The sequence below is a fragment of the Streptomyces sp. bgisy027 genome, from assembly GCF_057710365.1.
Genome location: NZ_JBYIVZ010000014.1, coordinates 1 through 187,391 on the forward strand (window position 1 = coordinate 1; position 187,391 = coordinate 187,391).

151 protein-coding genes, 1 tRNA gene and 8 pseudogenes are annotated in these 187,391 nt (G+C 71.3%); 76 read left to right on the forward strand and 84 right to left on the reverse strand.

The genetic code is table 11. The features are described from left to right. Positions 1 to 335: 335 nt before the first annotated feature. A complete protein-coding gene (locus AC3ETA_RS16215; RefSeq protein ID WP_432193587.1) occupies positions 336 to 551 on the forward strand; it encodes a hypothetical protein in 216 nt (71 codons plus the stop codon). A gap of 132 nt (positions 552 to 683) precedes the next feature. On the opposite strand, the pseudogene AC3ETA_RS16220 reads toward AC3ETA_RS16215, so the two are convergent. The 6 genes and pseudogenes from AC3ETA_RS16220 to AC3ETA_RS16245 all read right to left on the reverse strand — a co-directional run. Then, positions 684 to 936 (reverse strand): annotated as a pseudogene (locus AC3ETA_RS16220) (cation transporter); the annotation flags it as partial. 116 nt (positions 937 to 1,052) lie between these two features. After that, entirely contained in the window at positions 1,053 to 1,625 is a 573-nt protein-coding gene (locus tag AC3ETA_RS16225) for an SLATT domain-containing protein (protein WP_432193588.1), read from the reverse strand. Positions 1,626 to 1,646: 21 nt separating this feature from the next. Continuing rightward, positions 1,647 to 2,972, reverse strand: coding sequence for a hypothetical protein (locus tag AC3ETA_RS16230; protein ID WP_432193589.1), 1,326 nt, complete (start codon positions 2,970 to 2,972; stop codon positions 1,647 to 1,649). Further along, positions 2,969 to 4,021 carry a nucleotidyltransferase family protein gene (locus AC3ETA_RS16235; RefSeq protein WP_432193590.1) on the reverse strand — a complete coding sequence of 351 codons (1,053 nt, stop codon included), beginning with the start codon at positions 4,019 to 4,021 and terminating at the stop codon, positions 2,969 to 2,971. Before AC3ETA_RS16235 ends, AC3ETA_RS16230 begins: the two co-directional genes overlap by 4 nt. A 146-nt stretch (positions 4,022 to 4,167) precedes the next feature. Then, positions 4,168 to 5,799, reverse strand: a complete 1,632-nt coding sequence (locus tag AC3ETA_RS16240) for a TolB-like translocation protein (protein WP_432193591.1) — start codon at positions 5,797 to 5,799, stop codon at positions 4,168 to 4,170. After that, positions 5,796 to 9,209 (reverse strand): WD40 repeat domain-containing protein, encoded by a 3,414-nt coding sequence (locus tag AC3ETA_RS16245; RefSeq protein WP_432193592.1) that lies wholly within the window; start codon positions 9,207 to 9,209, stop codon positions 5,796 to 5,798. Before AC3ETA_RS16245 ends, AC3ETA_RS16240 begins: the two co-directional genes overlap by 4 nt. A 275-nt stretch (positions 9,210 to 9,484) precedes the next feature. Here AC3ETA_RS16245 and AC3ETA_RS16250 point away from each other — a divergent pair, with 275 nt between their 5' ends. Together AC3ETA_RS16250 and AC3ETA_RS16255 are read left to right on the forward strand one after the other, a co-directional pair. Further along, positions 9,485 to 10,975, forward strand: a complete 1,491-nt coding sequence (locus AC3ETA_RS16250; RefSeq protein ID WP_432193593.1) for a hypothetical protein — start codon at positions 9,485 to 9,487, stop codon at positions 10,973 to 10,975. A 24-nt stretch (positions 10,976 to 10,999) separates the two neighbouring features. After that, a pseudogene (locus AC3ETA_RS16255) lies at positions 11,000 to 11,249 on the forward strand (ISAzo13 family transposase); the annotation flags it as partial. Positions 11,250 to 11,273: 24 nt separating this feature from the next. Here the strand turns inward: AC3ETA_RS16255 and AC3ETA_RS16260 are convergent. Continuing rightward, complete coding sequence (locus AC3ETA_RS16260) at positions 11,274 to 13,544, reverse strand: MMPL family transporter (protein WP_432193594.1); 2,271 nt, start codon at positions 13,542 to 13,544, stop codon at positions 11,274 to 11,276. Positions 13,545 to 13,718: 174 nt separating this feature from the next. Between AC3ETA_RS16260 and AC3ETA_RS16265 the strand changes: the two genes are divergently transcribed. Then, complete coding sequence (locus AC3ETA_RS16265) at positions 13,719 to 14,891, forward strand: sensor histidine kinase (RefSeq protein ID WP_432193595.1); 1,173 nt, start codon at positions 13,719 to 13,721, stop codon at positions 14,889 to 14,891. Continuing rightward, a complete protein-coding gene (locus tag AC3ETA_RS16270; RefSeq protein ID WP_432193596.1) occupies positions 14,866 to 15,528 on the forward strand; it encodes a response regulator in 663 nt (220 codons plus the stop codon). The genes AC3ETA_RS16265 and AC3ETA_RS16270 overlap by 26 nt, the downstream gene beginning before the upstream one ends. 337 nt (positions 15,529 to 15,865) lie before the next feature. Here the strand turns inward: AC3ETA_RS16270 and AC3ETA_RS16275 are convergent, their stop codons facing one another. Then, positions 15,866 to 16,027, reverse strand: coding sequence for a hypothetical protein (locus tag AC3ETA_RS16275; RefSeq protein ID WP_432193597.1), 162 nt, complete (start codon positions 16,025 to 16,027; stop codon positions 15,866 to 15,868). 191 nt (positions 16,028 to 16,218) lie between these two features. Here AC3ETA_RS16275 and AC3ETA_RS16280 point away from each other — a divergent pair, with 191 nt between their 5' ends. Both AC3ETA_RS16280 and AC3ETA_RS16285 read left to right on the forward strand, forming a co-directional pair. Then, a complete protein-coding gene (locus AC3ETA_RS16280) occupies positions 16,219 to 16,914 on the forward strand; it encodes an arsenate reductase/protein-tyrosine-phosphatase family protein (protein ID WP_432193598.1) in 696 nt (231 codons plus the stop codon). Then, positions 16,907 to 17,569: an arsenate reductase ArsC gene (locus AC3ETA_RS16285; RefSeq protein WP_432193599.1), complete on the forward strand. Its 663-nt coding sequence runs from the start codon at positions 16,907 to 16,909 to the stop codon at positions 17,567 to 17,569. Before AC3ETA_RS16280 ends, AC3ETA_RS16285 begins: the two co-directional genes overlap by 8 nt. Before the next feature lie 76 nt (positions 17,570 to 17,645). Here AC3ETA_RS16285 and AC3ETA_RS16290 read toward each other — a convergent pair whose 3' ends face one another. After that, entirely contained in the window at positions 17,646 to 19,175 is a 1,530-nt protein-coding gene (locus tag AC3ETA_RS16290; RefSeq protein ID WP_432193600.1) for an FAD-dependent monooxygenase, read from the reverse strand. 365 nt (positions 19,176 to 19,540) lie between these two features. Here AC3ETA_RS16290 and AC3ETA_RS16295 point away from each other — a divergent pair, with 365 nt between their 5' ends. Further along, positions 19,541 to 19,780: a DinB family protein gene (locus tag AC3ETA_RS16295; RefSeq protein ID WP_432193732.1), complete on the forward strand. Its 240-nt coding sequence runs from the start codon at positions 19,541 to 19,543 to the stop codon at positions 19,778 to 19,780. Between the two features lie 65 nt (positions 19,781 to 19,845). Here the strand turns inward: AC3ETA_RS16295 and AC3ETA_RS16300 are convergent, their stop codons facing one another. The 3 genes from AC3ETA_RS16300 to AC3ETA_RS16310 all read right to left on the reverse strand — a co-directional run bounded on the left by AC3ETA_RS16300 (position 19,846) and on the right by AC3ETA_RS16310 (position 23,597). Continuing rightward, positions 19,846 to 20,898 (reverse strand): ABC transporter ATP-binding protein, encoded by a 1,053-nt coding sequence (locus AC3ETA_RS16300; protein WP_432193602.1) that lies wholly within the window; start codon positions 20,896 to 20,898, stop codon positions 19,846 to 19,848. After that, on the reverse strand, positions 20,895 to 22,442 hold the full coding sequence (locus tag AC3ETA_RS16305; protein ID WP_432193720.1) for an ABC transporter permease: 1,548 nt from the start codon (positions 22,440 to 22,442) through the stop codon (positions 20,895 to 20,897). Before AC3ETA_RS16305 ends, AC3ETA_RS16300 begins: the two co-directional genes overlap by 4 nt. A 108-nt stretch (positions 22,443 to 22,550) precedes the next feature. Then, positions 22,551 to 23,597, reverse strand: a complete 1,047-nt coding sequence (locus tag AC3ETA_RS16310; protein ID WP_432193603.1) for an iron ABC transporter substrate-binding protein — start codon at positions 23,595 to 23,597, stop codon at positions 22,551 to 22,553. Between the two features lie 185 nt (positions 23,598 to 23,782). On the opposite strand from AC3ETA_RS16310, the gene AC3ETA_RS16315 reads away from it, so the two are divergent. Beyond that, positions 23,783 to 26,413 (forward strand): AMP-binding protein, encoded by a 2,631-nt coding sequence (locus AC3ETA_RS16315; RefSeq protein ID WP_432193604.1) that lies wholly within the window; start codon positions 23,783 to 23,785, stop codon positions 26,411 to 26,413. A gap of 86 nt (positions 26,414 to 26,499) precedes the next feature. Here the strand turns inward: AC3ETA_RS16315 and AC3ETA_RS16320 are convergent, their stop codons facing one another. Together AC3ETA_RS16320 and AC3ETA_RS16325 are read right to left on the reverse strand one after the other, a co-directional pair. After that, positions 26,500 to 27,015 carry a hypothetical protein gene (locus AC3ETA_RS16320; protein WP_432193605.1) on the reverse strand — a complete coding sequence of 172 codons (516 nt, stop codon included), beginning with the start codon at positions 27,013 to 27,015 and terminating at the stop codon, positions 26,500 to 26,502. Positions 27,016 to 27,062: 47 nt separating this feature from the next. Further along, positions 27,063 to 27,470 carry a heavy metal-responsive transcriptional regulator gene (locus AC3ETA_RS16325; protein ID WP_432193606.1) on the reverse strand — a complete coding sequence of 136 codons (408 nt, stop codon included), beginning with the start codon at positions 27,468 to 27,470 and terminating at the stop codon, positions 27,063 to 27,065. 84 nt (positions 27,471 to 27,554) lie between these two features. Here AC3ETA_RS16325 and AC3ETA_RS16330 point away from each other — a divergent pair, with 84 nt between their 5' ends. The 7 genes and pseudogenes from AC3ETA_RS16330 to AC3ETA_RS16360 all read left to right on the forward strand — a co-directional run bounded on the left by AC3ETA_RS16330 (position 27,555) and on the right by AC3ETA_RS16360 (position 31,991). Next, positions 27,555 to 28,571 carry an alkylmercury lyase family protein gene (locus AC3ETA_RS16330; protein WP_432193607.1) on the forward strand — a complete coding sequence of 339 codons (1,017 nt, stop codon included), beginning with the start codon at positions 27,555 to 27,557 and terminating at the stop codon, positions 28,569 to 28,571. Then, positions 28,568 to 29,026: pseudogene (locus AC3ETA_RS16335) on the forward strand (DUF5990 family protein); the annotation flags it as partial. The gene AC3ETA_RS16330 and the pseudogene AC3ETA_RS16335, both read left to right, overlap by 4 nt. After that, positions 29,025 to 29,162 (forward strand): annotated as a pseudogene (locus AC3ETA_RS16340) (DUF3093 family protein); the annotation flags it as partial. The pseudogenes AC3ETA_RS16335 and AC3ETA_RS16340, both read left to right, overlap by 2 nt. Before the next feature lie 63 nt (positions 29,163 to 29,225). Continuing rightward, on the forward strand, positions 29,226 to 29,915 hold the full coding sequence (locus tag AC3ETA_RS16345; protein ID WP_432193608.1) for a hypothetical protein: 690 nt from the start codon (positions 29,226 to 29,228) through the stop codon (positions 29,913 to 29,915). A 48-nt stretch (positions 29,916 to 29,963) separates the two neighbouring features. Further along, entirely contained in the window at positions 29,964 to 30,713 is a 750-nt protein-coding gene (locus AC3ETA_RS16350; protein WP_432193609.1) for a DUF1775 domain-containing protein, read from the forward strand. A 298-nt stretch (positions 30,714 to 31,011) separates the two neighbouring features. Further along, positions 31,012 to 31,230, forward strand: coding sequence for a CbtB domain-containing protein (locus tag AC3ETA_RS16355; protein WP_432193610.1), 219 nt, complete (start codon positions 31,012 to 31,014; stop codon positions 31,228 to 31,230). 14 nt (positions 31,231 to 31,244) lie between these two features. Then, positions 31,245 to 31,991 carry a CbtA family protein gene (locus AC3ETA_RS16360; protein WP_432193611.1) on the forward strand — a complete coding sequence of 249 codons (747 nt, stop codon included), beginning with the start codon at positions 31,245 to 31,247 and terminating at the stop codon, positions 31,989 to 31,991. Positions 31,992 to 32,126: 135 nt separating this feature from the next. On the opposite strand, the gene AC3ETA_RS16365 is transcribed toward AC3ETA_RS16360, so the two are convergent. After that, positions 32,127 to 33,791: a copper resistance CopC/CopD family protein gene (locus AC3ETA_RS16365; RefSeq protein ID WP_488187638.1), complete on the reverse strand. Its 1,665-nt coding sequence runs from the start codon at positions 33,789 to 33,791 to the stop codon at positions 32,127 to 32,129. A gap of 55 nt (positions 33,792 to 33,846) precedes the next feature. Continuing rightward, positions 33,847 to 34,020 (reverse strand): annotated as a pseudogene (locus tag AC3ETA_RS16370) (copper resistance CopC family protein); the annotation flags it as partial. 779 nt (positions 34,021 to 34,799) lie between these two features. Here AC3ETA_RS16370 and AC3ETA_RS16375 point away from each other — a divergent pair. The 3 genes from AC3ETA_RS16375 to AC3ETA_RS16385 all read left to right on the forward strand — a co-directional run bounded on the left by AC3ETA_RS16375 (position 34,800) and on the right by AC3ETA_RS16385 (position 37,268). Beyond that, a complete protein-coding gene (locus AC3ETA_RS16375) occupies positions 34,800 to 35,174 on the forward strand; it encodes a BlaI/MecI/CopY family transcriptional regulator (RefSeq protein ID WP_432193612.1) in 375 nt (124 codons plus the stop codon). Then, complete coding sequence (locus AC3ETA_RS16380; RefSeq protein WP_432193613.1) at positions 35,171 to 36,082, forward strand: M56 family metallopeptidase; 912 nt, start codon at positions 35,171 to 35,173, stop codon at positions 36,080 to 36,082. Before AC3ETA_RS16375 ends, AC3ETA_RS16380 begins: the two co-directional genes overlap by 4 nt. Before the next feature lie 160 nt (positions 36,083 to 36,242). Beyond that, on the forward strand, positions 36,243 to 37,268 hold the full coding sequence (locus tag AC3ETA_RS16385) for a C40 family peptidase (RefSeq protein WP_432193614.1): 1,026 nt from the start codon (positions 36,243 to 36,245) through the stop codon (positions 37,266 to 37,268). Between the two features lie 133 nt (positions 37,269 to 37,401). On the opposite strand, the pseudogene AC3ETA_RS16390 reads toward AC3ETA_RS16385, so the two are convergent. Next, positions 37,402 to 38,147: pseudogene (locus AC3ETA_RS16390) on the reverse strand (cytochrome c biogenesis CcdA family protein); the annotation flags it as partial. A 777-nt stretch (positions 38,148 to 38,924) separates the two neighbouring features. Here AC3ETA_RS16390 and AC3ETA_RS16395 point away from each other — a divergent pair. The 6 genes and pseudogenes from AC3ETA_RS16395 to AC3ETA_RS16420 all read left to right on the forward strand — a co-directional run bounded on the left by AC3ETA_RS16395 (position 38,925) and on the right by AC3ETA_RS16420 (position 43,586). Further along, the gene (locus tag AC3ETA_RS16395) at positions 38,925 to 39,581 is read left to right on the forward strand and encodes a thioredoxin-like domain-containing protein (protein ID WP_432193615.1); all 657 of its coding nucleotides are present in this window, start codon (positions 38,925 to 38,927) and stop codon (positions 39,579 to 39,581) included. A gap of 35 nt (positions 39,582 to 39,616) precedes the next feature. Further along, positions 39,617 to 40,272: pseudogene (locus AC3ETA_RS16400) on the forward strand (DUF305 domain-containing protein). Positions 40,273 to 40,387: 115 nt separating this feature from the next. After that, positions 40,388 to 40,723: an ArsR/SmtB family transcription factor gene (locus AC3ETA_RS16405; RefSeq protein WP_432193722.1), complete on the forward strand. Its 336-nt coding sequence runs from the start codon at positions 40,388 to 40,390 to the stop codon at positions 40,721 to 40,723. 681 nt (positions 40,724 to 41,404) lie between these two features. Continuing rightward, a complete protein-coding gene (locus tag AC3ETA_RS16410; RefSeq protein WP_432193616.1) occupies positions 41,405 to 42,475 on the forward strand; it encodes a Rieske 2Fe-2S domain-containing protein in 1,071 nt (356 codons plus the stop codon). Then, positions 42,472 to 42,648 (forward strand): hypothetical protein, encoded by a 177-nt coding sequence (locus tag AC3ETA_RS16415; RefSeq protein WP_432193617.1) that lies wholly within the window; start codon positions 42,472 to 42,474, stop codon positions 42,646 to 42,648. The genes AC3ETA_RS16410 and AC3ETA_RS16415 overlap by 4 nt, the downstream gene beginning before the upstream one ends. Further along, positions 42,645 to 43,586 (forward strand): PDR/VanB family oxidoreductase, encoded by a 942-nt coding sequence (locus tag AC3ETA_RS16420; protein WP_432193618.1) that lies wholly within the window; start codon positions 42,645 to 42,647, stop codon positions 43,584 to 43,586. The genes AC3ETA_RS16415 and AC3ETA_RS16420 overlap by 4 nt, the downstream gene beginning before the upstream one ends. Here the strand turns inward: AC3ETA_RS16420 and AC3ETA_RS16425 are convergent. After that, on the reverse strand, positions 43,501 to 44,352 hold the full coding sequence (locus AC3ETA_RS16425; RefSeq protein ID WP_432193619.1) for an IclR family transcriptional regulator domain-containing protein: 852 nt from the start codon (positions 44,350 to 44,352) through the stop codon (positions 43,501 to 43,503). The genes AC3ETA_RS16420 and AC3ETA_RS16425 overlap by 86 nt on opposite strands. Before the next feature lie 166 nt (positions 44,353 to 44,518). Here AC3ETA_RS16425 and AC3ETA_RS16430 point away from each other — a divergent pair, with 166 nt between their 5' ends. From AC3ETA_RS16430 to AC3ETA_RS16445, 4 genes are read left to right on the forward strand one after another with little or no spacing between them, the layout of a single operon-like run. After that, positions 44,519 to 45,487, forward strand: a complete 969-nt coding sequence (locus AC3ETA_RS16430; RefSeq protein WP_432193620.1) for an ABC transporter substrate-binding protein — start codon at positions 44,519 to 44,521, stop codon at positions 45,485 to 45,487. Next, complete coding sequence (locus AC3ETA_RS16435) at positions 45,484 to 46,260, forward strand: ABC transporter permease (RefSeq protein ID WP_432193621.1); 777 nt, start codon at positions 45,484 to 45,486, stop codon at positions 46,258 to 46,260. The genes AC3ETA_RS16430 and AC3ETA_RS16435 overlap by 4 nt, the downstream gene beginning before the upstream one ends. Further along, entirely contained in the window at positions 46,260 to 47,036 is a 777-nt protein-coding gene (locus AC3ETA_RS16440; RefSeq protein WP_432193723.1) for an ABC transporter permease, read from the forward strand. Before AC3ETA_RS16435 ends, AC3ETA_RS16440 begins: the two co-directional genes overlap by 1 nt. A 24-nt stretch (positions 47,037 to 47,060) precedes the next feature. Then, positions 47,061 to 47,873 (forward strand): ABC transporter ATP-binding protein, encoded by an 813-nt coding sequence (locus AC3ETA_RS16445; protein ID WP_432193622.1) that lies wholly within the window; start codon positions 47,061 to 47,063, stop codon positions 47,871 to 47,873. Here the strand turns inward: AC3ETA_RS16445 and AC3ETA_RS16450 are convergent. The 13 genes from AC3ETA_RS16450 to AC3ETA_RS16510 form a co-directional block, all read right to left on the reverse strand. After that, positions 47,842 to 49,983: a discoidin domain-containing protein gene (locus AC3ETA_RS16450; RefSeq protein ID WP_432193623.1), complete on the reverse strand. Its 2,142-nt coding sequence runs from the start codon at positions 49,981 to 49,983 to the stop codon at positions 47,842 to 47,844. The two genes, AC3ETA_RS16445 and AC3ETA_RS16450, sit on opposite strands and share 32 nt — an antisense overlap. Positions 49,984 to 50,057: 74 nt before the next feature. Then, positions 50,058 to 51,659, reverse strand: coding sequence for a glycoside hydrolase family 13 protein (locus AC3ETA_RS16455; RefSeq protein WP_432193624.1), 1,602 nt, complete (start codon positions 51,657 to 51,659; stop codon positions 50,058 to 50,060). A 51-nt stretch (positions 51,660 to 51,710) separates the two neighbouring features. Continuing rightward, positions 51,711 to 52,571: a carbohydrate ABC transporter permease gene (locus AC3ETA_RS16460; protein ID WP_432193625.1), complete on the reverse strand. Its 861-nt coding sequence runs from the start codon at positions 52,569 to 52,571 to the stop codon at positions 51,711 to 51,713. Further along, complete coding sequence (locus AC3ETA_RS16465) at positions 52,568 to 53,524, reverse strand: carbohydrate ABC transporter permease (RefSeq protein WP_432193626.1); 957 nt, start codon at positions 53,522 to 53,524, stop codon at positions 52,568 to 52,570. Before AC3ETA_RS16465 ends, AC3ETA_RS16460 begins: the two co-directional genes overlap by 4 nt. A 6-nt stretch (positions 53,525 to 53,530) precedes the next feature. Next, positions 53,531 to 54,880 (reverse strand): ABC transporter substrate-binding protein, encoded by a 1,350-nt coding sequence (locus AC3ETA_RS16470; protein ID WP_432193627.1) that lies wholly within the window; start codon positions 54,878 to 54,880, stop codon positions 53,531 to 53,533. A 147-nt stretch (positions 54,881 to 55,027) separates the two neighbouring features. Continuing rightward, on the reverse strand, positions 55,028 to 56,026 hold the full coding sequence (locus tag AC3ETA_RS16475) for a LacI family DNA-binding transcriptional regulator (protein WP_432193628.1): 999 nt from the start codon (positions 56,024 to 56,026) through the stop codon (positions 55,028 to 55,030). 50 nt (positions 56,027 to 56,076) lie between these two features. Continuing rightward, complete coding sequence (locus AC3ETA_RS16480) at positions 56,077 to 56,775, reverse strand: GntR family transcriptional regulator (protein ID WP_432193629.1); 699 nt, start codon at positions 56,773 to 56,775, stop codon at positions 56,077 to 56,079. Between the two features lie 220 nt (positions 56,776 to 56,995). After that, positions 56,996 to 57,997: a proline racemase family protein gene (locus tag AC3ETA_RS16485; RefSeq protein WP_432193630.1), complete on the reverse strand. Its 1,002-nt coding sequence runs from the start codon at positions 57,995 to 57,997 to the stop codon at positions 56,996 to 56,998. A 20-nt stretch (positions 57,998 to 58,017) separates the two neighbouring features. After that, positions 58,018 to 58,914, reverse strand: coding sequence for a dihydrodipicolinate synthase family protein (locus tag AC3ETA_RS16490; RefSeq protein ID WP_432193631.1), 897 nt, complete (start codon positions 58,912 to 58,914; stop codon positions 58,018 to 58,020). 141 nt (positions 58,915 to 59,055) lie between these two features. Next, a complete protein-coding gene (locus tag AC3ETA_RS16495) occupies positions 59,056 to 60,477 on the reverse strand; it encodes an FAD-dependent oxidoreductase (RefSeq protein ID WP_432193632.1) in 1,422 nt (473 codons plus the stop codon). Continuing rightward, complete coding sequence (locus tag AC3ETA_RS16500) at positions 60,470 to 60,772, reverse strand: (2Fe-2S)-binding protein (RefSeq protein WP_432193633.1); 303 nt, start codon at positions 60,770 to 60,772, stop codon at positions 60,470 to 60,472. The genes AC3ETA_RS16495 and AC3ETA_RS16500 overlap by 8 nt, the downstream gene beginning before the upstream one ends. Further along, entirely contained in the window at positions 60,769 to 61,920 is a 1,152-nt protein-coding gene (locus AC3ETA_RS16505) for an NAD(P)/FAD-dependent oxidoreductase (RefSeq protein ID WP_432193634.1), read from the reverse strand. The genes AC3ETA_RS16500 and AC3ETA_RS16505 overlap by 4 nt, the downstream gene beginning before the upstream one ends. 163 nt (positions 61,921 to 62,083) lie before the next feature. Beyond that, complete coding sequence (locus AC3ETA_RS16510; protein WP_432193635.1) at positions 62,084 to 62,746, reverse strand: MmyB family transcriptional regulator; 663 nt, start codon at positions 62,744 to 62,746, stop codon at positions 62,084 to 62,086. Between the two features lie 223 nt (positions 62,747 to 62,969). On the opposite strand from AC3ETA_RS16510, the gene AC3ETA_RS16515 reads away from it, so the two are divergent. After that, entirely contained in the window at positions 62,970 to 63,620 is a 651-nt protein-coding gene (locus AC3ETA_RS16515; protein WP_359053445.1) for a helix-turn-helix domain-containing protein, read from the forward strand. Between the two features lie 39 nt (positions 63,621 to 63,659). Further along, positions 63,660 to 64,184 (forward strand): toxin-antitoxin system, toxin component, encoded by a 525-nt coding sequence (locus AC3ETA_RS16520; RefSeq protein ID WP_432193724.1) that lies wholly within the window; start codon positions 63,660 to 63,662, stop codon positions 64,182 to 64,184. Between the two features lie 37 nt (positions 64,185 to 64,221). On the opposite strand, the gene AC3ETA_RS16525 is transcribed toward AC3ETA_RS16520, so the two are convergent. Further along, positions 64,222 to 65,265 (reverse strand): alpha/beta fold hydrolase, encoded by a 1,044-nt coding sequence (locus tag AC3ETA_RS16525; protein ID WP_432193636.1) that lies wholly within the window; start codon positions 65,263 to 65,265, stop codon positions 64,222 to 64,224. A 232-nt stretch (positions 65,266 to 65,497) separates the two neighbouring features. Here AC3ETA_RS16525 and AC3ETA_RS16530 point away from each other — a divergent pair, with 232 nt between their 5' ends. Next, on the forward strand, positions 65,498 to 65,728 hold the full coding sequence (locus tag AC3ETA_RS16530) for a hypothetical protein (protein ID WP_432193637.1): 231 nt from the start codon (positions 65,498 to 65,500) through the stop codon (positions 65,726 to 65,728). 26 nt (positions 65,729 to 65,754) lie between these two features. Here AC3ETA_RS16530 and AC3ETA_RS16535 read toward each other — a convergent pair whose 3' ends face one another. Then, positions 65,755 to 66,435: a 4'-phosphopantetheinyl transferase family protein gene (locus tag AC3ETA_RS16535; RefSeq protein ID WP_432193638.1), complete on the reverse strand. Its 681-nt coding sequence runs from the start codon at positions 66,433 to 66,435 to the stop codon at positions 65,755 to 65,757. Further along, positions 66,432 to 67,292 (reverse strand): metallophosphoesterase family protein, encoded by an 861-nt coding sequence (locus AC3ETA_RS16540; RefSeq protein ID WP_432193639.1) that lies wholly within the window; start codon positions 67,290 to 67,292, stop codon positions 66,432 to 66,434. The genes AC3ETA_RS16535 and AC3ETA_RS16540 overlap by 4 nt, the downstream gene beginning before the upstream one ends. Positions 67,293 to 67,625: 333 nt before the next feature. Between AC3ETA_RS16540 and AC3ETA_RS16545 the strand changes: the two genes are divergently transcribed. Both AC3ETA_RS16545 and AC3ETA_RS16550 read left to right on the forward strand, forming a co-directional pair. Beyond that, positions 67,626 to 68,762: an ATP-grasp domain-containing protein gene (locus AC3ETA_RS16545; protein WP_432193640.1), complete on the forward strand. Its 1,137-nt coding sequence runs from the start codon at positions 67,626 to 67,628 to the stop codon at positions 68,760 to 68,762. A gap of 200 nt (positions 68,763 to 68,962) precedes the next feature. Next, entirely contained in the window at positions 68,963 to 70,645 is a 1,683-nt protein-coding gene (locus AC3ETA_RS16550) for a carbohydrate binding domain-containing protein (protein WP_432193641.1), read from the forward strand. 219 nt (positions 70,646 to 70,864) lie between these two features. Here AC3ETA_RS16550 and AC3ETA_RS16555 read toward each other — a convergent pair whose 3' ends face one another. From AC3ETA_RS16555 to AC3ETA_RS16570, 4 genes are all read right to left on the reverse strand, one after another. Then, on the reverse strand, positions 70,865 to 72,115 hold the full coding sequence (locus tag AC3ETA_RS16555; RefSeq protein ID WP_432193642.1) for an alpha-L-fucosidase: 1,251 nt from the start codon (positions 72,113 to 72,115) through the stop codon (positions 70,865 to 70,867). Then, positions 72,115 to 75,162: an alpha-mannosidase gene (locus AC3ETA_RS16560; RefSeq protein ID WP_432193643.1), complete on the reverse strand. Its 3,048-nt coding sequence runs from the start codon at positions 75,160 to 75,162 to the stop codon at positions 72,115 to 72,117. Before AC3ETA_RS16560 ends, AC3ETA_RS16555 begins: the two co-directional genes overlap by 1 nt. A gap of 99 nt (positions 75,163 to 75,261) precedes the next feature. Continuing rightward, a complete protein-coding gene (locus AC3ETA_RS16565; RefSeq protein ID WP_432193644.1) occupies positions 75,262 to 76,602 on the reverse strand; it encodes a 6-phospho-beta-glucosidase in 1,341 nt (446 codons plus the stop codon). Continuing rightward, complete coding sequence (locus AC3ETA_RS16570) at positions 76,599 to 77,363, reverse strand: DeoR/GlpR family DNA-binding transcription regulator (RefSeq protein WP_432193645.1); 765 nt, start codon at positions 77,361 to 77,363, stop codon at positions 76,599 to 76,601. Before AC3ETA_RS16570 ends, AC3ETA_RS16565 begins: the two co-directional genes overlap by 4 nt. Positions 77,364 to 77,514: 151 nt before the next feature. Between AC3ETA_RS16570 and AC3ETA_RS16575 the strand changes: the two genes are divergently transcribed. From AC3ETA_RS16575 to AC3ETA_RS16610, 8 genes are all read left to right on the forward strand, one after another. Beyond that, the gene (locus AC3ETA_RS16575; RefSeq protein WP_432193646.1) at positions 77,515 to 78,534 is read left to right on the forward strand and encodes a carbohydrate kinase family protein; all 1,020 of its coding nucleotides are present in this window, start codon (positions 77,515 to 77,517) and stop codon (positions 78,532 to 78,534) included. Between the two features lie 57 nt (positions 78,535 to 78,591). Then, complete coding sequence (locus tag AC3ETA_RS16580) at positions 78,592 to 79,878, forward strand: extracellular solute-binding protein (protein WP_432193647.1); 1,287 nt, start codon at positions 78,592 to 78,594, stop codon at positions 79,876 to 79,878. After that, complete coding sequence (locus AC3ETA_RS16585; RefSeq protein ID WP_432193648.1) at positions 79,878 to 80,837, forward strand: carbohydrate ABC transporter permease; 960 nt, start codon at positions 79,878 to 79,880, stop codon at positions 80,835 to 80,837. Before AC3ETA_RS16580 ends, AC3ETA_RS16585 begins: the two co-directional genes overlap by 1 nt. A gap of 12 nt (positions 80,838 to 80,849) precedes the next feature. Then, positions 80,850 to 81,689 carry a carbohydrate ABC transporter permease gene (locus AC3ETA_RS16590; protein ID WP_030954638.1) on the forward strand — a complete coding sequence of 280 codons (840 nt, stop codon included), beginning with the start codon at positions 80,850 to 80,852 and terminating at the stop codon, positions 81,687 to 81,689. Continuing rightward, positions 81,686 to 84,652: a glycoside hydrolase family 2 TIM barrel-domain containing protein gene (locus AC3ETA_RS16595; RefSeq protein ID WP_432193649.1), complete on the forward strand. Its 2,967-nt coding sequence runs from the start codon at positions 81,686 to 81,688 to the stop codon at positions 84,650 to 84,652. Before AC3ETA_RS16590 ends, AC3ETA_RS16595 begins: the two co-directional genes overlap by 4 nt. A gap of 69 nt (positions 84,653 to 84,721) precedes the next feature. Next, positions 84,722 to 86,551, forward strand: coding sequence for a LamG-like jellyroll fold domain-containing protein (locus tag AC3ETA_RS16600; protein ID WP_432193650.1), 1,830 nt, complete (start codon positions 84,722 to 84,724; stop codon positions 86,549 to 86,551). Positions 86,552 to 86,570: 19 nt separating this feature from the next. Beyond that, positions 86,571 to 88,259: a PHP domain-containing protein gene (locus AC3ETA_RS16605; protein WP_432193651.1), complete on the forward strand. Its 1,689-nt coding sequence runs from the start codon at positions 86,571 to 86,573 to the stop codon at positions 88,257 to 88,259. Continuing rightward, on the forward strand, positions 88,259 to 89,107 hold the full coding sequence (locus tag AC3ETA_RS16610) for a hypothetical protein (protein WP_432193652.1): 849 nt from the start codon (positions 88,259 to 88,261) through the stop codon (positions 89,105 to 89,107). The genes AC3ETA_RS16605 and AC3ETA_RS16610 overlap by 1 nt, the downstream gene beginning before the upstream one ends. Before the next feature lie 333 nt (positions 89,108 to 89,440). On the opposite strand, the gene AC3ETA_RS16615 is transcribed toward AC3ETA_RS16610, so the two are convergent. From AC3ETA_RS16615 to AC3ETA_RS16630, 4 genes are read right to left on the reverse strand one after another with little or no spacing between them, the layout of a single operon-like run. Next, positions 89,441 to 89,896, reverse strand: coding sequence for a MaoC family dehydratase (locus AC3ETA_RS16615; RefSeq protein ID WP_432193653.1), 456 nt, complete (start codon positions 89,894 to 89,896; stop codon positions 89,441 to 89,443). A gap of 13 nt (positions 89,897 to 89,909) precedes the next feature. Continuing rightward, positions 89,910 to 91,412, reverse strand: coding sequence for an o-succinylbenzoate--CoA ligase (gene menE / locus AC3ETA_RS16620; protein WP_432193654.1), 1,503 nt, complete (start codon positions 91,410 to 91,412; stop codon positions 89,910 to 89,912). A gap of 10 nt (positions 91,413 to 91,422) precedes the next feature. Further along, a complete protein-coding gene (locus AC3ETA_RS16625; RefSeq protein ID WP_432193655.1) occupies positions 91,423 to 92,298 on the reverse strand; it encodes an amidohydrolase family protein in 876 nt (291 codons plus the stop codon). After that, positions 92,298 to 93,215, reverse strand: a complete 918-nt coding sequence (locus AC3ETA_RS16630; protein WP_432193656.1) for an SDR family NAD(P)-dependent oxidoreductase — start codon at positions 93,213 to 93,215, stop codon at positions 92,298 to 92,300. Before AC3ETA_RS16630 ends, AC3ETA_RS16625 begins: the two co-directional genes overlap by 1 nt. A 229-nt stretch (positions 93,216 to 93,444) precedes the next feature. Here AC3ETA_RS16630 and AC3ETA_RS16635 point away from each other — a divergent pair, with 229 nt between their 5' ends. The 5 genes from AC3ETA_RS16635 (at position 93,445) to AC3ETA_RS16655 (ending at position 99,040) form a co-directional block, all read left to right on the forward strand. Then, positions 93,445 to 93,870, forward strand: a complete 426-nt coding sequence (locus AC3ETA_RS16635) for a MarR family winged helix-turn-helix transcriptional regulator (protein ID WP_432193725.1) — start codon at positions 93,445 to 93,447, stop codon at positions 93,868 to 93,870. Between the two features lie 4 nt (positions 93,871 to 93,874). Continuing rightward, positions 93,875 to 94,645, forward strand: coding sequence for an IclR family transcriptional regulator (locus AC3ETA_RS16640; protein ID WP_432193657.1), 771 nt, complete (start codon positions 93,875 to 93,877; stop codon positions 94,643 to 94,645). A gap of 300 nt (positions 94,646 to 94,945) precedes the next feature. Further along, positions 94,946 to 96,139, forward strand: a complete 1,194-nt coding sequence (locus AC3ETA_RS16645) for a sensor histidine kinase (protein ID WP_432193658.1) — start codon at positions 94,946 to 94,948, stop codon at positions 96,137 to 96,139. Next, positions 96,136 to 96,804 (forward strand): response regulator, encoded by a 669-nt coding sequence (locus AC3ETA_RS16650; protein WP_269639780.1) that lies wholly within the window; start codon positions 96,136 to 96,138, stop codon positions 96,802 to 96,804. The genes AC3ETA_RS16645 and AC3ETA_RS16650 overlap by 4 nt, the downstream gene beginning before the upstream one ends. A gap of 130 nt (positions 96,805 to 96,934) precedes the next feature. Continuing rightward, complete coding sequence (locus AC3ETA_RS16655) at positions 96,935 to 99,040, forward strand: MMPL family transporter (protein WP_432193659.1); 2,106 nt, start codon at positions 96,935 to 96,937, stop codon at positions 99,038 to 99,040. A 43-nt stretch (positions 99,041 to 99,083) separates the two neighbouring features. On the opposite strand, the gene AC3ETA_RS16660 is transcribed toward AC3ETA_RS16655, so the two are convergent. Then, the gene (locus AC3ETA_RS16660) at positions 99,084 to 99,371 is read right to left on the reverse strand and encodes a DUF1905 domain-containing protein (RefSeq protein WP_432193660.1); all 288 of its coding nucleotides are present in this window, start codon (positions 99,369 to 99,371) and stop codon (positions 99,084 to 99,086) included. A gap of 201 nt (positions 99,372 to 99,572) precedes the next feature. Here AC3ETA_RS16660 and AC3ETA_RS16665 point away from each other — a divergent pair, with 201 nt between their 5' ends. Further along, positions 99,573 to 100,967 (forward strand): glycoside hydrolase family 16 protein, encoded by a 1,395-nt coding sequence (locus AC3ETA_RS16665; protein WP_432193661.1) that lies wholly within the window; start codon positions 99,573 to 99,575, stop codon positions 100,965 to 100,967. Positions 100,968 to 101,103: 136 nt separating this feature from the next. Here AC3ETA_RS16665 and AC3ETA_RS16670 read toward each other — a convergent pair whose 3' ends face one another. Further along, positions 101,104 to 101,535, reverse strand: coding sequence for a GerW family sporulation protein (locus tag AC3ETA_RS16670; protein WP_432193662.1), 432 nt, complete (start codon positions 101,533 to 101,535; stop codon positions 101,104 to 101,106). A 49-nt stretch (positions 101,536 to 101,584) separates the two neighbouring features. Beyond that, positions 101,585 to 102,247, reverse strand: a complete 663-nt coding sequence (locus AC3ETA_RS16675) for an ArsR/SmtB family transcription factor (RefSeq protein WP_432193663.1) — start codon at positions 102,245 to 102,247, stop codon at positions 101,585 to 101,587. A 45-nt stretch (positions 102,248 to 102,292) separates the two neighbouring features. Between AC3ETA_RS16675 and AC3ETA_RS16680 the strand changes: the two genes are divergently transcribed. Continuing rightward, complete coding sequence (locus AC3ETA_RS16680; protein ID WP_432193664.1) at positions 102,293 to 103,693, forward strand: MBL fold metallo-hydrolase; 1,401 nt, start codon at positions 102,293 to 102,295, stop codon at positions 103,691 to 103,693. Then, the gene (locus AC3ETA_RS16685; protein WP_432193665.1) at positions 103,690 to 104,946 is read left to right on the forward strand and encodes an MFS transporter; all 1,257 of its coding nucleotides are present in this window, start codon (positions 103,690 to 103,692) and stop codon (positions 104,944 to 104,946) included. Before AC3ETA_RS16680 ends, AC3ETA_RS16685 begins: the two co-directional genes overlap by 4 nt. 81 nt (positions 104,947 to 105,027) lie before the next feature. Here AC3ETA_RS16685 and AC3ETA_RS16690 read toward each other — a convergent pair whose 3' ends face one another. Next, positions 105,028 to 105,927, reverse strand: a complete 900-nt coding sequence (locus AC3ETA_RS16690; protein WP_432193666.1) for a helix-turn-helix domain-containing protein — start codon at positions 105,925 to 105,927, stop codon at positions 105,028 to 105,030. A gap of 186 nt (positions 105,928 to 106,113) precedes the next feature. Here AC3ETA_RS16690 and tkt point away from each other — a divergent pair, with 186 nt between their 5' ends. From tkt to AC3ETA_RS16735, 9 genes are read left to right on the forward strand one after another with little or no spacing between them, the layout of a single operon-like run. Next, positions 106,114 to 108,189 (forward strand): transketolase, encoded by a 2,076-nt coding sequence (gene tkt, locus AC3ETA_RS16695; RefSeq protein WP_432193667.1) that lies wholly within the window; start codon positions 106,114 to 106,116, stop codon positions 108,187 to 108,189. Positions 108,190 to 108,207: 18 nt separating this feature from the next. Continuing rightward, entirely contained in the window at positions 108,208 to 109,419 is a 1,212-nt protein-coding gene (gene tal / locus AC3ETA_RS16700) for a transaldolase (RefSeq protein ID WP_432193668.1), read from the forward strand. Continuing rightward, entirely contained in the window at positions 109,416 to 110,945 is a 1,530-nt protein-coding gene (gene zwf, locus AC3ETA_RS16705) for a glucose-6-phosphate dehydrogenase (protein WP_432193669.1), read from the forward strand. Before tal ends, zwf begins: the two co-directional genes overlap by 4 nt. Beyond that, positions 110,942 to 111,877 carry a glucose-6-phosphate dehydrogenase assembly protein OpcA gene (gene opcA / locus AC3ETA_RS16710; protein ID WP_432193670.1) on the forward strand — a complete coding sequence of 312 codons (936 nt, stop codon included), beginning with the start codon at positions 110,942 to 110,944 and terminating at the stop codon, positions 111,875 to 111,877. The genes zwf and opcA overlap by 4 nt, the downstream gene beginning before the upstream one ends. A 4-nt stretch (positions 111,878 to 111,881) precedes the next feature. Then, a complete protein-coding gene (gene pgi, locus AC3ETA_RS16715) occupies positions 111,882 to 113,540 on the forward strand; it encodes a glucose-6-phosphate isomerase (protein WP_432193726.1) in 1,659 nt (552 codons plus the stop codon). Between the two features lie 5 nt (positions 113,541 to 113,545). Then, the gene (gnd, locus tag AC3ETA_RS16720; protein ID WP_432193727.1) at positions 113,546 to 114,424 is read left to right on the forward strand and encodes a phosphogluconate dehydrogenase (NAD(+)-dependent, decarboxylating); all 879 of its coding nucleotides are present in this window, start codon (positions 113,546 to 113,548) and stop codon (positions 114,422 to 114,424) included. Positions 114,425 to 114,430: 6 nt separating this feature from the next. After that, positions 114,431 to 115,051: a histidine phosphatase family protein gene (locus AC3ETA_RS16725; protein ID WP_432193671.1), complete on the forward strand. Its 621-nt coding sequence runs from the start codon at positions 114,431 to 114,433 to the stop codon at positions 115,049 to 115,051. Beyond that, positions 115,033 to 115,203 carry a hypothetical protein gene (locus AC3ETA_RS16730; protein WP_488187639.1) on the forward strand — a complete coding sequence of 57 codons (171 nt, stop codon included), beginning with the start codon at positions 115,033 to 115,035 and terminating at the stop codon, positions 115,201 to 115,203. The genes AC3ETA_RS16725 and AC3ETA_RS16730 overlap by 19 nt, the downstream gene beginning before the upstream one ends. A 53-nt stretch (positions 115,204 to 115,256) precedes the next feature. Further along, a complete protein-coding gene (locus AC3ETA_RS16735; RefSeq protein WP_432193672.1) occupies positions 115,257 to 116,723 on the forward strand; it encodes a pentapeptide repeat-containing protein in 1,467 nt (488 codons plus the stop codon). On the opposite strand, the gene AC3ETA_RS16740 is transcribed toward AC3ETA_RS16735, so the two are convergent. Both AC3ETA_RS16740 and AC3ETA_RS16745 read right to left on the reverse strand, forming a co-directional pair. After that, positions 116,710 to 118,503 (reverse strand): bifunctional sugar phosphate isomerase/epimerase/4-hydroxyphenylpyruvate dioxygenase family protein, encoded by a 1,794-nt coding sequence (locus tag AC3ETA_RS16740; RefSeq protein WP_432193673.1) that lies wholly within the window; start codon positions 118,501 to 118,503, stop codon positions 116,710 to 116,712. The two genes, AC3ETA_RS16735 and AC3ETA_RS16740, sit on opposite strands and share 14 nt — an antisense overlap. Before the next feature lie 124 nt (positions 118,504 to 118,627). Further along, positions 118,628 to 119,515: a shikimate dehydrogenase gene (locus AC3ETA_RS16745; RefSeq protein WP_432193674.1), complete on the reverse strand. Its 888-nt coding sequence runs from the start codon at positions 119,513 to 119,515 to the stop codon at positions 118,628 to 118,630. Positions 119,516 to 119,686: 171 nt separating this feature from the next. On the opposite strand from AC3ETA_RS16745, the gene AC3ETA_RS16750 reads away from it, so the two are divergent. Beyond that, the gene (locus AC3ETA_RS16750) at positions 119,687 to 120,352 is read left to right on the forward strand and encodes a TetR/AcrR family transcriptional regulator (RefSeq protein WP_432193675.1); all 666 of its coding nucleotides are present in this window, start codon (positions 119,687 to 119,689) and stop codon (positions 120,350 to 120,352) included. Positions 120,353 to 120,578: 226 nt separating this feature from the next. Further along, entirely contained in the window at positions 120,579 to 121,919 is a 1,341-nt protein-coding gene (locus AC3ETA_RS16755; protein ID WP_432193676.1) for an MFS transporter, read from the forward strand. Between the two features lie 125 nt (positions 121,920 to 122,044). Here AC3ETA_RS16755 and AC3ETA_RS16760 read toward each other — a convergent pair whose 3' ends face one another. Genes AC3ETA_RS16760 through wecB form a run of 4 tightly spaced genes read right to left on the reverse strand, consistent with a single transcriptional unit; the run spans position 122,045 to position 127,761 of the window. Further along, positions 122,045 to 124,228: a glycosyltransferase gene (locus AC3ETA_RS16760; RefSeq protein WP_432193677.1), complete on the reverse strand. Its 2,184-nt coding sequence runs from the start codon at positions 124,226 to 124,228 to the stop codon at positions 122,045 to 122,047. After that, positions 124,225 to 126,033, reverse strand: a complete 1,809-nt coding sequence (locus AC3ETA_RS16765) for a hypothetical protein (RefSeq protein ID WP_432193678.1) — start codon at positions 126,031 to 126,033, stop codon at positions 124,225 to 124,227. The genes AC3ETA_RS16760 and AC3ETA_RS16765 overlap by 4 nt, the downstream gene beginning before the upstream one ends. Next, positions 126,033 to 126,680 (reverse strand): class I SAM-dependent methyltransferase, encoded by a 648-nt coding sequence (locus AC3ETA_RS16770; RefSeq protein ID WP_432193679.1) that lies wholly within the window; start codon positions 126,678 to 126,680, stop codon positions 126,033 to 126,035. The genes AC3ETA_RS16765 and AC3ETA_RS16770 overlap by 1 nt, the downstream gene beginning before the upstream one ends. Then, on the reverse strand, positions 126,673 to 127,761 hold the full coding sequence (wecB, locus tag AC3ETA_RS16775) for a non-hydrolyzing UDP-N-acetylglucosamine 2-epimerase (protein WP_432193680.1): 1,089 nt from the start codon (positions 127,759 to 127,761) through the stop codon (positions 126,673 to 126,675). Before wecB ends, AC3ETA_RS16770 begins: the two co-directional genes overlap by 8 nt. Positions 127,762 to 127,890: 129 nt before the next feature. Here wecB and AC3ETA_RS16780 point away from each other — a divergent pair, with 129 nt between their 5' ends. From AC3ETA_RS16780 to AC3ETA_RS16790, 3 genes are all read left to right on the forward strand, one after another. Beyond that, complete coding sequence (locus AC3ETA_RS16780; protein ID WP_432193681.1) at positions 127,891 to 129,351, forward strand: glycosyltransferase family 4 protein; 1,461 nt, start codon at positions 127,891 to 127,893, stop codon at positions 129,349 to 129,351. A 5-nt stretch (positions 129,352 to 129,356) separates the two neighbouring features. After that, on the forward strand, positions 129,357 to 130,733 hold the full coding sequence (locus AC3ETA_RS16785) for a nucleotide sugar dehydrogenase (RefSeq protein ID WP_432193682.1): 1,377 nt from the start codon (positions 129,357 to 129,359) through the stop codon (positions 130,731 to 130,733). A gap of 129 nt (positions 130,734 to 130,862) precedes the next feature. Next, complete coding sequence (locus AC3ETA_RS16790) at positions 130,863 to 132,035, forward strand: glycosyltransferase (RefSeq protein WP_432193683.1); 1,173 nt, start codon at positions 130,863 to 130,865, stop codon at positions 132,033 to 132,035. On the opposite strand, the gene AC3ETA_RS16795 is transcribed toward AC3ETA_RS16790, so the two are convergent. Together AC3ETA_RS16795 and AC3ETA_RS16800 are read right to left on the reverse strand one after the other, a co-directional pair. After that, positions 132,032 to 132,442, reverse strand: a complete 411-nt coding sequence (locus tag AC3ETA_RS16795; protein ID WP_432193684.1) for a VOC family protein — start codon at positions 132,440 to 132,442, stop codon at positions 132,032 to 132,034. The two genes, AC3ETA_RS16790 and AC3ETA_RS16795, sit on opposite strands and share 4 nt — an antisense overlap. Positions 132,443 to 132,543: 101 nt before the next feature. Beyond that, positions 132,544 to 132,987 carry a PPOX class F420-dependent oxidoreductase gene (locus tag AC3ETA_RS16800; RefSeq protein ID WP_432193685.1) on the reverse strand — a complete coding sequence of 148 codons (444 nt, stop codon included), beginning with the start codon at positions 132,985 to 132,987 and terminating at the stop codon, positions 132,544 to 132,546. Positions 132,988 to 133,071: 84 nt separating this feature from the next. Here AC3ETA_RS16800 and AC3ETA_RS16805 point away from each other — a divergent pair, with 84 nt between their 5' ends. The 3 genes from AC3ETA_RS16805 (at position 133,072) to AC3ETA_RS16815 (ending at position 136,357) form a co-directional block, all read left to right on the forward strand. After that, on the forward strand, positions 133,072 to 133,677 hold the full coding sequence (locus tag AC3ETA_RS16805; protein WP_432193686.1) for a TetR/AcrR family transcriptional regulator: 606 nt from the start codon (positions 133,072 to 133,074) through the stop codon (positions 133,675 to 133,677). Next, positions 133,674 to 135,056 (forward strand): MFS transporter, encoded by a 1,383-nt coding sequence (locus tag AC3ETA_RS16810; RefSeq protein ID WP_432193687.1) that lies wholly within the window; start codon positions 133,674 to 133,676, stop codon positions 135,054 to 135,056. The genes AC3ETA_RS16805 and AC3ETA_RS16810 overlap by 4 nt, the downstream gene beginning before the upstream one ends. Positions 135,057 to 135,121: 65 nt before the next feature. Beyond that, complete coding sequence (locus tag AC3ETA_RS16815) at positions 135,122 to 136,357, forward strand: serine hydrolase domain-containing protein (protein WP_432193688.1); 1,236 nt, start codon at positions 135,122 to 135,124, stop codon at positions 136,355 to 136,357. Between the two features lie 12 nt (positions 136,358 to 136,369). Here AC3ETA_RS16815 and AC3ETA_RS16820 read toward each other — a convergent pair whose 3' ends face one another. From AC3ETA_RS16820 to ribA, 5 genes are read right to left on the reverse strand one after another with little or no spacing between them, the layout of a single operon-like run. After that, positions 136,370 to 137,533 (reverse strand): saccharopine dehydrogenase family protein, encoded by a 1,164-nt coding sequence (locus AC3ETA_RS16820; protein ID WP_432193689.1) that lies wholly within the window; start codon positions 137,531 to 137,533, stop codon positions 136,370 to 136,372. Beyond that, positions 137,526 to 138,587 carry a saccharopine dehydrogenase gene (locus AC3ETA_RS16825; RefSeq protein WP_432193690.1) on the reverse strand — a complete coding sequence of 354 codons (1,062 nt, stop codon included), beginning with the start codon at positions 138,585 to 138,587 and terminating at the stop codon, positions 137,526 to 137,528. The genes AC3ETA_RS16820 and AC3ETA_RS16825 overlap by 8 nt, the downstream gene beginning before the upstream one ends. Then, positions 138,584 to 139,729 (reverse strand): NAD(P)/FAD-dependent oxidoreductase, encoded by a 1,146-nt coding sequence (locus tag AC3ETA_RS16830; protein WP_432193691.1) that lies wholly within the window; start codon positions 139,727 to 139,729, stop codon positions 138,584 to 138,586. The genes AC3ETA_RS16825 and AC3ETA_RS16830 overlap by 4 nt, the downstream gene beginning before the upstream one ends. After that, positions 139,726 to 140,700, reverse strand: a complete 975-nt coding sequence (locus tag AC3ETA_RS16835) for an ornithine cyclodeaminase family protein (RefSeq protein WP_432193692.1) — start codon at positions 140,698 to 140,700, stop codon at positions 139,726 to 139,728. The genes AC3ETA_RS16830 and AC3ETA_RS16835 overlap by 4 nt, the downstream gene beginning before the upstream one ends. 33 nt (positions 140,701 to 140,733) lie before the next feature. Beyond that, positions 140,734 to 141,402 carry a GTP cyclohydrolase II gene (gene ribA, locus AC3ETA_RS16840; RefSeq protein ID WP_432193693.1) on the reverse strand — a complete coding sequence of 223 codons (669 nt, stop codon included), beginning with the start codon at positions 141,400 to 141,402 and terminating at the stop codon, positions 140,734 to 140,736. Positions 141,403 to 141,443: 41 nt separating this feature from the next. Between ribA and AC3ETA_RS16845 the strand changes: the two genes are divergently transcribed. Then, positions 141,444 to 142,226 (forward strand): creatininase family protein, encoded by a 783-nt coding sequence (locus tag AC3ETA_RS16845; protein ID WP_333938179.1) that lies wholly within the window; start codon positions 141,444 to 141,446, stop codon positions 142,224 to 142,226. A 107-nt stretch (positions 142,227 to 142,333) separates the two neighbouring features. Here AC3ETA_RS16845 and AC3ETA_RS16850 read toward each other — a convergent pair. The 5 genes and pseudogenes from AC3ETA_RS16850 to AC3ETA_RS16870 all read right to left on the reverse strand — a co-directional run. Further along, a pseudogene (locus AC3ETA_RS16850) lies at positions 142,334 to 143,545 on the reverse strand (lysylphosphatidylglycerol synthase transmembrane domain-containing protein); the annotation flags it as partial. Further along, on the reverse strand, positions 143,542 to 144,636 hold the full coding sequence (locus AC3ETA_RS16855; RefSeq protein WP_432193694.1) for a class I SAM-dependent methyltransferase: 1,095 nt from the start codon (positions 144,634 to 144,636) through the stop codon (positions 143,542 to 143,544). The pseudogene AC3ETA_RS16850 and the gene AC3ETA_RS16855, both read right to left, overlap by 4 nt. Then, on the reverse strand, positions 144,633 to 145,814 hold the full coding sequence (locus AC3ETA_RS16860) for a glycosyltransferase family 4 protein (RefSeq protein ID WP_432193728.1): 1,182 nt from the start codon (positions 145,812 to 145,814) through the stop codon (positions 144,633 to 144,635). Before AC3ETA_RS16860 ends, AC3ETA_RS16855 begins: the two co-directional genes overlap by 4 nt. Before the next feature lie 59 nt (positions 145,815 to 145,873). Continuing rightward, positions 145,874 to 146,272, reverse strand: coding sequence for a 6-pyruvoyl trahydropterin synthase family protein (locus AC3ETA_RS16865; RefSeq protein ID WP_432193695.1), 399 nt, complete (start codon positions 146,270 to 146,272; stop codon positions 145,874 to 145,876). A 150-nt stretch (positions 146,273 to 146,422) separates the two neighbouring features. Further along, entirely contained in the window at positions 146,423 to 147,406 is a 984-nt protein-coding gene (locus AC3ETA_RS16870) for a zinc-dependent alcohol dehydrogenase (protein WP_432193696.1), read from the reverse strand. Between the two features lie 108 nt (positions 147,407 to 147,514). Between AC3ETA_RS16870 and AC3ETA_RS16875 the strand changes: the two genes are divergently transcribed. Next, positions 147,515 to 148,273, forward strand: coding sequence for a CDP-alcohol phosphatidyltransferase family protein (locus tag AC3ETA_RS16875; protein WP_432193729.1), 759 nt, complete (start codon positions 147,515 to 147,517; stop codon positions 148,271 to 148,273). A 127-nt stretch (positions 148,274 to 148,400) separates the two neighbouring features. On the opposite strand, the gene AC3ETA_RS16880 is transcribed toward AC3ETA_RS16875, so the two are convergent. The 4 genes from AC3ETA_RS16880 to AC3ETA_RS16895 are packed head-to-tail and all read right to left on the reverse strand — an operon-like array spanning position 148,401 to position 153,439. Continuing rightward, positions 148,401 to 149,627, reverse strand: a complete 1,227-nt coding sequence (locus AC3ETA_RS16880; protein WP_432193697.1) for an MDR family MFS transporter — start codon at positions 149,625 to 149,627, stop codon at positions 148,401 to 148,403. Then, positions 149,624 to 151,414 (reverse strand): ABC transporter permease subunit, encoded by a 1,791-nt coding sequence (locus AC3ETA_RS16885; RefSeq protein WP_432193698.1) that lies wholly within the window; start codon positions 151,412 to 151,414, stop codon positions 149,624 to 149,626. Before AC3ETA_RS16885 ends, AC3ETA_RS16880 begins: the two co-directional genes overlap by 4 nt. A gap of 3 nt (positions 151,415 to 151,417) precedes the next feature. Next, positions 151,418 to 152,902 (reverse strand): ABC transporter substrate-binding protein, encoded by a 1,485-nt coding sequence (locus tag AC3ETA_RS16890; protein ID WP_432193699.1) that lies wholly within the window; start codon positions 152,900 to 152,902, stop codon positions 151,418 to 151,420. 3 nt (positions 152,903 to 152,905) lie between these two features. Beyond that, complete coding sequence (locus AC3ETA_RS16895) at positions 152,906 to 153,439, reverse strand: GNAT family N-acetyltransferase (protein WP_432193700.1); 534 nt, start codon at positions 153,437 to 153,439, stop codon at positions 152,906 to 152,908. A 167-nt stretch (positions 153,440 to 153,606) separates the two neighbouring features. On the opposite strand from AC3ETA_RS16895, the gene AC3ETA_RS16900 reads away from it, so the two are divergent. Then, positions 153,607 to 154,572, forward strand: coding sequence for an ATP-binding protein (locus AC3ETA_RS16900; RefSeq protein WP_432193701.1), 966 nt, complete (start codon positions 153,607 to 153,609; stop codon positions 154,570 to 154,572). A 155-nt stretch (positions 154,573 to 154,727) separates the two neighbouring features. On the opposite strand, the gene AC3ETA_RS16905 is transcribed toward AC3ETA_RS16900, so the two are convergent. The 9 genes from AC3ETA_RS16905 to AC3ETA_RS16945 form a co-directional block, all read right to left on the reverse strand. Continuing rightward, entirely contained in the window at positions 154,728 to 154,835 is a 108-nt protein-coding gene (locus AC3ETA_RS16905) for a hypothetical protein (RefSeq protein ID WP_488187211.1), read from the reverse strand. 123 nt (positions 154,836 to 154,958) lie between these two features. Further along, the gene (locus AC3ETA_RS16910; RefSeq protein WP_432193702.1) at positions 154,959 to 155,660 is read right to left on the reverse strand and encodes a hypothetical protein; all 702 of its coding nucleotides are present in this window, start codon (positions 155,658 to 155,660) and stop codon (positions 154,959 to 154,961) included. Positions 155,661 to 155,699: 39 nt separating this feature from the next. After that, positions 155,700 to 158,027 carry a ThiF family adenylyltransferase gene (locus AC3ETA_RS16915; RefSeq protein ID WP_432193703.1) on the reverse strand — a complete coding sequence of 776 codons (2,328 nt, stop codon included), beginning with the start codon at positions 158,025 to 158,027 and terminating at the stop codon, positions 155,700 to 155,702. 65 nt (positions 158,028 to 158,092) lie between these two features. Continuing rightward, positions 158,093 to 158,659 carry a hypothetical protein gene (locus AC3ETA_RS16920; protein WP_432193704.1) on the reverse strand — a complete coding sequence of 189 codons (567 nt, stop codon included), beginning with the start codon at positions 158,657 to 158,659 and terminating at the stop codon, positions 158,093 to 158,095. 54 nt (positions 158,660 to 158,713) lie between these two features. Next, on the reverse strand, positions 158,714 to 160,135 hold the full coding sequence (locus tag AC3ETA_RS16925; protein ID WP_432193705.1) for a serine/threonine-protein kinase: 1,422 nt from the start codon (positions 160,133 to 160,135) through the stop codon (positions 158,714 to 158,716). A 603-nt stretch (positions 160,136 to 160,738) separates the two neighbouring features. Beyond that, complete coding sequence (locus AC3ETA_RS16930; protein WP_432193706.1) at positions 160,739 to 162,103, reverse strand: GH1 family beta-glucosidase; 1,365 nt, start codon at positions 162,101 to 162,103, stop codon at positions 160,739 to 160,741. 29 nt (positions 162,104 to 162,132) lie between these two features. Then, a complete protein-coding gene (locus AC3ETA_RS16935; RefSeq protein ID WP_432193730.1) occupies positions 162,133 to 162,972 on the reverse strand; it encodes a carbohydrate ABC transporter permease in 840 nt (279 codons plus the stop codon). 7 nt (positions 162,973 to 162,979) lie between these two features. After that, positions 162,980 to 163,969 (reverse strand): carbohydrate ABC transporter permease, encoded by a 990-nt coding sequence (locus AC3ETA_RS16940; RefSeq protein ID WP_432193707.1) that lies wholly within the window; start codon positions 163,967 to 163,969, stop codon positions 162,980 to 162,982. Positions 163,970 to 163,974: 5 nt separating this feature from the next. Continuing rightward, positions 163,975 to 165,294 (reverse strand): ABC transporter substrate-binding protein, encoded by a 1,320-nt coding sequence (locus AC3ETA_RS16945; protein WP_432193708.1) that lies wholly within the window; start codon positions 165,292 to 165,294, stop codon positions 163,975 to 163,977. 206 nt (positions 165,295 to 165,500) lie between these two features. On the opposite strand from AC3ETA_RS16945, the gene AC3ETA_RS16950 reads away from it, so the two are divergent. Next, complete coding sequence (locus AC3ETA_RS16950; protein WP_432193709.1) at positions 165,501 to 167,327, forward strand: coagulation factor 5/8 type domain-containing protein; 1,827 nt, start codon at positions 165,501 to 165,503, stop codon at positions 167,325 to 167,327. Between the two features lie 77 nt (positions 167,328 to 167,404). Here AC3ETA_RS16950 and rph read toward each other — a convergent pair whose 3' ends face one another. Together rph and fusA are read right to left on the reverse strand one after the other, a co-directional pair. Beyond that, entirely contained in the window at positions 167,405 to 170,002 is a 2,598-nt protein-coding gene (gene rph / locus AC3ETA_RS16955) for a rifamycin-inactivating phosphotransferase (RefSeq protein ID WP_432193710.1), read from the reverse strand. Positions 170,003 to 170,297: 295 nt separating this feature from the next. Next, the gene (gene fusA / locus AC3ETA_RS16960; protein ID WP_432193711.1) at positions 170,298 to 172,346 is read right to left on the reverse strand and encodes an elongation factor G; all 2,049 of its coding nucleotides are present in this window, start codon (positions 172,344 to 172,346) and stop codon (positions 170,298 to 170,300) included. A gap of 498 nt (positions 172,347 to 172,844) precedes the next feature. On the opposite strand from fusA, the gene AC3ETA_RS16965 reads away from it, so the two are divergent. After that, positions 172,845 to 173,726 (forward strand): ABC transporter substrate-binding protein, encoded by an 882-nt coding sequence (locus tag AC3ETA_RS16965; RefSeq protein ID WP_432193712.1) that lies wholly within the window; start codon positions 172,845 to 172,847, stop codon positions 173,724 to 173,726. An 84-nt stretch (positions 173,727 to 173,810) separates the two neighbouring features. On the opposite strand, the gene AC3ETA_RS16970 is transcribed toward AC3ETA_RS16965, so the two are convergent. Together AC3ETA_RS16970 and AC3ETA_RS16975 are read right to left on the reverse strand one after the other, a co-directional pair. Further along, complete coding sequence (locus AC3ETA_RS16970) at positions 173,811 to 176,423, reverse strand: SpoIIE family protein phosphatase (protein ID WP_432193713.1); 2,613 nt, start codon at positions 176,421 to 176,423, stop codon at positions 173,811 to 173,813. A 375-nt stretch (positions 176,424 to 176,798) separates the two neighbouring features. After that, positions 176,799 to 176,883, reverse strand: a tRNA-Leu gene (locus AC3ETA_RS16975). A 142-nt stretch (positions 176,884 to 177,025) separates the two neighbouring features. Here AC3ETA_RS16975 and AC3ETA_RS16980 point away from each other — a divergent pair. Further along, positions 177,026 to 178,357 carry a DUF2254 domain-containing protein gene (locus AC3ETA_RS16980; RefSeq protein WP_432193714.1) on the forward strand — a complete coding sequence of 444 codons (1,332 nt, stop codon included), beginning with the start codon at positions 177,026 to 177,028 and terminating at the stop codon, positions 178,355 to 178,357. Positions 178,358 to 178,395: 38 nt separating this feature from the next. On the opposite strand, the gene AC3ETA_RS16985 is transcribed toward AC3ETA_RS16980, so the two are convergent. From AC3ETA_RS16985 to sucC, 3 genes are all read right to left on the reverse strand, one after another. After that, on the reverse strand, positions 178,396 to 179,937 hold the full coding sequence (locus tag AC3ETA_RS16985; RefSeq protein WP_432193715.1) for an aldehyde dehydrogenase family protein: 1,542 nt from the start codon (positions 179,935 to 179,937) through the stop codon (positions 178,396 to 178,398). A gap of 109 nt (positions 179,938 to 180,046) precedes the next feature. Next, on the reverse strand, positions 180,047 to 180,931 hold the full coding sequence (sucD, locus tag AC3ETA_RS16990) for a succinate--CoA ligase subunit alpha (protein ID WP_432193716.1): 885 nt from the start codon (positions 180,929 to 180,931) through the stop codon (positions 180,047 to 180,049). Positions 180,932 to 180,945: 14 nt separating this feature from the next. Beyond that, entirely contained in the window at positions 180,946 to 182,079 is a 1,134-nt protein-coding gene (gene sucC / locus AC3ETA_RS16995) for an ADP-forming succinate--CoA ligase subunit beta (protein ID WP_432193717.1), read from the reverse strand. A 148-nt stretch (positions 182,080 to 182,227) separates the two neighbouring features. On the opposite strand from sucC, the gene AC3ETA_RS17000 reads away from it, so the two are divergent. The 3 genes from AC3ETA_RS17000 to AC3ETA_RS17010 are packed head-to-tail and all read left to right on the forward strand — an operon-like array spanning position 182,228 to position 187,335. After that, positions 182,228 to 183,925 carry a thiamine pyrophosphate-binding protein gene (locus AC3ETA_RS17000; RefSeq protein WP_432193718.1) on the forward strand — a complete coding sequence of 566 codons (1,698 nt, stop codon included), beginning with the start codon at positions 182,228 to 182,230 and terminating at the stop codon, positions 183,923 to 183,925. Positions 183,926 to 183,935: 10 nt separating this feature from the next. Beyond that, the gene (frc, locus tag AC3ETA_RS17005; protein WP_432193719.1) at positions 183,936 to 185,186 is read left to right on the forward strand and encodes a formyl-CoA transferase; all 1,251 of its coding nucleotides are present in this window, start codon (positions 183,936 to 183,938) and stop codon (positions 185,184 to 185,186) included. A 4-nt stretch (positions 185,187 to 185,190) separates the two neighbouring features. Then, positions 185,191 to 187,335 (forward strand): acetate--CoA ligase family protein, encoded by a 2,145-nt coding sequence (locus tag AC3ETA_RS17010; protein WP_432193731.1) that lies wholly within the window; start codon positions 185,191 to 185,193, stop codon positions 187,333 to 187,335. The last annotated feature ends 56 nt before the right edge of the window (positions 187,336 to 187,391 follow it).

Here is a 187,391-nt window from a genome sequence, read left to right on the forward strand (position 1 = left end):
TTCAAGGACAGCCCGCCCGGATTCGACCCGACCGCCGCCGCGGACGCCTTCGGCGCCGACGACGACGCGGACGCCGGTTTCGTGGAGACCGAGCAGTACTGATCGCTGCGCCGCGGCCGTGGTCAGGACAGACACGGCCCGGCGGAGGGTCACCCCCGTGTTCCGGAAGCGGGGGTGGCAGACGTGGCGCGACCGGGATGAACCGTCGATGCGCGGCCTGCGGCCCGCCGCGAATGGCCAACGGAGTGTTCCGCGGATGTGTCGGGCGGCGCGTGGTCGGAGTGTCAGCCATGCTGGAACAGGGCGGCATCCGTTCTGGCAGCAAGGAGCTCCATATGCGCACCGACCCGGTCGGACGATTCCTGGCAGCCCTGGACCCGGGGCAGCGCGAGGCCGTCGGCGCCAAGCCGCGCCAGGAGCAAGAACGCCTCGCGGCGGCCTGGGAACGCGAACTGGAATCGGACGACGAACTCGACACCCTCGACGAACTGTCTCCGCCGGCCGCGGAGGCCGAGGCCGCTCGCCGCGTCATGGATCGCGGGACCGGCTGAGGGCCGCCGACCGCCACGTCGACGCCCGCGGGGCACCGGCATCCGTCCCCGCGGCCGGGCAACGGGCGCGCCCGCCGAGCCCGCCCGGATCTCCCCCGGCCGGTGGCCGACGCACCCTCCTGGCCCTTCTCTTCACTGATCCCCCGGTGGGACGGCGCAGCAGCTCTCCCCGCGCCACGCCTCGCGCCCCTCCTTGACCGCGACGGCGGCGATGACCAGGGCGGCTGTCGGACAGACAGGTGCACAGGAGGGTCTGCTGGGAGTCGGCCACCACCGAGGCGGAGCCGAGTTCGCGGCCGGCGCGGCGCTGGGCCGCCGGCAGGAACGGTATGACGGCGAGGGAGAGCGCGGCAAGGACGATGCCGGGTGTGGAGTGCCGGGCTTCGCGCGGCCACCATCACCTACAACGTCATCGGGCGGTGAACATCGAGCACGGCCGCACTCTGAGCGAAGCCCGGTGCGGTGGCTCGCTTTCCGCAGGACAGGAAGCAGGGCCGCCGTTCAGGGTGCCGGAGCCGAGGGTTCCGTCGTGTCCGAGGTCGTCACGGTGAGCCCACGGTCCACGGCATACGTCTGCCCGCCATGCCGGATGTTGGCCTGGGCGCGGCGGTACGCTCGTCGGCCCGGTGGGTCCGCGGCGCGGTTCTGCTCGTCCCGACGGGCGGTCAACTCCGCGAGCATGGCACGGACTTCATCGACCGGCAGCACCGGAAGGTCCACCGTCCGGGCCTGCCGGGCGGCGGTCTGCACCTCCAGGTAGGCGTTTGCGCAGGTCGTCGCATGGGTCATGCGCTGGGGCGCGTTCACTGTGGTCATGATGGCGCTGAGCCCGGCGGAAACGAGCGCGAGGATGCCCGCCGCCACGCGCCCGGTCGATTCGACCAACACGGTCGTACCGGCCACTGCTGCCAACAGGCCGGTCGGGATGCCCAGCATCAGGTGTACACCCCGCCAGTGCTTTCCGGTCTCGAACTGCATCTGGGCGCTGTACATCGCGCTTTCCTCGAGCCGTCGGAGCTCGTCGGCGATCGCCGCCCGCCGGACCCCGGGATCGGCTTGTGAGGTGTCAGCCATCGTGTCTCCTCGTCGTCCGTGTCAGCCGGTGACATCCTCCCGGTAGAGCCGGAGGGCCACGGATACGGAGTGACCTGCGGGAAGCGCCGTCGCGGCTGCGTCCCACAGACGCTGGGTGGCCGTGGACGAGGCACGCAGCGAAGGCAGGAGTTCGACCGCGGGGATGGTGCGCAACGCCGCGAACGGTACGGCAGGCTCGTCCGCGACCAGTTCGAATCGGTCCGGCGGAGCGAACAGGTCGAGAACCCCCAGCAGGGATCCAGCCCTCCTGCGCAGGGCAATCCAGAGGCGGCGCGGTTCCGAGTCCGCCGTACGGACGAACAGGGGTGCCACGAGGTCGTCGGCCACGGCGGCCCACGCGCCCTCGTCCGTGTCGGCGGGGAACGTCAGGGTCACCCGTACGCGGCCGCCGGGGGTGTGCTCCGCCTTCGCCTCGAACAGCTCGTCCCGGACGGCCTTTCGGTAGCTGGCCCCGGTCGTACGGGCCGCCGCGGGCAGCACGGGATCCAGGCGGAGGGACAGGGAAGGCGAGCGTCCGGCCGCAGGCTCGTGAAAGCGCGAGCCGATCACCCGGGCGGTGTGCCGGAGGAGGGGGTCCCGTGCGCTCAGGCGTTCAGCCAGCCGCGCGAGCCGCTGGGCGGTGGGAGGGGGGATTCTCGCCGACGGGGCGGCCAGCAGGCCGGTCATGAGGGACGCGGCTTCGTGACGCAGGGCTGCCGGCTCCCGGCCTTCCCGCATACCGCGTTCCAGGACCGCCAACGGGCCGGCCAGACGCCTCGCCGCCGGGGTGAACCAGTGTCGGAGTTCACGGCCCGGAGGCCGGACAGGCCCGGTTTCGTCGAGCATGGTCAGGACGTTGCCCACGACCATGTCCAGATCGGCCCAGGGCAGCGCGTGGAAGAGGGCCGGGGGCGGGTCGGTCTCGACCGTCAGCCGGTGCAGCAGGGCGTGCCTGAGATCGAGGCTCTCTCCGCCGAGGACCCGCAGGACGTCCGGCCCCGTGGGCGGGGCGTCCCACCCCTGCTCGATGCGGGCGATCAGGTCCGTCCCCTCGGCGCTCACCCGCAGGGGACAGCCGTAGTCGTCCAGTTCGGCGTAGACCGTGCCGTGTCCGGGGTGTTGGAGCGCCAGAGTACGGCCGGCCGGGCCGTCGTCCCGCCCGGCGTTCACGCTTGTCCTTCGCCAGGCCGGGTCCTGGAACAAGGGAAGCGCCCGTGCGTCGGTGCGTTCGGCTCCGTCGTTCACCGGGCCCGTGACGCGGTGGGTGCCGGGCTCGGAGCCGGCAATGCCGAGCCGTGCGACCCAGCGGGCGAGCGGCCGGTGCGGGGCGGGGGCGGTGTCACTCACTGGTGGTCCGCCGTCCGTTCAGTGCTCCCCAGCAGCGTCTTGAGCAGGTACTCCACGCCCGGCCCCAGCGTGCTCGCCGTGGCCGTCTGCCGGTCCGCGGGGACATCGCCCAGGCACTCGTTGTGGAGGGCCTGCACCTGGGCCCAGGCCTGGTCACCCCGCTCTCGGACGCGGCCTGCCAGGTCGTGGGGAAACTCGTCCGTCCAGGAACGGAGTTCGCACGTGTCCACCGGGGCGTCGTTTTCCCAGCGCACGAGGAACTTCACCGCCCGCAGTGCCAGCGCGGCACGGACCAGGGGATCGGTCGATCGCTCGACGGGGACCAGGGCGCGCTTCGGGGCCGACAGGTGCCGTAGACCGTTCTCGCCGGCGTCGATGACGAGGTGGCGCTCGAAGTCGTAGAGGATGCTGTTGACGGTGAAGTCCCGTTGCCTGCTGTCGGCAACGAGATCGGTGCCGGTGGCCGGGACCCCGAAGCCGCCCAGCCCCAGGCCCCGGTACTCGATCAGCGGGCTGGACAGATCGGTGTCGAGCACAGTGCAGACCAGAGTGTCGGGGCTCACCGGGGTTCTGAGCTCGTAGGTCTCGCCGTCCTCCTCCAGCGTGCGGCGGGCCAGCTCCGCGAAGCGACCCGCCGGTGCGGTGCCCGTCAGATCCAGGTCCCTGACCGCCTCGCGGCCGCGGCCGGCGACCAGTTCCCGGGGAGCCCCGCCGCTCAGCCAGAGTTCGTGTCCGACCGCGCGTATGGTCCGGGCGATGGGGTGGAGCACTCGCGTCCAGGGTGCGGACCCGTCGGCCAGGAGGTCGTTCACGGCGGCCGGGAGACACGGTGACCTGCGTGCGGCGGGCACTACCGCCTTCTCCGGCAGTCTGTCGTGAGGGAGCCTCTCGTCCCCGCCGCCCGGAGGCCGGGCGGCGGGGACGGCGCGTTGTGCGGACCGCGCACCGTGGCCGTCGCCCTCGGTCAGGAGGCGGTCGTGGTGTGCGGCGGCCGGAAGCCCTGCCTGTGGCGGCACGTAGGTGAAGCCGAGAACGCGTTCGCCGGCCACCAGGTCTCCTCCCATGACCGGGCCGTCAGCGGCGCGGCGTTCCTCTGTGTCCCGGACCGGCGAGTACGGCGGGCAGTTCCGGCCGCAGTGGCAATTCGCTGCCTCTCCCCCGACCGGACCGGCGCCCCCGACGTCTTCCGTGCAGGTCATGGCTCGTACCTTCCCACCCACAGGGCCTTGCCGCCCGATCCGCTCCGCAATTGCAGCCGCTGCCCGAATTCCGGCTCGTAGACCTGGCCCTGGTAGGTGTCGGTGCTCTCCGCCACCGGAATGTCCAGCAGGGCGATGTCGTGGAGCTGTGCGGCGGTGCAGGTGATGTCCTGCTCGGGCTCGTCGACGCAGCGGTGTGCCGCGAGCCCGGGGAACACAAGGCCGTTCTCGGTCAGCCCCGGATGGCTGCTCAGCAACCGCACCAGCTCCGCACGGCCCTTGGCGGAACGCACAGCGGTCCGGGTCTCGTCGTCGCAGGGGTCACACAGTGCCAGGAGGCGGGCGGCGTCGTCCTTCGCGGCCGCATCCTTGATGCGCTGCGCCAGCGCCCGCAGATGTGCCGGGACCGGCTCCGCCCGGTCGGTCGTGCGCGCCACTCCCTTCTGTTCGGGCTGTGCCGCCGGGACAGGTGTCGCCGCCTTCGCGGTTTCAGCCGGGGTGAAGACGAAGTCGGACACCCGAGAGCCCAGGACATGGCGCTCGCCGTTCCGGTCCGTGAACTCCAGGTCGCCGAGGAGCGGGAGGTAGAACTCTTCGTCCTTCCGCTTCTGGGGCCGCTCGGGCACCAGAAGCCGTGCCATGCGCCCCTGGGCGCCGTATCCGACCGCCCGCATACCTGACCCGAGGTAGCTCCACCGACCGTCGCGCAGGTGGTACGACACGAATCGCTCGGGCGGCACGGCCTGGCATCCGACGTTCGGCCCGAAGGTCACGGTGAGCCCGCCGCCTGCCCATGCGAGGCCGGTCACGGTCACCCGGTCCTGGAGGAGGGCACGGGTCATCGCTGCGTCGGCGGGGCGCTCGGGTGTCTCGCGGCCCTTTTCGCCGTAGGTCGCCAGCAACACATTGCCGACGTTCCAGCAGGCTCCGCCGGAGTCGGCCGAGTACCAGCCGATGTGCCGGCCGTCGGGCGATGCCAGGCCCTCGTGAAACGACGTGGGCGCACGGGCGGGAAGGAACGGCCGGACCGTGCCGGACCGGTCGGCGGCAAGCAGCTGGTACTGACCGCGTCCGGCCTCCTGCTCGGGCAACGGGCTGGCGATCGTCACCGCGTCCCGGCCGCCGACGGCGACCTTGGCATAGTCCCCTTGCGGGGCGCTGAGCGGTGCGCGTCGGACCTGGCCGCGCGCGGTGAAAAGGAGAAGCGCGTCGCCGTCGGTGGTCAGTGTGGCGACGTCGTCGCCGAGGAAGCCGACGCCCCGACAAGGGCAGGGCGTCGTCCGCTCGCGGCTCGTCGCCATGTCGAGGCGGTGCAGCCTGCGTCCGTCCGGGCTGTCGTTCTCGTCGTCGATCCACGCCAGCGCCGATCCGTCGGGGGACCATCGGACGTCGTCGGCGGCGGCGCTCAGCCGTGCGCCCCGCCAGGTCCGGCCGGCCGCGTCCGCCAGAACGATCTCCCGTGCATGCGGCCGGACGAACGCGAGAACAGCGCTTCCGTGGGCGGTTCCCGGCCCGTTCCCGTCCGATGCGTCGTCCCCACCGCCGGGCACGTCACAGCTCGCGCCCAGCAACGCCGCCCCCGCGATCAGGGCCGCCGCCCGTCTCAACCATGCGCCGCGCCGGTTCACTCGGCCACGCCCTTGCACAGGTCGATGTACGACACGGACTCGTCCACGTACTTCTCCCACTCGCTGTGCGACAGACCGCCGTCGGTCCAGTCGCACATCCGCCGCTCGAGCGAGCCCTCCGTCATCTTCCAGATGTTGACGCCGCCCGGGCGCCTGAGGTCACGCCGGGGCGGCAGAGCGGCTCCCGTGAGGTAGACACCGTCCGGTGACCACCGCACCTGCACCACGGTGTTGCCATCGGTGTCGCGCAGTGGCGGCATCGCCTGCTGCCCGGTCCTGAGGTTGTGCACGAGGACGTGGTCCCCCATCGCCGAAGCCACCAGCCGGCCGTCCGGGGAGATCGCGATGTCCTGGGGAAGTTCCCCCACGGGCAGACGCAGGGGTTTGCGCAGCGGAGTCAGCTTCTTGGCGTCGAGCAGACTGACGGTGCCTCTGGTCCAGGCGAGAGCGGCGAGCCGGGCCCCGTCCTTCGAGATCGACAGCCGTACGACGTCGGGAGCGGCAACCGTGCGCAGCTTCTCTCGGGTCACGAGGTCCACCATGACCAGCCGGGTCTTCGCCCCCTTGCCCGAGGTGAAGATGCCCGTCGTGCCTTGGATCGCCATGGCTGTGGAGTCGCCACGGAGGGAAATCGTGCCGAGGCGCCGCCAGTTGCGGGTCGACCAGACACCCACGTCTCCGAGGGCGTTGCGTGCCACCATCAGGTTGGCCTTCGGAACGAAACCGACCTGGGCGACGATGCGGTCCTCAAGCTTGCGTGTGCGGTCCTGTTCGGGGGACATGAGGAGTTCCGTGAGGTGGTACCCGTCCTTCTTCCACACGTTCACAGCAGCGAGGCCTCTGCTCTGGCCTGCGGCGGCCACGAACTTGTCGGTCATCGCGAGGCCGTTGATGTACCCGGCCGACGCGGGATAGTCGACGACCGGCTCGTACGAGGCTGCCGCGGCGCCGGCCATCTCGGGTGCGGAGTCGAGGTCGATCGTGTAGGCGCCGTAAGAGGTGTTCGTCATGAAGTCGGTGAGCAGCAGGGTGTGTCCCGGGCCGAAGGCCACGCCGGTGGACGGCTGGGCAGGGGGCAGGGCTCGCTGCACGGGATGGTTGCCGAGCACGGTGACGCGGGCGTCGCCCGCAGCCACGACCGTTCCGTCCTCGGCACGCACGGCGGCGACGGAACGCCCGCCGCTCGGCACGGACAGCGGCTCGGGAGAACTGTCGAGTCCGGGCTCCACGGGAATCACGGCCGTGCCGCTCGGCCCGGCGATCACGACGTCGCCGCCGTCGAGTTCCATCGCTTCAGGGCGGGTGGACAACCCGCCCAGCGGATAGGCGATTCTGCTGCGGGTGGCGCGGTCCCAGGCCAGGATCCCGCCACCCGCGGCCAGGGTCACCACGTCTTCATCCGCCTGGACCACAGTCGCGTTGCCGGGGACCTGCTCGGCCGGGACGAGGTGCGACACCTTCTTCGCCCGGAGGTCCACGGCCACGACGTCGTTCGTCGTGAGCAGGAGAACGGCTTGGTCGGCGGCGCGATCGGAGCCGTCGTAGGAGCCGGGCACGACGTCGGCGCTGATCGCCATGCGGCCCGACGGCAGCAGGGCGAGAAGCTTCGTGCCGGCGATGTCCTTCAACCGCACACAACTGGTCACCGTGCGGCTGACGGGGTCGACGGTGGCCACGGCGCCCTCGTCCCACACGGTGGTGAGCGCGGAACCGTTGGCCGTGAAGCCCATGCCCACGATCTCAGCGTAGGGCCCGACGCAGGACGGCGCCTTCAATGTCCCCAGGGCCTGCGGTCTGTCGCCCGACGCGTCGAAGAGCCTCAGGTCCCTGCCGTCATGGGCGGCGAGGATGCCCGATTCGACACCGCGGGCGAGTCCGGCCGCCCGCCCCTTCACCTCGGCCAGCTTCCGCCCCGACCGGGTGTCCCAGACCCGGATCGCGTCGTCGGCACCCGAGGTGTACGCCCGGTGGCCCGCGTTGTCGACGGCAAGGACGTCCACGAGGGTCTCGTCGGCCGCCCAACTGCGCACAGTGTTGCGGTTGGTCTCCAGGACCTCCTGGATGGCGTCCTTGGCCTCCTTGTTCCCGGAATCGATCTCGTACCCGGCGAGGGCCAGCAGCCCGGCCGTGCGCGGCTCGCTGCTCTTGAGGCGAACGGCCTGTGCGGCGAGTCGGGCTGCCTCCGCCCGGCGGTTGTTCTTCTCGTTCTCGCCGCTGGCGACACCCCACGCCACCAGCGAGGCGACCAGAGCTGTGGACAGCACGCCGGCCCCCAGTCGGGACACCACGCGCTTGTCCAGACGCCGGACCTGCTTGGCGGCCTCGTCCACGGTGACCACGCCGACGACGTCGGCCTGCCCGTTGATCTCGCGTGCCTTGTCCTTGTCCCGCTCCGGTACGACGACCCGCTCGCCGTCCTCCACCACGCTGAGCTTGGTCTCGTATCCGGTCACGGACTCGATGACCCGGGGATTGGAAGCGGACACCGCGCCGACGACCGCCGTACGGGGATTGACCCTCCGAACCCGCATCGGCCCGAGCCGGCTGCCCCTGATCCTGGCCAGTTCCGTGAGCAGGACGGCGAAGGCCGCCCCGAATGAGGAATCGTTCACGTGATCGACGGGACCGTCACCGTTGCTCAGCGACCAGAGCACCGCTCCGTCCAGTTTCGCGGGGTACGCGGTCCGCCAGGCGTCGTCGAGCGAGCGCCGGAACCCCTCGTCACCCAGAAAGGTCGACATGCTGCGCGGATCCGGCAGCAGACCCGGGGGCAGCCCGCGCACCAGATCCAGTCGGAGCTCGAAGCGCGCGCCGACGCTGCCACGGTCGGCGAGCACGGTCAGCCGTGGCCCTTTGACAGGCTTGGGCAGCCCTCCGTCAAGGGCGAGCAGCACCAGCACCAGGTGCCCGCGGACCGAGGCGGGAACGCCGTCGGCGGACATCAGCCGGGCCAGCCGCTCAGCGTGCGGCGAGCCGGCCGGCCGGCTCCGGGCGCCGGCCTCCTCGTCCGTCCCGGGTGCCCCGGCGGCACTGCGCAGCAGCCAGGAGGTTCCGGTCCGCAGATGTCCTTCAGCCTCGTCGGGCTCCCCGACGAGAGCGAGGCCGAGGGCGGCACAGGCGCGCAGGGCGCGGGCCGGCGCCGGCTCGCCGTCGACGAACGGAGCCTCCACGGGCTCCCGTAACTGGACGTAGCCGGGCGCCTCGTCGAGCACGTCGTGCAGCGGCGTCCGGTCGGCCATCACCTGCCGCAGCGTCGTCGCGTCCTCCTCCGCGACGCAGTGCGTGAGAAAGCCCCACAACGACTGGCTCTCCCCGATGAGCCGGGACAACAGATCCCATTCATTGGTCTCGGGCGGCAAGCGGTGCAGCAGTTCGCGTACCGCGGAGGGGAGCATGCGTTCTTCGGCCACGACTGCCTTTCCTGCTGCACGATTTGTGAGAGGTCATCCTGGCAGCAAGCAGGCCCAAATGACGCCGGATCAACCGGATTTGAGGGACAGTCGGGTTTTCGACATCCGAGCGAGTTCACAACCTCATCACCAGGAACACGGGAAACAGAAGCATCAATTCGCATTCATGTGCGATGGAATTCGAACTCTCCGAGGTGTGTGCGTATATGCCACAGCCGCCCGGCGGCTCTGCCATTCTTTCCCGGCACGAGCGACCACTCGATCGAAGGAGAGCAGTGGCCTCCAAGACCCCGCCCCGGCGTCTCCGGCGACTTCTGTGTCTGCTCGGCGCTGCTCTCCTGCTCCCCGCCTGTCAAGGCGGAGGAGACGACAACCGGCCAGGTCCCGACGCGGCCGCAGCGCAATGGCGTCAGATCCCCCTGACCGAACTGCCCCCGGCGTTCTTCGGGCTGTCGGCCCGCTCGCTCGTCTCGGCGAGGGACGGATTCCTGCTCGCGGGCCGCACACAGAGCGGCGGATCGGAGTTGTACCGCTCCGAGGACGGAATCAACTGGCGCGAGTCCCGGCCGTCGACACAGCAGATGTCGGTGGACGTCCTGGCCGAGCGGGACGGTGACGTCATCGCCGCCGGCCGGCTCTTCCGGGACGGGGAGGAGCTTCCGGCGGTCATGCGCCATCGAGGCAAGGGCCGGTGGGGAAAGGTCGAGACCCTGCCCGCAGGCAGCGCCACCGACGTGGTGCTGGCCACTGCCCTGGGACCGCACGGCGCCGTCGTGGTGGGGCACGACGGTGGACCGTTCGACACGACGACCGACCGGCAGAGAGGCCGCAGCCTTCGTATCTGGGTCTCGACGGATTCAGAACCCTTCGGCGCGCCGCACGACGTGGTCTGCCCCCAGTGGCCGGACCAGGCCCCCGAAGCAGGCGTCCTCGCCGACGAGGACGGGTTCACGGTGTGGGCGAAGTGCAGGGACGCCTGGGGCACATCGGCCTCCTTCACTCTGCAGAGCTCCGACGGCGAGGCCTGGCGGCGCAAGCCGGAACCCCCCATGCCGCTGTCCGTGCGCGCCGGCACGGCCGGTCCGTCGGGGGGTGCCAGGGTCGGCCAGGTCGTCACGGTCCAGGGCGGATACCTGGCGCTGGGGTCGGCGGAGTCGTCCACCAGGAGCACCGGAGCCCTGTGGTACTCCGCGGACGGCCGACGCTGGACGAGGGCGACCGGCGGCAAGGACGGCTTCCGGCAGTCGGTGCGGGTGAACGCCGCGGCCGAATACGACGGCACTCTGCTCGCCTTCGGTACCGATCCGGAACCGGACGGGCACCCGCCCGTCCGCACCCGCGTCTGGCTCGGCACCCCGTCCGGGCACTCCCCTGAACCGGTCCCCACACAGGGACACGGACTGTCGGCCATCACGGGGACCTGGAGCTGGGCCCAGGGCACGCTGAAAATCTCACGCCAGGGCGAGTTCACCTACCGCTACCGAGTCCTGCGCGACTGCGCCACCGAAGCCCCGCCCTGTGACGACGTATCCACGTCCACCTGGGGCGGACTCGTCACCGGCGCCCTCAAGGAAGGCCCCCGCGGCGCCCTCCAGGGCACCGTGCGCTCGGCCAACACGTCCGAGCGGGGCCACTCCCCCGGCGACCCGGTGACCGTGACCCGTGAGCCCTACAGCGCCGTCGGCCTCACCATCGACGACTCGGTCGTGGGCATCTTCTGCCACCCGGACGACTACGACGAACGCTGCCAGGACGTACACGGCTGAGCACCCGGAGTCCGCGCGCCTCCCGCGGGTGCGGCGTCGCGGCGGCTGACCGGCATGCCCGAACCGGAGCTGGACGAACGCATCAACCAACTGGCCGCGGATCTGGACGAGCTATGTGAACAAGGACGGCTCCAGCCGCGAGGAGGCGACCGCATCCGCGCTCGCGGTGCTCTTCGGAGTCAACGGCAGCACCCTCACCAGGGACGTCCACCAAGTCCAGCCCCTCCTGGCCGAGCACGGCTACACCATCACACCCTCGACAGCCAGGTTCCGCCGCCGAGGGCGGGCAGGAGTTGAGTCAACGGTCAACCAGTCGTGGACGCGGGGCCTCACCCGCGGATTCCGCGTCGGTGTCGTCGGTGCCGACCGGGCCGCGGGGAAGCATCCGGTCCAGCCACCTCGGCAGCCACCAGTTGGTCCGGCCGAGGAGTGTCATGGTCGCCGGCACCAGCACCATGCGTACGACCGTGGCGTCGATGAAGATCGCGGTGGCCAGGCCGAGCCCGAACATTTTGGTGGAGGGGTCCTCGGCGACGGCGAAGGACAGGAAGACCGCCACCATGATGAGGGCGGCCGAGGTGATGATCCGGGCGGTGCGCGAGACGCCCTCGACGATCGCCGTGCCGTTGTCGCCGGTACGCAGGTACTCCTCGCGTACGCGGGAGAGGAGGAACACCTCGTAGTCCATCGACAGGCCGAACAGGATGGCGAAGAGGAACATCGGGATGAACGACACGATCGGAACCGTCGCTTCCAGCCCGATGAGTGCGCCTCCCCAGCCCCACTGGAAGACCGCGACCATGATGCCGTAGGCCGCGCCGATGCTCAGCAGATTCAGCAGCACCGCCTTGAGCGGTACGAGTATCGAGCGGAAGACCAGCATCAGCAGCAGGAACGACATCGCCAGCACGGCGGCGACGAACACCGGAAGGCGTTCGCTGGTGCGTCGGCCCACATCGGACAGGCTCGCGGCGGCGCCGCCGACGTGGGCCCTGGCCGGGCCGTGCCCGATCGCCGTGGGCAGCACGTCGGTGCGCAGCCGGGCGATGGTGTCGGTCGTGGCCTTGTCCTGAGGGCTGGTGGTCGGGAACACCACGAGGGTCGCGATGCCGGTGGCCCGATCGATCTGCGTCGGCGCGACGGACGCGATGCCCGGATCCGACGCGACCGCCCCGACGAGTCGGTCCAGCACTCCCGGATCACCGGCGGGGTCCGCGGCGATGACGAGGGGACCGTTGGTGCCCGGGCCGAACCCCTCGGCGACGAGGTCGTAGGCGCGGCGCTCGGTACGGCTGGGGGGCAGTGAGCCGTCGTCGGGCAGGCCGACGCGCAGGCCGAGCACGGGCAGCGTCGCGGTCAGCAGCAGCCCCGCCGCGCCGACCGCGTACGGCACCGGGTGCCGGCTGACGTGCCCGATCCAGCGACGCCACCCGGCGGCGTGGGCGGCGCCTGCCGCCGGGTCCCGCCGCCGTGCGAGTCGGCCCGGCTTCCTGGTCTGCAGCGCCCGGCCGATCCGGCCGGCCCGGGCCAGGCGCGGGCCCGCCGCGCCGAGGAAGGCCGGCAGCAGCGTCACCGACGCCAGCACCATCGTCAGGACAACGATCGAGACGGCAACCCCGCCCACCGTCATGAACGGCACGTTCGCGACCGCCAGGCCGAGGATCGACACGACGACGGTGCCGCCGGCGAAGACCACCGGCCGCCCCGCCGTTGCCACCGCTCGTCCGGCCGCCGCCTGCGGATCGAGCCCGCGCGCGAGGTACTCCCGGTGCCTGGCGAGCACGAACAGCGCGTAGTCGATGCCCACTCCGAGCCCGACCATGCTGCCCAGGACGGGGGCGAAGGTCGGGACGTCCGTCACCCCCGCCAGTACCGTCATCGTGGCGACCCCGACGGTCAGCCCGAAGACCGCCATGCCGATCGGCAGCGCGGCGGCGACGAGCGAACCGAACGCCAGGAACAGGATCGCGGCCGCGGCGAGGAGGCCGATCAGCTCGCTTGCGCCGCCGTCGGCGTCGGAGAAGACGTAGAAGAGGTTTCCGCCCATCTCGATGCGCAGGGGCAACTCGGCGCGCAACCGGTCGCCGAGATCGACGAGGGCGTCGAGGTCCTCGGCCGACAGCCGGCTCTGGTCGGGGTACTGCACCCGGACGACCGCGATCCGCCCGTCGGCCGAGACTGGGCCGCCGCGCACGGCGGTGTCCTCGCCCGCGTCGAGTGCCCCCGCCGGGTCGCTCGTGCCGAGCACGTGCGGCAGCCGCTTCACCTCGGTCTGCAGCCGCGTGAGAGCGGTGCGCGCGCTGCCGCGGTCGAAGAACGTCGCACGGTCGTCGAGGGTGGTGACGACCACTTGGGCGGTCATCCCCTCCTGGCCGGTGCCTGCCCGCTCGATCAGTTCCGCGGCCCGTCGGGAGTCCAGTCCCGGAGCGGTCATCGAGTCCGCGGTCCGCCCGCCGAAGGCGACGGCGGCGAGGACCGCGAGCGTGACGACGATCAGCCATGCCGCGATCACCCGCCAGGGATGGCGGGCTGCGCCCCCGCCCAGGCGCAACAGGGCTTTCGAGAGCATCGGGTCCTCCAACCACCTCGTCGGCCGTCCTGTACGGCCGCCGATGCCGAGGCTCGTCGCCACGGCGCTCCGGGGCATCGGCTCGCGGGCCGCGGATCCGTCGGCCTCAAGTCGGAGTGACGCCCCGTCCTTTCGGCCGATGCGCGGCACGCCGCGGTCCCTACGCTGAGAACCGTGCTCCGAGACGACCTGCGAACCCTGTGGACCGAACCCCGGCCGCCCGACGCGCCCGCCCGGGTGTGGCGGGACTGGGCGCTGCTCGCCGCGGGCCTTGCCGGTGTGGTGCTGGAGGCCACCCTGCGCGATAACGTCGTGTGGCGTCCGGTGGCGGTGGTGTTCGCCGTATGGCTGTGCCTGCTTCCCCTGTGGCGCCGGACCCGGCCGCTGGCGATGGTGACGCTGGCGTTCGGCTCGGTGATCCTGCTTCAGGTGGCCTCGCTCGTCGCCGCGCCGAGCGAGCCCGTCGGCCTGTACACCGGCACGGTCGTGCTCGTGCTGGTGTACGCGCTGCCCCGGTGGGGATCGGGACGCGAGATCGTGCTGGGCGGCGCGGTGATCCTCGCGACCAGCGCGCTGTGTTCCGTCACGGACGAGACCCCGGTCGTCGAGAACGTCGTGGGCTTCGTCTTCCTGCTGCTGCCCGGCGTGGTCGGGGCTGCCGTGCGGTTCCGGGTGACCGCTCGCGAGCGGCAGTTGGACCAGGTGCGCTCCCGCGAGCGCGAGCAGCTCGCCCGGGAACTGCACGACACGGTGGCCCACCACGTGTCGGCCATGGTGATCATCGCCCAGGCGGGCCGGGTGCTCGCGGGCGCCGACCCGTCCGCCGCCGTCGAGGCGCTGGAGGGGGTCGAGGAGGAAGGAGCGCGCACGCTGGAGGAAATGCGCGCCATGGTCGCCGCGCTGCGCGACCACGGGGTCGACGCCGAGCTGGCGCCCCCTGCCGGAGTCGCGGATCTGGAGCGCCTGGTGCGCACCCCGGGTGGCCGCCTCAGGGTCGACCTGGGGCTCGACGGCGAACTGGACGCGCTGCCCCCGGCCGTGGACGCGGCCGTCTACCGGATCGTGCAGGAATCGGTGACCAACGCGCTGCGCCATGCGGTCGACGCGACCGATCTCGTCGTCCGGGTCGCCGCGGAACGGCACTCGGTGAGGGTGAGCGTGCGCGACAACGGCCGGCGCACCGGCCGAAGCCACGACGGATACGGACTCACCGGACTGCGCGAGCGCGCGACCCTGCTCGGCGGCACACTACGAGCCGGCCCGGGCACCGACCAGGGCTGGCATGTCGAAGCCGAACTGCCGAGAGCGAGGAGCGAGAGCGGTGTCCATTCGCGTCCTCGTCGCTGACGACCAGACGATCATCCGCACCGGGCTGCGGATCATGCTGAACGCCCAGCCCGGCATCGAGGTGGTCGGCGAGGCGGCCGACGGAGGGGAAGCCGTACGCCTGGCCCGCGAACTGCACCCCGACGTCTGCCTGTTCGACATCCGCATGCCCGTACTCGACGGGCTCGAGGCGACCCGACTGCTCGCCGGCCCGGGCGTCGCCGACCCCCTGGCCGTGGTCGTCATCACCACGTTCGACCTCGACGAGTACGTCTACGGCTCACTGCGTGCCGGCGCCCGCGGATTCCTCCTCAAGGACACGGGACCGGACCTTCTGGCGCAGGCCGTACGGTCGGCGTCCGACGGTGAGGCGCTCATCGCGCCCAGCGTCACCGTCCGTCTGCTCCAGGCATTCGCGGACCTGCCCGCCGGCCGGCCCGCGGCCCAGCCGGTCTCCCCCGTCACCGCCCGCGAGGAGCAGGTGCTCCTCGCCGTAGCTCGCGGGCTGACCAACACCGAGATCGCCGACGCACTGCACATCAGCCTCAGCACGGTGAAGACGCATCTGGCCAGCCTGATGGCCAAACTCGGCGCCCGCAACCGGGTCGAGATCGCGATGTGGGCCTACGAAACGCGCCGTATCCTCCCCGCAACCTGAGCCGGGTGCCGGGCCAAGTCCCATGAGTCCCCGCCCGGACATCAGTGCACCGGTCGGCTCGGCGAGGAGGAAGCGCAGCGGCGTTCTGGTCCTTCGCGGTGAAGCCGGGATCGGCAAGTCCGCCCTGCCAGCTGCTACGGCCCGAACGAGTTCCGGATTGGCCTCGTTGAGCACGCGCCGTGTGGAAGGCGAGGCGGAGATCGCCTTCTCCGGCTTGAGCGGGCTGCTGTTGCCGGCTGCCGCCCTCATATCCGGCCTACCCGATCCTCTCCGCGACCCCAAGTGCGGCGTGGCGCGGGAGGCTCCGGCCGCCCGCACCACAACACCTTCGCCGGATCTACCGGCCGCGCTCCTTCCATACCGTCACGACCGACGGCCGAGGCAGCTTTCCCGGCCCGTCCGGCCACGCCGACCCCGGCTGCTCGGCGCTGGCGCCGTCCGTCTCGCCGGGGTACTGGGGCGCGACCGGGATGCGGTCCTGGGTGATCGGGCCGGGCACCCTGGCCCTCCCGGCCCCCGGTACAGGCCAGGGTGAACTCCCCCTGCCGCCGCAGGCACTGGCTCTCGCCGCCGCGGCACTCGGAGCCGACGAGGACGCGGCCAGGGCGCTCACCACGGTCGCCGAGCGTGCGCGCCTCTGGGTTCACACAGCCATTGACAGTCGAAGTTCACTCAATGAAGATTGAGTCAATGAACGCTGAGTGGTCTGATTCGGTGGTGGCGCGAGCACAGCGGCACGCGGCGCTGGGGGAACCCGCGCGCCTGGCGATCATCGACCGTCTGCTGCTGGGCGACGCATCGCCCGGCGAACTCGGCCAGGACCTGGGCCTGCCCAGCAACCTCCTGGCCCACCACCTCAAGCTGCTCGAACAGGTCGGCCTCATCGAGCGGACCCGCTCCGAAGGTGACCGACGGCGCACCTACCTGCACCTACGGGTGCAGGCCCTGACCGACACCATGCCCACGCCCCTGCGGAGGGCGCCGCGCGTGGTGTTCGTCTGCACCCACAACTCCGCCCGTTCCCACCTCGCCGCCGCCCTCTGGAAGCGGCACAGCACCATCCCGACCGCCTCGGCAGGAACGGACCCCGCCCGGCGCATCCACCCACGCGCGGTCGCGGCGGCCCGCAAGCACGGCCTCTCGCTGGCACCCGCCCGCACCGCTCACATCGACGACACGCTGCAACCGGACGATCTCGTGGTCGCCGTCTGCGACCACGCCCATGAACAGCTCGGCCCCCGCATCCCGGACCGCCTGCACTGGTCCGTTCCCGATCCCACCCGCACCGGCACCGACGACGCCTTCGCCGACGCCCTGAGTGATCTCGCCGACCGGGTCGACCGGCTGGCGCCCGCCGTCCGCCCGCCTGGAGGCAGCGATGACTGAGACCGCGTCCTTCCCGCCCCGCAACCTGAGCATCGACCAGCAACTCGCGCTGCGCACCGCCGCCGGCCACCTCCGCCGCCGGTTCGACGGAATCTTCGGTGAGGAGACCATCGAACGGTTCCTGCACTCCAGCTACGACCAGTTCGCCGGCCGCAGCACCATCCCCAACTTCCTCCCCCTGCTCGCCGAACGCTTCGCCCGCCAGCGCCTGCACGCCCTGGCCAAGGTCGAAGGCCACATCACCGACGGCAAGCCCGTCGTGCTCTTCCTCTGCGTCCACAACGCCGGCCGCAGCCAGATGGCCATGGGCTTCTTCCAGCACCTGGCCGGCGACGGCGCGGTGGCCTGGTCGGGCGGCTCCGAACCCGGTTACGAGATCAACCCGTCCGCCATCGACGCGATGAGCGAGCGCGGCATCGACATCTCCCGCGAGTTCGCCAAGCCCTGGACCGACGAGATCGTCCGCGCCGCCGACGTCGTCGTCACCATGGGCTGCGGCGACGCCTGCCCCGTCTTCCCCGGCAAGCGCTACCTCGACTGGACCCTCGACGACCCCGCGGGCAAGACCGTCGACGACGTCCGCCCCATCCGCGACGAGATCGAGCGGCGCGTCCGGGGGCTTCTCGACGACCTCGGCGTCCCCGCACAGCACTGACCGCGCCCAGAGTACGCAGGGTGCCGGAAACCGCTCCGGGAGTCCGGGCTGGCTGCGGCCACGGACGCGCGGGTCCTTATCGGTGCTCTGCGGGTAGCCACCTGTCGAGGTAGGCGCGCAGACCTTCCAGGTGGGCGCCGCGAGCGGCGTAGCCGAGGTGGCCGTCAGGGCGCACGAGCCCGTGGGTCACGGTCGTCCACGGGCTTTCATCGCCGAGCCGGTGCACGTTGACCAGGTCGTTCCGTCCATCCAGCAGCGAGACGAGCCGTTCATCGCCCCAGAGCGCCGGGGGCCCGGACAGGAGCAGGTGCCACCCGGGCCCGGAGGTCCGCGCTTGGAGTCCGCGCGGCAGGTCGGGCAGCCGGTCACCCGCGCGCGGACCGCGCCTCGGCGACAGTGGGCCGGCGGTGGTGGCAGGGCTGTGGCGGTAGTGGATGCCCAGCTCCGACACCGTGCGGAAGAGCAGTCTGCGGGGCACGGTGGCCCACAGGGCCAGCGGGGCCAGGCGCGGAGCGAGTCGGGTGCGGGCGAAGCGGATGACCGGGTTGCTGCTGGTAGCGATGGTGAACGCCTTGTCGGTGAAGCGCAGCACGCTGCGGCCGACCGGAGCGCGCTCGGCCTCGTACGTCCCCAGCCATTCCTCAGGGGCCCTTCCCCGGCTCACGAGGGCGAGCTTCCAGCCCAGGTTGAGGGCGTCCTGGATGCCGGTGTTCATGCCCTGGGCGCCGGCCGGGCTGTGGATGTGGGCGGCATCCCCGGCGAGGAAGAACGGTCCTGACCGGTAGCGGGCAGCTCCCCGGTTGTGGAGACGGAAGTCGGTCATCCACACCGGGTCACGCAACGCAAGCCGAACACCGGCGTATTGGTCAGTGATCTCCTGAAGCAGCCCGAGGTCCACCGGTGTGTCCGGGGCCCTCGGTGGCCGCATCGTGAGCATTCGCCAGGTGGCCGGCGAGCCGAGCGGGAAGAAGAACAGCACACCGGCCCCGGCCATGTACGCGTGCACCGCCCCGGGCTCCAGCCCATCGACCTCCAGATCGGCAAGCAGGAAAGTCTGCGGATAGGCGTACCCTTCGAAGCCGATGCCCGCTTGGGCCCGCACCGTACTGTGCGCACCGTCGCAGCCCACGACGTACGTCGCCTCGACGGCCTCCTCGACACCGCCCTCGCGGCGGAGCCGACAGGTGACGAACGCGCCCGTGCGTTCCAGATGCACCAGCTCCGTGCCTCGCTCCACGTCCACGTCCTGATCTAGCAGATGCTCGGAGAGGACGCTTTCGGTCTCCGCCTGGGAGAGGAACAGCAGGAACGGGTACGCGGTGTCGGCCAGCCCGATGTCGAACAACGGCAGCTGCACCACATGCCGGGGCAGATGCATCCTCACCTCTATCGCGGGGTTGCCGCGTCCCATCAGCTCGCCGGTCACCCCGAACGGGGTGAGTGCCTCCAGCGTGCGTGGCTGGATGGCCAGCGCGCGCGACTCACGGACTCGGTCGACAGAGCGGTCGACGATCCGGAACGAGGCGCCGTAGGCACGCAGTTGTGCGGCCAACGCGAGCCCGGTGGGCCCCGCGCCGACCACCAGCACATCCAAGGGTGCCGCCATGGATCCACGGTAGTGCTCGATCGCTTTGTCGACCGAATCCTACGTGGATCCGACGCCCGCAGGCTGGGCAAGAATCTCGCCGCACAGCACGACGCAGTCCGCGCAGATCCACACGTCCGGGCCGGAGACCAAGCCGGCGCTCCTCGCCTTCCGGTTTGCCGCTGAAGGAGCAGCGAGCAGAGATGTCGTCCGGGCGGCGTTTGCGACGGGCCCGCCAGCCGAAGGCAGTGCGGGGGACACTGACGTGGTGTGCAGTCGGCGCTTGATGTCTGCCACGTCGACGCCGAGGTCGTTGAGAACGCGGCGGGCCCGGGACCCCAGGTTGGTCGCAATGACCTCGAGGGCCGTCGGTGGACCAAGACCCGATGGCCGCCTGGGCGGTGCACAGCGACGGCGTGCAGGCCCTCCTCGACGATCAGGCCACCGCACACAAACTCCTGTCGGACCCGCACATCGGAGAGGTCCCACTGGACCAGGCGGTTTACCGGTTCTACACCGCCGATGTCTTCATGCATACCTGGGCCCTGGCACGTGCCACCGGCCAGGACGAACACCTCGATCCCGCCAAGTGCGCTCAGTTGCTCGCAAAAAAGCTACTCATTTAGGCGAAAAGCCGCCAAAGCGGCCCCAGGCTCAGACCCAGGCGAGACGAGGGCGTGGTGGACCGCGGCTACGGGTGGAGGCCGGCCTCGCCCACGACACGGATGCCCGTCTCCTCCCCCGGGCGGATGGCCAGAGGGCCCACGACGCGGATGCCGACCGGGGTGTCGTGACCCTGGACGGTCACGGTGACCATGGCGTCGTGGCCGTAGTACGCGACATCGGTCACCGTGCCCCCGACTGAGCCCTCGGAGTCCGTGTCCGTCAAGAGGAGTTGTTCCGGGCGGAGCAGGACTGTGCCGGTGCGTAGCCCTTCGGGCGGAGCAGCGAGGGGTACAGGACCCAGGGCGGTCAGGGCCATGCCGTCGCCTTCGACAGTCCCGGGGAGTAGCACGGCGTCGCCGACGAAGCCGGCGATCCAGGGGTCGGCGGGGTGCCGGTAGAGGTCCTGGGGGGTGGCGCACTGTGCGACTCGGCCGTCTCGTACGACGGCGACGAGGTCGGCGGTGGACAGGGCCTCCTGCTGGTCGTGGGTGACGAGGACGGCCGTGGCGCCGGTCGCCTGCAGTGCGGCTCGTACGTCCGCCCGCACTCCCGCCCGTAGCGCGCTGTCGAGGGCGTTGAACGGCTCGTCGAGGAGCACGAGCCCGGGTCGTGGGGCGAGGGCGCGGGCCAGGGCGATGCGCTGTTGCTGGCCGCCGGACAGCTCGTGCGGCATGCGGTCGCCGTAGCCCGCGAGGCCGACGAGTTCGAGCATCTCCTCGGTGATGCGCCGCCGTTCGGCCCGGTCGATGCCGGTCAGTCCGAAGGCGACGTTGCGGGCCACGCTCAGGTGCGGGAAGAGGGCGCCTTCCTGGGGCACGATACCGATACGGCGCCGCTCCGGCGGGAGGTGGACGCCGGGCCCGCTCAGGAGCCGGTCGCCGAGTCGGACGGTGCCCGCGTCGGCGCGCAGGAACCCGGCGACGACTCGCAGCATCGTGGTCTTGCCACAGCCGGAGGGGCCGAGGACCGCCGCCAACGCGCCTGCAGGGACGGTGAGTTCGAGGCTACGCAGAACCGGCTCTCCGGCTCCGTAGGACTTGGTGAGCCCTTCGACGTGCAGTGCGTTCGTGTCGTTCATGTCCGGTGCCTGCCTAGGAGGTACGAGGGGACGGCGGCCAGCAGAATCAGCACGGCGGCGTACGGGGCGGCGGCCGCGAAGGATCCGGCGCCGGTCTCGGTCCACAGTCGGGTGGCGAGGGTGTCCATGCCGGTGGGGCGCAGGAGGAGGGTGGCGGGCAGTTCCTTCATGCAGACCACGAAGGTGAGCGCCGCCCCGGCGGCCACGCCGGGAGCGGCCAGCGGCACGGTGATCTCGCGCAGGACCTGCCACGGCCGTCGCCCGAGTGAGCGGGCCACGTCCTCCAGGACGGGTGGCGCCTGGAGCACGGCCGCGCGGGTGGCGGCCACCGCGACCGGCAGGAAGAGGACCGCGTAGGCGCAGACCAGCAGCGGGAGTTGCTGGTACAGCGGGTAGGCGTAGCGCACGGCGAAGAACACCAGGGCGAGCGCAACGGTGATGCCGGGCAGTGCGTGCCCCGCGTACGCGGCCTGCTCCAGCAGACGGGCGCCGCGGCCCCTGTGCCGGGCGGCGATCACCCCGACCGGCAGGGCGAGGATCGTGGTCAGACCGGCTCCCGCCGCCGCGACCCCGAGCGTCGCCCCGGCCGTCTCCGCGAGTCCGCCGAGGTCCCAGGTGGCCGAGCTGCCGACGGCCAGCCAGTAGCCGAGGGTGCCCAGCGGGAAGGCGACGGCCACGGCCACCACCGCCCCGCACCACAGCTGGGCGAGCGGCCGCCACCGGCCGAGGGCGACCGGGACCGCCGGGCGGGCGGTGCCCGCACCGGTCCTGGCGTGCCCGGCGCGTCCGCGCGTACGGGCCTCGGCGGCCACCAGCGCGATGGTCATCACGACCAGCACCACGCTGAGGGCGGCGGCCGGGGTCCGGTCGAATGAGGCGCGGTAGGAGGTGTGGATGGCCCGGGTGAAGGTGTCGTACCGCATCAGTGACACCGCGCCGAAGTCGGAGAGCACGTACAGCGCGACGAGCAGCGCCCCGCCCGCGGCCGCCGGCCGCAGTTGCGGAAGCGTGACCCTGACGAACGTCCGCAGCGGCCCGAGCCCGAGGGAGCGTGCGGCCTCCTCCTGTGCCGGGTCGATGCCCCGCAGTGCGGCGGCGACCGGCAGATGCACGTACGGGAAGCTGACCAGCGTCAGGGCCAATGCCGCTCCGCCGAACCCGGCGAGGTCCGGCTCGGCCGACAGCCAGGCGAACGCGGCGACGTAACTGGGCACGGCCAGCGGCAGGGTGGCCAGCACCGACCAGGCGCGGGCTCCGGGCAGTGCGGTGCGCACGGTCAGCCAGGCCAACGAGATCCCCAGCACGAGGCAGGCCGCCACGACCACGGCGGTCAGACCGAGGCTGCGGCCGAGGAGGTCCAGGGTGCGTTCGTCGGCGACGATGTCCCAGGCGTAGGCCGGGCCGCGTTCCAAGGCGCGGACGGCGAGGTAGCCGAGGGGCAGCAGAGCGAAGAGGGCGGCCACGCAGGCGGGGACGAGCAGGACCAGCGGTGGCCTGCGGTCGGCCGTACGCGCTCTGCGTGGCGTAGACGCCCTTCCGCGGATGCGGAGTGAGCGGGCCGGTCGGCCCCGGTGTGCCTCGTGTTCGGGCCCGCCCGGGGCCTGGGCTCCGGTCGGGCGCGAGGTGAACGGCGATGTACGACGCACGGCGGGTCAGACCAGTCCGACGTCCTGGAGCATGGCCAGCGTCTCCTGGAGGGACTCCAGCTTGCCGAGGTCGATGTCGGGAGACTGGAGCGACTCGAACGGCGGCAGGCCCTCCACGGTGCTGGTGACGCCCGCGGCCAGCGGGTACTCCTTCGTGGTGTCCGCGAAGTAGGTCTGCGCCTCCTTCGACAGCAGGTAGTCCACGGCCTTCTGGGCGGTGGCGCTCTGCCCGCTGTCCTTGAGGATGCCGGCTCCGGCGACGTTGATCAGCGCGCCGGGGTCCTTGCCGGGCAGGAAGTGCAGCTTGGAGTTGACCTTGTCCTCGCCCTTCTCGGCGACCCGCTCGTACCAGTAGTAGTGGTTGACCAGGCCGAGTTCGACCTCGCCGGCCTCGACGGCGTCCAGGGTGGCGAGGTTGTGGGCGTACGTCTTGGCGCCGTTCGCCTTCAGGCCCTCCAGCCATATTCGGGTGGCGTCGTCGCCCTTGAGGACCCGCATGCCGGTGACGAACGCCTGGAAGGAGGCGTTGGTGGGCGCGAAGCCGACCTTGCCCTTCCACTCCGGCTCGACCACGTCGAAGACGCTGTCCGGGACCGTGCCCTCGGCGACTTTGTCCGGGTTGTAGGCAATCACGCGGACGCGCCCTGAAAGACCCACCCAGTCGCCCTCGGAGCCACGGTAGGCCTCGTCGACTTTGTCCAGGCTGGCCGTGGGCAGCTCCTGCAGCATGCCCTCCCTGGACAGGGCGCCCAGCGCGCCGGCGTCCTGGGAGAAGAACAGCCCGGCCTTGGTGCGGTCGCCCTCCTCCAGGATCTGCGCGGCCAGTTCGGCGCTGTCACCGTAGCGCACCTCCACCTTGGTGCCGACGGCCTTCTCCAGCTTGTCGAGGATCGGCTTGACCAGCTTCTCGTTGCGGCCGGAGTAGATGACGAGGCCGGAGTCGCCACCCGCACCTGCGCTGTCCTTGTCGTCGGAGCCACACGCCGCGAGGGCGGGGAGCAACAGGCCGGCCGCGAGCAGCGCGGTGATCCGGCGAACCGAGGGGCGTCGCATGGTGTGTGCCTTCCTACGGGGCTCGCCTGTACGCCGCCGGTCACGTCGGTGCGGAGCGGGGGGCGAAGCGATCCTGTGTCTCTGCTGTGGCTTGATTATGACCATGCTATGAATAAGGTAAAGCTTACCTAATCGTCAAGGGCCATGTGCTGGCAGCGGACGTTGCCGCGGAAAGGGCGCGCCCCGTGATCCACCTCTCCGGATCCCTCCCGGCACCTGCCGTCCCCCACTCACCACCCGTACTGTGGCCGAAAACCGCGCCCTTCGCGCGCGGGCTCGCGGTGCACGGCGACCGCGTCGCGCTCATCACGCCGGACGAAGAGCTGTCATATCGCCAGCTGGCCGACCGGGTTACTGTCATCGCCGAACGCCTCGGGCCCGTACGGAGACTGGTGCTACTGGCCGGCGCCAACCGCGCCGAAGCGCTCGTCACATACCTGGCTGCCCTGGCCGCCGGTCACCCCGTCCTGCTCGTCCCCGGCGACAGCGAGAGCACGATCCGCTCGCTGACCGAGGCATACGCCCCCGACGTCATCGCCCGCCCCCACGCCGACGGGACATGGGCCCTCGACGAACGGCACCCCGAGACCGCCCACACCCTCCACCCCGACCTCGCCCTGCTGCTCAGCACCTCCGGCTCGACCGGCTCGCCCAAACTGGTACGGCTCTCCCACGACAACCTCCAGGCCAACGCCGAGTCCATCGCCACCTACCTCGGCATCGACGACAGCGACCGCGCGGCCACCACGCTGCCCATGCACTACTGCTACGGCCTGTCCGTCATCCACAGCCACCTGCTGCGCGGGGCCGGCCTGATCCTCACCGAGCGGTCGGTGTCCGACGCCGCCTTCTGGGAGGAGTTCCGAGCCGCGCGCGGCACTTCACTCGCCGGGGTGCCCTACACCTTCGACCTGCTCGACCGGATCGGCTTCGAGCGGATACAGCTTCCGCACCTGCGCCGCGTCACCCAGGCCGGGGGCCGACTGGCGCCCGAACGAGTCGCCTGGTACGCCGAGTTGGGCCGCAGCTCCGGCTGGGAGCTATTCGTGATGTACGGCCAGACCGAGGCAACGGCCCGCATGGCCTACCTTCCGCCGCACCTCGCCGCCCAGCGCCCCGAAGCCGTCGGTGTGCCGATACCCGGCGGCTCCTTCCGGTTGCAGCCGGTCGACGGTGAAGGCCCCGAAGTCGGCGAACTGGTCTACTCGGGGCCGAACGTGATGCTTGGCTACGCCGAGAGCCCGGCCGACCTCGCCCTCGGCCGGACCGTGCAGGAACTGCACACCGGGGACCTCGCCCGGCGCGCATCCGACGGGCTGTACGAGATCGTCGGCCGTCGCAGCCGCTTCGCGAAAATCCTCGGGCTGCGGATCGACCCGCAGCAAGTGGAGACCCTGCTGGAGGGACACGGGGTCACGGCGTACTGCGCGGGGGACGGGGAGACGCTCGCGGTGGCCGCGCTTGGCGGTGCCGACGAAGAGTCACGGATCCGGCGACTGGTCGCACAGGAGTGCGGGCTCCCGGCCCGCGCGATTCGAGTCGGGGTCCTCTCCGAACTTCCCCGCCTGGCCACGGGAAAGCCCGACTACGAGGCCGTAAGACACCTGACGCGCCCGGAGCAGGAGGAGACGACCGGCACCGGTGCGGATCTGCGCCGCCTTTTTGCGGAGATCCTCGACCGCACCGACGTCACCGAGTCCAGCAGCTTCGCAAGCATGGGCGGCGACTCCCTGTGCTACGTCGAGATGTCCCTGCGCCTGGAGGAGGTGCTGGGCCACCTGCCCACCCACTGGCACACCAAGACCGTCCGTGAGCTGAGGGACCTGGCGGCACCCGTTGCAGAGAGGCCGGAGGGACAGGACGGGCCCGAGACGAAGCCGGCCTCGGGTCTCATGCGGGCGCTGCGTTCGTTCACGGCCCCGCAGTCCTGGAAGACGCGCCGCACCCTGGAGACCGGCATCGCCCTGCGCGCCGTTGGGATCGTCCTCATCGTCGGCTCACACGTCCAGGTCTTCAGCATCAAGGGCTTCGCCCACATCCTCATCGGCATCGCGGGCTACAACTTCGCCCGCTTCCAACTGACCGACGCCGCACGCCGCGAGCGCGTACGACACGTGTGGCGCAGCATCGCCCGTATCGCGGTACCGAGCATGGTGTGGATCACCGGCGCGGTGGTCCTGACCGACTTCTACGACCCGGCCAACGCCGTCCTCCTCAACACCCTGGTATCCCAGGGGAACGACCGCTTCGACTGGGCCTACTGGTTCGTGGAAGCCCTGGTCTACTACCTGGTCGTCCTCGCCGCCCTCATGGCCGTACCACTGCTGGACCGGCTGGAACGGCGGTACGCGTTCGTCGTGCCGCTGGCGCTCATGGCCGTCGGCCTGATCGGCCGCTACGACCTGCTGGGCCTGGCGTCCGCCCGCCCCCAGCTGAGCCCCTCTGTGGTCTTCTGGCTGTTCGCACTCGGGTGGGCGGCCGCGCGGGCGACCACCGTGCCACAACGGGCCCTGCTCACAGCTGCGCTGCTGCTCACCATGCCCGGCCTGTTCCAGGACCAGCCCCTGCGCACCGCCATCGTGATCGCCGGGCTGGGGCTGCTGATCTGGGTGCCGACCCTGCCCAGCATCGGCCCACTCAGCGCCCTCGCAGGCGTCCTGGCGAGCAGCTCCCTCTACATCTACCTGACGCACTACCAGGTCTACCCCTACCTCCAGGAGGACTTCCCCCTCACCGCCCTGCTCGCCTCCCTCCTGCTCGGCGTCACCTACGCAGCGGTCGTGACCCGGGCCGCCCGAACAGCCCGGTGGCTGTGACCAGCTGCCCTCGGCCGCGAGCAGCCCGGCCGAGGGCAGCTGATGCAGTAGTCCAGGGGACGTCGTCGTGTAGGTGATCCCCTGCGTCAGCTCAGTCGCCATCCGGGCGATGCCGTCGTGTCGTCCGTGGCCGGCATGGCGGTGCGGTACACGGGGAGCCAGCGGGCGAAGAGGGTGAGACCGGGCAAGGCCGCGGCGACGAGGACCGGCCGTTCTGGCCCCCGCCGCGGCGTCCACTGCGTCGACATGCACACAGGCCGTAGCGACCCGTAGCGCGGCGACGCGGCCGAGGGCACCGGTACGGCCTCCGCCCGCAACGCCTCACAGGACCGCCGCCGCGCCGGGTCGGTGAGGCGGCCGACACGGTCGGCGTACTTCTGCCGTGCCGCCTGCCGCGAGACACCGAGGCGTTCGCCGATCACCGTCCAGGAGTGCCCAGCAGCACGCACCTGCCGTACAACCTGGTCGACGGCCTCATCTGCCTGACCGGACAGGTCCTGGGTGACGGCGATGACGGCATCCAGCAGGGCGAGTTCGTCGTCGGTGCCGACACGGGCGTGGGCCGCTGCGATGAGCTGCTCCACCCCTGGCTCTGCGCTCATGCTGACAACCGTGGATTGTCAGCAGCGAGGGTGATAATCCCTTGTTGTCATGTGTCTGCCGGTGTTCCGATGATGTTGCAGATGTCCGCATCTGTGCACGTGCTCCGGTCGGTGGCGGCGGCGCGTCCGGCCAGGCCGCGAAGGGCGGTTCGAGTCTTGCGCAGCTCGGCCATGCGCAGCTCGATGTCCGCGAGGTGCTGCTGGATCAGGTCCGTGACGTGGGCGCACGGTGCCTCGCCCGAGTCGCGCAATGCGAGAACCGAGCGGATCTCGGCGAGTGTGAGGCCGGCCGACTGGGCGTCGCGGATGAACGCAAGCCGTGTGGCGGTCTGGGCTGGGTAGTCGCGGTAGCCGCCCGATGTGCGGGCAGGGGCAGGCAGCAGTCCGGCCTGCTCGTAGAAGCGGATCGTCTTCGGCGTCACGTCGTTCGTTGCGGCCAGCTCTCCGATACGCATACCGCCGAGGCTACGCCTTGACCTTCCAGTGCACTGGAAGGTCTAACGTCGGTCGCATCCACAGTGACCTGGGAGGACGCGCCCATGCGCATCACGCTTCTGACAGTCCCCGACTGCCCCCATGCACCCCTGGCCCGGGAGCGGATCGACCAGGCGCTGGACGGCAGGGCCGCCGTGGTGGACGTGGTCGAGGTCTCCGATGAGGCGCAGGCTGCCCTGCTCGGTATGGCCGGTTCCCCCACCGTCCTCATCGACGGCGTCGACCACTTCGCCGTACCCGGTGGTGCAGCCGCCTCCATCTCCTGCCGGCTGTACCGCGCCCGGGACGGCCGGGCCGAGGGGTCGCCGAGCGTGGCCGACCTGCGTCGCGTCCTGGACATGGCTGAGGCCGACGATGGCTGCGACTGTCTACCCCTGGACGCGGCGGGGCGAAGTGGCCGCGGTCGGCTGGCGCCCGTGGCCGGAGGGCTGCGCGCTGCGCAGCAAGCAGTCCTGCGATCGTTCGCGTGCACCGGCCGGGCGCCTGAGGCCGCAGACCTAGAGCAAGTGTCCTGCGACTCCGGCCGCGAACCGGGCGAGGTACTGGCCGAACTGGCCGCCGAGGACTTCCTCACTCTCGACGCGCAGGGCCGTGTCCAGGCCGCCTACCCCTTCTCCGTCAGCCCCACCGCCCACCGGGTCCGGCTCGCCGAGGGTCCCGAGGTGTGGGCGATGTGCGCGATCGACGCCCTCGGCATCCCGGACATGCTCAACACCGACGCCGTGATCACCTCGACCGATCCGGTCACCGGCGAGGCCGTCACCGTCACTTCCACCGGCGGGCAGGTGGCCTGGCAGCCCGCCACGGCCGTGGTGTACGTCGGTCAACGCTCCTGCACCGGCCCCGCCGCCGACGTCGCCTGCGGGGCCTTGAACTTCTTCACCAGCCGCCGTGCTGCCGGCGCCTGGGCCGAGCAGCACCCGGACTACACCGGCATCACCATCGACCAAGCCCGCGCCGAGGCCCTGGGCCGATCCATCTTCGGTGCCCTCCTGGAGCCGGCGGATGGCAGCGTGCCGCAGCAGACCGAGGCCCACGAGCCCAACCAAGGGAGTGAATGATGGCCGGCATGCACATCCGCATCGACGCCGTCGACCTGCCCGGCCTCACCTGCCCGCCTGAAGCATTCACTGGCGACGCCGTTCCGGAGTACCGCAACATCCACGTGGCCGTGCAACGCCGAGACCGCCCCACCGAACTCCTCGACCCGCAGCCCGGCGATGCCGCCTCCGCGACCTGGACCCTGGAGTGCACCACGGCAGCCACACCCAACGGCACCGACGTGAAGGGCCCACATGTACAGGGACGTCCAGGAGCGAGGTTCATCTATCTGTCCTGGGGCACCGTCGACGACTCCGGCGCATTCACTATGTTCCGCCGCGCCAAGCTGATGCTCGATGCCGTACCCGACGAGATCCTCGACGCCGCCGTCCGCACCGGCATTCTGGTCGGCCGTCTCGGCCTGACCGACGGCCGCGGTGGACCGCTGTGCGCACGCGTCGTTCCACCACACATCTTTCATGGTGATGCGCAGCTTCGTCCCGACCGCGGTGCGCGTCGAGGTCGTGGACCCCGACGACCCCACGCCCTACGTCTACCTCTGCACCCAAACGCCCGAACGGCTGGCCGAGGCGCTCGGCGCGCGAACGTGACCCGGTGGCGTCGGACGACCATCTCTGGGACGGGTGCCAACCGGTAGGGAATGATGAGCGACCGTGCCGCGTGATGACGTGACCGGGCACGAAGGACGTGCCGGAGAGCACCGGACCAGCCGCGCGGGGACATGCGCGCGGTCCGGTCTGTTCGCCGTGCTCGGCACCATGCTCGCGACCTTCGGCCATCATGCGATCACCGACGGCACGGTGCCCTGGCGACTGGTGGGCACGTTGATCGTCACCCAGTTCGCGGCGGTCTGGCCGCTGGCACGCCGCCGCTACACGCCGGCCGCGACCGTCGCTTGCACGCTGGCGACGCAGGGCGCTCTGCATCTCGCACTGTCCTACGCGGACAGCGAGACCCCGACGGGCATGGCACCCCACGCCGGACACGTCACGGCTGCGGTGGGGGACGGGCATGTCTGGCACCATGCCGGGACGGCGATGACGACCGTCCATGTGGTCGCCGCACTGATCGGTGCCTGGCTGCTGCACCGGGCGGACGCACGGATTACGGCTGCCCTAGGCGCCCTGGGGACGCTCGCCAGGGCAGCCGTCGCGGCCCTCTCTCAGGTGCTGCCACGACAGGTGCACAGCAACGGCAGGCCGGGCTTCACGCTGCCCGGCCTGCCGCCGGGCGCTTCCTCCGAAGCGGTTGCACCGGCATGGGACGACGTACTGGAACACGCGGTGGTGCGCAGGGGACCACCGCGGCGGGTGTACCTCCAGCCCGTCACCCGGTCCCGGTAGTCCACGGGACAGGCTCATCCCGTATCAGCAAGGAGTTCCCCTGTGTCCATGTCCACGCACCCCGTGGCCCGTACGGGGCGCCGTATCGCTCTCGCCGGTGCCGTCGCCCTGACAGCCACGCTGGCCCTGGCCGCACCGGCCGCCGCGCACGCGGAGGTCGAGGCCGACAAGGCCCAGGCCCTGGCCGAGAACGCCACCCTCAGCTTCGTCTCCGAAGCCGAGTCCGACAGCGCGGGCTTCACGGAGCTGCGCATTGTGCTGCCCGAAGGCATCGCCCCCGGCGACGTCACGCTCGAAGAAGCCCCCAAGGGCTGGAAGTTGAAGGCCACCGACGATGGATACACCGTCGGCGGTTCCGCTCTGAAGACCGGCGTCGACGCCGAGTACAAGATCAAGGTGCGGCAGCTGCCGGACGCGAAGGAGATCGCGTTCAAGACGATCGAGACCTACAGCGACGGCAAGGTCTCGCGCTGGATCGAGCTGCCTGACGGTGGCGCGGATCCCGAACAGCCCGCTCCCGTACTGGAGTTGAAGGCCGCGGCGCCTGGGGCCAAGCCGGTGAGCCCCAGCCCGAGCGCCAGCCCGACGGAGAGCGAGACGCCGACCCCGACCCCGACGGCCACCGAGTCGGACGTCGCGGCCGCGGGCTCCGACTCCGACTCCGACACCAAGGGGGCCGAGGAAGACGACAGCGACTCCACGGGCCTGATCATCGGCGGAGTGATCGTGGCGCTGCTCGTCGTGGGTGGCGGTGCGTGGTGGCTGGTGAAGCGACGCACTGCCTCGCCGCCTAGCTGATCCCCCCAGGCGTTTCTGTGGGGCGGAATCACTTTCGCCCCACAGAGGCGCGCGGACCAGGCGCGAACACCGCAACAACGCTTCAGTAGGTGAAGTACGCCATGTTGGCCGAAGTTCGTATTGCCCCTACCATCTGGGGCGACAAGGACGACAGCGCCACGGAAGCCGGTGAAAGCCCGGCACGGTCGCGCCACTGTGTGCCACCCAGCCGACGAGGCATGGGGGGTGAGTCAGACCCAACGCTGTCGTCGAGTGCTCCACACGATGCGGGACGCGATGTTCCCGAGGAGGTCTCGCCATGGCGCAGTCCACCGCTGCCCCCACCCCCACCGCCCAGACCCTCACGCCGCTGCCGCTGCGCGCGATTGTCCCGTGGGCCGTCTTCTTCGGCGTCCTGATGCTGGTCCTGCTGTACTTCGTCGGCGCCGAGCAGAGTGCCACTGCCGTGGTCTCCGGTGAGGGTGTGCACGAGTGGGTGCACGACGCCCGCCACCTCCTCGGCTTCCCCTGCCACTGACGGAGCGCCCTTCCATGAACTCCGTCACCGTACGCACCTTGCTGGTGCGCGGCATGCTCGCCGGCATCGGCGCGGGCGTGCTCGCTTTCGTCTTCGCCTACCTGGTCGGGGAAGGCCCCGTGGACGCGGCCATCGCGTTCGAGAGTGCCAACTCCCATGAGCACGGCGGCGAGGAACTCGTCAGCCGTTCCGTGCAGTCAACGGCCGGGCTCGCCACGGGCGTCCTCGTCTTCGGTGTCGCCATCGGCGGCATCGTGGCCTTCGCTTTCTGCTTCGCGCTGGGTCGCATAGGCCGGTTCGGGGCGCGGGCCACTGCCGGGCTGACCGCTCTCGCCGGGTTCCTCCTCGCCTACCTCGTGCCGATCCTGAAGTACCCGGCCAACCCGCCCGCCGTCGGCAACCCCGACACCCTCGACAAGCGCACCATCCTGTTCGTCCTGATGATCGCCCTCAGTGTGCTGCTGGGCATCGCCGCCATCCTGCTGGGTCGCAGGCTCGCGCCGGCGTGGGGGAACTGGAACGCCTCCATCGCCGCCGGCGTCGCCTTCGTGGCGGTAGTGGCGATCGCGATGGTCGTTCTGCCGTCCGGCGAGAACACTCCCAAGGGCTTCCCGGCCACCGACCTGTGGGAGTTCCGTCTCGCCTCCATCGGCGTACAGGCCGTGCTGTGGTCGACCTTCGGGCTCCTGTTCGGCTTCCTGGCCGAACGCGTCCTCGAACCGAAGCCTGCTCGCCGCCAGGTCTCCACTCAGGCCGCCTGAACAGTCACTTATGCGAGGGCGGGATCTGCCGGGGGCGCGCCCGGTGGATCCCGCCCTCGTGTGTGTCGGGAGCCCGCGCCGATGAGAAGCGGCGGGCACCGATCGCTTGTGAGGAGCGTGCCGGAGCCCGGTCGCTCAAGCCGGTGACGGCCTGATGGTCACGTCCTGCGTGACCGTGACCTGGTCGACGTCGGTCATTCGTACCGTGACGCGCAGGGTCCAGGACCCGGGCAACGGGGGCCGCAGGCGGTCGGTGGTCCAGTAGCCGCCCCGGTCAACGAGCTTCGCATCCAACGGGCCCACTCCCTGGGCGCGATGCGTGAGGTTGACACGGAGTTCGGGGGCGGCGAAGGGAAGACCGTCGGCCCCGTACGTCACGGCCTCCACGGTGTTGTCGCCAACACGTCCCGGGGAGAAGGTGATCTGTACCTTGCCCTTCCCGTTCGGTATGCCGACATCGACGGGGACGAGTGCCACCTGCACCGTCGGTTTCCGGGATTCGGCGAGCGCGGTGGCGCTCTCCACGGCGGCTCGGCTGGGCTGGGTTCCGGTCAGCATCGTGGTGATTACCAGGACGACGACGCCGAGCACTGCCTCGACGGCGACCGAACGCTGCAGGGCGCGCCGGGAGGTGCCGACACCGGGCGCGCCCGGCTTTTCGGCGGGATCACCCGCAGTGGGAGGGCCGGTCAGGCTGTCTGCGTTCTCTGTGATGGTGCTGGTCGAGGAAGCGCCCGCGCCGACGGTTTGCGCGACGCGGACACGCTGGGGCTCGGCTGCGGAGACGATCTCCTGCCACGGCTTCTCCTGGAGAAGCTGCGCGGTCCACTGGCGCGAGAAGGCGGCCACGGTCAGCACTACGACCACGGCGATGGACTTGAGGGCGAGGAGCCTGCCGTACTCGGCGGTGGACAGCGCTTCAAGGGAGCCGACCTGCCGCCAGGACTGATAGACACCGGTGACGACCAGGACGGCAACCGAGATGAACGCCAACCGGGAGAAGCTCGCGACCGCTGCCACCGGAATCGTCATGTCGGCGGGCGCCCGGAACAGTGCGACCACCAGCGCGACCAGACCACCCAGCCATACCGCCATGGCGAGCAGGTGCAGCACCGAGACGGGGATCGCCAGCGGCACCTGGAGACCGGCGGACGCGTGCTCGGCGGCGGCCCAGGTGAGGGCCAGGCACACAGCGATGAGCGCGCCCACGACCCGGATGCCGACACCGAACTGCGGTCGCACGGTGAGCCGGTCGGAGGTGAGTTCGGTGGCCGGATCGGGCAACGTGCTGTCGCCCTCACTGCGGAGGCGGGCGAAGATCCGCGCCAGGAAGACCCCCGCCGCCGTGAGCAGCAACAGCCGTGCGGCCAGAGCCCAACCGCTCCTACCTGTGAGGGTCCGGCCCAACATCGACAGGTCGAAAACCGAGCCGAGACCCTTGCCGGTCTCGTAGGGGCCGCGGAGCAGCAACAGGACGACGGTGGAGGCGAACAAAGCCACCCAGCCGGTCAGCAGGAGCCGGCGTATCGGACGCAAGGCTGCACCGGCCGGCCAGCAGACGAGGGTGAACAGGGCGACGCCGATGAGCAGGGCGAGGCCGCTGTAGGCGACGTAGCGGAAGAATCCGTAGGGACGGGAGGTGGCGGTGTCGGCCCGGGATTCGAGCGGCACCTTGGCGGTGGTGGTGGACGGTTGGCCGATGGAGAAGGCGAACGCGCCGGAGATCGGGTGACTGTCCGAGGAGACGACCCGCCATGACACCGTGTAGGTACCCTCGGGCAACTTGCCCGTCAGCTGCACGCGCGGTGTTCGTCTTGCCGGCCGCGTGCCCGACGGTTCCTCGGTCGACCCGCAGGTTCTTCGGGGACAGGACGCGCAGTGAGCCGTCGGCGAGGCTGACGGTTTCGTTGAAAGTGAGCGTGAGCTGCTTGGGCGCGCTCTTGAGGACGGAGACGTCAGCGGGGTCGGACTTGGTCAGGACGGCGTGGGCGGAGGCGGTTCCGGCGCCGCCGAGGAGGAGGGTGAGCACCGCGCCGACCAGGAGAAGGACGGTCAGCGGTTTCCTGGTCCAGCGTGGTGCCGTGGGCATGGAGCAGCCTCCGGGGACGGGAGTTGTGCGGGTGGTCGTGGCCGACTAGGGCTGCGTCGTTGGTAAGGATGCGACGGTCAGGACGGACCAGGCGTCGGACCTATGCCACGCAGCTGCTGGATCTTCCCGCCGATCTTGGCGCGGAAGTCAGGACCGGGACGCGACCGCGGGCGAGACCCTCGTACTGAGCCGCCGCCACCGCTCCGACGTCGAGATCGAGATCAGGTTCCGGCCGCTGACCGGCAAGAACGCCAACGGTGACCACCCGGAGATTCAGCGCGTCGATCTGATCGTCGGCGAGGTCACGGGTCCGAACTCCAACCTCGACTCCGACACGAACCCGACCACGGAGGTCGCGGCACGGTTCGGCCCGCGCGACTGGCGGAAGCAGGGGCACGAGTACGTCATCAAGCACACGCTGCGCAACGTCGAGACGGACCTCTACGCCAGGGTGCGCGGCACGAGCACCGACGAGGCCGAGCCGCTCGCCGACGGGCTGGAGAGCCCGTGGGACGACCTGTGGTTCTACTCGAACCCGGTGTTCGTCCGAGTCCGCTAGTACACCAGGTCGCCGACGGGGCCACTTCGGGCTGTGCCTTGGCCGAAGCCGGTCCCGTCGGCCCGGAACACCTGGTCGGTTCTGGGCCTCCGCGTGGGAAGCCGATAGTCCAGTTGTCTACTATGGCCTTGCGTAATCGTGGTGAAAGGAAGTCGGGGCCATGCGGCGGCTGGGGGATCTCGAAGCGGAGATCATGGATCGTCTCTGGACGTGGAACCGTCCGGCGACGGTGCGCGAGGTCGTCGACGACCTCAACAAGACGCGTCCCATCGCCTACACCACGGTGATGACCGTCACCAACATCCTCTACACCAAGGGCTGGCTGCTGCGCGGAAAGCAGGAACGCGGGCGGGCCTGGTTGTACACGCCGGTCCGGACCCGCGAGGCGTACGCCGCCGCGTTGATGGAGGACGGCTTGGGAGAGAGCAAGGACCGCTCGGCCGCGCTCGTTCACTTCGTCGAGAACATGTCCGAGGACGAGGTGGCCGCCCTGCGCAGGGCTCTGCGGAACGTGGGACGACAGGCGAAGGCGTGAACGCGGCCCCCTTCCTGGTCGGGTACACGGTGGCCGTGGGTGTGGTAGCCCCGCGCCTGCTCCTGCGTGCGGCCTGGCCGCACCGGGCGCCGGCCCTCGCCGCGGCGGTCTGGCACGCGCTGATGGTCGCGTTCGCGATCGGAGCCGCACTCGCGGCGTACAACCTGGCCATGCCGACGGAGCATCTGCACGCGGGGCTTGTGGGCCTGCTCCACTCCTGTGGACTGCACGTGGGCCCCGGCGAACCCGACCGGGTGACGGCGGACCGGCTCGCCGTCGCTCTGCCGGCCGGCATCGGGATCGCTCTGATCGCGAGCTTCGTCTCCCATGTCGTACGAGCGCGCCGCGCGCGGACACGGCACCGTGAGGCGGTCGATCTGGTTGGCCACCACTCGGCCCGGTTGCGTGCCACGGTCCTGCCGTACGGCCTCCCCGCGGCGTACTGCCTGCCCGGCCGCCGGCCACGCGTGGTGATCAGTGACGCGGCCGTGCGTGACCTGACGCCGGAGCAGCTCGCCGCCGTGCTGGAGCATGAGCGGGGTCACATCGTGGGGCGTCATCATCTGGCTCTGGCCGCCGCTCAGGCGTTCCACTCGGTGTTCCGCATGCTGCCGCTGGCCCGTCACGGGCGGGACCAGACCGCGCTCCTGCTGGAGATGGTGGCCGATGACCGCGCCCTGCGCCGGCACTCCGGTGAGGCGCTGGCCACGGCGATGTACGAGATGGCGTCGGCTCGCACGCCGAAGGGCGCGTTCGCGGCGGGCGGGCAGACGGTGCTGATCCGTCTCCAGCGAGTGCTCGGTCCTCGTCGGGCCCCTCACCCCGCTTTCTGGGGGACGGTGGCCACCGTGGCCGCGGTCGTTCCGCTGCTACCGCTGCTCGTCGCGTGCCCCCCTCTCCTCGCCTGACCGGATCCGATGCAAACCACCGTCACCTTGAGTCACTTGCGACCCTTACTACTAAGGCACTAAGTTCTAACGCGTTTACCAGGCCAACGTCGAAGGCTCCAAGCCGACGACCACAGGCCCTCCCCGGTCCCCGGACGCGCCCAGAGGAGTCACCCCGAGCATGGGAACCCACCGTCGGCCGAAGCCGCCCAGCCGTGCCCGGATAGCCACCCTCGGCGGCATCGCCGGCGCGGTCAGCCTCCTGCCGACCCAGAGTCAGGCGGCTCCGAAGCCAACGGTGGACGAGGTCCGCAAGCAGGTGGAACAGCTCTACGAGGAAGCCACGGGCCCCACAGAGGAGTACAACGGCGTCCTCGCCGAGCAGAAGAAGCTTCAGCGGGAGGTCGACGGCGCCCAGGACCGGCTGGCTCGCAAGCAGCAGGAGTTCAACGAACTGCGCGACAGGTTGGGCCCGTTGGCTGCGGAGCAGTACCGCAGCGGTGGCATCGATCCGAGCGTCCAGTTGTTCCTCGCCAGCGATCCGGACGACTACCTGGAGAAGGCCGAGGCAATCGGCCGCACGAGCGAACGCCAGGCCAACGCCCTGCGGGCCCTTCAGGGCAAGCAGCGGGAACTCGCCCAGGAACGTGCGGGCGCCGCGGAGCGACTGGAGGCTCTCCAGGAGGCGCGCACCCGGGCCAAGGAAAAGAAGGACGAGGTCCAGGCCAAGCTCACCAAGGCGCGCAAGCTCCTCAACAGCCTGACCGCCGCCCAGCGCGCCAGCATGGCGGCCGCCCAGGAGCGCGACGACGCCGCCGCGGGGGTCAGCGACTCCGCCGCCACCTACAACGGCCCCGCCAGCGGTCGCGCCAAGACCGCACTCGACTTCGCCTACGCCCAGCTCGGCAAGCCGTACGAGTGGGGCTCGACCGGCCCCAACTCCTTCGACTGCTCGGGCCTCGTGGGCGCCTCCTGGCGCACGGCCGGCGTTTCCCTGCCCCGCACCGTCAAGGAGATGTACGACGCCGGCCGGAAGGTGTCCAAGTCGGACATGCAGCCGGGCGACATCATCTACTGGTACAACGACACCCAGCACAACGGGATGTACGTCGGCGACGGCAAGGCCATCCACGCTCCGCGCACGGGCAAGAACATCGAGATCGTCCCCGTGGACTCCATGCCGTTCTACGCCGCGTCTCGGCCTTGAGTCGTCCAGCAGGCTCGGCCTCATGGTGATCGGTCAGCAGTTCAAGCCGTAGGCGTGGCTCCGGCCTCAGCGCGGAAGACAGGCCCGCACCGAGGCCCTGGATCGGGCGTCGCCGAACTCGAAGCACCGGCTGGAACGCGGCGACCCAGGAGCGAAGCAGCCCGGTCAGCCAGGTCCATGCGCCGCTGACCTGGAGAATGCCGACGATCACCAGCATCGCGCCGCCGAAGCGCATGACACCTCGTGCGTTGCGGCGAGCGAACCCGAAAACCCGCAATGCCCGGCGGAAGCCCAGGGCTGCGACGAGAAACGGCAGCCCCAGGCCGATGCTGTAGACGAAGGCGAGCAGAGCACCGCGGCCCGCACCGCCCGTGGTGAAGGAAAGGCTCATTGCGGCAGCGAGGGCGGGACCGATGCATGGGGTCCAGCCCAGGCCGAACATCACACCCAGCAACGGGGCCCAGCCAGGCCTGCACGCGGGTGGTAGCTGATGCGGAAGGTGCGGCCGGCCAAGGGGATGCGTTCGAAACCGCCGAGGAACACCAGGCCGAACAGGATCGTCATCACCCCGAGGATCCTCGTGATCAGGTCCTGGAGTTCCAGCAGTCGGTTTCCCGCGTAGCCCAGCGCCGCGCCGTAGCTGGCAAAGAGGACGGAGAAACCGAGGATGAACAGAGCCGTCCCGGCGACCATACGGCCCCGGCCTTCCCGGCCCGCATGCGCGTCGGCTGCTGTTACGCCGGTGGCATACGAGATGTATCCGGGCACCAGAGGCAAGCTGCAGGGCGAGAAGAACGACACGCCGCCCGCGAGGAGCGCGAGTGGCGCCGCCAGCAGCAGGGGGCCGCTGGAGACGACGTCGGTTATGCCTTGGCTCACGCGTGGCCTCCGAGGCAGGGTGGAGCTGTGGACGACACGCCACGCCAGGCAGTCCAGGCGAGCCTATTACTAAGCTACTTAGCAAGAGTGGGCGGGGGCCCGGGGGATGTCGCTTCGCTCCGGACGAAGGATGCGTCGCCCGCACCTTCGTCTGTACTCAGGCACGCGATGGCGCCGATGGACACTGCGCAGTTGTGCCCGCCAGTCACACCGCCCATAGGAACCGCTTAACATCTCCCGTAATGAGCCAGGCACAGTTGGCGCAGCCCAGAACACGCGGCTCGCGGAGGACCACGCGCGCCGCGGCTCTGTGTTCTGCCCTCGCCGTCCTGCTCACGGCGCTGGTGATGTGCCTTGGGTTCGCGGCTCATGGCAGCGACGGCACCAGTGCCATGACCAGCATTTCCGGCGTACAGATACCGTCGGGCAACCCGACCGACCACCATGCCGTGCCGACTGCACACCCGGGTGACTGCCCCGCCGGTGGCACGTGCTGCGCTCCAGCGGTCCATGAAGTGCGAGTGATCCTGGCCTCGCCCTCGCATACGCCGGCGGTTCTCCTGCCCCGCATGCCGGACCTCTCGAAGCCGTCCGGCACACCCGCGTTCCTCGCCCACGCCCCGCCAGCGGGGGCAGGACCCGACCTCCACGTCCTCCAGGTGCAGCGGACCTAGACGGACCTCTCGGCGGCGTGCGCTCACGCGAGTGGACGCGCCGAAGGACACGTCAACTCCCCGCATCCACCGCCGAAACGGCGGGAGGAAGGACCCCCACGTCATGAGCAAGACGAGCAAGAAGACCGCGGCCCTGTCGCGCAAGGCCCGCATCGAGGAGATGCGCCGCGCCGAAAGAGCCCGCGAGCGCCGCAACCGCATCATCGCCATCACGCTCAGCACGGTCATCGTGGCCGGTCTGGCCGGCTGGGGCGCCTATGCCCTCAACAGCGCCAACGAGAAAGACGAGCAGAAGGCCGCTGCAGCGAAGGAGCCCGTCGCGGGCGAGAAGACCTGGGACAAGAAGAAGCTCACGCAGAACCACGTCCAGGGCGCCGTGAAGTACCCGATGAACCCGCCCGTCGGCGGCGACCACCACCAGGCGTGGATGACCTGCGACGGGACCGTCTACACCAAGGCCATCGCGAACGAGAACGCCGTCCACTCGCTCGAACACGGCGCGGTCTGGATCACGTACAACGACAAGGCCACCGACGCCGACATCAAGAAGCTCGGCGACAAGGTCTCCAACACCCCCTACACCCTGATGAGCCCCGCCAAGGACCAGTCCGGGACCATCACGCTGTCGGCCTGGGGCCGCCAGCTCACCGTGGACAGCGCATCCGAGCCACGGGTCGAGCAGTTCCTGACCAAATACGTCCAAGGCGCCCAGACTCCTGAGCCAGGAGCCGCCTGCACAGGCGGCCTGACCGCCGCATGAGCGCCATGGAAACGCTCGCCGACGAGACCGAAGCCATGGAGAGCAGGGCCGAACGGACCCGGCCGAGGACACCGCCGCTGCTGATCGCCGCGGTGATCGTCCTCGTGCTGGCCCTGGCAGCGTGGGGGCTGACCGCCTACGGCGCGGGCGGCGATTCGGCCGTATCCAATCCTGCCTCGGACTCCGCCGACGCGGGCTTCGCCCGCGACATGGCCGTCCACCACCAGCAGGCGGTGGAGATGTCCTACATCGTGCGTGACCAGACGGACGACGAAGACGTCCGCCGGCTCGCGTACGACGTCGCGCAGACCCAGGCCAACCAACGCGGCATGCTGCTCGGCTGGCTGGACCTGTGGGGACTGCCCAAGAGCTCGTCCGACGGGTACATGAGCTGGATGAGGGCGGTGGGCACATGGGCCACGAGCCGAAGGACGGCTCCCTCATGCCGGGCATGGCCACCAACTCCGAGCTGGACAGACTTCGCCAACTGGAGGGCAAGCAAGCCGAAGTCCTCTACCTCCAGCTCATGTACGACCACCACATGGCGGGCGTGGACATGGCCCGTGCGTGCGTCAAGCAGTGCGATGTCGGCACTGAGAAGAGGCTCGCGGAAGGCATGGTCCAGGGTCAGCAGTCGGAGATGGGGCTGATGACCAGCATGCTCAAGGAGCGCGGCTCAGCGCCCAGGTAGTCCTGCGCAAGCGATGGTCCGCGGCAGCGCTGGAACGGCGGGCCATCGCACCCCCATGCGCTCGTTCGAGTGATACACCTTTCTCTGAATTCAGCGATTCCTGTACCGTCAAATGGTGCTCGTCGCCGCCACCCAGGCCGAGGTGCTCGCGCGCTTCGGGCGCGCCCTGGCCGATCCGATCCGCTGCCGACTCCTGCTCGCCCTGCGAGAACACTCCAACCACCCCGCCGAGTTGGCGGACCAGTTGGGCATCAGTCGCACCCGGCTCTCCAACCACCTCGCCTGCCTGCGCGACTGCGGCCTCGTCGTCGCGGTTCCGGAAGGCCGCCGCGTCCGGTACGAACTCAGCGCTCCCCAGCTCGCCCACGCACTGGGTGACCTGCTGGGCACAGTGCTCACCGTGAATGCCGAGGCAGTCTGCCCCGGCGCCGAGGACAAGGGCTGTAGCTGACCGACAGCTCCACCGCCCTGCCCCATCAACCTCCCTCCTCCTGCTCGACCTTGCACGCTTGAAGGGACAGTCATGGGCCACGACGACTTCGACGATCACAACCACGGACACACGGAAAGCCATGAACCGCCGACTTGTATGGGGGGAGCGGGACGCGGTCGGGTTGGCCGCTCCCCCCATACAAGTCGGCGGTTCAGCGTCGACCATTGAGGACCGTGGGCAAATCAGCCGCACGACCATCGCGGCCCTGGACCTCGGGTTCTGCAGCCACTCACGCGACCTTGACGTCTGATCATGAATTTGACCTTCACCAACCCACCGAACGAGGCGATTCGACCCAGATTCGACCCGGACTCACTCCCCTCGCGGCCACGACCAGCTTTGATCTGCAGTGATGCAAATTCTGCCGCTGTACCGGCCGTATGCCGCCAAAGAGGAGCCAGGAAAGCAAGAAAACGGGCATATGCCTCGACCGGGTGGTCGCCGATGGACACGCCCGTCACCGCGGGCAGACGGCATGGCTGCTGTCACCCTTGCCGGCGCGCAGCGGCGCAGTGCCCAGCATCAGTACCTTCACCAGGGAGTTTCAACGCACTCTTCCGTGACACGGAAGCCGTATTGCGCCCCCGTGCGGCCGGTATCGACGATGACGCCACGACCCAACGACGGGAGCCGAACGCCATGCCGCACATGACGACTTTCGCCAGGAACCAGTGGTACGTCGCCGCCTACAGCCAAGAGGTCGGGCGGGAGTTGCTCGGGCGGACGATTCTCGGTGAGACGCTCGTGCTGTACCGGACCGAGGAGGAGGGGACGCCGGTCGTGCTGCACGACCGGTGTGTGCATCGGCGTTACCCGCTGTCGGAGGCGCCGACGCGGCTGGACGGCGACCGGATCGTGTGCGGGTATCACGGGTTCACGTACGACACGACGGGCACGTGCGTGTACGTGCCGGGGCAGAAACGCGTTCCGCGGACGGCGCGTGTCGCCTCGTACCCGGTCGTCGAACTGGACTCCCTGATCTGGGTGTGGATCGGCGACCCGGCGCTCGCCGATCCGCAGGGCATCCCGCGGGCCAGGCACCTCGACTCCCCCGGCTGGGTCACCGTGCGCGGCATGGAGCCCATCGACTGCGACTACGGCCTGCTCGTCGACAACCTCCTCGACCTCTCCCACGAGACCTACCTCCACGGCGGCTACATCGGCACCCCCGAGGTCGCCGAGACGCCGATCACCACGGAGGTCGACGAGGGCGCCGGGATCGTACGGGTGAGCCGGCACATGGACGACGCCGAGTGCCCGCCGTTCTACGCCAGGTCGACCGGCATCGAGGGCCGGATCACCCGCTGGCAGGACATCGAGTACTTCGCCCCCTGCCTGTATCTGCTGCACAGCCGCGTCGCACCCGTCGGCGTGGTGCCCGAGCCGGACGGCACCGACCCGGGCGGCTTCCACACCGAGGTCACCTACGCCATCACGCCCTCCGGCGACGGCAAGGTGTACGACTTCTGGGCGGTCTCGCGGGACTGGGCGACGGACGACGACGAGGTCACCGAGTTCCTGCGAGGCAACAACCACACGGTCGTCATGCAGGACGTCAACGCCCTCGACCTGCTCCAGCGGACCCTCGGCACCGAGCGCCACGGCTACCAGGAGCTGAGCATCAACATAGACACCGGCGGCCTGGCCGCCCGCCGTATTCTCGCCCGGCTGGTCGAGGAGGGCGACAAGCCCGTGGAGAAGGTCCTGTGAGCAGCACCGGTCCGACCGGCGAGATCTACCGCATCGACTGGCTGCCGGGCACCGACGTCCTGCACGGCACCTGCCACTGCGGGCGCGAGCACACCGCGCAGGACCCGGTGGAGATGTGGGAGTGGATGCTCGCGCATCCCCAGGGGCACCAGCCGCGAGGAAACCGTTCATGAGTGAAGTCGTCCACGAAGTCGAACTCGTCGTCGGACGCAGGGAGTTCGCGGCCGACGGCGTCCTCGCCCTCACCCTGCGCCACCCACTCGGCGATCAGCTCCCCGCCTGGGAGCCCGGCGCCCACGTCGACGTCGTGCTCGGGCCGGGGCTGGAGCGGCAGTACTCGTTGTGCGGTGATCCTGCCGACCGGACGGAGTGGCGGATCGCCGTACTTCTTGAGCCGGACGGGCGCGGTGGATCCGCGCATGTGCACGAGCAGTTGGGGCACGGCGACAAGGTCCGGGTGCGCGGCCCGCGCAATCACTTCCGGCTGGAGCCCGCGCCCCGCTACCGCTTCGTCGCCGGCGGCATCGGCATCACCCCGATCCTGCCGATGCTGGCCGCGGCCGAGGCGGCGGGCGCCGAATGGGCGCTGCTGTACGGCGGGCGGACCCGTCGGTCCATGGCGTTCACCCAGGAACTGGGGCGGTACGGCCACCGGGTCACCGTCGCCCCGCAGGACGAGTCCGGCCTGCTGGACCTCGCCTCGGTGCTCGGCGGGCGCCCCGACGGCACGCTCGTCTACTGCTGCGGTCCCGGACCGCTGCTCGACGCCGTAGAGGAGTTGTGCCCGGCCGGGGTGCTGCACGTCGAGCGGTTCCAGCCGAAGGAGCAACCCGTCGGCGCGGACGGCGAGTTCGAGGTCGAGCTGGCGCGGAGCGGGCGAACGCTCACCGTCGCGCCCGGTGTCTCCGTGCTGGACACCGTGCGGGCGGCCGGCGTCGAGGTGCTCTACTCCTGCACCGAGGGCACCTGCGGGACCTGCGAGACCGACGTCCTCGACGGCACCCCGGACCACCGGGACTCCGTTCTCACGCGCCAGGAGCAGGAGAGCGGCGAGACGATGATGATCTGTGTGTCCCGCTGCCGGGGGAAGCGGCTGGTCCTGGACTTGTGATGCGCAGGTCGGCCTCGATCGCGGCGACCGTCGAGCGCAGCCGCGGCAGCAGGTCGCGCCGCACCGAGTCCACGGTGTTGCGGCCTGCGTGCACGGCGATGTTGACCGCCGCGACCACCTCGCCGTCCCGGTCCCGGACCGGAGCGGCGACCGACATCAGCCCCTCCTCCAGCTCCTGGTCGACGACGGCGTAGCCCTGCCGGCGGACGCGGCTCAGCTCCGCCCGCAGGTCGTCCGGCGAGGTGATGGTGCGCCCGGTCAGGGGATTCAACTCGACGCGGCCGAGCAGGACTTCGACCCGCTCCTGCGGACCGTGCGCGAGGATCACCCGGCCCACCGACGTGACGTACGCCGGGAAGCGCGTCCCCACCGTGATGGACGCCGTCATGATGCGGCGGGTCGCGACCCGGGCGACGTACACGATGTCGTCCCCGTCGAGGACGCACAGCGACGACGACTCCCGTACCTGCGCGACGAGTTGCTCCAGATGGGGCTCGGCGATCTGGGGCAGGGTGTAGCCGGCTAGGTAGGAGTAGCCGAGTTCCAGCACGCGCGGCGTCAGGCGGAAGAGGCGGCCGTCCTGGTGGACGTAGCCGAGGTCGGCGAGGGTCAGCAGCAGGCGGCGGGCGGCGGCGCGGGTCAGGTCGCAGGTGTGGGCGACGTCGCTGAGCGTGCGCGCGGGGTGGTCGGCGTCGAAGCAGCGGATGACGGCGAGTCCGCGTTCGAAGGACTTCACGAAGTGCGGTGCGCGGGCCTCGTCGGACATCGCCACCTCCAGAAGTGTCAACAATGTTGTCGGCGAATCTTGGTGAACCCATTGACCGGATGTGTTTGAGGCTTCTACCTTCCCGCTGAGCAATCCCGCGCACTACTGTGCGCCTTGCGCACAACCTGTCGGAACACCGTTGCACGTTGTCTGTACAGGAGGAGCCATGCGTCGTCTGTCCGCCGGTCTCGCCGCCGGCGCCCTGCTGCTCGTCGGGACGGCCTGTGGCTCGTCCGACGGCGACTCGCCGGACGCGGGAGCGTCGTCCGGCGGGGTCACCACCGTCAAGCTGGGCCTCATCCCGATCGTCGATGTCGCGCCGCTGTATCTCGGCCAGAAGAAGGGCTTCTTCGAGAAGCAGGGCCTGAAGCTGGAGTTCACGACCGCTCAGGGCGGTGCGGCGATCGTGCCGGGTGTGGCCAGCGGTCAGTTCCAGTTCGGCTTCAGCAATGTGACGTCCCTGATGGTGGCCCAGTCCAACGGCGTCCCGGTGAAGGCCGTCGCCAACGGCATCGCGTCGACCGGCGTGCGGGGCAAGGACTTCAACGGCCTGATGGTCAAGGAGGACAGCCCCGTCAAGTCGGCGAAGGACCTGGAGGGCAGGAAGGTCGCCATCAACACCCTGAAGAACATCAACGAGACCGCGGTCCGTCAGGCCGTGCGCGAGGCGGGCGGCGACCCGGACGAGGTCGAGCTCGTCGAGATGGCCTTCGACCAGATGCCCGCCGCCCTCGACCAGGGCCAGATCGACGCCGCGTGCGTGGTGGAACCGGCGACCGCCACCATCCGCAGCCAGGGCGGCCGCGAGATCGCCTCCCCGCTGATCGACGTCGCGCCCGAGCTCACCGTCGCGATGTACTTCACCTCGACGCAGTACGCGCAGCAGCACCCGGACGTGGTCGAGAAGTTCCAGGACGCCACCGCCGAGTCCCTCGCGTACGCCGAGGCCCACCCGGACGAGGCACGGCAGATCGTCACCACGTACACCAAGATCCCGGCGTCGGTGCTGGAGCAGGTCGTCCTGCCCAAGTGGCCGGCCGAGGCGAACCGCCCCTCCATCGAGGCCCTCATGAAACTCGGCGAGGAGGACGGACTGTTCAAGAAGACACCCGACCTGGACGCGCTCCTGCCGTGACTCCTGGAAGGAACCTCGCACTCGGTGCGGCCGGGCTCGCGGCATTCCTCGCCCTGGGCGAGGCGGTGCCGCGGCTCGGCCTGGTCAAGGAGGCGTACTTCCCGCCGACCAGCCGGATCGCCTCGGCCCTCGGCGACGAACTCGCCGACGACGCCTTCTGGCACGCCCTCGGCGACACCCTCACCGGCTGGGCCCTGGGCCTCGCCATCGCGGTCTGCGCGGGCGTCGTCGCGGGCGTCGTCGTCTCCGTGGTGCCGTATCTGCGCGCGGCCACGGCCTCCACGATCGAGTTCCTGCGCCCGATCCCGTCGGTGGCGCTGATCCCGCTGGCGGTGCTGATGTACGGCACCGAACTGCGGTCGGTCCTCCTTCTCGTCGTCTACGCCTCCTTCTGGCAGGTGCTGATCCAGACCCTGTACGGCGTCCAGGACGTCGACCCGGTCGCCGAGGAGACGGCGCGCTCGTACGGCCTCGGCACCTGGGCGCGCGTCCGCCATGTGCTGTGGCCGACCGCGCTGCCGTACGTCATGACCGGCGTGCGGCTGGCCGCCGCGGTGGCACTGATCCTCGCGATCACCGCCGAACTCGTCATCGGCGCACCGGGGTTGGGGCAGCAGATCGCGGTGGCGCAGACCTCGCAGGCGGTGCCGGAGATGTACGCGCTCATCGTGGTCGCGGGCCTGCTCGGGCTGATCATCAACGTCGGCGCGCGCACGGTGGAACGATGGGCGCTGGCCTGGCACCAGTCGGTGCGCGGGGAGGTGGCGGTGTGATCGCGCGTCTGCTGCTCAGGTCCCTGTTCGCCCTCGCGTTGCCCGTCGTCCTGGTCGTCGTGTGGTGGGCGGCGTCGGCCGGCAGCACGGACCCGTTCTGGCCGCCGCTGCGGACGATCGTGGACACCTTCCCGGACGTCTGGACCGCCGACCGGCTGCGCGCCGATGTCGTACCGAGCCTGCTGCGGCTCCTCGTGGGCTATGCGCTCGCCGCCCTCGTCGGCGTCGCGCTCGGCACGGTCATCGGCTCCTACCGGGCGGTGCGCGCGGTGTGCGAGCCGGTCCTGGAGTTCCTGCGTGCGGTGCCGCCGCCCGTGCTGGTGCCGGTCATCATGCTGTTCGCGGGGATCGGCGACAGCATGAAGATCGTCGTGATCGCGAGCGGCTGCGTGTGGCCCGTCCTGCTCAACACCGTGGAGGGGGTGCGCGCGGTCGACCCGGTGATGCTGGAGACGGCCCGTTCGTACGGCGTCTCCGGTCTCGCCCGGCTGCGGCATCTGGTGCTGCCCTCGGCGAGCCCGCAGATCTTCGCCGGGCTGCGCCAGGCGCTGTCGATCGGCATCATCCTGATGGTCATCAGCGAGATGTTCGCCGCGAACAACGGCATCGGCTTCACCGTCGTCCAGTTCCAGCGCAGCTTCGCGATCCCCGACATGTGGACCGGGATCCTCGTCCTCGGTCTGCTCGGCTTCCTGCTCTCCGTCGTGTTCCAGCTGGTCGAGCGCCGGGTTCTCGGCTGGTACCACGGTCTGCGCGCGACCACCCGGCGGTCCTGAGTGAACACCGTGAAGGGGAGGGTCATGCTCGACGTACGCGCCCTGAAGAAGGTCTACGAGGGCTCCGGGCGGCGCGTGGAGGCGGTGCGCGACCTCACCTTCACCGTGGACGCCGGGGAACTCGTCTGTCTCGTCGGACCGTCGGGCTGCGGGAAGACGACCCTGCTGAGGTGCATGGGCGGACTGCTGACGCCGACGGGCGGCGAGGTGCTCCTTCAGGGGCGCCGGGTGAGCGGGCCGCCGCCCGGGATGGCGTTCGTGTTCCAGGAGTACGGGCGCAGCCTCTTCCCCTGGATGCGGGTCGGCGAGAACGTCGAACTGCCACTGAAGCAGAAGGGCTTGGGCAAGGCACGGCGTCGGGAGCTGGTGCGTGACGCGCTGGAGTCGGTGGGGCTCGCGGACGCCGTGGGGGCGTATCCGTGGCAGCTCTCGGGCGGCATGCAGCAGCGCGTCGCCATCGCCCGGGCGCTGGCGTACGAGCCCCGGGTCCTGCTGATGGACGAGCCGTTCGCGGCGGTCGACGCGCAGACGCGCGCCGACCTGGAGGACCTGGTGCGGGGGCTGTGGCGGGAGCGCGGCATCACGATCCTGTTCGTCACCCATGACATCGACGAGGCCGTGTACCTGGGTGAGCGGGTGATCGTGCTGTCCGCCTCCCCCACCGTGGTACGGGAGCAGCTGAAGGTCGATCTGCCCGCCGAGCGCGACCAGTTGCACACCCGCGTCGACCCGCGCTTCGCCGAGCTGCGGACCCATGTGTACGAGCAGATCCAGGCGGCGAAGCGCGGGGTCGTGCAGGACGCGTTCACGAAGTCGGATACGCCTCCACCTCACTGAACTGGGCAGCCGGCCAGCCGGTGTTGGCGCTCACCGACAGCCGCAGGTGGCGCAGCTCGGTGCCACCGGGCAGGGCTACGGTCACCGTGTTGCCGCCGGCCGGGTCGAAGCGGTGGCCGGTGGCGCCGACGACCGTGGAGAAGTTCGAGCCGTCGGTGCTGCCCAGCACCGTCACGGTCTGGGTGCGCGCGCCCCACGCCGGGGACGGCGGCAGCCTGAGCACCAGACGCCGCACCGCCTCGCGGGAGCCGAGGTCGACCGTCAGGGACTGCGGGAAGGCGTTGTTGCTCGACTCCCAGTAGCTGCCGGCATCGCCGTCGACCGCCTTGCCGGGCGTGTAGACGTCCTGCGAGCCGGTGGCGGTGGCCGGGCGGCCCTTGGCGAGGTTGCGCGCCGGGTCCGGGTCGGGGTTGCTCTGCCCGGGCTGCGGCCAGGTCGAGCAGTCGGACCAGGTGCTGCTCCAGCCGGAGTTGCCGCCGCCGTCGGTGAGCGTGAAGGGCCCGGAGCCCGCGGGGTAGGGGCAGTTGTAGATGCCCGCAGCGCCCACGCCGGTCGCCGTGACGTCGCGGAAGGCGGCGGCGCCCTGGGTCTCGGCCTGGACGACGACCGTGCCGGTGTTGCGGACGGTGGCGCCGTCGACGGTGACGTTCTTGGCGGCGAGGCCCCGTCCGCCGCCCGAGACGAACTCGAAGGCGCTGTACGGACTGTCGGTGATCGTCGTGTCGGTGATCCTCACCTGCGCCTCGACGGCACTGTCGTAGGAGTCGACGCGCAGGGCGCCCATGGGGTGGTTCCAGTTGGGGTTCATCGCGCCCGTGCGGACGAGCGTGTTGCCGTCGACCGTGATGGTGCCGGACAGCGGGTGGAAGGGGTCCATGAACTTCTGGTTGGAGATCGCGATGCCGCTGCCGAGGGCGTTGGTGTCGGAGATCAGGTTGTTCCTGACGGTGATGTCGGTGCCGCCGTAGATCGCGATGCCGTTGGCGAGGTTCGGCTGGGTGATGGTGTTGTTCTCGAAGCTGCTGCTGATGTCCGGCGCGTTCAGCGACCACATGGCGAGCGCGTCGTCGCCCTGGTTGCGCAGGAAGTTGCCCCGGACCTTCACGCCGCGCGCGTTGCCGTTGAGGTTGAGGCCGTCGGCGGTCATGTCGAGGAAGCGGTTGTTCTCGACGACGAGGTTGTCGTTGTCGCCCATCAGCCAGAGGCCGACCTTGAGGTGCTGGAGCCACATCCCGGAGACGGAACTGTTCGCCCCCAGCGAGCCGTTGACGAAGTTGTCGGGGTTGGAGTCCACCCGCTCGGTGACCTCGCCGATGACCGCGAAGTCCTTGATGTGGACGCTTCCGGACGAGCTCGACTGGTCGATGAAGCGCGAGGTGCGTACGACCGAGTGCCAGCTGCCCGCGCCCTGGAGGGTGACGTTCTGGACCCCACTGAGGGAGGACGTCAGCCGGTACTCCCCCGGTGGGATCCACACGACGCCGCCCTGCGCCGAGGCGATGGCGTCCCGGAAGGCCTGCGTGGAGTCGCCCCGGCCGCTGGGGTCGGCGCCCCTGGACGTCACCGACACCGACCCGGCGGGCCGGCTCGCCGCGCCCGCGACCTGCTCGAAGTCGGCTACGTCCACCGTGACCTGGACGTTCGCCGCCTCCAGAGCCACCTTGTCGCCGGCCTGCACGTTCCGCCCGAGCAGCAGCCGGGCGTTGTCGTAGAAGTGGTGGGTCTTCGAGCCCGGGATCCAGCCGGTGTCGACGTAGGAGTACTTGGAGGTGACGGCGATGGACTTCGCGAGCTTGGTGCCGTTGACGTACACGTTCAGTGAGCCGCTCTGGCCGTCGGGGACGCTGTAGGCGACGTTCAGGGCGTTGGCCGCGCGCGGCGCGGTGAACTCGACGCGCCGGCCGGAGTTCAGGCGTACCGCCTGGCGTCCGGAGGCTTCCGAGGCGAGGGTGCCCTGGGTGTGGTCGGGCCCGATCCTCGTGCCGGTCGTGGTGGCGGACTCGGCCTCGACCGAGGTGAACGGGAAGGTGGCGCCGGCGGCCGCCTGCGCGGTGGGCGCCGTCGCGGTGAGCAGGCCGGCGGCGAGGGCGACCGTCATCGCTATTGGCATGATCCTGACAGTTCTGGGCGGGTACCGCATGTGCTGATCCCTTCGTGTGGGGGTGCGGGGATAGCAGCCCGCGGTCAGGTGCGCAGCCAGGCCGCGGTGTCCTTCGGCAGCCTCCCGTGGGGGTCCAAGGGGCCGCTGGCGAGCAGGAGTTCGGTGTGGTCGGGCAGGTCGGCGGGCTCGTCGGCGAGGTTCACCAGGCAGGTCACGCCCGGCGCCCGGGTGAAGGCGAGCACGCCCTCGGGCGCCGGCAGCCAGGTGAGGGGGCCGTCGCCGAACTCCGGGCGCAGCGCGATCGCCCGGCGGTAGAGGCCGAGCATCGAGCCGGGGTCGGCGGCCTGCCGGTCGGCGGCGTACGCGGCCCAGCCGGCGGGCTGCGGAAGCCAGGGCTCCTCCTGCGAACCGAAGCCGGCGTGCGGTTCTCCGGCCGCCCAGGGCAGCGGTACCCGGCAGCCGTCCCGGCCGGGGTCGGTGCCGCCGGAGCGGCCGTGCATCGGGTCCTCGATGCGGTCGAGGGGGATGTCGGCCTCGGGCAGGCCGAGTTCCTCGCCCTGGTAGACGTAGACGGCCCCGGGCAGGGCGAGCGAGAGCAGCGCGGCCGCCCGGGCACGCCGGGTGCCGACAGCGAGGTCGGTCGGGGTGCCGAAGGCCTTCGCGGCGAAGTCGAAGCCGGTGTCGGCGCGACCGTAGCGGGTCACCGTGCGGGTGACGTCGTGGTTGCACAGCACCCAGGTGGCGGGGGCGCCGACGGGGGCGTGCTCGGCGAGGGTCGTGTCGATGGACGCCCGCAGCCGCTCGGCGTCCCAGGGACAGGACAGGAACGCGAAGTTGAACGCCGTGTGCAGCTCGTCCGGGCGCAGATAGCGGGCGAAGCGCTCGGGGTCGGGGAGCCAGACCTCGCCGACGAAGACGCCGTCGTAGTCGTCGGCGACGGTGCGCCAGGAGCGGTAGATGTCGTGGAGTTCGTCGCGGTCGACGAAGGGGTGCGGGTCGGGACCGTCGGCGAGGTCGGTGAGCTCGGGGTCCTTGGCGAGCAGCGCGGCCGAGTCGATGCGGACGCCGGCCACGCCCCGCTCGAACCAGAAGCGCAGGATGTCCTCGTGCTCCTGGCGGACCACGGGGTGGGCCCAGTTGAGGTCGGGCTGTTCGGGCGTGAACAGGTGGAGGTACCACTCGCCGTCCGGCAGGCGGGTCCACACGGGTTCGGTGGAGCCGACGAACTGCGACGGCCAGTCGTTGGGCGGCAGGTCGCCGTCCGGGCCGCGTCCGGGCCGGAAGTGGAACAGCTCGCGCTCCGGGCTGCCGGGTCCGGCGGCGAGTGCGGCCCGGAACCAGGCATGCCGGTCGGAGACGTGGTTGGGCACGATGTCGACGATCGTGCGGATGCCCAGTTCACCCGCCTCGGCGATGAGCTTCTCCGCCTCGGCCAGGGTGCCGAACGCCGGGTCGATCGCGCGGTAGTCGGCGACGTCGTAGCCGCCGTCCTTCAGCGGTGAGACATACCAGGGCGTGAACCACAGGGCGTCCACGCCGAGTTCGGCGAGATACAGCAGCCGGGCGCGGACGCCCGCGAGGTCGCCGGTGCCGTCGCCGTCGCCGTCCGCGAAGCTGCGGACGTAGACCTGGTAGATGACGGCGGAGCGCCACCACTGTGCGGCGGCATGACGGGGCTGTGCCACGGTGCGGCCCTTTCTGTCGGAAGGAGGAGGGCGGGCGGTGGGAGGAGGGCGTCAGCCCTTGGTGCTGCCCGCGCCGATCCCGGCGATGATGTGCCGCTGGAAGACCAGGAACATCGCGACCATGGGGATGCTGGCGATCACCATCGCGGCGATGAGCACGGTCAGCTGGATGTTCTGCGACAGTTGGACGAGCGCCACGCTGATCGGCTGCTTGTCGGTGTCGGAGAAGACCATCAGCGGCCAGAGGAAGTCCTGCCAGACGGCCACCAGGGCAAAGATCGAGACCACGCCGAGGACCGGCCGGGACATCGGCAGCACGATGGACCACAGGGTGCGCAGCTTTCCGGCGCCGTCGATCTCGGCGGCCTCCAGGACATCGCGCGGGAGCTGGTCGAAGAACCGCTTCAGCAGATAGAGGTTGAAGGCGTTGGCGACGGCCGGCAGCCAGATGGCGAGCGGGTCGTTGAGCAGTCCCAGGTCCGCCACGGTCAGGTACTTCGGTACGACCAGCGCCTGGGCCGGGACCATCAGGGTGGCGAGGATGCCGCCGAGGACCACCTTGCCGAAGACGGGCCGCAGTTTGGACAGCGCATAGGCGGCGGCCGTGCAGAACACGATCTGGAACAGCCAGGCACCGGCGGCCTGGACGACCGTGTTCCAGAGGTGGCTGGGCAGCTGCATCAGGTCCCAGGCATCCGTGTAGCCGCTGAGGTGCCACTGCTCCGGTACGAGGGTGGGCGGGGTCCGCGCCACCTCGTCCGGTGACTTCATCGCGCCCGTCACCATCCAGTACACGGGGAAGAGGAAGGCGAGCGCGAACAGCAGGACGGTGCCGGTGAAGACGGACCAGTAGGCGGCCTTGCCGCGGGGGCGTGCCAGGGCCGCCGGGGAGAGAAGGGTCCGGGTGCTCATGCGTCCTCCCCTTCGGTGCGTGTCAGACGCAGGTATACGGCGGAGAAGGCGCCCAGGAGCACGAGCAGCATGACGCTGAGGGCACAGGCGCCGCCGAAGTCGTTGTAGAGGAAGGCGTACTTGTAGATCAGGTACAGGACGGTGACCGTGGCGTTCTCCGGGCCGCCGCCCGTGATGACGAACGGTTCGGTGAAGACCTGCATCGTGGCGATGATCTGAAGGAGCATCAGCATCAGGATCACGAAGCGGGTCTGCGGGACCGTGACGTGCCGGATGCGCTGGAGGAGGTTCGCGCCGTCGAGTTCGGCCGCCTCGTACAGCTCGCCCGGGATGGACTGGAGCGCCGCGAGGTAGATGAGCACGGTGCCGCCCATGTTGGCCCAGGTCGCGACGATCACCAGGGAGACGAGCGCGGTGTCGGCGCCGTTGGACCAGTTCGAGGTGGGCAGGTGCAGGAACCGCAGCGCCTCGTTGGCGAGGCCGGTGCCGGGGTCGTAGAACCACTTCCACAGCAGGGCGCTGACCACCGGCGGGATCATTACCGGCAGGTAGACCACGACCCGGAAGAACGCCTTGGCGTGCCGCAACTCGTTGAGGACCAGGGCGAGCACGAACGGGATCGCGAAGCCGATCAGCAGGGCCAGCAACGTGAAGGTGAGGGTGTTGCGCCAGGCCGCCGCGAACTCCGGGTCGCCGAAGACGCGGGTGAAGTTGGCGGTGCCGACCCACTCGGGGTCGCTGCCGGGCGTGTACTTCTGGAAGGCGATCACGACGGCGCGGATCGCCGGGTACCAGGAGAACAGGGCGAAGCAGACGAGGCCGCCGATGAGGAAGCCGTAGGCGCGGGCCTGGTCGAGGAGGCGGCGCCGCCTCCGGTCCCCTGCCGGGGGCGGCGCCTGCATCGGGTGGACCGCGACCTTCGCGACGGTCCGTCGCTGAGCCGTCTCGGTCATGGACCGTCAGCCCCGGGCCAGGATGCTGTCGATCTTCCCGGAGGCGTCCTTCAGGAGCTGGTCGATGTCGGCGTCCTTCTTGGTGAGGACGGCGGAGACGACCCCGTCGAGGACGGAGTAGATCTGCTGGGCGCTGGGCGGCTCGATCTTCATGTCGAGGCTCTGGTTGCCGTCGAGGAAGGCCTGGTAGTTGTCCACCGGGACGTTGGCGTTGGCCTCCTTGACCTGCTGGTCCTTGGCGTCGGCGGCGCCGGTGAACAGCCGGGGCTCGGGCAGTCCGACGGGGGCGTCGTTCTTCTTGGCGCGGGCGTAGTCGCCGAGGAAGCCGTCCCCGGGCGTGAGGAACATGTGGTCCAGCCACTTCAGGCCGGCGCGGATCTGCTCGGGGCTCGCCTTCTTGTTGAACATGTAGCCGTCGCCGCCGATGAGCGTGCCCTCGCCGCCGGGCATCGGGGCGAGCGCGAGGTCCTTGTAGTCGCCGCCCTTCTCCTTGACCAGGATCGGGATGTTGTCGGGGGCGGAGAGGTACATGCCGAGCTTGCCGGAGCCCATCATCTGCTGGACGTCGTTGATGACCAGGAGCTGCTTGCTGCCCATGGAGTTGTCGGTCCAGCGCATGTCGTGCAGGTTCCGGAGCACGGCGCGGCCCTCGGGGGTGTCGACGGTGGCCTTCTTGCCGTCGGCGCTGACGACGTCGCCGCCCTGCGAGTAAAGCTCGGCGGTGAAGTGCCAGCCGCCCTGGTTCTGGGCGCTGTAGTCGGCGTAGCCGACGGTGCCGCCTCCGAGGCCGGCGATCCTCTTGGCGGCGGCGCGCAGTTCGTCCCAGGTGGCCGGGGGCTTCTCGGGGTCGAGGCCGGCCTTCTCGAAGAGCTTCTTGTTGTAGATCAGGCCCATCGAGTAGCCGGTGCGCGGGATGCCGTAGATCTTGCCGTCGACGGTGTAGATGTCGCGCAGCTGCTGCTGGATGGTCCCGTAGCTCTTCAACTCCTTGACGTACGAGGTGAGATCGGCCGCCTGGTTGATGTCGACGACGTGCCGGGCGTCGGTGAAGTACGTGTAGAAGACGTCCTCCATCTGCCCGCCGGCGAGCTTGGCGTCGAAGGTCTTCGGGTCCTGGCAGGGGAACGCGTCGTGCGCGACGACGTCGATGTCCGGGTTGGCCTTCTCGAAGGACGCGATGTCCTGCTCGAAGAACTGGCGGTCGACCTTGGCGCTCTTGGGCGGCATGCAGTTGACCGTGACGCGGGTCTTTCCGCTCGCCGAGTCGTCGCCGCCCGAACCGCAGGCGGACACGGCCAGGGCGAGGGAGCAGACGCTCAGCGTGGCGAAGGTACGGCGGAACCCGGTGCTTCTCATCGGTGGACCCCTCTGGGCAGGAGCGGTGGGCGCCGCACACTCAAGCACCGCCAACATCTGAACGCAAGATGTCGCGCGAGATTTGAAATTTTTTAACAGCGGAATGCATCCCTCAGGGACGACGGGATGCGCCGCGGGGCGGGGGCGTCAGGCGCGAGGGGCCTGCGCCGTCGAGCCCCGCACCACCAACTCCGGCTCGAAGAGGAGCTCTTCCGCGGGTACGGCGGTGCCGGCGATCTGCGCGCTCAGCAGCTCCACGGCCGCCCTGCCCATGGCCTCGATGGGCTGGCGGACGGTGGTGAGCGGAGGCTCGGTGCAGTTCATGAAAGCCGAGTCGTCGTAGCCGACCACGGAGACCTCCGACGGGACGTCGAGCCCCTTGCGGCGGGCGGCCCTGATCGCGCCGAGCGCCAGGGGGTCGCTCGCGCAGATGATGCCGGTGACCCCGCGGTCGATCAGCCGGCCGGCGGCGGCGTGACCCCCCTCGATCGAGAAGATGGCCCGCGCCACACGCTCGTCGGGCAGGTCCCCCGCGACGCTGCGCGCGGCGGCCAGCTTACGCGCCGACGGCATGTGGTCACCCGGCCCGAGCACCAGCCCGATGCGCTCGTGCCCGAGCGAGGCCAGATGCCGCCAGGCCTGCTCGACGGCCACGGCGTCGTCGCACGAGACCGCCGGGAAGCCGAGGTGTTCGATGGCCGCGTTGACCAGCACCACCGGGATGTTGCGGTCGGCGAGCTCCTTGTAGTGGTCGTGCGGCGCGTCGGCCTGGGCGTACAACCCGCCGGCGAACACCACCCCGGAGACCTGCTGTTGCAGCAGCAACGCGACATAGTCGGCCTCGGACACCCCGCCCTTGGTCTGGGTGCACAGCACCGGGGTCAGGCCCAGCTGGGCGAGCGCGCCGCCGATCACCTCCGCGAACGCCGGGAAGATCGGGTTCTGGAGCTCGGGCAGCACCAGGCCGACGAGCCGGGCGCGTTCGCCGCGCAGCTGCGTGGGCCGCTCGTAGCCGAGGACGTCCAGCGCGGAGAGCACCGCCTGCCGGGTGGCCTCGGAGACTCCGGGCTTGTCGTTGAGCACCCGGCTGACCGTGGCCTCGCTGACCCCGACCTTCTTCGCCACTTCAGCAAGTCGTCGCGTCATGGACGCAAGAATAGCGCAAGAAGCGCAAGCGGCTTGCGTTCCGGCGGCGTCTACTTCTTCGCGGCCCAGAGTCCGCGCACGTGCCCCAGGTGGCGCGTCATGACCTCGCGCACGGCCTTCTCGTCGCGGGCGATCAGGGCGTCGATGAGTTCGAGGTGCTCCTCGGCGGAGGCGAGGAGGCGGCCGGCCTCGACGAGTGCGGTGAGGCCGTAGAGGCGGGAGCGCTTGCGGAGGTCACCGACGACCTCGACGAGGTGGACGTTGCCGGCGAGGGCGAGCAGGCCGAGGTGGAAGCGGGTGTCGGCCTCGACGTACGCGATGAGGTCACCGGAGACGGCGGCCTGGACGATCTCCCGGGCGGCGGGGCGCAGCGCTTCCAGGGAGACCTTGTCGGCGGTGCGGGCCAGTTCCACCACCGTCGGGATCTCGATCAGGGCCCGGATGTGGGTGTACTCGTCGAGCTGCTTCTCGGAGACTGCGGTGACCCGGAAGCCCTTGTTGGGAACCGTGTCGACCAGGCCCTCCTTGACCAGGTCGAGCATGGCCTCGCGCACCGGCGTCGCGGAGACGCCGAAGCGGGCGGCGAGCGTGGGCGCCGAGTACACCTCGCCGGGGAGCAGTTCCCCGGCGATCAGCGCGGCCCGCAGGGCGTCGCCGACCCGCTCCCGGTAGCTGCTCTTCCTGCCGCCCAGACTGGGCAGCGCCGGGGCGGCTGCGGCGGACGGGGCGCCGGTGCGCTGGGCGGCCATGTGGTGTCTCCTAGCTGGTGCATCGTGACGCGCCGGTGCGTCGCGATGCTCTGGTACATCGTGACGCGCCGGTGCGTCCTGATCGTGACGCGCCCTGGTACATCGTGACCGTGAGGCGCCCTGGTGCATCGTGACCGTCAGGCGTTGGTGCAATGTCACGCGCTACCGTCACGCGGTACCGGCCATTATCCCCGGCGTCCGCCCTTGGCCGGGCCCGTTCCTAGAGCACGAACCCGGCCGGGAACGGGTCCGAGGGATCGAGCAGGTACTGCGCGGTCCCGGTGATCCACGCGCGGCCGGTGAAACTGGGCAGGACGGCGGGACGGCCGGCGACCTCGGTGGTGCCGAGGAGCCGGCCGGTGAAGCTGGTGCCGATGAAGGACTCGTTCACGAATTCGGTGTGCAGCGGCAGTGCACCGCGCGCGTGCAGCTGCGCCATGCGGGCGCTCGTGCCCGTGCCGCAGGGCGAACGGTCGAACCAGCCGGGGTGGATGGCCATCGCGTGCCGGGAGTGGCGGGCGGTGGCGCCGGGGGCGATCAGGTGGACGTGGTGGCAGCCGCGGATGGACGGGTCCTCCGGGTGGACGGGCTCCTCCTCGGCGTTGATCGCCGCCATGAGGGAGAGGCCGGCCTGGAGGATGTCGTCCTTGCGGGAGCGGTCGAAGGGCAGCCCGAACTGCTCCAGCGGCAGGATGGCGTAGAAGTTGCCGCCGTACGCCATGTCGTATGTCACCGTGCGCCCGTCCGCGAGGGTGATCTTGCGGTCCAGGGCGACGGAGAAGGACGGCACGTTCTTCAGGGTGACCGCCTTGGCGGCACCGTCCTTTACGGCCACCTCGGCGACGACCAGACCCGCCGGGGTGTCGAGCCGGATGGTGGTGACCGGCTCGACGGCCTCCACCATGCCGGTCTCGACGAGCACCGTCGCGACCCCGATCGTGCCGTGCCCGCACATCGGGAGGTAGCCGGAGACCTCGATGTAGAGCACGCCCCAGTCGCAGTCGGGGCGGGTGGGCGGCTGGAGGATGGCGCCGCTCATCGCCGAGTGGCCGCGCGGCTCGTTCATCAGGAGCTGCTTGATGTCGTCGCGGTGCTCACGGAAGTACAGGCGCCGCTCGTTCATGGTCGCGCCGGGGACGGTGCCGATCCCGCCGGTGATCACGCGGGTGGGCATGCCCTCGGTGTGCGAGTCGACGGCGTGCAGGACGAGTTTGCTGCGCATGGGTCCAGCCTCCCTTGTGATCACGCGAGCCCGGCGGCCACGGCCTTCTCGGTCGCGGCGCGGATCGCCGCCTCCTGCTCCGGCAGCAGCGGCACCCGGGGCGGACGGCAGCGTCCCCCGTGCCGGCCCACGATGTCCATGGAGAGCTTGATCGCCTGCACGAACTCGACCTTGGAGTCCCAGCGCAGCAGCGGATGCAACTGCTCGTACAGCTTCTTCGCGGTGCCGAGGTCGCCGCCGACGGCCGCGCGGTACAGCTCCACGCAGGCCCGGGGCAGCGCGTTCGGGTAGCCGGCCACCCAGCCCTTGGCGCCGGCGAGCGCGAGTTCCAGCAGGACGTCGTCGGCGCCGATCAACAGGTCGAGTTCCGGGGCGAGTTCGGCGAGCTGGTAGGCGCGCCGGACGTCGCCGGAGAACTCCTTCACCGCCTGGATGTATCCCTCTCCGTGCAGTTTGGCGAGCAGTTCGGGGACGAGGTCGACCTTGGTGTCGATGGGGTTGTTGTAGGCCACGACCGGGACGCCCGCCCCGGCGACCTCCTCGTAGTGGGCGAGGACGGAGCGCTCGTCGGCCCGGTAGGCGTTCGGCGGCAGCAGCATCACCGACGCACAGCCCGCGTCCCGGGCCTGCTCCGCCCAGCGCCGGGACTCGGCCGAACCGTAGGCGGCCACCCCGGGCATCACGCGGGTGCCGCCGATCGCGGCGACGGCCGTCTCCACTGCCTTCGCCCGCTCCTCGGGGGCGAGCACCTGGTACTCGCCGAGGCTCCCGTTCGGTACGACACCGTCGCAGCCGTTCTCGACGAGCCAGGAGCAGTGCTCGGCGTACTTGCCGTGGTCCACGCGGAGGTTGTCGTCGAGCGGCAGGGCGGTGGCGACCAGGACGCCACGCCAGGGACGGTGTTCGGTGACGGTCATCTCGGGTTCCCTCTCAGTGGAGTGTGACATTGCATTGATCTCGTACCGGTGTCAGGCGACCGCCGGCTTCGACACCCGCCAGGCTCCGGTGCCCGCCAGGCTCCGGCGCCGGTCGGCTTCGGCACCGGTCGGCTTCGGCGCTCAGCCGTCCTCGTTCTCCCCCGCCCGCGCGAGCACACCGAGCGGTACGGGCCGGGCGAACGGCCTGCGCGAGACGCCGAGTTCGCACCCGGCGAGCCCCGCGACCGCCGGTCCGCACACCCGTCCCTGGCACCACCCCATCCCGGCCCGGGTCAGCAGCTTCACGGTCCTGGCGTCCCCGGCGCCCAGTTCCACCACCGCCGCCCGGATCGCGCCGCCGGTGACCTCCTCGCAGCGGCAGACGACGGTGTCGTCGGTGATCCGGTCGGTCCAGCGCGCGGGCGGCGCGTACACGGAGTCGAGCGTGGTGAAGAAGGCGCGCAGTCCGGTACGAACCTCGGCGGCGGCCGCCCACCCGTCCGGGTCGGGCCGCGTGCCGCGCAGACGGGCGGCGGCCGATCGTCCGGCGATGTGCCCCTCGGCGAGCGAGAGCGCCGCCCCTCCGATGCCGGTCGTCTCCCCCGCGGCCCAGACGCCGGGCACGTCGGTGCGCTGCTCGTCGTCCACGCGTACGGCGAGTCCGTCGAGGCCGCAGCCGAGGGTCTCGGCGAGGTCGGTGTGCGGGAGCATCCCGTGGCCGACGGCGAGGGTGTCGCAGGCGAAGCGGCGTCCGGTGCCGGGCCGGACCCGCCCGTCGACGTCGAGCGCGGCGACGGTGACGGCCTCCAGCCGTTCGCTGCCGTGCGCCTCGACGACGGTGTGCCGCGCGAGCGGGCGCACCCGGTGGCGCAGCAACTCGGCCGCGTACTGCGCGCCTTCGGCGACCTTGGCGGGCTGCGCCACCAGCGCCCGGGCGCGCCGCAGGAACGCCTTCGGGTCGGCGGACTCCACGAGGGCTGCGACCTCGACGCCGGCCGCGGCGAGCCCGGTCGCCACGGGCAGCAGCAGCGGGCCGGTCCCGGCGACGACAGCGGTCCGCCCGGAGACCGCGAGGGCGCCCTTGAGCATGGCCTGGGCGCCGCCCGCCGTGACCACGCCGGGGAGGGTCCAGCCAGGGAAGGGCAGCACCTTCTCGTAGCCGCCGGTGGCCAGGAGCACGGCGTCGGCGCGTACCTCGGCCGGGTCCCGCTGTTCGGGGCCGAGCAGGGCGTGCACGGTGAATCCGCCGGCGGACAGGCGCTCGACGAACCAGACGTGGTGTTCCGTCAGATGCCGTACGCGGCGCGCCTCCACCTGCGCCGCCAGCGCGTCCCGCAGCCGCTCCCAGGTCCGCCACTGATGGTGCAGGGCCTGCGGGCGTCGGGCCCGCAGGCCGTCGGCCGGCTGCCGGTAGAACTGGCCACCCGCCGCCGCGGCCGAGTCGATCAACGTGACCCGGACGCCTCGGGCGGCCGCGGCGACGGCCGCGGCCAGTCCTGCGGGCCCCGCGCCGATCACGGCGAGGTGCGGGGCTCCACGGTCTGCGGGGTCGCGGTCAGTCATCGTGCCCCGTCCCTTCCTGGGTCCGGATCGCGTCGCCCGGGTGCAACGGCACCAGACAGGCCCGTTGGTTGGGGCGGTCGTTGACGGTGATCAGGCAGTCGAAGCAGACGCCGATGCCGCAGAACACGCCGCGCCCGCGGCCCGCGCCCCGGGTGGTCCGCCAGGAGGTGACCCCGGCCGCCCACAGCGCGGCGGCGACCGTCTGGCCGGGCAGGGCCTCGATCTCCCGGCCGTCGAGGGTGACCGTGAAGGCCGGGCCCGGGTGGGCGTCGGCGAGCTCCAGAGGGGTACTCATACGGCCTCCTCGCCGAAGCGGTCGGGGCGGAACGGCGTCAGGTCGAGGTCGGGGGTCTTCTCGGTCAGGGCCTGTGCGATCAAGTGGCCGGTGCCGGTGGCCAGTCCGATGCCGGCGCCCTCGTGGCCGCAGGCGTGATGCAGACCGGGCACGCGGGGGTCGGGGCCGACGGCGGGCAGGTGGTCGGGCAGGTACGGGCGGAAGCCGAGGTAGGCACGCATCGCGCGGACGTCCGTCAGAAACGGGAACAGCCGCGTCGCGTCCGCCGCCAGTGCCCGCAGGACCGGCAGTGAGAAGGTCCGGTCGAAGCCGACGCGTTCCCGGCTCGCGCCGATCAGGATCGGGCCCGCCGCCGTGCCCTCGACGACCGGGGAGGTCTGGAGCGCGGCCGAGTCGCTGGCGACGTCGGCCACGTAGTCGGCGGCGTAGACCTTGTGGCGGACCTTGCGCGGGAGGGGTTCGGTGACCAGGACGAAGCCGCGGCGCGGGAGGACGGGCAGCGGGACGCCCGCGAGCGCGGCGAGTTCGCCGCCCCAGGTGCCGGCGGCGTTGACGACCGCGGGGGCGTGGATGTCGCCCAGGTTCGTTCGGACCCCGCGCACCGCGCCGGCCGGCGTGCGCAGTACGTCGGTCACCGTACGGCCGGTGAACAGCCGGGCGCCCGAGCCGCGGGTGAGGTGGGCGGCGGCCAGGGCGGGCATGACCTGGCAGTCCTGGGGATAGTGGACGCCGCCCGGCAGACCGGGGGCGAGGTGGGGTTCGAGTGCGTACAGGGCGTCGCCCGCGACCGGTTCGGCGACGACCCCTGCGGCGCGCTGTCCGTCGGCGAACCGCTCCAGCGCCGCGAGCCCGTCCGGCGACGAGGCCACCACGACACCGCCCTTGGTCTCGTACTCGACGGCCGCCCCGAAGTCAGCGGCGAGTTCGCCCCACAGCCGGCCGGACAGCAGGGCGAGGTCCAGTTCGGGGCCCGGTTCCTTGTCGGAGACGAGGAGGTTGCCCTCACCGGCGCCGGTGGTGCCGCCCGCCACCGGACCGCGGTCGACGAGGATCACGTCCAGGCCCGCCCGGGCCGCGTACAGCGCGCAGGCCGCGCCCACCATGCCCGCGCCGACGACCACGACGTCGCAGGTCAGTCGCTCGTTCACGCCAGTACTATGTCACACACCACCCTGCGACGGAATGGTGCGACGCCCGTCGTCCGGCAAAAGGGGAGCGGCACCCGGGGGACTCCCCGGCGGGCTGCGGGACGGAACCTTCCCGCGCGCTGACGGGGCGCCGTCGGCGACCTGAACGCCGACGGTGCCCCGTTCAGTCCTCGGCGGCGGTCACGACGCGCAGATGGGCGGCGCCGCGGCGCGCCACTCGCGTCCTGGGCCGCTCGCGGCGCAGCTCGCGCAGCACCAGCGTCAGCCGGGTGTAGCCCATCTCCTCGAGGGTCCTGGGCGTCTCGTCCACGACCCGGCACTCGGTCGCACCCCAGCGCGGGTCGGGGTGCAGCAGCGGCCGTACGGCGCCGTCCCGGGCGACGGCCCGCTCGCCGACCGTGCGGATCCAGTGCGGCAGGCCCTGCCGGTAGGCGGCCTCCATGATCGGGTCCTGTGCGATGTCACGGCGGATGGCCTGCAGCCCGTGGTCGTGGCCGTGCCGCTCCACGGCGGCGGCGAAGTGCGCCAGCATCGGCAGGCACCAGCTCGACTCGTGCTCGCCGAGGACCGTGCTCGCGTCCGGGTGGAAGAGCACGAATCTGAGGAAGTTGTCGTCGGGCATCGCCGTCGGATGCGGGCCCACCCCGCGGAAAAGTGACGCGAAAGCGGTGTTCGCCAGGACGACGTCCCAGCGGTGGTCCAGCACGACGGACGGGAAGGGCACGGCCTCCACGAGAGCGGCGTAGTCCCGCAGATAGGCCTGGGCCTCCGGCCTCTCGAGGACGGGGCGCGGCACGGACCGCTCCCCACCTGCCTGATATGCCATCGGGAGGTCACCCCTCTTGCCTATGCGGCCTTCACGCGGCGCCCTGATCCTGCTGCCCGAGCCCGAGCCGTGTCAACTATCGTGGCATTTCATGCCTGTTGACGGCTGAAATTGGCCACAGTTGTGGCGAGACCTGGATGTGAGTTCGAACTACCCGGTAATCTCCGTCGAGTTCACGGGAAGGGCTCGTGAGGAGCCTGTGAGAGACGTAGGAGATCTGCCGGTGACGGATGGCTTCGAGGGTTCGGGCGCCACGCCGACGGTAGCGCTGCCGGCCGTCGTCGCCCGTGTCACCGCGCTCGCCGACCGGCTCGGCGTGTCGCACGCCGAGGTCTTCGACACCGGACGGCTGTCCGTCGCCTCCGGCGTTCCGGAACCGGTCGTCAAGGCCCTGCTGAGCGGCCGCCCCGCGGGGGAGCCCGATGTGCAGGCGCGTTTCCTCCAGCGGCTCGACCTGTTGCGCCGCACCCGGCTGAAACCGAACGGCCGCAAGTACACCCAGCAGGAGATCGCCGACGGCGCGGGCATGTCCCGCCAGCAGGCCGGCGCCCTGATCAACGGCGACCGTCGTCCCACCATGGAGCACTGCGACGCCATTCAGCGTTTCTTCCGGGTGCACGCCGGATTCCTCACGGCCGAGGACCCCGAGGCGCTCGCGGGCTCCCTCCAGCGCACCGAACAGGACCTGCTCCAGAAGCTCGCGGAGCGCGAGGCGGCCCAGGCCGCCGAGGACCCGCTGGAGAGACTGCTCCAGGACCACGGCGTGCGCGGCATAGCGTGGCGTGCCGCCCAACTGCCCACCGACCAGCATCGCGACAAAGTCGCGGAGTGGCTGGACATGCTCCTGGAGAGCGTCAAGCGACCCGAGTCGTGATCCGGGGAGAACGGGAGAGCAGTGGGCATCGGTAGGGAAATGCGCCGCCTGTGCGGCGAGTTGATCGCGGAGCTGGAGCTCCCCGCTCCCGTGGCGCCCGGCATGCTGTACCGCGCCCTGTGCGACGCGATGAGCAGACGCCGCGGCCGTCCCGTCCACTTCCGTACGGCGGCCTTCCCGGCCGGCACCGCGAGCGGGCTGTGGCTCGACATGGCCGACCAGGACCTGGTCGTGATCGAGGAACGCACCGCGCCGGACCACCAGTTGGTGATCCTCGGCCACGAGCTGTGGCACATGAAGGCCGGTCACTGCAGCCACAGCATCGAGGGCGCGACCGTTGCGGCCCGGCTGCTCAGCGACGACGCCGATCTGCGCTCGACGGTGCTGAAGGTCGCCGCCCGCAGCCGCTTCGACGAGGCCGACGAGCAGGAGGCCGAGAGCTTCGGCCTCCTGCTGGCGAGCAAGTGCCGCACCTGGCTGGCGGACGCCTCGGTGCGGGGGCAGCGGGATCATCTGGCGGGGCGTATCGAGGCGTCGCTGGGCTATCTGGGGCCGCAGGGCTGATCGTGGGCACCCCCGGGGTCGGGCGCCGCGTCGCTGGTCAGGTCGCGCTGCGCTCGCTCGCCTCCCGCAGCTCCCGCTCCACCGCCCGGGAACGGGCCGTGTCCGGCTGCCCCGCCGCCGTGCCGGGCCGCCCCGCCCGCAGCATCTCCCGCCAGTTCTCGCGGCTCCAGTCGGCGGCGGCCGTGCTGCCGGTGAACTCCTCGACCAGCGCGACGAAACGGTCCGGGTCGGTGTGGAACGGGAAGTGGCCCGCCCCCTCGAAGATCTCCAGGCGGCTGCCGGGCATCGCCTCGTGCGCGCCGTAGGCGTGCCGCACCGGCACCACGCTGTCCCGGTCGCCCCACAGCAGCATGGTCGGCATGCCCTCGGTCAGGTAGCAGCGGTCCAGCATGGTGACCACCTGCCCGCGCCAGTCGACCACCGCCCGCAGGGTACGGATGAAGGCGTTGCGCGAAGTGTCGTCGGGCAGGGCGTCGACGAGGGTCAGCAGTTCCGGCGCGTCCTGCCCGAGGTCGGTGTCCAGGAACCTCATCAGCCGTACCGCCTGCCCCACTTGCAGCCGCATCCCCGGCAGCCGCAGCGCGGACAGCATCAGATGGGCGCCCGGCAGCGAGACCAGCCGCAGTACCGGATTGACCTCGCGGCCGACTCCGCCCGCGCTGACCAGGATCAGCCGCTCCGTGCGCTCGGGGAACTGGTAGGCGAACTGCATGGCCACTCCCCCGCCCAGCGAGTGCCCGACCAGCGTCGCCGACTCGATGCCGAGTGTGGTGAGCAGATCCCGCACCCCGTTGGCGTAGGCGGCGACCGAGTAGTCGGCGCGCGGCTTGTCGGAGGCACCGTGGCCGAGCAGGTCCGGGGCGATCACCGTGTGCGTGCGGGCGAGGTCGGGGATCAGTTCGGCCCAGGTGTCGGAGGAGTCCCCGATGCCGTGGATCAGCACCAGCGCCGGCCCCTCGCCGGCCATCCGGAAGGCGCGCCGGTAGCCGTGCACGACGCGGTACTGCAACGCGAGTTCTCCGTCGCCGACCGGACGCAGCCGTACGGCGCGCACCGGGCGTCGGCTCTGGGCATCGGCCACGCGCCCACCTCCGTTCCTGCCGTGTTCCCCGGCCGCGGGCGTGCGGCCGAAAGCCGTTCCCTCCAGCGTAGGGACGGCTTTCCCACCAGGGATTTCAAGGAGGTTTCGCCTCCGCTAAGCGGGCGAACGGACGTGGGGCCGAACCCGATTGTCAGTGGTGGACGGCAAGCTGGTGGTGCGCCCTCATGTGCGGGGCGTGACGCGACGACGCCGACTTGGGGAGAGCCGACCGATGCCCACTGCCGTACTGACCGATCGCGAGCGCACCGCCGTCCAGGCCTACCTGCGGCTTTTGCACACCGTACGAGCCGCGTTCGACGGTCCGCCCGGGAAGGGCCGACCACCCGTGGTGCCGCCCGCCGTGCTCGCCGAGGCGGAACAGGCGCTGGCGGATGCGGGTCTGACGGGCAACGAGGAGGAGTTCTTCCGGCTGCTGAAGGGCTGGTACCCGGCGGAGCCGTAGCGGGCCTCGCGACGCCAGGAGGGGGCTCAGGTGTGCGGCACGCTGACCGCGGTCGCCACCAGCCCCCGCTGGACGGTCCACCGGCCCTCGAAGACGTCGATCCGGCGCCCGCCCACGAGCGGGCCCGGCACGAGGAGCCGGGCGCGCAGGCCACCGCTGTGCCGCTCACCGGGGTCGCCGAACACGTCTATGTCGGCCTCGGTGAAGTCCAGCCACTTGCCGGTGAGGGGGAACCACGCCTTGTAGACGGACTCCTTGGCGCTGAACAGGAGCCGGTCCCAGTGGACGTCCGGGTGGTCGCCGGCCAGCCGGCGCAGCCGGTCCGCCTCGGCGGGCAGCGCGACGGCGGGCAGCACACCCTCCGGGAGGGGCTGGTGGGGTTCGGCGTCGATGCCGACGGAGGCCAGCTCGGCGGCGCGGACCAGGGCTGCGGCGCCGTAGCCGTCGCAGTGGGTCATGCTGCCGACCAGGCCGGCCGGCCAGCCGGGGGCGCCGCGTTCACCGGGCAGGACGGGCTGCGGGGGCACGCCGAGCTTCTCCATGGCGCGGCGCGCGCAGGACCGTACGACGGCGAACTCGCGGCGGCGCTTGTCGACCGCCTTGGCGACGACGGCCTCCTCCTCGGGGTACAGGGCCGCGCTCGCGTGCTCGTCGTTGCCGTACGCCTCGACGGTGACCACCGGCTCCGGCAGCAGTTCCTCGATCACCGGGCCGCGCCCTCCTTCGGCAGAATGCGGCGCAGCCGGCCCGGCGGGTCCGGTCGCTTGCGCCACTCGCGGGGGTACCCCACCGAGACCTCCTCGAAGCGGACGCCCTCGTGCCAGGTGGTCCGCGGGATGTGGAGGTGGCCGTAGACCATGGTCCGGGCGCGGAACCTGCGGTGCCAGTCCGCGGTCAGCCGGGTGCCGCACCACATGGCGAACTCGGGGTACCACAACACGTTCGTGGGATGCCGGTCCAGCGGGTAGTGGTTGACGAGGACGGTGGGCAGGTCCTCGGGCAGTGCGGCGAGCCGGCGCTCGGTCTCGGCGACCCGGGCCTCGCACCAGGCCTCGCGCGACGGGTAGGGGTCGGGGTGCAGCAGGTACTCGTCGTTGCACACGATCCCGGTGCCGTGCGCGTACTTCAGGCCCTCCTCCTTGGTGGCGCAGCCGGAGGGCAGGAAGGAGTAGTCGTACAGCAGGAACAGCGGCGCCACGGCGACCGGACCGCCGGGTCCCTCCCAGACGGGGTAGGGGTCCTCGGGGGTCGTCACGCCGAGTTCCCGGCACACCTCGACCAGGTGCTCGTAGCGCTCGACGCCGCGCAGGGTGACCGAGTCCTTCGGGTGGGTCCACAGCTCGTGGTTGCCGGGCGCCCAGACGACCTTGCTGAAGCGGCCGGCGAGCGTCTTCAGTGCCCAGCGGATGTCGGCGACGGTCTCCGCCACGTCGCCGGCGACCAGCAGCCAGTCGTCGTCCGAGTCGGGGCGCATCCTCTCGACGAGAGCGCGGTTCTCGTCGTATCCGATGTGCAGGTCGCTGATGGCCAGCAGCTGTCCGGCACCGCCGGCCGTCGATGTCACCCTTCGCCCCTTCCGGTCACACGGAACGATCACACGAACAGGACCACCAGAACACAGAGTGCCCCACCCGTACAAGGCCGGATCGCGTCGTCACCGGGAGGGAGCAGCGGGGATGCCCCGGGAGGATCGGCGGGGTGCTCCGGACGGTCGGGAAGCATCCGCAATTCCGTAACACGTACGTTGCACGCGGCACCCCTTGAAACCCGTATGATCGCCCCAACACCACCGCCGTGAACGTCCCTTCGCAAGGGGCGGTTTGGTGTACCTCCAACCTCCCTGCCCGGGCACGGGCCTGCTTCGCCGTGCCCGCGAACCCCGAAAGGACGGCCCTGCATGGTCTCTCGCGTACGCGTCTGGCTCAACCGCACGTACGCGGAGAACGTGTTCTTCATGGATCAGCTGCGCAGAAATCCCAGCGATCGGGCCGTGGAGATCCATGCGACGCACGGGGACGCCGACTCGCCCGTGCTCGCCGCCGCCGACACCGCCGAGCTGGAGCCGGAGGGGCTGTCCCCGGCCGGGTACGTGGAGTACGCCCTCGCCCAGTGCGGACGCCGGGGCATCGACGTGTTCGTGCCCCGTTTGCACCAGTCGGCGATCGTGGCGCACCGCGCGGAGTTCGAGGCGGTCGGTACGGCGCTGCTGGCGCCGCCGCCGGAGGCCGTGGCCGTCTTCCAGGACAAGGTGATCGCGTACGAGGCCGTGCAGGCCGTCGGGGTGCCGGTGCCGCCGTGGTGGCGGGTGCGCAACGCCGACGAACTCGTCGCCGCCGTCGAGGAGTTGGAGGAGGCGGGGCACAAGGCCTGCTTCAAGCCGGCGTCCGGTGCGGGCGGGGTGGGCTTCCGCGTCATCACGCGCTCCCCCTTCTCGCTGATGCACCTGAGCGGTTTCCCGACGCCGTATGTGCAGCTGGATCTGGTGGAGGACGCCCTGCGGCGGACCGACGAGCCGGTGGACTGGCTGGTGATGCCCCGGCTGGAGCAGCCGGAGGTGTCGGTGGACTGCCTGACCGGGCCGGACAACCGGGTGCGGCTGGCGATCGGGCGCAGCAAGAGCGGGCGTCGGCGCGGCTTCACTCTCCAGGAGCAGTGGCTGGAGCCGGCGCGGCTGATCGCGGAAGGGTTCGGCCTGCACTACCTGTCCAACATCCAGTTCCGGATGTTCGGCGACACGCCGGTCCTGATGGACGTCAACACACGCCCCGCGGGCGGGCTGCACCAGCTGTCGCTGTGCGGCGTCAATGTCCCGTGGCTGGCCGTCCAGCTGGCACTCGGCGAGGACCCGGGCGAGGTGGTGCCCCCGTTCCTCGGACAGGACTACACGGTGGTCTCGGGCCCGCGCCAGTTGCGCCCGGTGTCCATTCCCCAGCAGCGCGCGGCCGGGGAGGCGGAGCCACTGCTGCCGGCCGTGCCGTCCCCGGCACCGGTCGACTCGGTCCAGAGTGGGACAGCTCAGGTCCTGCCGCTCTAGGTCGTTCGCCGGGTGCGGGTCGTGCGTGGCCGATCACGCGGCTCCCCGCACCTCTGAAGGCATTTCATCACCCTGGTATGGACCAATCTCGGCGTCGGCACTTGACACCAGAATTGGTCCATACCAACTTGGTCTGCGCACCTCTCTGCACACCTCTGCATCTGTGCACTCCCGAACACCCCACTTTCCAGGGAGATCACGTGCGCAACCAACCCCTCAGACGTCTGAGACGTCGACTTCTCGCTCTGGTCGGGTCCGGCGCTCTTGCGATCGCCGGAGCCGTCGCTCTTCCCGGTACGGCCCAGGCGGCCAATGTCGTGTCCAACGCCGGCTTCGAGTCGGGCGGCCTCTCCCCGTGGAGCTGCACCGGCAATCTCGGGTCGGTCGTCTCCTCGCCCGTGCACGGTGGGTCCAAGGCCCTCGCGGGTGCCGTCAGTTCGAGCGACATCGCCAAGTGCGGCCAGACCGTCGCGGTGCAGCCGAACACCACGTACAGCCTCAGCGGCTGGGTACGCGGGTCCTACGTGTACCTCGGTGTGGAGGGCGGTGCCTCCACCTGGACGTCGTCGCCGTCGGTGTACAGCCGGCTGTCGCTGTCGTTCACGACCGGTGCCTCGCAGACCAGCGCCCGGGTGTACGTGCACGGCTGGTACGCCCAGGGCACCTACTACGCCGACGACATCAGCCTCGACGGGCCCGGTGGCGGCTCGGACAGCCAGGCGCCGAGCGTGCCGGGCAGCCTGCGGTCCACCGGAAAGACCTCGTCGAGCGTGTCGCTGGCGTGGAACGCCTCGACGGACAACGTCGGGGTGACCGGGTACGACGTCTTCCGCGGCTCGACCCAGGTGCTCAGCGTCTCCGGTACGAGCGCGACGGTCAGCGGGCTGTCGCCCAGCACCGGTCACACATTCACGGTGAAGGCACGGGACGCGGCCGGGAACGTGTCGGCGGCCTCCAACGCCGTCACCGTCACGACGGACGCGGGCGGCGGTGGCGGCACCGGCTTCAAGCAGGCCGCGCCCTATCTGTACCTGGGCTGGGGCGATCCGCCGAGCGCGACCTCGGTGATGAGCTCGACCGGGATCAAGTGGTACACGATGGCGTTCATCCTCTCCTCGGGCGGCTGCAACCCCGCCTGGGACGGGTCACGGCCGCTGACCGGCGGCAACGACCAGAGCGTCATCAACTCCATCCGGTCCGCGGGCGGTGACATCGTCCCGTCGATCGGCGGCTGGAGCGGCAACAAGCTCGGGCCGAACTGTGCCGGCGCCGAGGCACTGGCGGGGGCGTACCAGAAGGTCATCAACGCCTACGGGCTGAAGGCGATCGACGTCGACATCGAGAACACCGACGAGTTCGAGAACGCCACCGTGCAGGACCGGATCCTGAACGCCCTGAAGATCGTCAAGGCGAACAACCCGGGCCTGCGGACCGTCCTCACCTTCGGCACCTCCACGACCGGGCCGACGTACTGGGGCAACCGGCTCATCGAGCAGGCCAAGGCGCTCAACGCGGACATCGACGTCTTCACGATCATGCCGTTCGACTTCGGCGGCGGCGCCGACATGTACGGCAACACCGTGAACGCCACGGAGGGGCTGAAGAACAAGCTGAAGTCCACCTTCGGGTGGGACGACGCGACGGCCTACGCCCACATCGGCATCTCCGGCATGAACGGGCTGTCCGACCAGCAGGAGCTCACCTCGACCGCGACCTGGACGCAGATCCGGGACTGGGCGAACTCCCATCACCTCGCCCGTCTCGCGTTCTGGTCGGTCAACCGTGACCGGCCGTGCCCGGGCGGCGGCGTGACGAGCAACTGCTCCGGGATCAGCCAGAGCAACTGGCAGTTCACTTCGATCACGGCCGGGTTCACCGGCTGAGCCCCCTGTCACCCTCCCGGGAGAATTTTTTCCGGGAGGGTGTATCAGGGCGCCACCGGCGTGCTCATAAGAGTGAAAGGCAAACGGGGGAGCACTGACGGGGGACCGAGAAACACGGGGGAAGCACCACCACGGGGGAAGCACGGGGGATTCGGGCCGGCCGACCGCTGCGACGGGGGCGGCGGCCGACCGGCCCGAAGTCAACCGCGGGACGGTGGGTCAGAAGCGGCCCGAGCCCCGGTACAGCTCCAGCTCCCCGTCCAGCTCGACCGCGAGCACCGTGGCGTGCGGGTCGAGCTCCGCCCCGGTGGGCGGTTCGATCCAGAGCACCCCGGGCGTCTCGTGCAGACCGCCGGTGATCCGGTGGGCCAGTTCCCGTCCGGTGCCGAGCACCGTGACCCGGCGCACCCCACCGAGCAGCCCGCGTACGTTGATCTCGGCGCGCGGGGCGTCGAAGAGCACCAGGTACAGGGTGCGGCGGTCCTTGGAGAGGGTGCTCGGGCCGTAGTGGTGACCGGCCGGCAGGCCGCGTTCGGTGCCGTACACCGCTTCCGCGTGCTTGGCGATCCAGTCGCCGAGTCCCTCCAGCCGCTCGGCCTGTTCGGCCGGGATCGTGCCGTCCTCCCGCGGGCCCACGCTCAGCAGCAGGTTGCCGCCTGCACCGATGGTCTCGGCGAAGTAGCGGATCAGCTGGTCGACCGTCTTGTGGTTGTGGTCGTGGTGCTGATGCCCCCAGGAGTCGTTGATCGTCAGGCACAGCTCCCAGGGGCCGTCGGGCGGGACGACCGGGGCGCCCTGCTCGGGCGTGGCGTAGTCGCCCTCGCTGAGCATGCGGGCGTTGAAGACGACGTCCGGCACCTCGGAGCGGATCAGCGCGGCCAGCTCCGGGATGCGCCACTGCTCCTCACTGCGGTCCCACTCACCGTCGAACCACAGCAGGTCCGGCTTGTAGCGGGAGGTCAACTCCCTTATCTGGCCGTCCCGGTAGTCGAGGAACCGTTCCCAGGCGGCCAGGTCCTCGTCCTGCGCGGCGACCTCGGAGTACCGGTTGTCCTCCAGCTCCGGCGGGCGGCCGGGCTTGCGGGTGGAGGCGTAGTCGGGGTGGCTCCAGTCCGAGTGGGAGTAGTACAGACCGACCTTGAGGCCCTGCTCGCGCAGGGCGTCGGCGTACCCGGCGATCAGGTCGCGGCCCACGTTCAGATCGCCGTGGGCCGTGTCCCACAGGGCCACGCCGTCGTGGTGACGGCTGGTCAGCACCGCGTACCTGGCGCCGGCCCGCGCGAAGAGCTTCGCCCAGTCGCGCGGTTCGTAGCGGGCGGCGGTGAACCGGTCGAACTGGGACATGTACCGGTCGTAGGGGACGATGTCGTCGTAGAACGACCAGGACTCCTGGACGCCGTCGACGGCGTAGATGCCCCAGTGGACGAAGATCCCCAACTTGGCGTCGGCGAACCAGGGTTGTATCGCCATCAGTCCACCTCGGCGCGCTGGAGGCGAAGGGTCAGCACCTGGAAGGGGCGCAGCGACACGGGCACCCCGCCGTCGGTCTCGGCGGCCTCCAGGGGGCGCTCCAGAAGGTCGGTGATCTGGGCGCCGGCCAGCGGGAACCCGGTGCGCAGCACGCCCTGCGCCCGGCCGCCCCGCGACTCGTAGAGGCGTACGACGACGACGCCGGACCGGTCGTCGGCCAGCTTGACCGCCTCGACGGTCACACCGTCGCCGTCGACCGAGACGACCGGTTCGGGCGCACCGGCCGCGTCCGCCACGCGCAGCGGGAGGTTGAGGGCGTAGCCCTCGGCGACGGCGTCCTCGATGTCCGCGCCGGGCAGCAGGGAGTAGGTGAAGCGGTGCATGCCCTGGTCGGCCTCGGGGTCCGGGACGCGCGGGGCGCGCACCAGGCTGAGGCTGACCCGGGTCGTCGTGCCGCCGTCCTCGCGGACCGTGCGGGTCACGTCGTGGCCGTACGTCGAGTCGTTGATGACGGCGACGCCGTAGCCGGGCTCGGCGATGTGCACCCAGCGGTGGCCGGAGACCTCGAAACGGGCCGCCTCCCAGCTGGTGTTGGTGTGGGTGGGCCGCTGGATGTGACCGAACTGGATCTCCGCGGAGGAGTGCGGGGCGCGGATGTCGACCGGGAAGCCCGCCTTGAGGATCTTCTCGGCCTCGTGCCAGTCGATCTCGGTCTCGAAGTCGATCCGGGGACTGCCCGCGCGCAGGGTGACGGTCTGGGTGAGCTTCGAGCCCTTGCCGAAGGCGCGGGTGACCCGGATCGCGCCGATCAGCGGATCCTGTTCGACGACGGTCACCGACTCCGTCTCCAGCAGGTCCTTGTAGCGGTTGCGGTAGTGCTTGTCGATGTCCCAGGCGTCCCAGTAGTTGGGCAGGTCCGTGTGCAGGCGGAGCAGGTTGCCCTGGTCGGCGAGGACTTCACGCTGAGCCCGGAGGTCGAACACGGAGGCGAGCGTGCCGTCCTCCGCCACCTCGACCCGCACCAGCCCGTTGTCGAGGACACGGCCCTCGGCCTTCACCGGCTGCGCGGGCCCGGCGCCGGTCAGGGGCGCACTGCCGCTCGCGGGCACCTCGACGTACGCCGGTGCGCCCTCGGACGTACGGACCACCTCGGCGCGCGGATACGGGCTCGTGTTGAAGACCCGGGCCTCTCCGCCGCCCAGCGCCGCGACCGCCTCGGTCGTCAGCTCCTCCAACTCGGCTGCCACGCGGGCGTATTCGGCCTCGGCCTCGCGGTGCACCCAGGCGATCGAGGAGCCCGGCAGGATGTCGTGGAACTGGTGCAGCAGGACCGTCTTCCAGAGCCGGTCGAGTTTCTCGTACGGGTAGGCGTAGCCCGGCGCGTGCAGCGCGGCGGTCGTCGCCCACAGCTCGGCCTCGCGGAGCTTGTGCTCGCTGCGGCGGTTGCCCTGCTTGGTGCGGGCCTGGGAGGTGTAGGTGGCGCGGTGCAGCTCCAGGTAGAGCTCGCCGTTCCAGACGGGGGCGTCCTCGTACTCGGCGCGAGCCTTGGCGAAGAACTCGTCCGGGTGCTCCACGACGACCTTGGGCGAGCCCTCCAGGTCGGCGAGCCGGCGCGCCCGCTCCATGATCTCGCGGGTGGGGCCGCCACCGCCGTCGCCCCAGCCGAAGGGGGCCAGCGAGCGCGTGCCACCGCCCTTCTCGGAGTAGTTGCGGACCGCGCGGTCCATCTCCTCGCCGCTGAAGCGGGCGTTGTAGGTGTCGACGGGCGGGAAGTGGGTGAAGATGCGGGTGCCGTCGATTCCCTCCCACCAGAAGGTGTGGTGGGGGAACTTGTTGGTCTGGTTCCAGGAGATCTTCTGGGTCAGGAACCACTCGTTGCCGGCCAGCTTGGCGAGCTGCGGGTAGGCGGCGGTGTAGCCGAAGGAGTCGGGCAGCCAGACGCCCTTGGTCTCGACGCCGAAGTGCTCGATGAAGAACCGCTTGCCGTGGATGAGCTGGCGGGCGATGGCCTCGCCGCCGGGCAGGTTGCCGTCGGCCTCGACCCACATGCCGCCGACCGGCGCCCACTGGCCCTTCTTCACGGACTCCTGGATCCGGGCCCACACGTGCGGGTAGTTGTCGCGCACCCACTCGTACTGCTGGGCCTGCGAGCAGGCGAAGATGAAGTCGTCGTACTCGTCCGCGAGGGACGTGACGTTGGAGAAGGTGCGGGACGTCTTGCGCTTGGTCTCGCGGATGGGCCACAGCCACGCGGAGTCGATGTGGGCGTGGCCGACGCCGGAGACGGTGTGGGCGCTGGCGTGCGCGGGCTTGGCGAGGACGGGGGCGAGGACCTCGCGTACGGCCGCCGCGCTGCCGGAGATGTCGTCCAGGTCGAGGACGTCCATGGCCCGGTCCAGGGCGTGCATGATCTCGTGCCGGCGCGGCTCGTGCTCGCCGAGGTGGACCATGAGCTCGCGCAGCACCTGGAGGTCCAGGTCGAGGTGCCAGACCTCCTCGTCCAGGACGGCGAGGTCGGCGCGCCTGAAGGTGTACAGCGGCTTGTCGCCGGCGGTGAGGACGTCGCCGAGGGGGGTCGGGGCCGCGAAGTCGTCGGCCAGGATGTCGGGGTTGGAGGCGGCCTCGACGAGGTAGTCGATCTCCTCGCCGCCCGCGGCCGGGTTGCCGATCGGCACGTACTGGTTGAGCGGGTTGACCGCCTTCAGGGGGCGGCCGTCGGCGAGGTGGACCAAGGCCTCGGCCTGGTTGCCGGGCCAGTCACCCACGAAACCGAGGTCGATGACCGCCTCGACGCGGCGTCCGGCCCACTCGGCGGGTACCTGTCCGCGCATCCGGAACCAGGTCGTGCCCCAGGGCGGGCCCCACGGGGTGTCCATCGCGAAGGGCCGGTACCGGGCGGCTGCCGCCTCCTCGAAGGGGACCGGCTCGCCCGGCGCCTGCCAGGCCTCCACCTCGAAGGGGACGGTGGCCGAGTAGATCGCGGGCTTGATGCGCTGGTTGTGGACGCGCTCGACGCGTTCCTCGATCCGGCGGCGTTCGTCGTGCATCAGGGTCTCCAGGGAGGGAGAGAACGGAGGGGAGGCGAGGGGCGGGCAGGGCGGGGAAGGCGATCAGGGACGAGGGAAAGCGCTTTCGGCGGGCGAGCGCTACTTAAGGTACGCCAGTCCCGGGTGGACGGCGGAGTACCCCTCCACCAGCCTGCGGGCCACGTTGACCGAGTCGACCAGCGGGTGCAGCGCGAACGCCTTCACGGCCGTCGCGCGGGAGCCGGACTCGGCCGCGGCCAGCACCTCCCGCTCGACCGCCTTGACCGAGCAGACGAGCCCGGTGGCGTGATCGGGCAGCGGGGCGACGGCGACCGGGTGGGCGCCGTTGGCGTCGACCAGGCAGGGCACCTCGATCACGGCTTCGGAGTCGAGCACCGACAGCGTGCTCCGGTTGCGGACGTTGAGGATCAGGGTCGTGCGCTCGTCCCGGGCGATGGCCCGCATCAGCGCGAGCGCCACCTTCTCGTAGCCGCCTGAGAGGTCGTCGGCGTCGCGCTCGCCGGCGCCGGCCGTCTCCCGGTTCTCCGACATGTAGGTGGCCTCGCGCTCGGCGCGGGTGCGGTCCCAGACCTCCAGGGCGGCGGCACCGGGATCGCGCATCCGCTCGTAGAAGCCTGCCTGCTGGTCGCGCAGGAAGGCGCCGCGGGTCTTGTCGGCCTCCTGGTAGGCGCGGACGGCCTCGCGGTTGAAGTAGTAGTAGTGCAGGTATTCGTTGGGGATGGCGCCGAGGGAGCGGAGCCAGTCGACGCCGAAGAGCTTGCCCTCCTCGAAGGAGCCGAGCAGGTCGGGGTCGGCGAGCAGGCGCGGGAGCTCGTCACGGCCGGCGACGCGCAGGCCGCGCACCCAGCCGAGGTGGTTGAGGCCGACGTAGTCGATCCACGCCTCGCCGGGATTCTTCACACCGAGCACGCGGGCGATACGGCGGCCGAGGCCGACCGGCGAGTCGCAGATGCCGATGACGCGGTCGCCGAGGTGGCGGGACATGGCCTCGGTGACCAGGCCCGCGGGGTTGGTGAAGTTGATGACCCAGGCGTCGGGTGCGAGGCGGGCGACGCGCCGGGCGATGTCGACGGCGACCGGGACCGTGCGCAGGCCGTAGGCGATGCCGCCCGCGCCGACCGTCTCCTGGCCCAGGACGCCCTCGGCGAGGGCGACCCGCTCGTCGTCCGCCCGGCCTTCGAGGCCGCCGACGCGGATCGCGGAGAAGACGAAGTCGGCGCCGCGCAGGGCCTCGTCCAGGTCGGTCGTGGCGGTGACCTCGGGCGCGTCGGGCACGCCCGCCGCCTGTTCGGCGAGCACCCGCGTCACGGCGTCCAGACGCCCGGCGTCCAGGTCGTGCAGCACGACGTGGGTGACCCTGCCCTCGGCGCGGTCCGCCAGGAGCGCCCCGTACACCAGCGGCACACGGAATCCTCCGCCGCCGAGAATCGTCAGCTTCACGTCTGCACCTTTCCCGCCACGACGACCTCGACGCCCGCCTCCTGCAAGGAGGCCCGCGTCACCGGGTCGACCGGCTCGTTCGTCACCACCACGTCCAGGTCCTCGGGCCCGCACACCTTCGCCATGCCGTGCCCGGGGAACTTCGCCGCGTCGGCGAGCAGGACGACCTTGTCGCCGGCCTTGATCATGGCCCGCTTCACCGGCACCTCGACGACCGTCGTGTCCATCACCTGCCCGCCCGGCCGCACTCCACTGGTGCCCAGGAACAGCCAGTCGGCATGCAGCTGGCGCAGATTGTCCTCGGTGAGGAAGCCGACCAGGGAGCGGTACTCACGGCGGAGCATGCCGCCGAGCAGCACCAGCTCGATGCCCTCGTCGTCGGCGAGCTCCTCGTAGACCACCAGGTTGCTGGTGATCACGGTGAGACGGCGGCCGTGCAGCTGGCGTGCCAGCCGGAAGGCGGTGGTGCCGATGTCGAGCAGCACGGACTGGCCGTCCTCGACCATGGCGGCCGCGTGCGCGGCTATGGCGTCCTTCTCGGCCACGCGCACCTCGGCGACCTCGGCGAAGGGCTGGTCGCCCTCCTCCATGACCGCGCCGCCGTGCACACGTGTCAGCAGGCCGTCCTCCTCGAGTTTGAGCAGGTCACGCCTGATCGTGGCGGGGCTCACGCCCAGCTGATCGGAGAGATCGGTCACGGCCGCGGGGCCTCCTGAGCGCAGGGCCCGCAGGATGAGTTGGTGTCGTCGTTCTGCCAGCACGGCGTGAACACTACTCGTCATCTTCAATCATCGCCATGCTTATTTCTGCTCGGGTATTGACCAATCTCCCGGAGCGGCGCACGATTCCGGTCACCGAAATGAAGAGTTTTGACGAGCTCTCCGAGCGGGTCCCGAACGAGAGGACGTTTCCGTGGACGACGACCGGCCCGATGTGGTGCTGACCGGGCTGCTCTTCTACGACCTCGTTCTCACGGGGCTCGGGAAGCCGCCGACACCGGGCGAGGAGATCTGGACCGGCGGCATGGGCTGCGGCCCGGGCGGCATCGCCAATCTGGCGGTGGCCGCCGCCCGCTTCGGTCTGCGCACCTCGCTGGCCACGGTGTTCGGCGACGACCTCTACGGCGAGTACTGCCGGGAGATCCTGCGCGACCAGGAGGGCATCGACCTCTCGCTCTCGCGCACCGCGGACGGCCGGCCCACCCCCGTCACCGTCTCCCTCGCCCACGGCGGCGACCGCGCGCTCGTCACCCACGGCCAGGAGCCCCCGTACTCGCAGGACGTGCTGATGGGCGACCCGCCCGAGGCGCGCACGGCCCTCGTGCACATCGAGGCCGAGCCCCGCGAGTGGCTCGCCAAGGCCGCCGCGAACGGCACCCGCATCTACGCCGACGTCGGCTGGGACCCCACCCAGCAGTGGTCCACCGACCTCCTCGACCAGCTCTCCCTGTGCCATGCCTTCCTCCCCAACGAGACCGAGGCCATGGCGTACACCCGCACCGACAGCGCGGTCGCCGCGCTCGGCACGCTCAGCGAACTGGTGCCGGTGGCCGTGGTGACGCGCGGCGGTGACGGCGCGGTCGCCGTCGACCAGACGACCGGTGAGTACGCGGACGTGCCCGCCCTCGACATCGATGTCCTCGACGCCACCGGCGCCGGGGACGTCTTCGGGGCGAGTTTCGTCGCGGCCTCGCTGGGCGGCTGGCCGCTGGAGGAACGGCTGCGGTTCGCCGTCCTCGCCGCCGGCCTGTCGGTCGGCCGGCACACCGGTGCCCTGGCCGCCCCCGGCTGGTACGGCGTCGACCGCTGGTGGCGCTCCCAGACCGATCCCGGGCTGAAGCGGACGTACGGCTTCCTGGCGGACCGGCTCCCGGACGATCCGGGGCCGCCCGTCGCGTACGCCCCCGTCACCCCGCCCGCACGGCAGCACTGACATCCCCCCACGCACCTCATGCGAAGTCCCGAAAAGATCCGAAAGGCGGTGGGAGCTGTGCGGCTCTCACGAAGAGGCCTGCTCCGCGCGGGCCTGGCCGGTACGGCCGCCACGGCGCTCGGCGGCCTGGCGTCCGGCTGTGCCGTTCCGACCGGCTCGTCCGGCCGGAACATGGTCCTGTGGTACTGGAGCGGCGGCCTGAGCGACACGGTCGTCAAGAACGCCAAGGCGCGTTACGACAGCTCCGTGGAGCTCGACGCCATCCAGATCGGCGGCTACTACCGGTCGAAGCTGATCACCACGATGGCGGGCAACGCCCACATCCCCGACATCGCGGGCCTCAAGGGCGAGGACATGGCGTCCTACCTGCCGAACTCCGACCAGTTCGTGGACCTGAGGACGCTCGGCGCCGACAAGCTCAAGAGCCGGTACCTGGACTGGAAGTGGCAGCAGGGCGTGGCCCCGGACGGCAGTCTCGTCGGCTTCCCGATCGACGTCGGCCCGGTCGTGCACTACTACCAGCCCGCCGTCTACGAGAAGGCCGGGCTGGCCCACGAACCGGACGACGTGTCCCGGGAACTGGACACCTGGGAGAAGTTCTTCGCGGCCGGCGAGCGGCTGAAGAAGCGGATACCCGGGACGTACATCCTGACCGACGTCGGCAGCGTCTTCGAGATGTCGATCGGCCAGAGCACCACCCGGTTCGTCGACGAGGACCGCAACTTCATCGGTGACGGCACCAACGTCCGCACCTGCTGGGAGCGGGCGGTGGAGGCCAAGCGGCGCGGGATCGTCTCGAACATCGTGACGGGCACTCCCGACTCGATCTCCGCCACGGAGAAGGGCAAACTGCCGAGCCAGCTCAACGCCTCCTGGGCGGCCGGCGACCTCAAGCTCGCCTATCCGAAGACCGAGGGCAACTGGCGGGTGGCGGCCTGTCCGGGCGGCCCCTCGAACGTCGGCGGCTCCTTCCTCGCGATCACGAAGGCGTGCCGGGAGCCCGAGCGGGCCTTCCAGATCATCACGTGGATGCTGAACGCCGACAACCAGGCGCAGGGCTTCGTCGAGGCCGGCCTGTTCCCGTCGACCCCGGCGTCGTACGGGATGAAGAAGCTGCGCGAGCCGGACCCGTTCTTCGGCGACCAGATCACCATGGACGTCTTCGGACCGGCCGCGGAGAAGATCCCGGTCGCCTTCAACAGCCCCTACGACGTCGCGCTCGGGCAGCCGATCAGGGACGAGATCAAGAACGTGGGCGTCCTCGGCAAGGATCCGAAGAAGGCCTGGGAGGACGCCATGAGCAAGTGCCGGCGTATCGCCAAGCACCTGGGGGTGAGCATCTGATGGCCGTCATCGAGCAGACCCCGCCCGCGGTGAACCGACCGCAGCCCGCAACAGCCGGGCCGAAGAAGGGCCTTCGCAAGCACTGGCACCTCTACGCCGCGATCTCCCCGTTCTACCTGCTCTTCCTCGCCTTCGGCCTGATCCCCGTCGGCTTCTCGCTCTACCTCTCCTTCCACCGCTGGGACGGCCTCGGCTCCATGGAGTGGGCGGGGCTTTCGCAGTACCAGTACCTGCTGAGCGACAGCGACTTCTGGCAGTCGATCGGGAACACGATCGTCATCTGGGCGCTGGCCACCTTCCCCATGATCTTCCTGGCGATGGTGACGGCCGTGATGCTCAACTCGGCGGTCCGCTTCAAGAACGCCTACCGGTTCGCGTACTTCCTGCCCAACGTCACCTCCGTCGTCGCGATCGCGATCGTCTTCGGGTCGATCTTCTCCACCAACTTCGGCCTGGTGAACGCCCTGTTGCAGGCCGTGGGCCTGGACCAGGTGGCGTGGCTGAACACCCCGTGGGGCATCAAGGTCGCCATCGCCACGCTGATGACCTGGCAGTGGACCGGCTACAACGCGATCATCTTCCTCGCCGGTCTCCAGACCATCCCGAGCGACCTGTACGAGGCGGCCCGCATCGACGGCGCCGGTCCCGTGCAGACCTTCTTCCGGGTCACCCTGCCGCTGCTGCGGCCGACGCTGCTGTTCGTGCTCGTCGTCTCCACCGTCACCGGCCTGCAGAGCTTCTCCGAGCCGCAGGTGCTGCTGCAGACCACGGCCAACGAGTCGACGTTCTCGGGCGGCCCGGACCACGCCGGCCGGACGATGGTCCTCTACTTCTTCCAGCAGACCTTCGACAACAACGACTTCGGGTACGGCGCCGCCGTGGCGTGGGGCATCTTCCTGGTCGTCGTCCTCTTCTCGATCATCAACTGGCGCCTGGTGCAGCGCCGGGGCGAACAGTAGGAAGGCCGCGACATGGCATCCATCAAGGGCTCCGGACGCCGGGGCATCGCGCTGCACACGTCCCTGATCATCGGTGTGCTGCTGTCGGCGTTCCCGTTCTACTGGGCCGTCATCATGTCCACGCACACCTCGTCGGAGATCTTCTCGTACCCGCCGAAGCTGCTGCCGGGCTCGCACTTCATGGAGAACGTCCGCAGCCTGTTCGACACGATCGACTTCTTCGGCTCGATGTGGAACTCGCTGCTGGTCGCGACGGTGGTGACCTTCCTGGTCCTGTTCTTCGACTCGCTGGCGGCCTTCGTCTTCGCCAAGTTCGACTTCCCCGGCAAGAACGTGCTGTTCGCGCTGCTGATGCTGATCTTCATGGTGCCGGCGCAGATGTCGGCGATCCCGCAGTTCGTGATCATGGCGAAGATCGGCTGGATCGGCTCGATGACCGCGCTGATCGTGCCGGCTGCGGCCAACGCGTTCGGCATCTTCTGGATGCGGCAGTACATGCGCAGCGCCATCCACGACGAACTGCTCGACGCCTCCAAGCTGGACGGAGCGAACTTCCTGCGCCAGTACTGGCACGTCGCGCTCCCGGTCGTCCGCCCCGGGCTCGCCTTCCTCGGCATCTTCACCTTCATGGGTCAGTGGAACGACTACGCCTGGCCCCTGATCGCCCTGACCAACCCGGACAACGTCACCCTCCAGGTCGCGCTGTCCCAGCTCAACGGCACCCACGGCACCACCGACTACGGCATGGTGATGACCGGCGCGGTCCTCGCCCTCATCCCGCTGCTGATCGTCTTCGCGATCGGTGCCCGCCAGATCATCGGCGACCTCGCGAAGGGGGCCGTCCGCGGATGAACGATCCGTCGGTCCCCGGTCCCTCGGCCGTCGATCCCCTGATCGCCCTGCGCCCCTGGGAGGCACCCGAGGTGACCTCCTGGGGGCGGCTCCCCATGAACGCCGTCGACCGGCGCTCCGGAGCACTCCCCCTCGACGGCGACTGGCGCTTCCAGCTGCTGTCAGCTCCGGACGCGCCGGTCGGCGGTGCCTGGTCCACCGCCCGCGTCCCCGGCGCCTGGACCCTCCAGGACACGGCCGACCTGCCGCAGTACACCAACGTCCGCATGCCGTTCCCCGAGTTCCCGCCGCACTCGCCCGCCGCCAACCCGACGGGGGTGTACGAGCGTGAGATGGACGTCCCCGCGCACTGGGCCGGACGCCGGATCGTGCTCCAGGTCGGGGCCGCCGAGAGCGTGCTGCTGGTGCATGTGGACGGACGGCCGGTGGGCGTCTCCAAGGACTCCCACCTGGCCGCCGAGTTCGAGCTGACGGGACTGGTGCGTCCCGGCGCGCGAGCCACCGTACGGCTGACCGTGGTGAAGTGGTCGGATGCCTCGCACATCGAGGACCAGGACCAGTGGTGGCACGGCGGGATCACCCGCTCGGTGCTGCTGTACGCGACGGATCCGCTGCACCTGGCGGACGTCACCGTGCGGGCCGCGTACAGCGGTGCCCTGCGGGTGGACTGCCTGGTGCGGGACGCGGGCGGTGCGCTGCCCGAGGGGTGGTACCTCACCGGCGACCTGGACGGGCAGCCGCTCGGGCAGGACGCGGAGTTCGACCGCGCGAACGCCGAGGAGGAGCGGGTCTCCGACTTCCTCGGCGAGGCCCGGCTGCTGGCCACCGTCGCCGGCGTGCGCACCTGGAACGCGGAGACTCCCGAGCTGTACGACCTCACCGTCCGCCTGCACCGCGCCGACGGCACCGTCGCCGACACCTCCCGCCACCGCATCGGTTTCCGTGACGTCGAGGTCGTCGGCCGGGACCTGCTCGTCAACGGGGAGCGGGTGTTCGTCCGGGGCGTCAACCGGCACGACTTCCACCCGCTGACCGGGCGCACGGTGTCGTACGACGACATGCGCGCCGATCTGGTGCTGCTCAAGCGCTTCGGCTTCAACGCCGTGCGCACCGCCCACTACCCCAACGACCCCGCCCTGTACGACCTCGCCGACGAGCTCGGGCTCTACGTCGTCGACGAGGCGGCCATCGAGTCCCACGACCACGCCCACGAGATCGCCGACGACCCGCGCTATCTCAACGCCTTCGTCGACCGTGTCTCGCGCATGGTGCTGCGCGACAAGAACCATCCGTCGGTCATCATCTGGTCGCTGGGCAACGAGTCCGACTACGGCGCGGGCCACGACGCGGCGGCGGGCTGGCTGCGCCGCCACGACCCGACGCGGCCTCTCCAGTACGAGGGCGCCGCCAAGCTCGGCTGGGCGGACCCGGCCGTCGCCTCCGACATCGCCTGCCCGATGTACGCGTCGCTGGAGGACTGCCTCGCCCACGCGCTCTCCGGCAAGCAGACCAAGCCGCTCATCCAGTGCGAGTACTCGCACGCCATGGGCAACAGCAACGGCACACTGGCCGACCACTGGGCTGCCATCGAGGCCACCCCGGGTCTTCAGGGCGGGTTCATCTGGGAGTTCTGGGACCACGGAATCCTTCAGCGCGTGAGCGACGGAAGACCGGCCGGGCGTGGGGGCGCCGGGCTCTACGACAACGGTGTCGCCGCGCCCGGGTACCGCTGGGCGTACGGCGGTGACTTCGGCGAGGCCGTCCACGACGGCGCGTTCATCGCGGACGGCGTGGTGTTCCCCGACCGCACGCCCAAGCCCGCCATGTACGAGCACCGGGAGATCGCGGCGCCGCTGCGGATCGAGTGCTTCCGGCACGAGGGCATCGTGCTCGGCAACCACCAGCACTTCTGCGGCCTGGACTGGCTCGCCGGCGAGTGGCGGCTGGACCTCGCCGACGGCACGACGCTGACCGCGCCGGCCGTGCTGCCGAACCTGTGCCCCGGCGAGACGGCCGCCGTACCGCTGCCCTTCGAGGTGCCGCGCGAGGGCGGCGAGGCCTGGCTGACGCTGCGGGTGACCGTGGCCGAGGACCAGCCGTGGGCGCCGCGCGGCACCGAGGTGTGCGTGCCGCAGGTGCGGCTGCGCGGCCCGGCCGTCGCCGAGGCCGCTCCCGTGGCGGGCCGGGTCGAGGTCGACGGTGAGGGTCTCCTCGTCCACCCGCTGCTGACGGCCGCCCCCACACTGTCGCTGTGGCGGGCGCCCACCGACAACGACGAGCTCGGCGGCATGGCGCGGCGCTGGCGGAGCTGGGGGCTCGACGCGCTGGTGCGCAAGACCGTGTCGGTGCGCGAGGACTCCGGCCGGGTGACGGTGGAGGCCGAGTACGCGGGCACGACCGGTGTCGTACGGCACCGGCAGGTCCTGACACCCGTCGAGGGCGGCGTCCGGGTCGAGGAGGAGGCCGAGCTGCCGGAGGCGTTCGACGACGTCGCCCGGGTCGGCACGGTCTTCGAGACGGTCGCCGGACTCGACCTGCTGGACTGGTTCGGGCAGGGACCCTGGGAGTCGTACCCGGACCGCAGCGCGGGCCCGCCCGTCGGCCATCACTCCGTCCCCGTGGACGAGTTGTTCACCCCGTACCTGCGGCCGCAGGAGAGCGGCGGCCGGCACGGCGTACGCCGGTTCACGCTGTCGGCACCGGACGCCGCCGGCCTCGCCGTCGCCACCGGCCTCTGCGTCGCCCTGGACGAACCCCGTCAGATCTCGGTGACCCGCTACCGCGCGGAGGACCTCACCTCGGCGCGGCACCACGACGAACTGGTCCCGCGGCCCGGCTGCGTGGTGCACATCGACGCCGCGCACCGCGGCCTGGGCACCGCGTCCTGCGGGCCCGACACCTCACCCTCCTGTCTCGTCGCCCCGGGCGTCCACCGCTGGAGCTGGACCCTGCGCGCGCTCTGAACCTCCCACGCCCTTCACCGTCATTCCTCTACGGATCTTCTTTCCCACGGATCTTCCTACGGAGCACAGGTGTGTACTTCGCATGACCAGGAACAGGGCGAGGCCGCGCAGGCCGGTGCCGGAAGACGCGGATTCCTGCGCGCCACGGCGCTGCTCGGCGCCGCGGCCACGGCAGGGGTCGCCCTGCCGGGCGTGGCCGAGGCATCCCCGGCGACGGCCGGGTGGCATCCCGATGCCGAAAGCCGCCGCTTCACGCTGGCCGTGATGCCCGACACCCAGTACCTCTTCGACGGGCCGAGCATCAACCCGGCGCCCGTCGAGGCGTCCCTGCGGTATCTGCTGGAGCACGGCAGGGAGGACAACATCGTCTTCCTGTCCCACCTCGGTGACCTCACCGAGAACGGGGCGAAGGAGGAGTTCACGGCGATCGGGAAGGCGTTCGAGCCGCTCGACCGGCGCGGCGTCGGCTACAGCGTCCTCGCCGGCAACCACGACGTGAAGTCGTCCACGACCGACCAGCGCGGTGCGACGCCGTACCTGGACACGTTCGGCCCGCGGCGGTTCCAGGGCAAGCCGACGTTCGGCGGCGCCTCTTCGGACGGCTACAACACCTACCACCTGTTCCGGGCGGCCGGCCGCGAGTGGATGGTGCTCGCGCTGGACTGGCGGCTGTCGCCGCAGGGCTACGCCTGGGCGAAGGACGTCCTCGCCCGGCATCCGAGGACGCCCGTCATCCTCACCACTCATGAACTGGTCGTCAACGACGACGCGTTGTCGTCCTACGGGCAGCAGCTGTGGGACCGGCTGATCAAGGACCACGACCAGATCTTCCTGACCCTGAACGGCCATTACTGGCCGGCGGGCCGGGCCGTCCGCAGGAACGCGGCGGGCCACGACGTCCACCTGCATCTGACGAACTACCAGAACCGCTACTTCGGCGGCGCGGCGATGATCCGTCTCTACCACTTCGACCTGGACCGCGACGTCATCGACGTCGAGACGGTCTCCCCGTGGATCCTGGGCCGCGCCGCGAAGGGACTCAACGAACTGGAGCGGCAGGAGATCGAACTCAGCGGCGACGCCGACCGGTTCTCCGTCGGCATCGACTTCGCGGACCGCTTCTCCGGCTTCGACCCGGTGCCGGTCCGCCCGGCGCGCCCCGCGTCGAAGATGCTGATCCGGGGCACGGCCGCCTACTGGCGCTTCGACTCCCCCGTCTCCGGCACCGTCCGCGACCTGTCCGGCCGCGGCAACGACCTCACCGTGGTCTCCGTCGGCGGCGGCACGCTCGGCTGGTCGGCCGACCATCACCCCGACCAGCCCGGCCACGGCAGCCTGGAGTTCACCGGCTTCAAGTCCCCGCTCAAGGGCGCGTATCTGCGCACGGTCGACGGCGCCCCGCTCAACGCGGCCACCTTCCGCGACGGCTACACCGTCGAGGCGTTCTACCGGGTGCCCGCCGACTGGGACGCCTCGCACAACGCGTGGGCCGGCCTGGTCGGCCGTACGGGCACCGGCGGCGCCGCCGGCAAGACCGAGGGCGACCCCGACGAGCCGCTCGCCACGCTCTCCCTGTCCGACGGGCCCGGCCCGCAGTGGGCGGTCCGGCCGCTCAACCAGGAGGGCATCGCCACCAACTGGGGCGACGAGACCGCGCGGGAGAGGTGGTGGCACGTCGCCGTCGTCAACGACGGACGGCACACCACGATGTACGTGCAGGGCTCCCCGGTGGCCCGCAACCCGCACGCCACCGCGATCGGCCTCACCTCGGTCGGCCTGCCCTGGCTGCTCGGCGGCTACGAGTACGGCGGCAACATCGACCAGATCCTGTACGGCCGCCTCGGCGACGTCCGGATCGTCGAACGGGCGCTGCCCGTCACCTCCTTCATGACCCACTGACGCCCTTTTGAGGATCACCATGACCGAGCAGCAGCTGCCCGCGTGGGCCGACCCGTCCGTCTCCCCCGCCGATCTCGATCCGCAGGGCGTGTCCCGGCGCGGACTCCTGCGCAGCGCGGGCCTCTTCGGCGCCGCCTTCGCCCTGGGCACGGCGACCCCGGCACTGGCGGCCGACAACCGGCGCCTCGGGAGCGAGGACCACCGCCTCGGGGGCGACGACCCCCGCCTCGCCTACCTCGTCGGCGACCACCACGTCCACAGCGTCTACAGCCACGACGCCAAGTACACGTTCTCCCAACTGGCCGCCGCGGGCGCCCGGTACGGCCTGGACTGGATGGTGTTCACCGAGCACTCCAACTTCGGGCACGCCCGGTACGGCGCGGCGCTGGAGCACCGGGAGATCCTCAGGGCCCGTGCCGAGAACCCGCGCCAGCTGATCTTCCAGGGCCTGGAGTGGTACATCCCGGCCGCCGAGCACTGCACGGTCTTCACGGCACCCGGCCGCCACGAGGTCGACCTGCTCACCCGCTTCGAGAGCGCCTACGACGGCAAGCTGCTCGGCTACACCGAGGGCGCCCCGGGTGCGGCGGACACCGCCCGCAACGAGGCCCACGCAGTCAAGGCGATCAAGTGGCTGGCCGAGCAGCGCCGTACGGGCCGTGTCGACGACGTCCTCGTCCTGGCCAACCATCCGCTGCGCCTGGGCATCGACTCCCCTCACGAGATGCGCAACTGGCGGGACGCGGCTCCCGAGATCATGATCGGCATGGAGGGCGCGCCCGGCGCCCAGGGCGCGGCGATCCCCGGCTGGCGCGGGGCGACGTCGATGCGCGGCGAGTACGAGAACAAGCCGTCGGCGCAGTCCTGGCCGGGCTATCCGGCCGAGGCGTACCTCACCTACGGCGGCTTCGACTGGGCGACCGCGACGGTCGGCGGCCTGTGGGACTCCATGCTCGCGGAAGGCCGCCTCTTCTCGATCACGACGAACTCCGACGCCCACCGCATCGTCTTCGACACCTGGAGGAACGGCGACTGGCCGGCTGGCCAGAACTTCGACAACACCGGCAAGCTCCCCGACCCGGTGAACACCACCACCCCGCAGCCGGGCAGCGACTTCTGGCCGGGCCAGTTCAGCCGCACCCACGTCGGTGTGACCCGATACGGCTACCGCGCGGTGATGGCGGGCCTGCGCGCGGGCCGGGTCTGGCTGGACCACGGACACCTGCTGGACGGCCTCGACGTACGCCTCGAGCGGGACTGCGACCACGGCCGCGGTGTCACGCTGGGCGGCCGACTGCGCGTGCGCAAGGGCGAGAAGCTCACGCTGAACGTGACCGTGACGACGGCCTCCCGCCCCAACCCGCAGGGAATCCTGCCGGAGTTGGCACACGTCGACGTCATCCGCGGGTCGGTCCGCGGCCCGGTGGCGGACCGGGACGCCTGGCAGGCCCCCGACACGAAGGTGGTGTCCACGGCCGACGTGTCCGGCCGCAAGGGCACCTACACGCTCCGCATCCCCCTCACCGCCGGCGACAAGCCCTTCTACGTCCGCCTGCGCGGCAGCGACGGCAACCGCCACGGCGCCGGCTACCTCGGCGCCTCGGTCGACCCGCACGGACCGATCCCGCACGCGCCCGGGGACGGTGACCCGTGGACGGATACGTGGTTCTATTCGAACCCCGTATTCGTCGACGTGGCAGGAGCCTGATGAGACGTCATCTCGTCACCCCCGTTTGCTTATCGGTTGCCCTCGCGCTCGGCGCGGGCACCGCGTCCGCGGCCGGTGACCCGCAGTGGGCCGAGACCGGTACGGCGTACACCGACACCCTGGGCGGCGGGCAGGGGCTCGCGACCCGGGCGGACGGTTCACTCCTCTACCGGGGCCTGGCCGACATCCCGCTGAGCCTGCGCATCAAGGGCTGGAACCACATCGGCGACCCCGACATCGCCCGCGGCCACACCTTCGACGCCTACCAGGGCCCGGACACGGCCACGTCCAAGATGTTCGCGGTGACGACCCCGTCCGGGAAGCGCTACGAGTACGTCCACCAGCTCAACCCGGGCGAGAAGCTCAACAACTCCTTCGCCACGATCTCACCCGACGGCCAGTGGCTGGTCTCGGGCGAGTGGGGCGACCAACGACGCCTCCAGGTCTTCCCCGCCCCACTCCTCAACCCGTCCACCCCGCAGGCCGGCGGCGACCTGAAGGAGGCCTGGCAGATCACCCTGGACAAGCCGGTACGAGACATCCAGGGCTGCGACTTCGTCACCGACACCCGCCTGCTGTGCGCGTCGAACGACGCCACCACCACCCTCTTCCCCGAACCCCACCCCCTCCTCCAGGTGGACCTCCCCCACAAGCTGGACGGCCGGCCGATCACCGGCGCGGTGAAGTCCCTCTTCGCCCTGCCGCGACGGAGCGTGTGCAAGGGGGCGTTCGAGACGGAGGGCATCGATTACGACGCGAACAGCGGGGTGATGCGGGTGGAGATGATCCCGCCGGGGGTGTGCGCTGTGGTCACCGCTGTGTACTCGTACAAGCAGGTCGGCGGCTGAGTGACGGGCGCGGCGATCATGCCTGGGCGCCGCGCCTCCGTCTTCGCGCAGCGCCGGTCACACGGCCGGCGGCTCCAGGTCACGGTGGATTCGCCTGCCCTTGCGGACACTCACCGTGTGCGGACCTTGCTCTCCTCTCCGGGCTCGTCGGCGTTGCCGAACACCGGCAGCCGGCGCGGCGGAGCCGGCGAGCCGCCCGAGTTGCTGCTGCCGAGTCCGTCGCGCACCTGACGGGCCCGCGCCCGAGCGCTGGACGGCCGGGGAGAGGACGAAGCGGGGCCGTTTCCCGCGAACGCCGGGATTCCGGGCGCAGTCCACAGCCACGGCAACCGTTCAGACGTAGAACCGCGACAGGCTCTGCAGGACTGCCGCCGGCTTCGCTGCGCCCTCGATCTCGATGGTGCCCTCCACGGCGATCTGCACCCCGCCCGGCACCTCCTCGACCTCCCCCAGCCGCCCGACCAGCCGTATCCGCGACCCGACCTTCACCGGCGACGGGAAACGCACCTTGTTCAAGCCGTAGTTGACCTTTGTGGTCACCCCCTGCACATCCAGCAGCTCCGTGAACAGAGGGATGAAGAGCGACAGGGTCAGATAGCCGTGGGCGATGGGGGTGCCGAAGGGGCCCTCGGTCGCTCGCTCCGGGTCCACGTGGATCCACTGGTGGTCGTCCGTCGCGTCGGCGAACGTGTCGATTCGGGACTGGGTGATCTCGATCCAGCCGCTGGTGCCGAGGTCGGTGCCGGACAGCTTCTTCAGTTCGTCGAGGCCGTTGACGGTGATGGTCATGCGGGCAGGTTCCTTACTGGTTGCCGTAGCGCGTACGGACGCGGGACTTGAGGAGTTTTCCGGAGGCGGTGCGCGGGAGTTCGTCCGCGAGGACGAGCGACTTGGGGATCTTGTACTTCGCCAGGCGGCCGGACAGCGAGGCGAGTACCTCGTCGGGGTCCAGGGCCGCGCCCTCGCGCGGGACGACCACCGCGCGAGGGACCTCGCCCCACTTGTCGTCGGCCACGCCGATGACCGCGCATTCGGCGATGTCGGGGTGGGTGAGCAGGACGTCCTCGATCTCGGCGGGGTAGATGTTCTCGCCGCCCGAGATGATCATGTCCTTGATGCGGTCGACGACGAAGACGTAGCCGTCCTCGTCGACGCGCGCCGCGTCCCCGCTGCGGAACCAGCCGTCGGCGAAGGACGCGGCGGTCTCGTCGGGCAGGCCCCAGTAGCCGGGCATGACGTGCGGGCCGCGGACCACGATCTCGCCGGGCTCGTCGGTATCGACCGGGGTCAGGTCGGGCCGTACCACCCGTACGTCGCTGAAGAAGTGCGGTACGCCCGCCGAGCCCGCCTTGGTGATCGCGTGTTCGGCGTCCAGGAACAGCGTCCCGGGTGCGGCCTCCGTCATGCCGTAGCCCTGGAGGAAGGTCAGGCCGCGTTCCTGGTAGGCGGCGATGAGCGGTGTCGGGACCGGGGAGCCGCCGCAGGTCAGGATGCGCAGGGACGACAGGTCCGCGGCCGGCCAGCGGGGGTGGCGGGACAGCTGGTCGAACATCGTCGGGACGCCGAACATGAAGGTGATGCGGTGACGGGCGATCAGGTCGAAGGTCGCGTCCGGGTCGAAGGCCGCTACGAGGACGCAGGTGCCGCCCTTGAGGAGGACCGGCAGGGTCAGCATGTTCAGGCCCGCCGTGTGGAACAACGGAGCCGAGACCAAGGCGCGTTCGTCGGCGATGAGGTCGGTGTCGACGAGGACGTTGAGGGCGTTCCAGGTGATGTTGCCGTGGGTGAGCATGGCGCCCTTGGGGCGGCCGGTCGTCCCCGAGGTGTACATGATGATGCAGGTGTCGTCGGGCGTGACGGGGGCGTCGATCGGCTCGTCCGAGGACGAGGCGAGGACCTCCTCGTAGTCCGGGCCCGTTTCGAGGTAGGTGCGGACGTCGGTGTGGCCGGGGAGGCCCGCGACCAGCCCGGCGTGTGACGGGCCGTGGAGCAGGGCCTTGGCCCCGGAGTCGGCCAGTTGGTAGGCGATCTCGGGGCCGGCCAGGCGGGTGTTGAGGGGGACGAAGACCGCGCCGAGCGTGCCGGCGGCGAAGAGGGTCTCCAGGTAGGACGGGTGGTTCGGGCCCAGGTACGCGACGCGGTCGCCGCGGCGGACACCGCGCTCCCGCAGGGCATGGGCCAGTCGGGTGGTGCGCTCGTACAGGGCGGCGTACGACGTCGGTGTCCCGCCGTGGATCAGGGCGGTGCGGTGGGGTGTCTTGCGGGCCCGGCGTGCGGGCCACGACCCCAGTCCCTCGTTGCGCATGTCACGCCCCTTACGGTTTCGTCAGCCCGAGCAGCCGGGCGGCGTTGTCCTTGAGGACCCTCGGCCTGACCTCGTCCTTGATCGACAGCTTGGCGAAGTCGGCGAGCCAGCGGTCGGGGGTGAGGACGGGGAAGTCGGAGCCGAAGAGGACCTTGTCCTTCAGCAATGTGTTGGCGTACTGCACCAGTTGCGGCGGGAAGTACTTCGGCGACCAGCCGGACAGGTCGATGTGCACGCCGGGCTTGTGCGTCGCCACCGCGAGGGCTTCGTCCTGCCAGGGGAAGGACGGGTGCGCCAGGATGATCTTCAGGTGCGGGAAGTCGGCCGCCACGTCGTCCACGTGGAGCGGGTTCGAGTACTTCAGCCTGATCCCGCCTCCGCCGGGGACTCCGGCGCCGATGCCCGTCTGGCCCGTGTGGAACAGGGCGATGGTGCCCGTCTCCTCGATCACCTCGTAGAGGTCGTACGCCACCGAGCGGTCGTCGGGGAAGAAGCCCTGGATGCTGGGGTGGAACTTGAAGCCCCGCACCCCGTACTCCTCGACCAGGCGCCGGGCCTGCCGCACGCCCGCCTTCCCCCGGAACGGGTCGATCGACGCGAAGGGGATCAGCACGTCGGCGTTGGCCGCGGCCGCCTCGGCGACCTCCTCGTTCGGGACGGGTGGCGTGCCCGTCGCCGACTCGGCGTCGACCGTGAAGATCACTGCGGCCATGTTCCGCTCGCGGTAGTAGGCGGCCGTCTCCTCCAGGGTCGGTTTCCGCTTGCCCTCGACCTTGAAGTAGGCGGAGGAGGCGTCGTGGAGGTCGTCGTCCAGGGAGGAGTGGCCCTTGGAGGAGACTTCCGCGTGGGTGTGGACGTCGATCGCGACCAGCTGGTCCAGGTCCATCACGCCTCCGGGAACTCGGGCGCCGGAATGCCGACCGACTGGAGTTCGGCGCCGACCGAGGTGGGCCAGACGTCGGCCAGGGTGTCGGGGGTCCAGCCGCCGTCCGCGTACGCCGCCGCGATCTCCTGCGGATGCGACCAGAGTGCCACCTTGTCCCCGCCGATGCCGATGGCCTGGCCGGTGATGCCGCGGGCCGCCTCGGAGGCCAGGAAGGGGACGACGGCGGCGCAGTCCTCGGGGGTGCCGAAGCCCTCGCCCTTGCGCAGGAAGTCCGGGAGCGGCGCGCCGCCGCGCATCGCCTCGACGTACGGGGCGAAGCCGGGGATGGTCTCGGTCATCGCGGTCGCGGCGACCGGCACGATCGCGTTGACGGTGATGCCCGCGCGGCCCAGCTCCATCGACCAGGTGCGGGCGAAGGCGGCGATGCCGGCCTTGGCGGCGGCGTAGTTCGTCTGCCCGAAGTTGCCGCGCTGGCCCGCCGGGGAGCCGACCAGGATCAGGGTGCCGCCCTCGCCCTGCTCGCGCATGCGGACCGCTGCGGCGCGGGCGCAGGTGAAGGTGCCCTTGAGGTGGGTGGTGATCACGGCGTCGAAGTCTTCGTCGGTCATCTTCCACAGGACCCTGTCGCGCAGGATGCCCGCGTTGGTGACCAGGACGTCGAGGCGCCCGAACTCCTCGACCGCGCGGCCGACCAGGCGGTCCGCGGCCTCGGTCGTGCCGACCGGGACGACCTCGGCGACGGCCGTGCCGCCGGCCTCGCGGATGGACTTCACGGCCGCCTCGGCCACGGCCTCGTCGACGTCGTTGACGACCACGAGGGCGCCGTGGGCGGCCAGGGCGTGGGCGTAGGCGAGGCCGAGGCCCCGGCCGCTGCCGGTGACGACGGCGGCCTTGCCGGTGAGATCGATGCTGGGCACGGGCGGGGTCCCTTCGAGGAGAGGTGCGGCTGCAGGGCGAGGAAAGGTGCGACCGCGAGATCGAAGGTAAGAACAATAGTTGTTGACGTCAATAGTTGTTGCGGACTCGTCCTTGCGTCATGCTGTGTGCGTACGTCCGCACGCCCCTTCCGGGGCCTCGACCAGGGAGCCCGCCATCGCCAGCCGGCAGACCACGAACCCCGCACCGATCGACGCCGACGAGCCGTGGATGCGCGGACTGCACGCGGACACGGGCTATCTGCTGTACCGCCTCGGCCTGCGCTCCGGTCAGCTGTTCAACTCCTTCCTCCAGGAGTCGGGCCTGCGGCTGCGGCACTACGCGGTGCTGCGCTTCCTCGCCACCACCCCGGGCGCGCTCCAGCGCGAGCTGAGCGCGTCGCTCGGCTACGACCCGAGCGCGATCGTCGGCCTGGTCGACGACCTGGAGAAGCTGGGCTTCGCCGAGCGGCGCCCCGCCCCCGACGACCGGCGCAGCCGGATCATCGTGCTGACCGAGGGGGGCCGGGCGTTCCTCCGGGACACCGACGAGGCCGGGCAGCGCGTCACCGACGAACTGGTCGGGCCGCTGGACGAGGGCGAGCGCGAGCGGTTGCACGCGCTGCTCCAGAGAGTCGCCGAGTCCGGGCTCGGGTGACGGCGTGGCATCCGCGCCGGACAGCGCGCGTTCGGCGCCCGACCGGTTGCTGTCCGTGCTCGGGTCCTTCGACCTGGAGCATCCGGCGCTGAGTCTGACCGACATCAGCCGGCGGGCCGGGCTGAGCCTGAGCACCGCGCACCGGCTGGTGGCCGCGCTCACCGAGTGGGGCGCGCTGGAGCGGGACGACGCCGGGCTCTATCACGTCGGGCTGCGGCTGTGGGAGCTCGCGGCACTCGCGCCGCGCGGGCCGGCCCTGCGGCAGGTCGCCCTGCCGTATCTGGAGGACCTGTACGAGGCCACGCACGAGAACGTGCAGTTGGCGGTCCGGGACGGGCCCGAGGTCGTCTACATCGAGTGGCTGTCGGGACGGTCGGCGGTCGGGGTGCACATCCGCGTCGGGGCGCGCTGGCCGCTGCACGCCACGGGGGTGGGGCTGGCCCTGCTCGCGCACAGCGACACCGACTACCAGGAGGGCTACTGCGGCGGGCCACTGGCCGCCTTCACGCCGTACACCGTCACCGATCCGGCCCGGCTGCGCCGCATGCTGGCCGAGGTGCGCCGCACGGGCGTTGCGGTGAGCAGCCGCCAGGTCACCGACGACGCGCTGTCCGTGGCGGCGCCCGTACGGGGGCCGGGCGGCGCGGTCGTCGCCGCCGTGTCGGTGGTGGTCCCCCAGACGGACGCCCAGGTCCCGGTCCTGGCACCGGCGGTGCGGCTGGCGGCGCGGGGGATATCGCGGGGGTTGGGGTGGCGGCCGGAGAAGGGGACCTAGGGGGCCGACGCCGGGTCGTCGGGCGTCTGCGGCGCCGTCGTGGCCGTACGCGCAGTTCCCCGCGCCCCTTGAGGGCGTTGCCGAACCGCACCCGAGGGGCGCGGGCCATATCGGTGTGCGGCTCAGCGGCGCCGCGAAGGGGCGCGGGGAACTGCGCGACCAGCCACAACGAACCCGCAGACGCCCGACGCCCCGCCACGCCCCCACGCCACGCGCCCCGCCGATATCCCTCTCACCGGTGAGGACGAGCCCCGAGTGACCTCGCGATACTGAAAGTGCCCTTGCCCCGAGGAGCCGCCCGTGTCCGCTCGTTCCTGGATCTCCCCCGTCGCCGAGCGTCTGCGCACCGCCAACCCGTACGTCGTCGACTCGGCACTCGCCGCACTCGTACTGTTCGCCGTCTCCTTGCAGTGGATCTTTCCCGACGAGGGGGACGACCGGCTGACCTGGCAGGGTTGGCTGATCGGCGCCGCGACCGCGGTGCCGCTGGTGTGGCGGCGCCGCGCGCCGTTCGTGACGGCGTGCGCCGTGTCCGTGGCCACCCCCGTGCAGGCCGTCTATCACGCGCCGCCGCCGGACGTGATGTACGGCGGCATGGTCGTGCTCTACACGATGGCCGCCCTGGGCAGGCCGTGGCAGCGGCGCGTGATGCTGGCCGGCTGGCTCGTCGGGGTCTCGCTGACGATGATGCACAAGGAGGAGCCCCAGCCCTTCGAGTACGCCTTCCACCTGCTGAGCGTGGTGTGCGCCTACGGCTTCGGTGTGCTCGCCCGGGTGCAGCGGGCGTACACCGCCGAACTGGAGGACCGGGCCCGGCGACTGGAGCGGGAGCGGGCCGCCGACACCGCGCGGGCCATCACGCAGGAGCGGTCCCGGATCGCCCGGGACATGCACGACGTCCTCGCGCACGCGGTGAGCCTGATGGTGGTGCAGGCCGAGGCCGGACCGGTGGTGGTGCGCAGCGATCCGGCGCGTGCCGAGGCCGCGTTCGACGCGATCGCGGGGGCCGGACGGGACGCGATGGCGCAACTGCGGCGGATCCTCGGCGTGCTCAAGGAGCCGCGGGGCGACGGCGGTGCGTGGCGGCTGCCGCAGCCGGGCGTGGCCGAGTTGCCCGGCCTGGTCCGCCAGGTCGCCGGATCCACCGGACTGCGGGTCGAGCTGAGCGGCTCCGGCACGCCCCGTCCGCTGCCCCCGGACACCGAGGTCGCCGCTTTCCGTGTGGTCCAGGAGGCCCTCACCAACACCGTGAAGCACGCGCGGGCCACCTCCGCTACCGTCGAACTCGACTGGACGGAGCACGAGTTGACACTGACGGTCACGGACGACGGACAGGGACCGGGCTCCGGTCTCGGCGGCCACGGTCTGATCGGCATCCGGGAGCGGGCCGCCGCCTGCGGAGGCAGCGCACGGGCCGGGCGCGGACCGGAGGGCGGTTTCCGGGTGGTCGTACGGCTGCCCGCGGCCGTCGACCGGGAGGCGGCCCTGGGATGAGCATCCGGGTGGTGGTCGCCGACGACCAGGAGCTGGTGCGGGCCGGGTTCAGCATGATCCTTCAGGCACAGGCCGACATCGAGGTGGTCGCGGAGGCCGGCGACGGCGCCGACGCGGTCGCCGCGGTGCAGCGGCACACGCCCGACGTGCTGCTCCTGGACATCCGGATGCCGGTCATGGACGGCCTGGAGGCGGCCCGGCGGGTGTGCGGGCAGTCCAGCTGCAAGGTGGTCATGCTGACCACGTTCGACCTGGACGAGTACGTGTACGAGGCGCTGTGCGCGGGTGCCAGCGGCTTCCTGCTGAAGGACGTGCGGCGCGACGACCTCGTGCACGCCGTACGGGTCGTCGCGGCCGGGGACTCGCTGCTCGCGCCGACGGTGACGCGGCGGCTGGTCGCCGACATCGTGCGGCGCCGCCGCGAGGAGGCCGCCGCCGAGGCCACCCCGCAGCGCCTGGACGTCCTGACGGCGCGCGAGGTGGAGACCCTGCGGCTGCTGGCGCGCGGGCTGTCCAACTCCGAGATCGCCACGACCCTGTTCGTCAGCGAGCACACGGTGAAGACCCATGTCAGCAATGTGCTGGGCAAGCTCGCTCTGAGGGACCGGGTGCAGGCGGTGATCTGCGCCTACGAGACGGGGCTCGTGACCCCGGGATCCCCCTAGCGAGGGAGTTGCGGGAACTCCTCCCCCGTGCGACGGAGGCCCGCAAACCGCTCCCACCGGCGATCCGGTGACCACCCCCGCGGCGTGAGCCTGAGGGCGTTGGCAACCGACCGTCCTGCCGGGAGGGACCGTGCTCACCACGCTCGCCCGGGCGGCGACCCGCCGCCCGCTCACCGTCATCGCCCTGTGGGTGCTCTTCCTGCTGCTCGGCTTCGGCCTCGGGACGGGCGTCTTCGGCCGCCTCTCCGACAACGTGGCCGACATCCCGGGCACCGAGTCCGAGGCCGCCGCGCGGTACCTCGACCGCGCCGACCCCGCCGGGGAGTCGATCACCGGCGTCGTCGAGGGCACTGCCGTGGCCGACCCCGCGCTGCGGGAGGAGGTCGAGCGCGCCGTCGCCGACGTGCGGTCCCTCGACGGGGTGGCCGCCGTGCCCGACCCGTACGCCACCCGTGGCCTGACCGCGGAGGACGGGCGGGCGCTGATCATCCCCGTCACCCTCGAAGGCGGCCTCGACGACACCGCCGAGGAGGACGCCGTCGACGCGGCCGCCGAGCGGATCCGGCAGATCGACGCGCCCGAAGTGCACGTCAGCGGCGGCCCGTTGCTGGGCACGCAGATCGGTGAGCGGGCCCAGGAGGACGTACGGAACGCGGAGTTGATCTCCCTGCCGGTCGTACTCGCCCTGCTGCTGGTCGTGTTCGGCGGGCTGCGCGCGGCGGCGCTGCCGCTGGTGATCGCGGTCAGCGGGATCGCGGGCGCGTTCCTCGCGCTGTTCCTGTTCAGCGAGGTCACCGACATCTCCGTGTACGCGATCCAGGTGACCACCATGCTGGGACTCGGACTCGCCGTGGACTACGCCCTGTTGATGGTGGTCCGCTTCCGCGAGGAGCGCCGGAACACCGAGGACGTGGGCCGGGCGGTGGAACGTACGGTCGCGGCGGCCGGCCGTACCGTGCTGTTCTCCGGGCTCACGGTCGCGGTCAGCCTGACCGGGCTGCTGGTGTTCCCGAGCGTGTTCCTGCGCAGCATGGGGCTGGCCGTGGCCGCCGTGGTCGTGGTCGACATGCTGGCCGCGCTCACCCTGCTGCCGGCGCTGCTCGCGAGGTTCGGCGGGAAGATCCCTCCGGCGAAGGTCCGGCCGGAGGGCGAGGAGGGCCGCGTGTTCGCGCGCCTGGCCCGCTTCTCGGCCCGCCGCCGGGTCGCCGTGGTGGCCACCGTCGTACCGGTCCTGCTGGTTCTGGCGCTGCCCGTCACCGGCATGACGATCAACCTCGGCGACGCCGAGCAGCTCCCCGCGAGCACCGAGGCACGGCAGCTGTACGACACCGTCGACGAGCACTTCCCGCCGGGCACCGGCGTCTCGCCGATCACGGTCGTGCTGAGGCCGGGCGCGGACGCGGACACCGGGGACCGGATCCGGGCGCTGTCGCCGGCGACCGAGTCCCGCGAACTGCCGGGCGGGGCGACGGTCCTGCGCGTCCGGCCACCGGGCAGCGTCGACGGCCCGGAGGCCACCGCCCTGGTCGAGCGGATCCGGGACGTGCGCGGCGGCGAGCCGGTCGAGGTCACCGGACCGGCCGCCCGGCTGGTGGACTTCCGGGAGATGCTCGCGGACCGGGCACCCTGGGCCGCGGTCACCGTCCTGGCCGGCATCTTCGCCCTGCTCTTCGCCTTCACCGGTTCGCTGCTGATCCCGCTGCGCACCATCCTGACCACCCTGCTCAGCCTGGGCGCCGCGCTCGGCGTGGTGGTGTGGGTCTTCCAGGACGGGCACCTGGCGGGCCTGCTGGGCAGCGAGGGCCTGGGCGCGCTGAGCCTGACCGCGCCGCCGCTGATCGTGGCGATCGCGTTCGGTCTGGCCATGGACTACGAGCTGTTCATCCTGGCCCGGATGCGCGAGGCGCGGCAGCTCACCGGCGACGACCGGGAGGCCGTGGTCACCGGTCTGCGCCGCTCCGGCCGCGTGGTCACCTGCGCGGCGCTGCTCCTCGCGGTGGTGTTCGGCGCCTTCATGACCGGCGGCTTCGCACCCATCCTCCAGATCGGCCTGGGCCTGACCCTCGCGGTGCTGATCGACGCGACGGTCGTACGGATGCTGCTGGTCCCGGCGACGATGGCGCTGCTCGGCCGGCGTGCCTGGTGGGCGCCGAAGCCCCTGCGCCGGGCGCACGACCGGTTCGGGCTGCGCGAGCAGGCCCCGGCGCCCGCGCCCTCCGTGACGACGAAGGCCTGACGCCGAGCGACCGGGCACCGGCACCTCCTGCAGGTGCCGGTGCCTACAGGCGCACCGTCATCTTCACGGTCACCTCGTCGCCGGCCCCGAGCCCCTGCGGCCCCCGCACCGCGTTCTTCAGCGGCAGCAGGTAGCCGCCGTCCTTGGGAAACAGGGACGTCTCGAAGACGATCTCGCCGACCCGGGCCTCGACGGGGATCACGCCCCAGCCGTAGGTGGCCATCGCGGCCACGTCGCGGATGTCGGCGGACTCCTCGTCGGGAATCCGGACGAAGTAGTACGGCGCCGGTCCACGCCATTCGAACACCGGGCCGGTGAAGGCAAGTTCCATGAACCTCACACTAGCTCCCGGATCCGACCGCCTTCACGGAGTGAACTTCCCTGTGGTGCAGGGGATTTCTCTGCTTCATCTCTTGACGACCAGTGCACCGGGGAGCACATTGACGGCACTCTGAGAGCGCTCTCAATCCCCCTGAGCGCCCTCGAAGGCATCCCGCTCTCCCACTTCCGTACACCGAGAGGCAGCACCCCCATGAGCGACCCCTCCGGCATACACCGCAGACCCCGCTCCCCAAGACGCGCGTGGCTGGCCGTGCTCGGCACGCTCGGCCTGGTGGCGGCCGCGACCACTGTCGCCGTCCCGTCGGCCGAGGCGTCCGCGCCGACGCCCCCATCGGGCTGGACACAGGTCTTCCTGGACGACTTCGAAGGCGCCGCGGGCTCCGGCGTGAACACCTCCAACTGGCAGTACGCGACCGGCAAGGGCTATCCCGGCGGCCCCGCGAACTGGGGCACCGGCGAGATCGAGACGATGACGAACAGCACGAACAACGTCGCGCTCGACGGCAACGGCAATCTGCGCATCACGCCCCGCCGGGACGCGTCCGGCAACTGGACCTCCGGGCGTATCGAGACCAACCGCACCGACTTCCAGCCCCCGGCCGGCGGCAAGCTCCGCGTCGAGTCCCGTATCCAGGTGCCGAACGTGACCGGAGCTGCGGCCAAGGGCTACTGGCCGGCGTTCTGGATGCTGGGCGGGCCGTACCGCGGCAACTACTGGAACTGGCCCGCCGTCGGCGAGCTGGACATCATGGAGAACACCCAGGGGATGAACACGGTGTTCGCCACCATGCACTGCGGCACCTCGCCGGGCGGCCCCTGCAACGAGACCAGCGGCATCGGCGGCAACACCACCTGCTCGGGGACGACCTGCCAGGCCGGCTTCCACACCTACCGGATGGAGTGGGACCGCTCCACCGGCGTCGAGGAGATCCGCTTCTCTCTCGACGGCGTCAACTTCCACACCGTACGGGCCAACCAGGTCGACGCGACGACATGGACGAACGCGACGAACCACGGCTTCTTCGTCATCCTCAACGTGGCGATGGGCGGCGGCTTCCCGGACGCCTTCGGCGGCGGCCCGGACAGCGGCACGCAGCCGGGCCACTCCATGGTCGTCGACTACGTCCAGGTGCTGTCCAGCGGGAGCGGCACCACACCGCCGCCGACGGGCAGCCGTGACGCCTACAGCGCCATCCAGGCCGAGTCCTACGACAACCAGGGCGGCGTGGGCACCGAGGCCACGTCCGACTCGGGCGGCGGGCAGAACATCGCCTCCCTCGCGAACGGCGACTGGGCGCTGTACCGGGGTGTCGACTTCGGTTCCTCGGCGGCCGGCCAGTTCGTCGGCCGGGTGGCGAGCGGCGCGGCGAGCGGCGTCAGCGGGCTGGTCGAGGTGCGCCTGGACAGCCGCGGCAACGCGCCCGTCGGCAGTTTCGCGGTGGGCAACACGGGCGGCTGGCAGTCGTGGCGGACGGTCCCGGCGAACATCACCGGGGTGACCGGCACGCACGACGTCTATCTGACCTTCACCAGCGGTCAGCCGGCGGACTTCGTGAACGTGAACTGGTTCACCTTCGGCCGCTGAGCGCTGCGCGCGTCGAGCCGCGGCAGGCCGTCGTCGTCCGCGGGTCTGTCGGGCTGGTCGCGCGCACTCGGCGGAGCCGCACATCCGATACGGCCCCGCGTCCCTCGGGGCGCGGGGCGCGGGGCACCGATGTGTCTCAGCGGCGGCGCCGCAGCTCGCGGACCGCCCTCGGGAGGGTGAGGGCCAGAGCGACGGCGGCCAGGGGGAGCACGACGTCCTTCCAGGGGTCCCGGACGGGCCGGTAAGCGGTCACGCCGTCGCGGATCTCGATGTAGCCGAGGGGCCTGACCTCGACGCCTCCTCCGCCGCCACCGCCGTCCCCGGCCTTGGCGCCCTCGACCGTGCGTCCCGTGCCGCCGCCGAAGCCGTAGGCGACCTTGGCGACCGGGATGACGGTGATGCCGTGGGCGGTGACGGGGTCGCCGTAGACGGCGGCGACCGAAGCGCGGCCGCCGAGCCGCTCGGCGAGGCGTTCCAGAAGGGTCACGGAGGCTTGGGTCGCCGTGCCGTCCTGATCCTGCGGAGGCGCGGACGTGGGGTCTTCTTTGTCTTCTTTGTGGGCGGTCATGGAGGTTTCGTAGGCACATGGGGTCCGCCTGTCAAGGGAACCCGCCGGTTCACGCCGCAGTCTCGACCGGGAGTTCCGCGAGCCGCCACTCCAGCATCCCGTCCGTGAGGCGTACGGCGCTGCGGCCGCGCTCACGCAGGAGGCGTACGGCGTCATGGGCCAGCACGCAGTAGGCGCCCCGGCAGTAGGCGACCACCTCGGCGCGCGCGGGCAACTCGGCGATGCGGTCGGCGAGTTGGTCGACGGGGATGGACAGCGCGCCCGGGATGTGCCCGGCCGCGTACTCCTCGGCCGGGCGTACGTCCAGGACGACGATCACGCCGGCCGCGGCGCGGGCGAGGAGTTCCTCGCGGTCGACGGCCCTGGTGTCGTCGGCTCCCAGGTAGGCGGCGCGGGCGGGTTCGACGGCCGGCTGATGGGTCCGGGCGACCTGGCGGAGCAGGGCGTACAGGGCGGCGACGTCGTCGCCGGCCAGACGGTAGTGGATGCGCACGCCGTCACGGCGGGTGGCGACCAGGCCGGCCTGTCTGAGGGTCTGGAGGTGGGCCGAGGCGGTCGTCAGATTCAGGCCCGCGGCCTTGGCGAGGGCGTCGACGGTGCGCTCGCCCTGCGCCAGCAGATCGAGCAGTTCCAGGCGTTTTCCACTGCTCAGCGCCTTGCCGGTGCGGGCGAAGGCGTCGTACAGAGCGGCTTTGCGGACTGCGTCTCCCATGGCATCCTCCATAAATCCATGGAATATTGTAAATGAAGGGTGGGCGTGGGGACCACCCGGCCCGTAACGTGGCATCTGGAGGATCTGATGGGCTTCGCCGACGATCATCTGATTCCGCTGGTCGACAGCGGTCTCGGCAACAGCGCCTACCTCGTCGACCTGGGCGACGGCCGTGCCCTGGCCGTGGACGCGACCCGCGATCTGCGCGCCCTGCGCGGCGAGGCCGGGCGGCGCGGGCTCACGGTGGCCTTCGCTGCGGACACCCATCTGCACGCCGACTTCCTCACCGGCGCGCTCCAGCTCGCTGCCGACGACGGGGCCACGGTGCTGGCCTCCGCCGCCGGGCTCCGCGCCTTCGCGCACCGGGCCCTGTCCGACGGGGACGAGGTGGACCTGGGCGGGCTGACCCTGCGCGCGCTGGCCACGCCGGGTCACACGGACGAGCACCTGTCCTTCCTGCTCCTGGACGGGACACGGGAGCTCGGGGTCTTCACCGGCGGCTCGCTGATCGTGGGCTCGGCCGCCCGCACCGACCTGCTCGGCGCCGACCGCGCTCAGGAGCTGACGCGTGCTCAGTACCGCTCCCTGCGCCGCCTGGCCCGGCTCCCCGACCCGACGCCGGTGTGGCCCACGCACGGCGCCGGCTCCTTCTGCTCCGCCCCGCCGGGCGCCGAGCGCACGACCACCATCGGTGCCGAGAAGCAGACCAACGCGCTGCTGTCCGCGCCGGACGAGGACACCTTCGTACGGCTGCTGCTGGACGGCCTCGGGTCCTACCCCGCCTACTTCGACCGTCTGGCGGAGGCCAACCGGCGCGGCCCCGCGGTCCTCGACGGCACGCCGTCGCTGCCCGAGCTGTCCCCGGCCGAGGTACGCCGACTGCTGGGCGAGGGCGCGCAGGTCGTCGACGTACGCTCGGTGCGGGACTTCGCCACCGGGCACATACCGGGCGCGCTCTCCGTCCATCTGCGCGACCAGTTCGCCACCTGGCTCGGCTGGCTGCTGCCCGAGGACACGCCGCTCGTCTTCGTCACGGCTCCCGGCCAGGATCTCGCCGAACTCACCGGCCAGGCCCTGAAGATCGGTTACGAGCGGCTGTGCGGCCGGCTGACCATGGACGTCTGGACGGCCGACGGCGGCGAGCGGGAGACCGTCGGGCTCGTGCCGCCCGGCCGCATCGACGACCGTGCGGTCCTCGACGTGCGCCAGCGGTCCGAATGGGACGCCGGGCACATCCCCGGCGCGCTCGGCATCGAACTCGGCGACCTCCCCGGCCGCACGGACGAGGCACCGGAGAGCACCGTGGTGCACTGCGCCCACGGGGAGCGTGCGATGACCGGGGCGAGTGTCCTTCAGCGGAGCGGCCGGCGTGACGTCGCCGTCCTCACAGGCGGCCCCGACGACTGGGCCGCGGCCACCGGGCGCCCGCTCCGGGAGGGCGCGTGACGACGCACACCGAGGCCCGGGCCGTACGGCTCGGGCTGCGCGCCAACCTGGCCCAGTTCAGCCTGCTCGTCCTCGTCAACGCCCTGGTCGGCGGCATGCTCGGCCAGGAGCGCACCGTACTGCCGCTGCTTGCCGACGACGTCTTCCACCTGTCGGCCTACACCGCCGCCCTCACCTACATCCTGGCCTTCGGCTCGACGAAGGCGGTGACCAACTTCGTCGCGGGCACCCTCTCCGACCGGTACGGCCGCAAGCCGGTGCTGGTCGCCGGATGGCTGATCGCGCTGCCCGTGCCCGCGATGCTCGCGTGGGGGCCGTCGTGGGGCTGGATCGTCGCCGCGAACGTCCTGCTCGGCGTCAACCAGGGGCTGACCTGGTCCACGACGGTCATCATGAAGATCGACCTGGCCGGTCCGGAGCGGCGCGGCCTGGCGATGGGCCTCAACGAGGCCGCCGGGTACGGCGCGGTGGCCGCGACCGCGATGGCGACGGGCGCGATCGCCGAGCGCGCCGGGCTGCGCCCCGAGCCGTTCCTGCTGGGCGCCGCGTATCTCGTGCTGGCCCTCGGCCTGTCGGTGTTCGCCGTCCGCGAGACGCGCGAGCACGCCCGCGCCGAGGCCGCGCTGCATCCCGTACAGGCGGCGACGGAACGGGAGCTGACGACCGGGCAGATCGTCCGCCGGACCGGCTTCGGCGACCGGGCCCTGTCGGCGGCGAGCCAGGCGGGCATGGTCAACAACCTCAACGACGCCCTCGCATGGGGCGTCTTCCCCCTGCTGTTCGCCGCGCACGGTCTGCCGGTGGCACAGATCGGCGTCCTGGCGGCCCTCTATCCGGCGGTGTGGGGAGCGGGACAACTGGTCACGGGGTGGTGGTCGGACCACATCGGCCGCAAACGTCTCATCACGGCGGGGATGTTGCTCCAGGCGGCCGCGATCGGGCTGGTGGCCGACGGGACGACGTTCGCGGTATGGGCCGCCGCGCAGGTCCTTCTCGGTCTTGGCACGGCACTGGTCTACCCGACACTGCTGGCGGTCATCGGCGATGTGGCCCACCCGGCCTGGCGGGCCCGCGCGGTCGGCGTGTACCGGCTGTGGCGCGACGGGGGCTTCGCGGTGGGGGCCCTGCTGGCGGGGGTGCTGGCCGACGCGTACGGGTTGACGACGGCGATCTGGACGGTGGCGGCACTGACGGCAGCTTCGGGACTGATCGTGGCGGCACGGATGTACGAAACCCGCCCACCAACTCCCTAGGGGCACGGGGAACCGCGCGACCAGCCACGACGCACCCGCACACGCCGGACAACCCGGCCCGGCACCACCTACCGCGGCCCGTCAACGAAGCTCCGCCCGGAACCCCGCCGGCGTCGTCTCCGTGTGCTGGTGGAAGAACTTCGAGAAGTTCGCGGCGTCCGGAAAGCCCACCGCCGCGCCCACTCGCCCGATCGGCATGTCCGTGTGGGCCAGCAGTCGTTTCGCCTCCAGGATCACCCGCTTGTCGATGAACCCCTTGGGCGTCTCACCGGTCGCGGCACGGACGGCACGGACCAGGGTCCGGCGTGAGTACCCGAGCTGGTCGGCGTACGCGCTGACGCTGTGGTTGGTGGCGAACCCCCGCTCCACCGCGTCCCGGAAGAGGGTGAACGTCGTGTCGCCCTGGTGGCGTGCCGCCTCCGCCGAGCTCGCCGCGAGATGGGCGAGGCGCAGCAGGAACGCCGTCAGTGAGTGCCGCAGCACCGCGGTGTGCAGGCTGAGCGGCAGGGTCGTGGTGTCCTCGTACTCGCGTTGCAGCTGGGCCAGCGCCGAGCGCAGGGCGGGCAGCTGGGCCCGGCCGGGGTGGAGCAGGGGCGGCAGGTCGTAGCGGTAGAGGCCGGTCGCCTCGACCGTGGCGCGGGGCAGGAAGCCCGGCTGCATGGTCAGGACGGTGCCGCGGTAGTCGTCGGTCCCGGAGAAGCGGTGCACCTGGCCGGGGCGGATCCACAGCAGGTCGCCGGAGTTCGCCTGGTACTCGGCGAAGTCGATCATGTGCCGTACGGGTCCCCCGGTGAAGAGCATCACGACGTGGAAGTCGATGCGGTGCACCCGCTCCAGCGGTGCGTCGGTGGCGTGCCAGGTGCGGCCGGCGCCCATCCGGCCCACCTGCATGCCGACGCCGAGGACGCTCAGATCGGCCGGGAAGGGAAACGTCCGTATGCCGGCACCGCCTTGAGCGCTCGCGTCCGCGATATCCGCCATTTCCACCATGTCCGTCTCGCACCGTCTCACCCGTGCGCGCCCCTCGCTCAGCCGTGCGCGGCGCGCCTCGCGGTGTCCCACTTTCACCACAGCGTGACACACGCCGACCTTCCCTCCTAAAAGTCAGACTTTTACTTTTGAACGCGTTGGACCAGCTACTTCGCTCCGATCGAGGACTTCTTGAAGATGAGCACGCAGACCCCGGACCGCTTCGAATGGACCGAACTCGACCGGCGTGCCGTCGACACGGCCCGCCTTCTCGCGGCCGATGCCGTACAGCGGGTCGGCAACGGCCACCCGGGCACGGCGATGAGCCTCGCCCCCGCCGCGTACACGATCTTTCAGAAGGTGATGCGGCACGATCCCGCCGACCCCGAGTGGACCGGACGCGACCGCTTCGTCCTCTCCCCCGGCCACACCTCGCTGACCCTCTACACGCAGCTCTTCCTCGCCGGGTACGAGCTGGAGCTCGACGACCTCAAGTCGTTCCGTACGCACGGCTCGAAGACTCCGGGTCACCCCGAGTACGGCCACACGGCAGGGGTCGAGACGACGACCGGCCCGCTCGGGCAGGGTGTCGCCAACGCCGTCGGCATGGCGATGGCCGCCCGCTACGAGCGCGGCCTGTTCGACCCGGACGCGCCCGAGGGCGAGTCCCCGTTCGACCACACCGTCTGGGCGATCGTCTCCGACGGCGACCTGGAGGAGGGCGTCTCCGCCGAGGCCTCCTCGCTCGCCGGCCACCAGAGGCTCGGCAACCTGGTCCTCCTCTACGACGACAACCACATCTCCATCGAGGGCGGAACCGCGACCGCGTTCTCCGAGGACGTGCTGAAGCGCTACGAGGCGTACGGCTGGCACGTGCAGCGGATCGAACCGGAGCTCGGCGGCGACGTCGACGTCCACGCGCTGTACGCCGCGCTGAAGGCGGCGCGGGCCGAGACCGGGCGGCCGTCCATCATCGCGATGCGCACGATCATCGCGTGGCCCGCCCCGAACGCGCAGAACACCGAGGCCTCCCACGGCTCCGCCCTCGGCGACGACGAGATCGCCGCCACCAAGCGCCTGCTGGGCTTCGACCCCGAGAAGTCCTTCGAGGTGGCCGACGAGGTCCTCGCCCACGCCCGCCGCGCCCTGGACCGGGGCGCCGAGGCGCACGCCGCCTGGGACAAGCGGTTCGGCGCCTGGCGCGCCGCGGACCCCGGGCGGGCCCGCCTGTTCGACCGGATCGTCGCCGGTCAGCTGCCCGAGGGCTGGGAGTCCTCGGTCCCGGTGTTCGAGGAGGGCAAGTCGGTCGCGACCCGCGCCGCCTCCGGCAAGGTGCTCCAGGCGCTAGGCCCGGTCCTTCCCGAGCTGTGGGGCGGCTCGGCCGACCTCGCCGGCTCCAACAACACCACCATCGACAAGTCGAGTTCGTTCCTGCCCAAGGGCAACCCGCTGCCGGAGGCGGACCCCTACGGCCGCACCGTCCACTTCGGCATCCGTGAGTTCTCGATGGCCGCGGCGATGAACGGCATCGCCCTGCACGGCAACACCCGTATCTACGGCGGCACCTTCCTGGTGTTCTCCGACTACATGCGCAACGCCGTACGCATGTCGGCTCTCATGCAGCTGCCGGTGACGTACGTCTGGACACACGACTCCGTCGGCCTCGGCGAGGACGGCCCGACCCATCAGCCGGTCGAGCACCTGGCGTCGCTGCGTGCCATCCCGGGCCTGAACGTCGTGCGCCCGGCGGACGCCAATGAGACCGCGGTCGTCTGGGCCGAGATCCTGCGCCGCCACTCCACCGACCCGGCCCCGCACGGCCTCGCGCTCAGCCGCCAGGGTGTACCCACGTACGCGCCCAACTCCGATGCGGCCAAGGGCGGTTACGTCCTCCAGGAGTCCTCCACCGGCACCCCGGACGTCGTTCTCGTCGCGACCGGCTCCGAGGTCCAACTCGCCGTCGCCGCGCGCGAGGCGCTGGAGGCCGAGAGGATCGGTACCCGGGTGGTGTCGATGCCGTCCGTGGAGTGGTTCGAGCAGCAGCCGCGCGAGTACCGCGAGAGCGTCCTGCCGCCCGCCGTGAAGGCGCGGGTCGCCGTCGAGGCGGGCATCGGGCTCACCTGGTACCGGTTCGTGGGCGACGCCGGACGCATCGTCTCCCTGGAGCACTTCGGCGCCTCCGCCGACGCCGGGACCCTGTTCGCCGAGTACGGCTTCACCCCCGAGAACGTGGCCGCCGCCGCCAAGGAATCGCTTGCCGCCGCCCGCGGTTGACCTGAACGCAGAAAGAGGATGATCACTGTGACCACCGAAGCAACCGCGACCGCGGGCACGCTGAAGCGCCTCGCCGACGAGGGCGTCTCGATCTGGCTGGACGACCTGTCGCGGGGGCGGATCGAGTCCGGCAACCTCGCCGAACTCGTCGCGGACAAGAACGTCGTGGGCGTCACCACCAACCCGTCCATCTTCCAGGCCGCCATCGGCTCTACGGTGTGGGGGTCCCCCCGCTCGAGCGAAGCCGAGAGTGGGGGAGGCTACGAGGAGCAGCTCGCCGACCTCGCGGTGCGGGGCGTCACGGTCGACGAGGCCGTGCGGATGATGACCACCGCCGACGTCCGTGCCGCCGCCGACATCCTGCGGCCCGTGTACGACGCCACCGACGGCCGCGACGGCCGGGTCTCCATCGAGGTCGACCCGCGGCTCGCCCACGACACGCGTGCGACCGTCGCCGAGGCCAGGCAACTCGCCTGGCTGGTCGACCGCCCCAACGTCATGATCAAGATCCCGGCGACCCGGGCGGGCCTGCCGGCGATCACCGAGGTCGTCGGCCTCGGCATCAGCGTCAACGTCACGCTGATCTTCTCGCTGGAGCGCTACCGCGAGGTCATGGACGCCTACCTGGCCGGTCTGGAGAAGGCCGCGGCCAACGGCCTGGACCTGTCCGCCGTCCACTCCGTGGCCTCCTTCTTCGTCTCCCGCGTCGACGCCGACATCGACAAGCGGCTGACGGCGATCGGCACGGACGGGGCCCTCGCGCTGAAGGGCCGCGCGGCGCTCGCCAACGCGCGCCTCGCCTACGAGGCGTACGAGGATGTGTTCGGCGCCGCCGACGACACCGCACGGTCGGCAGCCCGCTGGACGGCCCTGACCGGGGCCGGGGCGAACAAGCAGCGCCCGCTGTGGGCCTCCACGGGCGTCAAGGACCCCGCCTACAAGGACACCCTGTACGTGGACCGACTCGTCGCGCCCGGCACCGTGAACACGATGCCCGAGGCAACGCTGAACGCCACCGCCGACCACGGCGAGATCACCGGCGACACCGTGACGGGCGGCTACGCCCAGGCCCGCGCCGACCTCGCCGCCGTGGAGGCGCTCGGGATCTCCTACGACGAGGTCGTCACCCGGTTGGAGCACGAGGCCGTCGCCAAGTTCGAGGTGGCGTGGCAGGACCTGTTGGACGCCGTGAAGAAGTCGCTCGGCAGCAAGGGAGCTGACGCAGAATGACCTCCGACTGGGACAATCCCCTCCGCGACGCCCGGGACCGCCGTCTCCCCCGTATCGCGGGCCCGTCCGGGCTCGTGATCTTCGGGGTCACGGGTGACCTGTCCCGCAAGAAGCTGATGCCGGCCGTGTACGACCTGGCCAACCGCGGCATGCTGCCGCCGGGCTTCTCCCTGGTCGGGTTCGCCCGCCGGGACTGGGAGGACGAGGACTTCGCGCAGATCGTGCACGACTCCGTGCGCGAGCACGCCCGCACCGAGTTCCGTGAGGAGGTGTGGCAGCAGCTGTCCGAGGGCATGCGGTTCATCCCCGGTGACTTCGACGACGACACGGCGTTCGACCGGCTGCGCCAGACCGTTCAGGAGCTGGACAAGGCGCGCGGCACCAGCGGCAACTACGCCTTCTACCTCTCCGTACCGCCGAAGTTCTTCCCGAAGGTCGTGCAGCAGCTCAAGAAGCACGGTCTGGCGGACGCCCCCGAGGGGTCCTGGCGGCGGGCGGTCATCGAGAAGCCGTTCGGCCGGGACCTCGCGAGCGCCCAGGAGCTGAACGCGATCGTGCACGACGTGTTCGACCCGGAGCAGGTCTTCCGGATCGACCACTACCTCGGCAAGGAGACCGTCCAGAACATCCTGGCACTGCGGTTCGCGAACCAGATGTTCGAGCCGATCTGGAACCGGTCGTACGTCGACCACGTGCAGATCACGATGGCCGAGGACATCGGCATCGGCGGCCGGGCCGGGTACTACGACGGCATCGGCTCGGCCCGTGACGTCATCCAGAACCACCTGCTCCAGCTGATGGCGCTCACCGCCATGGAGGAGCCGGCCGCGTTCGACGCCCCGTCGCTGCTCACCGAGAAGCTGAAGGTGCTCAGGGCCGTCAAGCTGCCGGCGGACCTCGGCCGGCACACCGTGCGCGGGCAGTACGCGGCGGCCTGGCAGGGCGGCGAGAAGGTGCTCGGGTACCTCGACGAGGACGGCATCGACCCGGGCTCGAAGACCGACACCTACGCGGCCGTCCGGCTGAACGTCGACAACCGGCGCTGGGCGGGCGTGCCGTTCTACCTGCGCACCGGCAAGCGGCTCGGGCGGCGGGTGACGGAGATCGCGGTCGTCTTCCAGCGGGCTCCGCACTCGCCCTTCGACTCCACCGCCACCGAGGAGCTCGGCCAGAACGCCGTCGTCATCCGGGTCCAGCCGGACGAGGGCATGACGGTGCGCTTCGGCTCCAAGGTGCCGGGCACCTCGATGGAGATCCGGGACGTGACGATGGACTTCGCCTACGGCGAGTCCTTCACGGAGTCGAGCCCGGAGGCCTACGAGCGGCTCATCCTGGACGTCCTGCTCGGGGACGCCAATTTGTTCCCCCGTCACCAGGAAGTGGAAGAGTCCTGGAAGATCCTCGACCCGATCGAGGAGTACTGGGACACACACGGCAGGCCGGCGCGGTACGCGTCCGGGAGCTGGGGACCCGAGGAAGCCGACGAGATGCTCGCACGAGACGGACGGAGCTGGCGCAGGCCATGAAGATCGACCTGAGCGACACCACGGCAAGCAAGATCAACAAGGCGCTGGTGCAGGGCCGCCGCGCGATCGGCACGCCGGCCGTGGGCATGGTCCTGACGATGGTCATCGTCACGGACGAGGAGAACGCCTACGACTCGATCAAGGCGGCCGAGGAGGCGTCGCACGAGCACCCGGCGCGCACCCTGGTCGTCATCAAGCGGCACGCCCGCACCCCGCGCGACCGCACCCGCTCCCACCTCGACGCTGAGGTCCGGGTGGGCGCCGACGCCGGCACCGGCGAGACGGTGATCCTGCGGATGTACGGCGAGGTGTCCGACCACGCCGACTCCGTGGTGCTGCCGCTGCTGCTGCCGGACGCGCCGGTCGTGGTGTGGTGGCCGGTGGACGCGCCTCAGAACCCGTCGAAGGACCCGCTGGGCGCGCTGGCCCAGCGCCGGATCACCGACCTGTACGCCACCGAGACCCCGCTGCCGGACCTGGAGGTCCGGGCCCGCTCCTACGCGCCCGGCGACACCGACCTCGCCTGGACCCGGCTCACCCCGTGGCGGTCGATGCTCGCCGCGGCCCTGGACCAGGCGCGGGTGCCGATCGTCTCGGCGGTCGTGGAGGCCGAGGCCGACAACCCGGCCGCCGAGCTGCTGGCGCGCTGGCTGGAGGCCCGGCTGCACGTCAGCGCCGAGCGGGTCGTGACCGCCGGTCCGGTCGTCACGGGCGTGCGCCTGGGCACCGAGAACGGCGAGATCGTCATCGACCGCCCCGAGGGTCCGCTGGCCACCCTGTCCCTGCCGGACCAGCCCTCGCGCACCCTCGCGCTGAAGGTCCGCACCACCTCCGAACTCATCGCCGAGGAGCTCAGGCGCCTCGACGCCGACGAGATGTACGCCATCGCCCTGCGGGGCGAGGCCGGCAAGGAGACGTCCACCCATGTCTGACTCGCTGTCCGGTTCCCCGAGGCTCGACCGCCGTCCCGAGTGGGCGGCCCTGCAGGACCATCACGCCGAGGCGATGCGGCGCCCGCAGCTGCGTGAGCTGTTCGCCGCCGACCCGTCCCGCGCCGAGCGGTACGTCGTGCGCGTGGGCGATCTGCGCATCGACTACTCCAAGCACCTGATCAACGACGAGACGCTCGCCCTGCTGCACGAACTGGCCGTAGCCACCGATGTGTCGGGGCTGCGCGACGCCATGTTCCGCGGCGAGAAGATCAACGTCACCGAGGACCGTGCGGTGCTGCACACCGCGCTGCGGGCGCCGCGGGACGCGGTGATCGAGGTGGACGGCGAGAACGTCGTGCCCGAGGTGCACGCCGTGCTCGACAAGATGAGCGGCTTCGCCGAGCGCGTCCGTTCCGGCGCCTGGACCGGGTACACCGGCAGGCGGATCAGGAACGTCGTCAACATCGGCATCGGCGGCTCCGACCTCGGCCCCGCCATGGCGTACGAGGCGCTCCGCCCGTTCACGGCACGGGAGCTGACGTTCCGGTTCGTCTCCAACGTCGACGGTGCCGACCTGCACGAGGCGGTGCGGGACCTGGACCCGGCCGAGACGCTGTTCATCGTGGCGTCGAAGACGTTCACCACGATCGAGACGATCACCAACGCCACCTCGGCCCGCTCGTGGCTGCTGGCGGGGCTCGGCGGCGAGGAAAAGGCGGTCGCCCGGCACTTCGTGGCGCTGTCGACCAACGCCGGCAAGGTCACCGAGTTCGGCATCGACCCGGAGAACATGTTCGAGTTCTGGGACTGGGTCGGCGGCCGCTACTCCTACGACTCGGCGATCGGCCTGTCCCTGATGATCGCCATCGGCCCGGCGCAGTTCCGGGCGATGCTCGACGGCTTCCACACCGTCGACGAGCACTTCAGGAACGCGCCCGCCGAGGGCAACGCGCCGATGATCATGGGCCTGCTGGGCATCTGGTACGGCAACCTCTTCGGCGCCGAGTCCCATGCGGTGCTGCCGTACAGCCACTACCTGTCGAAGTTCACGGCCTACCTCCAGCAGCTGGACATGGAGTCCAACGGCAAGTCGGTGGACCGGGACGGGCACGTCGTGGGCTGGGAGACCGGTCCGGTGGTGTGGGGCACGCCCGGCACCAACGGGCAGCACGCCTACTACCAGCTGATCCACCAGGGCACCCGGCTGATCCCGGCCGACCTGATCGGCTTCGCCCGCCCGGTCGCCGAGCTGAGCGACGAACTGGGGGCGCAGCACGACCTGTTGATGGCGAACCTGTTCGCGCAGGGCCAGGCGCTGGCCTTCGGCAAGACCGCCGACGAGGTCCGCGCGGAGGGCGTGCCCGAGGCGCAGGTTGCGCACCGCACCTTCCTCGGCAACCACCCCACGACCACGATCCTCGCCCGTGAGCTGACCCCGTCGGTCCTCGGCCAGCTGATCGCCCTCTACGAGCACAAGGTCTTCGTGCAGGGCGCGGTGTGGAACATCGACTCCTTCGACCAGTGGGGCGTGGAGCTCGGCAAGGTCCTCGCCAAGCGGGTCGAGCCCGCCCTCACCGAGGGCGCCGACGTGCCCGGTCTCGATGCCTCCACCGCCGCCCTCGTGGCCGCCTACCGTGAACTCAAGGAAGTGAATCTGACATGACAGCCATGCAGTTGGGCCTCATCGGTCTCGGCAAGATGGGCGGCAACATGCGCGAGCGGATCCGCCGCGCCGGCCACACCGTCGTCGGCTACGACCGCAACCCCGAGGTCTCCGACGTCAAGAGCCTCGAAGAACTGGTCGAGCAGCTCGACGCGCCGCGCACGGTGTGGGTGATGGTCCCGGCCGGCACCGCCACGCAGGGCGTCGTCGACGAGCTCAAGGACCTGCTGTCCCCGGGCGACACGGTGGTCGACGGCGGCAACTCCCGCTGGACGGACGACGAGAAGCACGCCGCCGAGCTCGGCATCAAGGGCATCGGTTTCGTCGACGCGGGCGTCTCCGGCGGCGTGTGGGGCCTGGAGAACGGCTACGCGCTGATGGTCGGCGGCGCCAAGGAGCACGTGGAGCGGCTGGAGCCGATCTTCGAGGCGCTCAAGCCGGAAGGGCCGTACGGCTATGTCCACGCGGGCCGGGTCGGTGCCGGGCACTTCTCGAAGATGGTCCACAACGGCATCGAGTACGCCATGATGCAGGCCTACGCCGAGGGCTGGGAGCTGCTGGAGAAGGCCAACTCGGTGGACAACGTCCGTGAGGTGTTCCGTTCCTGGCAGCAGGGCACGGTCATCCGCTCCTGGCTGCTGGACCTCGCGGTGAACGCCCTCGACGAGGACGAGCACCTGAAGAAGCTGAAGGGCTTCGCGCAGGACTCCGGCGAGGGCCGGTGGACCGTCGAGGCGGCCATCGACCACGCCGTGCCGCTGCCCGCGATCACGGCGTCCCTGTTCGCCCGGTTCGCCTCCCGGCAGGACGACTCCCCGCAGATGAAGATGATCGCGGCGCTGCGCAACCAGTTCGGCGGGCACGCGGTCGAGTCGAAGGAGTAGCGAGCCGTGGGGGATCTCCTTCTGGTCCTCCCCCACTGCCTTGAGGGCGTGGGAGGTGCCCCCACCGGTCAGACGGAGTGGAGCAGGTCGGGACAGCACACGAGCTTCACCGACCTGCCCCTCACCCAGGAGGGCGAGGAACAGGCCAAGTCCCTCGCCCCGCTCCTGTCCGGCCGGACCTTCGCCCTGGCGCTCACCAGCCCGCTGATCCGCGCGGTCCGCACCGCGGAACTGGCGGGCGTGGCCGGCGCCGTACCCGACCCCGACCTCCACAAGTGGGACTACGGCGGCTACGAAGGTGTCACCACCGTCGACATCCACCGCACCCGTCCCGACTGGTGCCTGTGGACCGACGGCGTGGCCCCCGGCCCGGCCGACCACCCCGGTGAGTCACCGGCCGAGGTCGGGGCGCGGGCCGACCGGGTGCTCGCCCGGGTCGCGGCGGCGCTGCCGGACGGCGATGTGGTCCTCGTGGCGCACGGCCACTTCCTACGGGTCGTCACGGCCCGCGGGCTGGGGCTCGCCCCGGCGGACGGGCGGCTGTTCCAGCTGGCCACAGGCACGGTCAGCCGGCTGTCGACCGATCACGGCCGACCGGTGATCGCGGAGTGGAACACCAGGTCCTGAACACGCCGCCGGGCATCGACCGGGTGGAGCGGGGCGGCGTGAACTCCGTGATCCAGCGGCACCGCCCGGAGCCGGCCGCGGCGCCGCCGCCGCGCGCGGCGAGCGCGTTCGCGCCGTGGCGGCCGGTGCGGCCGTCCGACGGTCCTTGCTGACCCGGTGGGCGGTGAGTTGACAGGCTCGGCGGCCGGCGTCAGAGTCCCGGCTGATGGAGATCAACGATCTGACGCCGGCCGAGCTGCGGGTGTGGCATGCCTTTCCCAAGGGTGAGGCCGTCGACTTCGGCGCGGCGCAGGACGAGAGCGCGGCCGACGGTGCCGGCTCGGAGCCGCAACGGACCCTGCGCGCCACGGTGCTGCGGGCACTGCTGCTCGACGGCCCGGTCGTCGGCGGCGAGGTCGCCGCGCTCAAGGTCGCGGGCGCGCGGATCACCGGTGTGCTGGATCTGCGGTACGCGACCGTCGAGAGCGTCGCGCGCCTGAGTCACTGCCGGTTCGACGACGTCCCGGACCTCTCCGGCGCCCAGCTGAAGTACCTCAATCTGTCCGGGTCCGACCTGCCCGGTCTGGCGGGGGCGCGGATCCGGGTCGACGGCGGGCTGCGGCTGGCCAAGTGCCGGTTCCGTGGGCCGGTGCGGCTCGGCGGGGCACAGATCGCGGGGGCGCTGTATCTGGAGGATGCCGAGATCACCGCGCCCGAGGGGACGGAGGACCCGGTCCTCCAGCTCCATCAGGTGACCGTCGGCGAGGACCTGTGCGCGTCGCGGCTGCGCACGCGCGGCGAGGTCCGGCTCAACGGCGCCACGGTCAGCGGCTCGCTCCGGCTGGAGGGCGCCGAGTTGAGGCATCCCGGCGAGTTCGTCCTGAGCGCCGAGGCCATGGAGGTGGGCGCCAACGTCCTCGGCAGACGGCTGAGCGCGCACGGCCGTATCGACCTGCGCGGCGCACGCGTTCCCGGCCGGCTCGACCTGCTGCACAGCCGGCTGTCCAACCCCGGCGGTACCGCGATGCGCGCGAGCAGCTGTGTCATCGGTGAGGTGTGGCTGCGCCGGGGCCCTCGGATGGAGGGCATGCTCAATCTGCGGCGCTCCCAGATAGAGCACCTGAACCTGGCACCGGAGATGCTCCCGGACCAGGTCCGCCTCCTCGACCTCACCTACACCTCGCTGACCCCGCACGTGCCGCCGGAGCAGCGGCTGCCCATGCTGGAACGGGACGAGGACACCTTCGACCCGCACGGGTACGAGCAGTTGACCGCCGCCTACCGCCGCACCGGCGACGACCACGCCGCCCGGCTCGTGCAGCTCGCCAAACAGCGCCGGCACCGCACCACGCTGCCCCGGTACGGCCGGCTGTGGGGCCATGTCCAGGACGCCACCGTCGGCTACGGTTTCCGGCCGATGCGGGCGCTGGGCTGGCTGCTGTCCCTGCTCGCTGTCGGCTCGGTGGCGTTCGCGCTGCATCAGCCTCCGGCCCTGAAAGCGGACGAGGCACCGCACTTCAACCCCGTCTTCTACACGCTGGACCTGCTGCTGCCGGTGATCTCCTTCGGCCAGGAACCGGCGTTCGCCCCACAGGGCCCGCAACAGGCCCTGGCGTACGCCCTGGTCCTGCTCGGCTGGATCCTGGCGACCACGGTCATCGCCGGTGTGACCCGCACCGTCAGCCGCCAATGAGCGCACGGGCGGTGTGCTGCGCGGCCAGCCGCACCGGGGCGTTCTGCGCCCCGTAGCCCCGGTAGCCGTCCCGCTGCACCAGCTCGAAGAAGACACGGCCGACGGTCATGGTGTAGCAGTGCCGGAACTCGCCGTGCGCGTCACGGTCGTAGAGGATGCCCAGCTCGCGGTACGTCTCCAGCTCGCCGTCGGCGAACTCGTGCCGAGCCGCCAGGTCGTCGTGGTAGTTGGCGGGGATCGGCAGGAGCCGGCCGCCCGCCTCCCGGAAGCGGCGGGCCGCGGCGACGACGTCGTCCGTGGCCAGGGCGATGTGCGCCGCGTGCACGGTGTCGTCCGTGGGCGCCGCGCCGACGCCCAGGGCGATACGGACGCTGCCGTCGGCGTTGGTGACGGCGCGGCTGCGCATCAGGCCGTACGGGTCGGCGACGTCCACGCTCTCCTGTGCGTGCAGGCCCAGGACGCTGCGGTGGAAGAGGGCCGCCTCGTCGAAGTGGTGCCAGGGCTGGGTGAGGGCGAGGTGGTCGATGCGGTGGACGCCGGTGGCGCAGGACCCGCCGGTCTCGTCGGTGAAGTCGGCCCGCCAGTTGGGAAGTCCGGGCCGGTCCGTGGCGCAGAAGAACAGCTCCGTGCCGTCGGGTGCCGCGACCGCGTCGAGCGGGGCGTCCTCGGCGGCCCGGCGGCGGGGCAGTACGGGGGCCAGCAGGGCCTCGGCGCGGCGGGCGGCGCCGGCCGGGTCGGGTGATTCGAGGCCGATCGCGGCGAGGCCGGTGCCGGTACGGCGGGCGGCGCCCGAGGTGTTGACCAGGATGCGGGCCTCGCCCTGCTGCCAGAGGCCGACCGGCTTGGTGCGATGACGTGCGGTGCGGGCGAAGCCGAGGGCACCGAGCACGGCGGCGACCGGTTCGGCGTCGGGCGTGAGGAGTTCGGCGAAGGCGACGCCGGTGGGGACGACGGGCGCGGGCGGGGTCGCGATGCCGACCGTCTCCTGCAGCACGAGCAGCGAGCGGTGGGCGTCCACGGCGGTCGGGCCGGCCTCGGCCTGGCGGAAGACGTCGTTGAAGACCTCCAGGGAGAGCGGGCCGTCGTAGCCGGTGTGCAGGACGTTGCGGACGAGTCCGGCGAGGTCGAAGCCGCCCTGCCCGGGGAAGCAGCGGTAGTGGCGGCTCCACTGGAGGACGTCCATCGCGAGCAGCGGCGCGTCGGCGAGCTGGAGGAAGAAGATCTTCTCGCCGGGGATGTCCGCGATTGCCCTGGGGTCGCAGCCGCGGGAGAGGATGTGGAAACTGTCCAGGCAGGTGCCGAGCGAGGGGTGGTCGGCCGCCTCGACGATGCGCCAGGCGTGGCCGTAGGTGTTGACGTGCCGGCCCCAGGCGAGCGCCTCGTAGGCCACCCGGATGCCGAACTCCTGGGCCAGATCGGCGAGTTGGCTCAAGTGGTGGGCGGCGAGCGCGTCGTCGTCCACGGCGAGCGGATGGACGCTGGAGCAGACGAGGACCGTGTCGGCCCCGAGCCGGCGCATCAGCTCGAACTTGTGCCGGGCACGCCGCAGGTTGCGCGCGAACTCCTCGGCGGGCACGGCCTCGATGTCCCGCATCGGCTGGTAGAGATCGACGCTCAGCCCCAGGTCGGCACAGTGGGCACGGACCTCCTCGGGGCTGAGAGGGCTCGCGAGGAGATCGTTCTCGAAGATCTCGACGCCGTCGAACCCGGCGCGCGAGGCGGCCGTGAGCTTCTCGGTGAGGGATCCGCTGAGGGATACGGTGGCGATGGACGTACGCATACCTGCTCCTTCAAACACGCCCTGCTACCACGCCCGCCTTTGGGGGGGCGCGAGGCTGTATCGATGTGCGGCTCCGCCGCGTGGGCGCGACCGGCCACGGACGGCCCGCAGACGTCGCACCGCCTCACCCCACCGAGCTCTCCGCCGCCCCGGCCAACTCCGCGATGTCCGCGAGCATGCGCACGGCGTCCGGCGCACGCCCGGTGAACAGCCGAAACGCGTCCGCGGCCTGGAACACGGCCATCCCGCCCCCGTCCAGCGCCACGCAGCCGACCGCACGGGCGGTGCGCAGCAGCTCCGTCTCCAGCGGCCGGTAGACCACCTCGGCAACCCACAACCCGGGGTGCAGCAGCTCGGCGGCGAAGGGCAGCCCCGGGTGGGCGGCCATGCCGGTGGGCGTGGCGTGCACGACGCCGTCCGCCGCACCGAGCAGCCGCGCCAGCCGGTCCGGCGCCGCCGCTGCAGCGCGGCCCGCGCCGAAGTGCCGGTTCAGCGCCCCGGCGAGATCCGCGGCCCGTTCGCTCAGCGCGTCGACGACGGTGACCCGCTCGGCGCCGAGGGTCAGCATGGCGTGGGCGACGGCAGCGCCCGCGCCCCCGGCACCCAGCTGCACGACCCGCTCCAGCGGTACGTCGGGCAGCCCGCGCGCGAAGGACGCGGCGAAGCCGGTGACGTCCGTGTTGTGGCCGACGGCCCGGCCGTCCTCGAAGACGACGGTGTTGACCGCGCCCAGCGCCTCGGCCTGCGGGGCGAGCGCGTCCAGGTGCCCGATGACGAGCTGCTTGCAGGGGTGGGTGATGTTGAGCCCGTCGAAGCCCAGGTCGCGGGCGGCCCGCAGCAGGTCGCCCACCGCCTCGGGCGGGACGCCGAGCGTGTCGATGTCGATGAGCCGGTACAGATAACGCAGGCCCTGACGGGCGGCCTCGCGCTCGTGCAGCGCCGGGCTGAGCGAGGGGCCGATGCCGGAGCCGATCAGCCCGACGAGATACGAGTCCTTGGTGTCCTTGGCCACCGGTGGGACCTCCTGAACGGCTCACTAATGTACGAACTAGTGAGTTAGTCATAGCAGGAGATGCCGGAGCTTGTGAAGACCTGTCCCGACACGCGGAGCGGGCGGGCTTCTACAATCACCGGCACGCGGGTGGGCCACCGGACGGCGCCCACCCCTGGCCGAAGGAAGCCGATGACCAGCGTCGAAGAGCCGGCACGCAGCAACGGGCGGATCCGCGACGCCGCCCGCACCCAGGCCGAGATCCTCGACGTCGCGACGCGGGAGTTCGCCCGCGCCGGCTACGACGGGGCCCGCGTGGACGAGATCGCCGCCCGCACCCGCACCACGAAGCGGATGATCTACTACTACTTCGGCGGCAAGGAGCAGCTGTTCACGGCCGTGCTGGAGCGGGCGTACGGCGTGATCCGGGAGGCCGAGCAGCAGCTCGACGTCGAGCATCTGGACCCGGTCGCCGCCATCCGCCGGCTGGCCGAGCTGACCTTCGACCACCATGAGCAGCACCCCGACTTCATCCGCCTGGTCAGCATCGAGAACATTCACGGGGCCGAGCACATCGCCGCCTCCGAGAAGCTCGGCAGGATCGGCTCGCCGGCCCTGGACGTGATCCGCCGGATCCTGGAGTCGGGGCAGGAGTCCGGCCTGTTCACGGCCGACGTGGACGCGGTCGACCTGCACGCGATGATCAGCTCCTACTGCTTCTTCCGGGTCTCCAACCGGCACACCTTCGGCGCCCTGTTCGGCCGCGACCTGGTGGATCCGGCCCGGCGCGAGTACTACCGCACGATGCTCGGCGACATGGTCATCGCCTATCTGACGGCACCGCGCGCCGAGGGCTGACCGGGTCCGCTCCGGGCGCCCCGCACCACAAGATCCTTCGGCATGACCTCTTGACACCCGGGAAACGTCGGCGCAACATCCCTAGCCATCCGCTACTAACTATCCAGTGGGTTAATTAGCCGGGTAGCTCCCGGCGCGGCCGACCCGCCACCCCAGGGATCCGGCACCTCGCCCCTCCTCTCCGCACACTCCCCATAAGGTGGAGTTCCCTCGAAGGAGCACCCCTGTGTCCGTCCCCGACACGCACCCCGGCCAGCCGCGGAAGGCGGCCATGGCCGCCTGGATCGGCAGCGCCCTGGAGTACTACGACTTCTTCATCTACGGCAGCGCGGCCGCGCTGGTCTTCCCCGAGGTCTTCTTCGACGAGTCCGACCCGGCGACGGCCACCCTGCTGTCGCTGGCCACGTTCGGTGTGGCGTACGCGGCCCGGCCGGTGGGCGCGCTGTTCCTCGGTCACTTCGGCGACCGGGTGGGCCGTAAGAAGATCATGGTCTTCACGCTGATCCTGATGGGCATATCGACGTTCCTGATCGGCTGTCTGCCCACCCGCGACCAGGTCGGTACCCTCGCGCCGGTCCTGCTGGTGCTGTGCCGCGTCCTCCAGGGCCTCTCGGCGGCCGGCGAGCAGGCCAGCGCCAACTCCATGACCCTCGAACACGCGCCACCGCGTCGCCGCGGCTTCTTCACCAGCTTCACGCTGAGCGGTACACAGGGCGGGCAGCTGCTCGCCACGCTGGTCTTCATCCCGATCGCCGCGCTGCCGGAGGAGCAGCTGATGTCGTGGGGCTGGCGGGTGCCGTTCTGGATGAGCGTCGCGGTCGCCGTCGTCGGCTATGTCATCCGCCGCAAGCTCGACGAGACCCCGGCCTTCGAGCAGCAGGCCGCCACCGAGGGCGTCGTCAAGCTGCCGCTGGCGGTGCTGCTGCGGGAGCACTGGGCGGACGTGCTGCGGGTGATCGGCGGTGCGCTGGTCGCCTCGGTCAGCACGATCTTCACCGTGTGGGCGCTGTCGTACGCCACCAGCGACGCGGTCGGGATGGACAAGTCCTCGATGCTGTGGGTGGGCGCGCTCGCCAACCTGGTCGCGCTCGGCGCGATCCCGCTGTGGGCCACCCTCTCGGACCGCATCGGCCGCCGCCCGGTGTTCCTGGTCGGCGCGGCCGGCAGCGCGGTGACGATGTTCCTGTACCTGTGGGCCATCTCGACCGGGTCCTACCCGCTGACCCTGCTGCTGGGCATCGTCGCCTTCGGGGTGGTCTACAGCGCCGCGAACGGCGTGTGGCCCTCCTTCTACGGCGAGATGTTCTCCACCCGGGTCCGGCTGTCCGGCATGGCCATCGGCACCCAGATCGGTTTCGCGGTCGCCGGTTTCGCGGTCACCTTCGCCGCGCGGATCGCCGGCCCGGACGGCGACGACTGGTCGGCGGTGGCCCTGTTCACGGCAGCCCTGTGCGTGCCGCCGGTCGTGGCCGCGCTGTCGGCCCGCGAGACGGCGAAGGTACCGACGGAGCTGCTGGGTGAGCGGGCGGCAGGGCGCTCCGCGCAACCCGCGAAGGTCGCGGCCTGACCGACACCGGTCCCCGGAGCCCTGAGGGCTCCTGGGACCGGGCACTGCACAACCGGCCGCGGTGGCACGCCCCTTCAGGGGCGCGGGGAACCGCGCGATCAGCCTCCACCGGCCCGCGGATCACATCACGGCGCGCACAACAACTCCGTCCAGGTCTCGGCCACCCGGTCCAGCGAGAACCCCTCCCTGACCTGCGTGCGGGCCAGTTCACCCGCGGAGCGCCAGTCGTCCTCCTCCAGCACCGCGATCGCCTCCGCCATCGCCGCAGGCGTGTCATGGATCCACCGCCGGTCGTAGATCTCTTCCGCGCCGGGCCAGGGCAGCAGCGAAGGCACCGCGCCGGAGGCCATCCCCTCGGCGGGCGCGAGGTGGAAGCTCTCGTCGTCGCTGGTGGACAGCACATGCCCGACCCGGCGCAGCCAGCCCGCCACGTCCGGCCCGAACGTGTCGAAGACGACGGCCCCTTCGAGCAGCGGCGAGGTCTGCATCCGGCGCAGTACGCCCTCGTAGTGTTCACGCTCCTCGGGCTTGTTCCAGATCCACCAGTACTCCCACGGCGGCTTGGACTTGACCGACAGGTGCCAGCGCCGGTCGTGGGCACGCAGCGCCTCCAGCACGTCGAGGCCGAGGTCGAGGCGTTTGCGGCTGGGCGCGATGCCGATCATGCCGAGGCGGTGGTGGGCGCCCGGCGCCTTCGGGCGGTCGAGCTGGTCGGTGTCGACCCAGTTGGGCACGACGACGACCTTCGACGCGGGCCAGCCGGTGTGCTCCAGGGTGCGGCGGGCGTAGTACGGGCTGACGCACACCACCCGGTCGACGGCGTCGATGTCGACCTGGCGGGGCCAGCCGGCGTCCAGTTCGAAGCGGTGCAGCCGCACGATCAGCCGGCTGCCGCGCCGCTTGTGACGGCTGTACCAGACGGCGGCCGGACCGCACCACTCCACGACCACCACGTCCGCCCAGTCGGCGAGTTCCCGGCCGGCGTCCGGGTCGTGGCGGGCGAGCGCCGGCCAGGCGTCGACCCTTACCTCCAGGCCGGGCGTCGAGCGGAAGTGGTCGAGCAACCGGGTGAGGAACTTCAGGTCGTGCCCGGCGACGCCCACGCGCAGCGGACGGCGGCGGTCGCTCACCCCGCTGGGCTCGGCGGGGAAGGCCCGGTCGAGGTGGGCGCGCCAGCGTGCGGACGCCCCGTCCAGGGTGTACTGGCGGGCCGCCGCTCGGCAGCGGTCGGCCGCGAGGCGCCGCGACGCCGGCTCGCGGGCGACCCGGGCCACCGTGTCGGCGGCGTCGTCGAGTCCGGCGCGTCCCGGCACGAACAGCGGATAGTCGGTGCCGAGCAGCGCCTCGTGGGCCGGGGTGCGGTTGAGGACCACGGGCAGGCCCAGCGCGCCGAACTCCAGCACTTTGGTGGACAGTTCGAGGCTGGAGTCGAGCACCGGGTCGCGCCAGCCGAGGCCGACGTCGCAGTCCGCGGCGATGCGCATGGCCTCCTCGCGCGGCTGTCCGCCGTGGTGGCGGACACCCGGGGTGCCGGACAGGGCGCGCGCCATGTCGGCCTGGAAGCCGGGGTGGCCCGGGTCGTCGTGGATCTTGTCGCCGACGGTGTGCAGTTCGGCGGCGACACCGCGTTCGGCGAGGAGCTGCGGCAGCCGGGTCATGGGCAGGGTGTTCCAGCGGGGTGCGAACTTGCCGGTGTAGACGAGCCGCAGCGGGTCGTGCGGCGTGTCCCGGTCCGGCGGCGGGAAGCCGGGCTCGGGCACGGCGGGCGGGCTGAGCACGCACTTGCCGCAGGCCTCGGGCACCCACGTCTCCAGGAAGCAGCGCAACTCCTCGGTCTGGCACAGCAGTCGGTGCGAGGCCTCGGCGATGCGGACGAGGTCCGCGCGGGCCGCCTCGGTCATCTCGGCGGCCGACTGCGGGATGTCGGTGAGGTAGGCCCAGATCCGCCCGTCGAACAGGCCGTCGGCGACGATCCGGGTGACCAGCCGCCGGCCTCGCAGCACCAGCAGGTCGCAGGGCTCGTCCTCGTCGAGCCGGGCGAGCACCTGCGCGGCCTGCACCGGCGACATCGTCCGGTCGGCGAGCCCCGGCAGCAGCCGCTCCTCGTGCGGGGACACCAGGCGGACCCGGGGCAGCTCGGCCAGCGGATCGGTCAGCCGGCCGGTGCGCACGGGGGCCTTGAGGACGAGCCGGCTTTCGCAGCCCGCCCGGGACAGGGCCTGCACCGTCGACTGGGCCCAGACGGCGGACCCGTCGATGAGATTGAGGTCGACGTCGCCGTAGACGAGCGCTCGCAGGGTACGGCTCATGACGGCTCCTTCCCGCGCACGGCGAACAGTCGGTGTCCCCGGCCCGCCCAGCTGCCGGGCTCCGTGCCGGACAGGTGCAGCGACCGGCGTACCAGCAGCGGCCGCAGCGACGGTACGAAGACGTAGTCGTCGGCGGCCGGCGTGTGGCCCACCGCGTCGGCGCCGGAGTACTCCTGGGCGCACATCAAATCGAGCAGCAGGGTGTCGGGCCGGTCCTCGGTCAGGTCCGTCCAGTCGGCGACCCAGGGCGCCAGGGGCCGGCCCCGGCGTACCGTCACTCCGGCGGCGGTGAGTTCGTCGAGGCCCTCCGGGTCGGGTACGACCACCTCGTCGGGCCGGTGCAGCTGGCCGAGCACCTGGCCGACGAGCCGGGCGACGTCGGTACGTCCTCGGGGCGCGGCGAGCACCGCGACGCGCCGCTCGTCCAGCGGGTCCGGGGCCCCGGTGAGCCGCGCGAGCTGCGCGAGCCGTACCCGGGTGCTGTCGGCCCGGAAGATCTCGCGCAGCCGTTCCCTGCCCTCGGCGGCCGGGTCGAGGCGGGTGAGCCGTGCGCCGGTGTCGGCGTCTAGGACGGCGTCCCAGGCGAGCCGGGCGAGGCCGGGCGCGGCGGAGGCCGGGCCGTCCCGCCACAGCACGGACGCCCGGCCCAGCACCCGCTGTTCGGCGAGCAGTTCGGCGAGGGTGCGGTCCAGGTCGGGGGCGAGTCCGGTGCCGGTGAGCCACCAGGGTCCGTCGCCGGTGCAGGCGCTGAGCTGCACGACGAGCACGTCGGGGTCGGTGCGCCGCACGAGGAGTCGTCCGTCGTGCGGCAGCAGCGGGTTGACGACCACGTCCGCCGCGAAGTCCTCGGCGGTTTCGGGGGTGAGCACTCCGGCGACGACGAGGCGGTCGCGGGGCGCCGCGGTCAGGGCGCGATGGGCGAGGTGGAACCGGGCGTCCGGCGGCGTCTCCGGCTCGGCCTGCGCCTTCATCGCGCCATCGGCCGCCCGGCCGGCGGAACTGCGGCGCCCGCGCCACAGTCCGTACAGCTCCCCGGGCAGTCTTGCCGCGCCCCGCTTCGGCGAACGTGCGGCGCTCACCAGCGCCTTGCCGACCCGCAGCGAGGTCGAGCCCTCCAGCATGGCCACCCGCGCCTGGAGGACGTCGGCCCGGTCCCGGGCGGCCCTGAGCGCGCCGGCGAGTTGTTCCTTCTCCCGTACGGCGGCGGCGAGCCGGTCGGCGAGCGCGTCCTGCCCCGCCGCCTGACGGGTGCGTTCCGCGTCCTCGGCTGCGGTTTCGAGGTCGAGCACCCGGGCCCGCAGGGACCGGGAGGCGAGGTCGGCGAAGACGTACTCGTCGGCGATCCGCAGCGCGGTGGCGTAGCCGTCAAAGGGGGCGGGCCGCCCGAAGAAGTCGTGCGGTGGCAGGAGTTCGTCGGTGCGGGCGATGACCGCGCCCGCGTGCAGATGGACGTAGTCGAGGGGGGCGGCGCGCAGGACCTGGCAGCGGTGCCCGACCAGGTCGTCCAGGAGCCGGTGGTAGGGCAGCTCGGATCCGCCGTGCCCGAAGACGATCAGCCCGCGGGCACCGGGCCGCATCCGGGCCAGTACGGCACGCAGGGTGTCCTCGCCGCCGTGCGGCCCGGCGTGGGGTCCGTAGGAGAGGAGGGCCAGCTCGCCCTCTGTGACGGGGCGTTCGTCGTCGTGGCGCAGGTCGACGCCCGGCGGCAGATGCAGATAGGGCTCCAGGCGCAGTCCGCCGCCGGTCGCGTCCACCACCGTCGTGACGGTGTCGAGGTGCGGATGGAGCAGGTCGGTCAGGCGCATCAGCGGGTCCTCGTGAAGACGTGGAAGCCGACCCGGTTCTCCCGGAAGCCGTACGGCCTGGAGAGGGTGTGCCGCAGGCCGAGCGGCTCGAGTTCGGCGCGGTAGGCGGTGAGCGGGCGGTGCACGATGTGGGCACCGCGTGGCGTGCGGCGGCCGGTGTCCTCGTCGGTGACGATCAGCCGGCCGGCGACGCGGACGAGGGAGGCGAGGTTGCGCAGCCCCGCCGCCCATTCCTCGTCGTCGAGGACGTGGAACAGGACGTCCACGCAGACGACGATGTCGTACGGCCAGGGACTCCGCCACTCGTCGAGGGCGGCGACGGCGTAGCGCGGGCCGCCGGCCTCCGCGCGGGCGTGGTCGACGGCGGTCGGGCTGGCGTCGAAGGCGTCGATGCGGTGGCCGCAGCGGGCCAGGGCGCGCGCGAAGTACCCCTTGCCGCAGCCGGCGTCCAGCACGAACAGCGGGGCGGCGGGGCTGGACAGGTCGCCGACGAGGGAGAGGAGCGTGCCGAGCCGCTGGGCGTAGAAGAGTTCGTTGCCGGGGCGGTCGAGTCCGATGTGCCCGCCGGAGGCGAGGTCGTCGTGGTCGGCGTGGCGGGCCTCCCAGTACGTCCGCGCGCTGTCCCGCGTCGTCGTCGGGTCAGCCATGGCGCTCCAGCCACCCGGTGATCACGCGGGCGATCCGGGCGCCGGCCCGGCCGTCCCACAGCGGCGGTCCCTCGCTGCGTGCCGCTCCCCCGCCGTCCAGCAGCTTGCGCAGCGCGGGGACCAGTTCCCCGTGCCGGACGAGCCGGTTGGTGCCGTGGGTGACGGTGACCGGGCGTTCGGTGGTGGTGCGCAGGGTCAGGCACGGGACGCCCAGGACGGTCGTCTCCTCCTGCACGCCGCCGGAGTCGGTGATCACGGCGGCGGCCCCGCGCACCAGGCTCATGAACTCGACGTAACCGAGCGGGTCGAGGAGGTGGATGCCGGGTGCGTCGGCGAGGCCGGCCGCCCGCAGTGCGGCCCGGCCGCGCGGGTGCAGCGGGACGACGAGGTCGAGATGGCGGGCCGCCTCGCTCAGCACGCGGGCGGCGGCCGCGGCGGCCTCCGGGTCGTCGACGTTGGCGGGCCGGTGCAGGGTGACGACGCCGTAGCGCTCGGGCAGTCCGTGGGCGGTGCGGGCGCTCGCGGCGTCGAACTGCTCCATATGGGTGAGCAGGGTGTCGATCATCGGGTTGCCGACGAGGTGCACGCGCCCGGTGTCGACGCCTTCACGGGCGAGGTGGCCGACTGCCTCGGGGCTGGTGGCGAACAGCAGCCGGGCGAGCTGGTCGACCAGGCGCCGGTTGACCTCCTCCGGCATCGCCATGTCGAAGCTGCGCAGGCCGGCCTCCACATGGGCCACGGGGACGCCGATCTTGGCGGCGACGAGCGCGGCGGCCAGCGTCGAGTTCACGTCGCCGTAGACGGTGACGAGGGCGGGTGCCCGGGCGGTCAGTTCGCCCTCCAGGGCGACCAGGAGGTCGGCGGTCTGCCGGGCGTGGCTGCCGGAGCCGACGCCGAGGTCGGTGTCGGGCCGGGGCAGTCCGAGTTGCCGGAAGAAGATGTCCGACATCCGCTCGTCGTAGTGCTGTCCGGTGTGGACGAGCACCTGCTCGCAGCCCGCGGCGCCGAGAGCGGCGACGACCGGCGCGGCCTTGACGAAGTTCGGCCGGGTGCCGACCACATGGAGTACGCAGCCGTTCATGGTTGCCTCCGTGTTCGATGGCTCGGTCGCCTGCGCGGCGGCGTGCCCCTTCGGCTCCCTCGCGGCCGGTGTCCTGGGGCCAGTGACTGTTGGTGGGCCGTTGCTCGGCGTTGGATCTACCTTGGCGTTATGTTCCGGAATGTTCCACTTGCCCTGAGTCTGGCCGCCTCGGTGGCCGTCGGCGAGCTGCGTCAGGATCCGTTGCGGGCCGCGCTGCTCGCCGTACGCCTGCTGCCGGGGCCCGCCCGGAGGCGGCTGAGGCCGCTCGAGCAGCGGCTGGCCGTGCGCGCCCGGACCGCGGGGCCGGCGGCGGCGCCCTCCGCCGCTCGGGTGCCCGCGCCGTACGGCCTGCCGTACCGGCCCGTCCCCGGCCGGGTGCTTCACCTGGTCACCAACGGGCTGCCGTTCCGGCACGCCGGTTACACCGTGCGCACGCAGAAGCTCGCCGAGGCCCAGCTCGCGGCCGGGCTCGACCCGCATGTGGTGACCCGGATCGGCTTCCCCGTGACGGGCGGGGTGCTGGACGCCCGCCCGAAGCAGCATGTGGGCGGGGTGCCGCAGCACCGGCTGCTGCCGGCGTGGCTGCCGTACGGTCAGGCCGCCTCGCTCGCGCTCAACGCCGAACTGGCCGCCCGCCTGGTGGACCGGCTGCGGCCCGCCGTGCTGCATGCGGCGAGCGACCACGGCAACGGGCGGGTGGCGCTCGCCCTGCGGGAGACCTACGGGCTGCCGGTGGTCTACGAGGTGCGGGGCTTTTTGGAGGAGACGTGGCTGACGCAGGCGCCGGGCCGCAGCCGGGACGACGAGACGTACCGGACGCGCCGCGCCCTGGAGACGCGGTGCATGCGCGAGGCCGATCTGGTGCTGACGCTGGGCGAGGCGATGAAGGCCGAGATCGCGGGCCGCGGGGTGCCCGAGGAGCGGGTGCTGATCGTGCCGAACGCCGTGGACGACGTTTTCCTCGCCCCGCCGCCGGACGGGGCGCCCGTACGGGCCCGGCTCGGCATCGCGCCGGACGAGTTCGTCGTCGGCACGGTCGGCACGCTCGCCCCGCACGAGGGCATCGGCACATTGCTCCATGCGGGTGAAGAGCTGCGTCGGCGCGGCGTGCCGGTGCGACTGCTGATCGTCGGAGACGGTCCGCAGCGTCCGGCGCTGGAGCGGCTGAGCGCCCGGCTCGGCCTGGACGACGGGACGGTGCTGTTCACCGGACGGGTTCCGCACGCCCAAGTCCGGGACTTCTACGCCGTGTTGGACGTGTTCGCGGTGCCGCGGACCGACGAGCGCGTCTGCCGTCTGGTGACCCCGCTGAAGCCGGTCGAGGCGATGGCGAGCGGTGTTCCCGTGCTCGCGAGCGACCTCCCCGCGCTCCGGGAACTGGTCGAACCGGAGGTTAACGGGAGGCTAATCAGGACTGAATCCACACATTTCTGGGCTGATGAGCTGGAAATAGTCCTTTACAGTCGAAATCGGCGTGCTGAGTGGGGAGCAGCCGCCCGCGCGAGAGTCGCGCGTGACCGCACCTGGAAGCGGGCCGCCGCCACAACCCGTGAGGCGTACCGCGCCCTTGGCAGCCTTGATGCGGGGTGATCCCTATGCAGGCCGAACAGACCGGACCGCTCGGGGAAGCGGGCGAATCTCTCGGGGAAAGACCAGCGCGCCCTGGGAGCGCGCTCACGCAGGGCACACCGCCCGGCGAGACGGGCCGGCCCGACCAGGCGGAACTCGCGGTGATCGGGCTCGGCTACGTCGGACTGCCACTCGCGCGTGAGGCCGCGTCGATCGGCCTCAGAGTCCTGGGCCTGGACCGCGACCCCCGGGTCGTGGAGGCGCTCAACACCGGGCACTCCCATGTCGACGACGTCTCCGGCGAGGACGTCCGCAGGATGCTGGCGGCCGGGTTCCTCGCGTCCACGGACGACGCGTGTCTGGCCCGTGCGCAGACGGTCGTCATCTGTGTGCCGACCCCGCTCGGCAAGGACGGCGGGCCGGACCTCGGCGCGGTCACCGCGGCCACGAGGACGGTGGCCCGGCGGCTGCGGCCCGGTCAGCTGGTGGTGCTGGAGTCGACCACCTATCCCGGGACCACCGAGGAGGTCGTACGGCCGCTCCTGGAGGAGTCGGGAATGCGGGCCGGAGCGGACTTCGCGCTGGCGTTCTCGCCGGAGCGGATCGACCCGGGCAACACCGCCCACGGCCTGCGCACCACACCCAAGGTGGTCGGCGGCTGCACCCCGTCGTGCGCGGCCCGCGCGGTCGCCTTCTACGGCAAGCTCGTCGACACCGTCGTCCAGGCGAAGGGCACCCGCGAGGCCGAGATGGCCAAGCTGCTGGAGAACACCTACCGGCATGTGAACATCGCCCTGGTCAACGAACTGGCCGTGATCAGCCACGAGTTGCATGTCGACCTGTGGGACGCGATCCGCTGCGCCGGCACCAAGCCGTTCGGCTTCCAGGCGTTCCGGCCCTCCCCCGGCGTCGGCGGGCACTGCATCCCGATCGATCCCAACTACCTGTCGTACAAGGTGCGTTCGTCCCTCGGCTACGAGTTCCGGTTCGTGGAGCTCGCCCAGGAGATCAACCGTCGGATGCCGGAGTACGTGGTGCGTCGCGCCCAGGACCTCCTGAACACCGCCGGCCGGCCGCTGCGCGGGTCGCGGGTGCTGCTGCTCGGCGTCACCTACAAGCCGGACGTGGCGGACCAGCGGGAGTCGCCGGCACTGCCCGTGGCGCGGCTGCTGCGGGAGCGGGAGGCCGAGATCTCCTTCCACGATCCGCATGTGCGGCTGTGGTCCGTGGACGGGGTGAACATCCCCCGTGTCACCGACGTCATGGCGGCGGTGCGCGAGCACGACCTGACGGTCCTGCTGCAGGATCACTCGGCCTACGACCTGCCGGCCCTCGGCGACGCGGCCCGGCTGCTGTTCGACACCCGCGGGCGGATCTTCCGGCCCGGGGTCGAGGTGCTGTGACCGCCTGATCTCTCCGGTCCGCCCGGCGCGGTCCCCCGGTCCGCGTCCGTCGCCGGTCGGGGCGGTCGTTCTCGGATCCGCCGTCGCCGGGTCCGTGGTTCTCGGGGCAGTCGAAAGGTGCGTGCTCTGATGCGGATACTCGTCGTGACCGTCGTCCACCATCCCGAGGACGCGCGGATCCTGCACCGGGAGATCGCCGCCCTGCACGAGCACGGCCACCGGATCGTGTACGCCGCCCCCTTCGCGGCCCGGCGGACGTCGCCGCGGCCGAACGTCGAGGGCGTCGACCTGCCCCGGGCCGCCGGCCGGGACCGCCGGGCGGCCCTGCGCGCGGCGCGCACCCTGCTCGCCGAGCGCGGGCCCCAGGCCGACGTCGTCCTGCTGCACGACCCGGAGCTGCTGCTCACCCTGCCCGGCACGATGCGCCGCTGGCGGCGCGGCGGACATGTCCCGGTCACCGTGTGGGACGTGCACGAGGACACCGCGGCGGCGCTGGTGATGAAGCGCTGGCTGCCCCGGCCGCTGCGACCGCCGGTGCGGCTGGCCGTACGGGCGGCGGAACGGATGGCGGAGCGGCATCTGCGGCTGCTGCTCGCCGAGGACGCCTACCAGCGGCGCTTTCGCCGGTCGCATCCGGTCGTGGCCAACCTGGCGACGGTGCCCCCCGAGCCGCCCGAACCGCCGGGCGACGACCGGGTCGTCTACCTCGGCCATCTGTCGCGGGCGCGCGGCGCGCCCGAACTGATCGAGACGGCACGGCTGCTGGCGCCCGACGTCCAGGTCGAGGTGATCGGCGCGGCCGACCCCGACATCCGGGGCGCGCTGACCGAGGCCGACCGGGACGGCGTACTGCGCTGGCACGGCTACCTGCCCAACGACCGCGCCCTCGGCCTGCTCTCCGGCAGCCTGGCCGGCCTCTCCCTGCTGCGGGACCAGCCCAACTACCGTCATTCACGGCCCACCAAGGCCGTGGAGTACATGGCGCACGGCGTCCCCGTGGTCACCACGCCCACCCCGCTCGCGGCCCAGCTGGTCGAGCGCTACGGCTGCGGTCTCGTCGTCCCCTACGAGGATCCGGCCACGGCCGCCATGGCCGTACGGCATCTGCGCAACGACCGGGTCATGCGCCGCCGGGCGGCGGCCCGGGGCTGGGAGGCGGCGCGGTCCGACCTCGACTGGGCCGACGCGGCGACCGGCTTCGTGATGTGTCTGGAGTCCTGGGTGAAGGAGGCGTCCGCGGCCGGGGGCGCCGGCCCCGCCGTCCCGTTCACCGGTGACAAGGCCCGGACGCCGGACGCCTAGGCGTTGGACCAACCCCGTCGGCACAGCACGAGCCGGTAGCCGTCGGGGTCCTCGATCGTGACGCCCCACTCGTTCCAGTACGGGTTGGGCGACGGGACCCGCTTGCCGCCGTGCTCCTCCAGCCGGGCCACCAGGTCCTCCGGCACGGGCCCGTCGACGTGGACGACGAGGAGGTCCTCCTCCGTCGGCCGGGGCTCGACCGGACGGGCGGGCTCGTGCACCAGCTCCAGGTGCCAGTCGGCGTCCGGCCAGCCGAGCATCAGCAGGTCGTGCTCACCGGGTCCCGGGCCGCCCACCGCCCGCCATACGACCGCGAGTCCGAGCCCCTCGGTCCAGAACCGCTCCGCCGCGGCGAGGTCCCGCGACGGGCGGGCGATCCGGATGTGACTGCGGCCGTCGACCGGCATGGTGACCCTCCGTGTGCTGAGCTGGGCGGCGTCGATCCACCGGCAGCGTAGGCAGCCCGCGCACGCCGGGACCATCGGCCGTCGGCCCTGCGACCTGCGCCCTAGGACCCGCTCCTCGGCACGCCGTACGCCCGTTCCACGTGCAGGCGCAGCACCAGCCGCCGGTCCCCGACCATCGCCGCCCGGAAGTCCTCCCAGTCGGGATGTTCCCCCTGGACGTCCCGGTAGAGGCGGACGAGTTCCTCGACCGTCGCGTCATAGGGGTCCTGCGCGACGGGCGCCAGGTCGGCGGTGCCCTCGGCGACCGCGTACGCCCATCGGTCGGGCGTCGTGACGTGGTACGACGCCCTCGGGTCGCGGCGCAGATTCCGGGTCTTGGCGCGGTCGTCGGTGATCGAGACGCGGATGATCCGCTCGTCGGGGTAGTAGGCGTGGCTCACGTTCGACAGCTGCGGTCGGCCGTCGCGCTTCAGGGTGACCAGCACCCCGCCATGGCTCTCGGCGAGGAGCGCGAGCAGTGCGTTGTGGGTGGCGTCCTGAGTCATGTGTGCATCAACCCTGACGGGCGGCCCGCTCATTCCCGCGAAGCTGCGTAGACACTGTCTACTCGATCATGGTAGACAGTGTCTATGGAGGCATCGCGAGCAAGGGGCGCGGGTACGGACGTGGACTCGGGGCTGCGGACACGGCTGGTCGACGTCGGCGTGGAACTCGTGGCGCGGGAAGGCGTCCAGGCGCTCACGCTGCGGGAGATCGCCCGTCGCGCCGGCGTCTCGCACGGCGCGCCCCGCCGCTACTTCCCCACCCATCTGGAGCTTCTGTCGGCCATCGCCCGCCGCGGCTTCGACGAACTGGGGGCGCGGGCGACGGCGGTGGTCGGGGACGGTGGCGCGCCTCCGCGGGCGCAGCTGACCGAGCTGGGGCGGGCGTATCTGGAGTTCGCGCTCGGCAATCGCGGGATGTACGAGCTGATGTTCCGTCATGATCTCTTGGAGAGCGGACACTTGGGGCTGCGGGACACCAGCCTTCCGCTCTTCGCCCGTCTGGTGGAGCTGGTCGGCCGAGTGCGTCCCGACGCCGACGCGCGTCTCGTCGCGGGCGCACTGTGGGCGGGGCTGCACGGCATCGCCCAGCTGTGGGGCTGGGGCAGCCTCCAACTCGCCACGGGGGCCGACGACTTCGCGCCCCTGCTGGGCTCGGTCCTGGACGCCCACCTCGGTCCGGAGGGCGTGTGAACCAGCGTCTCACTCTCGCGAGCAGCGTCGCCGGAGCGGTGATCGTCGCGCTCGACGGCACCGTGCTGACCGTGGCCCAGCCGAGTCTCCAGCGCGACCTGGGCGCCTCCTTCGCCCAGGTCCAGTGGACCAGCACCGGCTATCTGATCGCGGTGGCGAGCCTGTTGGTGTTCGCGGGTCGGCTCGGTGACCTCCCCCACAGCCCAAGGCGCGGGGGTACCCCCATCGGCCACCACCGTCTCTTCGGCATCGGCATGCTCGGCTTCGGAGCGGCGTCGGCGGGCATCGCGCTCGCGCCCGGCGTCGGCTGGGTGATCGGACTGCGGGTGGTGCAGGGGGTGTTCGGGGCGCTGCTGCAACCGGCCACGCTCGGGATACTGCGGGTGGCGTTCCCACCGGACCGGCTGCGGACGCCGATCGCCGTACGGACGGCGGCGATCGGCGTGTCGGCCGCCGTCGGGCCGCTGCTGGGCGGCGCGCTGGTGGCCGGCCCCGGCTGGCGGGTGGTGTTCCTGCTGAACGTCGTCCCGGCTCTCGTCCTCGGCACGCTCGCCCTCACCGTCCCTGCGCCCCCGCACACGGCTTCCCCCGCCCGGCTCGACATGCCCGGTGCCCTCCTGCTCGCGCTCACCCTGGCCTGCCTGGTGCACGCCCTCGTGGGGCTGCCGGGCTGGGTCTGGACCGCCGCCACAGCCGCCGTCACCGGTGCCGCCTTCGTCCGGCACGAGCGCCGCACCGCCAGTCCCCTACTGCCCCCGAGCGTGATCGGATCCACGGCCGTCGGTTCGGCGCTGGGCATGCTGGTGGCGGCGTCGGCGGCGCTGTCCGGCGCGCTGTTCGCGGGCACGTTCCTGTTGCAGGACACCCTCGGTCTGGACCCGCTGCGCAGCGCCCTGGTCAGCCTGCCGCTGGCCGCGCTGATGGTGGCGGCGGCGCCGACGTGCGCGGTGCTGCTGCGCCGGGTCGGTGCCCGGCGTACGGCCGTGGCGGCGATGGCACTCCTGGCGCTCGGGATCCTCGTGCTGTCCCGCACACCGGCCATTCCACTGCTGTGCACGGCGTTCGCGCTGGTGGGGGCAGGTTTCGGCACGGTGATGGTGGCGGCGACGCATGTCGTCGTACGGGAGGCGGCCGTCGAGTCGGCCGGGGTCGCGGGCGGGCTCCAGCAGACCGCGATGAACGTCGGACCGGTGCTGGGCGTCGCCGTCGCGACCGCGCTCCTGGGCACCGGCGACGGCCCCGGGCTGCCACTGATCGTCCTCGCCGCCCTCGCCCTGGCCGGCGCGGCACCGGGCCGTGCGCTGCCCGGGCGGCAGAAGACGCCGGTGAACGATCATGGCGATTCGAAGGACCGTACACGTGTTCCTGCGCAACGATGAGGTCAGAGGCCGTTCCCGCGGGGTATGCCGGAGCGCACCCTCGTCGTACGTATCGGAGGAGAGCGATGGCACTGCTGACACAAGAGGTCGACCCGGGTGAGGTCGGGCTGGACGCGAAGGCGCTGGACCGCCTCGACCAGTACTTCGCCCACTACGTCGACGAGGGGCGGCTGCCCGGCTATCTGGTGTCCGTCGCCCGCGGTGGACGCGTCGCCCACCTCACCACGCACGGCCACCGTGACCTCGCGGCCGGGCTGCCCGTCGAGGCCGGCACGCTGTGGCGGATCTACTCCATGACCAAGCCGGTCACCTCCGTCGCCGCGCTGCTGCTGATGGAGGAGGGCAGGCTGTCGCTCGACGACCCGGTGGCCCGCCATCTGCCGGGCTTCGCCGAGCCCAGGGTGTACGTCAGCGGGTCCGGCGACGACATCGTGACGCGCCCCGCCGACGGGCCGATAACCGTCCGGCATCTGATGACCCACACCGCCGGGCTGACCTTCGCCTTCTACCGCACGCACCCCGTCGACGCCCTGTACCGCGACGCCAACCTCGACTCGGCGGTGCTGCCCGGCTCCGACTTGGCCGGCACGGTCGACGTGTACGCGCGTCTGCCGCTCCAGTTCGAGCCGGGCACGCAGTGGAACTACTCGGTCGCCACCAACGTCCTGGGCCGCGTCATCGAGGTGGTGTCGGGGCAGCCGCTGGACGAGTTCTTCGCCGAGCGGATCTGCGGCCCGCTCGGGATGGCCGACGCCGGGTTCTGTGTGAGCGACGAACAGGCGGTCCGGCTGGCCGAGTTGTACGGCGAGACCGAGGACGGCGGCATCGAGCCGATCCCGGGCCTCCCGCTGCGTGGAGGCCGCCCCCGATTCCTGTCCGGCAGCGGCGGACTTGCGGCCTCCGCGCACGACGTCCATCGCTTCATGGAGTTGCTGCGCCGCCGCGGCGAACTCGACGGCATCCGGCTGCTGGCGCCCGAGACGGTGGACCTGATGACGTCCAACCAGCTCCCGGGCGGCGCCGACCTGCGCGCCTTCGGCAGTCGTCCGGCCCACGACGAGGCCGGCAACGACGGCGTCGGCTTCGGCCTCGGCGTCTCCGTCGTGATCGACCCGTCCCGCACGAAGGCCCCCACCGTGCTCGGCGCCTACGGCTGGAGCGGGGTGGCGACGACCACGTTCTGGGTCGACCCGCGCCGCGACCTGACGGTGCAGTTCATGACGCAGGTGCGGCCCAGGACCTCGCACACGATGTTCCAGGACCTCAAGCGGCTCGTGCACGAGGCCGTGACGCAGGACTGACCCCGCCGCCGGTCACTGGTCCACGCGCAGGGTGAACTCCACTCCCTCCAGGGCGAGTTCACGCAGCCACTCCTCCGAGCGGGCCGCCGTCTCCGCGGCACGGCTCAGGCCCGCCGGCAGGGAGCCGTCCAGGATGTGCCGGACGCCGAGGGCGAGCGGGCGGGAGACACAGCGGGCCATCGCGCTCTCCTCCTCGTCCCCGACCTGGTCGAGCAGATAGCTGCCGGACCACGACTGCCCCGAGCCGCCGCGCACGTCCAGCGACACGGCGAGGACGACCCGGTCACGGTCGGCGTCCGTGGTCGGGTAGGCGGCCGCCAACTCCCCTGCCAGGGCGGCGATCCGGGCGTCGTCGCCCGCCTTCAGCTCCTCGAACACGGCGTCCCAGGCCTGCAGCCAGCCCTCCAGCCGCAGGGTGCCGCGCACGAAGGTCAGCGGCTTCCAGCCGTCCGGCAGCCCGTACTGCCCGACGAACGGCACGCTGTCGCGGTTGGGGTAGACCTCGAACACCTCCCCGTCGACGGTGTGCGGCCGGGTCGCCTCCCACGGCCGCTCGGCGACGGTCTCGGCACCGTCCTCAAGGTAACGGGCCGGTGCGCGCAGGGCGTTGAGGACCCCGGCCGGCGCCCAGCTGAAGCGGTACCTGAAGTCGTTCGGGACCGCGGGAACCCCGCCGCAGTAGGAGGTGAGGCTGTACGAGGCCCCCGCGTCGTCGCCGACGGCCTCCCGGGCGCGGCCGATCAGGCAGTGGGCGAAGAGGTGGTCGAGGCCCGGGTCGAGGCCGGCCTCGGTGAGCACGACGAGCCCGGCCGCCGTGGCCGCCGGGACCTGTTCGAGGACGGCGTCCGACACATAGCTGGAGCAGGCGAAGTGGGCCGACCGGCGCACGCAGGCCGCCAGGATCCCGGCGTGCTCGGGCGCGGGCAGCATCGACACGACGATGTCGCCGGGAGCCAGTTCGGCCGTGAGCGCGGCCAGGGTGCAGGCGCGGGGCTCGGCGCGTCCGGTGAGGCCGAGCCGGGCGAGGGCGTCGGCGGCACGGGCCTCGGTGCGGTGCCACAGCCGTACGCGGTCGGCCCTGTCGCACAGCCGGGACAACCCGCTGCCGGTGGACAGCCCGGCGCCGACCCAGTGGACGGCGCCGCTCGCGGGCACCCGTGCGGATCTGTCAGCCATTGCGGAACTCCCCTTCCACGATGCCGAGTTCACGGCATGCCTGGTGGAACCGGTCACGGCAGCGCCCCCACGGCCCGCCCGTCTCGAACCGGAGCAGCTGGGGAAGCAGCGCCGACGAGAAGTCGACGCTGGACTCGCGGGGGAGCAGGGACGGCAGGTTGTCGATGGCGATGAGGTCGAGCGGTGGTTCCTTGCGCAGCCGGCGCACCGGGTCACTCCACTCGGTGGTGCGGTCGTAGACCGGCAGGACGTTCAGGGGCGAGCCGACGTCGACGGTGACGTCGCACACGGTGCGCAGCCGGCGGCCCGGGTCGTCGAGGTCCTCCTCGCGCAGGAAGGGCGGAACGGGGGTGGTGGCGAGGACGGCGTTGACGAGTACGTCGTGCGCCAGCAGCGCCGGACGGTCCAGCGCGCGGGTCTCGGCGAGGTCCCAGGGCGTCGCCTCGACGCCCGCGGTGCGGAACCCGAGCCGGGCACCGCGTCCGCTGCGCCCCAGGGCGCCGATCACCAGCGCGGTGAACTCCTCGTCTCCGGCGACCGGCCTCAGGAGGGCGTCCAGTTCGTCCTTCGACAGGGGTGTCAGCGGCGCGGCGAGCCTGCCCCGGTGGTGGAGGACGGCGAGGGCGGCGCCGAGATAGCCGGCCCAGAAGCCGAAAGCGGCCAGGCGGCGGCCGTCGTCGTCCACCAGGTACTCCAGGTCGAGCAGCGTGCCGCCCCCGGCCGCGAAGCGCCGCAGCAGTGCCTCGGCACCCGGCTGCCGCTTGTAGGCGTGCCCGAAGAAGACGTGGTCGTGCCTCAACTCGCCCGGCTGGTCCGGGAGTTCCTTGAGTCCCAGCACAACGGCCGGCTCGGGTGCCGACACCCAGGATCCGGCGGGCGCGGTGCGGCAGCCGGCCGCCTCGTACTCCTCGACGGGGAAGATCCGCTGCGCGGACTCCTCGACGGTCACGGTCACCCCGCGCTCGACGAGCCGGCGTGCGTCCGACGGCACGAGAGGTGTGCGTCGCTCGGTGGAACGGACCTCGTGGCGCAGCCACAGATGGAGCTCGGTCATACGCGGTTGGCCTCCGGGCGCGGGGCGTCGGCCGCGAACCGGCCGGCGCTGAGCGGGCTGACGTCCACGAAGGGTACGCGGCCGAGGTACAGGTCACGGACGACCTCGCCGACGGCCGGTCCCTGGAGGAAGCCGTGGCCGGAGAAGCCGGTCGCGTACAGGAAGCGGGAGACGGAAGTCGCCTCGCCGATGAGCGCGTTGTGGTCCGGGGTGACCTCGTACAGGCCCGCCCAGCCTCCCGCGCGGCGCAGGTCGAGCAGGGCGGGGGCGCGGCGTTCCATGGCGGCGGCGAGCCTTGGGATCCAGCGGTCGTGGGTGTCGGTGGCGAAGCCGGGCCGCTCGTCGGGGTCGGACATGCCCAGGAGCAGGCCGGGACCCTCGGAGTGGAAGTAGAGGCTGGTGGTGAAGTCGATGGTCATGGGCAGGTCCGGCGGCAGTCCGCCGACGGGTTCGGTGACCGCGACCTGCCGGCGCAGCGGCACCACCGGCAGGTCCACGCCGACCATCGCCCCGATCGCCCGCGACCAAGGGCCGGCCGCGCAGATCACCGTCCCGGTGGTGATCCGGCCGATGGTCGTGGTCACGGCGGTGACACGGTCGCTGTGCACTTCGATGCCGGTGACGTCGTTGTGGCGTAAGATCCGCGCCCCGTACGCGCGGGCGGCGGAGGCGTAGCCGTGCACGACGGATTCGGGGGTGCAGTGGCCGTCGTCCGGGGAGAACGCGGCGGCCAGCAGTCCGTCGGTGCTGATCAGCGGGGACAGCCGCCGGGCCTCGGCGGGGCCGATCATCCGGCTGGGCACTCCGAGGGAGTTCTGGAGCCGGACGCTCGCCTCGAACCCGGCGACCTCCTCCGGCGTCGAGAGCAGGAACAGATAGCCGACCCGGTGCAGCCCGATGTCGTGGCCGAGCTCCAGCCCGAACCGGGCGAACGCCTGGAGGCTGCGCGCCCCGAGCTGGATGTTGAGCTCGTCGGAGAACTGCGCGCGCACTCCGCCGGCCGCCTTCGAGGTGGAGCCGGAGGCCAGTTCGTCCCGCTCGACGAGGACGACGTCCCGTACGCCCGCGCGGGCGAGGTGATAGGCGATGCTGGTGCCCATCACGCCGCCGCCGATGATGACGACACTCGCGTGTGTGTTCACGGGCGGGCCTCCTTGCGGGCCGCCTCGACGACGGCCCAGGCGGCGGCCGCGTCCTGGATGCCGAGGCCGACGCTGTTGTAGTGGACGATGTCGCCGGGCCCCGACCGCGGGAAGCTCTTCCCGGTGAGTACGGCGCCGAGAGCGACCAGGTCCTCGGGGGCCAACACCCCTTCGCGCAGGGCGTGCACCACGGGCCCGGCGTGCTCGGCGGCGGTCGCCGGGTCGTCGACGACGACGCTCGCGGCGCGCAGCAGCACGGCGTCGTCGACCTCGCGGCGGCCGGGCTCGAACGAGCCGACGCTGACGACCGTGCACCCGGGTGCCAGCCACTCCCCCCGGACGACGGGCGTCGTGCTGAGCGTGCAGGCGGCGACCAGCGACGCCCCCGTCACGGCCTCCTCGGCGGTGCCGACCGCCTCCACGGCGAGGCCCAGTTCGGCCGTGAGCTGCCGCGCGGCGCGGGCGCGGTTGCGCGGGGTCGGACTCCACAGCCGCACGGACTTCAGCTCGCGCACCCTGGCGACGGCCCGGGCGTGGGCGAGGGCCTGGGTGCCGGAGCCCAGGAGGGCGAGGTCCGCGCTGTCCCGGGTGGACAGGACGTCGATCGCGACGGCGCTCGCGGCGGCCGTGCGCAGGGTCGTGATCGCCGTGCCGTCCATGACGGCGGCGAGACGGCCCGTCACCGGGTCGAGCACGGTGACGACCGCGTGGACGGTCGGCAGGCCGGACGCCGCGTTGCCCGGGTTGACGCTGCCGATCTTCGCGACGGCCCCGGTGTCCGCGGACAGCCGGGAGACGTACGCGAAGACGACGCTGTCGTCGAAGCGGCTCGGGTGCATGATCTTCCCGGGCAGGTCGGCCGCGTCGGCGCCGAGCGCCGTGAAGGCCGCGCGCTGCGAGGCGATCGCCGCGTCGAGGCCGAGCAGGCGCGAGACCTGGTCTCCGGTCAGGAAGAGGACGTCGTCGGTCATTCCCTCTTCCTGTCCGGACAGGCCTCGCCGCAATCAGGACAGCTGCCCGACCGCGTCCAGATGGGGCAGGTGGTGGTCGAGACGCTCCCGCTTGGTACGCAGGTAGGTGATGTTGTTCTCGCACGGCGGGATGAGCAGCGGGACCTGCTCGGCGACCTCGATGCCGTGCTGCACCAGCGCCTCGCGCTTGCGCGGGTTGTTCGACATCAGCCGGACGCTGCGCACGTTCAGGTCGTGCAGCATCCCGGCGGCGACGCCGTAGTCGCGGGCGTCCACCGGCAGGCCGAGCGCGAGGTTGGCCTCGACGGTGTCCAGGCCCTCCGCCTGGAGGGCCATCGCGCGCAGCTTGGCGAGCAGGCCGATGCCGCGGCCCTCGTGGCCCCGCAGATAGACGACGATGCCGCTGCCCTCGGCGACGACCGCGCGCAGGGCGGCCGCCAGCTGGTCGCCGCACTCGCAGTGCTGGGAGCCGAAGGCGTCACCCGTCAGGCACTCCGAGTGCAGCCGGGTCAGCACCCCTTCCGTGCCTATCTCGCCGTGGACGAGAGCCACTTGCTCGTCTCCGCGGTCGTGGTCGAGGTAGCCGATCGCACGGAATTCGCCGTACACGGTGGGCAGCGGCGCATTCACCACGCGTTCCACACCGGAACGCTGCGTCCGCTGGGCGGACTTCTTGCCGAGGACGCCAATTTTTTCTGTCATGATTCTTCAGTTCCTAAGCAGAGACGAAAGGCCGTGAAAAGATGAGTGGTTCGCAAATGCGGCCGGCGGCGCACTCGCTGGTGCCGGCGGACACCACCGAAGACGTACGGACCCGAGGGGCGGGCGTCTCACGACAGGTGGCGGTGCTCCCCGTCGGAAGCTTCGAGCAGCACGGCCGGTTCCTTCCGCTGGCGACCGACACGCTGGTGGCGTGCGCCATCGCGCGCGAGATCGCCGCCGCGCACCCGGTGCACCTCCTCCCGCCGGTGACGATCTCCTGCTCGCACGAGCACGCGGCCTGGCCGGGGACCGTCAGCATCTCCTCAGTGACCCTTCATGCGGTGATACGGGACATTGCGGCTTCGCTCCGCCGGTCGGGCGTCGACGCCCTGGTGCTGGTCAACGGACACGGCGGAAACTACGTACTGGGCAACGTCGTTCAGGAGTCCTCCGCGCGTGGTGAGCGGATGGCGCTGTTCCCGGCCCCGGAGGACTGGGAGGCGGCGCGGGTGCGGGCGGGGGTGGAGACCTCACTGCTCACCGACATGCACGCGGGGGAAATCGAGACCTCCATCCTTCTGCACGCTCATCCCGAATTGATCCGACCCGGTTATGAGACTTCCGATTTCGTGGCGGACGACCGCCGTCATCTGCTGACCCTCGGTATGTCCGCCTATACCGATTCCGGTGTCATCGGCCGCCCTTCGCTGGGTTCCGCGGAAAAGGGGAAGGGGCTGCTGGCGAGCCTCGCGGATTCCTTCGGCGCGTATGTGTCACTGCTGACCTCCGCGGACGATTCCGTAGCGGACACGGGTGACGCCTGAAAATAGCCGCTGAGTTCCGGGTCCGCCATGGTCACGGCGGATCCGGATTCCGCGCGCAGCCCGGTGTACCAGCGGGCTACCAGGACGACGAGACCGGGCAGTGCGGCCACGAAGCTGAGGACGCCGTACACGACGGCGACCGCGAGACCGGTGGTCGCGCCGAGCCCCGCGGCGCCGAACGCCCAGGCGGTGACGCCCTCCCGGGGGCCCCAGCCGCCGACGTTCAGGGGCAGTCCCATCGCGAGCAGCGCCAGTACCGCGAGCGGCACCAGGGCGGCCACGGAGGCGTCGGAGCCGGCGACGCGGGCGGCGAGCACGAACATCCCGATGTGTCCGGCGAGCACGACGGCCGAGGAGACGGCGACGCCAGGGCCGTTGCGGCGGGACAGCAGGGCTTCCCGGGCCTCGTCGAGCGTCGTGCGCAGCGCGGACGGCCGGCTCCGGTCGCGCCGCGACGGCGCCCGGTTCATGCGTACGGCGGCCACGACGGCGAGCGCGCCCACCCCGGCGAACAGGATGAGCGGGGTGATGTCGCGGGCCTGGTTCAGCACCGGTGACGGCATGGTCAGCAGCACGACGGCGCCGAAGGCCGCGAGGACGACCTGGCCGGCGGTCCGCTCCAGCACGACCGCGCGCACTCCGCGCCCCATGTCACCGGCGCTCTGCCCGTGCCGTACGGCCCGGTGCACATCGCCGAGGACGCCGCCGGGGAGGGCTGCGTTGAGGAACAGGGCACGGTAGTAGTCGGCGACGGCGGGCCACAGCGGCAGCCGGATCCGCAGCCCCCGGGCCACCAACTGCCAGCGCCAGGCGCTGAACACGGTGGTGACGAGCCCGATCCCGAGCCCGCCGGCCAGTGCCGCCCCGTCGATCCGCCGCAGCCCGTCGAGGAACACACCGGTGCCGAGCCGCCAGAACAGCACGACCAGGATGACAATGCCGACGACCGTGCCCAGGTGGGTACGGAAGGCCGGGGTGTTGACCCGCGCGAGCACTCCGCGCGGCCGACTGCGAGCCGGCTCGGCCTTCGCCGCTCCCGCCCGCGCCTCGGTGACGACGACACCGATCCGGGCCGGGGAGACGGCGGTGGCCGGGACGGGGGCGGCCGGACGGGACGCCTGGACACCGGCGACCGCCGGAGCGTCGATGACGGCGACGCCCGCGCGCCCGGCCGAACCCGCGCGCTCCTGCGAACCCTTCGGCTCGGCCCGGACGGCGTCGCCGCCCACGCCCCTCTCTCCCGCCCGTTCCGCGCGGCGGATGCGAGGCCTCGGGGCCCGGCGCTCGGCGCGGGCCCGTGCCACCGTCTCCACGGTCATGACGCGCCGCCCGTCGGCCGGCACAGCGCGAGCAGGTCGCTGTGGTGGACGACGACCCGCAGTTCGCCGGCCTGGCAGGCGGCGAGGCGTTCGGCCAGGTAGCGGTCGGCGCGCTCGCGCAGTTCGGGGCGTTGCTCCACCGCCGCGCCGACCCAGCCGCGCAGCCACTGGGCGGTGAGCGCGGACTCGCCGGGGCCGAGCTTCCACGGGCTCGGCTGGACCTGCACGGTCGCGCCGTGCTCGGAGAACGCCTCGGCCGCCACCGTGATCGCGTCGGGGCCGAGCAGTCCCGAGCGCCGCTGGTGGGCGTTGAACGCCTCGGCGATCTCGTCGTCCAGCGGGTCGGACGGGGTGAGTTCGACACGGCCCGCGACGGAGAGCGTCAGCAGCGCCGGGCAGCCCGCGCCCGCGCAGGCGGCGGCGAGGGTGCCGATCTCCTCGACCGTGAGGACGTCGAGGAGCGCGGACGCGGTCACCAGGGAGGCGCCTTGCAGGGCGTCCGGGGTGAGCCGGCCGACGTCGCCGCGGCGGGTCTCGACCGTGACCCGGCTGCCGTCGGCGGAGGAGCGCGGGGAGGCGACGGCGGCGAAGTGCAGGAGGTAGGGGTCGCGATCGTGCAGGACCCAGTGCTGGGGGCCGTCCAGATGGGGCGCGAGCCAGCGGCCCATGGAGCCGGTGCCGCAGCCGATGTCGTGGATGACCAGTCCCCCTGACCGGGCCGGCAGGTTGGCGAGCCGGATCCGCAGCGGGTCGAGCAGGTCGTGCGCCCGCGCGGAGGCATCGGCGCCCTCCCGCAGCTCCAGCCACTCGGGCGCGTACCGCGGCGGGTCGTCCGGCCCGGTGTCCCGCAGCCGTACGGTGGCCCGCTCGCCGGGCCGGACGGTGGGGCCGGCCCCGAGGATCACGGCATCGGCATCGGACGCCGACGGTATGGACGCAGCACCCATGTCACCCTCCACCGAAACGATTTCGCTGTGCGGGCCGCCCTGGTCGTCGACGCCCGCCCCGCGGTGCGTCGAGTCCGTCGCCTCCAGGGGCCCCGGCTGGGTCGGGATCGTCCCGCCGCTCTGTGCCGTCGCCGTCTTCCTCATGCCGCCCTCCGGGGTTCGTTCGGCAGTCGGCCCAGAACCGAGGCCAGGCTGCGGGCCGTGCCGGCCCAGCCGTTCAGCGCGGCGCGCCGCCCGCGGGCCGCCGCCTTCAGCCGGCGTCGTACGTCCGCCTCGCCGAACCAGCCGCGCAGCTCGACGGCGATCGCGGCCGGGTTCTCCGGCGGGACGAGGATGCCGGGGACACCGCCGTCGGGGGCCCGGCCGACCGCCTCGGGGAGCCCGCCGACGTCCGTCGCCAGCACCGGGATGCCGCGGGCCAGCGCCTCGGTCACCGCCATGCCGTACGTCTCGGCGTAGGAGGTGAGCACCATGAGGTCGGCGGTGTTGTAGCTGGCGTCGAGTTCGGCGCCGGCCTGCGGGCCCGCCAGGATCAGCCGGTCCTCCAGGCCGTGCCTCGCGATCAGGGCCCGCAGTTCGGCCACGTACCCGGGGTCCTGGTTCAGTCCGCCCACGCAGACGCAGCTCCACGGCAGGTCGGTCACCGCGGCCAGCGCCTCCACCAGCCGGTGCTGTCCCTTGCGCGGTGTCACGGCGGCCACGCACAGCAGGCGGGAGACACCGTCGGTGCCGGCGGCGAGGGGCGCGATGTCGGCGCCGGGCGCTGCGACATGGACGCGCTCGGGGGCGAGGCCGTGATGGGCGACGAGGCGGCGCACCGCCCAGTCGCTGGTCGCGATCACCGCGTCGACCGCCCGCAGCACGGTGCGTTCCCGGGCGTCCAGCTCCGCGGCGACAGCGGGCTCCAGCCCCGTCTCGTCGCCGAGCGGGAGGTGGACGAGGACCGCGAGGCGCAGCCGCTCCGCCTCCGGCACGATGATCTCGGGCACCCCGCAGGCGACCAGCCCGTCCAGCAGGACGACCGTGCCGTCCGGGAACTCGCGCAGCGTGCGGGCGAGTTCGGCGCGGGCTTCGGCGCCGGGGCGGGGCCAGTTGCCGTCCACCGCGTGCTTGTGCACCTGCCAGCCGAAGCCGGGCAGGTCCAGACACACGCGCCGGTCGTAGGCGTTGCCGCCGCTCGGCGCGGCCAGGTCGTCGACGCCGCCCGGCAGGACGAAGTGCACGGAGCGCAGGGACATGGGGATGATCTCGGCGTTCTTCAGGACGGAGTGCTGCACGGGCAGGTAGCCGAGCGCAGTCTTCTCCGTCTTGTCCGGGGTGATGTCCTTGCCGAGGGCGCCGTTCCCGTTGCGGGCCACGTTCTTCTGCAGCGTCACGTCGGTCACAGGGCACGCTCGTAACTCGCCCAGGCGACGTGCGACTCGTGCAGCGTGACGGTGAGGCCGGCGAGGCCCTTGGCGCCCTCGCCCAGCGCGCCCTTCTCGATCCGCTCGGCGAGGCGGTCGGCGATGACCTTGGCGAGGAACTCGGTGGAGGTGTTGATCCCGGCGAAGTCGGGTTCGCTGTCGAGGTTTCTGTAGTTCAGTTCACCGACGACGGCACCCAGTTCCCGTGTGGCCAGTCCGATGTCGACGACGATGTTGTCGTCGTCCAGCTGCTCGCGCCGGAACGTTGCGTCCACCAGGAACGTCGCTCCATGCAGGCGCTGCGCGGGTCCGAAGACGTCGCCGCTGAAGCTGTGGGCGATCATGATGTGATCGCGGACGGTGATGCTGAACAACGGACGACCCTCCAGGTGCGGCGCTCCTCATCCCCCGCTGATCGCTGCCGGGGATGTCGTGTAGTACGGCTCTTCGCTTCCCCGTGTTCAGCCGACTCTCACTCTTTTCTCAGGTCAGGCGCTCCTGCCGTCCGGCGATGAACGAGTCGGTCAGGGCGTGTCCGCGTACCTGACGCGGTGACAGAGGGCCGGGATCTCCCCGGAGGTGAGCTTCGGCATCACTTCGGGCAGCTCGTCGAAAGCGCTCTCTCCCGTGACGAGGGCGTCGAGGGCCGGGTCGGCGAGCAGGTCCAGCGCCAGGGCGAGCCGGTCGGCGTAGCTGCGGCCGGAACGGCGGGCCGGGGAGACGGTGCCGACCTGGCTGCTGCGGATGACGAGCCGCCGGGAGTGGAAGGCCTCGCCGAGCGGGAGGGCGACGCGCCGGTCGCCGTACCAGCTGAGTTCGAGGACCGTGCCCTCGGCCCTGAGCAGTTCGAGCGACCTGCTCAGGCCCTGTTCGGTGGCGCTGGCGTGGACGACCAGATCGCACTCGCCGAGCGCGTCCTCGGGCGTGGCGAATCCGACGCCGAGGGCCTCGGCGACCTCGGCCCGGCGGGGATCGGCGTCGACCAGCTGAAGCCGTACGCCCGGGAAGCGGGCCAGCAACGCGGCCACCGAGCAGCCGACCATGCCGCCGCCGACCACGGCGATCCGGTCGCCGACCAGGGGTGCTGCGTCCCAGAGAGCGTTCACGGCGGTCTCGACGGTGCCGGCGAGGACGGCGCGTGCGGCGGGCACGTTGTCCGGTACGACGGTCACGGCGCTCGCGGGGACGACGTACCGGGTCTGATGCGGGTACAGGCAGAACACCGTACGGCCGACCAGTGCCGTCGGCCCGGCCTCGACCACCCCGACGCTGAGATAGCCGTACTTCACCGGGGCGGGGAACTCGCCCTCCTGGAACGGTGCCCGCATGGCCGTGTGCTGGCTCTCGGGGACGCCCCCGCGGAACACGAGTGTCTCCGTGCCCCGGCTGACTCCGGAGTACAGCGACCGCACCAGCACCTCGTCCTCGCCCGGCTCCGGAAGGACGGCTTCCCGGATCTCTCCTTCACCCGGAGAGCTGAGCCAGAACGCACGTGCGGCGCGGTTCATCGGAATCCTCCTGAACGATCGTGAAGCCTTGCACGTACCGAGGTGTGCACAGGTCGCGCACAGTACGCGGCCTTGATCGACTCTGTCATCTGGCCGGAGGAATGTGCGGTGGCCCTGAACAACACTTACGACGCGAGGCTGGTCCAGCAGGAGACCGCTGTGGGAGCGGGCGTGCAGATCCTGTTGCTGGCCCTGCTCGGATCGGCGATCGGCCTGGGGCCGGCGGGCTGGCTGACCGGCCTCGTCTTCGCCATCGCGACCTGGGCGCTGCTGTCGCTGGCCCTGCACCGGTCCGGGCTGCGCTCCTTCGGTCCGGCGAACCGGGTCACCCTCGGCCGCGCGACGCTGGTGGGCGGCGTCACGGCTCTCGTGGCGGACTCCTTCCAGAGCTCGCCGCCGGTCACGCTCTTCGTGGGCCTGACGGCGGTCGCGCTGATCCTGGACGGCGTGGACGGCAAGGTGGCCCGCCGCACGGGCACGTCCACGGCGCTGGGCGCGCGCTTCGACATGGAGGTCGACGCGTTCCTGATCCTGGTGCTGAGCGTGTACGTCTCGATGTCGCTGGGCCCGTGGGTCCTCCTCATCGGCGCGATGCGCTACGGCTTCGTCGCCGCCGCCCGCGTCTGGCCCTGGCTGAACGCGCCGCTCCCGCCGAGCACGGCCCGCAAGACGGTCGCCGCGACGCAGGGCGTGTTCCTGCTGCTGGCCGCGTCGGGCTGGCTCCCGTACGCGGCGACGTTCGCGGTGGCCGCGGTCGCGCTGGCCGCGCTGGTCTGGTCGTTCGGGCGGGACATCATGTGGCTGTACCGGACGTCGCGTACCGAGCGGGTCTCGGTGCCGGAGGTTCGGGAGCTGGTGGCGTCCTGAACGCAGGGCCGCGACATGCCGCCGGTCGTCCGCGGCACCGTACTGGCTGGTCGCGCCCACGCGGCGGAGCCGCAAATCGATACAGCCCGCGCCCCTTTCGGCGCTGCCGAACCGCGCCCGCCGGGCCTCAGCGGCGAGGGAGCACCCCTATGGCCGCCAGTGGTACGGCCGCCAGCACCAGCCACGGCACAGCCGCCGGCAAGCCCGTGTCCAGGAGGGTTCCCGTCGCCGAGCTCCCGATGAGGACGATCAGGCCCGAGATCGAGGACAACGCACCGGTGTAGAGGCCGAGTCGGCCCTCCTCGGCGAGGTCGGGGATCCAGGCGCGGGCGACCGGTGCGACGAGCATCTGGCCGAGGGTGAGCAGGACGACGAAGCCGGCCGCGGGCAGCAGGGCCGCCGTACCCGTCCAGTGGGCGGGGCGCGCCGCGGCCACGACCGTGAAGCCCGCCGCGACGAGCAGCAGACCGGCCACCATGGACCGGCGCGGGGTGAGCCTCTCCCCCACCCAGCGGGTGACGGGCAGCTGGGCGATCACCACCAGCAGCGAGGACAGGGCGAACAGCCAGGCGAGCGCGGCCTGGGAGCCGGTGGCGCGCTCCACTTCGTCGGGCAGCGCGAGGTAGAGCTGGTTGTAGGCGAGCAGATGGGCGCCGTACGCGCAGCACAGGGCGAGGAAACGGCGGTTGCGCAGCAGTTTGCCCAGACCGCCGCGCAGTCGGACGCCGCCCCGCCCGGGTATGCGCTGCGGCAGCAGCCACGTGTGACCGGCGAGGACGAGGACGAACACTGCGGCGCCGGCGAGGCAGACCGTACGGAAATCCACCGCCAGGAGCAGCGCGCCGAGCAGCGGGCCGACGAACGCGCCCGCCTGACCGGCAACCGTCAGCAGCGCGAGCACCCGGGTGCGCGAGCCGCCGCCGGTCTCCTCCCACAGCACGGCCTGGCGGGCGACCTCGGACTCCACGGCCGGTGAGAACAGGGCGGCGGCGAAGCCGATCAGCAGCACCGCCCCGATGACCGCCCAGGTCGCTGTCGCGTACCCCAGCCACACGAACCCGGCGATCCGCAGCACGCACCCCGTGAGCACGACCGGCCGGATGCCGTACCGGTCGGCCAGCGCGCCGCCCACCACGAACAGCCCCTGCTGACTGAACGTCCGCAGCCCCAGCACGAACCCGACCAGCCACCCCGCCATCCCGACGGCCTGCCCCAGGTGCTCGGCGAGGAAGGGCAGCACGGCGAAGAAGCCGATGTTGAACGCGAGTTGGGTGAGGATCAGGAGGCGGAGGAGAGGGGAAAGGCGGAGCCGGTCCGGAGCCGCCTTGCGCAGGCCGGTTGTCGACGGCCTCATCCGGCCGTCACCAACTCCCTCGGTTCCGGCTGTTTCCCGGGCACGTCCGTCACCTCGCGCGGGGCCGTGCGCCTGCGCCCCCGCACGCCTGCGGCCGCCGTCACCGCCAGCGCGCCCAGCAGGGCGAGTACGGCGGCGGGGGCGAGGACCGCCCAGGGGGCGCGCTCGGCGTAGGGCTGGTTCTCGGCGAGGAGCAGCCCCCACTCCGGGGAGGGCGGCTGGGCGCCCAGGCCGAGGAAGGCGAGCGAGGCGAGGGCGAGGGCGACGCCGGGCAGCCGGAGCAGGGCGTGCCGGGTGACCGGCGGCACGACGGCGGGCAGCAGTTCGTGGCGCAGCAGATACCAGCGGCCGGCGCCCAGGGCGCGGGTGGCGGTGAGGTGGAGGGCGGCGCGTTCCTGCCGTAGGAGCGCCGAGGTGTGGGCGGCGAGCGGTGTCCACGCGACGGCGGCGACAGCGAGGGCGGGCGTGGTGCCGCCACTGCCGACGATCGCGGTGACGAGCAGGGCGACCAGGACCGGCGGCAGTGCGGTGACGGTGTCGACGACCGGCCCGGACAGCCGCGGCAGCAGGCCGAGCGCCAGCCCGGTGACCAGGGTGACGGCGGTGATCGCGAGCGCGAGCAGCAGCGTGTCGAGGGCGCCGTGCGCGACACGGGCGAGGACGTCCCGGCCCAGGGCATCGGTGCCGAACGGGTGCGCACCGGAGGGCGCGGCGAGTCGTTCGCCCGTGTCGAGGGCCAGTGGGTCACGGGGCAGGCCGACGGCGATGACGGCGAGGAGCAGGCCGCCGTGGGCGAGGGGCGGGAAGCGGCGGGCGGGCGGTGCCGGCCGGTGCGGGGACGGCAGCGCGCCGTCGCGCAGGGCCGGGCCCATCAGCAGGCGGGTGAGGAGGTGGGCCAGTGCGGCGGCGACCGCGGCGAGCAGCACGAGGGCGAGCGTGCCGGCCTGGAGGACGGGCAGGTCCTGGGCGAGAGCGGCCTGGAGGGTGGTGCGGCCGAGGCCGGGGATGTCGTAGATCTGCTCGACGGTGACCGCCCCGCCGGTGATGCCCACGACGAACAGGCCGGTGTTGGGCAGCAGTCCGGGCAGGCAGCGGCGCAGGGCCTGTCGGGCGACGGTGCGGCCGGGAAGTCCGCGCGCGGTGGCGGCGAGCGCCCAGGGCTCGGCGAAGGCGCCGGGCAGCAGGTCGTCGAGGAGCCGGCCGAGGACGGCTCCGGCGGGCAGGCCGAGGGCGAGGGCGGGCAGGATCGTCCACTGGAAGCCGTACCAGCCGAGCGCGGGCAGCCAGCCGAGCTGCACGCCGACGACGGTGGCGAGGACGGAGGCGGTGAGGAACTCGGGCAGCGCGGCGAGGACCGCCGAGCCGCTGCCCGCGGCCCGACGTCCGTCCAGTCGCTGCCGCGCCCCCAGCCACAGGGTGCGCGCGCAGATCAGCGCGGCGGTGCCGGCGGCGACCGCGAGGGCCACCGCCATCAGCAGCAGGGACACGCCGAGGGCCTGGAGCACGGCGGGAGTGACCTCGCTGCCGGAGATCCAGGACCGGCCGGCGTCCCCGTGCCACAGCCCGCCCAGCCAGTCGCCGAGGAGCCGGAGCGGTCCCTTTTCCAGACCGAGTTGGGCACGGATGTCCGCCAGCACCTCGGGCGTGGGGTCGCGTTCGGCCGACCGGGCCTTGAGGACGGTGAGCGCCGGGTCGGTGTGCGAGAGCCAGGGCAGTACGCCGATGGCGCACACCAGGGCGGCCGCGATCCCCGCACGCCACAGGAGCGTGACTGCCTGGTGCCGCACGGGTCAGCGCCGGGTGCCGATGCCGACGAGGGCGCGCTCGTACGGGTCGAGGAGCGCACCGCTGACGGAGGTCCCGACGCCGGTGATGATCCGCTGGTGGACCAGCGGTACGACGGCGTCGGTGCCGAGGATGCGGGCCTCCGCGGCCATCGCCGCGTCCTGCCGCGCGGCGGTGTCGGTGGCGCGCTCGGCCTCGGCGACGGCCCGGTCGACGTCCTTGTCGCACAGCTGGGCGAGGTTGTAACCGCCGTCGCAGGTGTAGTCACTGGCGAGGACGGAGACGGGGTCACCGGTGTCGACGAGGGTGTTGCGGGCAAGGACGAACGCGTCGAACTTTCCGGCCAGCGCGTCGCTCTCCAGCCGTGAGTACTCGCGCACCTCCAGCGTGACCTGGAACCCGGCCTTCTCCAGCTGCTGCTTCAGCACCTGGGCGACCTCGGGCAGTTCGGGCCGGTTGTCGTACGTGGCGAGTGTGACGCGGGTCCCGTCGGGCCTGCCGGGCTCCGCCCGTCCGACGGGGTCGGTCCGCTTGCCCGCGGCCCAGGTGACGGCGGGGCCGTAGATGCCGGTGCCGGGGTCGGCATATCCCTCGTGGACGTCCTCGGCGAGCGTGGAGGTGTCGACGGCGGCGCGGGCCGCGGCCCGCAGCGCGGCGTCCTTGAAGGGGCCCTGCTGCGAGTTGAGGAGCAGGCTCGTGGTGCGAGTGGTGGCGGTCGCCTCGCGGGTGCCCTTGTCGAGGGTGGCGGCCTGGGCGACGGGGATCGCCTCGGCGAGGTCGACCTGGTCGGTGCGCAGGGCGCTCGCGCGGGCGGTGCCGTCGGCGACGAACTTCACGTCGATACCGGTGGCCTGGGCGCGTCCGCCCCAGTGGTCGTCGTAGCGGTCGAGGGTGGCGGCGGTGGTTCCCATGACCTTGGTGAGTTCATAGGGTCCGGTGGCGGTGCCGACCGGGTCGACCTCGTCCTTCTCCTTGTAAGCCTTGGCGGAGAGGACGGCGAGGGAGGGGCTGGACAGCCGCAGCGGCAGGATCGGGTCGGGGGCCCCGGTCGTGACCCGTACGCCGCCGCCCTCCGCCTTCGCGGTGAGGGTGACTCCTTCGAGCGCGGCCGGGGCGGGCTCGGCCTGTGCGGCGTGGGTGAGGGCGGCGGCGACGGCGGCCGGGGTGACCTTCGAGCCGTCCTGGAAGGTGGCCTCGCGGAGGGTGAACAGCCAGGTCTTCTCGTTCTCCCGGCGCCAGGAGGCGGCCAGGGCGGGGGTGGCGGTGCCGTTGGGGTCCAGCGCGGTCAGGCCCTCGGTGACGCCGAGGCGGCTGAGGATGGTGGCGTCGGCGCCGTAGGGCGAGAGGTTCTCGGCGGGCGGGAAGGCGAGGGCGACCCGGAGGCGGGAGCCGGTCGCAGCGGAGTCGCTGCCGCCACCGCCGGAGGCGAAGCAACCGGCCAGCACCGGGGCGAGGGCGAGGGCGAGGATCGGACGGAATCGGCGTCGCACGGTCTATCGCTCCATCGGTATCTCGAAGTGGACGACGCCGTTGCCGCCGTCGGTGTCCTCGCGTTCGTCGTGCACGACCTTGCCCAGGGAGCGCCAGAAGCTCTCGGCGCCGGGCACCTCGGGGTCGGTGTGGAGATAGACGGTGCGGTAGCCGCCGTCGGCCGCCGCGAAGGCGAGCAGTTCATGGACGAGCCGCCGGGCGAGCCCGCGCCTGCGGTGCTCGGCGCGGACGTAGACACGGCGCAGCTGCGCGGTCGTGCCGGAGGGGTAGCGCTCGGCGAGGTCGCGCGGGTTCGGCGGGTGGGCCGGGCCGCGCGAGTCGAGCGCGGCCGTGGCGACGACGACGCCGCTGGGGTCGAGCGCGACGAGGAGGGTGTGGCGGGGTGAGGCGAGGTAGGCGGCGGCCGGATCGATGATGTCCGCGTGCCAGCGGGGCACGTAGCCGGTGCCGAAGTCGCGGTGGACGGTGTCGAGCATCAGGGCTCGCGCACTGTCCAGGTCGTCCGGGCTCGCCGCCCTGATGCTGAAGTCATGCACTTGCACATCCTATGCATTAAGCAAAACAGGAGATCACTACGGCCCCCACGGACCTCGCACCCCTCTTACGGCCCATGTGATTTGACAGTGATCATGAGCCACGGCCAACCTAACCACATGACATCCATTTTCAACAAGGTGCCCCTGGTCGCGAAGGCGGGCCGCTGATGCGTATCGCGTTCGTCGGCAAGGGCGGCAGCGGCAAGACGACGCTGTCGGCACTCCTCACCCGCCACCTCGCCGGCTCCGGCGCGCCGGTGCTGGCCATCGACGGCGACATCAACCAGCACCTCGCCGAGGCGCTGGGGCACACCGGCGCCGCCCTGGACGCCCCGCCCCTCGGTGCCCACGTCCGCGACATCAAGGAGTTCCTGCGGGGCACCAACCCGCGCATCCCCTCCGCCGACGCCATGATCAAGACCACCCCGCCGGGCCGCGGCTCCCGCCTGCTGCGCCTCCTCGGCGACGACGAACTGCACACACGTCACGTCCGGCGCGTGGGCGATGTGCCGCTGATGGTCACGGGCGAGTTCGACGAGAGCGACCTCGGGGTCGCCTGCTACCACTCCAAGCTCAGCGGCGTCGAGCTCTACCTCGGCCACCTGGTGGACGGCCCCGGCGAGTACGTGGTCGTCGACATGACGGCGGGCGCGGACGCCTTCGCCTCCGGCCTGTTCACCCGCTTCGACATGACGTTCCTGGTCGCGGAGCCCACCCGCAAGGGCGTCTCGGTCTACCGCCAGTACCGCGACCACGCCCGCGAGTTCGGCATCCGCGTCGCGGTCGTCGGCAACAAGGTGACCGGCGAGGACGACCTGCTCTTCCTCAAGGAGGAGGTCGGCGACGACCTCCTCACCCACCTCGTCCAGTCCCCCTGGGTCCGGGCGGCCGAGCAGGGCAGGGAACGGGGCGAGTTGGAGGCCCACAACGTCCATGCCCTGAACGTCCTGCGCGAGTCGGTGGACGCCTGCGACAAGGACTGGCCGACCACCCACCGCCACGCCGTCGACTTCCACCTGCGCAACGCCCGCGCCTGGGCGGACGACCGGACGGGCGGCGACCTGGCGGCCCAGGTGGACCCGGATTTCGTGCCGGGCCCGCCGGCATCGGCCTGCCGTCCGCCTACGACCTGATCGCCTCCCTCGCGACCCACCGAGCGACGACGGTCCGGGACTGCTGAGTCGACGCACCTCACGCGTCGCACCGGCCGTTGCCGAGTAGTGCGGCACGATGGGCGGTCATCAGGAACAGGTGGGACACGGTCCTCGCCCCCTATCCGTCCCTTCTGTCACCGAACCACTCGTCGGCCTTCTCGATGCCGAGGCGCGGTTCGACCTACCATGCGGGCTGCCACGCGATGCTCCACCGCCTCCTCGTCCAAGAGGGGGCGCCGCATCGCGAACACGGCTCGCGCATACTCCTCGGTCTGCTACAGACCCGGCACGGCCAACGTCGCATACACCTGATGTGACACGGCCCCGGCTTCCAACCTCGACAGAGCTCGATGGCCGCCGTGAGCTCATCGTTTCGGCGGCTGCCGGAACAGCACCAGCAGGGACACGATGAGCACGGCCGCCGTGACGGGCCATGACCGGAGGGCCCACGGGCCCAGGGCCGTCAGCGCGGCGGCGCCGTAGAGGGCGGCCGACCAGCCCAGCAGGGCGTGCAGGGCCGCAGGCAGCGACCGGGTCCACCGCAGCACGAAGGCGGCGGCGACCGCGAGCGCCGGGTAGAGCCAGTGCTTGTCCGCGGCCGGCCCGCTGGAGAGCGTGTAGCGGAAGAGGTCGGGGAACCAGGGTGCGGCCTCCTCCCGCAGAGCCAGCTCCGTGGGCAGCGCCCAGGACACCGGGACCTCGGCGGCGAGTTCGAACGGCAGCTGCCAGCCCGAAGTCAGCAGAACCGTCCACAGCAACGCGCTGAGGGCGGCGGCGTGGCCGAGACGGCTGGGTTCGCCCGAGCCGAACCGGGGGGTGCCGGGCGCGGGCGCTCCGCTACGCGCCGTCTGCGGGCGCGGCCTCGGGGCGGGGCGCGCCGCCGGAGTCCGGACGGGCCGGCGCACGGGGCGCGGTGGTGCGGGCCGGGGGTTCGCCGCGGGCTGGTGGTGCACGGTCGGCCGAGGTTTCGGTGCGGGGCTCGAGCGCGGCACCTCGGAGCCGGTTCCCTTCTCCGCCAGACGCTTCAGGCGTGCCTCGCGCATGCGTCTGAGCTGCTCGTCTCCCATGTTCGCGGGTACTCCATGTCGTTCGTTCGATCGAAGGGGCTAGTGGGAGCCGGGGCTGGAGACCGCGCGGCGGGCGCGCAGTGCCTGCTGCATCTGCTCCGTCGTCGCCGAGTCCTTCGCTGCGCTGTGGTACTCCAGCGGGTCGACGCGGCGGGACTCCTCACCGCAGACCGGGCAGTCGGGGCGCCGCCCGGTGCGGACCCAGATGCTCTGGAAGGCGTGCTGGCCGGGTACCTCTCCCATGACCTTCGGGAAGAGCCAGTGGTCCGGTTCCATCGCCATCAGCACCATGGACAACTGCTCCTCCAGGGGCTTCGCGAGGAAACAGGTGATCCGGTCGCGCTCGTCGCCGTGCAGCAGCGCCAGGGCGATCTTCGCGCCGGACGAGGCGACGTGCTGGATGTCGGGCAACAGGCCGGGCACCGCGAAGCTGCGGCCGGTGTCGTAGTCGGTGTCCGGCCGCATCCCGAGGCCTCCCAGGGACTCGCGGACGCCACCGGTCGAGCACGCCCAGCAGGGCAGCGGCGGCTTGGAGAAGACGACCTCGCCGCCGGCCGCGCCCTGGTAGAGCCCCACGAACACAGCGGGTGTGCCAAACCAGTAGGCGAGGTGGTTCAGGCGCTGCTGGGCGGCGTTGTCGTCGGTCGCGGCGATGACCAGGTCGACGTGCGGCAGCAGCTTCCTCCACCGCTTGGGCGGGATGTCGGCGACGCTCGCCCGCCAGGCCCGGGCCTTCACACCGGGGTGCACATTGCGCAGATGACGCACCGAGGCCTTGGCCTTCGGGGTGCCGATGTCGTGCGCGATGAACAGGGAACGGCCGATGTTGGCGGCCTCCACCCGGTCGGGGTCCACCACGGTCAGCCGGCCCACGCCGGACCTCACCAGCACGTCGGCGAGATAGGAGCCGACCGATCCCGCGCCCACCAGCAGGACATGGCGGCCGGCCAGGGCCGGTGACAGGAGGCCGCCGGTGCGGGCGAACAGCGCCTGTCCGAGGGAGGCGCGGCCGGTAAGACCGAACCACGCGCCGATCCGACGCAGCACACCCGGTTCGGCGTGCCGTGCCGGACCCGTGGGTGCCACGGATCCCGAGGTTCCCGGTGCCGGCCGTGCGCCGGGGACGGACCCCGCGGCTCCCGGTCCCGGTCCGCGTCCGGACACGGACCCGCCGTCGCCGCTCACGGCCCCGCGGGTACCGGACGCATGCCCGCCGGTACCGGACACGGACCCGCCGGTCCCCGATGCAGGCTCGCCGGTGCCGGACACGGGCCCGCCCGGGGCGGATACGGACCCGCCGGTGCCAGGCACGGACCCGGAATCGTCGGGCAAGGAGCCGCGGGTATCAGATGCAAGCCCGCCGGTGCCGGAGACAGGGCCGCCGGTACCGGACAAGGACCCGCCGGTTCCGGTCACCGGCAGGGTGTCGGATGTACGCGTCGTGCCGGGCTCCGGTGCCGCCGGAGAGGGCACGGGCTCCGGGCCGGTCTGCTGTGCGGCCCCCTCGGCGGCCAGGAGACGGTCGACGCCCCGGGCCAGGGTGTCCCCGTCCCCCGGGGTCCGGGGCGTCCTCGCCGTGCCGTTCACCTGGCGACCCTCGGCCGGCGGCGGCCCGCCCACGGTGCTGGACGCCGACTCCAGCGCAAGGGCGAGGCGGTCGACGGGCGAGGCCGCGAGGTTCCACGGCAGCGCCCGCACCACGGCTCCGCCGAGACTGTCGAGGTCGTACATGACGGGTGCGGTGAAGGGGAAGTGTGCCGTCACAAAGAGGTGGCGGCCCGGCCCGAACAGTTCCTCCGGCAGGGACACGCTCACCCCGTGGACGTCGTCGAGGACCTGCACCGAACTCTCGGAGAACGGCAGTCCGGCGCGTTCCACGGATGCGCGCAGCGGGACGACGACCGGGCGCATCCGCTCCAGGGCGAACCGGGGGCCGTTGAACGTGCCGCAGAAGAAGGAGATCCGGGCGCCCCGGCCGGTGCGCAGCTCGTGCTGCGCGAGCGCACTGAGGGCGTCGTGCGTGACGATCGGCGCGATGTACCGGCCGAGTTGGGGATTGGTCTCCAGCGCGGTGGCGAACTCGTAGCGGTCCTGGCCGGAGGGCTGGGGTGTGCGGGCAGGATGGGAATGCACGATGCCCTTGAACCGCTCCGCGCCGGCCTGCTCCCGCCGGGTGATCTCCTCGAGCAGCCAGGGCGAGTTCTGGTACTCGACGCGGGTCACTCGGGCGGTGGGGTCGTGGATGAACGAGGTCACCACGTCCTGGCCGCGCAGTCCGAGCAGGGCGCCTCCCTGCTCGGGCTGCACGGCTCCGAGGGTGCCGTCCAGCGCGTCGAGGACGAAGTCGAAGATGCGGACAGACAGCATGCCGGGGTCTCCTCAGCGGATCGGGCAGGGCACGGGCGGACTCCGGCGGACGGGAGCCGGTGGGGTCACTGGTTGTGGTTGAAGGGGAACGAATGCCCCATCTGCACGAAGTCGACGCCGAGCGCCCAGACGGCCGAACGCGAGTACGCGCTCTCCAGGTCGGGCATGCCGCCACCGGTGCTGCTGCTCAGGCAGATCTTGCCGCTCCTGTACAGGTGGTTGCCGTGCTGGTCGAGCCTGGGGACGCTCTCCATCGGGGGATCCAGGAGCCGTACGTCGTACTGCGTGCCGTTGAACGCCGCGCACATCACGTAGGTGTTCCCGAATTCGGTCGTGACGCTGTAGACCCAGCCCTCGGCGCCGGGGCTGTCCTCGTAGTAGGCGTTCGGAGGCAGCTTGCGCGCGGCGGCGCGCCGTTCCTCGGCGAGGCGCTGGGCCGGGGACAGGGCCGCGAAGGTGCCGTGCGGGACCTTGGACAGGGGTGCGTCCTCGTCGGTGCCGGTGCCCAGACGGACGCGGCCGGTGCGGTCGACGTACACCTGCTGGTCGGGGACGGTGGGCGCCTCGGTGTGGCGCCGCTGACTCGCGAAGAAGCTGTCGCGGATGGCGTTGAGGTCGTACATGTCTGCCACGAGCGGGTCGCCTTCTGCTCGAAGTGATGGAGTGGTGGTGAGGTGGTGCAGTGGTCAGGCCGTCAGGGCCGGGTATCCCGCCAGGCAGCTGCGCAGGTTCCTGGTGTCGTCACCGTCGGGGCCGAAGAGCGTGACATGGTCGGCGAGCAGCGCCTCGAACAGCCTCCGCGCGGCTGCGACGTCGCCCGCGGCGTAGCTCCAGTGCGCCTGGTCGAAGCGCGCCTCGAGCAGGGAGGGGTCGTCCGGGCCGATCCCGCCCGCCACCGCCGCGAGCAGGTCGCCCAGCTGAGCCGCCGCCTCCGCGGGGCGCCCGCACTCGCCGGTGTAGCGCGCGAGGTTGAGCCGGCACAGAACGGCGACCGGGTCTCCGGCGGGCAGCCGCGTCGTCAGCCGGCTGCGCAGGATCGTCAGCAGCGACACCGCCTGCTCGGGCCGCCCGGCCTCCTGCAGGGCCCGGCCCAGGTTCAGCGCGATCAGCCAGGTGACCCGGTGGTCGGCGGACAGGCTCACGGCGGCGTCCTCCAGGACCGCCTCCAGCCGGTCGGCGCGCGCGTGCGGGGCCGGCACGGACATGGCGTGCTGGAAGGCTGCCTCGATCCGCCGCACGGCCGAGCCCCGGTCCGCGGCGGGCCGGCGTGGCCATCGGCGGGGCGCGGCACCGGTGGGGGCGATCGCGTCGAGGCGGGCGAGTACCTCGGCCGTTCCGGTGGGGCGGTGGGACGGGGACTTGGCGAGCAGGTCCCGGACCAGATCGTCGAGCGGGGCCGGGACGTCGGGCCGCTCGATGCGCAGGGACGGCACGGCTGCCTGCTGATGGGCGTTCCAGTAGTCGGTGAACTCGGCCGCCTCGCAGAAGAGTCCCCGGCCGGCGAGCGCCTCGAAGAGGATGCAGCCGATGGAGTAGAGGTCGGACGCGACACTGGGCACGCCGCCGATGAACAGCTCCGGCGGCGTGTAGGCGGGCGTGCCCACGAAGTAGCCGGGCCTGGTGAGCCCGGCCTCGGCGGAGACGGACTCCCTGGAAGAGAGGGCGCGGGAGATACCGAAGTCGATCAGGACCAGCCGGGACTGCGGGCCGCCCGGCGAGGCGCCGGTGACCGGGCACAGCATGAGATTGGCAGGCTTGAGATCGCGGTGCACCAGGTCCCGGGCGTGGACCTGGGCGACCGCCTCGCACAACTGCCGAACCAGCGAGACCACTTCGCCGACGGAGGGCCGGGGTCGCGCGGCGAGGTACTGCTGGAGGGTCAGGCCGTCGAGGAACTGGGTGACCAGGTAGAGGCAGTACCCCTGCCCGGAGCGTTCCACGTCGACGTCGTAGATCTTGACGATGCGGGGGTCGTCGACGGCGGCGAGGACCTTGGCCTCGCGGACGAAGCGCTGGGCGAGCGCGTCACTGGGCGTGCGCACCTGCAGCCGCTTGATCACCACGGTGCGGTTCAGCAGGAGGTCCCGTGCCTTCCAGACCTCGGCCATCCCCCCGGAAAGCCGTTCGCAGAACTCATACCTGGCCGGTTCCGTGCTCGGTACCCGCAATCTCGCCCCCCGACGAATTGGCGTGAAGGGCACTGTGACACGCTGTTAGATGAATGACCATCCGTTCGTCTGATATTTCACTCTAGAAGGTGATGAGCGAGGCGAACGAGGCCGAACTGCCGCGGAGTTGATCCAGCGGCACGGAAGGGCCCCGAGTCCTCCCCTCCAGGATCCTCTCCAGGGGACTCGGGGCCCGGTGCGTCCGTGTCAGCCCTTCCGGCCGACCCTCACCCAGTCCACCTCCGCCTGGACGCCGCCGGCCGCGATGCGGTCGACATTGGACTGGGGCAGGCCCCGGTACGGAGTGGTGACCTTGTTCCAGCCGACCGGGTAGATGCCGCCGAGGGCGAGGTTGAGGATGACGTAGGCGCCGAGGTCGATGCGGATCGCGAGGCCGGCCAGAAGGGTGCAGGGGATGCGGCTGTGCGTGCGGCTCTCCTGAGTGTCGATGATGTTGCGTTCATGACAGTTCGAGGAGCTGGTGCCAGAGTACTGGAGGTGCGGTGGGCATGGGCTCCGGCTCCCACGCCCACCGCGGCCGGGTCAGGCCGCCCGCTTGGCCCCCGCCCCGTGCTCGCGGACGATGTCCGCGTACCGGTGACCGGTGCCCTTGATCGTGCGGACCTGGGTCTCGTAGTCGACGTGGACCAGGCCGAAGCGCTTGGCATAGCCGTACGCCCACTCGAAGTTGTCGAGCAGCGACCAGGCGTAGTACCCGGCCAGCGGGACGCCCTTGCGGACGGCGGAGGCACAGGCCGCCAGGTGCCGGACCAGGTAGTCCTGGCGCTCGGGGTCGTCGATCGTGCCGTCGGGGCGTACGACGTCCGGGAACGCGGAGCCGTTCTCGGTGACGTAGATCTTGCGCGGCTCGTACTCCTCGGTCAGCCGCAGCAGCAGCGTCTCGATGCCGCTCGGGTCGATCTCCCAGTCCATGCCGGTGCGCGGCACGTCCGGGCGGCGGACGGCGCGGGCGTAGGGCGCCGGGCCCTCGGGGTCGTCGACGACGTGGGCCGGGAAGTAGTAGTTCAGGCCGAGCCAGTCCAGCGGGGCCGCGATCGTCTCCAGGTCGCCGGCCCGCTCGGGGAGTTCGACGCCGTAGGTCTCGACCATGTCGGCCGGGAAGCCGCGGCCGTGCACCGGGTCGAGCCACCAGCGGTTGACGTGGCCGTCCTGGCGGCGGGCGGCGGCCTCGTCCTCGGGGCGGTCGCCGGCCGCGTAGACCGTCGACAGGTTGTTGACGATGCCGACGTCGGCACCGGGCGCGGCGGCGCGGATCGCCTGTGTCGCGAGGCCGTGGCCGAGCAGGAGGTGGTAGGAGGCGCGGACGGCGGCCGTGAGGTCGGTCAGACCGGGCGCCATCTTGCCCTCCAGATGGCCGATCCAGGCCGAGCAGGAGGGCTCGTTGAGGGTGGCGAACTGGGTGACCCGGTCGCCGAGCCGGGCGGCGACCACGGAGGCGTACTCGGCGAAGTGCTCGGCGGTCGCCCGCTCGGGCCAGCCGCCCCGGTCCTGCAGCGCCTGCGGCAGATCCCAGTGGTACAGGGTGACGGAGGGGGCGATGCCCGCCTCCAGCAGACCGTCGACCAACTCGTCGTAGAAGGCGAGGCCCTTGGCGTTCACCGGGCCGTCCCCGCCCGGCACGACGCGCGGCCAGGCGACCGACAACCGGTAGGCGTTCGTGCCGAGCCGGCGCATCAGGCCGATGTCCTCGCGCCAGCGGTGGTAGTGGTCGCAGGCGACGTCGCCGTTGTCGCCGTTGTCGATCTTTCCGGGGGTGTGCGAGAAGGTGTCCCAGATCGACGGGGAACGGCCGTCCTCCGCCACGGCTCCCTCGATCTGGTACGCCGCTGTGGCGGTGCCCCACAGGAAGTCGTTCGGGAGTGCGGCGAGGTCGATGCGGTCGGACACAGAAATCCTCTCGGAACGGGGGGTGTGGATCACTTGACGGCACCCGCGGTCAGGCCGGCGACCAGATAGCGCTGGAGCAGCAGGAAGCCCGCCACCACGGGCACGCTGACGACGAGCGAGGCGGCCATGATCTGGTTCCAGTACACGTCGTTGAGCGTGGAGTAGCCCTGGAGGCCGACGGCGAGGGTGCGGGTGGTGTCGTTGGTCATGACCGACGCGAAGAGCACTTCGCCCCAGGCGGTCATGAAGGCGTAGACGGCGACCGCGACGATGCCCGGGATCGCGGCCGGCACGACCACCCGGAACAGCGCGCCGAGCTGGCCGCAGCCGTCGACCAACGCCGCCTCGTCCAGATCGCGCGGCACCGAGTCGAAGTACCCGATCAGCATCCAGATCGAGAACGGCAGCGAGAAGGTCAGATACGTCAGGATCAGGCCGCCGCGCGAGCCGAACAGGGCGATGCCGGTGGCGTTGCCGATGTTGACGTAGATGAGGAACAGCGGGAGCAGGAAGAGGATGCCGGGGAACATCTGCGTCGACAGGACGGTGACGGTGAAGACCCGCTTGCCGCGGAAGTTGTAGCGGCTGACGGCGTAGGCGGCGAACACCGCGATCACCACCGAGCACACCGTCGCCGCGCCCGCCACGATCAGCGAGTTCAGGAAGTACCTCGCGAGCGGCACCGTCGACCAGATGTCGATGTACGGGCGGATCGTCAGCCCGCTGGGCAGCCAGCGGAACTGGCCCGAGACGTCCGCCAGCGGCTTGAGCGAGCTGGAGACCATCACATAGACGGGGACCAGGACGAAGCCGGTGAGCAGGGTGAGGAAGATCCGCCGGGACCACAGGAAGGAACGCGGCGGTGCCATGGGCGAGTTACGCATTCTTGGTCCTCCGTCCGCGCGAGGTGAGGACGAGGTACACGCCCGTCACCACGAGCAGGAACAGCAGCAGGAGTACGCTCATCGCGGAACCGGTGCCGAAGTTCCAGGTGACGAAGCTGGCTTGATAGATGTGCACGGAGATGAGGTCCCCGGCCTGTGGCGCGGTCTTGCCGAACAGGACGTACGGCGTGTTGAAGTCGTTGAACGTCCACAGGAACAGCACCAGGACGAGGACCTGGTTGACCGGGCTCAGCGACGGCAGGGTGATCCGGCGGATCTGCTGCCACATGCCGGCGCCGTCGAGGGCCGCGGCCTCGTACAGCTCCTTCGGGATGTTCTGGAGGCCGGCCATGACGATGAGGAAGGCGAACGGCCAGCCCTTCCACACCGACACCGTCAGCAGCGCGATGAAGCTGTTGTCGCCGATGAGCCAGAAGGAGGGCTTGTCGGTGATGCCGAGCTGGTCGTGCAGGACGTGGTTCACCAGGCCGTTGTCGTGCTGGAACATGAACACCCAGGTGATCACTGCCGTGTAGACGGGCAGCGCGTACGGCACCAGGAACAGGGCGCGCAGCAGACCCCGGCCGCGGAAGGTGTCCTGCAGGTAGATCGCGGCGGCCGTGCCGATCAGCCAGCACAGGCCGACCGACAGCAGGGTGAAGGCGAGCGTGACCAGGAACGAGTGGAGCAGCGCCTGGCCGACGGGGGCGTTGAAGTCCACCGACATCCGGTAGTTGTCGATGCCGTTCCAGGGCGCGGTGGTCCAGTCACGGATGTAGAACTGCGTGAGCTCCTTGAAGCTCATCAGGACGCCGATCACCATCGGCACCAGATGAACGAGGAGTTCCAGGAGCAGGGCGGGCAGGAGCAGCAGATAGGGCAGGCCGATGCGGCGGATCCGCCCGGGACGGCGGCGGGGGCCGTCCGCCGTCCCGGGGGAGCTCTGACGCACCTCGGCCTTGGCGGGAACCGTGGTCGTCATCGTGCTCACTTCGTCGGCATCTGCTGCTGGGCCTTCTCCAGCGCCGCCTTCACCGAGTCCGTGGTCACCGGGCGTCCGGCGGCGGCGTCGGCCCACAGCTCCTTGATGGCCGTACCGACGGCTGTCTCGAACTGGGACTCGTCGGCGACCTGCGGTGCCGCGATGGCGCTCTTGGCGAGGGTGTCCTTGAGGACCGCGTTCGCGGGGGTGTTGAAGGACTCGTCCGACTGCGCGCCCTTGACCGGCGGGATCGAGCTGTAGGCCTCGTTGAGGATCTTCTGCTCGTCGTCGCTGGTCATGAACTTCACGAACTTCGTGGCACCGTCGAGGTTGTCGGTGTTCTTGAAGACGGCCAGGTTGATGCCCATGACCATGGAGTTGACGCTGGTGTCGGAGCCCGGGGTGCCGGACTGCACCGGCACCGGCGCGATGCCGTAGGCGTCCTCGCTCATGCCCTGCGACTTGAGGTTGGCGGAGGCGGACTGCCACAGCAGCATCGCCGTCCTGCCCTTGGCGAAGTCGCTGACGGACTGGTTCTGCGCGTACTCGGCGTTGCCGGGCGCGATGATCTTGTCCTTGGCCATCAGGTCGACGAACTGCTTGACGCCCTCGACCGCCTTGTCGGAGGTGAAGTCGGGCTTGCCGTCGGCGGTGAAGAAGTCGGCGCCGTGCTGCTTGGCGAAGACGACGGCGTGGTGGATGTTCTCCGAGGGGTTCGAACCCTCCACGCCCAGGCCCCACTTGCCGTCCTTGGACAGCTTCTTGCCGTCGGCGACCAGCTCCTCCCAGGTGGCCGGCGGCTTGGAGATGCCCGCGTCGGCGAACATCTTCTTGTTGTAGTAGAGGGCGTACGACATCGAGTACAGCGGCACCGCGGCCGGGTCCTGTCCCTCGGCGCCGGTCGAGCCGAGCGCGGAGTCGACGAACCGGTCCTTGCCGCCGATCTTGCCGAAGTTCTCGGCGTTCCACGGCAGCAGCGCCCCCGTGGCCTGGAGGGAGGCGCTCCAGGTGTTGCCTATGTTGAGGACGTCCGGGCCCTGACCGGAGGTGGTCGCGGTCAGGATCCGGTTGAGCAGGTCCGACCAGGGCACGACCTCCAGCTTCACCTCGATGCCCGTCTCCTTCTCGAACTTGTCGAGCTCGGGCTGGAGGACCTTCTTGTCGACCTCGATGCTGGCGCCCTGGTTGGAGGCCCAGTAGGTGAGGGTCTTCGGTGAATCGTTCGACCCGCCACCATCGGTGGACGAACCGCCTCCGCAGGCCGTGGCGGCCAGGGCGAGAGACATGGTGACGGCAGCTACGGCCGCGGCTCGCGTTGTGCGCATGGCTCCAGGTGTCCCTTCCGGGAGTACTGCTGCTTAATTTAGAGCGTGAGTTAAGCCCTAAGAAACGCGCGCGTCAAGGCTTTTGACGCAGTCGCCGGACTCTGGTCCAAGGTCTTGACTCCTTCGTTTTACCGCTGAACCATTCACCGGCGAGAGAGCGCTCCCACACCCCACCGTGTTCATTTCCTGAACAAGGAGAGCCGCCCATGTCTGCTTCCTCCCCGGATTCCCGGCCGCCCTCGATCGGCCGTCGCACGCTGCTGGGCGCCGCGGCCGTGGTCACACCGGCCGTGCTCGGCGCGGCCACACCGGCCGCCGCGGCGCCGTCCTCGGCTTCGGCCGCGGCCGGGCCCGCGGCGCCGTCGACGCGCAAGAAGCCGCGTGCCCTGCCCGGCGGCGGCGACCTCGGCCCGAACGTCATCGTCTTCGACCCGTCGACCCCCGGCATCCAGGCCCGGCTCGACGAGGTGTTCCGCCGGCAGGAGTCCGCGCAGTTCGGCACCGGCCGCTACGCGCTGCTGTTCAAGCCCGGCACCTACAACGGCCTCAACGCCCAGCTCGGCTTCTACACCTCGATCGCGGGCCTCGGCCTGTCCCCCGACGACACCACCATCAACGGCGACGTCACGGTCGACGCCGGCTGGTTCAACGGCAACGCGACGCAGAACTTCTGGCGCTCGGCGGAGAACCTGGCCCTGGTCCCGGTCAACGGCACCAACCGGTGGGCGGTCGCGCAGGCGGCCCCGTTCCGCCGGATGCACATCCGCGGCGGTCTCAACCTCTCCCCCACCGGCTACGGCTGGGCGAGCGGCGGCTACATCGCGGACAGCCGGATCGACGGCCAGGTCGGACCGTACTCGCAGCAGCAGTGGTACACCCGCGACAGCGCGATCGGCAGCTGGCTCAACGGCGTGTGGAACATGGTGTTCTCCGGCGTCGAGGGCGCCCCGGCGCAGAGCTTCCCCAACCCGCCGTACACCACGCTCGGCACCACTCCGGTCTCGCGCGAGAAGCCGTTCCTGTACCTCCAGGGCAACGACTACCGGGTCTTCCTCCCGGAGAAGCGGACCAACGCCCGCGGTGTGACCTGGGGCAACGGCACCCCGCGAGGCACCTCGCTGCCGCTGTCGCAGTTCTACGTCGCCCGGCCCGGCGTCTCCGCGGCCACCCTGAACCAGGCGCTCGCCGAGGGGCTGCACCTGCTGCTCACCCCGGGCATCTACCACCTCGACCGGCCCGTCCAGGTCAACCGCGCGGGCACCGTGGTCCTCGGCCTCGGCTACGCGACCCTGATCCCCGACGGCGGCGTCACGGCCGTGCGGGTCGCCGACGTCGACGGGGTCCGCCTGGCCGGGTTCCTGGTCGACGCCGGACCGGTCAACTCCGCGACGCTGCTGGAGATCGGGCCGCGGGGCGCGTCCCGGGACCACTCCGCCAACCCGACCACGGTCCAGGACGTGTTCGTCCGCATCGGCGGCGCCGGCGCCGGCAAGGCCACCACCAGCATGGTGATCAACAGCCGGCACACCATCGTCGACCACACCTGGGTGTGGCGCGCCGACCACGGCGAGGGCGTCGGCTGGGAGACCAACCGGGCCGACTACGGCGTGGTCGTCAACGGCGACGACGTCCTGGCGACCGGTCTGTTCGTGGAGCACTTCAACAAGTACGACGTCCAGTGGAACGGCCGGCGCGGCCGCACGATCTTCTTCCAGAACGAGAAGGCGTACGACGCCCCGAACCAGGCCGCCATCCAGAACGGCTCCATCAAGGGCTACGCCGCCTACAAGGTCGGCGACGGCGTGACGGCGCACGAGGGCTGGGGGCTGGGCAGCTACTGCTACTACAACGTCAACCCGTCGATCGTGCAGCACCACGGCTTCGCCGCTCCCGTGCGGTCCGGGGTGCGCTTCCACAACCTGCTCGTCGTGTCGCTGGGCGGCCAGGGTCAGTACGAGTGCGTGATCAACGACACGGGGTCGCCGACGTCCGGGACTTCGACGGTGCCGTCGACCGTGGTGTCGTACCCCTGAGAACCCGCCGTGCCCGGTGACGGGCCGCTCTCCCCGGAAGGACGCTTCGGGGGAGAGCGGCTGACGGGGGCACCGGTTCAGGGCAGGATCTCGACGAACCCGTCCGTTCCGTGCACGCGGATCCACTGTCCGTCCCGGATCAGCCGGGTGGCCTGCTCCACGCCCACGACGGCGGGCAGGCCGTACTCCCGGGCGATCACCGCGCCATGGGTCATCAGGCCGCCGACCTCGGTCACCAGGCCCGCGATGCCGACGAACAGCGGCGACCAGCTGGGGTCCGTGAAGGCCGTGACCAGGATGTCGCCCGCTTCGAGATCGGCGTCGGCCATGTCGAGCACGACCCGGGCCCTGCCCTCGACTGTCCCGGCGGAGACCGGCAGGCCGACCAGGGCACCGGCCGGCACGTCGTCGCGCCGGTACGCACCGGTGAGGGCGTCACCCTCCGAGGTGAGCACGCGGGGCGGGGTGAGCGCGTGGTACGACCGGAACGCCTCCTTGCGCTGCCGGACGAGCCGCTCGTCCACCCGGTTCGAGCGCACGGCGTCGTGGAACTCCTGGAAGGTGAGGTAGAAGACGTCCTCCGCCTCGGGCAGCACGCCCGCCCGCACCAGGCGTTCGGCCTCCGCCAGCAGGGCCCGCTTGTAGACGAAGTAGCGGCTGATGATGCCGTACTTCGGATACTCCCGGTAGCCGATGAAGGTCCTGACCCGGTCGATCATCCGCTTGGCCTCGGCGGCCTTGAGGTCCCCGTCCGGCAGGGCCCGCAGGCGGGACAGCACGTCCCGCTCCTTCTCCCGCGCCTTCCGCCGTCCCTGCTCGAAACGCCGCTCGGCGGCGCCCGGCTCGAAGTTCCTGACGTTGTCGAGGATCACGGGCACGAGCGTGGTGGGGCGCTCACGCCACCGTGGCCTCGTGATGTCGATCTCGCCGACGCAGCGCATGCCGTACCGGTCGAGGTAGGCCTCGATGGCGTCGCGCGCCCCGGTCCCGCCGGGGAGCTTCGCCAACTCGTCGAGGAAGCCGTCGTCCTCGACGCCCTGGAGGAACGTCACCAGCTCCGGATGCGGGCGGATCACGTCCGCGACGCCGAGCAGCGCGAGTCCCATCTCCGAGGTGACGTTGCCGGGGGCGGACAGCGTGAGGGTGTCAGCGGCGTTCTTCTCGCCCAGCCACTCCAGCAGCTTTTCGTTGAGCCACCACGTGGCCTCCATCCCCGCCATGATCGCCTGGATGCTCAACGGATCGCTGAGGACCCGCTTGTGCTCCTCGAAGGCCTCCATCAGGAAGTCGAAGAGCGCCGGTCCGGTCTTCGTCCGGATGTCGCGCTCCAGGGCGGCGACGGACGTCTCGCTGCGCTCGATCAGCCGGCTGACGACGGCCGGATCGGTCTCGAGCGGGGCGGGCGGGCCGCCGGCCGGGGGCCCGCCGGGGCCGGCGTCCGGGAGCGACGGGACGAAGCCGTCGCGGTCGAGGACGGTCTCCAGCGCGTCCCTGGTCAGCGGATCGCCCTTCCCCAGGACGTCCAGGAGACCAGCGCGGCTCGTGGGCGCGGCCAGGCGCCGGGTGACGTCGACGAACAGCCTGCCGCCGGCCTCGTGCATCGGCACCATGGCCGTCAGCCGCCACATGGAGTGCCCCAGTGGCTTCATCGGGTCGGTCATCATCTGCCCGTGGCCGACGGAGACGTAGACGTGATTCTCCTGGTCGCCGCTCTCGGGCACCGGGAACAGCGTGGTGATCGGCCGGCTCTGAACGATCTGGAAGCCGTCGTCGGCCAGGCACCATTCGATGTCCTGCGGGCGGCCGAAGTGCGCCTCGATCCGCCGCCCGAGATGTACGAGTTCCATGGCCTGGGCGTCCGTCAGCGCCGGCTGCTCCTGCCGTCGCGAGTCGATCGCCACCTCGCGCGTGCCGCCGGCCGGCAGGGCGTGCACGGCACGCTGTTTGGCGGCGATGGTCCTGGCGACGATCTCGCCGTCCCGCACCTTGAAGACGTCCGGGTTCACCAGGCCGGAGACCAGGGCCTCGCCCAGGCCGAAGCCGGCGTCGACGGTGGCGACCTTCCGGTTGCCCGTGACGGGGTCGGCGGTGAACAGGATGCCGGACGCGTGCGGGAGGACCATCCGCTGCACGACCACGGCCATGTGGACCGTGCGATGGTCGATGCCGTTGCGCTGCCGGTAGATCACGGCCCGCTCGGTGAACAGCGAGGCCCAGCACCGGCTGACGTGCCTCAGGATCGCCTCCGGCCCCACGACGTTGAGGTACGTGTCCTGCTGGCCGGCGAAGGAGGCCGTCGGCAGGTCCTCCGCCGTGGCGCTGGACCGGACGGCACAGGCGGCGTCCTCGCCGAGGTCGGCGAGCGCGCCGGTGATCGCCACCGCGAGGTCGTCCGGGACAGCGGTCTCTTCCACGGCCCGGCGGATCAGCGCGCTGAGCGTGCGGATCGCCTCCCGGTCGTCCGGGTCCGAGCGCGACAGCCGATCGAGCAGGTCGTCGATCGACGGCACCTGCGCCAGGACCCGCCGGAAGGCGTCCGTCGTCACGCAGAAGCCGCCCGGCACGCGAATGCCGTCGATCCGCGACAGCCCGCCCAGATGCGCACCCTTGCCGCCGACGACGGCGACCTGCGTCTCGTCGATCTCCTGAAGACCCACCACGTACTGCTCGGTCAACGCGATCCCTCCGGGGCTGCCGCGGTCCGTCGGGCCGCGATGGCCGACGTGATCCCGGCGCCTCCAAGTCTGTCGAACCCCTTGTCGGGCACGGCCTCATCCGCACTTCCGATGCCGGAACGCGGCATCGGCCGACGATTCTGCGCCGTGACCCGGCCCTTGTGGCAAGCCCCCCTGTGCGCTATACGTTGAGAGTGGCAGGGAGAGAGTTCTCCTTGCCCTTTCTTTTGCCGTCCGCCAGAGGCCGCGCACGGGTACGGCCCCACCCGCGTACGAGTGGGGCCGTACCCGTCGGTCACCGGGCCGGTGCCGTCACCGGTGCCGGCGCATACCCCGTCGGCCGGGCCGTGAAGGTGCCGCGGCCCTGGGTCCGGCTGCGCAACCGTGTCGCGTAGCCGAAGAGTTCGGCCAGCGGAACGGTCGCCGTGACGGCCGTCGCGCCCGCCCGGGTGACCGAGCCGGAGACCCGGCCGCGACGGGCCGCCAGGTCGCCGAGCACGCTGCCGACGGCGTCGTCCGGCACGGTGACCGAGACCTCCACGACCGGCTCCAGCAGGACCATCGCGCAGGAGCGCAGGGCGTCGCGCAGGCCGAGGCGGCCGGCCGTGCGGAAGGCGGTGTCGGAGGAGTCCTTCACATGGGTCGCCCCGTCCGTGAGGGTGACGCGCAGCCCGGTCACCGGGTGACCGCCGAGCGGGCCGTCACCGAGGGCGTCCCGGCACCCGGCCTCCACGGCACGGACGTACTCCTGCGGCACCCGGCCGCCGACGACGGCCGAGCGGAACTCGAAGCCGGACCCCGTCTCCAGGGGCTCGACGTCGAGCACGACGTGCGCGAACTGGCCCGCGCCGCCGTCCTGTTTGACGTGCCGGAAGACGAAGCCGGTCACGCCCCGTCCGACGGTCTCGCGGTACGACACCCTGGGGCGGCCGACGTTGACGTCCAGCCCGGCCTCCCGCCGGATCTTCTCCACCGCGACCTCCAGATGCAGTTCTCCCATCCCGGACAGCAGCGTCTGCCCGGTCTCGGCGTCGGTCCGCACGACCAGCGACGGGTCCTCCTCCGCCAGCCGGGCCAGTGCGGAGGCCAGCCGGTCGGTGTCCGTGGACCTGCGGGTCTCGACCGCGACCGACACCACCGGCTCGGCCACGCCGGGCGGTTCGAGGACGAGCGGCGCGCCCGGCGCACAGAGCGTGGAGCCCGCGCGGGCCGACTTCAGACCGACGACGGCCACGATGTCCCCGGCCAGGGCCACGTCCACCTGGGCGTGACGGTCGGCCTGCACCCGCAGGATCCGCCCGATCCGCTCGGTGCGCCCCGCAGCCGCGTCCAGCACGGTGTCTCCCTTCGCGATCGTTCCCGAGTACACCCGCAGATACGTCAGCCGGCCGGTCGGCGTCGCGCTCACCTTGAACGCCAGCCCGGCGAACGGCGCCGCCGGATCGGCGGGCCGCTCCACGTCGGCGCCGTCGTGCGCGCCGTGTACGGCAGGCACGTCGAGCGGTGACGGCAGATACGCCACGACCGCGTCGAGCAACGGCTCGACACCACGGTTGCGGTAGGCCGAGCCGCACAGCACGACCACGCCCTCACCCGTGCGGGTCAGCTCTCGCAGAGCACCGGCCAGCGTCCCGGGCGAGACCGCCGACCGTGCGCAGAACTCCTCCAGCGCGCCCGCGTGCAGTTCGGCGACGGCCTCCTCCAGCAACCGCCGACGCCGCTGCGCCTCCTCCCGCAGCTTTCCCGGCACTTCCTCTTCCACGAACGCGTCGGCGCCGTCGGCCCAGACCAGCGCCCGCATCCGTACGAGGTCCACGACACCGCGGAAGCCGTCCTCCGTGCCGATGGGCAACTGCACGACCAGCGGCGTCGGATGCAGCCGTGCCCTGATCGACTCCACGGCTCCGTCCAGGTCCGCTCCGGCGCGGTCCAGCTTGTTGACGAAGGCGATCCTCGGCACACCGTGCCGGTCCGCCTGCCGCCACACGGACTCGCTCTGCGGTTCGACCCCGGCGACGGCGTCGAACACGGCGACCGCGCCGTCCAGTACGCGCAGCGCACGCTCGACCTCGTCGGCGAAGTCGACGTGACCGGGGGTGTCGATGAGGTTGATGCGGTGACCGTCCCAGGCGCAGCTCACGGCCGCGGCGAAGATGGTGATCCCCCGGTCGCGCTCCTGCGGGTCGAAGTCGGTGACGGTGGTGCCGTCGTGGACCTCGCCGCGCTTGTGCGTGGTCCCGGTGGCGTACAGGATCCGTTCGGTGACGGTGGTCTTGCCCGCGTCGACGTGGGCGAGGATGCCGAGGTTGCGGACGACGGCGAGGCTGTTTCGGTTGGTGCGCACGGCCCTTGGCCTTTCGGATGTTCCGGAAACGGAAAGGGGTCAGCGCGATTCCCGGACGACGGTGCGTGGGCGCACGCGAGCAGGACCCGCCGCCCGTCAGAAATGTGCCGGGGCAGGGAGGTCGAGGTGCTCGGGCGCTGTCAGAGGTTCGTCACGGACATCCGGTACCGGCCGCGCAGCGGGCACCGGGAGGACGAAGACACCAGGATCACCTCGGACCGGAAGGACCGGGAACGGGGAACGGCGACAGCGACGTGTTCACGCACGGCCGGGCTCCCTCCACTGGTCACGATGTCGTGGTGAGTGTAGGGAGAGGCGGGGCGACGGGGCCACGGAATTTCCGACGGGTCCCTCGACCAGGCGCAGCGGAGCGCCGAGGAGCCACGTCCCGTGCGCGGCCCGACACACGTGCCCCGAGTCCTCCCACGTGGCCATTGCGGTCGTATGGTCCTGGGTGATTTATCGTGAATTGAGGAGTATGCCCCTACCGGAGGTGCAATGATGCGCGCCGCGGCAGCGATCGTCTCTCTGGCTGTCAGCGGGGCGTTCATCGTCGCGACATCGGCGTGCGACGAGGGCGGGTCGCAGTCGTCGAACGCCCACTACGGCGACTGCCCGGTCTCGGGACATCACGGGGAGTTCCACCTCTCGCCCGAGACGGCGGGCGCACTCACGGTCAAGACGACCCTGCCCGCACCCGGCTGGTGGAACGGTGACACGCCGCAGTCCGTCAAGAGCGGCTACGAGTACTGCATGGCCGCCAACATCGCGTACCGGTCCGGACTCGACCGGGTCGAGGTGAAGAACGCCCCGTTCCCGGAGGTGGTGTCCGGCCGGACGACGGACTTCGACCTGGCCCTGGCGCAGATCACGATCACCCCGGAACGGAGCAAGGTCGCCGAGTTCTCCCCGCCCTATCTGTCCTCGACCCTGGGCCTGCTGATCAGGGAGGGCGAGAAGATCAACCAGGACAACGTCCGCGACGTCCGGATCGGAGTGGCCGAGGGCACGACGGGCGAGGAGTTCGTCGAGGACCGCATCAAGCCGACCGAGCCCGTCACCGCCTTCGCCAACGACCCGGAGATGATCACGGCGCTGGAGGAGGGACGGATCGACGCGGTCATCCACGACACGACCATTCTGCTGGCGTATCCCCAGAAGCCGGGAAGCAGGGTGAGCCTGGTGGGCCAGTACAGGACCGACCAGGGTTATGGCGCCCTGTACCCGACGGGGTCGCCCAACAGGGACGAACTGGACCGGATCATCAGACAGTTGATCCACGACGGGACGCTCGCCAAACTGTCGGCCGTCTATCTCGGGGCCGCTTTCGGCCAGGACCCGGCCAAGATCCCGTACATCACGGTCGACGACGGCTCCTGAACGCTCCGCATCCCGCACACACCGGGACGTACGGCGGTCCGGTGCGTGCACCGGGACGTACGGCGGCCCGGTTTCCGTCCCGCTTCACAGGCCCGCCGCCGAAAGACCGTTCAGGTCGCCGGCGGCTCCGCCGTCGATCGCCTGCTCGGCCCAGATGATCTTGCCCCGGTCGGTGTACCGGGTCCCCCAATGGCGGGACAGCTGCGCGACGAGGAACAGACCACGGCCCCCTTCGTCGGTCAAGGTCGCGCGGCGCAGGTGCGGGGAGGTGCTGGTGCCGTCGCCGACCTCGCAGGTCAGGGCGTCCTGGTCGCGCAGCAGCCGCAGCCTGATGGGACTCTTCCCGTACCGGATGGCGTTCGTCACGAGTTCGCTGAGGATCAGCTCGGTCGTGAAGGCCGCCTCTCCGAGCCCCCAGGCCTCGAGCCTCAGGGTGGCCTCGGCGCGGATCCGGGCGACGGCCGCGGGGTCCTCGGGCACCTCCCACTCCGCGACCTGATCCCGGTCGAGCAGCCGCGTGCGTGCGACGAGCAGGGCGACGTCGTCACTCGGCCTGGTGCGCAGCATCGCGTCGAGCACCGCCTGGCAGGTGCCGTCCAGGGTGGCACCGTGCGTAGCGGCCAGCGCCTCCCTCAGCATGTCGAGCCCTACGTCGATGTCTCGGCCCCGGGCCTCGACCAGGCCGTCGGTGTAGAGCACCAGCCGGCTGTCGGCGGCCAGCCGGAGCACGGCCTTCTCACCCGGCAGACCTCCTCCCACGCCGAGTGGCGGGGCGACGGGGATGTCGGGGAAGGTCACGGAGCCGTCGGGCGCGACCAGCGCCGGACCGGGGTGACCGGCCCGGGCGACGACACACTGCCCGGAGACCGGATCGTAGACCGCATACAGGCAGGTGGCACCGGTGACGGCCTCGGTCTTGCCCTCGGCCGCCGCGTCCTGGTCGATTCTGGCGATCAGGTCGTCCAGCTGCGCGAGAAGCTCGTCCGGAGGCAGGTCCAGGGCGGCGAAGTTGTGCACCGCGGTCCTCAGGCGACCCATCGTCGCGGCGGCGTGCAGACCGTGTCCGACCACGTCGCCGACCACCAGGGCCACCCGGGCCCCCGGCAGCGGGATCACGTCGTACCAGTCGCCGCCCACCCCCGCCTGGGCGGGCAGATACCGGTGCCCGACCTCCAGGGCGGACAGTTCGGGGAGCGCGCCGGGCAGCAGACTGCGCTGGAGGGTGACGGCCGTGGTGTGCTCGCGGGTGTAGCGGCGCGCGTTGTCGATGCACACGGCCGCCCGGGTGGCGAGTTCCTCGGCGGGCGACACGTCGTCCGGTTCGAAGGGGTCCTGGTCCGAACGCCAGAACTCCACGACTCCCAGCAGTTGGCCCCGAGCCTGGAGCGGCACCGAGATCATGGAGTGGATGCCGTACGCGATGATCTGCCGGGCCCGCTCCGGGTCCTGGGCCCGCCATTCGTCGGCGGAGGCGAGGTGCGCCACCAGGACCGGCCGACCGGTGGTCATACCGGTGGCCACGGGGTTGCCGGGCGCGTAGCTCACCAGCGTCCCGACGGGGTGCAGGGGCGCGTCCTGCCGGATGCCCGCGGCTGCGATGTGGCGCATCGCCGTACTGACCCCCGTCGGTTCACCACCTTGCAGCACGGGCTCCGCCAGCTCGACGGTGGCGAAGTCGGCGAAGCGCGGGACCGTCACCTCGGTCAGCTCCTCGGCGGTGCGCTTCATGCCGAGGGTGGTACCGATCCGTGTACTGGCCTCGTAGAGCAGTTGCAGGCGCCCGCCCGCCACGTCCGCCCGGCCCGCGAGGGCGCGCAGCTCGGTGGTGTCCCGCAGGGTGGCCACGCTGCCCTCCTTCGGGCCCACCGGCCGCACGTTGACCGCGAGCAGGGTGTCCCCGGCCAGGAAGACCTTGTCGGTGGCCGCCCGGCCCGATCCCAGCAGTCCGGCCAGGGCGGGGCTCAGACCGAGTCCGGTGACCGGCCTGCCCTCGACCTCCGGCGGCAGTGCGAGCAGCCGGCGCGCCTCGTCGTTGACCAGCAGCAGCCTTCCGTCGCCGTCCAGGATGATCACGCCTTCACGGACCGCGTGCAGCACCGCGTCGTGGTGCTCGTACATGCGGGTCATCTCCACCGGCCCAAGGCCCCGGGTCTGACGCCGCAGACGCCCGCTGACCAGTGCCGACCCACCCGCGGCCAGCAGCAGCGCGACACCTCCGGCGGCGAAGATCACCGGCAGCTGATGCTGCACCACGCTGGTCACCTTGTCGACCGTGACGCCCACGGTGACGAGCCCGACCGCGGTTCCCTTGTCGTCGAAGACGGCCACCGTCGAGTCGACCGCCTTCCCCAGACTGCTGTCGAACGTGGTCTGGTGGGGCTCGCCTTCGAGCGCCTGACCGTAGGAGGTGGAGACGTGCTTCCCGATCTGGTCCGTGTCCGGGTGGGTCCACCGGAAGCCGTAGGGGCTCAGCGCCACGACGTAGTCGACGCCGGTCTTCTTGCGCACCGCCTCGGCATGCGGCTGGAGTTCCGCCGTCGGGTCGTCGCTCTGCATCGCCTCCGCGGTGCCCCGGGCGTTCGCGAACGACTCGGCCGCCACCAGTGACCGGTCCTTGGCTTCCTGGATCGCACGGTTGCGGTCCTGGATCACCAGCGCTGTCACGGCCGTGGCGATGAGCAGCAGGACGACGACCAATTGCAGCAGGAAGACCTGACCGGCGACGCTGCGCGGCTTCCGCAGCGACAGCAGACGTCGGCCGACCGAAGGGCGAGGGGCCGTCGGACCGGCTTCCGGTGGCCCTGCTTCCGGACCGGGTTCCGGTCGCCCGGCCGTCGGACCGGCTCCTGACGGCCCGGGCGTCGGACCGGCTTCCGGTGGCCCGGCCTTCGGTGGCACGTGGTCGCCCCGGCGGCTCGCTGGGGCGTATCGCCCAAGTTTGCCCATTTCCTCAGTATCAGTGACCGAGTAGACGGGCGCGGCTCAGAACAGTTCGAGGCGGGCCGCAGTACCCCGGAAAAGCGAAAGCCCTCCGCATGAGAACCATGCGGAGGTACTGGAGTCGATCGAAAGTGTCCGAGGGGGGACTTGAACCCCCACGCCCGATAAAGGGCACTAGCACCTCAAGCTAGCGCGTCTGCCATTCCGCCACCCGGACCAGGTGTCTGCCGCCTTGCCGGGGGTGCCCCCCTCGGCGACGTGGACAACAATACCAAGCTTTCGGAGCGCCTTTCACCTGCGTTTCCTTCGACAGGGCGGGGGTCCGGGACCTCCCGCTCCGATACGCCTAGGGTCGCACCATGAGTGACTGGTTGGTTACGCAGAGCCCTCCTGTGGGCCGTCGCCCGCGTGCGCTGTCGCCCCTCAGGGAGCATCTGCGGGACACGTTCTGGTTCGCCCCGACCGCCGCGATGGTGAGTGTCTTCGTGGTCTGGCTGGGGGCGCAGGCGCTCGACACGGCCATCGTGGACGCGCTGCGGGACGAGGGCGACTACGAGGCCCTCGACGAGCTGCTGCGGTTCGCGGGGGACGCGAAGGTGGTGGTGAGCGCCGTCGGGTCGGCGATGATGACCTTCATCGGCGTGGTCTTCAGCATCTCGCTGGTGGCCGTGCAGATGGCGAGCGGGCAGTTCACCCCGCGTGTGGTGCGGCTCTTCGTCCGCAGCCGGATCACCAAGGCGACCTTCGCGGTCTTCCTGGCCACCTTCGTGCTGACCCTGCTGGTGCTGACCGCCTTCGACACCGCCGACGACCCCAGGAACGTGACGACGCTGCCCCTGGTGCAGTCGATCCTCACGCTCTGCATGGTCGCGCTGAGCCTGCTGCTCTTCGTGCTGTACGTGAACTCCACCCTGCGGCTGATGCGGATCAGCCATGTGATCGCGCGGATCGCCACCGAGTCGTTCCGGGCGATCGCTTCGATGCCCCCGCCCGCGAGCGGAGCGGACACGCCCGAACCCGGCCCCGCGACGGCGTGGGTGCCCCACGAGGGCCGGGCCGGGGTGTTGCGGGACGTGCACATCGCACGGCTGGTGCGGGTGGCCCGAAGACATGGCGTCGTGCTGCGGCTGATCCCGAGGATCGGGGACTTCGTGGTGCCCGGGACGCCCCTGCTGGCGGTCCACGGCGGCGCGGCCCCGCCGCCCGGCGCACTGCGCTACACCACTTCCGTCGGGGTGGAGCGGACGTACCACCAGGATCTCGGTTTCGGGCTGCGGCAGTTGTGCGACATCGCGCTGCGTGCCCTGTCGCCCGGGATCAACGATCCGACGACAGCCGTGCAGGCGCTGGATCGCATCGTGCAGTTCCTGGCGGCGCTGTCCCGGCAACCATTGGATGTCTCACTGCACCGGGACCGGGGCGGGACCGTGAGGCTGGTGCAGCCCGTGCCGGGGTGGACCGAGCTGGTGGATCTCGGGTTCACCGAGGTGCGCCGATGCGCCCTCGGGAACCCGCAGGTGTCGCGCCGCATGCTGGCCGGTCTGGACGACCTGCTGCTGCTCGCCCGTGCGGATCGCCGGGAGCCGCTGCTGCGGCACCGCGAACTGCTCCACCAGGCGATCGACGAGTCCGCCCCGAACCCGACGGACCGCGCGTTCGCGCTGCGCCCGGACCGGCAGGGCATCGGCTGACCGGTTCAGCGGCCGGCCGATGCCCCGGGGTCCTTTGCTCAGGGAAGGAGCTGGTACTCCGGGAAGTTCCCGGGCAGCCTCTCCCCCGCCGGCCCCTGTGTCACCGCGCGCACCAGCAGCTCGCCGCCGACGAACGCGCCGCGCCAGGACGCGCCGAACCCGCCGAACAGCTCGTCACGGTCACCGCGCGAGCGTGGCTTGCCGTGACCGACCTTGAACGCGCGGATCTGCGGGGCGAGTCGCTCGTACGTCGCGGGGTCGTCCGTGGACAGCGTGGCGACCAGCGCGCCGTTGGAGGCGTTCATCGCCGCCAGCAGCTCCGCCTCCGTGTCGACCAGGACGATGGTGTCGACCGGGCCGAACGGCTCCGCGTGATGGAGCGGCGAGGACGGCGGCGGGTTCAGAAGGGTGACAGGCTGGACGTACGCCGAGGTGTCCTGGCCTGGCAGGAAACGCGCGGCGGACACGTCGCCCCGGTGCAGCGGGACGGCGCCGCGGTCGATCGCCTCGGCGACCTGGTCGTGCAGTTCCTTGGCCTTGGCGGCGTTGATCACCGGCCCGAAGTCCAGCCGCGGACAGGGGTCGTTGCGCTGCTCGACGGCCAGGGGGTGCCCGACCTTGAGCGTGCGCACCGCCGGCAGGTAGGCCGCCAGGAACTCGTCGAACAGCTCACGTTGGACGACGAAGCGCGGGTACGCCGTGCAGCGCTGTTTGCCGTAGTCGAAGAGCTTGGGGATGACCGCGGTGAGCGCGTCCCAGTCGGTGTGGTTCCAGATGCCCCAGGTGTTGAGTCCCTCCTGTTCCAGTACATGTCGTTTGCCGAGGTCGGCGACGGCTGTGGCCACCGCGGCGCCGGTGTCGCGGCCGCCGACGAAGGAGACGCAGCCGATCTCGGGCGCCCGCACCAGCGCCTGGGACAGCTCGCCGCCGCTGCCGCTGACGAGGGTGACCGGTATGCCTTCGCGGGTGGCGAGCGCGCAGGCCAGGGTCAGACAGGCGACACCGCCGTCGGTCGGGGTCTTGGCGATGACCGCGTTGCCCGCCAGTGCTTGTACCAACACTGCGTGAACGAGCACGCTCATCGGGTAGTTCCAGCTGGCGATGTTGGAGACCGGCCCGTTCAGCGGGGCCCGGCCGGCGACCATCGGCTCGATGCCGTCGACGTACCAGCGCACGCCGTCGATGGCCCGGTCGACGTCCGCCTGCGCGAGCCGCCAGGGCTTGCCGATCTCCCAGACGAGCAGCAGGGCGAGCAGTTCACGGTGCTGGGTCAGGGCGTCGAGGGTCGCCGCGACGCGTGCCCGGCGTTCCTCCAGCGGGATGTGCCGCCACGCGCGGTGCTGGTCGAGCGAGGCGCGTACGGCCTGGTGGGCGGTGTCCCCGTCCAGGCGCGGCGGGCCGGCGATCGGGCTGCCGTCGACGGGGCTGATGGCGGGCAGGGCGCGGCCGTCGGCCTGCCAGGTGCAGTTCCAGAGGTTGAGGACACGGTCGTCCCGGAAGGCCTCCGGGGCGACGGTCAGGCAGCGCTGCCAGGCGTCTGCCCAGGAGGTGCCTGATTTGAGGGTGAGGGTGGTTGCCATGGGGGCTCCGCTCTCGGTGCACAGTCGGGGGCGGTCGTTGATGGCTGCGGCGGAAGTTAGCGGCCTGCGGCAACTCCTGAAAGTGACCTCAGGCCGACTATGAGTGACGTCACGCCTCGGCGCCCAGGCGGTCCAGCACCAGACGGGCGGTCTCGGTGGGCGTGCTGCCGACTCCCACGCCGGCCGACTCCAGCGCTTCCTGCTTCGCCGCCGCCGTGCCGGACGAGCCGGACACGATCGCGCCCGCGTGCCCCATCGTCTTGCCCTCGGGCGCGGTGAAGCCGGCGATGTAGCCGACGACCGGCTTGGTGACGTGGTCGCGGATGTAGGCGGCCGCGCGTTCCTCGGCGTCGCCGCCGATCTCGCCGATCAGGACGATGAGTTCGGTGTCGGGATCGTCCTGGAAGGCGGCCAGGCAGTCGATGTGGGTCGTGCCGACGACGGGGTCGCCGCCGATGCCGACACAGGTGGAGAAGCCGATGTCGCGGAGCTCGTACATCAGTTGGTAGGTGAGCGTGCCGGACTTGGAGACCAGCCCGATACGGCCGGGCTTGGTGATGTCGGCGGGGATGATGCCCGCGTTGGCCTGGCCGGGGGTGATCAGGCCGGGGCAGTTGGGGCCGATGACGCGGGTGCCGCGTGCCTTCGCGTGGGAGGTGAAGGCGACGGAGTCGTGGACGGGGATCCCTTCGGTGATCACGACGGCGAGTCCGATGCCGGCGTCGGCCGCCTCTACGACGGCCGCCTTGGCGAAGGCGGGCGGCACGAAGACCACGGTGACGTCGGCGCCGGTCGCGCGCATGCCGTCGGCGACCGAGCCGAAGACGGGGACGGCGCGATCGTCGAAGTCGACGGTGCGGCCGGCCTTGCGCGGGTTGACGCCGCCGACGACGTTCGTGCCGGCGGCAATCATGCGCCTGGTGTGCTTCATGCCCTCGCCGCCGGTCATGCCCTGGATGAGGACCTTGCTCTCCTTGGTGAGATAGATCGCCATGTCGTCGTGTCTCCTCAGGCTGTGGCGGAGGCGAGTCGGGCGGCTCGCAGCGCGGCGCCGTCCATGGTGGTGGCCTGCTGGACCAGGGGGTGGGCGCGGCCGTCGAGGATGGCGCGACCACGGGCGGCGTTGTTGCCGTCGAGGCGGACGACGAGCGGCTTGGTCAACTGGACGCTGTCCAGGGCCTGCACGATGCCGTCGGCGACCGCGTCGCAGGCGGTGATGCCGCCGAACACGTTGACGAAGACGGACTTCACGTCCGGGTCGGAGAGGATGACGGAGAGTCCGTCGGCCATGATCTGGGCCGAGGCGCCGCCGCCGATGTCGAGGAAGTTGGCGGGGCGGGCGCCGCAGCCGGCGACGACGTCGAGGGTCGACATGACAAGGCCCGCGCCGTTGCCGATGATGCCGACCTCGCCGTCGAGCTTGACGTAGTTGAGGCCCTTGGCCGCGGCCGCCGCCTCCAGCGCGTCATCGTGCTCGACGCCCTCGGCCCCCCACCGGGCCTGCCGGAAGCGGGCGTTGTCGTCGAGGGTGACCTTGCCGTCGAGGGCGAGGATCTGGCCCTGTTCGGTGCGCACGAGCGGGTTGACCTCGACCAGGAGCGCGTCCTCGCGGACCAGTACCTCCCAGAGTCTGACGAGCACGTCGACGGTCTGCGGTGGCAGGCCGGCCGCCGCGGCGATCTCGCCGGCCTTCGCCGAGGTCACGCCCTCTGCCGGGTCGATGGGGATACGGGCCACGGCCTCGGGCCGGGTGGCGGCGACCTCCTCGATCTCCATGCCGCCCTCGGCGGAGGCGATGGCGAGGAAGCCGCCCGCCGCACGGTCGAGTACGTAGGACACGTAGAACTCGGTCTCGATGTCCACGGGCTGGGCCAGCATCACCTTGCCGACGGTGTGGCCCTTGATGTCCATGCCGAGGATCTGACGGGCCGTGATCTCCGCGGACGCCGGGTCCGCGGCCACCTTCACGCCGCCGGCCTTGCCGCGGCCACCGGTCTTCACCTGCGCCTTGACCACGACTCGGCCACCGAGCCTGCGGGCCATCTCGCGGGCTTCCTTGGGTGAGTCCGTCACCTCCGCCCGCGGCACCAAGATGCCGTGTTCTTCGAAAAGTTCCCTTGCCTGGTGTTCGTACAGGTCCATTCCGGCTCCTGACTCAAAAGTGCCGCACGCCCCCTGGACACCACCCACCGGATGCGGGATAACAAGGTTCATACAGTATTCGTCGACTGTATGCAATGTACCGCGAGAGCCGTTCCACCCCCCCCCTACGAAGGGACAGGACTTCGCCATGCCCGACGACACCCAGGACGTCATTTCCGGTGGTCATCTCGTTGCCAAGGCGCTGAAGGCCGAGGGGGTCGACCGCATCTACACGTTGTGCGGCGGCCACATCATCGACATCTACGACGGCTGCGTAGACGAGGGCATCGAGGTCGTCGACGTCCGTCACGAGCAGGTCGCCGCCCACGCCGCCGACGGCTACGCCCGTCTCACCGGCAAGCCGGGATGCGCGGTGGTCACCGCGGGTCCGGGCACCACCGACGCCGTCACCGGTGTCGCCAACGCCTTCCGCGCCGAGTCACCGATGCTGCTCATCGGCGGCCAGGGCGCCCTCACCCAGCACAAGATGGGGTCCCTCCAGGACCTCCCGCACGTCGACATGATGACGCCGATCACCAAGTTCGCGGCGGCCGTGCCGGACACGGCACGCGCGGCGGACATGGTGTCGATGGCGTTCCGCGAGTGCTACCACGGCGCGCCCGGGCCCTCCTTCCTGGAGATCCCGCGCGACGTGCTCGACGCGAAGGTGCCGGTGAGCAAGGCGCGTGTGCCGAAGGAGGGGGCCTACCGTGCCTCCACCCGCTCGGCCGGCGATCCCGAGGCGATCGAGAAGCTCGCCGACCTGCTGGTCCACGCCGAGAAGCCAGCCATTCTGCTCGGCAGCCAGGTGTGGACGACACGTGGCACCGAGGCGGCCATCGAGCTCGTACGCACCCTCAACATTCCCGCCTACATGAACGGCGCCGGCCGCGGCACCCTGCCGCCCGGGGACCCGCACCACTTCCAGCTGTCACGGCGGTACGCGTTCTCAGGCGCCGACGTCATCGTCATCGTCGGCACCCCCTTCGACTTCCGCATGGGCTACGGCAAGCGGCTGTCCCCGGACGCGACCGTCGTGCAGATCGACCTCGACTACCGCACCGTCGGCAAGAACCGCGACATCGACCTCGGCATCGTCGGCGACGCCGGACTGGTGCTGAAGTCGGTCACCGAGGCCGCCTCCGGGCACGCTTTCAACGGATACAGCAACGGCGGCGCGTCCAAGCGCAAGGAGTGGCTCGACGAGCTGCGCGCGGCCGAGCAGACCGCCCTGGAGAAGCGGCTGCCCAGCCTGAAGTCGGACGCCTCGCCGATCCACCCGTACCGGCTGGTCAGCGAGATCAACGACTTCCTCACCGAGGACTCGATCTACATCGGCGACGGCGGCGACATCGTCACCTTCTCCGGTCAGGTCGTGCAGCCCAAGTCGCCGGGCCACTGGATGGACCCGGGCCCGCTGGGCACGCTCGGCGTCGGGGTGCCGTTCGTGCTCGCGGCCAAGCAGGCGCGGCCCGACAAGGAGGTCGTCGCACTCTTCGGCGACGGGGCGTTCTCCCTCACCGGCTGGGACTTCGAGACGCTCGTCCGCTACGACCTCCCCTTCGTCGGCATCGTCGGCAACAACTCCTCGATGAACCAGATCCGTTACGGCCAGGCCCAGAAGTACGGCCTGGAGCGCGAACGCGTCGGCAACACCCTCGGCGACGTCCACTACGACAAGTTCGCGCAGATGCTGGGCGGTTACGGCGAGGAGGTCCGTGACCCCGCCGACATCGGCCCCGCCCTGCGGCGCGCCCGCGAGTCCGGCAAGCCGTCGCTGATCAACGTCTGGGTCGACCCGGACGCCTACGCCCCCGGAACCATGAACCAGACCATGTACAAGTGAGGAGGCCTGCATGACCGGCACGACGGGAACTCCGTCCAAGGCTCTCGAAGGCATCCGCGTCCTGGACATGACCCACGTCCAGTCCGGGCCCTCCGCGACCCAGTTGCTCGCCTGGCTCGGCGCGGACGTCGTCAAGCTGGAGGCGCCGACCGGTGACATCACGCGCAAGCAGTTGCGCGACCTCCCGGACGTCGACTCCCTCTACTTCACGATGCTCAACTGCAACAAGCGGAGCATCACTCTCAACACCAAGACCGAGCGCGGCAAGGAGATCCTCACCGAGCTGATCCGGCGCTCCGACGTCATGGTCGAGAACTTCGGACCGGGCGCGGTCGACCGGATGGGCTTCACCTGGGACCGCATCCAGGAGATCAATCCACGTATCGTCTACGCCTCCATCAAGGGGTTCGGCGAAGGCCCGTACACCAACTTCAAGGCGTACGAGGTCGTCGCGCAGGCCATGGGCGGGTCGATGTCGACCACCGGTTTCGAGGACGGGCCGCCGCTGGCGACCGGAGCCCAGATCGGGGACTCGGGGACCGGTGTGCACGCCGTCGCGGGGATTCTCGCGGCGCTGTTCCAGCGCGAGAACACCGGGCGTGGGCAGCGGGTCAACGTGGCCATGCAGCACGCTGTACTCAACCTGTGCCGGGTGAAGCTGAGGGATCAGCAACGCCTGACACACGGGCCGCTCACTGAATATCCCAACGAGGACTTCGGCAGCGAAGTTCCCCGCTCGGGAAACGCGTCCGGCGGCGGTCAGCCGGGCTGGGCGGTCAAGTGCGCGCCGGGCGGCCCGAACGACTACGTGTACGTCATCGTGCAGCCCGTCGGCTGGAAGCCGATGAGCGAGCTCATCGGCCGGCCCGAACTCGCCGACGACCCCGAGTGGTCGACGCCGGAAGCCCGGCTGCCCAAGCTCAACAAGATGTTCCAGCTGATCGAGGAGTGGTCCTCGACCCTGCCCAAGTGGGAGGTGCTGGAGCGGCTCAACGCGCACAACATCCCGTGCGGGCCGATCCTTTCGACCAAGGAGATCATCGAGGACTCCTCGCTGGTCGACAACGAGATGGTCGTCACCGTGCCGCACCCCGAGCGGGGCGAGTTCGTGACCGTCGGCAGCCCGCTCAAGCTCTCCGACTCCCCGGTCGAGGTGAGCAGTTCGCCCCTGCTCGGCGAGCACAACGAACAGGTCTACATCGGCGAGCTCGGCCTCGGTGACGAGGAGCTGCGCCTGCTCAAGTCGAACGGAGTGATCTGACGTGATGGCCGAAGACCGCGAGCTCAGGGTGCGGGCGCTCCTCGACTCCGTGCGGGCCGAGGGACGAACCGCGCTGACCGCGCCCGAGGGCAAGGTGATCGCCGACGCATACGGGATCGCCGTACCGGGCGAGGAGCTCGCGACGGACGTCGACGAGGCGGTGGCCTACGCGGCGCGCTTCGGCGGGCCCGTGGTGATGAAGATCGTCTCGCCGGACATCCTCCACAAGACGGACGCGGGCGGCGTGATCGTCGGTGTCGAGGGCGCGACGGACGTACGGGCGGCGTTCCACAAGATCGTCGACAACGCGCGGACGTACGACGCGCAGGCCCGCATCGAAGGCGTCCAGGTGCAGGAACTGCTCCCGCAGGGGCAGGAGGTGATCGTCGGCGCGGTCACCGACCCCACGTTCGGCAAGGTGGTCGCCTTCGGGCTCGGCGGAGTCCTCGTCGAGGTCCTCAAGGACATCACCTTCCGGCTCGCGCCGGTGAGCGCCGACGAGGCGCTGTCCATGCTGGATTCGATCCGGTCGGCGGAGATCCTGCACGGCGTGCGCGGCCAGGCGGCCGTGGACCGGTGGGCGATCGCCGAGCAGATCCGCCGGGTTTCGCAGCTGGTCGCGGACTTCCCTGAGATCGCCGAGGTGGACCTCAACCCGGTGATCGCCACCACACAGGGCGCGATCGCCGCCGACATCCGCGTGATCCTCTCCGAGGCGCCCGCGAAGCCGCGCCGGCGCTACTCGCGCGAGGAGATCCTCACCTCGATGCGCCGGCTGATGCAGCCGTCGTCGGTCGCGGTCATCGGCGCGTCCAACGAGCCGGGCAAGATCGGCAATTCGGTCATGCGCAACCTCATCGACGGTGGTTTCGCCGGGGACATCCATCCGGTGAACCCCAAGGCCGATGACATTCAGGGCCGCAAGGCGTACAAGAGTGTCACGGACGTTCCCGGTGAGGTGGATGTGGCGGTCTTCGCTATCCCCGCCAAGTTCGTGGCCTCGGCCCTGGAGGAGGTGGGACGCAAGGGGATCCCCAACGCCGTCCTGATCCCCTCCGGGTTCGCGGAGACCGGTGAGCACGAACTCCAGGAGGAGATCGTGGCCATCGCCGAGCGGCACGGCATCCGGCTGCTCGGTCCGAACATCTACGGCTACTACTCGACGTGGCAGGACCTGTGTGCCACGTTCTGCACGCCGTACGACGTCAAGGGCGGGGTGGCGCTGACCTCGCAGTCCGGCGGCATCGGCATGGCCATCCTGGGCTTCGCGCGGACCACGAAGACGGGCGTGTCGGCGATCGTCGGCCTCGGCAACAAGTCGGACCTGGACGAGGACGACCTGCTGACCTGGTTCGGCGAGGACCCGCACACCGAGTGCATCGCCATGCACCTGGAGGACCTCAAGGACGGGCGCGCGTTCGTCGAGGCCGCGCAGGCGACCGTGCCGAAGAAGCCGGTCGTCGTCCTCAAGGCGGGCCGTACGGCCGCGGGTGCGAAGGCCGCCGGGTCGCACACCGGAGCCCTCGCCGGCGACGACGCGGTCTACGAGGACATCCTGAAGCAGGCCGGTGTCATCCGGGCGCCCGGGCTGAACGACATGCTGGAGTACGCGCGCGGGCTGCCGGTCCTGCCGGCTCCCAAGGGCGACAACGTCGTGATCATCACGGGGGCCGGCGGCAGCGGTGTGCTGCTCTCGGACGCCGTCACCGACAACGGCCTGTCCCTGATGGAGATCCCGCCGGACCTGGACGAGGCCTTCCGGAAGTTCATCCCGCCCTTCGGGGCGGCGGGCAACCCGGTCGACATCACCGGTGGCGAGCCGCCGTCGACGTACGAGGCGACGATCCGGCTCGGCCTGGAGGACCCGCGCATCCACGCGCTGGTCCTGGGCTACTGGCACACGATCGTCACTCCTCCGATGGTCTTCGCGGAGCTCACCGCGCGCGTGGTGGCCGAGTTCCGGGAGCGCGGCGTGCAGAAGCCCGTCGTCGCGTCGCTCGCGGGTGACGTGGAGGTCGAGGAGGCCTGCCAGTACCTGTACGAGCGAGGGGTCGTGGCGTACCCGTACACGACCGAGAAGCCGGTGGCCGTGCTGGGCGCCAAGTACCGCTGGGCGCGGGCGGCAGGACTGTTGGGGGGCGGTTCATGAGGTGAGGCAGCGGGGGGGGGGGGGGGGGGGGGGGGGGGGGGGGGAGGAGGGGAGAG

Excerpts from the sequence above, each read along its gene's own strand:
- AC3ETA_RS16660 (WP_432193660.1), bottom strand. The coding sequence starts at position 99,371 with ATGGAACTTGCCTTCACCGGCCCGGTGTTCGAATGGCGTGGACCGGCG.
- AC3ETA_RS16820 (WP_432193689.1), bottom strand. The coding sequence starts at position 137,533 with ATGGCTGACAGATCCGCACGGGTGCCCGCGAGCGGCGCCGTCCACTGG.
- ribA (WP_432193693.1), bottom strand. The coding sequence starts at position 141,402 with ATGACAGAAAAAATTGGCGTCCTCGGCAAGAAGTCCGCCCAGCGGACG.
- AC3ETA_RS16355 (WP_432193610.1), top strand. The coding sequence starts at position 31,012 with ATGGCGCAGTCCACCGCTGCCCCCACCCCCACCGCCCAGACCCTCACG.
- AC3ETA_RS16910 (WP_432193702.1), bottom strand. The coding sequence starts at position 155,660 with ATGGGAGACGAGCAGCTCAGACGCATGCGCGAGGCACGCCTGAAGCGT.
- AC3ETA_RS16780 (WP_432193681.1), top strand. The coding sequence starts at position 127,891 with ATGTTCCGGAATGTTCCACTTGCCCTGAGTCTGGCCGCCTCGGTGGCC.
- AC3ETA_RS16510 (WP_432193635.1), bottom strand. The coding sequence starts at position 62,746 with ATGGCATATCAGGCAGGTGGGGAGCGGTCCGTGCCGCGCCCCGTCCTC.
- AC3ETA_RS16590 (WP_030954638.1), top strand. The coding sequence starts at position 80,850 with ATGGCATCCATCAAGGGCTCCGGACGCCGGGGCATCGCGCTGCACACG.
- AC3ETA_RS16470 (WP_432193627.1), bottom strand. The coding sequence starts at position 54,880 with ATGAGAAGCACCGGGTTCCGCCGTACCTTCGCCACGCTGAGCGTCTGC.
- AC3ETA_RS16740 (WP_432193673.1), bottom strand. The coding sequence starts at position 118,503 with ATGCGTACGTCCATCGCCACCGTATCCCTCAGCGGATCCCTCACCGAG.
- AC3ETA_RS16460 (WP_432193625.1), bottom strand. The coding sequence starts at position 52,571 with ATGAGCACCCGGACCCTTCTCTCCCCGGCGGCCCTGGCACGCCCCCGC.
- AC3ETA_RS16785 (WP_432193682.1), top strand. The coding sequence starts at position 129,357 with ATGCAGGCCGAACAGACCGGACCGCTCGGGGAAGCGGGCGAATCTCTC.
- AC3ETA_RS16225 (WP_432193588.1), bottom strand. The coding sequence starts at position 1,625 with ATGGCTGACACCTCACAAGCCGATCCCGGGGTCCGGCGGGCGGCGATC.
- AC3ETA_RS16520 (WP_432193724.1), top strand. The coding sequence starts at position 63,660 with ATGCGCCGCCTGTGCGGCGAGTTGATCGCGGAGCTGGAGCTCCCCGCT.
- AC3ETA_RS16310 (WP_432193603.1), bottom strand. The coding sequence starts at position 23,597 with ATGCGACGCCCCTCGGTTCGCCGGATCACCGCGCTGCTCGCGGCCGGC.
- AC3ETA_RS16670 (WP_432193662.1), bottom strand. The coding sequence starts at position 101,535 with ATGACCGCCCACAAAGAAGACAAAGAAGACCCCACGTCCGCGCCTCCG.
- AC3ETA_RS16420 (WP_432193618.1), top strand. The coding sequence starts at position 42,645 with ATGAGTGAAGTCGTCCACGAAGTCGAACTCGTCGTCGGACGCAGGGAG.
- AC3ETA_RS16650 (WP_269639780.1), top strand. The coding sequence starts at position 96,136 with ATGAGCATCCGGGTGGTGGTCGCCGACGACCAGGAGCTGGTGCGGGCC.
- AC3ETA_RS16375 (WP_432193612.1), top strand. The coding sequence starts at position 34,800 with ATGCGGCGGCTGGGGGATCTCGAAGCGGAGATCATGGATCGTCTCTGG.
- AC3ETA_RS16485 (WP_432193630.1), bottom strand. The coding sequence starts at position 57,997 with ATGCGCAGCAAACTCGTCCTGCACGCCGTCGACTCGCACACCGAGGGC.
- AC3ETA_RS16560 (WP_432193643.1), bottom strand. The coding sequence starts at position 75,162 with ATGCACGACGAACGCCGCCGGATCGAGGAACGCGTCGAGCGCGTCCAC.
- gnd (WP_432193727.1), top strand. The coding sequence starts at position 113,546 with ATGCAGTTGGGCCTCATCGGTCTCGGCAAGATGGGCGGCAACATGCGC.
- AC3ETA_RS16290 (WP_432193600.1), bottom strand. The coding sequence starts at position 19,175 with ATGGCGGCACCCTTGGATGTGCTGGTGGTCGGCGCGGGGCCCACCGGG.
- AC3ETA_RS16835 (WP_432193692.1), bottom strand. The coding sequence starts at position 140,700 with ATGACCGACGACGTCCTCTTCCTGACCGGAGACCAGGTCTCGCGCCTG.
- AC3ETA_RS16770 (WP_432193679.1), bottom strand. The coding sequence starts at position 126,680 with ATGGCTGACCCGACGACGACGCGGGACAGCGCGCGGACGTACTGGGAG.
- AC3ETA_RS16475 (WP_432193628.1), bottom strand. The coding sequence starts at position 56,026 with ATGACGCGACGACTTGCTGAAGTGGCGAAGAAGGTCGGGGTCAGCGAG.
- AC3ETA_RS16675 (WP_432193663.1), bottom strand. The coding sequence starts at position 102,247 with ATGGGAGACGCAGTCCGCAAAGCCGCTCTGTACGACGCCTTCGCCCGC.
- AC3ETA_RS16925 (WP_432193705.1), bottom strand. The coding sequence starts at position 160,135 with ATGGCCGAGGTCTGGAAGGCACGGGACCTCCTGCTGAACCGCACCGTG.
- AC3ETA_RS16940 (WP_432193707.1), bottom strand. The coding sequence starts at position 163,969 with ATGACGACCACGGTTCCCGCCAAGGCCGAGGTGCGTCAGAGCTCCCCC.
- AC3ETA_RS16915 (WP_432193703.1), bottom strand. The coding sequence starts at position 158,027 with ATGCTGTCTGTCCGCATCTTCGACTTCGTCCTCGACGCGCTGGACGGC.
- wecB (WP_432193680.1), bottom strand. The coding sequence starts at position 127,761 with ATGAACGGCTGCGTACTCCATGTGGTCGGCACCCGGCCGAACTTCGTC.
- AC3ETA_RS16215 (WP_432193587.1), top strand. The coding sequence starts at position 336 with ATGCGCACCGACCCGGTCGGACGATTCCTGGCAGCCCTGGACCCGGGG.
- AC3ETA_RS16450 (WP_432193623.1), bottom strand. The coding sequence starts at position 49,983 with ATGCCAATAGCGATGACGGTCGCCCTCGCCGCCGGCCTGCTCACCGCG.
- AC3ETA_RS16445 (WP_432193622.1), top strand. The coding sequence starts at position 47,061 with ATGCTCGACGTACGCGCCCTGAAGAAGGTCTACGAGGGCTCCGGGCGG.
- AC3ETA_RS16465 (WP_432193626.1), bottom strand. The coding sequence starts at position 53,524 with ATGACCGAGACGGCTCAGCGACGGACCGTCGCGAAGGTCGCGGTCCAC.
- AC3ETA_RS16985 (WP_432193715.1), bottom strand. The coding sequence starts at position 179,937 with ATGGCAACCACCCTCACCCTCAAATCAGGCACCTCCTGGGCAGACGCC.
- AC3ETA_RS16285 (WP_432193599.1), top strand. The coding sequence starts at position 16,907 with ATGACTGAGACCGCGTCCTTCCCGCCCCGCAACCTGAGCATCGACCAG.
- menE (WP_432193654.1), bottom strand. The coding sequence starts at position 91,412 with ATGCGCAACGAGGGACTGGGGTCGTGGCCCGCACGCCGGGCCCGCAAG.
- AC3ETA_RS16295 (WP_432193732.1), top strand. The coding sequence starts at position 19,541 with ATGGCCGCCTGGGCGGTGCACAGCGACGGCGTGCAGGCCCTCCTCGAC.
- AC3ETA_RS16965 (WP_432193712.1), top strand. The coding sequence starts at position 172,845 with ATGATGCGCGCCGCGGCAGCGATCGTCTCTCTGGCTGTCAGCGGGGCG.
- AC3ETA_RS16625 (WP_432193655.1), bottom strand. The coding sequence starts at position 92,298 with ATGGACCTGGACCAGCTGGTCGCGATCGACGTCCACACCCACGCGGAA.
- frc (WP_432193719.1), top strand. The coding sequence starts at position 183,936 with ATGACCGGCACGACGGGAACTCCGTCCAAGGCTCTCGAAGGCATCCGC.
- AC3ETA_RS16300 (WP_432193602.1), bottom strand. The coding sequence starts at position 20,898 with ATGAACGACACGAACGCACTGCACGTCGAAGGGCTCACCAAGTCCTAC.
- AC3ETA_RS16530 (WP_432193637.1), top strand. The coding sequence starts at position 65,498 with ATGCCCACTGCCGTACTGACCGATCGCGAGCGCACCGCCGTCCAGGCC.
- sucD (WP_432193716.1), bottom strand. The coding sequence starts at position 180,931 with ATGGCGATCTATCTCACCAAGGAGAGCAAGGTCCTCATCCAGGGCATG.
- AC3ETA_RS16845 (WP_333938179.1), top strand. The coding sequence starts at position 141,444 with ATGAGTGGTTCGCAAATGCGGCCGGCGGCGCACTCGCTGGTGCCGGCG.
- AC3ETA_RS16800 (WP_432193685.1), bottom strand. The coding sequence starts at position 132,987 with ATGACTCAGGACGCCACCCACAACGCACTGCTCGCGCTCCTCGCCGAG.
- AC3ETA_RS16665 (WP_432193661.1), top strand. The coding sequence starts at position 99,573 with ATGAGCGACCCCTCCGGCATACACCGCAGACCCCGCTCCCCAAGACGC.
- AC3ETA_RS16410 (WP_432193616.1), top strand. The coding sequence starts at position 41,405 with ATGCCGCACATGACGACTTTCGCCAGGAACCAGTGGTACGTCGCCGCC.
- AC3ETA_RS16555 (WP_432193642.1), bottom strand. The coding sequence starts at position 72,115 with ATGGCGATACAACCCTGGTTCGCCGACGCCAAGTTGGGGATCTTCGTC.
- AC3ETA_RS16795 (WP_432193684.1), bottom strand. The coding sequence starts at position 132,442 with ATGCCGGTCGACGGCCGCAGTCACATCCGGATCGCCCGCCCGTCGCGG.
- AC3ETA_RS16325 (WP_432193606.1), bottom strand. The coding sequence starts at position 27,470 with ATGCGTATCGGAGAGCTGGCCGCAACGAACGACGTGACGCCGAAGACG.
- AC3ETA_RS16495 (WP_432193632.1), bottom strand. The coding sequence starts at position 60,477 with ATGACTGACCGCGACCCCGCAGACCGTGGAGCCCCGCACCTCGCCGTG.
- AC3ETA_RS16385 (WP_432193614.1), top strand. The coding sequence starts at position 36,243 with ATGGGAACCCACCGTCGGCCGAAGCCGCCCAGCCGTGCCCGGATAGCC.
- AC3ETA_RS16880 (WP_432193697.1), bottom strand. The coding sequence starts at position 149,627 with ATGAGGCCGTCGACAACCGGCCTGCGCAAGGCGGCTCCGGACCGGCTC.
- AC3ETA_RS16425 (WP_432193619.1), bottom strand. The coding sequence starts at position 44,352 with ATGTCCGACGAGGCCCGCGCACCGCACTTCGTGAAGTCCTTCGAACGC.
- AC3ETA_RS16430 (WP_432193620.1), top strand. The coding sequence starts at position 44,519 with ATGCGTCGTCTGTCCGCCGGTCTCGCCGCCGGCGCCCTGCTGCTCGTC.
- AC3ETA_RS16935 (WP_432193730.1), bottom strand. The coding sequence starts at position 162,972 with ATGGCACCGCCGCGTTCCTTCCTGTGGTCCCGGCGGATCTTCCTCACC.
- AC3ETA_RS16330 (WP_432193607.1), top strand. The coding sequence starts at position 27,555 with ATGCGCATCACGCTTCTGACAGTCCCCGACTGCCCCCATGCACCCCTG.
- AC3ETA_RS16490 (WP_432193631.1), bottom strand. The coding sequence starts at position 58,914 with ATGACCGTCACCGAACACCGTCCCTGGCGTGGCGTCCTGGTCGCCACC.
- AC3ETA_RS16615 (WP_432193653.1), bottom strand. The coding sequence starts at position 89,896 with ATGACCATCACCGTCAACGGCCTCGACGAACTGAAGAAGCTGTCCGGC.
- AC3ETA_RS17010 (WP_432193731.1), top strand. The coding sequence starts at position 185,191 with ATGGCCGAAGACCGCGAGCTCAGGGTGCGGGCGCTCCTCGACTCCGTG.
- tkt (WP_432193667.1), top strand. The coding sequence starts at position 106,114 with ATGAGCACGCAGACCCCGGACCGCTTCGAATGGACCGAACTCGACCGG.
- AC3ETA_RS16320 (WP_432193605.1), bottom strand. The coding sequence starts at position 27,015 with ATGAGCGCAGAGCCAGGGGTGGAGCAGCTCATCGCAGCGGCCCACGCC.
- opcA (WP_432193670.1), top strand. The coding sequence starts at position 110,942 with ATGAAGATCGACCTGAGCGACACCACGGCAAGCAAGATCAACAAGGCG.
- AC3ETA_RS16545 (WP_432193640.1), top strand. The coding sequence starts at position 67,626 with ATGGTCTCTCGCGTACGCGTCTGGCTCAACCGCACGTACGCGGAGAAC.
- AC3ETA_RS16260 (WP_432193594.1), bottom strand. The coding sequence starts at position 13,544 with ATGCTCTCGAAAGCCCTGTTGCGCCTGGGCGGGGGCGCAGCCCGCCAT.
- AC3ETA_RS16815 (WP_432193688.1), top strand. The coding sequence starts at position 135,122 with ATGGCACTGCTGACACAAGAGGTCGACCCGGGTGAGGTCGGGCTGGAC.
- AC3ETA_RS17000 (WP_432193718.1), top strand. The coding sequence starts at position 182,228 with ATGCCCGACGACACCCAGGACGTCATTTCCGGTGGTCATCTCGTTGCC.
- AC3ETA_RS16765 (WP_432193678.1), bottom strand. The coding sequence starts at position 126,033 with ATGCGCCTGACCGACCTGCTCCATCCGCACCTCGACACCGTCACGACG.
- AC3ETA_RS16500 (WP_432193633.1), bottom strand. The coding sequence starts at position 60,772 with ATGAGTACCCCTCTGGAGCTCGCCGACGCCCACCCGGGCCCGGCCTTC.
- AC3ETA_RS16280 (WP_432193598.1), top strand. The coding sequence starts at position 16,219 with ATGAACGCTGAGTGGTCTGATTCGGTGGTGGCGCGAGCACAGCGGCAC.
- AC3ETA_RS16790 (WP_432193683.1), top strand. The coding sequence starts at position 130,863 with ATGCGGATACTCGTCGTGACCGTCGTCCACCATCCCGAGGACGCGCGG.
- AC3ETA_RS16980 (WP_432193714.1), top strand. The coding sequence starts at position 177,026 with ATGAGTGACTGGTTGGTTACGCAGAGCCCTCCTGTGGGCCGTCGCCCG.
- AC3ETA_RS16855 (WP_432193694.1), bottom strand. The coding sequence starts at position 144,636 with ATGAGGAAGACGGCGACGGCACAGAGCGGCGGGACGATCCCGACCCAG.
- AC3ETA_RS16760 (WP_432193677.1), bottom strand. The coding sequence starts at position 124,228 with ATGAGCCGTACCCTGCGAGCGCTCGTCTACGGCGACGTCGACCTCAAT.
- AC3ETA_RS16825 (WP_432193690.1), bottom strand. The coding sequence starts at position 138,587 with ATGACCGAGCTCCATCTGTGGCTGCGCCACGAGGTCCGTTCCACCGAG.
- AC3ETA_RS16945 (WP_432193708.1), bottom strand. The coding sequence starts at position 165,294 with ATGCGCACAACGCGAGCCGCGGCCGTAGCTGCCGTCACCATGTCTCTC.
- AC3ETA_RS16690 (WP_432193666.1), bottom strand. The coding sequence starts at position 105,927 with ATGGCGGATATCGCGGACGCGAGCGCTCAAGGCGGTGCCGGCATACGG.
- AC3ETA_RS16870 (WP_432193696.1), bottom strand. The coding sequence starts at position 147,406 with ATGAACCGCGCCGCACGTGCGTTCTGGCTCAGCTCTCCGGGTGAAGGA.
- AC3ETA_RS16585 (WP_432193648.1), top strand. The coding sequence starts at position 79,878 with ATGGCCGTCATCGAGCAGACCCCGCCCGCGGTGAACCGACCGCAGCCC.
- AC3ETA_RS16480 (WP_432193629.1), bottom strand. The coding sequence starts at position 56,775 with ATGGCCGCCCAGCGCACCGGCGCCCCGTCCGCCGCAGCCGCCCCGGCG.
- AC3ETA_RS16735 (WP_432193672.1), top strand. The coding sequence starts at position 115,257 with ATGGAGATCAACGATCTGACGCCGGCCGAGCTGCGGGTGTGGCATGCC.
- AC3ETA_RS16605 (WP_432193651.1), top strand. The coding sequence starts at position 86,571 with ATGACCGAGCAGCAGCTGCCCGCGTGGGCCGACCCGTCCGTCTCCCCC.
- AC3ETA_RS16395 (WP_432193615.1), top strand. The coding sequence starts at position 38,925 with ATGAGCAAGACGAGCAAGAAGACCGCGGCCCTGTCGCGCAAGGCCCGC.
- AC3ETA_RS16595 (WP_432193649.1), top strand. The coding sequence starts at position 81,686 with ATGAACGATCCGTCGGTCCCCGGTCCCTCGGCCGTCGATCCCCTGATC.
- AC3ETA_RS16950 (WP_432193709.1), top strand. The coding sequence starts at position 165,501 with ATGTCTGCTTCCTCCCCGGATTCCCGGCCGCCCTCGATCGGCCGTCGC.
- AC3ETA_RS16360 (WP_432193611.1), top strand. The coding sequence starts at position 31,245 with ATGAACTCCGTCACCGTACGCACCTTGCTGGTGCGCGGCATGCTCGCC.
- AC3ETA_RS16750 (WP_432193675.1), top strand. The coding sequence starts at position 119,687 with ATGACCAGCGTCGAAGAGCCGGCACGCAGCAACGGGCGGATCCGCGAC.
- sucC (WP_432193717.1), bottom strand. The coding sequence starts at position 182,079 with ATGGACCTGTACGAACACCAGGCAAGGGAACTTTTCGAAGAACACGGC.
- AC3ETA_RS16805 (WP_432193686.1), top strand. The coding sequence starts at position 133,072 with ATGGAGGCATCGCGAGCAAGGGGCGCGGGTACGGACGTGGACTCGGGG.
- tal (WP_432193668.1), top strand. The coding sequence starts at position 108,208 with ATGATCACTGTGACCACCGAAGCAACCGCGACCGCGGGCACGCTGAAG.
- AC3ETA_RS16635 (WP_432193725.1), top strand. The coding sequence starts at position 93,445 with ATGCGCGGACTGCACGCGGACACGGGCTATCTGCTGTACCGCCTCGGC.
- AC3ETA_RS16610 (WP_432193652.1), top strand. The coding sequence starts at position 88,259 with ATGAGACGTCATCTCGTCACCCCCGTTTGCTTATCGGTTGCCCTCGCG.
- zwf (WP_432193669.1), top strand. The coding sequence starts at position 109,416 with ATGACCTCCGACTGGGACAATCCCCTCCGCGACGCCCGGGACCGCCGT.
- AC3ETA_RS16350 (WP_432193609.1), top strand. The coding sequence starts at position 29,964 with ATGTCCACGCACCCCGTGGCCCGTACGGGGCGCCGTATCGCTCTCGCC.
- AC3ETA_RS16905 (WP_488187211.1), bottom strand. The coding sequence starts at position 154,835 with ATGCGGCGCCCCCTCTTGGACGAGGAGGCGGTGGAGCATCGCGTGGCA.
- AC3ETA_RS16900 (WP_432193701.1), top strand. The coding sequence starts at position 153,607 with ATGCGTATCGCGTTCGTCGGCAAGGGCGGCAGCGGCAAGACGACGCTG.